General features: G+C 42.2%; 145 protein-coding genes, 2 tRNA genes, 1 rRNA gene, 1 other RNA gene and 1 riboswitch. Of the genes, 135 read left to right on the top strand and 14 right to left on the bottom strand.

Annotated features, from left to right (window positions below; genetic code table 11):
• Positions 1-150: 150 nt before the first annotated feature.
• From FYJ75_RS04955 to FYJ75_RS04925, 7 genes are all read left to right on the top strand, one after another.
• A complete protein-coding gene (locus FYJ75_RS04955) occupies positions 151-483 on the top strand; it encodes a DUF5684 domain-containing protein (RefSeq protein WP_154429347.1) in 333 nt (110 codons plus the stop codon).
• 287 nt (positions 484-770) lie between these two features.
• Positions 771-2,063, top strand: coding sequence for a serine--tRNA ligase (serS, locus tag FYJ75_RS04950; RefSeq protein ID WP_154429346.1), 1,293 nt, complete (start codon positions 771-773; stop codon positions 2,061-2,063).
• A 365-nt stretch (positions 2,064-2,428) separates the two neighbouring features.
• Positions 2,429-2,995, top strand: a complete 567-nt coding sequence (locus FYJ75_RS04945) for an RNA polymerase sigma factor (protein WP_328596862.1) — start codon at positions 2,429-2,431, stop codon at positions 2,993-2,995.
• Positions 2,988-3,416, top strand: coding sequence for a hypothetical protein (locus FYJ75_RS04940; protein ID WP_154429345.1), 429 nt, complete (start codon positions 2,988-2,990; stop codon positions 3,414-3,416). Before FYJ75_RS04945 ends, FYJ75_RS04940 begins: the two co-directional genes overlap by 8 nt.
• 24 nt (positions 3,417-3,440) lie before the next feature.
• Positions 3,441-4,040 (top strand): hypothetical protein, encoded by a 600-nt coding sequence (locus FYJ75_RS04935; RefSeq protein ID WP_154429344.1) that lies wholly within the window; start codon positions 3,441-3,443, stop codon positions 4,038-4,040.
• The gene (locus FYJ75_RS04930) at positions 4,000-4,344 is read left to right on the top strand and encodes a LiaI-LiaF-like domain-containing protein (RefSeq protein WP_235907009.1); all 345 of its coding nucleotides are present in this window, start codon (positions 4,000-4,002) and stop codon (positions 4,342-4,344) included. The genes FYJ75_RS04935 and FYJ75_RS04930 overlap by 41 nt, the downstream gene beginning before the upstream one ends.
• 131 nt (positions 4,345-4,475) lie before the next feature.
• A complete protein-coding gene (locus tag FYJ75_RS04925; RefSeq protein WP_154429343.1) occupies positions 4,476-4,661 on the top strand; it encodes a hypothetical protein in 186 nt (61 codons plus the stop codon).
• Positions 4,662-4,723: 62 nt separating this feature from the next.
• On the opposite strand, the gene FYJ75_RS04920 is transcribed toward FYJ75_RS04925, so the two are convergent.
• Positions 4,724-6,034: an MATE family efflux transporter gene (locus tag FYJ75_RS04920; RefSeq protein ID WP_154429342.1), complete on the bottom strand. Its 1,311-nt coding sequence runs from the start codon at positions 6,032-6,034 to the stop codon at positions 4,724-4,726.
• Between the two features lie 359 nt (positions 6,035-6,393).
• Between FYJ75_RS04920 and vanR the strand changes: the two genes are divergently transcribed.
• From vanR to FYJ75_RS04900, 4 genes are all read left to right on the top strand, one after another.
• Positions 6,394-7,095 carry a VanR-ABDEGLN family response regulator transcription factor gene (gene vanR / locus FYJ75_RS04915; RefSeq protein ID WP_154429341.1) on the top strand — a complete coding sequence of 234 codons (702 nt, stop codon included), beginning with the start codon at positions 6,394-6,396 and terminating at the stop codon, positions 7,093-7,095.
• Positions 7,096-7,098: 3 nt separating this feature from the next.
• On the top strand, positions 7,099-8,184 hold the full coding sequence (locus tag FYJ75_RS04910; protein ID WP_154429340.1) for a sensor histidine kinase: 1,086 nt from the start codon (positions 7,099-7,101) through the stop codon (positions 8,182-8,184).
• An 89-nt stretch (positions 8,185-8,273) separates the two neighbouring features.
• The gene (locus FYJ75_RS04905; RefSeq protein ID WP_154429339.1) at positions 8,274-9,104 is read left to right on the top strand and encodes a C39 family peptidase; all 831 of its coding nucleotides are present in this window, start codon (positions 8,274-8,276) and stop codon (positions 9,102-9,104) included.
• A gap of 149 nt (positions 9,105-9,253) precedes the next feature.
• Positions 9,254-10,057 carry an enoyl-CoA hydratase-related protein gene (locus tag FYJ75_RS04900; RefSeq protein ID WP_154429338.1) on the top strand — a complete coding sequence of 268 codons (804 nt, stop codon included), beginning with the start codon at positions 9,254-9,256 and terminating at the stop codon, positions 10,055-10,057.
• A 77-nt stretch (positions 10,058-10,134) separates the two neighbouring features.
• On the opposite strand, the gene FYJ75_RS04895 is transcribed toward FYJ75_RS04900, so the two are convergent.
• On the bottom strand, positions 10,135-10,644 hold the full coding sequence (locus FYJ75_RS04895; RefSeq protein WP_154429337.1) for an NUDIX hydrolase: 510 nt from the start codon (positions 10,642-10,644) through the stop codon (positions 10,135-10,137).
• A 161-nt stretch (positions 10,645-10,805) separates the two neighbouring features.
• On the opposite strand from FYJ75_RS04895, the gene mutY reads away from it, so the two are divergent.
• The 17 genes from mutY to pyk all read left to right on the top strand — a co-directional run bounded on the left by mutY (position 10,806) and on the right by pyk (position 35,766).
• The gene (mutY, locus tag FYJ75_RS04890) at positions 10,806-11,963 is read left to right on the top strand and encodes an A/G-specific adenine glycosylase (RefSeq protein ID WP_154429356.1); all 1,158 of its coding nucleotides are present in this window, start codon (positions 10,806-10,808) and stop codon (positions 11,961-11,963) included.
• Positions 11,964-12,320: 357 nt separating this feature from the next.
• Positions 12,321-13,469 (top strand): UDP-galactopyranose mutase, encoded by a 1,149-nt coding sequence (gene glf, locus FYJ75_RS04885; protein ID WP_154429336.1) that lies wholly within the window; start codon positions 12,321-12,323, stop codon positions 13,467-13,469.
• Positions 13,470-13,483: 14 nt separating this feature from the next.
• Positions 13,484-14,497, top strand: coding sequence for a glycosyltransferase family 2 protein (locus FYJ75_RS04880; RefSeq protein ID WP_154429335.1), 1,014 nt, complete (start codon positions 13,484-13,486; stop codon positions 14,495-14,497).
• Positions 14,498-14,675: 178 nt separating this feature from the next.
• The gene (locus tag FYJ75_RS04875) at positions 14,676-15,560 is read left to right on the top strand and encodes a YitT family protein (RefSeq protein ID WP_154429334.1); all 885 of its coding nucleotides are present in this window, start codon (positions 14,676-14,678) and stop codon (positions 15,558-15,560) included.
• Positions 15,561-15,704: 144 nt separating this feature from the next.
• The gene (locus FYJ75_RS04870; protein WP_154429333.1) at positions 15,705-16,370 is read left to right on the top strand and encodes a DUF4190 domain-containing protein; all 666 of its coding nucleotides are present in this window, start codon (positions 15,705-15,707) and stop codon (positions 16,368-16,370) included.
• A gap of 6 nt (positions 16,371-16,376) precedes the next feature.
• On the top strand, positions 16,377-17,336 hold the full coding sequence (locus FYJ75_RS04865) for an RluA family pseudouridine synthase (protein WP_154429332.1): 960 nt from the start codon (positions 16,377-16,379) through the stop codon (positions 17,334-17,336).
• Positions 17,296-18,072 (top strand): ABC transporter ATP-binding protein, encoded by a 777-nt coding sequence (locus FYJ75_RS04860; RefSeq protein ID WP_154429331.1) that lies wholly within the window; start codon positions 17,296-17,298, stop codon positions 18,070-18,072. The genes FYJ75_RS04865 and FYJ75_RS04860 overlap by 41 nt, the downstream gene beginning before the upstream one ends.
• A 1-nt stretch (position 18,073) precedes the next feature.
• A complete protein-coding gene (locus FYJ75_RS04855) occupies positions 18,074-19,255 on the top strand; it encodes an ABC transporter permease (protein WP_154429330.1) in 1,182 nt (393 codons plus the stop codon).
• A 236-nt stretch (positions 19,256-19,491) separates the two neighbouring features.
• A complete protein-coding gene (locus FYJ75_RS04850) occupies positions 19,492-20,886 on the top strand; it encodes a PTS mannitol transporter subunit IICB (protein WP_154429329.1) in 1,395 nt (464 codons plus the stop codon).
• 35 nt (positions 20,887-20,921) lie between these two features.
• Positions 20,922-23,021 (top strand): BglG family transcription antiterminator, encoded by a 2,100-nt coding sequence (locus tag FYJ75_RS04845; RefSeq protein ID WP_154429328.1) that lies wholly within the window; start codon positions 20,922-20,924, stop codon positions 23,019-23,021.
• A gap of 12 nt (positions 23,022-23,033) precedes the next feature.
• Positions 23,034-23,456 carry a PTS sugar transporter subunit IIA gene (locus FYJ75_RS04840; protein ID WP_154429327.1) on the top strand — a complete coding sequence of 141 codons (423 nt, stop codon included), beginning with the start codon at positions 23,034-23,036 and terminating at the stop codon, positions 23,454-23,456.
• A gap of 36 nt (positions 23,457-23,492) precedes the next feature.
• Entirely contained in the window at positions 23,493-24,755 is a 1,263-nt protein-coding gene (locus FYJ75_RS04835) for a zinc-binding dehydrogenase (protein WP_154429326.1), read from the top strand.
• A 475-nt stretch (positions 24,756-25,230) separates the two neighbouring features.
• Positions 25,231-27,045: a glutamine--fructose-6-phosphate transaminase (isomerizing) gene (gene glmS / locus FYJ75_RS04830; RefSeq protein ID WP_154429325.1), complete on the top strand. Its 1,815-nt coding sequence runs from the start codon at positions 25,231-25,233 to the stop codon at positions 27,043-27,045.
• Positions 27,046-27,467: 422 nt separating this feature from the next.
• Positions 27,468-30,626: an isoleucine--tRNA ligase gene (ileS, locus tag FYJ75_RS04825; RefSeq protein WP_154429324.1), complete on the top strand. Its 3,159-nt coding sequence runs from the start codon at positions 27,468-27,470 to the stop codon at positions 30,624-30,626.
• Between the two features lie 64 nt (positions 30,627-30,690).
• The gene (locus FYJ75_RS04820; RefSeq protein WP_154429323.1) at positions 30,691-33,159 is read left to right on the top strand and encodes a glycogen/starch/alpha-glucan phosphorylase; all 2,469 of its coding nucleotides are present in this window, start codon (positions 30,691-30,693) and stop codon (positions 33,157-33,159) included.
• 22 nt (positions 33,160-33,181) lie between these two features.
• Positions 33,182-34,003 (top strand): TraX family protein, encoded by an 822-nt coding sequence (locus FYJ75_RS04815; protein WP_235907008.1) that lies wholly within the window; start codon positions 33,182-33,184, stop codon positions 34,001-34,003.
• A 335-nt stretch (positions 34,004-34,338) separates the two neighbouring features.
• Positions 34,339-35,766: a pyruvate kinase gene (gene pyk, locus FYJ75_RS04810; RefSeq protein ID WP_154429322.1), complete on the top strand. Its 1,428-nt coding sequence runs from the start codon at positions 34,339-34,341 to the stop codon at positions 35,764-35,766.
• A 150-nt stretch (positions 35,767-35,916) separates the two neighbouring features.
• On the opposite strand, the gene FYJ75_RS04805 is transcribed toward pyk, so the two are convergent.
• Entirely contained in the window at positions 35,917-38,370 is a 2,454-nt protein-coding gene (locus tag FYJ75_RS04805) for a GH36-type glycosyl hydrolase domain-containing protein (protein WP_154429321.1), read from the bottom strand.
• Positions 38,371-38,631: 261 nt separating this feature from the next.
• On the opposite strand from FYJ75_RS04805, the gene FYJ75_RS04800 reads away from it, so the two are divergent.
• The 20 genes from FYJ75_RS04800 (at position 38,632) to FYJ75_RS04710 (ending at position 65,088) form a co-directional block, all read left to right on the top strand.
• Positions 38,632-39,651, top strand: a complete 1,020-nt coding sequence (locus tag FYJ75_RS04800; RefSeq protein ID WP_154429320.1) for a LacI family DNA-binding transcriptional regulator — start codon at positions 38,632-38,634, stop codon at positions 39,649-39,651.
• 522 nt (positions 39,652-40,173) lie between these two features.
• A complete protein-coding gene (gene pepF / locus FYJ75_RS04795; protein WP_154429319.1) occupies positions 40,174-41,973 on the top strand; it encodes an oligoendopeptidase F in 1,800 nt (599 codons plus the stop codon).
• A 29-nt stretch (positions 41,974-42,002) separates the two neighbouring features.
• Positions 42,003-43,475, top strand: coding sequence for a methyl-accepting chemotaxis protein (locus FYJ75_RS04790; protein ID WP_154429318.1), 1,473 nt, complete (start codon positions 42,003-42,005; stop codon positions 43,473-43,475).
• Between the two features lie 16 nt (positions 43,476-43,491).
• A complete protein-coding gene (locus tag FYJ75_RS04785) occupies positions 43,492-43,953 on the top strand; it encodes an S-ribosylhomocysteine lyase (protein ID WP_154429317.1) in 462 nt (153 codons plus the stop codon).
• 28 nt (positions 43,954-43,981) lie between these two features.
• On the top strand, positions 43,982-44,680 hold the full coding sequence (locus FYJ75_RS04780; RefSeq protein ID WP_154429316.1) for a 5'-methylthioadenosine/adenosylhomocysteine nucleosidase: 699 nt from the start codon (positions 43,982-43,984) through the stop codon (positions 44,678-44,680).
• A gap of 173 nt (positions 44,681-44,853) precedes the next feature.
• Positions 44,854-45,075, top strand: a complete 222-nt coding sequence (locus tag FYJ75_RS04775; RefSeq protein WP_195838944.1) for a hypothetical protein — start codon at positions 44,854-44,856, stop codon at positions 45,073-45,075.
• Positions 45,076-45,229: 154 nt separating this feature from the next.
• Positions 45,230-46,273, top strand: a complete 1,044-nt coding sequence (locus tag FYJ75_RS04770; RefSeq protein WP_154429315.1) for a M56 family metallopeptidase — start codon at positions 45,230-45,232, stop codon at positions 46,271-46,273.
• 73 nt (positions 46,274-46,346) lie between these two features.
• Positions 46,347-47,222, top strand: a complete 876-nt coding sequence (locus FYJ75_RS04765) for a polysaccharide deacetylase family protein (RefSeq protein ID WP_154429314.1) — start codon at positions 46,347-46,349, stop codon at positions 47,220-47,222.
• A gap of 365 nt (positions 47,223-47,587) precedes the next feature.
• Positions 47,588-51,046, top strand: coding sequence for a glycosyl hydrolase 53 family protein (locus FYJ75_RS04760; RefSeq protein ID WP_154429313.1), 3,459 nt, complete (start codon positions 47,588-47,590; stop codon positions 51,044-51,046).
• Positions 51,047-51,152: 106 nt separating this feature from the next.
• Positions 51,153-51,293: a hypothetical protein gene (locus FYJ75_RS04755; protein WP_154429312.1), complete on the top strand. Its 141-nt coding sequence runs from the start codon at positions 51,153-51,155 to the stop codon at positions 51,291-51,293.
• A 403-nt stretch (positions 51,294-51,696) separates the two neighbouring features.
• Positions 51,697-55,515 carry an efflux RND transporter permease subunit gene (locus tag FYJ75_RS04750; RefSeq protein WP_154429311.1) on the top strand — a complete coding sequence of 1,273 codons (3,819 nt, stop codon included), beginning with the start codon at positions 51,697-51,699 and terminating at the stop codon, positions 55,513-55,515.
• The gene (locus FYJ75_RS04745; RefSeq protein WP_154429310.1) at positions 55,515-56,162 is read left to right on the top strand and encodes a TetR/AcrR family transcriptional regulator; all 648 of its coding nucleotides are present in this window, start codon (positions 55,515-55,517) and stop codon (positions 56,160-56,162) included. Before FYJ75_RS04750 ends, FYJ75_RS04745 begins: the two co-directional genes overlap by 1 nt.
• A 329-nt stretch (positions 56,163-56,491) precedes the next feature.
• On the top strand, positions 56,492-59,140 hold the full coding sequence (locus FYJ75_RS04740; RefSeq protein WP_154429309.1) for a valine--tRNA ligase: 2,649 nt from the start codon (positions 56,492-56,494) through the stop codon (positions 59,138-59,140).
• A 164-nt stretch (positions 59,141-59,304) separates the two neighbouring features.
• Positions 59,305-60,696, top strand: coding sequence for a FapA family protein (locus FYJ75_RS04735; protein ID WP_154429308.1), 1,392 nt, complete (start codon positions 59,305-59,307; stop codon positions 60,694-60,696).
• Positions 60,697-60,875: 179 nt separating this feature from the next.
• Entirely contained in the window at positions 60,876-61,025 is a 150-nt protein-coding gene (locus tag FYJ75_RS14295) for a hypothetical protein (RefSeq protein WP_195838943.1), read from the top strand.
• Positions 61,026-61,036: 11 nt separating this feature from the next.
• Positions 61,037-62,404 carry a tetratricopeptide repeat protein gene (locus tag FYJ75_RS04730; protein WP_154429307.1) on the top strand — a complete coding sequence of 456 codons (1,368 nt, stop codon included), beginning with the start codon at positions 61,037-61,039 and terminating at the stop codon, positions 62,402-62,404.
• A 339-nt stretch (positions 62,405-62,743) separates the two neighbouring features.
• The gene (locus FYJ75_RS04725) at positions 62,744-63,058 is read left to right on the top strand and encodes an STAS domain-containing protein (protein ID WP_154429306.1); all 315 of its coding nucleotides are present in this window, start codon (positions 62,744-62,746) and stop codon (positions 63,056-63,058) included.
• Positions 63,059-63,064: 6 nt separating this feature from the next.
• Positions 63,065-63,523, top strand: coding sequence for an anti-sigma F factor (gene spoIIAB, locus FYJ75_RS04720; protein WP_195838942.1), 459 nt, complete (start codon positions 63,065-63,067; stop codon positions 63,521-63,523).
• Complete coding sequence (locus FYJ75_RS04715) at positions 63,513-64,304, top strand: SigB/SigF/SigG family RNA polymerase sigma factor (protein WP_235907007.1); 792 nt, start codon at positions 63,513-63,515, stop codon at positions 64,302-64,304. The genes spoIIAB and FYJ75_RS04715 overlap by 11 nt, the downstream gene beginning before the upstream one ends.
• A gap of 16 nt (positions 64,305-64,320) precedes the next feature.
• Positions 64,321-65,088, top strand: coding sequence for an HAD family hydrolase (locus FYJ75_RS04710; RefSeq protein ID WP_235907006.1), 768 nt, complete (start codon positions 64,321-64,323; stop codon positions 65,086-65,088).
• On the opposite strand, the gene FYJ75_RS04705 is transcribed toward FYJ75_RS04710, so the two are convergent.
• Positions 65,082-65,510, bottom strand: a complete 429-nt coding sequence (locus FYJ75_RS04705; RefSeq protein ID WP_154429305.1) for a hypothetical protein — start codon at positions 65,508-65,510, stop codon at positions 65,082-65,084. The two genes, FYJ75_RS04710 and FYJ75_RS04705, sit on opposite strands and share 7 nt — an antisense overlap.
• Positions 65,511-65,695: 185 nt before the next feature.
• On the opposite strand from FYJ75_RS04705, the gene FYJ75_RS04700 reads away from it, so the two are divergent.
• The 9 genes from FYJ75_RS04700 to FYJ75_RS04660 all read left to right on the top strand — a co-directional run bounded on the left by FYJ75_RS04700 (position 65,696) and on the right by FYJ75_RS04660 (position 77,514).
• A complete protein-coding gene (locus FYJ75_RS04700; protein WP_154429304.1) occupies positions 65,696-66,778 on the top strand; it encodes a C39 family peptidase in 1,083 nt (360 codons plus the stop codon).
• Between the two features lie 72 nt (positions 66,779-66,850).
• Complete coding sequence (locus FYJ75_RS04695; protein WP_154429303.1) at positions 66,851-67,321, top strand: hypothetical protein; 471 nt, start codon at positions 66,851-66,853, stop codon at positions 67,319-67,321.
• Between the two features lie 130 nt (positions 67,322-67,451).
• Entirely contained in the window at positions 67,452-68,231 is a 780-nt protein-coding gene (udp, locus tag FYJ75_RS04690) for a uridine phosphorylase (RefSeq protein WP_154429302.1), read from the top strand.
• Between the two features lie 37 nt (positions 68,232-68,268).
• Complete coding sequence (locus FYJ75_RS04685; protein WP_154429301.1) at positions 68,269-69,465, top strand: phosphopentomutase; 1,197 nt, start codon at positions 68,269-68,271, stop codon at positions 69,463-69,465.
• 201 nt (positions 69,466-69,666) lie between these two features.
• Positions 69,667-70,329 (top strand): deoxyribose-phosphate aldolase, encoded by a 663-nt coding sequence (gene deoC / locus FYJ75_RS04680; RefSeq protein ID WP_154429300.1) that lies wholly within the window; start codon positions 69,667-69,669, stop codon positions 70,327-70,329.
• A gap of 21 nt (positions 70,330-70,350) precedes the next feature.
• The gene (locus FYJ75_RS04675; RefSeq protein WP_154429299.1) at positions 70,351-70,740 is read left to right on the top strand and encodes a PH domain-containing protein; all 390 of its coding nucleotides are present in this window, start codon (positions 70,351-70,353) and stop codon (positions 70,738-70,740) included.
• A gap of 216 nt (positions 70,741-70,956) precedes the next feature.
• Positions 70,957-72,312 (top strand): ATP-binding protein, encoded by a 1,356-nt coding sequence (locus tag FYJ75_RS04670; RefSeq protein ID WP_154429298.1) that lies wholly within the window; start codon positions 70,957-70,959, stop codon positions 72,310-72,312.
• 137 nt (positions 72,313-72,449) lie between these two features.
• Positions 72,450-74,831: a phosphoketolase family protein gene (locus FYJ75_RS04665; protein WP_154429297.1), complete on the top strand. Its 2,382-nt coding sequence runs from the start codon at positions 72,450-72,452 to the stop codon at positions 74,829-74,831.
• Between the two features lie 205 nt (positions 74,832-75,036).
• Positions 75,037-77,514: a beta-mannosidase gene (locus FYJ75_RS04660; protein WP_154429296.1), complete on the top strand. Its 2,478-nt coding sequence runs from the start codon at positions 75,037-75,039 to the stop codon at positions 77,512-77,514.
• Here the strand turns inward: FYJ75_RS04660 and FYJ75_RS04655 are convergent.
• Complete coding sequence (locus tag FYJ75_RS04655) at positions 77,506-78,426, bottom strand: LysR family transcriptional regulator (protein ID WP_154429295.1); 921 nt, start codon at positions 78,424-78,426, stop codon at positions 77,506-77,508. The two genes, FYJ75_RS04660 and FYJ75_RS04655, sit on opposite strands and share 9 nt — an antisense overlap.
• 188 nt (positions 78,427-78,614) lie before the next feature.
• Between FYJ75_RS04655 and clpB the strand changes: the two genes are divergently transcribed.
• From clpB to FYJ75_RS04630, 5 genes are all read left to right on the top strand, one after another.
• Entirely contained in the window at positions 78,615-81,203 is a 2,589-nt protein-coding gene (clpB, locus tag FYJ75_RS04650) for an ATP-dependent chaperone ClpB (protein ID WP_154429294.1), read from the top strand.
• Between the two features lie 210 nt (positions 81,204-81,413).
• Positions 81,414-82,013 carry a polysaccharide deacetylase family protein gene (locus FYJ75_RS04645; protein WP_235907005.1) on the top strand — a complete coding sequence of 200 codons (600 nt, stop codon included), beginning with the start codon at positions 81,414-81,416 and terminating at the stop codon, positions 82,011-82,013.
• A 190-nt stretch (positions 82,014-82,203) separates the two neighbouring features.
• A complete protein-coding gene (locus FYJ75_RS04640) occupies positions 82,204-83,523 on the top strand; it encodes a replication-associated recombination protein A (protein WP_154429293.1) in 1,320 nt (439 codons plus the stop codon).
• Between the two features lie 64 nt (positions 83,524-83,587).
• On the top strand, positions 83,588-84,871 hold the full coding sequence (locus FYJ75_RS04635) for an aminotransferase class I/II-fold pyridoxal phosphate-dependent enzyme (protein WP_154429292.1): 1,284 nt from the start codon (positions 83,588-83,590) through the stop codon (positions 84,869-84,871).
• Positions 84,872-84,966: 95 nt separating this feature from the next.
• A complete protein-coding gene (locus tag FYJ75_RS04630) occupies positions 84,967-86,250 on the top strand; it encodes a methyl-accepting chemotaxis protein (protein WP_154429291.1) in 1,284 nt (427 codons plus the stop codon).
• 74 nt (positions 86,251-86,324) lie between these two features.
• On the opposite strand, the gene FYJ75_RS04625 is transcribed toward FYJ75_RS04630, so the two are convergent.
• The gene (locus tag FYJ75_RS04625; protein ID WP_154429290.1) at positions 86,325-87,176 is read right to left on the bottom strand and encodes a substrate-binding domain-containing protein; all 852 of its coding nucleotides are present in this window, start codon (positions 87,174-87,176) and stop codon (positions 86,325-86,327) included.
• Between the two features lie 478 nt (positions 87,177-87,654).
• On the opposite strand from FYJ75_RS04625, the gene FYJ75_RS04620 reads away from it, so the two are divergent.
• From FYJ75_RS04620 to FYJ75_RS04585, 8 genes are all read left to right on the top strand, one after another.
• Positions 87,655-87,846, top strand: coding sequence for a hypothetical protein (locus FYJ75_RS04620; protein WP_154429289.1), 192 nt, complete (start codon positions 87,655-87,657; stop codon positions 87,844-87,846).
• A 21-nt stretch (positions 87,847-87,867) separates the two neighbouring features.
• Positions 87,868-88,974 carry an ATPase, T2SS/T4P/T4SS family gene (locus FYJ75_RS04615; RefSeq protein ID WP_154429288.1) on the top strand — a complete coding sequence of 369 codons (1,107 nt, stop codon included), beginning with the start codon at positions 87,868-87,870 and terminating at the stop codon, positions 88,972-88,974.
• A complete protein-coding gene (locus FYJ75_RS04610; RefSeq protein WP_154429287.1) occupies positions 88,943-90,463 on the top strand; it encodes a type II secretion system F family protein in 1,521 nt (506 codons plus the stop codon). The genes FYJ75_RS04615 and FYJ75_RS04610 overlap by 32 nt, the downstream gene beginning before the upstream one ends.
• A gap of 9 nt (positions 90,464-90,472) precedes the next feature.
• Complete coding sequence (locus tag FYJ75_RS04605) at positions 90,473-90,850, top strand: hypothetical protein (protein WP_154429286.1); 378 nt, start codon at positions 90,473-90,475, stop codon at positions 90,848-90,850.
• A gap of 118 nt (positions 90,851-90,968) precedes the next feature.
• Positions 90,969-91,121 (top strand): hypothetical protein, encoded by a 153-nt coding sequence (locus FYJ75_RS04600; RefSeq protein ID WP_154429285.1) that lies wholly within the window; start codon positions 90,969-90,971, stop codon positions 91,119-91,121.
• A complete protein-coding gene (locus FYJ75_RS04595; protein WP_154429284.1) occupies positions 91,118-91,597 on the top strand; it encodes a hypothetical protein in 480 nt (159 codons plus the stop codon). Before FYJ75_RS04600 ends, FYJ75_RS04595 begins: the two co-directional genes overlap by 4 nt.
• Positions 91,598-91,609: 12 nt before the next feature.
• Positions 91,610-92,170: a hypothetical protein gene (locus tag FYJ75_RS04590; RefSeq protein ID WP_154429283.1), complete on the top strand. Its 561-nt coding sequence runs from the start codon at positions 91,610-91,612 to the stop codon at positions 92,168-92,170.
• Between the two features lie 29 nt (positions 92,171-92,199).
• Entirely contained in the window at positions 92,200-93,504 is a 1,305-nt protein-coding gene (locus FYJ75_RS04585) for a hypothetical protein (RefSeq protein ID WP_154429282.1), read from the top strand.
• A 46-nt stretch (positions 93,505-93,550) separates the two neighbouring features.
• On the opposite strand, the gene FYJ75_RS04580 is transcribed toward FYJ75_RS04585, so the two are convergent.
• Together FYJ75_RS04580 and guaB are read right to left on the bottom strand one after the other, a co-directional pair.
• Entirely contained in the window at positions 93,551-94,840 is a 1,290-nt protein-coding gene (locus tag FYJ75_RS04580) for an HlyC/CorC family transporter (protein WP_154429281.1), read from the bottom strand.
• Positions 94,841-94,944: 104 nt separating this feature from the next.
• On the bottom strand, positions 94,945-96,402 hold the full coding sequence (guaB, locus tag FYJ75_RS04575; RefSeq protein ID WP_154429280.1) for an IMP dehydrogenase: 1,458 nt from the start codon (positions 96,400-96,402) through the stop codon (positions 94,945-94,947).
• 321 nt (positions 96,403-96,723) lie between these two features.
• Between guaB and hisA the strand changes: the two genes are divergently transcribed.
• From hisA to FYJ75_RS04555, 4 genes are all read left to right on the top strand, one after another.
• Positions 96,724-97,512 (top strand): phosphoribosylformimino-5-aminoimidazole carboxamide ribotide isomerase, encoded by a 789-nt coding sequence (gene hisA, locus FYJ75_RS04570; protein ID WP_154429279.1) that lies wholly within the window; start codon positions 96,724-96,726, stop codon positions 97,510-97,512.
• Positions 97,513-97,533: 21 nt separating this feature from the next.
• Positions 97,534-98,865 carry a type I glutamate--ammonia ligase gene (glnA, locus tag FYJ75_RS04565; RefSeq protein WP_154429278.1) on the top strand — a complete coding sequence of 444 codons (1,332 nt, stop codon included), beginning with the start codon at positions 97,534-97,536 and terminating at the stop codon, positions 98,863-98,865.
• Positions 98,866-98,889: 24 nt separating this feature from the next.
• Complete coding sequence (locus FYJ75_RS04560; RefSeq protein ID WP_328596861.1) at positions 98,890-99,441, top strand: ANTAR domain-containing response regulator; 552 nt, start codon at positions 98,890-98,892, stop codon at positions 99,439-99,441.
• 109 nt (positions 99,442-99,550) lie between these two features.
• Positions 99,551-100,765, top strand: a complete 1,215-nt coding sequence (locus FYJ75_RS04555) for an LL-diaminopimelate aminotransferase (protein ID WP_154429277.1) — start codon at positions 99,551-99,553, stop codon at positions 100,763-100,765.
• 109 nt (positions 100,766-100,874) lie between these two features.
• On the opposite strand, the gene FYJ75_RS04550 is transcribed toward FYJ75_RS04555, so the two are convergent.
• From FYJ75_RS04550 to typA, 3 genes are all read right to left on the bottom strand, one after another.
• Positions 100,875-101,684, bottom strand: coding sequence for a GDSL-type esterase/lipase family protein (locus FYJ75_RS04550; protein WP_154429276.1), 810 nt, complete (start codon positions 101,682-101,684; stop codon positions 100,875-100,877).
• A 20-nt stretch (positions 101,685-101,704) separates the two neighbouring features.
• Positions 101,705-103,129, bottom strand: coding sequence for an MBOAT family O-acyltransferase (locus tag FYJ75_RS04545; RefSeq protein ID WP_154429275.1), 1,425 nt, complete (start codon positions 103,127-103,129; stop codon positions 101,705-101,707).
• A gap of 187 nt (positions 103,130-103,316) precedes the next feature.
• Complete coding sequence (gene typA / locus FYJ75_RS04540; RefSeq protein ID WP_154429274.1) at positions 103,317-105,155, bottom strand: translational GTPase TypA; 1,839 nt, start codon at positions 105,153-105,155, stop codon at positions 103,317-103,319.
• Positions 105,156-105,359: 204 nt separating this feature from the next.
• On the opposite strand from typA, the gene FYJ75_RS04535 reads away from it, so the two are divergent.
• From FYJ75_RS04535 to FYJ75_RS04480, 12 genes are all read left to right on the top strand, one after another.
• A complete protein-coding gene (locus tag FYJ75_RS04535; protein WP_154429273.1) occupies positions 105,360-105,986 on the top strand; it encodes a single-stranded DNA-binding protein in 627 nt (208 codons plus the stop codon).
• A 113-nt stretch (positions 105,987-106,099) separates the two neighbouring features.
• Positions 106,100-106,585 (top strand): cob(I)yrinic acid a,c-diamide adenosyltransferase, encoded by a 486-nt coding sequence (locus FYJ75_RS04530; RefSeq protein WP_154429272.1) that lies wholly within the window; start codon positions 106,100-106,102, stop codon positions 106,583-106,585.
• A gap of 45 nt (positions 106,586-106,630) precedes the next feature.
• Positions 106,631-106,804: riboswitch (Lysine riboswitch) on the top strand.
• A gap of 73 nt (positions 106,805-106,877) precedes the next feature.
• Positions 106,878-107,768 carry a 4-hydroxy-tetrahydrodipicolinate synthase gene (gene dapA, locus FYJ75_RS04525; protein WP_154429271.1) on the top strand — a complete coding sequence of 297 codons (891 nt, stop codon included), beginning with the start codon at positions 106,878-106,880 and terminating at the stop codon, positions 107,766-107,768.
• A gap of 28 nt (positions 107,769-107,796) precedes the next feature.
• Complete coding sequence (gene dapB / locus FYJ75_RS04520) at positions 107,797-108,558, top strand: 4-hydroxy-tetrahydrodipicolinate reductase (protein ID WP_154429270.1); 762 nt, start codon at positions 107,797-107,799, stop codon at positions 108,556-108,558.
• Positions 108,559-108,782: 224 nt separating this feature from the next.
• On the top strand, positions 108,783-110,063 hold the full coding sequence (locus FYJ75_RS04515; RefSeq protein WP_154429269.1) for an extracellular solute-binding protein: 1,281 nt from the start codon (positions 108,783-108,785) through the stop codon (positions 110,061-110,063).
• A 14-nt stretch (positions 110,064-110,077) separates the two neighbouring features.
• Positions 110,078-111,832, top strand: a complete 1,755-nt coding sequence (locus FYJ75_RS04510; protein ID WP_154429268.1) for a methyl-accepting chemotaxis protein — start codon at positions 110,078-110,080, stop codon at positions 111,830-111,832.
• 96 nt (positions 111,833-111,928) lie between these two features.
• The gene (locus tag FYJ75_RS04505; protein ID WP_154429267.1) at positions 111,929-113,260 is read left to right on the top strand and encodes a dihydroorotase; all 1,332 of its coding nucleotides are present in this window, start codon (positions 111,929-111,931) and stop codon (positions 113,258-113,260) included.
• A gap of 1 nt (position 113,261) precedes the next feature.
• On the top strand, positions 113,262-114,194 hold the full coding sequence (gene pyrF / locus FYJ75_RS04500; protein ID WP_154429266.1) for an orotidine-5'-phosphate decarboxylase: 933 nt from the start codon (positions 113,262-113,264) through the stop codon (positions 114,192-114,194).
• Positions 114,195-114,254: 60 nt separating this feature from the next.
• Positions 114,255-115,037: a dihydroorotate dehydrogenase electron transfer subunit gene (locus tag FYJ75_RS04495; protein ID WP_154429265.1), complete on the top strand. Its 783-nt coding sequence runs from the start codon at positions 114,255-114,257 to the stop codon at positions 115,035-115,037.
• The gene (locus FYJ75_RS04490; protein ID WP_154429264.1) at positions 115,037-115,945 is read left to right on the top strand and encodes a dihydroorotate dehydrogenase; all 909 of its coding nucleotides are present in this window, start codon (positions 115,037-115,039) and stop codon (positions 115,943-115,945) included. The genes FYJ75_RS04495 and FYJ75_RS04490 overlap by 1 nt, the downstream gene beginning before the upstream one ends.
• Positions 115,946-115,962: 17 nt before the next feature.
• Positions 115,963-116,217, top strand: a complete 255-nt coding sequence (locus FYJ75_RS04485; RefSeq protein ID WP_328596860.1) for a hypothetical protein — start codon at positions 115,963-115,965, stop codon at positions 116,215-116,217.
• A 198-nt stretch (positions 116,218-116,415) separates the two neighbouring features.
• Complete coding sequence (locus FYJ75_RS04480) at positions 116,416-117,384, top strand: DnaJ C-terminal domain-containing protein (protein ID WP_154429262.1); 969 nt, start codon at positions 116,416-116,418, stop codon at positions 117,382-117,384.
• Between the two features lie 50 nt (positions 117,385-117,434).
• Here the strand turns inward: FYJ75_RS04480 and FYJ75_RS04475 are convergent, their stop codons facing one another.
• The gene (locus FYJ75_RS04475; protein WP_154429260.1) at positions 117,435-119,567 is read right to left on the bottom strand and encodes a glycoside hydrolase family 36 protein; all 2,133 of its coding nucleotides are present in this window, start codon (positions 119,565-119,567) and stop codon (positions 117,435-117,437) included.
• 273 nt (positions 119,568-119,840) lie between these two features.
• Between FYJ75_RS04475 and FYJ75_RS14290 the strand changes: the two genes are divergently transcribed.
• The 4 genes from FYJ75_RS14290 (at position 119,841) to FYJ75_RS04460 (ending at position 122,863) form a co-directional block, all read left to right on the top strand.
• On the top strand, positions 119,841-120,017 hold the full coding sequence (locus FYJ75_RS14290) for a hypothetical protein (protein WP_195838941.1): 177 nt from the start codon (positions 119,841-119,843) through the stop codon (positions 120,015-120,017).
• The gene (gene pncB / locus FYJ75_RS04470; RefSeq protein ID WP_154429258.1) at positions 119,968-121,191 is read left to right on the top strand and encodes a nicotinate phosphoribosyltransferase; all 1,224 of its coding nucleotides are present in this window, start codon (positions 119,968-119,970) and stop codon (positions 121,189-121,191) included. Before FYJ75_RS14290 ends, pncB begins: the two co-directional genes overlap by 50 nt.
• Before the next feature lie 155 nt (positions 121,192-121,346).
• Positions 121,347-121,799 (top strand): MarR family winged helix-turn-helix transcriptional regulator, encoded by a 453-nt coding sequence (locus FYJ75_RS04465; RefSeq protein WP_154429256.1) that lies wholly within the window; start codon positions 121,347-121,349, stop codon positions 121,797-121,799.
• Between the two features lie 5 nt (positions 121,800-121,804).
• The gene (locus FYJ75_RS04460; RefSeq protein ID WP_154429254.1) at positions 121,805-122,863 is read left to right on the top strand and encodes an FUSC family protein; all 1,059 of its coding nucleotides are present in this window, start codon (positions 121,805-121,807) and stop codon (positions 122,861-122,863) included.
• A gap of 19 nt (positions 122,864-122,882) precedes the next feature.
• On the opposite strand, the gene FYJ75_RS04455 is transcribed toward FYJ75_RS04460, so the two are convergent.
• A tRNA-Leu gene (locus FYJ75_RS04455) sits at positions 122,883-122,966 on the bottom strand.
• Between the two features lie 185 nt (positions 122,967-123,151).
• Here FYJ75_RS04455 and FYJ75_RS04450 point away from each other — a divergent pair.
• From FYJ75_RS04450 to FYJ75_RS04360, 20 genes are all read left to right on the top strand, one after another.
• Positions 123,152-123,236, top strand: a tRNA-Leu gene (locus FYJ75_RS04450).
• Positions 123,237-123,418: 182 nt separating this feature from the next.
• On the top strand, positions 123,419-123,568 hold the full coding sequence (locus FYJ75_RS14400) for a hypothetical protein (protein ID WP_235907004.1): 150 nt from the start codon (positions 123,419-123,421) through the stop codon (positions 123,566-123,568).
• Positions 123,561-124,049 (top strand): shikimate kinase, encoded by a 489-nt coding sequence (locus FYJ75_RS04445; RefSeq protein WP_235907003.1) that lies wholly within the window; start codon positions 123,561-123,563, stop codon positions 124,047-124,049. The genes FYJ75_RS14400 and FYJ75_RS04445 overlap by 8 nt, the downstream gene beginning before the upstream one ends.
• Before the next feature lie 136 nt (positions 124,050-124,185).
• Complete coding sequence (locus FYJ75_RS04440; protein WP_154429252.1) at positions 124,186-125,610, top strand: serine hydrolase domain-containing protein; 1,425 nt, start codon at positions 124,186-124,188, stop codon at positions 125,608-125,610.
• A gap of 18 nt (positions 125,611-125,628) precedes the next feature.
• Positions 125,629-126,321: a response regulator transcription factor gene (locus FYJ75_RS04435; RefSeq protein WP_154429250.1), complete on the top strand. Its 693-nt coding sequence runs from the start codon at positions 125,629-125,631 to the stop codon at positions 126,319-126,321.
• Complete coding sequence (locus FYJ75_RS04430; RefSeq protein ID WP_154429248.1) at positions 126,311-127,549, top strand: sensor histidine kinase; 1,239 nt, start codon at positions 126,311-126,313, stop codon at positions 127,547-127,549. The genes FYJ75_RS04435 and FYJ75_RS04430 overlap by 11 nt, the downstream gene beginning before the upstream one ends.
• Positions 127,550-127,744: 195 nt before the next feature.
• The gene (locus FYJ75_RS04425) at positions 127,745-128,398 is read left to right on the top strand and encodes a YczE/YyaS/YitT family protein (protein WP_154429246.1); all 654 of its coding nucleotides are present in this window, start codon (positions 127,745-127,747) and stop codon (positions 128,396-128,398) included.
• Between the two features lie 63 nt (positions 128,399-128,461).
• Positions 128,462-129,160 (top strand): ABC transporter ATP-binding protein, encoded by a 699-nt coding sequence (locus tag FYJ75_RS04420; protein ID WP_195838940.1) that lies wholly within the window; start codon positions 128,462-128,464, stop codon positions 129,158-129,160.
• Between the two features lie 6 nt (positions 129,161-129,166).
• Positions 129,167-130,729 carry a hypothetical protein gene (locus FYJ75_RS04415; protein WP_154429242.1) on the top strand — a complete coding sequence of 521 codons (1,563 nt, stop codon included), beginning with the start codon at positions 129,167-129,169 and terminating at the stop codon, positions 130,727-130,729.
• A gap of 120 nt (positions 130,730-130,849) precedes the next feature.
• Positions 130,850-131,863 (top strand): deoxyguanosinetriphosphate triphosphohydrolase, encoded by a 1,014-nt coding sequence (locus tag FYJ75_RS04410; protein ID WP_154429240.1) that lies wholly within the window; start codon positions 130,850-130,852, stop codon positions 131,861-131,863.
• A 26-nt stretch (positions 131,864-131,889) separates the two neighbouring features.
• Positions 131,890-133,671 carry a DNA primase gene (gene dnaG / locus FYJ75_RS04405; protein WP_154429238.1) on the top strand — a complete coding sequence of 594 codons (1,782 nt, stop codon included), beginning with the start codon at positions 131,890-131,892 and terminating at the stop codon, positions 133,669-133,671.
• A 37-nt stretch (positions 133,672-133,708) separates the two neighbouring features.
• The gene (gene rpoD, locus FYJ75_RS04400) at positions 133,709-134,971 is read left to right on the top strand and encodes an RNA polymerase sigma factor RpoD (protein ID WP_154429236.1); all 1,263 of its coding nucleotides are present in this window, start codon (positions 133,709-133,711) and stop codon (positions 134,969-134,971) included.
• A gap of 1 nt (position 134,972) precedes the next feature.
• Positions 134,973-135,716, top strand: a complete 744-nt coding sequence (locus tag FYJ75_RS04395; protein WP_235907002.1) for a class I SAM-dependent methyltransferase — start codon at positions 134,973-134,975, stop codon at positions 135,714-135,716.
• On the top strand, positions 135,703-137,391 hold the full coding sequence (locus FYJ75_RS04390) for a nucleoside kinase (protein ID WP_154429234.1): 1,689 nt from the start codon (positions 135,703-135,705) through the stop codon (positions 137,389-137,391). Before FYJ75_RS04395 ends, FYJ75_RS04390 begins: the two co-directional genes overlap by 14 nt.
• A 69-nt stretch (positions 137,392-137,460) precedes the next feature.
• An RNA gene (gene rnpB, locus FYJ75_RS04385) (RNase P RNA component class A) lies at positions 137,461-137,807 on the top strand.
• A gap of 182 nt (positions 137,808-137,989) precedes the next feature.
• Positions 137,990-138,391 carry a hypothetical protein gene (locus tag FYJ75_RS04380; RefSeq protein WP_154429232.1) on the top strand — a complete coding sequence of 134 codons (402 nt, stop codon included), beginning with the start codon at positions 137,990-137,992 and terminating at the stop codon, positions 138,389-138,391.
• A gap of 21 nt (positions 138,392-138,412) precedes the next feature.
• On the top strand, positions 138,413-139,255 hold the full coding sequence (locus FYJ75_RS04375; protein ID WP_154429230.1) for a DUF5685 family protein: 843 nt from the start codon (positions 138,413-138,415) through the stop codon (positions 139,253-139,255).
• Positions 139,252-139,905 carry a DnaJ domain-containing protein gene (locus FYJ75_RS04370; RefSeq protein ID WP_154429228.1) on the top strand — a complete coding sequence of 218 codons (654 nt, stop codon included), beginning with the start codon at positions 139,252-139,254 and terminating at the stop codon, positions 139,903-139,905. The genes FYJ75_RS04375 and FYJ75_RS04370 overlap by 4 nt, the downstream gene beginning before the upstream one ends.
• Before the next feature lie 88 nt (positions 139,906-139,993).
• Positions 139,994-140,914 (top strand): aspartate carbamoyltransferase, encoded by a 921-nt coding sequence (pyrB, locus tag FYJ75_RS04365; protein WP_154429226.1) that lies wholly within the window; start codon positions 139,994-139,996, stop codon positions 140,912-140,914.
• 23 nt (positions 140,915-140,937) lie between these two features.
• The gene (locus tag FYJ75_RS04360) at positions 140,938-141,378 is read left to right on the top strand and encodes an aspartate carbamoyltransferase regulatory subunit (protein WP_154429225.1); all 441 of its coding nucleotides are present in this window, start codon (positions 140,938-140,940) and stop codon (positions 141,376-141,378) included.
• Position 141,379: 1 nt separating this feature from the next.
• On the opposite strand, the gene FYJ75_RS04355 is transcribed toward FYJ75_RS04360, so the two are convergent.
• A complete protein-coding gene (locus tag FYJ75_RS04355; protein WP_154429223.1) occupies positions 141,380-141,778 on the bottom strand; it encodes a putative ABC transporter permease in 399 nt (132 codons plus the stop codon).
• A 236-nt stretch (positions 141,779-142,014) separates the two neighbouring features.
• On the opposite strand from FYJ75_RS04355, the gene priA reads away from it, so the two are divergent.
• The 25 genes from priA to FYJ75_RS04230 form a co-directional block, all read left to right on the top strand.
• Positions 142,015-144,240 carry a replication restart helicase PriA gene (gene priA / locus FYJ75_RS04350; protein ID WP_328596859.1) on the top strand — a complete coding sequence of 742 codons (2,226 nt, stop codon included), beginning with the start codon at positions 142,015-142,017 and terminating at the stop codon, positions 144,238-144,240.
• A 15-nt stretch (positions 144,241-144,255) separates the two neighbouring features.
• Complete coding sequence (gene def, locus FYJ75_RS04345; protein ID WP_154429221.1) at positions 144,256-144,738, top strand: peptide deformylase; 483 nt, start codon at positions 144,256-144,258, stop codon at positions 144,736-144,738.
• Between the two features lies 1 nt (position 144,739).
• Complete coding sequence (gene fmt, locus FYJ75_RS04340) at positions 144,740-145,675, top strand: methionyl-tRNA formyltransferase (protein WP_154429219.1); 936 nt, start codon at positions 144,740-144,742, stop codon at positions 145,673-145,675.
• A gap of 12 nt (positions 145,676-145,687) precedes the next feature.
• Positions 145,688-146,395, top strand: coding sequence for a zinc metallopeptidase (locus FYJ75_RS04335; RefSeq protein WP_154429217.1), 708 nt, complete (start codon positions 145,688-145,690; stop codon positions 146,393-146,395).
• Positions 146,385-147,743, top strand: coding sequence for a 16S rRNA (cytosine(967)-C(5))-methyltransferase RsmB (rsmB, locus tag FYJ75_RS04330; protein ID WP_328596858.1), 1,359 nt, complete (start codon positions 146,385-146,387; stop codon positions 147,741-147,743). Before FYJ75_RS04335 ends, rsmB begins: the two co-directional genes overlap by 11 nt.
• Positions 147,736-148,788, top strand: coding sequence for a 23S rRNA (adenine(2503)-C(2))-methyltransferase RlmN (rlmN, locus tag FYJ75_RS04325; protein ID WP_154429213.1), 1,053 nt, complete (start codon positions 147,736-147,738; stop codon positions 148,786-148,788). The genes rsmB and rlmN overlap by 8 nt, the downstream gene beginning before the upstream one ends.
• Before the next feature lie 138 nt (positions 148,789-148,926).
• A complete protein-coding gene (locus FYJ75_RS04320; RefSeq protein ID WP_154429211.1) occupies positions 148,927-149,670 on the top strand; it encodes a Stp1/IreP family PP2C-type Ser/Thr phosphatase in 744 nt (247 codons plus the stop codon).
• Entirely contained in the window at positions 149,664-151,805 is a 2,142-nt protein-coding gene (pknB, locus tag FYJ75_RS04315; RefSeq protein ID WP_154429209.1) for a Stk1 family PASTA domain-containing Ser/Thr kinase, read from the top strand. Before FYJ75_RS04320 ends, pknB begins: the two co-directional genes overlap by 7 nt.
• A 10-nt stretch (positions 151,806-151,815) precedes the next feature.
• A complete protein-coding gene (gene rsgA, locus FYJ75_RS04310) occupies positions 151,816-152,697 on the top strand; it encodes a ribosome small subunit-dependent GTPase A (protein ID WP_154429207.1) in 882 nt (293 codons plus the stop codon).
• Positions 152,698-152,715: 18 nt separating this feature from the next.
• On the top strand, positions 152,716-153,369 hold the full coding sequence (gene rpe, locus FYJ75_RS04305) for a ribulose-phosphate 3-epimerase (RefSeq protein WP_154429205.1): 654 nt from the start codon (positions 152,716-152,718) through the stop codon (positions 153,367-153,369).
• Between the two features lie 43 nt (positions 153,370-153,412).
• Entirely contained in the window at positions 153,413-154,075 is a 663-nt protein-coding gene (locus tag FYJ75_RS04300) for a thiamine diphosphokinase (RefSeq protein ID WP_154429203.1), read from the top strand.
• A gap of 26 nt (positions 154,076-154,101) precedes the next feature.
• A complete protein-coding gene (locus FYJ75_RS04295) occupies positions 154,102-155,727 on the top strand; it encodes a diguanylate cyclase (RefSeq protein ID WP_154429201.1) in 1,626 nt (541 codons plus the stop codon).
• Between the two features lie 214 nt (positions 155,728-155,941).
• Positions 155,942-157,042, top strand: a complete 1,101-nt coding sequence (gene ychF / locus FYJ75_RS04290) for a redox-regulated ATPase YchF (protein WP_154429199.1) — start codon at positions 155,942-155,944, stop codon at positions 157,040-157,042.
• A 70-nt stretch (positions 157,043-157,112) separates the two neighbouring features.
• Entirely contained in the window at positions 157,113-157,367 is a 255-nt protein-coding gene (locus FYJ75_RS04285) for a YlmC/YmxH family sporulation protein (protein WP_154429198.1), read from the top strand.
• Between the two features lie 94 nt (positions 157,368-157,461).
• A complete protein-coding gene (gene nrdR / locus FYJ75_RS04280) occupies positions 157,462-157,911 on the top strand; it encodes a transcriptional regulator NrdR (RefSeq protein WP_154429196.1) in 450 nt (149 codons plus the stop codon).
• Positions 157,912-157,982: 71 nt separating this feature from the next.
• Positions 157,983-158,432, top strand: coding sequence for a hypothetical protein (locus FYJ75_RS04275; protein WP_154429194.1), 450 nt, complete (start codon positions 157,983-157,985; stop codon positions 158,430-158,432).
• Between the two features lie 96 nt (positions 158,433-158,528).
• Positions 158,529-159,065, top strand: a complete 537-nt coding sequence (locus FYJ75_RS04270) for a YqeG family HAD IIIA-type phosphatase (RefSeq protein WP_154429192.1) — start codon at positions 158,529-158,531, stop codon at positions 159,063-159,065.
• Between the two features lie 26 nt (positions 159,066-159,091).
• The gene (gene proC, locus FYJ75_RS04265; RefSeq protein ID WP_154429190.1) at positions 159,092-159,886 is read left to right on the top strand and encodes a pyrroline-5-carboxylate reductase; all 795 of its coding nucleotides are present in this window, start codon (positions 159,092-159,094) and stop codon (positions 159,884-159,886) included.
• A 6-nt stretch (positions 159,887-159,892) separates the two neighbouring features.
• Positions 159,893-160,735, top strand: a complete 843-nt coding sequence (locus tag FYJ75_RS04260; RefSeq protein WP_154429188.1) for an AraC family transcriptional regulator — start codon at positions 159,893-159,895, stop codon at positions 160,733-160,735.
• Positions 160,736-160,814: 79 nt separating this feature from the next.
• Complete coding sequence (locus tag FYJ75_RS04255; RefSeq protein ID WP_154429186.1) at positions 160,815-161,429, top strand: DUF4867 family protein; 615 nt, start codon at positions 160,815-160,817, stop codon at positions 161,427-161,429.
• A gap of 48 nt (positions 161,430-161,477) precedes the next feature.
• Positions 161,478-162,962 (top strand): L-fucose/L-arabinose isomerase family protein, encoded by a 1,485-nt coding sequence (locus tag FYJ75_RS04250; protein WP_154429184.1) that lies wholly within the window; start codon positions 161,478-161,480, stop codon positions 162,960-162,962.
• A gap of 9 nt (positions 162,963-162,971) precedes the next feature.
• Positions 162,972-164,429: a xylulokinase gene (gene xylB, locus FYJ75_RS04245; RefSeq protein ID WP_154429182.1), complete on the top strand. Its 1,458-nt coding sequence runs from the start codon at positions 162,972-162,974 to the stop codon at positions 164,427-164,429.
• A gap of 153 nt (positions 164,430-164,582) precedes the next feature.
• Positions 164,583-164,921, top strand: coding sequence for a hypothetical protein (locus FYJ75_RS04240; RefSeq protein WP_154429180.1), 339 nt, complete (start codon positions 164,583-164,585; stop codon positions 164,919-164,921).
• 275 nt (positions 164,922-165,196) lie between these two features.
• The gene (locus FYJ75_RS04235) at positions 165,197-165,775 is read left to right on the top strand and encodes a TVP38/TMEM64 family protein (protein WP_195838939.1); all 579 of its coding nucleotides are present in this window, start codon (positions 165,197-165,199) and stop codon (positions 165,773-165,775) included.
• Positions 165,776-166,368: 593 nt separating this feature from the next.
• Positions 166,369-166,496: ribosomal RNA gene (locus tag FYJ75_RS04230) — 16S ribosomal RNA — on the top strand; the annotation flags it as partial.

Here is a 166,496-nt window from a genome sequence, read left to right as displayed (position 1 = left end):
TGTGTTTTCGCAGATTCAATTATACTGCTTTTTTAGGGGGTAATCACTTTTTTTGTAAAAAAATGTGAGAAATCCTTGAAAATATAATGTTTATAAAAATAAAAAAGGTAGTTAACTTGACACTACCTTAAAGAAAAGAGGAGTAATTGTATGATTCATATTTCATTATCTGCAGTGGGAATTTTAACATTGGTGGCATTCTGGTTTATTTTTTCAAAATTCGGTGAACCGGGATGGAAGGCAGTAATTCCATTTTATAACACGTATATCTGGTATAAGTATACATGGGGGAACGGCTGGTATTTTCTTTTTTTACTGATCCCGATCGCAAACATTGTGTTCTATATCCTGACAATGATCAAGACGGCAAAGGCATTTGGACATAACGAAGGTTTTGCTGTGGGACTTATTTTTCTCCCACCGGTCTTTCTGCTGATCCTTGCACTGAATGAGGACAGATATCTTGGATATCCGCTGAATTAAGCCTTGCAAATTCGCATGTTTGATTGTATAATGGCAGAAGATATAGAAAGAAGCGTTGATGGAATCTACGATTCAGGAAGCTTTTCAGAGAGCCGGTGTGTGGTGTGAACCGGTAAGCAGGCAGGATCTTTCCAATTCCGGAGCTGGTGATGAGAATCACAGGGGTCGCAGTCCTTATCCTGCGTCAAAGAGGCTTATAATAAGCAACTTGGGTGGCACCGCGGAATATACCTTTCGTCCCAGAGATAATCTGAGACGGAAGGTTTTTTTATTAATAGGAGGAAAACATGATAGATTTAAAATTTTTAAGAGAGAATCCAGAAGTAGTAAAAGAAAATATTCGTAAAAAATTCCAGGATCACAAACTTCCACTTGTAGATGAAGTCATCGAGCTGGATGCGCAGGCAAGAAAAGTACAGATGGAAGCAGACGAGCTTCGTGCAAGCAGAAACAAGCTTTCCAAACAGATCGGTGCGCTGATGGGACAGGGTAAGAAAGACGAAGCTGAGGAAGTAAAAGCACAGGTAAGCGCAAATGCTGCAAGACTTGCAGAATTAGAGACTCAGGAGAAAGAATTAAGTGAGAAGATCACAAAGATCATGATGACAATTCCAAACATCATTGATCCATCGGTTCCAATTGGAAAAGATGACAGCTGCAATGTTGAAATCCAGAAATATGGCGATCCATTTGTTCCGGATTTTGAGATTCCTTATCATACGGATATTATGGAGCGTTTTGATGGTATCGATCTGGATGCGGCAGGAAAAGTTGCAGGTAATGGTTTCTATTATCTGATGGGAGATATCGCAAGAATCCATTCTGCTGTAATTTCCTATGCAAGAGACTTCATGATCGATCGTGGATTCACTTATTGTGTACCACCTTTTATGATCCGTTCCAATGTTGTTACCGGAGTTATGAGTTTTGACGAGATGGATGCGATGATGTACAAGATCGAAGGTGAAGACCTTTACCTGATCGGAACTTCTGAGCATTCCATGATCGGTAAATTTATTGATACAATCAATGATGAAGAAAAATTACCATATACACTGACAAGCTATTCTCCATGTTTCCGTAAAGAAAAAGGAGCACATGGTATCGAAGAACGTGGTGTTTACCGTATCCACCAGTTCGAGAAGCAGGAGATGATCGTTGTATGTAAACCGGAAGAGTCAAAAGCATGGTATGACAAATTATGGCAGAATACCGTAGACCTGTTCAGAAGTCTTGATATCCCGGTACGTACCTTAGAGTGCTGCTCCGGTGACCTTGCAGATCTGAAAGTAAAATCCTGTGATGTTGAGGCATGGTCTCCACGTCAGAAGAAATATTTTGAGGTTGGAAGCTGCTCTAACTTAGGCGATGCACAGGCAAGACGTCTGAAGATCCGTGTAAAAGGAAAAGATGGAAACAAATATTTTGCCCATACACTGAACAACACCGTTGTTGCTCCACCACGTATGCTGATCGCATTCTTAGAGAACAACTTAAACGAGGACGGTTCTGTGAACATTCCAAAGGCATTACAGCCATACATGGGTGGTACTGAGAAGATCGTTCCAAAGCGTGATTAATCGTTGCAAAATTATTTTATATGAGAAAATTTCAAAGACCTGGCAGGGAATCCCTGTCAGGTTTTTTCTATAGAGTTAGGGTGTTAAAAGGTGACTTTTAACTTAGTGGCTGGCAAATTGCACAAAACAGTGTCTGATTTTCGGACAATGGAACATAATAGGCATTGCTTTGTGCAATTTGTTAATTCAAAAAATAAAGGCTACCTTTTGACACCCTAATCTCTATAGGAAATACCGTGCTGCGTTAAAGTGTGCGGCAGGCGCACACTTTTTTAAATTATTTTGAAAAAGTTGAAGATTTTCCATGGAAAGATGCGTTATAGTTATTGAGTGGTTCATGAAAAGGGAAGAAAACCACAGAGGAGGTGGAAGAAACGCCGGCGTATGCACAATTAGAAAAAATGATCGATCAGTACCAGAATCTGGTATTGTCCGTCTGTTATAAGATGACCCAGGACTATTTCGCGGCACAGGATCTGACGCAGGAAACGTTTCTGTCTGCCTATGAACATCTGGACGAATTTGATGGGACAAATGAAAAGGGATGGCTGTGCAGAATTGCATCCAATAAATCGATTGATTATCTGAGAAAGGCGTCATCGAGACAGATACCGACCGAGGATGAGCAGATGGAACAGTATCAATCCGGGATTGGAAGGCCAGAGCATGATACGATGGAAGCCGCGGTGTCGGAGGAACTTCTGGTGAACTGTAAAAAGTTAAAGCCTCCATATGATGAGATCGCAGAGCTTTATTTCTATCATGAGAAAACAGCGGAAGAGATTGCACAAAAACAACAGAAAAATATAAAAACGATACAGACACAGATCTACCGGGCAAGAGATATGCTGCGAAAGCTTTATGGCAGCCAGCATCATACATATCGAAACCGGTTTCAGAAAGTGGGAAAGGAGATGCGTGAGGATGCATAGGGAGCAGGACTATTTATCAGAGGAAGAACTCAAACAGCTGATCGCAGAGACAGAACATGGAGAAATGTTAAAAGCACCTGTTTATCTGAAAAGCGAAATACTGGATAAAATCCGCATGGAAGAGCAAAAGGAAAAAGTGATCGAAATGCCACAAAGAAGTGGCAAAATGATGACAGAAAAAGAAAAGAAAAAAGCATACATGCGTTATCGCATCAAAGTTGCCGGAATTGCAGCGGCAGCAATCTTTGCGCTTTTTATTATTCCGGCAGGAACTTCAAATTCAAAACAGAGCAGTTCTGTGAACGAAGAGAAAACAAGCATTACAGGAACAATCAATGAGAAAACGAATGCATGGTGCAGTCATCTGTTTGAACTTTCCAATGGACTTATCGCACCGGATTTTAATAAAAGTACTGATTAAATAAAAAGAAAGAAGGAAGAGAAAATGAAAAATAAAAAAAGTGGTTTTTGGAATTTTATCCTGTCCTGGATACCGGGATGTTCTGAAATGTATATGGGATTTATGAAGATGGGCTTAAGCCTTATGGCAGTGTTCTGGGGGATTATACTGGCATCGATTGTATTAAACCTTGGACCATTGATGTTTCTGGCGATGATCGCATGGTTTTACAGCTTTTTTCATGCAAGAAATATGTACCATATGGATGATGAACTGTTTCGGGTGACCGAAGATCGATACCTGTTTGACGTTGACAGCCTGACAGCTTCAAGTGAAAAAATTGCAAAACGCTATCGTAAGATTATCGCGATTGTACTTGTGGTTCTTGGAATTGTTCTTGTATTCCGCGGACTTTACTCAGCAGTTGAGTTTGTTCTCCCGGAGATTGTAAAAGCAATTTATCGCCGCGCAGCTTATTATCTGCCACAGGTCATTGTCGGAATCGGAATTATTGCAATCGGTAAGGTAATGCTTGACGGAAAGAAGAAGGAATTATACGGAGACGATGCAGAAGACAGGAAGCAGGATGGAGGTGTTATGCAGGATGGAAGCGAAGAAAACAATGGAACAGAAAGAAACGAATAATTATGAAACGGTACATCGTACCGGAACGATCACCTGTGGAATTACACTGATTTTATTTGGAATTCTTTTTCTGGTGCACATGGTATTTCCAGCATTGAATTACCGGATTATTTTCCGTCTCTGGCCATGTATTCTGATCGCACTTGGTGTGGAAGTGCTGGTTGCGAATGCAAAGCCGGATCAGAAATTTGTATATGACAAGGGAGCAATTGTATTACTGATGATCCTCGTCATATTTGCCATGATAATGGCTGGTATTGACCTGATGTTTACGTATGGGGCAACCTGTATTTCTTTTTCATAGCAGCTTTGAAAAAGCCGGGAAAAAGAACTGGAAAAATTTGTTTTCAGTGTTTATAATATTCTTGTATACAAAATAATTTCATTCAGAAACCATAGAATGGTCTGAAGAATATGGAATTGGAGTGTGAGAATATGAGTGATATGGACAAATTACAGGAAGAATGTACACACAATTGCATGACATGTGGCGCAGGATGCGCAGAACATGAAGGAGAAGCAAAGAATGTGACTTTGGAAAAAGCCTTAAACGCCATCAGTGAGATCGACAGCGATGATCTGCTGAAAGCATTACAGTCGATCGCAGAGGACGACAAATAAAGAGAATATCGGATAAGAAAATCCGCTGTCCTGGCAGTAAGCCTATGGACAGCGGATTTTTTTTACTCTTTTGTAACAGAAGGAGTACTTTTCGTGTATTTTCTCAGTCCGCATAGTGTAATGAATATGGTTACAAATTCTGCAGCAGGAAAAGCCAGCCAGACACCGGTCATACCATAGAGTGCAGAAAGCAGAAAAGCAAAGAGGAGTATCGCAGCAAAGCCTCTCATGATAGAAGCAGCAAAAGCAGCTTTTACGGATTCTACAGCACTCAAAGCAGCGGTTCCCACAATGTTGATGCCTGCGAAAAGAAATCCGACAAAATAAATACGCAGTCCATTTTCCGCATATGTGGCAAGCTGTGGGTCATGTTCTTTGTTGAAGACAGATGCAATTGCCGGTGCGCAGGTCTGAACAACAAGAAGCAGGATCAGTGCAAGGCCAAGAGCTGTTACAAGAGCCATTTTAAGAACGGAACATACCTGTTTTTTCTCGCCTTTTCCATAATACTGGCTGACTAAAGGCTGAGATCCCTGGGCGATACCATTAAATAAAGAGATTGCAACCAGTGAGGTATTTGCAACAACTCCATAAGCAGCGACACCAATATTGCTGGCAAGAGAAAGAATGATCATATTAAAGGAAGCTGTAATGACTCCGGATGAAAATTCACCGACAAAGGCAGATACTCCAACCTGGCAGGAGTGAATCAGTCTCCGGAGAGAGGGAACGGCAGGTCGAAGGTGGATCGTGCATCTGGATGATCTGAAATGGATACAGCAGATCAGAATTCCAATAAGCGGGGAAAATGCGGTGGCAAGTGCAGCACCAGCCATTGACAGACCGAGTGGAAACATCAGGATATAGTCAAAGACAATGTTAAACAGACTGCTGAACAGTGTCGCAGACATTGCAATGGATGGACTGCCATCATTTCTAACAAAGGCATTACAGATATAATTCCACATAAAAAATGGAGTAAACAGCATAAAAATGCGTGTATAGGATTTCCCGACAGCAATGATCTGAGGATTACCGCCAAGAAGGGCAATCAGCCGATCCGGCCAGAAAAGACCGACAGCGATAAAAATAATACTGATCAGTGTTGAACAGAGAAGGGCATGGAAAAAATAGCTTTCTGCGTCCTTTTTTTTCTGGTTTCGTTCAACAACAAAACGGATGGCAGATCCGACACCGATCATGGCACCGATCGCAAAGATCAGATTATAGACGGGAAGAACCAGATTAAGAGCCGTGATTCCATCAGAACCGACCGCTTTTGAAATAAAATAAGTATCTGCGAGAATATAGCAGGACATACCAAGCATGCCGAGCATATTTTGGGAAACATATTTGATAAATTGTTTTAACATTTTTAAACCTCGTTTGTAAGTATAAGCATGAAAATCATTAACCATATTGTAGCACAGATTTGATTGGATTCTGAAATTTTTTCTCTGAACAGGTGGCAGGCTGCAGAATCGTAAGAATCTCTTAAGAAAGAGGACACAAGGGATATGATATAATGTACGCGAAGGCAAAAGTGAGCATACAGTCTAGGAAACTATGAATACTTGTATGGTATAGTTTCCTGGACTGTATGAGAACGCGCCCGCGAGTCCGGAAAACCGGAGGTTTTTTCGGACTTTTGCCGTAGCGGTTAGGCAAAAGAGATAACGCCGGAGCAGTTCAGTACATAAACATCAGCCAGAATCAAGGAGAATAGTCAGAGTTGGAGAGAAAAAGAATTCTTATTGTAGATGACGAGAAAGAGATTACAGATCTTCTGGAAGTCTATCTGAAGAGTGAAGGTTATATCGTATATAAATTTTACTGTGGAAAAGATGCATTGGACTGCATGGAAAAAGAGCAGATCGATCTCGCAATTCTTGACGTGATGCTTCCGGATATTGACGGATTTACAATCTGCAGAAAGATCCGTGAAAAACATTATTTTCCAGTTATTATGCTGACGGCGAAGATTGAGGAGACCGACAAGATCAATGGAATTATGCTTGGAGCGGATGATTATATAACGAAACCTTTTCAGCCGTTAGAGCTGTTGGCAAGAATAAAAGGACAGCTCAGAAGGGCTGAATTTTACAATAAAGGTGTCAGTGATAAAGTGGAAGAAACCTGTTATGAAATCCGGGGACTCCAAGTAAATGAGAACCGTCATCAGGCATTTTTGTATGGGGAAAAGCTGGATCTGACGCCGACAGAATTTGAGATCCTTTTATACCTGTGCCGTCATCTGAATCAGGTTGTGACATCTGAGGAATTGTTTGAGAATGTCTGGAAGGAAAAATATCTGGAGAATAACAATACGGTGTTTGTTCATGTATGCAGGATTCGTGAAAAGATGCATGAAAACACAAGAAAACCGAAATTCGTAAAAACCGTATGGGGTGTCGGATATACACTGGAGGAATAACATATGAAAGCGAAGACAAATCTATATCACAGATGGCTGTTAAAATACTTTTTTCAGATGGCGATCAGCCTGGGTATAATCGTGATTGTTTATCTGATCGGATATATTGTGTGCAAGAGAAGAATATGGTATCCAGATGATGCCTGGTATTGTGATTTGAACTGGATCGACGATCATACATTCGTAGTCATATTTTTCCTGATGCTCGTATGCTCTGTGTTTTTTGCAGTGAGAATGCTCAAAAAGATCGCATTTGGAGTCAGCGAGATTGGTGACGCAATTGTAGAAATAGATTCTGAGAAGAAAGATCCGATCGTACTGCCGACAGAACTGGCTCATATAGAGCAGCTGATGAATCAGGTAAGAATTCAGAATGCTGCAAATATCCAGTCGGCAAGAGAAGCGAACCAGAGAAAAAACGATATGATCATGTATATGGCACATGACCTGAAGACACCTTTAACTTCGGTGATTGGATATCTGACCCTGGTAAGTGAGGAACCTGATATACCAGAGAATGCCAGAGGAAAATATATCGGGATCGCATTGAAAAAGGCGCAGCGGCTGGAGGAACTGATCAATGAGTTTTTTGACATTACCAGATTTAATTTCACACAGATGATACTGGAGAAGTCATCTGTGAATCTTTCGGTCATGTTAAAACAGATGGTGACTGAGTTTGAGCCGATCTTTCGTGAAAAAAATCTTAATACAACGTTAGAGATAGAAGATGGGATTGAATATTTATGCGATGTGGATAAAATGGAGCGTGTATTTGACAATCTGTTTAAAAATATTGTGAATTACAGTTATCCAGATACCGCAATTGTAATTTGTCTTCATCGATGTGAGACGGACAGAATCGAACTTATCACAACAAACCATGGAAAAACGATACCAAAAGAAATGATTGCACACATTTTTGATCAGTTTTTTAGAATGGACAGTTCCAGAAATTCGGATACCGGCGGCTCCGGACTTGGACTTGCAGTGACGAAGGAGATTATTTCGCTGCATGGCGGAACAATCCGCTGTGAGAGCGAGAATGAGCAGATCAGTTTCCGGATTACATTGCCGCTGAATCTTTAGAAAATTGTAAGAAATTGCACAGAATTTATTAAAACACACCTCTTACGGATATGCTTAAATGAAAGCATCAAACGGAAAGAGGTGTGTTTATGCAGGAAAACATAAAAAATAAAAATCATACCATACATCATACACAGCGGAAAAATAAGGCAGCAAGACGAAAACTGCAGCGTCTGAAAAAACGGCTGCTGATTCTTGGCGTATTGCTTGTGATTCTGGGCGCGGTCAACCAGAGGATTTTTTTACCAGGAAATCTGAGACTTCCAGCTGTCCTTGGTATGAATCAGGAGCGCACATTAAAGGAGGAAGGTGTGCCACAGAGTCTGATCGATCTGTACGAACGAAATAAAGAGGCAAGGCAGTTTGTGCTTGACTATGAAAAAAATAAAGATAAGCATGAGGCAATTGATGTTTCAAAAGAGGTCAAAGATGGGGAAATCCCGTTGTTTTTGCAATGGGATGAACGTTGGGGCTATGAAACATACGGAGATGATTACATGGCCGTTACAGGCTGTGGACCAACGGCGCTGTCCATGGTATATACCGGGCTGACCGGGGATACAAGCCTCAATCCTTATGAGATGGCAAAATTAGCCCAGAATAATGGATATTATGTGAATGGCAGCGGCTCTTCCTGGAATATGATGCTTGGACTTGCTTCACAGATCGGATTGGATGCAAATGAGATTTCGCTTGATGAGAACAGTATTAAAAAGGAATTGTCTGCTGGAAATCCGATTATTTGCATTATGGGACCGGGGGATTTTACAACAAGCGGACACTTTATTGTGCTTACCGGAATTACAGATGATGGGAAAGTGCAAGTGAATGATCCAAACAGCGTCAAAAACAGCCAGAAGACATGGGAACTGGACCGGATTATGAGTCAGATGCGTGATCTGTGGGTATATAAAGCTTAAAATAACATGAAGACAGGAAAAAACAGTCTGGAAAACCAGTGTATAAAATATCTGTAAAATATTTCTGCGTGAGATTGACAAAATTTTATCAAAGTGCTAGTATGAAACTATCATTTAGAACTTAATAAGACATAGGAGGATTTTTTACGATGAGTGAATTCAAAAACCTTAAAGTAGAAGTTGCTGACGGAATTGCTACACTTGCAATCTCCAGACCAGCTGCATTAAATGCATTAAATAGCGAGACTCTTGATGAGTTAAATGTTTGCTTAAACGAGATCGAAGCAAATGATGACATCAAAGTTGTAATCTTAACTGGTGGTCCAGATAAGAAAGACAATGCATTCAAATCTTTCGTTGCTGGTGCAGACATCGCTGAGATGGTTAACTTTACTGCTCCGGAAGCAAGAGCATTCGGAATCAAAGCATCTGCTCCATTCTTCAAATTAATGAATATGCGTCAGGTTACAATCGCAGCTGTTAACGGCTTCGCACTTGGCGGTGGATGTGAGATCGCTATGGCTTGTGATATCCGTATCGCTTCTGATAATGCAGTTTTCGGACAGCCTGAGTGTGGTCTTGGAATCATTCCTGGATTCGGTGGTACACAGAGACTTGCTCGTTTAGTTGGTATGGGACGTGCAAAAGAGATGATCTTCACATGTGATAACATCGATGCAAATGAAGCTTATCGTATTGGATTAGTAAATAAAGTTGTTGCAAAAGAAGAATTAATGCCAACAGCAAAAGCTATGGCTGCTAAGATCATTTCCAAAGGAAGCTATGCAGTATCTGTTGCAAAAGCAGCTATCAACAATGGTTATGATATGGATATCAAGAATGCAGTTGAGATGGAAGCAAACCTTTTCGGTGTTGTAAATGATACTCATGATAAAAAAGAAGGAATGGGCGCTTTCTTAGAGAAGAGAAAAGCTGATCTTACAGACTTCTAATTGTACATATCTGAATAAAATATCATTTGTATCTTTTTATAATTTTATTTTATCCACCTAAAATGGAGTGTGAATTTTCACACTCCATTTTTAAATACCTGTTTAATACTGTCATAATGAAGGAAGATTCCCTGATCTGCAAGTTCTTTGATCTGCTCTGGTGTGGCAAGCATATAGCCTGCAGTTTCTTCCTCCTGAAGATGAAGATCTTCTTCCAAAAAATCCATCTGGAAACGATAGACATCAACAAAGTAGTTATCGCCTTCCCCAGGATTCTCTCTCTGATAAGTGAATAAATATCCGCCATCGGCATTACTTACATCCAGACCGGTCTCTTCTTTGATCTCACGGAAGATGGCGTCTTTGGACTGTTCGCCTGCCTGTGCAGCTCCTCCGGAAATTTCCCACCAGCCAGGTGCCCAGGCTTTGGTCATGACACGTCTGGTAATCAGAAATTTTCCATCCGGTCTTACAATTGCACCGAGTACAGTAAGATGGTATTCGCCGTCTTTTAAACACCAGTCATTTCTTTTCATGGTTCGTCCGGTTGGTTGTTTGTTTGCATCATAAATATCCCATAATTCCATTGTCTGTTCCCTCTTTTTTCTTTATTAGTGTTAAGTATAAAGAATTGTCCTTAAATTGTAAACCTTATTCCTTCGAGTATTCCAGAGAACATTTCAGGGAAATCGTTCCAGTCACAGAATATGGGTTTACCTTTTGCAGAAATTATATTAATATGTGTAACATGATAGATGATTTTAATTTGGAATTAATTGTACAACCGCTTCAGGACTGGTTTGCCGGGCATGCCCGGGTGCTCCCATGGAGGGAGGATCCGAGGCCTTATTATGTCTGGATTTCTGAGATCATGCTTCAGCAGACGAGGGTAGAAGCAGTAAAGGGATATTTTGAGCGTTTTATTACGGAGCTGCCGGATGTAAAGGCTTTGGCTGAATGCAGGGAAGATAAGCTTTTAAAGCTGTGGGAAGGACTTGGTTATTATAACCGCGTAAGGAATCTGAATGCAGCTGCAATACAGATCATGGAAGCGTATGATGGCAGAATTCCCGATGATTATCAGGAATTGCTGAAATTAAAAGGAATCGGACATTACACGGCAGGAGCGATTGCATCTATTGCCTATGGAAAGCCGGTTCCGGCAGTGGACGGAAACGTGCTTCGTGTTATTTCCAGGGTAACATGCGATGATTCAGATATTATGAAGCAGTCCGTACGCAATCATATGGAAGAAAAACTGGCAGAAGTAATGCAGGCGGAACATACTACAGTGATCCCGGGAGTCTTTAATCAGGCACTTATGGAACTGGGGGCGACAGTCTGTGTTCCGAATGGTATGCCACACTGCATGGAATGCCCATGGCAGAATCTGTGTGAAGCAAAAAAGAGAGGATGCATAGAATCACTTCCGGTGAAAAAGAAAGCAAAGTCAAGAAGAATTGAAGAGATGACAGTGCTCGTTATCCGGGATGATGAAAAAGTGGCAATCCATAAACGCAGTGCATCCGGTTTGCTGGCAGGACTTTATGAACTGCCGAATCTGCCGGGATATATGGACACGGAGGCAGTGCTTTCTTATATCAGGGAACTTGGATATGCACCGATACGTATTACTCCGCTCGCAGATGCAAAGCATATTTTTTCGCATGTGGAGTGGCGTATGAAGGGATATGTGGTGTCAATCGAAGAACCGGGCAATGAACTCTCAGCTGAGGATGCGAGGTATTACAAAGAGCAGCGCAAAAAGAAAAAGCTGGTGTTTGTAGATGCAGAGGATGCAAAAGAACGGTATGCGATTCCGGCCGCATTTGCCGCGTATGCCGGGTATATGAATATCAGGCTTGGAAAAGAAGCGTTCGATAAGAAAGAGGAAACCGGTGCATAAAATGCACCGGTTGTCATATGAAAAAGATTATTTATGAAAAGTGAGTTAACACTGTTTATCGGGAGGACCTCGCGTCCGCAGATGCGAGGAATATGAAAAAGAAAATGTTCTTTTGTTTGTTTTCTTTCTATGCTCTTATCATACGTGGGAATTGTGAAATCGGTATGTTTAAGGTATGAGTTTTTTGTAAATAAAATATGAACAAAATAAGTACTTGTACAAAATTAGGGGAAAAGTACTTTTTCAGTAAATACTATGATGAAATTAAGAAAAAAATAAGTTGGAACTGCCTGTAATTCGTGTATAATAATTCTTAAAGCAAAGATTTATTTTGCAATTTGAAAGGATTATAGATTTATGTATGATGTAATTATTGTCGGTGCAGGAATTGCAGGAGCAACTGCTGCAAGAAAACTGGCAGAAGAAGGTAATAAAAAGGTATTGGTAATTGAGCGTCGGAATCATATTGGAGGAAACTGCTATGATCTTCCAGACGAGCATGGGATTTTAATCCATGAGTATGGTCCGCATATTTTCCATACAGATGATGAACGCGTGAGAGAATTTCTTTCCCGTTTTACGGAGTGGTACGATTTTGGACATGAGGTTGTTGCAAAGGTTGGTGACAAACTGATCCCTGTACCATTTAATCTGAACACACTGCATATGGTGTATGACAAAGAAAAGGCAGACCGCCTTGAAAAGAAGCTGATCGCAGAATACGGAGAGGGCAGCCGTGTCCCGATCATGAAGCTTCGTGAGAATGAAGATCCGGATGTCAGAGAGATTGCGGAATATGTATATCAGAACGTTTTTCTGCGTTACACCATGAAACAATGGGGACAGACACCAGAGGAGATCAGTCCTGAGGTTACCGGACGTGTTCCGGTCGTTATTTCATACGACAACCGGTATTTTAAGGACAAGTATCAGAGTGTTCCGCTTCACGGATTCACTCCGATGTTTGAAAAAATGTTAGATCACGAGAATATCGAGGTTATTCTTGGTACAGACTGTAAAGAAGTACTTTCCTTTACCGATGGCAATGTTTATTTCAAAGGTGAGCAATTTCATGGAGATTTGATCTATACAGGAGCAATCGATGAACTGTTCGATTGCAGATTTGGAAGACTTCCATATCGTTCTCTGGATTTTCAGTTTGAACATCTGAACCAGGATTCTTTCCAGGGACACAGCGTTGTAAATTACACCGTCAGCGAAGATTTTACACGTATTACAGAGTTTAAATTCCTGACAGGTCAGAAGGATTGTGACGGAACAACGATTGTAAGAGAGTATCCGTTTGCATACACCGGAGCTGCTGGAGAGACACCATATTATGCAATCTTAAATGATGAAAACAGAGCACTTTACAATCAGTATAAAGAGCTTACCGATGCGTTTGGAAAATTCCATTTACTTGGACGTCTTGCGGAATACAAATACTATAATATTGACGCAATGACAGCAAAAGCATTTGAGCTTGCTGATAATCTGATGAAATAAGAGGACGAATCATTATGAAACTTTTATCATTTGCCATTCCTTGTTACAATTCGGAAGCTTATATGGAGAAATGTATTGAATCCATTCTTCCTGGCGGCGAGGATGTGGAAATTCTGATCATTGATGACGGATCAAAGGATCGTACTGCAGAAATCGCAGATGCATATGCTTCCAGATATCCGACAATCTGTAAAGCAATCCATCAGGAGAATGGTGGACATGGAGAGGCTGTCAATGCGGGAATCCGCAATGCAACAGGATTATATTTTAAAGTAGTCGACAGTGATGACTGGGTGGATCAGGATGCTTACCGCAGCATTCTTGCCAAGCTGAAAGAACTTGCAGGCGGAAATAAACACCTTGATATGTTTTTGGCCAATTATGTGTATGAGAAGGAAGGTGCCAAACATAAAAGGGTTATGAGACAGACCGGATTTCCACAGGACTGCATTTTTACATGGAATGATATCCGCCATTTTTTCAAGGGACATTATATTTTGATGCATTCCGTTATTTATCGTACACAACTGCTTCGCGAATGTGGACTGGAGTTGCCGAAACATACATTTTATGTGGATAACATCTATGTTTACACACCACTTCCAAGTGTGAAAACCATGTATTATATGGACGTGGATTTTTACCGTTATTTCATCGGAAGGGATGACCAGTCAGTCAATGAAAAGGTTATGATCAGCAGAATTGATCAGCAGATCCGGGTAAACAAGATCATGATCGATGAATTCGATCTTTGGAAAATACCGAATCTGAAATGCCGTAAATATATGATGAATTATCTCGAGATCATTACCGTGGTTTCTACTGTTATGCTGCTCCGTTCCGGAACAGACGAGAATCTTGAGAAGAAGCGTGAACTCTGGAGATATATTAAGGATAAGGACATTCGCCTGTTCCACCGATTGAGAAGAGGAATTCTTGGTGGAGCGATGAATCTTCCGGGCAAGAGTGGACGTAAAATTTCTGTTGCAGCATACCGGCTTTCACAGAAGGTTGTAGGATTCAATTAAGGTTTTGGAATTGTTACCGGACAAACTTGACAGATAAATAATTCGGGACTAGAATAAGAGCGTTGAAAAGAGCAACTGCGTATTATATTTTTATAATGCGTAGGGGCTCTTTTTTATTTATTTTATAGTAGGTAATTGCAAAAAACATTACCTATTTATGAAGAGCGAGGTAAGGAAAATGAGCAAAACACAAAAAGAAAAGGCTTTCATTACAGCAAAACAGATATTCTGGGAGATTATCGGAAGCATCCTGATTGCAATCGGGGTTTACAATTTTGCGATTCATGCGGAATTTCCGATGACCGGATTTTCCGGAATTTCTATTATTTTATATCGTCTCTGGTCGATACCCATCGGGTTTTCCACAATTTTGCTGAATATACCGGTAGCAATTTTATGCTGGAAACTGCTTGGAAAAGGTTTTTTCCTGCGATCTGTCCGGTGTACGATCATCTCATCAGTTATTATAGATTATATAGCACCGCTTTTTCCAATGTATGAGGGAAGCCGGCTTCTGGCAGCACTTTGTACCGGTGTTTTTGCAGGACTTGGTTATTCTTTGATCTATATGCAGAATTCTTCGACGGGTGGAGCTGATTTTATCATTATGGCAGTAAAAGCTCTTCGTCCTCATATGGGAGTTGGCAGGATATCGTTTGCAATCGATGCTGTGATTATTGTTCTTGGAACTCTGGTATTTCGGGATGTGGATGGAATTATCTATGGTATGATCGTAAGTTTTCTGCTTGCGACAGTAATTGACAAAGTGATGTATGGTATGAATGCTGGAAAAATGGCATTGATTGTTACGGATGACGGAAAGAAGATCTGCGATGTGATTGAGGATTGCTGTCAGAGAGGTTCTACGATCTTAAAAGCACAGGGCGGATATCAGCAGGAGGAAAGGGAAGTTGTTATGTGTGCATGTAATAACAAGGAAATGTATCTGGTGCAGCAGGCTGTAAAAGAGGCAGATCCGGCTTCCTTTATGATTGTTCTGGAGTCGAACGAGGTGCATGGAGAGGGATTTCATCCGATCCAGGTTGGAGAAAAAGCTTCCTGAACAGAATAAGAAAACAGAAAGGTTAAGTAAGAAAATATTAATTTCCTTTCTGGTAGAGATATGTTAACATAAAATTATCATTTGAATATACCAAAGAATAGAGAAGGATCACAGATAAAATGGTTCTGTGAGGAAGGGAGAGTTATGAACGAGGAATTCAATGAAAATGTGAATCCTGAAACACAAGATGGTGGAGTTCAGAAAAATGAAACTCCGAATTATGGAACAAACACAGAGCAGCAGTATGGAACACCGGATTATGGGAATGCAAATCAGCAGTACGTAGCACCAGATTATGGAAACGCAAACCAGCAGTATGGAACACCGGATTACGGGAATGCAAACCAGCAGTACGGTAATCCGAATTACGGGAACCCAAACCAGCAGTACGGCAATCCGAATTACGGAAATGCAAACCAGCAGTATGGCAATCCAAATTACGGGCAGGCATCACAGAAAGGTCAGGGAATTGGTCTTGGAATCGCATCCCTGGTACTTGGTATCCTTTCTATTCTGCTGTTTTTAACATGTCTGAATTTTATACTGGGACTCGTTGCAATCGTACTTGGTATTATCCAGATCGTTAAAAATCAGAAAAAAGGAATGGCTATCACGGGTATTGTAACAGCTGTTGTTTCATTTGTTCTGACAATTCTTGTATATATTGGCGTTTTTGCGTATATTGGAACAGATGATTTCCAGGATCTTTATAACCAGTATTATGAAGAGTACTCCAATGATTATGAAAGCACAAACGTACAGGAAATGGACTGCCCGTTTGAAGTTGTTACCGGACTGGAAGAAATATAAGATAACATGGAGAGAGTGATTCAATATCGGATCAACGATCCTATGCCGGGACAAAAGATAAGTGGATATTTGAAAACTCATGGATATTCGGAACAAAACAGGGTGAACCTGAAAAAGGATTCGGACAGTATCTGGCTGAATGGAGTGCGTGTGCACCAGAATCATCTGTTGGAAGATGGAGATATGCTTGAGGTACGGATTCATGAGTTTGAAAATTCCGATCAGATACTGCCAGTGCAGCTTCCAATCGAGATTGTATATGAGGATGAGGACCTGATGGTAGTGAATAAAGCAGCAGGAATGCCGATTCACCCATCACGTAATAATCCGGACAATTCTCTTGGAAATGCACTGGCATGGTATTTTAAAGAGAAGGGAAGGCCATTTGTCTTTCGCTGTATCAATCGTCTGGACAGAGATACTTCAGGTCTTACAATCATTGCAAAACATATGGTGAGTGGGGCAGTTTTAAGCCAGATGGTAGCTGCCAAGTCGAAAGAGGGCCTTCAGGCAGAAGGAATACACAGGGAATATCTTGCAATTGTGAGAGGTGCCGTGAATCCGCCGCAGGGAACAATCAATGCTCCCATTGCCAAAAAGGAGAGCGTGCATCTGGAAAGAATGGTAGATTTTACACGAGGAGAGCGTGCTGTCACACATTATCAGGTGGTAAAAGAGCATGACGGATACAGTCTGGTGGCATTGCAGCTTGAAACAGGGCGGACACATCAGATCCGGGTACATATGAAATATATCGGGTATCCACTTATAGGAGATTTTGTATACAATCCGGATATGACAAGGATCAGCAGGCAGGCACTTCATGCCTGGAAGCTGACATTTCCGCACCCGATTACCGGGGAACATATGGAATTTACTGCGCCATTGCCCCGGGATATGAGTCAGATAATAGAAGGAGAAGAAAATGGAAAAGGAAGTGATTCTGAAAGTAAGCGATCTGTGTAAGACGTTTAAGCTTTCAAAGAAACAGCAGAAGATCCAGAATACGGCGAGCAAAGTGAAAGTCGCTGTTGATCATCTGTCTTTTGAAGCATATAAAGGAGAAATATTCGGTCTGCTTGGACCGAATGGAGCGGGAAAAACAACAACACTCCGCATGTTGTCGACATTGATACGCCCGGATTCCGGAGATGTGATCATCGATGGCGTAAGTGTGGTAAAACAGCCGGAACTTGTGCGTGAAAAAATTGGATTTCTGACCAGTGAGCTGAAACTGGAAGAGTTTTTTACACCGAATTATCTGTTTGATTTTTTCTCAGATCTTCATGGCGTAGAACCACAGGTCAGGGAAGAACGGAAAGCAAGAATGTTCAAACGGTTTGGAATCGATCAGTTCGCAGAAGTGAAAGTGGCCAATCTGTCGACCGGAATGAAACAGAAAACATCGCTGGTGGTTTCCCTTGTGCATGATCCGGACATTATCATTTTCGATGAGCCAACCAATGGACTGGATGTTATCACGGCCAGAACAGTTACCGATTATCTGGCAGAATTGAAAGCAGAGGGTAAGACCATCATTGTGTCTACCCACATTTTCAGTCTGGTAGAGCGGCTGTGTGACCGTGTCGGAATCGTAATAAACGGACAGATGACAGTTTGTGATACGCTCAAGGCTCTTACTGCGGAGAAGAGTCTGGAAGATAAGTTCTTTGAAATCTATATGGAAACGGCAGGTGATTAGGATGGAGAATAATGTCATAACGATTATAAAAAAGGAATTTGCGCGTTTTTTTGGAGACCGGAGAATGGTATTTACCTCACTTCTTATGCCGGGTCTGATCATCTATATTATGTATTCCATCATGGGAAACAGTTTTTCCAATATGGCAGATACGAGTCAGTCAACTTATGAGATCGATGTGGTTAATCTTCCAGATTCCATGAGCATGCTTGTGGACATGGATCAGACAGACGTAACGACCATTGAAGCCGGGGATGTGGAAGATGCCAAAGAGAAATTAAAGTCTGAGGATCTGGATCTTCTGATTGTTTTTCCGGATGATTTTGATGAAAAAATGCTTGCGTATGATGCAATGACGGCAACAGAGCCTGCTCCGAATATCGAAGTATATTACAATTCTGCATCAACGGAATCCAGTGCAGCGGCAGATCTGTTTTCGACAGTTGCAGACCAGGTCGAATCCTCACTTGCCAATAAGTTTGATATTAATGCAGGAGATAAAGTATATGATGTCGCGAGCAACGAAGACCAGATGGCGAAGATGTTTGCAATGATGCTGCCAATGCTTGTGCTGATGTTTTTATTCAGCGGATGTCTTGCGGTTTCCGCAGAATCCATTGCCGGTGAGAAAGAGCGTGGAACGATCGCAACACTTCTGGTTACACCTATGAAAAGAAGTGAGCTTGCGTTAGGAAAAATAGCAAGTCTCAGTGTGATCGGTGTTTTAAGTGGTCTCTCCAGCTTTATTGGAACCATGCTTTCACTTCCAAAACTGATGGGAGAAATGGGAGAAAGCGGATTTAGCAATGTATATCAGCCGACAGATTATGTTTTGCTTTTTCTGGTCATTGTGACAGCTGCACTTCTTATGGTTGGATCGATCGCGATCATATCAGCGTTCTGCAAGACGGTAAAAGAGGCAAGCACTGCGGTCATGCCTTTCATGATCGTTGTTATGGTGCTTTCATTCACGACAATGATGGGAAGCGGCGCTCAGAAGGCAGTATATTGGTATCTGATTCCTCTTTATAACAATGTACAGTGTCTGGCAGGAATTTTTTCCAGGGATTACAGCCTGACCAATATTGTAGTTACCGTGATCGTAAACGTTGTTTATTCCGGAATTCTTGTCGGAGTACTTACAAAAATCTTTGACAGCGAAAAGATCATGTATACAAAATAATATCATACAGGACAATATCAGAATGAAGCCACAGCTTTGGGGATCATACCTCAGACTGTGGCTTTTTGTGATAGGCGTACTTTTTTACTTTTGTCACTTTGACACAATGACAAAGATAAAGGTCTTTAAATTGAAAATATTAGTCATATTAACTATAATAAAATTAACGAAAGACAAATGCATTTGCTTTTGGGGAAAAGCAACCAGATAAATAGAAGAAGGGATGGGGGAACAATATGAAAGAAAAAGTACAAAGCTTTGGTCGTTTCCTAAGTGGCATGGTAATGCCGAATATCGGGGCGTTCATCGCCTGGGGATTTTTGACCGCATTATTTATATCGACCGGATGGTTTCCAAATGAAAAACTGAGCAGTATCGTCAGCCCGATGCTTACATATGTGCTTCCGATTCTGATCGCATATCAGGGCGGTAAACTGGTAGGTGGCGACAGAGGAGCTGTCATGGGGGCAGTTGCAACGATCGGTGTCATTTGTGGAACAGAGTATACCATGTTCATGGGAGCCATGATTATGGGACCTTTTGCAGGATGGGTGATCAAGAAATTTGATAAAGCTGTAGAAGGCAGGATTCCGGCAGGATTTGAAATGTTAGTCAACAACTTTTCCGTAGGTATCCTTGGCCTGATTCTTTCCATTATTGGATATTATCTGATCGGACCATTTATGGGAGGCGTACTTGCAGTATTAAATACCGGAGTACAGTTCCTTGTAAACCACAGTATTTTACCACTGGTATCCGTATTCGTTGAGCCGGCAAAGGTATTGTTCTTAAACAACGCGATCAATCATGGAATCTTTACTCCACTTGGAGCAGAACAGATTGCAGATGCCGGAAAATCTATTTTCTATCTGATCGAGACGAACCCGGGACCTGGAGCAGGTGTATTACTTGCATACTGCTTATTCTCAAAAGACAAAAAAACAAAAAATTCAGCACCTGGAGCACTGATCATTCATGTACTTGGTGGTATTCATGAGATCTCATTCCCGTATGTGCTTATGAATCCATTACTTTTACTGGCAACAATCGCCGGAAGCGCATCAGCACTTGTTTACTACTCCGTATTTGGACTTGGACTTACCGGACCGGCATCTCCTGGAAGTATCATTGCATACCTTGCAATGGCACCAAAAGGATCGACACTTGCAATCCTTCTTGGAGTTGTGATCGCATGTGGTGTTTCACTCGTAGTTGCAGCACCGATCATTAAGATGACAGAAGGAAAACGACATGTTGATCTTGATGATGCAACTGCCCAGATGAAGAGCATGAAAGCAGAATCCAAAGGACAGAGCACAGAGGAAATTAAAGTAGAAAAAAGTTATTATCCGGCAGAAATCAAACATATTGTATTTGCATGTGATGCAGGAATGGGCTCAAGTGCTATGGGAGCAACCGTTTTGAAAAAGAAACTGAAAGCAGCAGGACTGGAAATCGAAGTTACACATGCTTCTGTGTCAGATATTCCAAAAGATGCACAGATCGTTGTAACACACGAGGATCTGAAAGAACGCGCAGTAAAGAGCGCACCACAGGCGAAACTCGTTACAATCACCAATTTTATGGCAGCACCGGAGTATGATGAACTGGTTAATGAACTGAAACAGTAAAGACGAAAAGGAACTGAATCGAAGGGGGAAGATTCATGGAATTTACATCGAGGGCAAGACAGATTCTGATGATCCTTCTGGAATCAGGGAAACCGATACCGGAACAACAGATCGCAGATTCTATCGGGGTAAGTAAAAGAACGGTACAACGGGAAGCAGAATATCTCGGGTCTGATCTTTTATCATACCATCTGGAACTGAAGAGAAAGAAAAGTGCAGGGGTATATCTCGAGGGTGATTCTGTGGATCTTCTGAAGCTGAAAGAAGATTTAAAACAGAGTGCGGGAACTGAAATTACAGATAAGAATCTTCGCAGAAAATATCTGATCGCAGAGCTTTTAAAGGAGCGGATTCCCAAGAAACTGTTTTATTTCAGCGAAAAATTCGGAGTCAGTGAAGCAACGATCAGCAAAGATCTGGATGCAGTGGAAGAATGGATGGAACAAAGTCATATCCATCTGATCCGAAAACCGGGATACGGGGTAATCCTGGAACACAATGAGAAGAATTACCGGAAAGCTTTGCAGAGATTTGTGAATGAAAATGTTGGAGATGAAAATATCCGTGCACTGATGAAAAATCATGGACAGGCAATGACGGATGTGATTGATTCATACGGAAACCGCAACATTTATGAATTATTAAACAGTGATGTACTGGGGAGAGTAAGCAGGACGTTTCAGGCAATGGATGAGCCGAGGTTGAAGCTGATGACAGATGAATCATATATCGGGCTTATGCTTCATATTACCATTGCAATTGATCGAATTCAGAAAGGAGAAGTTCTGAATGAGAATAACAGCCGGGATCTGAAGTATGAACCGGATGAAGATTATATGCTTGCCAAAGAGATTATCCACCGGTTATCTGAAGAATTTGATCTTACGATTCCGGAAAGTGAGACGGCATATATTCTGTTACATATCCGCGGCGCGAAAGTCAATTATTCCGGACAACAACAGGATGAAGCAATGGGAGCGGATGAAATCTTAAATCTGATCGACCATATGCTGGGGGTATTTGATAACGAGACTGCTTATGAACTGAAATGTGATGAAGAATTTATTCACGGACTGATGATGCATCTGGAACCGGCGTTGATCCGTATCCGGAATGATATGAACATTTATAATCCGCTTTTAGATGAGATACGGAAAGAATATCCGGATATATTCGGTCAGTGCAAAGAAGCTGCAAAAATTATGCAGCAGCAGATCGGCTGTGAAGTTCCGGATTCGGAAGTGGGATTCCTTGCAATGCATTTTGGGGCAGCAATTGAAAAAATCAGGGAATGCAGGATCATTACCAGAAATGTAGAGATCGGAGTCATATGTGCCAGCGGATTTGGTGTAGCACGGCTGATGATGACAAAGCTGGAAAATAATCTGAGCAGAAATGTAAGAATCCGTACTTATGGAAGAGATGAGGTTACACCATATGTTATGGGACGTACCGATTTCTTTGTGACAAGCTTTGATCTTGAGGATGAAGGAATGGATTATCTGAAAGTAAGCCCGCTCATTACAAGAAATGAACTTCTTATGATACAGGCAAAAGCAGATGAATATTCACATATTCCAAAGAAACAGGAAGATACGGATTTTACCAGACAGTTAGAAACGATTAATGAATTATCGGTAAAGATCAAATCCCTGATCCGTAATTACCACAATTATATTTTCCCGTCAGAATGTACACTCGAAGAACTTCTTGGAAGAGCAGCAGTTCTTGTTACCGAAAATCAGGCTTGTGCAGCGCTCCTGAAAGCGGATCTGTTAGCGCGGGAAAAGGTTATGACACAGGTTTTCCCGGAAATGGGATTTGCACTTTTTCATACCAGGACGAAGGCCGTAAAAAAAGTGGCTTTTTACACAATCTCACCGGAAGAAGAAACCATTTTTCAGGATGAATCACTTGGCGGAATCCGAAGCGCCGTGCTTATGCTGATGCCGGCTGGGGCAAAGGAAGAGCAGGAGCAGGATAAAGAAATGCTTGGACAGATCAGCAGTGCATTTGTGGATGATGAGACATTTTTACAGACCATATTTACAGCAGAAGAAGCAGATATCCGTGAGAAGCTTCAGACGGTTTTAAAAACATTTTTTAATGATTATATCAGTAAATTCAGTGAATAGGAGGATATGACAATGAGCGAAATCTTAAAAAAAGAAAACATTTTAACCAACTGTAAACCAGCTCCAAAGGAGGAAATCATTAAGAAACTCGGACAGATTCTTTATGAGGATGGCTGTATCGAAAAAGAATATATTCAGGGAATGATCGACAAAGAGGGAGTATTTAACACAAATATCGGTAATTCCATTGCAATTCCACATGGAATTGAAAGCAGTAAAGTATATGTGAAAAAAGCAGGAATCGCAATTATGACAATCCCGGAAGGAACCGACTGGGGTTCGGATGAACCGGTTCGAATTGTGATCGCGATTGCAGGGGATGGAGATGTTCATATTGACATCCTTGGACGGATTGCAGAAGTACTTTCCGATCCGGACGATGTGGAAAAAGTTGTAAACAGTAACGCAGATGAAATCTATGCACTTTTTGCATAAGAACACAAAAGTATAGAAAAACAGGAGGAAAACAAAATGAAAGCAAAAGCAGTCAGAATGTATGGAGAAATGGATTTAAGATTAGAGGAATTTGAACTTCCGGAGATCAAAGAGGATGAGATCCTTGTTAAAGTCATGAGTGACAGTATCTGTATGTCAACCTATAAACTGGCAAAACAGGGTAAGAAACATAAACGCGCACCTCAGGATATTGACGTACACCCAATCATTGTTGGACATGAGTTTTCCGGAGATATTGTTCAGGTTGGAGATAAATGGAAAGAGCAGTTTAAACCAGGTGAGAAATTTGCATTACAGCCTGCATTAAATTATAAGGGAAGTCTGGATTCCCCTGGATATTCTTACAGATATTGTGGTGGAGCTTCTACATACTGCATCATTCCTCATGAAGTTATGGAACTTGGATGCCTGTTAAAATATGATGGAGACAGCTATTTTAAAGCATCTTTAGGAGAGCCGATGAGCTGTATCATTGGTGGATATCATGCAAACTATCATACCAATAAACAGAATTACGATCATGCAATGGGAACAAAAGAAGACGGCAATATCCTGATTATGGGAGGCTGCGGACCAATGGGACTTGGTGCAGTAAGCTATGGACTCTGCTTTGAAAATAAGCCAAAGAGAATCGTTGTAACCGATATCAGTGAAGAAAAGATCGCAAGAGCAAAAGAATGCATTCCAGAGTCGGAAGCAGCAGAAAAAGGAATTGAACTGATCTATGTTAATACAAGTGCATATGATGATCCGGAAGCGGAACTTATGAAGATTTCCGAGGGACATGGATATGATGATGTGTTTGTCTATGTACCATTCAAACCGGTAGCTGAAATGGGAGATCGTTTACTGGCATTTGACGGATGCATGAACTTCTTTGCAGGACCTACAGACAATCAGTTCAAAGCAGAAATCAATCTTTATAACTGCCATTATACAAGCACTCATATTATGGGAACAACCGGTGGTAATACCGCTGACCTGATTGAAGCAATTGACCGTGCAGCAAAGCATGAGATCAACCCTGCTGTTATGGTTACACATGTAGGCGGTATCAATGCAGTTGCAGATGCAACCTGTCACCTCCCGGAGATTCCAGGTGGTAAGAAACTGACTTATATGCAGTTTGATATGCCGCTTACCGCACTTACCGATTTTGAGGAACTTGGAAAAACCGATCCTTTATTTGCAAAACTGGATGCCTGCGTAAAAGCAAACCGTGGATTATGGAATGCGGAAGCAGAAAAAATCCTGTTTGAGCACTTCGGTGTAAAATAAATTATATTTTGTTATTTGATACAGCCACGTGCCCCCTAATCACATGGGTGTATATCAAATATAAAGGTCCTCCGGATACCATTCCGGGGGACCATTTTCAGAAGATCTGTTGTACACAAAGATCAATTCCAATGTGTTTTTTAAACAATCTTAGGATAATTTTTCCATTGAGGAAAAGATGGGGGTATGATAAAATGGTTTCGTCTGTGAGAGATGGAGGAAACAGATTTCGAAAAGTTAAAAACTTTAGCGCCATGCACCGGTTGGAACGGAAAGATCCGGATGGATCACAACCGGTTAACGAGGATTCAGGTTATCGAAAATTCGGCGGATGCCTGAACGCAGGAACGGCTGCGTATGCAGGGTTAAACAGGATGGTAACATCTGAACAAAGCCTTTGCAACCGTATCGTGAACTATGACAAATATCCCTTAGGGATCATATACTATTTTTAGAGAATAAGGAGATTTCAATTATGTGTGGAATTATTGGATTTACAGGTAAATTAGAGGCTCAGGATATCTTATTAAACGGACTTGCAAGTCTGGAATACCGCGGTTATGACAGCGCAGGTATTGCTTACTTCAAGGATACCGGAAAGATTTCTCTTAGAAAAACGGTTGGAAAGGTAAAGGATCTTCGCGCAATCTGCGACGATGAGAACAACTCTACCTGCGGAATCGGACATACAAGATGGGCAACTCACGGTGGAGTGACGAATGCAAATGCACATCCGCATAAAGTTGGACAGATCGCTTTGATTCACAATGGAATCATTGAAAATTATCATGAACTTGTAAATAAATTTGATCTTGCAGACCAGCTGATCTCTGAAACCGATACGGAGGTTGCAGCAGCTCTCATCAATAAGCTTTATAACGGAGATCCGAAGGAAGCATTGAAAAAAGCAGTAGCTGAGATCGAAGGGTCTTTCGCATTCTGTGTACTTTTTAAAGATCATCCGGGTGAAATCTATGCAATCCGCAATGTCAGCCCGATGGTTGCAACACATTGTGAAGAGGGGTCATTCATTGCTTCGGATCTGACGGCATTCATCAAGTACAATAAACGTTATTTTATTGTGCCGGAATACCATATCCTCACAATGAAAGAGGACGGAATCGATCTGGAAGACTTAAATGGTAATGCAGTAGAACCGGAATACTTAGAAGTAAACTGGGATGTTACCGCTGCCCAGAAAGACGGATATCCTCATTTCATGATCAAAGAGATCCATGAGCAGCCACAGGCAATCACAAGAACGATCACACCAAGAATCAAGGATATGCTTCCGGATTTCTCAGAGGATGGAATCCCGGATTCTTTCTTCGAAGATGTGAATGATATTACGATCGTTGCATGTGGTACCGCTATGTATGCAGGAATGGTTGGTAAGACCATGATCCAGAACAGACTTCATATTCCGGTAACGGTTGCGATCGCATCTGAATTCCGTTATGAGGAGCCTGTAATTACAGACAAATCCATGGTTATCGTGGTATCCCAGTCTGGAGAAACGATTGATACATTAGAGGCATTACGTCTTGCAAATAAATATACCAAAAAAACGCTTTCTATTGTAAACGTGAAGGGATCAAGTATTGCCCGTGAAAGCAGCTATGTACTTTACACACATGCAGGTCCTGAAATCGCTGTTGCAAGTACAAAAGCTTATACCGTTCAGGCTGCAACATTTTATCTGTTAGGCTGCAAGCTTGCACTGGTGCAGAATAAAATGTCCGTCGAGGAGGCACATGAATTCATTCAGACGCTTTCCGAGATCCCGAATTACATTGAAGAAGTTTTAGCTCAGGCATCCAATGTTGAACAGCTCACAAAACGTATGACAAATGCTGCAAATGCATTTTTCATTGGTCGAGGTCTTGACTATACGCTTTGCATGGAAGGTGCACTGAAATTAAAAGAGATTTCATATATTCATGCAGAAGCATATGCGGCAGGTGAGTTAAAACACGGAACAATTGCCCTGATCAGCGAAGGTGTTCCGGTTATCGCGGTTGCAACACAGAAACATGTATACAGCAAAGTGATTTCCAACATTCGTGAGGTAAAGGCAAGAGGTGCTTACGTAACTCTTCTTACAAGAGAAAAAGAGATCACAGATCCATCAATCTGTGATGTTCATATCAGTCTTCCGGATATTGCAGATGAATTTGCAATTTTCGAAGCTGTAGTTATTTTCCAGCTGATCGCTTACTACACATCCGTAGGAAAAGGATTAAATCCGGATCAGCCACGTAACCTTGCAAAATCTGTAACAGTAGAATAATTTTTAAATAGAAAAGGCTGTTGTGTTTGTTATTACAGACACAGCAGTTTTTTATTTGAAACTAGCCAGATAAACCAAATCCTATCTTGACAACCGGAAACACAGGTTTTATACTGAATGGGTAAATTTGAAGAGAAAGACTATGACGAAGACAGTAGTTCTCACAGGAATGTGATAGAGAGCCGGGGATGGTGGAAGCCTGGTACGAGTATGGTGGGAAGGAAGATCACTTCTGAGTCGCAGACTGAAATCCATCCGGTATCTGCCGTGGAAAGTAAGAATTGCCGTATTTCCTACGTTACAGGGAACGACGTATGCAGGAAGAATCCTAAGTACATTGTAACAAGGTGGTGAAACGCAGGCCCGCGTCCTTATTACAGGATGCGGGCCTTTTCTATGTTATATCAGAGCAGGAGGAAATTATGTACAACAAGGTTGACAACAATATGAACTTCGTTGACCGTGAGAAAAACGTTGAGAAGTTCTGGAAAGACAATGACATTTTCAAAAAATCCATGGAAAACAGAAAAGAAGGCGAAACCTACACCTTCTATGATGGACCACCAACAGCAAACGGTAAGCCACATATCGGACATGTCCTGACCCGTGTCATCAAAGATATGATCCCAAGATACCAGACAATGAAAGGAAAATATGTTCCTCGTAAAGCCGGATGGGATACCCACGGACTTCCGGTTGAGCTGGAAGTAGAGAAAATGCTCGGCTTAAACGGAAAAGAGCAGATCGAAGAATATGGAATGGAGCCTTTCATTGAAAAATGTAAAGAGTCTGTATGGAAATACAAAGGAATGTGGGAAGACTTTTCTGCAACCGTTGGTTTCTGGGCAGATATGGATAATCCATATGTTACTTATGACAATAACTTCATCGAATCTGAATGGTGGGCATTAAAGGAGATCTGGAATAAGGGACTTCTTTACAAAGGATTTAAGATCGTTCCATATTGCCCTCGTTGTGGTACACCGCTTTCATCAGCAGAAGTATCCCAGGGATATAAGACAGTAAAAGAGCGTTCTGCGATCGCCAGATTTAAAGCTGCCAATGAAGATGCATACTTTTTGGTATGGACAACAACACCTTGGACACTCCCAAGTAACGTTGCCCTCTGTGTGAACCCGGATGATACTTATATCAAGGTAAAAGCAGCTGACGGATACACATATTATCTGGCAGAGGCACTTGCAGATAAAGTACTCGGCAAGCTTGGCAATGAAGAAGAAGGAAAGAAAGCATACGAAGTATTAGAGACATATAAAGGTAAAGACCTCGAGTATAAAGAGTATGAACCGCTGTATGCATGCGCAAAAGAATGTGCAGACACACAGAACAAAAAGGGATTTTTTGTTACCTGTGACACTTATGTAACGATGACAGACGGTACTGGTATCGTTCATATCGCACCTGCTTTTGGTGAGGACGATGCGAATGTCGGACGTAATTATGATCTCCCGTTTGTACAGTTTGTAAATGGAAAAGGAGAGCTTACAAAAGAGACACCGTTTGCAGGACTTTTTGTAAAGAAAGCAGATCCGGAAGTATTAAAAGATCTGGAGTCCAAAGGACAGCTGTTTGATGCTCCAAAATTTGAACATGAATATCCACATTGCTGGAGATGTGATACACCACTGATCTATTATGCAAGAGAATCCTGGTATATCAAGGAAACAGCAGTAAGAGATGACCTGATCCGTAACAATAATACCGTAAACTGGATTCCGGAATCCATCGGTAAAGGACGTTTCGGAAACTGGCTTGAGAACATTCAGGACTGGGCAATTTCACGTAACCGTTACTGGGGTACACCACTGAATATCTGGGAATGTGAATGTGGACACAGAGAATGTGTTGGAAGCAGACAGGAACTTGCAGAACGTTCCGGCAACCCGGACGCTGCCAAGGTAGAACTTCACAGACCATATATTGATGAAGTAACATTCCCATGTCCGGAATGTGGAAAGACCATGAAACGTGTACCGGAAGTATTAGACTGCTGGTTTGATTCCGGAGCAATGCCATTTGCACAGCATCATTATCCATTTGAGAACAAAGAGGTGTTTGAACAGCAGTTCCCGGCACAGTTTATTTCTGAGGCAGTAGACCAGACACGTGGATGGTTCCATTCTCTGATGGCAGAGTCAACTTTATTATTCAATAAGGCTCCATATGAGAACGTTATTGTTTTAGGCCATGTACAGGATGAGAACGGACAGAAGATGTCCAAATCAAAGGGTAATGCGGTAGATCCGTTTGATGCATTGAAACAGTACGGAGCAGATGCAATCCGCTGGTATTTCTATATCAATTCCGCTCCTTGGCTTCCAAACCGTTTCCACGGAAAAGCCGTACAGGAAGGTCAGCGTAAATTCATGGGTACCCTGTGGAATACGTATGCATTCTTTGTTTTATATGCAAATATCGATAATTTTGATGCAACCAGATATACACTGGATTACAGCAAACTTTCCGTAATGGATAAATGGCTTCTTTCCAAGTTGAACTCAGCAATCATTGAAGTAGACAATGATCTCGGAAGCTATAAGATTCCGGAAGCTGCAAGAGCACTGGAAGAGTTCGTGGATGACATGAGTAACTGGTATGTAAGACGCTCACGTGAACGTTTCTGGGCAAAAGGAATGGAACAGGATAAGATCAATGCATACATGACGCTGTATACCGCACTTGTAACGATCTGTAAGTGTGCAGCACCAATGATTCCATTCATGACAGAAGATATTTACCGCAACCTGGTATGCAGCATTGATCCGTCTGCACCAGAATCCATCCACTTATGTGATTATCCGGTTGCAGATCAGTCCATGATCGATGTAGAACTGGAAAAAGCCATGGATGAAGTATTAAAAATCGTTGTTATGGGCCGTGCATGCAGAAACAGTGCAAATATCAAAAACCGTCAGCCAATCGGTCAGATGTTTGTAAAAGCACCGGAAAAATTAAGCGATTTTTATACCGACATCATCGCAGATGAGTTAAATGTTAAGAAAGTTACATTCTCAGATGATGTATCTGCATATACAAGTTATCAGTTTAAGCCGCAGCTTCGCACGGTAGGACCAAAATACGGTAAATACTTAAAACAGATTCAGGCTGCACTTGCCGAACTGGATGGCAATAAAGCAATGGCTGAACTTAAGGCAAATGGTGTGCTGAAACTTGACAGTGTCAGTGATGAGGTTGTATTATCAGAAGAGGATCTGCTTATTACAATGACACAGATGGAAGGCTATGTATCTGAGAACGATAACACGGTTACCGTTGTACTGGATACGAACCTGACTCCTGAATTAATTGAGGAAGGTTTTGTCCGTGAGCTTATAAGCAAGATTCAGACCATGAGAAAGGAAGCTGGTTTCGAAGTAATGGATCATATCGCAGTTTCATATATTGCAGATGAAAAAGTTACGGGAATCTTCGCAAAATACGGCGAGGAAATCAAATCAGAGGTACTTGCTGATGCAATCAGTTCCGGAGATCTCAAAGGATATGAGAAGGAATGGAGCATCAATGGTGAAAACGTACAGTTAGCAGTAGAAAAACAGTAGATTGAAAAGAGGGAGGAGAACAAAGCTGGTCTTGCTCCCTCTTTTTGCCGAATGGAGGAATGTTATGCGAAGCAATGTATTTAACAAAAAAGAATTTGTTTCTAACGTCAAGGATAATCTGAAGAATCTCTACCGTAAAACACTGGATGAGGCAAATCAGCAGGAAATTTTCCAGGCAGTTTCCACAACTGTCAAGGATGAGATCATGGACCGGTGGCTGGCCACGCAGCAGACTTTTGAGAAGGACGATCCGAAGACCGTGTATTATATGTCCATGGAATTTCTTATGGGTCGTGCGCTTGGTAACAATCTGATCAATCTGTGTGCATACAAAGAAGTAAAAGAGGCTCTGGAAGAACTGGGGCTGGATCTGAGCGTGATCGAAGACCAGGAGCCGGATCCTGCACTTGGAAACGGCGGACTTGGACGCCTGGCAGCATGTTTTATGGATTCACTGGCTACACTTGGCTATGCTGCTTATGGATGTGGTATCCGTTACCGCTACGGTATGTTTAAACAGAAGATTTCTGACGGATTTCAGGTGGAAGTTCCGGACAACTGGTTAAAGGATGGATATCCGTTTGAACTGCGCAGACCGGAATATTGCTATGAAGTCCGGTTTGGTGGAAATGTGCGCCCGGAATACGGGGAAGACGGATCCATGAAGTTTGTCCATGAAAATTATCAGTCCGTACTTGCAATCCCGTATGACATGCCAATCGTCGGTTATGACAATAACGTCGTGGACACATTAATTACATGGGATGCACAGGCAAAAGAAGTATTTGAACTGGATTCCTTTGATAAAGGCAATTACGAGCAGGCTGTGGCACAGGAGAATCTTGCACGTAACCTGGTGGAAGTGTTATATCCAAATGACAATCATGTGGCAGGTAAGGAACTGCGCCTGAAGCAGCAGTATTTCTTTGTTTCTGCAAGCATACAGAGGGCTCTGGCGCGTTTTAAAAAGCATCATGATGATATTCATGATCTTCCGGAAAAAGTCGTATTTCAGATGAATGATACACATCCGACCGTTGCTGTTGCAGAGCTGATGCGTATACTCGTAGACGAAGAAGGTCTTGGATGGGATGATGCGTGGAATATTACGACACATTGTGTCGCATATACGAACCATACGATCATGTCAGAGGCGCTGGAGAAGTGGCCGATTGAGATCTTCCAGAGACTGCTTCCACGTGTATATCAGATCGTGGATGAAATTAACCGGAGATTCCTGATTGAGATCGAGAACCGTTATCCTGGGAATGAATACAAAAAGCAGAAGATGGCAATTCTCTGGGATGGTCAGGTTAAGATGGCACACCTTGCAATTGCAGCCGGATTTTCGGTAAACGGAGTTGCAAAACTTCATACCGAGATTCTGATGAATCAGGAACTGAAGGATTTTTATGACATGTATCCGCAGAAGTTCAACAATAAAACAAACGGCATCACACAAAGAAGATTCCTCGCACACGCTAATCCGCTCCTTGCAGACTGGGTAACAAAACATGTTGGAAAGGGCTGGATCACAGACCTCTCCCAGGTGGCAAAGCTTGCTCCTTATGCAGAGGATCCGAAGGAACAGCAGGAATTTATGGAGATCAAGCGCAAAAATAAGATACGCCTTGCAAAATACATCAAAGAACACAATGGCATTGAGGTCAATCCGGATTCCATTTTTGATGTACAGGTTAAACGTCTGCATGAGTACAAACGTCAGCTGCTTAATATCCTGCATGTCATGTATCTGTATAATCAGCTGAAAAGTAATCCGAATATGGATTTTTATCCGAGAACATTTATCTTTGGAGCCAAGGCAGCAGCTGGTTACCGAAATGCAAAGCTTACGATTAAGCTGATCAATAATGTTGCGGAAGTGATCAATCATGATCCGGACATCCAGGGCAAGATTAAAGTGGTATTTATCGAGGATTACAGGGTTTCCAATGCGGAATGGATCTTTGCGGCAGCAGATGTCAGTGAGCAGATTTCGACGGCCAGCAAGGAAGCATCCGGAACCGGTAACATGAAATTCATGCTAAACGGTGCATTGACGCTTGGAACTATGGATGGTGCAAATGTTGAGATGTATGACGAAGTCGGAGCGGACAATATCTTTATTTTCGGAATGAGTGCAGAGGAAGTCATTGCCCATGAACAGCATAAAGACTATAATCCGATGGAGATTTACAACAATGATCCGGACATTCACAAAGTGCTGAATCAGCTGATTGATGGAACTTTCTCGGCAAATGACAAAGAACTGTTCCGGGATCTGTATAATTCACTTCTGAGCAATCAGGGTGGAAAGATCGCAGACAGATATTTTATACTGGCAGATTTCCGTTCTTATGCAAACGAACAGCAGAAGATCAATTCCTACTATCGTAACCGGAAAGCCTGGGCAAAGAGTGCAATTCTGAATGTTGCACATGTAGGAAAATTCTCGTCAGACAGAACGATACAGGAATATGTAGACGACATCTGGCATCTGGATAAAATTACTGTGAAGATGGACAGAATTTAAATAACTGGAAGGAAATTTGGACATGGATAATATGGGCATGACAAATGCTTTATACGCAGGAGAGGACCGCACTGCAAAATGCGGTGCCTGTACCGGTTTTACGCTTAAGATGATTGCTGTGATCACAATGTTTATTGATCATACGGCAGCAACGATTCTGGAGAGGGCATTGACATGTCCTTCTGCGGGGTATATTACAACGGCAGAAGCCTATAACAGATGGCTGACCGTCTATCAGATCATGCGCGGAATCGGGCGAATGGCCTTTCCACTGTATTGTTTTTTGCTTGTGGAAGGCTTTGTACACACCAGAAATGTGAAAAAATATCTTGGAAGAATGGCGGCATTTGCACTGATTTCAGAGATCCCGTTTGACATGGCCTTTAACAGGAGCTTTTTTGATATGTCGTACAACAGTGTGTTTTTAACACTGTTTCTGGGGCTTGCAGTAATTGCACTGGTTCATAAAGTGGATGAAAAACTCCAGATCCAGGATCAATCATTGCTCCACAGATATCTGAAATGCATTGCAATTGCGGCTGTGATCCTGGCGGGGATGATCCTTGCAGAATTACTGCATACCGATTACAGTGCGGCAGGTGTCGCAGCGATCTCGATCATGTATGTACTTCGGAGCAGACGAATGACTGCTTTTGCGGCAGGCGTTGTGACACTGGGACTTTTATGTGGTACAATCGAATTTTTTGCTCTTTTTATGCTGATTCCGATTTGGTTTTACAATGGAAAGCGTGGTTATTCGGCAAAATATTTCTTTTATGCGTTTTATCCGGTTCATCTGTTTTTACTGTCTGTGATCTGCTGGTTTATGGGTCTTGGAATATAAGATTTTTTCTGTCAGAAAACGCATAAGACCGGGTGTTGGAGACAGTCGTTCGCGTGATGCGAACATATGCAAATTTTGTGGAGTTTCTTGCCGAATTTTATTTACATTCTGGCAAAATTATGTTACATTATTTGCGGCTCTTTTTTGGAGAGTACTTTTCGATTGTTATTTTTTTGACAATTTCCGGATGTTTTTAGAGGGAACAGACGGGATTGTATAAAATAGCACGAAGTGGTAACAATTGGGAGTAATTCCCTTTTCATATCCGAATCTGTGTACTGAACAGTTTCGGTATTAACGTGTGTGGATGCACATCAGAAATTTAGGAGGAAACTATGTTAAGAAAAACCAAAATTGTATGTACATTAGGACCATCTACAGATGACGAAAATGTAATGCGTCAGTTAATTGAAGCTGGATTAAACGTTGCTCGTTTTAACTTCTCTCATGGACCACATGATGAGCAGATGGGCCGTATTAAAATGCTTAGAAAATTAAGAAAAGAACTCAACCGTCCGGTTGCAGCATTATTAGATACAAAAGGACCTGAAATCCGCCTTGGACTTTTCGAGAATGGTGAGAAGGTTCTCTTAAAAGAGGGACAGACATTTACTCTTACAACAGAAGAGATCACAGGTAACGCAGAGCGTGCATCAATCTCTTACAAAGAGCTTCCACAGGACGTTAAAGCTGGAAACCACATTCTGATCGATGACGGTCTTGTTGACATGGAAGTTCAGAGCACAACAGATACAGATATCGTATGTAAAGTAATCAACGCTGGTAAAATCGGAGACCGTAAAGGTGTTAACGTACCAAACGTAGACCTTTCTATGGAATTCATCAGCCCGAAAGATTACTCAGATATCCTTTTCGGTATCGAGAATGATTATGATTACATTGCAGCATCTTTCGTTCGTACAAAAGATGACGTTCTTGCAATCCGTAAGATTTTAAAAGACAACAACGCTGAGCACCAGATGAAGATCATTTCTAAGATCGAGAATATGCAGGGTGTTAAGAACATCGATGAGATCATCGAAGTATCTGACGGTATCATGGTTGCCCGTGGTGACATGGGTGTTGAGATCCCGATCGAAGAAGTACCTGTAATCCAGAAAGAGATCATTAAGAAGACAGTAGCAGCTGGCAAGATCGTTATCACAGCTACTCAGATGCTTGATTCTATGATCAAGAACCCACGTCCTACACGTGCTGAGGCTACTGACGTTGCAAACGCTATCTACGATGGAACAAGTGCTATCATGCTTTCCGGTGAGACTGCATGTGGTGATTACCCAGTTGAAGCTGTTAAGACAATGGCTAGAATCGCACTTCGTACAGAGCAGGATATCAACTATCTTTCAAGATTAAAGAACAACAAAGCAACATCTACACCAGATATCACAAACGCAATTTCTCATGCTACTGTAACATTAGCTGGTGACCTTGGCGCATCTGCAATCGTAGCAGTAACAAAATCTGGACGTACATGTGATGAAATCTCTAAATTCCGTCCAATCTGCCCAATCATTGGTGGATGTTTAACAGAGAAAGTATACCGTCAGCTGAACCTTTGCTGGGGCGTAGTTCCTACACTTCTTGATGAGAAAGAAGATCTTGATGAGTTATTTGCAGCAGCAACAACAGCAGCAAAAGCTACAGGAATCGCTAAAGAAGACGACGTTGTTATCATGACTGCAGGAGTTCCTCTTGGAGTATCTGGTACAACAAACCTTGTAAAAGCTGAGATCGTTAAATAATTTAATTGTATAGAAGTTTTTAAAGAGGATAAACCCCCGTCAGAGTGATCTGGCGGGGACTTTTATTTATAAGAAAGAAAAATAAAACCGTGAGCCAAATTCCTGGGCTCACGGTTTATAAGGGTAATAAAAGTGAAGGAAAGTCGGGGATTAACCCATAATTACTTCAACGTTTACGTCAGATCCTGTAACATCAGCAGCAGGGATCATGTTTCCGGCGATCTCTTTGCCGTCAACAATTGTCTTGGCAACACCTTTCTCGACATGAGAAGGGTTCTTTACTGTGATGTGGTATGTAACACCGCGGAACTCACGTTTTGCAGTGAATCCATCCATGTGGGATGGGATACAAGGATCAATTACAAGACCATCGTAATCTGGACGGATTCCAAGGATGTACTGAGAGACATCAAGGAATGTCCATGCTGCTGTACCGGTCAGCCAGCTGTTCTTAGCCTCACCAAAGTTTGGTGCGTCTTTTCCGGCGATCATCTGGCTGTATACATAAGGCTCTGTACGATGGATTTCGCTGATATCTTCGATATAAGCAGGACAGGTTCTGGTATATACCTGCCAAGCACGGTTTCCACGACCGACAACAGTTTCAGCGATGGAGATCCATGGATTGTTGTGGCAGAAGATTCCGGCATTTTCTTTATATCCTGGTGGATAAGAAGAAATTTCACCAAGTTCAACATGGTATCTGTGATATGCAGGCTGAAGAAGAACGATGCCATATTTGGTATCCAGATATTTTTCTACGGACTGCATTGCTTTTAAGCAGTTACCTTCTTTCAGGCCGATCTCAGCGATAACACAGAAGCCCTGTGGCTCAATAAAGATCTTACCTTCTTCACATTCTTTTGATCCGACTTTGTTTTTGTAATGGTCATATGCACGAAGGAACCATTCTCCGTCCCAGCCGGCATCCAAAACAGTAGCTTCCATTTTATGGATGGCTTCTTCAGCTTCTTTGGCTTCTGCATCCAGTCCGCGGTGTTTGCAGATCTCTACATAATCTTTACCGTATTTTACAAACATTCCGGCAATGAAAACAGACTCTGCGTTTGGACCTTCAGAAGGACCAAATGTCTGGAAGGATTCACCAGGTTCTTCAGAGAAGCAGTTTAAGTTCAGACAGTCATTCCAGTCTGCACGTCCGATCTGAGGAAGACCATGTGGTCCGAGGTGTTTTACCGTGTAGTTGAAGGAGCGTCTCAGATGTTCCATGAAGTCAGTTGCTTTGGATGGATCACTGTCATAAGGAGTCATTTCATCGAGAATGCTGTAATCCCCGGTCTCTTTGATGTAAGCAGCGGCACCGGCAATCAGCCATAATGGATCATCGTTGAATCCGCTTCCGATGTCAGCATTACCTTTTTTCGTTAATGGCTGATACTGATGATATGCGGAACCGTCTTCGAACTGTGTTGCGGCAATATCCAAAATACGTTCTCTTGCCCGGTCTGGAATCAGATGTACAAATCCGAGAAGATCCTGACAGGAATCACGGAATCCCATTCCACGGCCGATACCTGATTCAAAATAAGAAGCAGAACGGCTCATGTTAAAGGTTACCATACACTGGTACTGATGCCAGATATTGACCATACGATCCAGTTTCTCTTCTGAGGAAGAGATTGTGAAGTGACCGAGAAGATTGTTCCAGTATGCCTTTAAGTCTGCGAGTGCTGCATCTACTTTCTCAGTAGTATCAAATTTGGCAAGAAGTGCATCAGCAGGAGCACGGTTGATCACACCGTCTTCCGGACGACCGATCCATTTCTCGGCAACAGGATTCTCAACATATCCAAGAACAAAGATGTAAGTTTTCTCTTCTCCAGGAGCAAGGGTTACTTTTAAGTGGTGGGAACCAATCGGTGACCATCCGCTTGCAACGGAATTTTTGGATTCGCCATTCGTAACAACAGCAGGAGCGGAGTTCTCACCATAAGCACCAAGGAAAGAATCACGGTCGGTATCAAATCCGGCAACAGGTGCGTTGACTGCATAAACAGCATAGTGATTCCGGCGTTCTCTGTATTCTGTTTTGTGGAACAGCTGGGAACCGTCGGCGTGGATTTCAACTTCACCGGTTGAGAAGTTACGCTGGAAGTTCGTCATATCATCCATTGCATTCCAGAGACAGAACTCTACATAAGAGAAAACAGAGAATTCCTTTGTATCTGTTGTCGTGTTTTTCAGGGTGAGTTTGTTGATCTCACAGGTAGATCCCATTGGTACAAAGTCTGTCAGTTCAGCAGTCAGACCATTTTTGCTGCCTTTAAATACAGAATATCCCATACCATGACGGCATTCATAAGAATCAAGTTCCGTCTTGGTAGGCATCCAGCCCGGATTCCAGACAGTTCCGCCATCTTTGATATAGTAGTAATGTCCGTTGCTGTCCAAAGGAACATTGTTGTAACGGTATCTGGTCAGACGCAGCAATTTTGCGTCTTTATAGAAGCTGTAACCGCCACAGGTGTTGGATACAAGTGAGAAGAAATTCTCACATCCAAGGTAGTTGATCCAAGGAAGTGGAGTCCTTGGAGATGTGATGACGTATTCTTTCTGTGCGTCATCAAAATGTCCAAATTTCATATGATCATTCTCCTATTCTTTATACGTAAACGTTTAAGTAGTTTTCTACAAGATTGAGTATATATGGAAAAACAGAAAAAAGCAATACGTCCATCTTGAAAAATATGCACAAAAAGTGAGCGAAAAACTCGTTAAAATGGATAAAATGATAAATTTGCTTGCGAATTGCTGAGAATTATTGTATAGTAAAAGTGCGAAAACGATTAAGTGAAATTCGTTTCGAAAACAGCAATAAAATTTATTCGAAGCGAGGAAGCGGATATGGTATCTTTAAAAGACATTGCAAATGCATGCGGTGTATCAACGGCAACGGTAAGTAAGGCACTGCATGATCAAAAAGACATCAGCAGTGAGACAAGAACACGCATTAAGAAAACGGCGGCAGAGATGGGATATCTCCCGAATGCAGCAGCCAGAGCACTTAAGACGAACCGGTCTCAGAATATTGGCGTATTGTACGCAGATGAGGCATCTATGGGACTGACACATGAGTATTTTGCGGGGGTACTGAACGGAATCAAAAATGAGGCAGAGGCGCTTGGATATGATATTACCTTTATTAATACGAATCCGGCTGGAAGAAAGATGTCCTATCTGGAGCACTGCAAGTACCGCAATTTTGATGGTGTTGTAATCGTGTGTGCTGATTTTCAGGAACAGAATGTTCAGGAACTTATGAGCAGTGACATTCCGGTTGTGACAATCGATTACGTGCATTTCGCATGTTCGGCGGTATGTTCCAATAATGCAAAATGCATGAATGATCTTCTGGAATATATTATTTCCATGGGGCATCGCAGGATTGCGTACATTCATGGACAGGAGTACTCCAGTGTAACAAGAGACCGTCTGGCCGCTTTTTACCGGACTTTGGAACTGCACAAGATCGAAATACCGGAAGAGTATGTGAGATCGGCACGTTATCTTGAAGCAAGAGATGTGGCAATCCAGACAAGAGCGCTTCTGAATCTTGAGAATCCGCCGTCAGTTATTCTTTTTCCGGATGATACGGCTATGATCGGTGGATTTAATGTAATACGTGAGATGGGACTTCGGATTCCGCAGGATATCTCCATTGCAGGGTATGATGGAACACGCATCTCACAGATGTTAAGACCAAAGCTTACAACCATCAAACAGGACACGGATAAGATCGGAAGGGAAGCCGCACGACGTCTGATCGGAAACATTGAGAATCCAAAGACCGCTTTCGTGGAGAGAGTTGTCGTGGAAGGAATCCTTTTGGAGGGCGAATCCGTAAAACAGATCACAAATTCATAAAGATAATACTTTTCATCCTTTTTTCCCATATAGCAGGTCCCCGAGAGGGGACTTGTTTTTGTTTTATAAGATTAGGGAGTCAAAAGGTATCTTTTTTATTCTGAAGTTGGCAAATTGCACAAAGCAGTGCCTGGTTATGTTCCATTGTCCGAAAATAAGAAAATCTAAGTCTGCCTAATTTTGATTGTCTCAAAATGACGTGTACGTCTTAAACGCCCCGTCCGTGGGGCGTTAAGACTTTTGCTGCCATCCATGGCAGCAAAACACTAGCTACAAGCAGGCAAACTAAGATTTTCTATTTTTCTCCCAGGGCACAAACGCAGTCGCTGCTTTGTGCAATTTGCCAGCTGCTAAGTTAAAAGCCGCCTTTTGACTCCCTAACCTTTATAAGAAAATTATTCAGTAACTCCCGATAAAGCAATCGCAGGAAAGGATTGCTAATTTTGTATTCTGCGATTATAATCAGAAGTAAAGCATTACAAGAGACAGCATAGTAAAACAAGCTGTGGAAAAGAGGATAAAATGAATAATAATAAGGTTCTGAAGCGTGATGAGATTTCAGATGAATACAAATGGAACCTGGAAGATATGTTTGCCAGCGATGCGCTGTGGGAAGAAGAATATGAACAGACAAAAGAACTCTGCAATAAGATTGCTTCCTATCAGGGAAAACTGACAGAAAGTGCAGCAACACTCCTTGCTTATTTCCAAGATACGGATGAGGCGAATTATCATCTGGAACGTATTTATGTGTATGCAAACGAGAGATATCATCAGGATACTGCAGTTTCCAAATATCAGGGATACGCATCCAGGGCGGACAGTCTGATGGTTATGGCAGAAAGTTCCAGTGCATTTGCGGAGCCGGAAATACTTGAGGCTTCGGCAGAAACAATCAATGCCTTTTATAAGGAACAGCCAGAACTTTTGAAATACCAGAGAGCAATCGATGAGATCTTACGTAAGAAAGCACATACGTTATCCAAAGAAGAGGAGAAAATTCTTGCGAATGCAGGAGAGATTGCAGTTGGACCGGAGAATATTTTCTCCATGTTCAATAATGCGGATATCCGTTTTCCGGCGATCAAAGATGCAGAGGGCAATGAACTTCCGGTCAGCCACGGAACATTTATCCAGTTAATGGAGAACAAGGACAGAAATATCCGTAAACAGGCATTTGAATCGATGTATCATACGTATCAGCAGTTTGGCAATACGGTAGCATCCATTTTCACCAGTCATCTGAAGCAGGAACACTTTTTCGCAAAGACAAAGAAGTATGACAGTGTAAGAGCTATGCATCTGGATCAGGGAAATATCCCGGAAGGTGTATACGATAATCTGATCGAGACCGTACATAAACATCTTCCAGCGATGCATCGCTATATGGCAGAGCGCAAAAAGCTTCTGGGTGTGGAAGAACTTCATATGTATGACCTTTATACACCGTTAATTGATGATTACGATAAGAAATACACATATGAGGAAGCAAAAGAGACCGTATTAAAAGGACTTGCACCGATGGGAGAGGAATATCTTTCGATTCTGAAGGAGGGACTTTCCGGAGGTTGGATCGATGTTTATGAGAATGAGAATAAAAGAAGCGGTGCATATTCCTGGGGAGCCTATGGAACACATCCTTATGTACTGCTGAACCATAAGGATAATCTGAACAGCGTATTTACTCTGGCACATGAGATGGGGCATGCAATCCATACCTATTATTCCAATAAGACCCAGCCGATCACATATTCCGGATATCTGATCTTTGTTGCCGAGGTTGCTTCAACATGTAACGAAGCGCTGCTTATGCAGTATCTGATGAAGAATGCTGCAGATGAAAAGGAACGGCGTTATCTGATCAACCACCAGCTTGAGGAATTCCGTACGACATTGTTCCGTCAGACTATGTTTGCAGAATTTGAGCAGATTGTTCATAAGAAGATCGCAGATGGAGAGGCTCTGACACAGGAAGCACTGAATAAGATTTATCATGATCTGAATGTATTATATTATGGACCGGATGTGGTTGTGGATGAAGAAATCGACTATGAATGGATGCGTATTCCACATTTTTACACATCATTTTATGTGTATCAGTATGCAACCGGTTATTCGGCAGCAACTGCATTTTCCAAACTGATTCTTGAGGGAGGACAGCCTGCGGTTGACCGTTATGTTACAAACTTCCTTTGCGGCGGATGCTCGAAAGATCCGATTGAGCTTCTGAAAAATGCAGGGGTTGATATGAGCACACCGGAACCGGTTGATGCAGCACTTCAGGTTTTTGAGGAGTATCTTGCAATGTTTACTGCAAAATAAAAGAATTGTAGTACAAAGGAGGAAAAGTTATGAATCTTGAGAAAAAGCAGTTGATCGATAAGAACAGGGCAGCTTTTTTTGCCGGGTTACTGATTGAATGCAGCCTTATAATCACAGCAATTGTTTCTCTGGTAACAGGAAGAAATGGCACAGCAGCGGTGGTAAGACTGATTGTTGGCATCGCGGCGATTGTCGTAAACGGTGCGGCGATCGGAAAGTTAAAAGATTCTGTGATCTATCGACATGTGTGCAGTTCATCGATGATCCTTGTATTTCTGACAGCATTGTTCACTGCGGAAGTATCCTATATGTATGCATATGTATTTCCAATTGCAATTCTGGTTATGATTTATGCAGACGCGAAACTGTCTATTGCAGGCGCACTGGTCGCATCTATTGCAACGATCGTGTATGAAATCGTTTCACTGAACAGACAATTTGTTGATATAGAAGAACTGGTTTTTGAGACCAGTATGGTACTGATTGCCTGTGTGCTGGCTATGATCATTACAGTTATGTTAAAGACACATGGAAAAGAGAATATGGAAGCTGTCGAAGAACAGGCACAAAAACAGACAAAGACAGCGGAAAAGATTGTTGACCTTGCTGAGCAGCTGAATCAGAAATTTGAGAGCGCAAAAGGGGTTTCGGAACGCTTAAATGATACGATGAAAACCAGTCATGATGCGGTTTCCGAGATTGCCGAAAGCACACATATGAATGCAGATGCAATCAATCAGCAGACCAGCCAGACATCAGGAATTCAGGAGAGCATTGAGAGCGTGGGACAGGAAGCACGCAATATGGGTGAGATTTCCGAACGCACAAATTCCAATGTCGCCAGTGGTGTGGACATGATCGAACAACTCAAGAATCAGGCTGCCCAAGTTGCACAGATCAACAAAGAGACCGGAGTCACAACACAGCAGTTAAATGACAGTATCAAAGATGTGGAAGCTATTACAGATACGATTCTTGGAATATCGGATCAGACAAACCTTCTTGCACTCAATGCTTCGATTGAGGCTGCAAGAGCAGGAGAAGCCGGCAAGGGATTTGCAGTTGTTGCAGACGAGATCCGAAAACTTTCGGAAGATACCAGAAAGGCAACAGAAGAGATCAGCCAGATTATTGAGAAGCTGATCAAAGATGCAGATAATGCAGCCCAGAGTATGACAAAATCATCGGAATATGCAGAAAAGCAGAATGAGCTGATCAGTGAAACCGGAGCCAAATTAAGTGATATTAAGAATGATACGGATGCCCTTTATAAAGGAGTACATGAGGTAAATGCTTCGGTTGACAGCATTATTTCTGCCAACAGCATTATTATGGACAGTATCACGAATCTTTCTGCAACTGGAGAAGAGGTCGCAGCATCTACCGATACCGCATTGTCTATCAGTGATTCTGCAGTCAGCGCATTGAAAGATATGAACTATCTGCTTTATGAGATTCATGAGATCTCAGATAAAATGGAAAATATAGCAGATAATAAATAGTTGGAAAGGACACAAAATGGAACGAATTAAAAGCTTTACAATCGATCATGATGTTCTTGTACCGGGATTTTATATTTCCAGACAGGATCAGGATGTGATCACTTATGATCTTAGAACAAGAAAACCAAACGCAGGAGATTACATGAGCAATGCGGATATGCATTCGGTGGAGCATATGTTTGCAACCTATATCCGCAATTCAGAAATTGCTGACCATGTTGTATATTTTGGACCAATGGGATGCCAGACTGGATTTTACCTGCTTGTCAGAGAGGAAGCGCCTGCAAAAGTATTTGAGATCACCAAGAAAGTCTTAAAACAGATCATTGCACATGAAGGACCGGTATTTGGGGCATCAGCAGTGGAATGCGGACATTATGAGAACCTGGATCTTGCGATTGCACAGGAAGAATGCAAAACGTATCTTGCAGTACTTGAAGCACAGACGAACACAGAGTTTATTTACCCTACCAAATAAAAAGACAAAAAGAAGTGAGGAATAAGAAATGAAAATTGGTATTATCGGCGCAATGCAGATGGAAATCGATAATTTGAAAGAATCCCTGGAAAACAGCAAAACAGAGAACGTAAGCGGTGTTGAATTTGTAAGCGGCACTGTTGCGGGAGTAGAGGTTGTTGCAGCAGTCTGCGGAATTGGAAAGGTTTTTGCAGCAATCTGTACAGAAGCAATGATCTTGAAATACAATGTAGATATGATCGTTAACATCGGTGTTGCCGGAACACTCTGCAAAGAACTTGGAGTTATGGATGTTGCAGTTGCAGATAAAGTCGTACAGCATGATATGAATACATCTGCTCTGGGCGATCCGGTTGGACTTTTATCCGGAATTAATCAGATTTTCCTTCCTTGCAATGAGAGCATGATGGAGCTCCTGGAAAAATGTCTTGCAGACAAGGGCATGAAATACAAGGTTGGAACGATTGCAACCGGAGATATGTTCATGCATAAAGCGGAACAGAAAGCAAAGCTTCACGAAAGATTTGAGGCAATCGCAGCTGAGATGGAAGGTGGAAGTATCGGACATGTATGTTATGTAAACAAAGTTCCGTTTGCAATTCTTCGTACCATTTCAGATGGGGAAGGCGGAGCGATGGATTATGCGACATTTGCGGAGAAAGCTGCAGAGCTTGGTATCGAAGTAATCGTAGAATTCATCAAACGATCCGGAGAACTTAATTTGTAAGAAGTGCACAAAAAGTGGCATGAACTTTTGTGAAGTTTGTGCACGCTTTTTGCATTACGCATGCTATTATAATACCTGTAAAAACCCCCCAATACATTATATAATTTTTGCTACCCCCATAGCAAAAATACCTTCTCCGAAAAGACAGCAGATCGAAAGGCTGTCTTTTTTTTGTGATCATGTATCTGATGATCGACCGGTCATCTTACGGAATTTCATTGATCAAGGTGTTTGGTTACCGGGGCAGTGAAATCCGGAAACTTTATCTGAACGGAAACTTCCATATGGGTGTCATCGGAGAAGCAATCATCGGATTATATTTTATGATCAATCAGCTTCTGGTTCTCAGGCTGAACAAGATCGTTCCATCCGAGTTTCTGAAGAACAGAGAATAAAAAGAGGATTATTCCAAAAGTGAACAACATGCGTCCGCTGATTTCCGTTTTGCAGTGCGAAAACACCAGTAAATAGACAAAAAACGAGATTGTTTGCCCACTTTTTCTGTGATACACTGTACTCAGAGAAAAAGGAAAGGATTTTGCATAAGAGATGGATTGGACAATCAGTTTTGCTATGGCAATTTTTCTGACTTCGATCACTGGGGCGGCATTGTTCGTGATATGGTATGTGATAGGTAAAATCCTCGAAAAAACGGGTTTTATTCATGCCATGTATGAACTGTTTAAGACCGTACTGGCTTTTTGGTTCTTCCCGTTAGTATTTCTTGTGCTGGCGGTGGAAAACGAGTTACAATGGGGCGGAATTTTGTTTCGGTATACACCGGTCATCAAAAGAAACTGCACGGTTTTTCTTTTGATCTGGCTGACCGGAATGGTTTATTTTTTGTTTGATTATATCCGAAAGAACCGGATCCTTAACAAACATTGTCATGAACTGATTCCAGTGGATGGAAGAGAATGGGATATGTTTGTTGAAATATGTGAAGACATGCATATCAGATCCGGAAAGCTGGATCTGGTTGTGGACTATAAGGCGAAGACACCATATTTGTGTGGACTCCGCAAACAGTATGTTGTGCTGCCTGTGAGGGAGTATACCAAGCAGCAGCTTCGGGTAATTTATGTCCATGAGCTGACACATTATAAACAGAACAGTCAGTTGTGGCGGCACATTACAGCCATCGGGAAAGCGGTTTATTTTTTCAATCCATTTATTTTCCTGCTGCAGAGGCAGCTGGAGTTCTGGGGAGAGTATATCTGTGATTATGAAGCGATTCCCCGGGTAGAAAGTATGAAGGTTTATTTTGGAGAGATCATGAATACGATTACCGGGCAAATAAATGATCGGGAACTGCTTCATACGCAGCTTGTAAGAAGTAAACCACAGCTTTTGAAGCGCATCGAAATGATGAACAAAACATATCAGATCGATCAGCACAGATATCGTATGCTTCCGGTAATTGTGATTGGAATTATGCTGGTTATCAGCACGCTTTTTATCCATATGCAGACACACTGGATGGGTGAACGGTATGTGGATTATTATTTTCAGACAGCGGAGATGGAGGAAGAATGCGGGGCAGCAGAGGAAGAGCTGCCGGATGAAAGCTGGACCGTCTATGAGAAACAATAAGGGCTGGCTGGTTCTGTAATGGGACATTCAATCCTGTGCATATACATAGTGGAAAGAAAACCTGGGGTCGGATATGTCTCAGAATTCAGAAAACAGCCGTAATAAAAAGGAGAAAAGGGCATCACGCAGTTGTGTCATATTGGGCACAGCAGCTGTGGCCCTTTTTGCGTTTGTCGTTTATATTGCGTCGATCGGCGGAGAAACGATAAATACGGGAGCCTGGTTAAAAAACAGCAGTTATGGAGATCGTGAGCTTCCCATCTACTGTGTAGATACAAAAGAAAAGAAGATCGCTTTGTCATTTGATGCCGCCTGGGGAGCGGAAGATTTTGACTCCATCATGGATACGCTGGAAAAACACAATGTGAAAGTCACTTTTTTTATGACCGGAGGCTGGGTGGAAACTTATCCCGACTGTGTAAAGAAACTTGTGGAAAAAGGGCATGATCTTGGCAATCACAGTGAACATCATTATGATATGACCACCATTTCCAGGGAAGAGATGAAAACGGAGCTTATGACGGTACATGATAAGGTAAAAGAACTTACCGGATATGAAATGTTTTTGTTTCGTCCTCCATATGGAGCTTATGATAACCATGTAGTCAAACTTGCCTATGACTGTAATTATTATCCGATTCAGTGGTCCGTGGACTCCCTTGATTGGAAGGATTATGGAGTACAGTCCATAATTGATACCGTCTGCAATCATAAAGCACTTGGACCGGGAGCAATCATCCTGTGTCATAATGGAGCGAAATATACAGCAGAAGCACTGGATACGCTGCTGACCAATCTTGAACAGCAGGGATATGAGATCGTGCCGATCTCCAAACTGATCATTCGGGACAATTATCATATGGATGTTACCGGAAAACAGATATCAGATCAGAAACAGAAAGGAAAAGCAGCGCAGGGCACAGAGCAGACACAAGAACCATCTGAATAATGGGAGAAAAGTACTTGTGCAGATTACCCATGCAAAAAGTGAAAAATAGAAAGCAGAAAAAATGAAAAAACAGACAGGAAAGAACCTGCCATATCAGAAAGTATAGAATTTTGCACAAAAATAATAAAGAAACAGAAATGAGAACAAGCGGTTGCATGATGGAGCATATGTGCAAAATCCCATATTGAATTCCATTTATATTAGGAATATTCAATAAAAAGGCCGGAAAAAAATTAGAACACATGCCAATTGAAACCATAAATTCTTCCATATAAACTGTATTTACAACGGTGCAACCGATTGCGCAATGCTGGATCGGAATTCACAGGGGATTTCGAAATATTGGATTGCATAAGGGAGGAAAAATGGTAAGGATTAAATGGATGAAAGGGGCAGCCTGCCTTGGACTTACTGCGGCGCTGCTTGCAGGACAGCTTGTTACAGCAGTGCCGGGGGTGGTTACAGCACAGGCGGCAGAACAAAGGAGCGAATTTTTCACGGATGGTGATCTTGGGGATGACGCAGGAGATGATCTGTGGTCGGGAAACTGGAGCTTTGCGGATGGAGACAATACATGGAGTGTTGTCGGTGATGGTGGAATTGCATACAGTTCCTATGCGGCAAACAATACCAAAAGCGGACTTGGTATTTATTTTAACACAGAGGGCACCGTCAGCATGTATCAGACGATTGCGGATTTACCGGCAGGAAGTTATACGATTACCGGATATGCAAAAGAAAGTAATATCGGAAATACCGAATTAGCAGTATACACAGGTGCCTATGATCAGATGCTGGACGAAAAGGCAACTGTAAATGGACAGTTTCAGAAGTTTTCTTTTACATTTACCGTGGATCAGGATATGACGGATTATAAAGTGGGATTTCAGATTACTTCTGCACAGGGAGCATGGGTATGTCTGGACAGTTTGTCACTGACAGAGCGTGCATCCGATGAAGAGGAACGTGCGGAAGCGCTTGCAGAACTGGACAGTGCCGTTACAGCATGCAGTAATCTGCGGGAATCCTATTATCGTGCATCCAGCTGGTCTGCATTACAGAATGCACTGACAGCAGCAGAAACGATAAAAGAGAAGGAGGATGCAGCAACAGAAGAAATAAGAGATGCGGCAGACGCAGTAAAAACTGCCAGAAACCAGTTAAAACAGGCAAGTCTTCATGTGGAAAAGATTGAGAATCTGAGTTCAGATTTTATCAAAGGTGTCGATCTTTCTTCGTATGTCAGTGTAACAGACAGTGGAGCTGTGTTTAAAGACTGGGATGGAAATGTGATTGGGGATGAAGCATTTTTCAACCTGATCAAAGAGGCAGGAGTCAATTATGTGCGCGTGCGCGTATGGAACAATCCGTATGATTCCGATGGAAATGGTTACGGTGGCGGAAACAGTGACCTGGATAAGGCAAAGAAGATCGGAAAGCTGGCAAGCGATGCCGGAATGAAGGTTCTGATCGATTTTCATTATTCAGATTTCTGGGCAGACCCGGACAGACAGACTGCTCCAAAGGAATGGACAGACTTAAGCGTTTCAGAAAAGGCGGACGCTGTCTATGAATATACAAAAGACAGTCTTCAGGAACTGGTGGATGCTGGTGTTGATGTTGGAATGGTGCAGATCGGAAATGAGACAAATCATGGAATTGCCGGAGTGATGGAGAGTTCCGAAGGTGGCTGGACAGACATTTGTACGATTTTTTCAGCAGGAAGTCGGGCTGTGCGCAAGATATCAGAGGATATTCTGGTAGCTGTTCATTTTACGGATCCACAGACTCCGGGGAATTATGAGAAGATTTCTGCAACACTCAATGAGAATCATGTGGATTATGATGTATTTGCATCTTCGTATTATCCGAGCATGCATGGTTCTATGGAAAATCTGACCAATGTTTTAAAACAGGTAGCAGATACTTATGGGAAAAAAGTTATGGTAGCGGAAACCTCCTGGGCATGGACAAAGGAGGACGGAGACGGCTATGGAAACAGCTTTGATGCTTCGAAAAATTATGACTATTCCATTTCTGAACAGGGTCAGGCAAATATTTTAAGAGATGTGATGCAGGCAGTTGCCAATGTTGAAGATGCCGGAATCGGAATGTTTTACTGGGAACCGGCATGGATACCGGCTTCTTATGCATATCAGGCAGACGGATCGTTAAACAGCAGCATTTATTCTGAAAATCTTGAAAAATGGAAAGAGTGTGGCTGCGGATGGGCATCTGAGTATGCAAAGATCTACGATAAAGACCATGTGGATCAAACTGGTGGAAGTGTAATTGATAATCAGGCATTATTTGATTTTGAAGGAAATCCTTTGGAATCATTAAATGTTTTTAAATATGTAAATACTGGATGTGAAGCCTCTTATAAGGTTCTGGATGTAGTAAAAACGATCAGTGTGAATGCATCTTCCGTAGAGGAAGCAAAATCACTTATGCCGGGGACCATAGAGGGAACTTACAATGATGGAAGTACAGAGCAGTTTGCCGTCACGTGGGATGAAGATGCGTTGAATGCGATTTCCGGGTTTAATGTATATCAGATTCCGGGAACGATTACCTATCAGGATGAGTATGGTGTTACAAAGACAATGACTACATCCTGCACGCTTGCAGTGCTTCCGGATTCGCTGCTTCAGAACGGGGATTTTGAAGAGGGGGAAGAACACTGGACTGTAACGGACAACGGAAGTGCAGGAAAACTGGAGCTGAAATGGAATGATACGCCTTTACGTGGAGAAGGGGCAATGCACTTCTGGTCTTCGGAAGCGCTTGATTTTTCGATTGAGCAGACAGTGACAGTATCGCAGAATGCATCTTATGCTGCCAGCATGCAGATCCAGGGTGGTTCGGGAAGTGATTCAGACCATATTTATATTGAAGTTACGAATCTGACAACCGGTGAAACGGCAGCCCAGAATACTGCATTAGCTGGTTATACCAACTGGCAGAATCCAAATACGGCTTCGGTGAAAGCGTACACCGGAAATAAACTTCGGGTGAAGGTGGTGATCCAGGCGGCAGCCTCAGCATGGGGAAGTGTGGACGATGTATTTTTGTACAAGACCGGGAATCTTGCAACACCGGATCGGAAGCCAGACGATGGCGACAGCAAAACAGATGGCGATAGCAAAACAGATGGTGGAAGCAAAGCAGATGACAGTAAAAAAGAGGACAGCAAAGGCGATGAAAGTAAAGTAGACGAAAGTAAAAAGGGCAGCGACGAAACCAAATTGTCAGAGAGTGGCATAGCAGAAAAGACAGCAGACATCGAAGAGACAGGCAGTGCAAAAACAGAAGTAAAAACTTTGGCGTCCAATGGAGTTGTGCTAAAAGACAGCAGCGGAATACTTTCCACGAAAACGGTGCTTACAGCACAAAAAATAACAGACTCAAAAATGATAAAAAAGGTTGAAGAGGAAGTGAAGAAACTTCTTTCCGGAGTAAAGGAGGTAGTACTGTATGAACTGAATCTGAATGATGGAACGACAGAACTGCATCAGCTCGATGGAAAAGTAGAGGTAAGTCTGGATCTGCCATTTACGTTAGGCGAGAACGAAATTGTGAAAGTATACCGTGTGGACAATGATCAGCTGATCGAGTGTCCTTCACAGATTGAAAATGGTAAGCTGGTATTTACGACAGATCATTTCAGTACTTATGCATTTGTCCGGGCCGAGGTATCTCAGAATGTACAGACCGGAGTTGACAGCGGAGATCATACGGAAGCGTCTGGCTGGTTACTGTTAAGTATGCTGGGACTTACGATCGTATGTGCATCTTTGAGAAGAAAAAGAATATTAAAATGACATTTCGGATTGCTACCATTCATCGGACATGATATACTATATGTAAAGCAGTTACAGGGTGAATAATTTTCAGAAATTCGGAAATCATAGTTTGGGAGAGGGTAGCATGACAGATTCAGGATTTTTAATTTGGTTTTTCATTTTCATTTTAATCGTCATTATTATTACGGTCATTGTGGTTGCAGCATCTGTATCCGGAGCGGTATCCGCAATCGTTCAGAAGAAGGATGAAGACGAGGAATCATAAGGCCAATTGATATGGCAAAGGATACCGGAAGCAGTATTTCTGCTTCCGGTATCCTTTTTTCGTTATAGGATCAGGGGGTCAAAAGGCGGCTTTTAATGTTTTAATTAGCAAATTGCGAAACTTCGCAACATCGTCAAGCATGTGGTGCAGGTACAGGTAATTCGCAGGTGCTTCAGAGCGGCCGGTACTTAGCGACCGTACCCTGGTCGCTTATGTACCGTTGCCAGCGATGAGCAGCGAGAGTGTGCCTGCGAGTTACCTGTACCTGCATCACATGAAGAGAGGAAAGGTATTCTTAAATAATTATAAACTTTAGAGAATTTTCATTGCATTTAAAGGGCGCACGCGTATAATGAACACATAACTGACCGGCTGGTCAGTCAGAAAATGGGAGGAAAAAGAGATGATTTCAAAGTACAGTGTAAAAAAGCCGTATACCGTGCTTGTGGGCGTGATCTTAGTTATTGTTCTGGGAATTGTATCACTTTCCAAAATGACGACGGATCTTCTGCCGAATATGAGTTTTCCATATGCGCTCATTATTACGACAGATGTCGGTGCAAGTCCGGAGAAGGTAGAGTCAGAGGTAACTGCTCCGATCGAGTCGTCGATGGCAACCACATCCAATATCAAGAATATTACTTCAACGTCGTATAACAGTTATTCGATCGTTGTTCTTGAGTATGAACAGAATGCCAACATGGATTCGATTATGATTGAGATCCAGCAGACAATCGATCAGTTAAAAGGAAACTGGTCAGACAGCATTGGAACGCCTATGATTATGCAGATCGATCCGGATATGATGCCGGTACTTACGGCTGCGGTAGACGTGGACGGAATGAGTGCATCGGAAATATCGGATTATGTGGCGAATGAGTTATCCCCACAGTTGGAAAGTATCGAAGGAGTTGCTTCCGTTTCAACAACCGGTGCAATCGAGGAAAACATCAAGGTTACACTCAATCAGGAGAAGATTGATGCCCTGAATCAGAAGATACAGGATGCGATTAATGCACAGTTTACAGAAGCGCAGGCGCAGATTGATGATGGAAAGGCACAGATCGAGAGTGGAAAAGCCGCAATTCAAAGCGGAGCCGATCAGATTACAGATGCTGCCGGACAGATCACTGATCAGAAAAATACACTGTATCAGACCAAATCAGATCTTACTTCAAAGCTGGAGGAACTCAATTCCCAAAAAGACATGTTAGAGCAGGTGTATGACGGAATTAATGAGTTTACGCAATCAGATTCATATACACAGCTGGCAGTGATGGACCAGGGAATCCAGACGATTGAAAAATCACTTGCAGAGGCTGCGCAGCTTCAGAATACAGAGCTTATGCAGCAGCTTCAGACACAGATCGACAGTTATAAAGAACAACTGAATGCAGCAAATACAGAGATTGCAAAGCAGTTTTCCGGGCTTCAGGCAATGGGGATTACGGTAAATAATTATACAGATCTGAATGCAGCAAAGGGGCAGGTAGCCAATATGCTGACACAGATGAAGACCGGTATTGCAACACTTCAGGCAGCGTTAGATCAGGTGGAGTCCGGTCAGGTTGCACTGGAAGATGCCATGGATACGTTGAATTATAATGCTGTACTTGGAGCATTACAGTCAAGCAGCGCATCCGCAGATCTTGCAACAGCGGCAGCGTCTTTGGATGATGCGCAAAAAACACTGGATTCCAACAAAGACAGTGCACTGGATGCAGCAGATTTAAATAGCGTGCTTACGGTCGACACACTTTCCGGAATACTGACTGCACAGAATTTTGATATGCCGGCAGGATACGCACAGGATGGTGATACCAGTTATCTGGTCCGTGTTGGAGAGGCTGTTACCTCCGTTGATGATCTTGAGAATCTGGTGCTGATGGATATGCATATGGATGGTATTGATCCGATTCATCTTTCTGATGTGGCAGATGTGGAGATTGCGGATAATTCGGATGAATCTTACGCGGTGATCAATGGTAATCCGGGAATTATGTTATCCATGGAAAAACAGACGGGATATTCCACAGGAGATGTAACAGACCGAATTCTGGATAAGTTTGATTCACTGGAATCATCCAACACAGATCTGCATTTTTCCGTGCTGATGAATCAGGGAATCTATATTGATATGATCGTAAAAAATGTTATGGAGAATATGATCTTTGGTGCGTTGCTTGCGGTCGTTGTACTTTTACTTTTCCTGAAAGACATCAAACCGACACTTGTAATTGCATGTTCCATCCCGCTTTCCGTTATTTTTGCAGTCGTGCTTATGTATTTTACAGGCATTACTTTGAATATCATATCCATGTCGGGCCTTGCGCTTGGAATCGGTATGCTTGTGGATAACTCGATCGTTGTAATCGAGAATATCTACCGGTTAAGAGGAGAGGGCATGTCAATCCGGCAGGCAGCGGTACAGGGAGCTGGACAGGTAACCGGAGCAATTATTGCATCCACACTTACAACAGTCAGTGTATATGCACCGATCGTGTTTACCGAAGGAATTACGAGACAGTTGTTTGTGGATATCGCACTTACGATTCTGTTTACTCTTACGGCAAGTCTGATCGTTGCACTGACCTTTGTTCCGGCGATGGGGTCTGTACTTCTGAAGAAGACAAAAGAGATCAAACATCCGCTTTTTGACCGGATCCGTGATGGATATGGAAGATTTCTGGCGTTGTGTCTGAGATTTAAACCGGTTGTATTCATTGTTGCAATCGGACTTCTGGCAGTCAGCGCAGCAGCGTCTGTTTCCAAAGGCTTTACATTTATGGACATGAATATGGACTCAGATCAGATGTCGGTAACCATCAAAGCAAAGGATGATGAAAAACTGACATTTGATGAGCTGACAAAAGCATCCGATGATGTGATAAGCCGCATTTCTGACATTGACGGTATCGAGACGATTGGTGCAATGGCTGGAGGAAACAGTACAATGAGCATGATGGGAGGAAACACCGACAGTGTTACGATGTACATCATTCTGGATGAAGATTCGGATGTGACCGGAGAAGAGGTTGCACAGGAGATTACAGACCGTACCAGCGATATGGATGTAGATGTGGACGCAGAGGCATCGGCAATGGATATGTCTTCCTATTTTGCAAGTGGTCTGTCGGTACAGATCAAGGGTGATGATATCGATAAGCTGCAGGAGCTTGCCACACAGGTAGCTGATGTTGTAAAGAATACAGAGGGAACGACAGATGTTGATGACGGACTGGACGATGTTACACCACAGTTTACGATTACCGTCGATAAGGAAAAGGCTGCCGAATATGGATATACGGTGGCACAGGTATATCAGCTTGTATACGGGGAGATGGCGGACAGCAAATCTGCAACAACGATCTCTACAGATCTGAAGGATTATGAAGTTTATGTACAGACAGAAGATCAGGCAGACACAACACTCGATGATATTAAAAATCTGAGTTTTACGTATACAGATCAGCAGGGCAATGATACAGAAGTTGCATTAAGTGATATCTGCAGCTTTGAGGATAACACGACACTCAGCACGATCACCCGTGATGCGCAGACACGCTATATTACCGTATCCGCAGGGGTTGACGATGATCATAATGTTACGCTTGTCAGCAATGCAATCAAAGACGGATTAAAGAGTATTGATGTGCCGGATGGTTATTCTATTGAAATGACCGGAGAAGATGAGACCATTCATGATGCAATGAGTCAGCTGATCCTTATGCTGGTGCTTGCGGTCATCTTTATTTACCTGATCATGGTTGCGCAGTTCCAGTCCTTTACGTCACCGTTTATTATTATGTTTACGATTCCGCTTGCATTTACTGGAGGATTTTTCGCCCTGTTCTTCACAGGACATGAGATCGGTGTGGTATCGATGCTTGGATTTATCATGCTGGCGGGTCTGATCGTAAATAATGGTATCGTCTTGATCGACTATATCAATCAGGCGAGAAGAGAAGGTGTATCCAAGAAAGAAGCAATTGTGGATGCCGGAAAAACACGTCTGCGCCCGATCCTTATGACGGCGATGACGACGATTATTTCCATGATGACGATGGCAATGGGAATCGGATCCGGATCAGAAATGATGCAGCCGATGGCAATTACGATGATCGGAGGTATGGTGTACGGAACACTTCTGACGCTGGTAGTTGTCCCATGTATTTATGATGCATTCCATAAAGAAAAGAGTATGGTGGAGGAAGAATTATAATGGCAGGAGAAAGTTTTAACATCCGGTCATTTGCAGAGCCACCGGAGAAAGTCGGACGGATGTTTCAGGCTGTGATCGAACTGATACAGGATAATGCTGATCTTAGTACAATTAAGGTTTCAGATATTACAACAAGGGCCGGAATCGGAAAAGGTACGGCATACGAGTATTTTTCTTCAAAAGAGGAACTTCTGACACTTGCACTTTTGTATGAGTATAAGACCAGACTTTCGGATCTGGAAGAGGAATTACAGAAACAGGATGGATTCCGTAAGAAGATATTCTGCCTTCTGGACTGGCTGGATGAGAATTCCGGATATAATTTTTCATTCCGTCATATGTTACAGATCAGTTCCGGGAATGCGGATTTCTGTGAGACGGTGCAGCAGAGCATTCCGGAAGAAATTATGAAAAAGATGGAAGAGTACCTGCTTGAAAACGGGAATACCCTGATGGAACTCGGCTATAAAGAGGGGCTTTATACGGAACGTGATCCGGTAAAAAGGCGTCTTGCGATGGCTGGTCTGATCGCACAGTTTTTGTTTACGGTATCTCCGGAGGCTGGTCGTTTTCAGATGAAAATGGATCAAAAGGCAGCAAAGGAATTCGTATATGATGGAATGCTGAAAGCGCTGAATAAGGCTTGACAAAATGAGCGGTTACTCGTATGATGAAAAAGATATGAAAAGGTAGTGAGAAAGAGGAGTACACAAAGGATTCCTATCAGAGAGGAATACCCGAGCTTCAGAGAAGCCGGCTGTAAGGTATTTTTGGGACGAGATTGTGGAAGGTAGCTTTTGAACCGGGCTTTTGAACGTCAGATGAACTGGTCAGTAAACAGCCACGCTTCGTCCCCGTTAACGGACAAGAGGTGTTCGGGAGATTTCCCTGACATGAACAAAGGTGGTACCGCGTTAATTCGCCCTTTATGTTTTCGGACATAAAGGGCTTTTTGTTTTATGAGAAAGGAAGAAAAATGAGCAAAGAATTATCAAAAACTTATGATCCGAAAGATATTGAAGATCGTCTTTACAAAAAGTGGGAAGACAATGGCTATTTTCACGCAGAAGTAGACCGCAGTAAAAAACCGTTTACGATTGTGATGCCGCCACCAAATATTACAGGTCAGCTTCACATGGGACATGCACTGGATAATACCATGCAGGATATTCTGATTCGTTATAAGAGAATGCAGGGATACAATGCTTTATGGCAGCCTGGTACCGACCACGCATCCATTGCGACAGAGGTAAAAGTAATCCAGTCCCTCAAGAAACAGGGAATAGACAAACATGATCTTGGCCGTGATGGGTTCCTGGATAAATGCTGGGAGTGGAGAGAAGAATACGGCGGACGTATCATCAAACAGTTAAAGAAGATGGGATCTTCTGCTGACTGGCAGAGAGAACGCTTTACCATGGATGAAGGCTGTTCAAAGGCTGTCCAGCAGGTATTTATCAAATTATACGAAAAAGGATGGATATACAAAGGCTCCCGTATTGTAAACTGGTGTCCGGTCTGCAAAACTTCTATATCTGATGCAGAAGTAATCCATGAGGAACAGGATGGATTTTTCTGGCATATTAATTATCCGGTTGTTGGAGAAGAAGGAAGATTTGTCGAAATTGCAACAACACGTCCGGAAACACTTTTCGGAGATACCGCAGTTGCTGTGAACCCGGATGATGAGAGATATCAGGACATCATCGGAAAAACATTAAAGCTTCCGATGACAGATCGTGAGATCCCGGTTATTGCGGATTCTTACGTAGATAAAGAATTCGGTACAGGATGTGTAAAGATCACACCGGCGCATGACCCGAACGACTTTGAGGTCGGAAAACGTCACAATCTGGAAGAAATCACGGTTATCAACGATGATGCCACAATGAATCATTATGCTGGAAAATATGAGGGCATGGACCGCTACGAATGCCGTAAACAGTTAGTAGCAGATCTGGATGCACAGGGACTGCTCGTAAAAGTGGTACCACATTCTCATAACGTTGGTACACACGACCGTTGTGGAACAACAGTTGAGCCAATGGTAAAACAGCAGTGGTTCGTTAAGATGGATGAGATGATCAAACCGGCAGTAGAAGCTGTAAAGAATGGGGAGATTGAACTCCTTCCAAAACGTATGGACAAGACTTATTTCAACTGGACAGATAACATCCGAGACTGGTGTATCAGCCGTCAGCTCTGGTGGGGACACCGTATTCCGGCATATTATTGTGATGAATGCGGAGAGATGGTAGTTGCTCTTGAAAAACCGGATGTATGTCCAAAATGTGGATGCAAACATATGACACAGGATCCGGATACACTGGATACCTGGTTCTCATCTGCACTCTGGCCATTTTCAACACTTGGCTGGCCGGACAAGACAGAAGATCTGGATTATTTCTATCCAAATGATGTTCTGGTAACCGGATATGATATTATTTTCTTCTGGGTAATCCGTATGATCTTCTCAGGATATGAGCAGATGGGCAAAGCGCCGTTCCATACTGTATTATTCCACGGACTTGTTCGTGATTCACAGGGACGTAAGATGAGTAAATCCCTTGGAAATGGTATTGATCCGTTAGAGGTTATTGACAAGTATGGCGCAGATGCACTTCGTCTGACTCTGATCACAGGAAATGCACCGGGAAATGATATGCGTTTCTACTGGGAGCGTGTCGAAGCATCCAGAAACTTCGCAAATAAAGTATGGAATGCTTCCCGTTTTATCATGATGAATCTGGATGGAATGGAAGTAACCGAGCCATCACTGGATGAACTCAGACCAGCAGATAAATGGATTCTTTCCAAAGTGAATACACTTGCAAAAGATGCAACTGAGAATATGGATAAATTTGAACTTGGTATTGCAGTTCAGAAAGTTTATGACTTTATCTGGGATGAGTTCTGTGACTGGTATATTGAGATCGCAAAAGTCCGTACCTATAAGAAAGAAGAAAATCCGGAATCTGCAAATGCCGCACTTTGGACATTAAAGACCGTTCTGACAGAGGCATTAAAACTGTTACATCCATATATGCCGTTTATTACCGAGGAGATTTTCTGCACACTTCAGAGTGAAGAAGAGACAATCATGCTTTCAAAGTGGCCGGAATACAAAGAAGAGTGGAACTTCCCGGAGGATGAGGCTGTAATTGAGCATTGTAAGGATCTTGTAAAAGGCATCCGTAATGTCCGTACCGAGATGGATGTTCCACCATCAAGAAAAGCGAAACTTTTCATTACATCTGAGGATGCACAGGTTCGCAAGATTTTTGATGAGAACAAAGAAGTATATGTAAATCTTGCATCTGCAAGTGAGATCACGGTTCAGGCAGATAAGAGCGGAATCGGTGAGGACGCTGTTTCGGTTGTGATTCCAGGCGCAGTACTGTACCTGCCATTAGAAGATCTGGTTGATTTTGAAAAAGAAAAAGAACGTCTGAACAAAGAAAAAGACAAACTTACAAAGGAGCTTGCACGCTCCAGAGGAATGCTCTCAAATGAGAAGTTCCTCAATAATGCAAAACCGGAAAAAGTGCAGGAAGAAAAAGACAAACTTGCAAAATATGAGCAAATGATGGCTCAGGTGGAAGAACGTCTTGCACAAATGAAATAACGAGAAAACTTACCTGCAAAAAGGGGACAGAGAAGGCAGCTGAAAAAGACAGCTGCCTTTTCTGTATTTTGGAATTGCAAAGCTGCCTGGAAAATGGTACGATAAGAATGAAATTTGTAGTTACAATGCTGATGAGAAACAGATACTAGGAGCAGTGAAGGGTTATGGATATACAGAAGAGGAATGAGCCTACAGTTCGAATTTCATACGATGAAATGGAAGCATACCTCACGCTGTCTGTGATCGTTCCAGAGGGGGGCTATCAGTTATCCGATATTCTCGATATACTGGAAAAAAGTGGTGTAAAGGCCGGAATTGATCAACAGGCGATCAAGCGGATGATCCAGGAAAGAATATATGGAAGAGAAGTTCTTGTAGCAGTAGGAACGCCGGAGCAGAATGGGGATAATGCATATTTTGAATATAATTTCGACACGGACCTGAATCATAAACCACAGGTTCGACCGGATGGTTCGGTGGATTACTGGAGCATCCATATGGTGGAAATTGTAGAACAGGGACAGGTAATTGCTATTTATCATGAGCCGACAGAAGGACAGAACGGTTTTACGGTAAAAGGCAGGATACTGCTGGCGAAGAACGGAAGACCGCTTCCGCCGCTTGTTGGAGTTGGATTTGAAAAGTCGGAGGATAATCAGGTCTATACATCAACATTAGATGGAAAGATCGAGATGAAGAATGGCCGAATTATGATCAGTTCGGTGCATGAAGTTTTTGGGGATGCTGACATGAACACCGGTAACATTGACTTTCGCGGTGATGTGATTATTCACGGAAATGTTGCGGCTGGAATGAAGATTTATGCATCCGGAAGCATCACGATCGATGGATTTGCAGAAGCATGTGTTCTGCGGGCCGGAAAGGATATTGTAATCCGTGGCGGAATGATTGGCGCACAGAAAGGCGCGATCAGGTGCAGTGGTAATCTGTTCATTAAATTTGCGGAATATGCGCAGATCGAATGTGATGGCGCAATACAGACATGTGCATTTTTAAACAGCAAAGTAACTTGTGGTGACCGTGTATATGCAAATGGAAGCAAGGGCGTAATCATTGGTGGAATGGTTTATGGAGTTCGTGGAATTGATGCCAATGTAGCAGGAAATGAAAAAGAAGTGAATACTGAACTGGTATCCGGAGCGGGAATCGCAACAGTTACCAGAATCAAAGAGATCGAGGCAAAGATCGAACAGATTGATCAGGAGATTACAAAGGTCGAGACGGCAATTCATCTGATCGAGGAAAGAGCAAAGGAACAGAATACAGATGCAAAGAATGATCCGACAAGAGTTTCTCTGCTTCGTACAAAGATTGTAAAACAGGCGGATCTTGGTTCTGCACAGGATGAACTTTCCAAGCTGATGTGTGTTGCAGAGAATGCCAAGGATGCACTGATCCGGATTTATAAGGATGTCTATCCAGGGGTAACTGTATATATCAATGATCAGAAGAAAAAGATCACAGAACAGCAGAGACAGGTGGAATTTGAAGTCTCCAGTGGAAAATTAAGAATGTATCAGATAGAAGACGACTGATTTTGACCTGGAAAGTCACTTTTTTGTAATTTTTGCGATAAAATTTAAGAAAACTTAAGAGAATTACGCTTGCATAATCAAGCCACTATATTATAATAGGTTAAGAAAATATAGTGGCTTTTTTGTTTGGCTTAAAACAGACAGGCAGATAAGGCTTTTTATCATATTGGAGGCAGAAAATGATCAACTTTGAAGAAGAATTAAAAAATTATCAGCCAAGTATCGAAGTAGACGAGGCTGAATCCGCAATATATAATCATAATTTAACAGATGTGACTGACATTATCGCCGAGATGATGCGTGATTTGAAGCAGAATAACGGTCGATAGGGAGGTTTATGATGATTTGTTATCAGTGTGGAATGGATGCCGGTAAGGAAGAATTTTGTCCGGGATGTCATGCAGATCTGCGGATCTTCCGGAAAATCGAACATATATCGAATGCATATTATAATGATGGACTGCAGAAAGCAAATGTAAGAAATCTTTCAGGTGCGGTCATTAGTCTAAAGCAGAGTCTGAAATTTAATAAATATAATACCGATGCGAGAAATCTGCTCGGACTGATCTATTATGAAATGGGCGAAGTGGTGGAAGCGCTCAGCGAGTGGGTAATCAGTAAGAATTATCAGCAGCAGGATAACCGTGCAAGTGGATATCTTGACGCGATACAGAAGAACCGGAGCACGCTTGAGAATATCAATCAGACAATCAAAAAATACAATCAGGCGCTTGCCTACTGTCACAATGGAAGCAGGGATCTTGCAGTAATACAGTTGCGTAAGGTTTTAAATATGAATCCAAATATGCTGCGTGCACAGCAGCTTCTGGCGCTCCTTTATATGGAAGACGAGAAGTACGATCAGGCGAAAAAGACACTTCGCGCAGCTGGTAAAATTGACACAGATAATACTACAACGCTGCGTTATCTGAAAGAAGTAAACGCAAGATTGAAAGAGAAGAATACCGGAAAGAAGAAAAAGGATGATGATCTTATTTCTTATCAGAGTGGAAATGAAACCATCATTATGCCAAAACGGTTTAAAGAATCTTCGATCGGTTCTACTTTGATCTATATTCTGATCGGACTTGTTGTCGGAGTTGCGGTAACCGCATTTTTGATTGTTCCGGGAGTGAAAGCCGGTTTCCAGGCTGAATCAAAGAAACAGCAGCTGGAGGCAACAGACACGATTAACACCAACAATCAGACGATTGAATCACTGAACAAACAGATCAGTGATATGCAGGCACAGCTGGATTCTGCGCAGAGCAATCAGGATGAAGTACAGACACAGATCAATTCTTATGAAGGTCTTCTGAATGCGTATGTCACATTTACAGGCGGCGATGTACTTGCAGCCGGTGATGCACTTGCAGCGGTTGATTCCAGCAAGCTGAGTGAATCGGCACAGGGAGTTTACAATACGATCAAAGACCAGGTTGATCAGAAATATAAAGAGACACTGTACAATACCGGATATTCAGCTTATTCCAAAGGGGATTATGAGACTGCAATCAATGATCTGAAGAAGATTACGGATATGGATGAAGCATATTCAGACGGTTCGGCAGCATATTATCTTGCCCAGTCTTATCGTAAGAGCGGCGACACAGAATCTGCAAAGCCATATTATCAGTATATTATTGATAATTATCCGGATACAGAACGTGCATCAACTGCAAGAAGTTATGTAGATGCACAGCAGTAATACAACAAATCAATATTGAGATTACAAAAGACGTCAGGCCATGAAGTTGGCCGGCGTCTTTTTTTAATAAATATATATTCGGGCAATTGCCAAACGATTGAACTTTAAATTGAGCATGTACTGTGAGTACAGATAACTCGCAGGTGCTTCAGAGCGGCCGGTACTTAGTGCCCGTACAAAAGTCATAGGATGTGGTTCGCATAAAATGCGAACTATATCTCGTTGCCAGCGATGAGCAGCGAGAGCGTGCCTGCGATTATCTGTACTCACAGTACATGCTATAGTAAGTCTAAAGTCGTTTGGTAATTACCTGTTAATATATTTTAGGGAAGGAGAAATATGGAACAGCAATTTACAGTGAATGGAGAGAAACTTGTAGTAAAAATGCCAAGAGAACTGGATCATCATTATGCGACCGGATTATGTTCACAGATCGATCTTATGATCGATGCCTACAGCATCCGGAAGCTGGTATTTGACTTTATGGATACCGAATTTATGGACAGTTCCGGAATCGGGGTCATTATTGGAAGAACAAGAAATATTGGTTTTCTTGGCGGCAAAACATACGCCATACATTTGAATGGTCAGATCCGGAAAATATTTCATGCATCCGGACTGCAGAGAATTGTGCAGACCGAGGGGGAGGAGTGAGTGATTATGAATAAAAATGTGGAGAAAGAAATACAGCAGAATCACATGCAGATCAGGTTCGATGCAAGATCAGTCAATGAAGGACTGGCAAGAATGATGGTGGCAGCTTTTATGACGGAACTGAATCCGACGATTGAAGAGCTGGCTGATGTGAAAACTGCAGTATCGGAGGCAGTGACGAATGCGATCATTCATGCATATCAGAAAGAGACAGAACAGGTGGAACTGATCTGTGACCGAAAAGATGAAGAACTTACAATACAGATCGTAGATCATGGAATCGGGATGGAAAATGTTGAGCAGGCTATGGAACCTTTTTATACCACAAAACCGGAACTTGAGCGCTCCGGGATGGGATTTGCATTTATGGAGGCATTCATGGATCAGGTCAAAGTGGAGTCCGAGCCAGAAAAAGGAACCAGGGTAACGATGAAAAAAAACATAGGGAGTCCGATTGAACGTTAATGGCAGTACGAAGGAGAAAACAGATTCTGAAAGTCAGATGGAATGGAAGCAGAGACTGCATATGGCACAGGAGGGAAATAAAGAGATCCGGGATGAACTGATGGAAGAAAATATGGGATTGGTATATCTGGTCTTGAAACGTTTTGGAAACCGTGGGCATGATATGGAGGAACTGTTTCAGATTGGAGCGATTGGTCTGATGAAAGCGATTGAGCGGTTTGACCTGGAGCGAAATCTTGCCTTTTCTACCTATGCAGTTCCTATGATTACCGGAGAAATCAAGCGTTTTCTAAGGGATGACGGCATGATCCATGTGAGCCGCCAGCTAAAAGAGAATGCAAGGAAGATCGCTATCATCCGGGAAGAACTGAAAAAAACAATGAATCATGAACCAACGTTAAAAGAACTCGAACATGCAACACAGCTGTCCTCCGAGGAAATCATGCTTGCAATGGGGGCCATGGCAGAAGTGGATTCTATTTCAAGGCCACTGACGGCAGGCGCAGGCCATGAAGAAGGATCCGGACTGACGATTTTAGATCAGCTGGAAGATCACAGGGAGACAGAAGACCGGATTATTGACCGCATCGCGGTACGTCAGCTTCTGGACAAGCTGGATGAAAGAGAACGGCAATTGGTGGAACTTCGGTATATGGAAGGCAAAACGCAGGCACAGGTGGCAGGAATTCTTGGAATGAATCAGGTTGCAGTTTCACGCCTTGAAAAGAAAATTTTACTTCATTTAAGGCAGGAATTGACGTATAATGAAAGATATTTTTAAGAAAAGAGGAAAAGCAATGTACATTTTAGAGGAAGCAGTACTTCCGATGAATTATGAGAATTATGTTTTTGATCTGTATGGAACACTGGTCGATATCCATACAGAGGAAGACCTTGATCTGGTATGGGAGAAGTTAAGTCTGTTTTATGGATATTATGATGCACATTATACACCGGAGGAATTAAAGCAGGAATATCAGAATCTGGTAAAGGGAAAAGAAGCGGAAATGAAACAGGAGATGTTAGACACTTCCGTGGAACGCTATGCACATGAAGCATTTCCGGAACTGGAGATTACGGACGTTTTTCAGAAACTGTTTGAGAAGAAGGGGGTACAGGCAGAGCGTGAGCTTTCGGTTCATGCGGGACAGTTCTTCCGCGTGTTAAGCACAGACTATGTGCGGGTATATGATGGAACTAGACAGATGCTGTCCGCTTTGAAAAATGCAGGCAAACATGTTTATCTGCTTTCGAATGCACAGCGTATTTTTACAGAATACGAGATGCATGTGTTGGATATTGCAAAATATTTTGATACGATACTGATTTCTTCCGATTATGGAACGAAAAAGCCTGACCGGCGCTTTTTTGATCTGCTGACCGAAAAGTGTGGATTAGACGTGAAACAGTCACTTTTTATTGGAAATGATTCACGGACAGATATTGCGGGGGCAAAAGCAATTGGAATGGACAGCTTTTATGTGTGCTCGAATATCTCGCCACACAATGATGCTGCACCGGATGCAAAATATCAGGTGAATCATTTCCAGAAATGGGGTTATTGAGTAATCTGATCTTTGTATTTTTCGTAAAGATCTTTGATCTCCTGGGTTTCGCTGTCGGTGAGCATGTTTTGTGCATAGGATTTGAGTCCTTCGGTGTCACCGCTTGCGAGGTAGGAAGATGCTTCCTGAAGGGTAGACGGCGAAATATGGTTGTCTATGATATCTAAGGCGGCATCCTGATCGGCAGAACTCATAGAGTCCCAGATCTCCTGGGCGTTTATGGTAGTTCCATCTGGAAGAGTTGTGTCTGCATTGATCTGGGACTGGATCAGTTTTTCGGTCAGTGCAGATACGGCCTTGTCTTTAAACGGTTCGTAAACATAGGTTTTGGCTAACACGATAATGACTGCGATAATCGCAAAAGTACACAGGATTGGCAGAATGGTGCCAAGAATACTTTTTCTTTTCTTTTTCTTACTCATGTAGATCCTCCTTTAGCGTTTCTCTGACTTTTTTAAAGAGTATTTCAATTCTATCATAAAAAAATCCATAAGTTGGGAAAAACACAAAATATTAAGAAAAATTTCATTGTTACCGTTAAAAAAACTTGGTATAATGGGCGTTGGCGACTTAAGAAAAGTTTTTATATAGAGAACAGGTAAGAGAAATGAAGAAAAAAGACAATGAGAACCCGGTTGTGGTTGTTGATAATAGAGAAAAAAGACGTATCAGAGCAAGAAAACGTGCACGTAAGAGAAAAATCGTAACGGCACTTGCCATCATTGCGGCACTTCTTGCCGGGTATGCAGCAGGGCGTTACCAGTATCTGGTAAAGGAAGCGTTTGCCGGAGAGAAGGTAGCTGCCAAGGATCAGAATACGGATGTTGTGCAGGACACCAGTGCTGTGGAACAGGTGCAGGAACCACAGACGGAGAGTGCGGAACTTTCCGGATATGATCCGGCGTATGAACCGGCTGAATTAGTAGATTATGGAGTAGAGGTGCAGACTCCGGTGGATTACAGTCTTTATGAGGCTTTAAAGGTGATCCGGAGCAGGGAAGATGTCGATGAACGTTACAGCAAGATACTCGAGGATCCCTCCATTTATCCACAGAAAATGCTGATCAACCTTGCAAATAACCCGGAGGAACTGGATTTTGTATATAATTATCCACAGGACTCTTCCGATAATAGTCATGCAGTGCTTTCGGCAGAAGAGTTAACCGGAAAATGCCCACTGTTTCTGCAGTGGGACAGACGCTGGGGCTATCTGGCATATGGATATGAGGACGAGAAAGAAGACGGTGAAAACGTAGACAGCAATATTGCAATCAGTGGCTGCGGTCCGACAGCGCTTGCTATGGTTATCGTCGGACTTACCGGCGATACGAGCGTGACACCGGCAACGGTTGCAGACTATGCGATGAATAACGGACATTATATGAATGGAACCGGTACTGCATGGAGCCTGATGTTAGAGGGAGCGGAGGCGTTTGGTCTTACATCAGAGCGCTCTGGAATTAATCCGACAACGATGAAAAAGGAACTCGATAAGGGCGCATTTTTGATTTTTTCCATGCAGCAGGGCGATTTTACAACCGGTGGACATTTTATTGTTGTGTATGGTTATGATGAGAACGGATTTTATATTAACGATCCGAACTGTGTTGCAAGAAGTCATGTTCAATGGACATATGATCAGCTTGCAGGTCAGATCAAAGGTGTATGGTCTTTGAAAAAAGGTGCTTGAATTTTTGGGTTTGTAGGACTAGAATTAAGTTAGATACAACAAACTGGTCTTATAAATGGAGGTATCATGAAAATGACAAATTCAAGCGAGTGCCTCGACGACATTCGGGACAAGATGAAACAGGAATCCAAAGAGTATGAATCGCAGAATCCGGATAAGATCCCATTCAGCAGATTGAAGAACAGGAAGAAAGTGGAACTTCAATTTGAAGATGGAGCTGTGGTGCTGCCGACAATGGATCAGCTTTTTCTTGAGACAAAACAGGGAAAGCTTTTCTGGCAGTGGGTAGATATGAAGTATCAGAGCATGGAAAAACACTATGTGTATGAGACTTATTATGATTCTGCGTATATTCAGATTGAAGCACTGGAACGAATGGACCCATATGGTGGTGAAAAAATTACTTACAAGGTTGCCTTTCATCCGATGCATGGGATGGACGCAGGATATACAACTTCAAAGCATGAATACAGAAAGTTTCTTCCGATGATGCATGAGAACAGCAGAAAAGTGCTGGAAAAATACCATTCTGTTTCTGCGTAAGAGAATGCAAAAGAATACATTTAAAGAATGCAAAGCTGTTTTGGATACGGCTTTGCATTTTTAGTCTATAATTTGTTTTTCATACGGTATATAATAAAAGTATCAAATACGTGGCACAAGGGGGACGATTATGCAGAATTATTCAGGTGAAGAGGGCTTACAGTATCATTTACAGATCAGACGTGGAGATGTCGGACGTTATGTAATACTTCCCGGAGATCCGAAAAGATGTCAGAAGATTGCAGAACATTTTGATGATGCAAAACTTGTGGCAGACAGCAGAGAATTTGTAACTTACACCGGTTATCTGGATGGAGAGAAGGTAAGTGTGACATCCACCGGAATCGGAGGACCTTCTGCTTCGATTGCTATGGAGGAACTGGTACGCTGTGGTGCAGATACATTTATCCGTGTCGGAACCTGTGGCGGAATTGATCTCGATGTCAAAGGCGGAGATATTGTGGTAGCCACCGGAGCAGTGCGCATGGAAGGCACAAGCAGAGAATATGCACCGATCGAATATCCTGCGGTTGCAGATCTGGATGTGGTAAATGCGCTGGTCGCTTCCAGCAAAGAGCTTGGTTATACGTATCATACCGGTGTGGTCCAGTGTAAGGATGCGTTTTATGGACAGCATGAGCCGGAGCGTATGCCGGTAAGCTATGAGCTTATAAATAAATGGGAAGCGTGGAAACGTATGGGATGTAAAGCATCGGAGATGGAGTCGGCCGCATTATTTATCGTTGCGGCTCATCTTAAGGTGCGTTGTGGATCGGAATTCCTTGTTATGGGCAATCAGGAGAGAAATGCACTTGGCATGGAGAATCCGATCGTGCATGATACAGAGGCTGCAATCCGGATTGCAGTCGCTGCACTTCGAAGACTGATACAGGAAGATAAAAACAAGTAGTATCATCTGACAGTTGAAGTTGTAAGGGGGAAAGGAAATGGAACCGAAAAAATATAAACGAATTTTTACAATTGTAATCGATTCATTAGGCGTTGGCGGAGCAAAAGATGCAGCTGCATATGGAGACGCAGGTACAGATACGCTCGGACATATTGCAGAATCGGTTGACCATCTTGCAATTCCAAACATGAGAAAGCTTGGAATTGCCAATATGAAAGAATTAAAAAACATTGCACCTGTTGAGAAACCTCTGGGGTATTTTACGAAAGTGAATGAGGCAAGTACGGGAAAAGACACCATGACCGGTCACTGGGAGATGATGGGACTTCATATTACGAAACCATTCCTGACATTTTCGGAGCATGGATTTCCAAAGGAGCTGATCGAGGAGCTTGAGAAACGTACAGGACATAAAGTCATCGGAAACCGGAGTGAGAGCGGAACCGTGATTCTGGACGAGCTCGGAGAAGAAGAGATCGCGACCGGACATATGATTGTATATACATCTGCGGATTCGGTTCTTCAGATCTGTGGAAACGAAGAGACATTTGGACTGGACGAATTATACCGGTGCTGCAAGATCGCCAGAGAGATTACCATGAAGGACGAATGGAAGGTTGGAAGAGTCATCGCAAGACCTTATGTCGGCAAGAAAAAGGGAGAATTCAAGCGCACCAGCAACCGCCATGACTATGCATTAAAGCCATTTGGAAAAACGGCCTTAAATGTATTAAAAGATGCCGGATACGATGTGATCTCGGTTGGAAAAATCTGCGACATTTTTGATGGAGAAGGAATTACGGAATCAAATAAATCCAAGAGCTCCGTACATGGAATGGAGCAGACCATTGCAATCGCAGAAAGGGATTTTACCGGATTGTGTTTTGTAAACCTGGTTGATTTTGATGCATTGTGGGGACACAGAAGAAACGTCAAAGGATATGCACAGGAACTGGAACGCTTTGATGTAAAACTGGGAGAACTGCTTCAGGTATTGCGAGAGGATGACCTTTTGATCATCACCGCGGACCACGGCAATGATCCGACCTATACCGGAACAGACCATACAAGAGAACAGGTGCCGTTTCTGGCATATTCCCCATCGATGAAGTCATCGGGAAAACTGGAAGAGCCGCCTACATTTGCAATTATAGGTGCAACGATCGTGGATAATTTTGGTCTTACCATGCCACAGGATACGATAGGCTATTCCGTACTGGAGCAGTTGATATAGCAGGCATTTGCAAATTGAGCATGTACTGCGAGTACAAGTGACGCGCAGGCGCTTCAGAGCGGCCGGTACTTCGACGTCTTATGTACCGCTGCCAGCGATGAGCAGTGAGAACGTGCCTGCGATCATTTGTACTCGCAGTACATGCTATCGTTAGTATTGTGAAAGTTCTGCAATGCATGGCTAATATAAAAGGAGCAAAAAATGGACAGAAAAGAGATTTTAAAAAGAGTGGATCACACGCTGCTGGCTCAAAATGCAACGTGGGAAGAAATCCGCCAGATTCTGGATGACGGATTAAAATATGAAACAGCATCTGCGTGTATTCCGGCAGCTTATGTGAAGCAGGCTGCACAATACGTGGATGGAAAGCTTCCCATCTGTACGGTAATCGGTTTCCCGAATGGATATCATACAACCGCAGTCAAAGTGTTTGAGACGAAGGATGCCATTGCCAATGGGGCATCGGAGATCGATATGGTGATCAATATCGGCTTTGTCAAAGATAAGCGGTATGATGAGGTGGAAGATGAGATTCGTCAGGTTCATGATGCGTGTGAAGGAAAAATTTTAAAAGTCATCATCGAGACATGTCTTCTGACGGACGAAGAAAAGATTAAAATGTGTGAGATTGTCACAAACGCGGGGGCTGAGTATATTAAAACATCCACAGGATTTTCGACGGCAGGTGCAACTTTTGAAGATGTTGCACTGATGAAAAAGCATGTGGGACCAAATGTGCACATTAAAGCGGCGGGTGGAATTTCGTCTTTTGCGGATGCAGAAGAATTTATCCGGCTTGGAGCAGACAGGCTTGGAACAAGCAGACTTGTAAAGATCATCAAGAAACAGTATACTCTTCTTTAGAAAAAGAAAAGGAGTTTGATTATGGCAGATAACAATGTAATCTGGAGTGACAGAAAGAGAACATTATTTGGTTTACCTCTGAGTTTTACCAAATATACACTGACGGAGGATCGTCTGTTTATACAGACCGGATTATTTACAACCGTTGAGGACGAGGTGCGTTTATATCGTATCATGGATGTAAAGCTCACAAGAACTTTTGGACAGAAAATATTCGGAGTCGGAACGATCAAAGTAAGTTCGGCAGACAAGAGTATGGGGGATTTCGAGATCACCAGCATCAAAAAGTCAAAAGAGGTTAAGGAAAAGTTATCCGAACTTGTTGAGAAAAACCGCGATGAGAAGCGTGTTTCAAGCCGTGAACTGATGGGGGAAGATGAGCAGGAACTGGATCTGGATGATGCGCAGTAGTTTAAGACGATAGCCAGACAGTAATCTGAGTGCAGACAACGTTAAAATTAAAATGCAGAGAGGTATGTTATAACAAATATACTTCTCTGCATTTTTGTTGCAAAAAATGCAGGAATAATGTTGCAAAAATACAACAAAACATAAGAATAATGTTACAAAATACGTTGAATAATTTGAGAAAAATGTTACAATACTAGCATTAGGAGGGATGATCCAATGCTGAAAAGAGAAATATCCGACAGGTTATCTTTCTGGAAAAGGGAGAAAAAAAAGAAAGCACTGTGTATTATCGGTGCAAGACAGATTGGGAAGACAACTGCGATTCGTGAATTCGCCAAAAAAGAATATGAGAACTTCCTTGAGATTAATTTTATATTAGATCAGGGCGCAGAGAAAATTTTTGCGGGAAAGTTGGATGCAGACACGATCATTGAAAACATTACTGCCTTTAAGATGCAGAAACTTGAACCGGGAAAAACATTGATTTTTTTGGATGAAATACAGGAGTGTCCAAATGCAAGATGCGCGGTCAAGTTTCTTGTTGAAGATGGAAGATTCGATTACATCGAATCGGGCTCTCTGCTGGGGGTAAAATATAAGGAAGTTCCATCTTATGCGGTTGGATTTGAAGAGATTGTCTATATGTACCCAATGAATCTGAAAGAGTATTTCATTGCGAATGGGGTGCAGAATTCTACGCTTACAATGCTTGAGCACTGTTATGAAAAACATGAAACGGTTCCTACGGTCATGCACGAAACATTGTTAAAACTTTTTGCAACTTATATCGTTGTTGGGGGAATGCCCGATGTTGTGCAGACTTATGTGAATACTCATGATATTGGAAAAGTGATTCAGACGCAGAGAAGTATCCTTGAACTCTATCGGCAGGATATTTCAAAATATGCGGAAGGTAGTGAAAAAATTAAAATTAAAGCAATCTTTGACAGCATTGCATCTCAGTTAGATGACAAAAACAGAAGATTTGTTTTAAACCGGATTGATGAAAACGGCAGGATGAATCGCTATGAAAACGCTTTTTTATGGCTAAGTGATGCCGGTGTGGCACTGCCATCTTATAATGTTACAGAACCGCAGCCTCCGTTACAACTTAATGAAAAGAGAAATCTGTTTAAACTGTTTATGGGAGACACCGGCCTTCTCTGTGCCTCCTGTATGGACAATATTCAGTTTGAACTTTTGCAGGGGAACATGGAAGTAAATATGGGAAGTGTTTTGGAAAATGTTTTTGCACAGGCAGTAAAGAGTAATGGGTTTTCTTTAAATTATTTTGAATCAAAAAAATATGGAGAAGTGGATTTTGTTATACAAAATGGATTAAAGGTTGATCTTCTGGAGATAAAATCAGGAAATGATTATAAGAAACATTCAGCTTTGAATAAGGTATCTGCAGTTTCAAACTGGAGATTTGGAAGAAGGCTGGTGTTTTGCAAAGAAAATGTTGCAGAAGAATCTGGAGTAGAATATTTACCATGGTATATGGTTATGTTTTACAAGCCGGAGCAAAATACACAAAGTTATATATATGAAGTGGATTTGTCAGGAATTTGACAAAATGAAGTTGTTAGCAATTTTTATCCATATCAATCTGATATGAATGGAATCAAGATAAGTGATTTAACGAATGACAACTCCTGTGCTATGATGAAATTGTTAAAGAAGTAACGAAAGTAATTAGGAGGACAAAAATGTCAGAGAATACTTGTCTTGAAAAACAGCCATTATCTCAGGAAATGCTGGAAAAAATGAACGCATACTGGCGTGCGGCAAACTATTTATCAGCTGGACAGCTTTATCTTTTAGATAATCCACTTTTAAAAGAGCCACTTACCATGGACCAGATCAAGAAAAAGATCGTTGGTCACTGGGGAACCGTACCTGGACAGAACTTTGTTTATGTACACTGCAACCGTGTCATCAAACGTTATGATCTGGATATGATTTTACTTTCCGGACCTGGACACGGCGGAAACTTTATGATTGCAAATACATATCTGGAAGGAACTTACAGTGAGATCTATCCAAACATCAGTCAGGATGAAGAGGGTATGAAGAAAATGTTCAAACAGTTTTCATTCCCATGTGGAGTTCCAAGCCATTGTGCACCGGAGACACCAGGTTCTATCAACGAAGGTGGTGAGCTGGGATATTCGATCGCACATGCATTTGGTGCTGTATTCGATAACCCGGATCTGATCGCTACCGTAGTTGTCGGTGATGGAGAAGCAGAGACAGGTCCTCTGGCTACCTCATGGCAGTCAAATAAATTCTTAAATCCGATCACAGATGGTGCGGTTCTTCCAATCCTGAATCTGAACGGATATAAGATCAGCAACCCTACAATTTTCTCACGTATTCCTCATGAAGAGATTGAAAGCTTCTTTATTGGATGTGGATGGGAGCCAATCTTTGTAGAAGGCGACGATCCAATGACAATGCATAAACTGATGGCTGAGGCTATGGATTATGCAATTGAGAAAATCAAATCTATCCAGGAAAATGCTCGTAAGAACAATGATCCGGAGCGTCCAAAGTGGCCAATGATCGTTCTTCGTACACCAAAGGGATGGACAGGACCAAAGGTTGTAGACGGACAGCAGATCGAAGGATCTTTCCGTGCACATCAGGTTCCAATCTCCATGGAGAAACCGGAAGAACATCTGAAACTGTTAAAAGAGTGGTTAGAGAGTTATCATCCGGAAGAGTTATTTGATGAGAACGGACGTCTGATCCCGGAACTTGCAGAGCTTGCACCAAAGGGAAATGCACGTCTTGGAGCAAATCCACATGCAAACGGCGGTCTGTTATTAAAAGACTTAAGACTTCCGGATTTCCGTACCTATGGTATTGATGTAGATCCTGGTAAGACAAAAGCCCAGGATATGATCGAACTGGGCGGATATATCCGTGATATCTTTACATTGAATAAAGAGAGCAAAAACTTCCGTATCTTCGGACCGGATGAGAGTATGTCAAACCGTCTGTATAAAGTATTTGAAGCTGAAAACAGAGACTGGAATGCGGAACTTCTTCCTACCGATGACTGCCTTGCAAGAGGTGGACGTATCATGGATGGTATGTTAAGTGAGCATATGTGTGAAGGCTGGTTAGAGGGATATCTTCTGACAGGTCGTCATGGATTCTTCGCAAGCTACGAAGCATTTATCCGTGTTGTAGATTCTATGGCTGCCCAGCATGCAAAATGGTTAAAAGTATGCAATCAGCTGACATGGAGACGTCCAATCGCTTCCCTGAACTTTATCCTGACATCCAATGTATGGCAGCAGGATCATAACGGATATACTCATCAGGATCCGGGATTTTTGGATCATATTGCAAATAAGAAAGCAGATGTGGTACGTATGTATCTTCCACCAGATACAAACTGCTTATTATCCTGCTTCGATCACTGCATAAAGAGCAAAAACTATGTCAATGCAATTGTAGCTTCCAAACATCCAAGCTATCAGTGGCTGAACATGGAACAGGCTGTAAAACACTGCACGCAGGGTGTTGGCATCTGGGATTGGGCAAGCAATGACGGCGGCGAAGAACCGGACATCGTTATGGCATGCTGTGGGGATACACCAACACTTGAGACAATGGCGGCTGTTACAATTTTACGTGATGAGCTTCCGGAACTTAAGATCCGTGTTGTAAACGTAGTTGACTTATTTAAACTTGAGTCAAATCATAAACATCCACATGGATTAAGTGATGCAGAATACAATGCACTCTTTACAACAGACAAACCTGTCATCTTTGCATTCCATGGATATCCGACACTGATTCACGAACTTACCTACCGTCGTGATAATCAGAACATGTCTGTTCATGGCTATCAGGAAGAAGGAACCATCACAACTCCATTTGATATGAGAGTTCAGAATGAAATTGATCGTTTCAACCTTGTAAAAGATGCAATCATGCACCTTCCACAGCTTGGCAACCGCGGTTCTTATCTGATCCAGAAGATGAACGATAAGCTTGTTGAGCATAAACAGTACATTGCTGAGTACGGACAGGATCTCGAAGAAGTTCGTGACTGGCAGTGGCATACAGCAAAATAAGATTTTGCTTAAAAAGTCAGATTCCTCTAATATATAGTTAATTATTTATTTTTGCAATCAGAAAAACATCTGCAGAAACGGATTGGGGTCCGTGTCTGTGGATGTTTTTTACTTTACAGGAAAGTTCTGGGTTTACCGCAGGACGATAGAAGTGTTATCATGATTATAATATGATAACTGGAGAAGTATGTACGGAGGAGAAAATATGAATAAACTAAATCTGGCTGGAAAGTGGAGCCTTGCGAGAGTGGGGGAGGAGACTATCTGCACGATGAATGTTCCGGGAACTGTGTTGTCCGGACTTTTGGATGCTAAGATCATTGAAGATCCGTTTTACCGGATTAATGAAGACAGGACCAGAGAAATTTTCTGGAATGATTATCAGATGGAACGTTCCTTTGAGATAGAAGAAGGATTCTGTAAGGAGGAACAGGTCGAGCTGGTCTGTGAAGGATTGGATACACTTACAGATATTTATCTGAATGGGACAAAGGTTGCATCGACGGATAATATGCACCGCACATGGAAAATACCGGTAAAAGATATTCTGAAGACGGGAGAAAACAGCATCCGCATTGTGTTTCATTCCGTTTTAAAATATATCAATGATTATGTTTACGAACCGGGAAAAGAAGTGAAATATATTCCAAGTGGATGTATGAAGGGCAATCATCTGATCCGTAAGGCACACTCTATGTTTGGATGGGACTGGGGACCACAGACGATCGATGCCGGAATTTTCCGCCCGATCTATCTGGAAGGCTATAGTCATGCACGGATAGAGGATGTTCATATTACACAGGATCATGAACAGGGCGTGAAGGTTAAGACAGCGGTTCGTATTAAAGAAGCAGAAGATCAGCAGAGCTGGATCAGGGTTACGATCAGTGAAGAGGATGGATCCGGCGTACAATCGCAGCAGATTCCGGCAGCGGATGGATCCGCAGAACTGGAGTTTGAGATCCCGGATCCGAAACTCTGGTGGCCAAATGGCTATGGAAGTCAGCCGTTGTATCTGGTAAAGACGGAGATTCTGGATCAAGAAAACGGACAGGTACTGGAAGTAAGCGAGAAACGGATCGGTCTTCGTACACTTACGGTCAGTCAGGAGAAGGATGCATGGGGAAAAGAATTTGCATTCTGCGTAAATGGACTTAAGATCTTTACCCGTGGAGGCAATTACATTCCGGATGACTGTCTGTATACAAGAATCAGTGCACAGAAACAGGATTATCTTCTGGAATGCTGTAAAAGAGCGAATTTTAACTGTGTCCGTGTATGGGGTGGAGGCTATTATCCATCGGATGAATTTTATGATCTCTGCGACAGGAAAGGCCTGATCGTATGGCAGGATCTTATGTATGCATGTAATGTGTATGATGTGACAGATGAGTTCGCAGAAAACTGCAGAATAGAAGCAATTGAAAATGTAAAACGTCTTCGTCATCATGCATGCCTTGGACTGTGGTGTGGAAATAATGAGATTGAGTCTGCATGGGATCACTGGGGAGATTTTCAGGTTGAAACAGCGTATCTGCGGGCAGATTATATCAAATTGTTTGAGTCTGTATTGCCGAAGGCAGTAAAGGAGACAGACCCGGATACCTTTTACTGGCCGTCATCCCCATCATCGGGAGGATGCTTTGACAAACCGGATGATGATACGCGCGGGGATAACCACTATTGGGATGTATGGCATGGACAGAAGCCATTTACGGATTATCAGAAATACTATTTCCGTTTCTGTTCAGAGTTTGGCTTCCAGTCATTCCCATGTATGAAGACGGTCAACAGTTACACAGAAGAAAACGACCGCAATATTTTTTCCAGAGTAATGGAAAGCCATCAGAAAAACGATGCCGCCAATGGAAAGATGCTGTATTATCTTTCTGAGAATTTCCAGTATCCGGAGAATCTGAAACAGCTTGTATATGTGACACAGGTATTGCAGGGAATGGCTATCAAATATGGTGTGGATCACTGGAGGAGAAACCGTGGACGGTGTATGGGAGCTTTGTACTGGCAGATCAATGACAACTGGCCGGTGGCTTCCTGGTCCAGCATTGATTTTTACGGAAGATGGAAGGCACTTCATTATATGGCTGCCAAATTCTATGCGCCGGTGGCAATCAGCGTGTATCTGACGGAGAAAAGTGCAGCAGTATATCTGGAAAACGAAACAAATCAGGTGCAGAACGTAAAAGTTTCGCTTCGCGTGAAGGATATGTACTGTCATGTTTTAGAGGAGATTACTTCAGAAGGAAAAGCGGATGCATTTTCTGCTGCGGATATTCTGGACATGGAGATCTCAGGCTGGAAAGAGAAAAAGCATGCGGTATTTCTGGAGGCAGAAGCAGTTCTGGCGGATGGAACAGTGCTTACAGATGTGGAGACGCTTGTACCGTTTAAGCATCTGGAACTTGAGATTCCGCAGTTTACCACAAAAGTAACGGAAGAAGAGGCTGACTATGTGATCGGAATCACGAGCAGCTGTTTTGCACCGTTTGTGGAACTGGATTTTGAGGATGCAGATGTGATATTTGAGGATAACTTCTTCCATATTACAGATACTGTGGAAAAGACAATCCGCATAAAGAAAACAGACATCCGAAGCGGAAGCTTTACAGATGCCTGTGATATGCTAAATCGTCTGACAATCAGATCTTTACGTACGTCAGACTGATTGATCTGTGTCGCGTTCCGCAAATTCCTGTAACAGGAATTTGCGGAATGCAGTGGATGCGACACTTTGTGGATATTCCGAATCATATACAAGAGAAATCGTACGATGAGGCAGTTCATCCGGAATGTGGATACGAAAGACACTTCCGGTGTCAAGTGCCTCTTTTGCAAACTCAGGAGGAAGAAATCCAATGCCGAGATTATGTTCGATCGCCGGCAGGATCAGATCCGTGGTTGCAAGTTCGATCGCCGGTTCAAAGGGAAGTCCCTGCTTGGCAAAATAGGTATTTAAAAATATGCGGGTAATCGCCTCAGAGGTCAGACTGACCCATGGGTAATCGGACAGCTCTGCAAGCGTCATCGTGCGTTCTTTCAGATGACTGTATTTTTTCCCGCCGATCAGTATATCCGTGTAGGAATGTACGGTATGGACAACAAGAGGAGTCTCCATTGCAAAAGGAATGGAAGAGATCATTGCCATATCGACCTGCCCCTGCCGAAGAGAGTGTATGGAATCACTGGAACTGTTGTTTAATATTTTGAAGCGGACTTTTGGATGTAATTCATGGAAAGCTTCCATTGCCTGTAAAAGGCAGCAGTGCAGAGCTGTTTCTGTCGCACTGATGGTGATGGAACCTTCGTCAAGAGACAGCAGATTTGTGATTTTCTGCTCTCCCTTAAAGAACTGGGCACATCCGGCAGAAACATATTCAAAAAAGGTCTGTCCTTCTGAGGTCAGTTCCATTCCGGATTTGCTCCGGATAAAAAGCCGGCAGCCAAGATCATCTTCAAGTTTGTGGATCGTGCGCGTAACCGCAGGCTGGCTGGTCTGAAGTGTGGCAGCGGCTTTGGTCAGGTTTCCGTATTTTGCAACATAATAAAAAATTCGATAATATTCATAATTCGTATTCATACGTTTCATTATAAAACAATGCAATGAAAATGGAAAGAATAATAAATAATCTGAAAATTTTAGCACTCACCTATTGACAGTGCTAACAAACGGTGCTATATTACATCCTGTAAAGAGAAATCAATACATAGATGTTGCAGTTTGTATGCAGGCATCTAAGCGTTAGAGATAGAAAGTGAGGGAAGATTATGAACATTCAGAAATTTACACAGAAGTCGATCGAAGCAATCAATGACTGCGAGAAGTTAGCATATGAATATGGCAATCAGGAGATTGAACAGGAACATCTGCTTGTTGCTCTTTTGCAGCAGGAGGATGGTCTGATTCCAAAGCTGATTGAGAAGATGGAGATCAATAAGGAGCATTTTACAGAGAATGCCAAACGTCATCTGGAGGCCAGAGTCAAAGTATCTGGAGGCCAGGTATATGTCGGACAGAATCTGAACAAAGTTCTGATCAATGCGGAAACAGAAGCAAAGCAGATGGGCGATGAGTACGTCTCTGTTGAGCATCTTTTCCTCGCACTTTTGAAATACCCGAATAAGGCAGTGAAAGAGATGATCAGCGAATACGGTCTGACAAGAGAACGTTTTCTTCAGGCTCTTTCTTCCGTAAGAGGTAACCAGAGAGTAACCTCAGACAATCCGGAAGCAACATATGACACACTTGAGAAATACGGTTATGACATGGTAGAACGGGCTCGTCAGCAGAAGATGGATCCGGTGATCGGCAGAGATTCAGAGATACGTAATGTGATCCGCATTCTGTCAAGAAAGACGAAAAATAACCCGGTTCTGATTGGTGAACCTGGTGTTGGTAAGACCGCTGTCGTAGAGGGTCTTGCACAGCGTATTGTCCGCGGGGATGTTCCGGAAGGATTGAAGGATAAGAAATTATTTGCACTCGATATGGGCGCACTTGTCGCAGGTGCAAAATATCGTGGTGAATTTGAGGAACGTCTGAAAGCTGTTTTGGATGATGTAAAGAATTCAGAGGGACAGATCATCCTGTTCATTGATGAATTGCATACGATCGTCGGAGCAGGTAAAACCGATGGAGCAATGGATGCCGGACAACTGTTAAAACCAATGCTTGCAAGAGGTGAATTACACTGTGTAGGTGCAACGACACTGGATGAATATCGTGAATATATTGAGAAGGATGCGGCACTGGAACGTCGTTTCCAGCCGGTTATGGTTGACGAACCGACGGTAGAGGATACCATCTCGATCCTGCGTGGTTTAAAGGAGAGATATGAAGTATTCCATGGCGTTAAGATTACGGACTCGGCACTGGTATCAGCTGCTGTGTTATCAAACCGTTATATTTCGGATCGTTTCCTGCCGGATAAGGCAATCGATCTTGTAGATGAGGCCTGTGCACTGATCAAGACGGAACTGGATTCTATGCCAACGGAACTGGATGAACTGAACCGTCGTGTGATGCAGCTGGAAATCGAAGAGACAGCGCTTAAGAAAGAAACCGATCATCTGAGCCAGGAGCGGCTTGCAAATCTGCAGAAAGAACTTGCAGAACTGCGCGATCAGTTTAATACAAAGAAAGCACAGTGGAGTAACGAGAAGAATGCAGTAGAAAAGGTTCAGAAGCTGCGTGAAAACATTGAAAGTACAAAGCGCGAGATCAAACAGGCACAGCAGAATTACGACCTTGAGAAGGCTGCGGAACTTCAGTATGGAGTACTTCCACAGATGGAGAAACAGCTGGAAGCAGAGGAAGAGCAGGTAAAGAACCGCGATCTTTCACTGGTACATGAGAGCGTCAGCGAGGAAGAAATCGCACGTATCATTTCCAGATGGACTGGAATCCCGGTTGCAAAATTAACCGAGAGTGAACGGAATAAGACATTGCATCTGGATGAAGAACTGCATAAGAGGGTAGTCGGACAGGATGATGGTGTAACGAAGGTTACAGAAGCAATTATCCGTTCCAAAGCAGGAATCAAAGATCCGACAAAACCAATCGGTTCTTTCCTTTTCCTTGGACCTACCGGTGTCGGCAAGACAGAGCTTGCCAAAGCTCTTGCAGCAAGTCTTTTTGACGATGAATCCAACATGGTACGTCTCGATATGAGTGAGTATATGGAGAAATATTCTGTGTCCCGTCTGATCGGAGCACCTCCAGGATATGTCGGATATGACGAAGGTGGTCAGCTGACAGAGGCCGTCCGCAGAAAACCATATTCTGTTGTATTGTTTGATGAGGTCGAGAAGGCACATCCGGATGTATTTAATGTACTTCTTCAGGTGCTTGATGACGGACGTATCACAGACTCACAGGGAAGAACGGTAGATTTTAAGAATACGATCATTATCATGACCAGTAACCTTGGATCAGCGCAGCTGCTTGAGGGCATTGACGAGAATGGCAATATCCAGCCACAGTGTGAAGAACAGGTTATGGAAGAACTGAAAGGTCACTTCCGTCCGGAATTTTTGAACCGGCTGGATGAGATTATTATGTTCAAGCCGCTGACAAAAGACAATATCGGTCATATCATTACACTGATGATGAATGATCTGAATAAACGTCTGGAAGATAAGGAGATTTCAGTAGCCTTGTCACCGGAAGCACAAAGTTACATTGTAGAGCATGGATACGATCCGATCTATGGTGCACGTCCACTTAAGAGATTCCTGCAGAAGCATGTGGAGACATTATCTGCCAAACTGATCCTTGCGGACCAGGTATCAGCCGGAGATACGATCCTCATTGATGTGGAAGACGGAAAACTTACGGCGAAAGCTACAAAAAACTAAATGCATAAATGCACAAAGCTGACATAATATAATATCAGTATTTTCGGTATGATCTGTCCGGAAATAGCGGATATTATGTCAGTGAGAGGTGCAGATGTGAAGAAGAAAAGCAACCGAAAAGGGATAGCTGTAATGACAACAGTTATCCCTTTTGTTATACTTATGATTATGGTTGAAATCGTGATACACGTGAATCAGGAGGTACGAGGAATGGAACAGTCAGAGAATACTGGAACACAGGAATATACGGAGCCATTAAAAAAAGTTGCACTGACATTTGATGATGGTCCGAATCCAATCTATACGCCGGAACTCCTGGATGGACTTGAAAAAAGAAATGTGAAAGCTACATTTTTCCTTTTGGGCGAAGCTGTGGAAGATTATCCGGATATAGCAAAACGTATCTACGAGGATGGACATCTGATCGGAAATCATACATACGATCATGTGAATCTTGGAAATCTCTGTGAAAATGCAGCCTGTGAACAGGTAAGAAAAACAAACGAGATTATTGAGCGTGTTACCGGATACTATCCGGAGTATGTTCGGCCGCCGTTTGGGGAGTGGAAAGAGAACATTGACAATGATGTGACCATGATCAAGGTGTTGTGGAATGTGGACCCGCTGGACTGGGCAACAGGAAATGCAGATGCCGTTGTGGAACGTGTTGTGGGAAAATGCGAAGATAACGATATCATACTGATGCATGATGCATCGGAATCGTCGGTGAAAGCAGCACTTCGGATCATTGATATTCTTACAAAGAAAGGTTATGAATTTGTCACAGTTGATCAGCTGATTCTTGATTAATTTCATGCATATTGTAGAAAAAAAACTTTCGTATTGTAAAGTGACAGAATTTCATGTATTCTATTAGGTGATATGAATTATCAAGAATAAAATCCGTCATAAATCATACTGATATTCAATAAAAATCGGTATTGTTTCGTGTAAAATGCAAGATTTCAATCGTGAAATTTCATTACTAAGGGTGATTACTATGGATTTATTCGATTATATGAGAGAACAGAATATGGAGTCGGAGTCACCGCTGGCATCCAGACTTCGTCCGACAACACTGGATGAAGTGGTTGGACAGCAGCATATTATTGGAAAAGATAAGCTGCTGTATCGTGCGATCAAAGCGGATAAGCTGAGATCCATTATTTTTTATGGGCCGCCTGGAACCGGAAAGACTACGATCGCAAAGGTGATTGCAAATACGACCAGCGCAGAGTTCATGCAGATCAATGCAACATCGGCTGGCAAAAAGGACATGGAAGATGTCATAGCAAAGGCAAAAGATAATCAGGGGATGTATGGCAAGAAAACAATCCTGTTTATTGATGAGATCCACCGGTTCAATAAAGGACAGCAGGATTATCTGCTTCCGTTTGTGGAGGATGGGACGATTGTTCTGATTGGAGCCACAACGGAGAATCCTTATTTTGAAGTAAATGGTGCTTTGCTTTCCAGATCTGTTATTTTTGAACTGAAAAAGCTTACGAAAGAGGATATTCAGGTGCTTTTGCAGCGTGCGGTAACAGATACCGAAAAGGGAATGGGATCGTACCACGCAGTGATAGAACCGGATGCAATGGATTTTCTGGCAGATGTGGCAAATGGTGACGCCCGTGCGGCACTTATAGCAATCGAGCTTGGAATCCTTACAACAGAGCGGAGTGAGGATGGTCTCATTCATATTACGCTCGAAGTTGCAAGTGAGTGTATTCAAAAAAGAGTAATCTCTTATGACAAGTCCGGGGATAACCATTATGATACCGTTTCTGCTTTCATAAAAAGTATGAGAGGATCAGATCCGGATGCTGCGATTTATTATCTTGCGAGAATGTTATATGCAGGAGAAGACATTAAATTCATTGCCAGACGAATCATGATCTGTGCAGCAGAAGATGTCGGACTTGCAGATCCGAATGCACTGACGGTTGCGGTTTCAGCAGCTCAGGCAGTAGAACGGATCGGAATGCCGGAGTCACAGATCATTTTAGCGGAGGCTGTCAATTACGTGGCATGTGCGCCAAAGAGCAATGCCTCTTATATGGCTGTAAACCGTGCAATGCAGGTAGTAAAAGACACTAAGACACCGCCGATCCCGACACATTTGCAGGATTCTCATTATAAGTCTGCAGGAAAGCTTGGACATGGAATCGGATATCAGTATGCACACGATTATCCGAATCATTATGTGAAACAGCAGTATCTGCCCGATGGACTTACGGATCAGAAGTTCTATGAGCCGACCGAAATCGGATATGAAAAAGACATCCGTGCACATTTTAAACGGATCAAAGAAGAATAATTTACGTTTATCAGCCTGAATTTCAGGTAGAACATAAAGAAAAACCAGGAGGAAGAACAGTAACATGAAATCTTATCAGGAAATGACAAAGGAAGAACTTTTACAGGAAAAAGCAGGTCTTGAAGCAGAATATGCAAAGATCAAGGCAAGAGGACTTGCTTTAGATATGTCAAGAGGAAAGCCATCTTCAGAACAGCTGGATCTTTGTATGGACATGTTGGATGTCATTGACTCCAAGTCTGTTTTAAAGAGTGAAAATGGTACAGACCTGAGAAACTATGGTATTGTAGATGGAATTCCGGAAGCAAAACGTCTGATCGCTGAGATTGTAGATTGCAAACCGGAGAATGTGATCGTTTATGGTAACTCCAGTCTGAATATTATGTATGATCAGATTTCACGTGCTATGACACATGGTATTTGTGGAAATACTCCTTGGTGTAAGCTTGATAAGGTAAAATTCCTGTGCCCGGTTCCGGGATATGACAGACATTTTGCCGTAACAGAGCATTTTGGAATCGAGATGATCAATATCCCGATGTCTGCAGATGGCCCGGATATGGATCTTGTAGAAAAATACGTAAGTGAAGATCCTGCTGTAAAAGGTATCTGGTGTGTTCCAAAATATTCAAATCCTCAGGGTGTTGTTTATTCCGATGATACGGTACGCCGTTTTGCAAATCTGAAACCGGCTGCAGCTGATTTCCGTATTTTCTGGGATAACGCATATTGTGTACACCATATTTATGAGGACAAACAGGCTCAGATCTTAAATATTCTGGATGAATGCGAAAAGGCTGGCAATCCGGATCTGGTATTCCAGTTTTGCTCTACAAGTAAAGTAAGTTTCCCAGGAGCCGGAATTGCTGCAATCAGTGCATCAGCTGCGAATATTGCAGATATTAAGAAACAGTTGTCATTCCAGACAATCGGACATGATAAGATCAATCAGCTGCGTCATGTAAGATACTTTAAAGACAGAGCCGGTATTGAGGCACATATGATGAAACAGGCAGCCATTATCCGTCCAAAATTTGAGATGGTTCTGGATCTTTTGGAAAAAGAAATCAAACCGCTTGGAATCGGAAGCTGGGTAAATCCTCTTGGCGGATATTTCATCGGATTTGAGACTCTTGAAGGCTGTGCAAAAGCAGTGGTTGCAAAGTGTAAGGAAGCAGGTGTTGTCCTGACCGGAGCAGGAGCACCTTTCCCATATGGTAAGGATCCGAAAGATTCCATTATCCGTATCGCACCAACATATCCATCACTTGCAGATCTGACAGAGGCAGCAAACGTATTTGTTACATGTGTAAAGCTTGTTAGTGTTGAAAAATTGCTGGAAAGATAGTACAATAGAATCATATCTAAGAACGCTGGGTTTGAAGATAAACCCGGCGTTTTTTCCTTTACAGGAATTAACTTAAGAAAAAGGAGAGAGGGACTATGAATCTGAAAACAAAGATTTTTGGGTCAGTACTTGGCATTTATGCAGCCACCATTGCTATTATCTGCATTTGTGTGAATGCAAACTGCCAGAAGAATGATCTTGCAGGAGATGTTACAGCCAGTATGATCGGAAGCGTTATTTTAAGTGCTGTGATTATTGGTATCATTATGCTGGCTGTTTTGTTCATGCTTAGCCGCAAGATGCTTAGTTCGCTGAGCGATATGAATGACAAGATGGAAGAATTTTCGCAGAATGGTGGAGATCTTACCGCTTTTATGGACGAGAACAGACGTCAGGAATTAAGTGGAGTAGCAGGTAAGCTGAATGAGGTTATGATGCATATCCATGATGTACTTTTGAATGTTCTGAATCATTCGCAGAAACTTGCAGAATCGGTAGAGAAGATGGATGTAAGTATTGGAAATACTACAGATGATGCCCTTAATGTTTCCAGCGCTATGCAGGAGATCAGTGCATCAGTGGAAGAGATGACTTCAAATATCATGGAGATTGCTTCGGTTATGGAGGACATGACCAAGTCCTTTAATGATATCAACGAAGAAGCCAAAGATGGTGCGGACTATGCAGAGAACAGCAATAAAGATGCTTATGATATCATGACGAAGTCAGAGACAGAACGTCAGGAGATCCTTCAGAAAGCTGAGGAAGTAGAAGAAGCGCTGAAACAGAAGATTGAGCAGTCCAAACAGGCAGAACGTATTATGGATCTTACCGGAGATATCATTCAGATCGCAGACCAGACCAACCTGCTGGCATTGAATGCTTCCATTGAAGCAGCGAGAGCCGGAGATGTAGGCCGTGGTTTTGCGGTTGTCGCAGATGAGATCACAAAGCTTGCAGTAGATTCCATGCAGACAGCAAGCCAGATCAAAGATATTTCAAATACCGTTATTACTGCTGTAAGTGAACTGGCAGAAGAATCCGGAAAAGTTGTTGATTTTATGCGCGAGAAGACCGTTGACAGTTATACACAGCTCGTGGATGTCGGAAGAAAATATCAGGGTGATTCCAAGATCATGTATGATAAGATGCAGGATTTCTTAACACTTGCGGGAAGTCTTTCCGGACAGGTGGACAGTGCAACTCATGCAATTGAGGCAATTCGTTCCGCAGCTCAGGAATCTGCGAAGGCAGTTACAGATTCTGCAGACAGCATGACAAAGATCACAGAGCATATGACTGACATCAGAGAAAGCAGTGAGACAAATGCGCAGATCGCAGTTGCTCTGGATGCCAGCATCAATAAATTCAAATTATAGAAATGATTTTTAAATAGAATGAACACAAAAACAGCTTTATCCAATTGCGGATAAAGCTGTTTTTTGTAACTGTTTTAATCCTGATAAGAACGAAGCCCGTTATAAGTATGCATACGCAGCTTTCCTTTGATCAGGTAATCACGTGTGTTCTTATAATCTGGATGATGAATCAGATAAATGCATGTCTGTACGGTAAGGTCAATAAAATGATCTACCGGATGCACGATCACATCAATGTTCATCTGGCTTGCGAGTGTACTGCCAACCATGCCGTAGCCGAATAACTGAAATGGCTCATTGGCAGGATCTGTATTATAAAATACCAGATAATCCAGAATCCGGTTGGTAATAGCCGGTGTTCCTGCAAGAATGGCATGGCAGTTTTTGGAAACCATATCTTCTATAATCTTGTCTACCCGGAAGGAGAGATCATCGCCGACATCATAAATAAGATCCTTGGAAAATGGAAGCGAAGAAGCAGTTACCGCATCCTGATATGCACGCAGCAGTTCCTTGGTTGCAGACAGTTCGCGGTGGGAACAGATGCATCCAACGGTCGATTTCTTCTGGTTGGCAGATGAAATGATCGCCTGGTAGATTGCAGAGTAGTCACTTTCCAAAATGCAGGAAAAAGGGCAGCCTTCCGGTTTGTTGATCAGAAAGAGCATTGGAACAGTTCCGGTAACGGCAGATTCAATTTGTGTGTAGCGTTCTGCCGCAGAAATAATGATGATACAATCCGTAGTTTTGGAAAACTTCTGGATAAAGTCTTTCTCTTTGGAAATATCATTATTGGTCAGTCCAATGACCAGCTGATAGCCTTTTTCATAAAAAGAACTGGATAATCCGTCTAATAGGGAATCCCTGAAATTAGCGGCAATACTTGCAAGAATAACTCCGATTGTTTTGCTTGGCTCTTTTGACAAAATAGCATCCCCTCCGTTTTTAGTATAGTCAGGTAATTGCGAAACTATTTTAAACTACTCAGGCATGTACTGTGAGTATAAATAATCGCAGGTACGCTCTCGCTGCTCATCGCTGGCAGCGGTACATAAGACGTCAAAATACGACGTCTAAGTACCGGCCGCTCTGAAGCACCTGCGAGTTACCTATACTCACAGTACATGCTTACCCTAGATTTCAATAGTTTCGCAATTACCTGTTCGTTATAGTTTAATTATATTCCTGTATGACAAAATTGAAAAGAAAAAATCGACAAAAATAAAAAAACAGTTTACAAAATCGAAAAAAGCACGTATAGTTAATGTATCTTTTTTGATTGAATATGTAATGCGTCTGGCATTACGATCTGATGCAGGTATTCTTCCTGCATAAATCCCGGATGATGAATAAAATGAGAGACGTTTCTTTTCTTACACAACGGATAAGAAAGGATATGTGTCTATGAAAGAAATATTTGAACAGTATGGTGGAGTTTTAATTACCGTGACAGCAATTGTTGCAGTGGTTGCAATTGTGACCGTTTTAATTGGAACAGGAGAGGGAAGTGTTGTGTATGATGCATTTCACGATCTTCTTACCAATTTCTTCAAGGATGCCGCCGGTGGAATGTGTCTGAAGCCGTTTGTTTTTTGAAGCTGGACAATGAGGTGAAAGATGGAATTAGGGAAAGAATATTTTGGCCCTTTGTGGAAGTTTGTCTCCAATTCAGAAATCACGGATATTGATTATAATGGCAATGAACTCTGGCTTACCAATGTTTATAATGAGCGGTATAAAGTGAGTGCCGCTTTTGTAAAGGAGTATCTGACTCCGCAGTTTGTGGAACAGTTCACACAGCGAATCGCTAATGTGGTGAGCCGCCAGTTTAATAAGTGCAATCCGGAGCTGGAGGCCGAGACAAGTGAGCTCAGGGTAACGATCATGCATGAATCTGTTGCAAGATCAGGCAGAACCATCAGTATCCGTAAGACACCGCCTGTGATCCGGCTTACCATTCAAAAAGCACTGGAAGAAGGCTATTGTGGCAGGGAACTATTAGCATTGTTGATTAATTGTGTAAGGGTCAAAATGAATTTTGTATTCTGTGGAGAACCAGGCGTAGGAAAGACAGAATGTGCGAAGTTTTTTTCACAGTTTATTCCGGCAAATGAAAGAGTGATTACGATCGAGGACACGTTGGAACTGCGTTATAATCAGACGAATCCGGGGAAGGACTGTATTGAAATGAAGGTCAGTGAGGATACCTTTGGGTATGCACAGGCGCTGAAATCTTCACTTCGCCTGAACCCCAAATGGATCATGCTCTCAGAAGCACGCTCCAAGGAAGTGAAATACCTGTTAGAGAGCTGGTCGACCGGGGTAAGAGGGATGACTACACTGCATACGGATGATGTGCGAAATGTTCCGGACCGGATATTAAACATGCTGGAGAGCCGTGTGGACGCAGACCGGATGGAGAATGACATTTATCAGGCCCTTGATGTCGGAATACTGATCCGCAGGAAACGCAGGGAGGATGGAAGCAGTTATCGTTATATTGACCAGGTTTGTTTTTTTACAAGACAAAATTGTGAGAATGCGATCATAATGATCGTCCGCAACGGGAAACTGGAACAAAACAAACTTCCGGATTCCATTATGGAGCGATTCCGTCGGACAGAGATCAGAGATCCATATGTGAGTAAAGAACTGGAATTGATGGAGAACAGGGCAAAGGAGGAGATAATGTATGAAGGGGAGGGCATCGGCCGGACTACGTGACCGGACAAACCAGAGGCTCTGGCGTAAACTCCGGAAAAAAAGCGGTTATGTGATGCCAGAAGCAAAAAATCAGTCGGAAAACAATTCCTGGTATCGGTTATGGTATATCACAGCTGCGGCTGCGACAGCAGGGTGTCTTGTACATGTGGTATTTCAGATGAGCCGGTTATTGTCTGTGGCAGTTTTTGTATCCGTATTTGTGTATCTGCAGCGGATGTTAAAGATGAAAAAACAGCAGATGCTGCAGGAGATACGGTTACAGGAAGTCTCTGTTTATATGGATACCGTTTTATATGCATTTATGAAGTACGGGAAGATCAGTGAAGCACTTTCGGATGCTGGGAGAGCTTTAACGGCAGGGAAGATGAAAGAAACAATTCATAAAGCGTTTGATCATATGCAGTATACGTTTGATAATACGGAGCTTCTGGCTGATTCACTTGGAATGATCGAAGCAGAATATCAGACGGGAAGAATTCATAATATCCATGAATTTATGCTGCACGTAGAAGATTACGGAGGCGATTTCCGAAGACCGGCACAGCTTCTTCTAAACGAAAAACAAATGTGGGAGAAGCGTATTCGCAAGGCTATAGAGGAGCGCAAAAGGATGTTTCGGGATGTGGTGCTCTCGGTAGCAGCATCGATTGTCATCTGTATCATTGTACAGCATATTCCCGCCATGAATCTGGACATCAGTAAAAACCGGTGGATTCAGACCGGTACATTTTTGCTGATTCTGGCTGACGAGGTGATCCTGCTGCGTGCACAGCGGTATCTGGCGGCTGACTGGCTGCAATATGATAAATTCCGGGAAGATGAACAATATGAGAAAAAGATGATAGAGTTTCGAAATTACGATGAAAGAAGATCCAGGAGAATTTCTTTTTTCCTGGGCAAGATGATGGCAGTTATCAGTGCAGGTCTGCTTTGGAAAGGATGGAATGGGCCTGCCGTGACAGGCATGTTACTGATGCTTTTGTTTTTTGCGCAGCACAGAGCAGGACATTACCTTGCAAAAAAGAGGCTGACAGCAGAAATAAGAAGAGCATTTCCCAATTGGCTGATGGATCTGGTTTTGCTTTTGCAGAGTGAAAATGTTCAGGTCGCATTGCAGAAATCCGTTCGTAATGCACCTGGAGTGCTTCGGCTGGAATTGCGGGAACTGATCGGAAGACTTCAGTTAAGCCCGGAGGATGCAGCACCATATCATTCGTTTTTACAGGAATTTGAAATACCCGAAATACAATCAGCCATGAGTATGCTGTATGCATTGTCAGCAGGGCATGGTGGGAACAGCGACAGACAGCTTGGAGAACTGATAAGCAGGAATCAGGAGATGCTTGATGAGGCAGAGAAACACAAGAATTCGGATCGGAATGCAGGTCTTTATCTGCTGTTTCTGGCTCCGGTTTTGACCGCGTCTGCCAAAATGCTTTTGGATATGTCGGTTTTTATGCTGTCTTTCTTACGGACGACAGTAGGATAGGAGGCGTATATGAGTCAGATCATGAAAGCTTATATGAGCGTGTTTCTTTTACTGCTTCTGACAGCCGTATCGGAAGGAATTTTTACCGGATATCTGCAGGTTTTGTCGGCACAGGACATGCATGCAGCAGTGATAAAAGAGATGGAAAACAGTCATTTTTATCATGAGGTCGTAAAAGAATGTTTTGAACAGACCGAGGAGAAGGGATACCGGCTGGAAATCACGATGTATAAAAAGGATGGCACTACACAGAAGATTACGTCCGGGGAAGCAGCCCCGGAGGATACAAAAGAGGTTATGGGGGCTGATGTGAGAATGGAGTTTGCATATACCAATACATTTTTGCAGATCCGTCAGCCGCATATTCTGAGTGGATATGCCGGATAGGAGGAAATATGAAGCTGTTTGCAGAAGAATTTGGGATTGCTGTTGTCATTGCGGTCTGCGGGAGTGGAATCCTGCGGGTACTCGATATGGTTTTAGACGTTGTGACAGGAGGAATTGTATGAAAGCAGTGATTGAAGAATATGGGACGCTTGTTCTTGGAGTTGCGGGGGCGGCTGGTATGATCGGGCTGCTTCTGGAAATGTTTTGGACGCCGGGATCTGTGTTGCAGCGTTTTATTGAGGTATGGGGGAATGGAGGCTGTGGTGGATGAAAGAAGTCATGGAACAGTATGGCAGTATCCTGCTTGCAGCGCTTACCGGAGTACTAATGATTACGTTTCTTATGGGAATGCGGCAAGGAGAAAATCGTGGAATCCACGGCATTGCCGGGGCTGTGCTGGAGGCCGAAGGCCGGGATCTGCTCATGGAGGAGCAGACAAATGCTTTTGCAGAATACAGAAAAACTGCGGTTCCACAATTTGTTTCCAGTATGGAACGTGAGATAAAGAAAGAGACAAAGATTCGACTGGATGAGATCTGTAAAGCTTTGGACTGGAACGGGAATGAAATTCCGGTTTGGATTGTGGCTCTTCATAAGCAGAATGGAGAGCCCTGTACATGGAGTGAACAGGATATGAAAAGTTATGTGCAGTTTCCGGGAAGTGGAATTTATTATATTCAAGTCCGTGCTATGGATGCAATGGGAAGAGAACAGTGTGCGGTTATTACCGTTCCAGTGCAGGAATGAGAGGGGGAAAATATGAAGAATGTACTGATCGGGATTGTCGGTGGAATGATTCTGGTGTATATGGTCGTGATTCAGATCAGCCTGTATACCGAAAGTGTACGTCAGAATGAACTCAATCAGTGTGTTGCAGATGTGACCATGCAGGTATTGAAAGGGTGCAGGAACCAAACGGATGAAGCTGCGCAGAAGATCCTTACAGACAGAATCAGAGAAAGGCTGCCATCGGATTCCGAGGTGCAGATTGATGTGTTGGCATGTGACATGCAAAAAGGGATCGTTTCGGCAAAGGTAAAGGAGGAATTTCTTTATCCGAATGGGAAAAGCGGCAGTGTGCGGACGGCGAGAACTGCGATTGCAGAGAAAAAGGCAGAGGACATGTCACAGGCAAGGATTATTTATAAAGACCATGGAGAAATCTATAAAGAGTATATGGTACAGACAGGGGAAACGTATGTAGCTGCGAAACTGCCGGATGGGGCAAGAGGATGGAGGCTGGAAGGAAAGGAGTTTATTCTTCTTTCGGGAGAAAGCTTTCTGGTGGAAGCAGATATGAATTTTGAAACGATATATTAAACGGAATCGAAGCAATGGGGAGACGCCAATTGAGAAAAATAAAAAGAAATCTTGCAATTTTTTTCGGAATTGTTCTTGCAGTGGGAGTGTATATATCTGGAATGTATCTGTCAGAACCGGAAAAAACTTATGCAAAAGGGACTGTCGATGCAGTGAAATTCTATGAACAATATAAGGATGGACTGACCTTTGTGGAAGAGACGGAAGGCACAGGGGTGATATACTGCGTTTTAAAAAATGACCGGGAAAATATGACCTATCGTAATATTGGATGGCAGTTTCATATCTACAGTGGAGAAGAATATCTGGAAACAGTAATTTACAAGCTTGGAGGCGATTATTTTCGGCTGGAAGATATTCAGTATACAGAAGATAGAAAATATCAGTATGAACTTTTTGGACTCCGGGTTGGAAATCTGAAATCCCGTATCAGCACGAAAGTCAGGGATCAGATGGAACAGGGGACATGCAGTATCCGTGTGGACAGCTGTATTGCTCCTGCAAAGGATGGGCTGATCGATGGTTTTATGGATGATAATAAGATACGTGGCAATGTTCTTTGTACTTATGAACAGGTTATGTCGAGTACACAACTGACTGCGTATGAGAAAGCTGAGTTAAAAAATGCGTTTGGCAAGTCTGTTCAGCAGCTTTTTTATACGGTTTCGGCAGAGGGGGATGAAGGAATAGAACAGATTCAGGGAACAGGATCGTATTGCTATGGAGACCGTGCAAGATTAAAGGCTGTTGTGCGGGATGGATACCTGTTTCATGACTGGAGCGAAAGCCGGAAATACTATACGAGAGAAATCATTTTTCGGGTTTACAGGGATACCGCGTTTATTGTGTCAACGGTAAACAATCTGCCACCTGAAATTTATGCGCAGGATATGTATTTTTCATTGGAACAGGCACAAAAGGGATTGATTACTGAGGAAGTGTTAGGAGAACACGTATATGCACAGGACAGGGAGGATGGAAGGATTTCCTATGGGAAGCATCGGAGAAATTCGCTTGTTCTGATCAATTATGCGCTGGAGGATATGACTGCGTTTCAGAAAGCAGGAAGTGTGACAGAGACTTTTTGCGCAACAGACAGCGGTGGAAATACTGTTACAAAAACAGTATGGATTCATCTTGTGGATACAACACCTGCTACAGGACGTGAGGCATTTGGTGAACCAAGGTGGATCAGCCGGAGATATTTTGAAAAGGAAGACAGAAGTCTGCTGGCCGAAGAAGAGGGGGGATTACCTGAGGATTCCTGCTGGATAGTAGATGAGGAATATCGTACGCTTTTGCAGGAGGTACTTTGGAGAGAAGAGGAGAAATAAAAAACAGGCAGACTTAAAAAAGAAGTCTGCCTGCGTTTTATCGGGCTTAAGAATTATGTTCTTCTGCTTCCTGGGTGTTGTTTTCTGGAAGCTTGATGTATACCTGTTCGATACGGTTTTTATCGACTCTGGCAATTTTTAAGAGTGTGTTATCGTCTGTCAGGATGATCTCATTTTTGGATGGAAGGTGATCAAGCTGTCCAAGACAATATCCACCGATCGTGTCATAGTCGTCGGATTCCAGATGTAAGCCAAGTTCATCATTGACATCATCGAGATGGGTAGAGCCAAGAACCATGTATTCACGATCATTTAACGGTGTGATTGCGTCTTCTTCATCCGCATCATACTCATCCCTGATCTCACCTACGATCTCTTCCAGAAGGTCCTCTAAAGTAATCAGACCGGCAGTTACACCGTATTCATCAAGGACGATCGCAAGTGAAATGGAGGATTGGCGCATTTCAATAAAAAGATCTGCGGTATTTTTATGTTCAAAAGTGAAATATGGTTCCCGAAGAAAATCACGGATTGAAAAATGCTCTTTATCATTATCATAAAGCAGGAGATCTTTCATATTGATGATACCGATTACATTATCCGTGCTGTCTTCATAGACCGGAAGACGTGTAAATTTATCTTCACGGAAAATATCGATCAGTTCATCATAGGTAGAGTCCACCTGGACAAAGGTCATATCGATACGTGGAACCATAACTTCTTTTGCCTCGGAATCGCCAAAATCAAATACATTATGGATCATATCCCGCTCTTCGTGTTCGATGACACCGCTTTCCTGACCAACATCAACGATGGTACGGAGTTCTTCTTCGGTCATAAGCTTTGAAGATGCATTTGGATCTACGTGAAGCAAAAGCAGAACCCCCATGGATAAGCGGTTGATTACAAAAATAGCCGGAGTCAGAATAAACATGATCGCTTCAATGACTCCTGCACATTTTAAAGAAAGTCTGTCGGCTTCTAAGGTTGCCATGGTCTTTGGTGTGACTTCACCAAAAATCAGAATCAGAACCGTAAGAATACCAGTTGCAATACCAGCACCAACACTTCCAAAATAACGGATGGCAAGTGAAGTTGCAATGGAGGATGCAGACAGGTTGACAATGTTGTTTCCAATCAGGATTGCAGAAAGCATTTTTCCGGAATCGTTCGTGATACGCAGAACACGCTCCGCTTTCTTATCTCCGTTTTCTGAAAGCGTACGCATACGTATTTTATTTACCGTAGTTAACGCGGTCTCAGAAGAAGAGAAGAATGAAGAAAGTGCAAGTAGTACAAGTAAACTGATAATCTGTGCTATATCGACAGCGTCCAAAATAATTTTCACCTCGTAAATTTCTTAATTATAGTGATTCCCGGCACAAATATGCCGGGAATCTATTATACTATATTTTTATTGCTGTATTCAAGCAAAAATGACTAGTTCGCATCTGTGCTGTAGTTTGGTGCCTCTTTTGTAATATGAATATCATGTGGATGAGATTCTTTTAATGAAGCAGCAGAAATCTTAATGAATTTTCCGTTCTCTTTCATAAGTTCGATATTCTGGCAGCCACAGTATCCCATACCGGAATGAATACCACCGATCAGCTGGAATACGGTATCTTCAAGAGTTCCCTTGTAAGCAACACGTCCTTCAACACCTTCAGGAACCAGTTTCTTTGCACCTTCCTGGAAGTAACGGTCTTTGCTTCCGTTTTCCATAGCTGCGATGGAACCCATACCACGGTATACTTTGTATTTTCTTCCCTGATATAATTCAAATGTTCCAGGTGCTTCGTCGCATCCTGCGAACATGGAACCCATCATGCAGACATTGGCTCCGGCAGCAATGGCCTTTGTAATGTCACCGGAGTATTTGATACCACCATCAGCGATAACCGGAATACCATATTCTTTGGCAACTGCATAGCAGTCCATAATTGCAGAAATCTGTGGAACACCGATACCTGCTACGACACGTGTGGTACAGATAGATCCAGGTCCGATACCAACTTTGACAGCATCAGCACCAGCTTCGATCAGAGCTTTTGCAGCAGCACCGGTAGCAATGTTACCTGCGATTACCTGAAGATCCGGATAAGTAGCTTTAATCTTCTTTACTGCTTCTAAGATGTTTTTGGAATGTCCATGTGCGGAATCAACAACGATAACATCAACATGGGCTTTAACAAGTGCATCTACACGATCCATCATGTTTGCTGTGATTCCAACTCCGGCACCACAGAGAAGACGTCCCTGCTCATCTTTTGCGGATAATGGATATTTGATCTGTTTCTCGATATCTTTGATCGTAATCAGACCTTTCAGATTGAAATCCTTATCTACGATAGGAAGTTTCTCTTTTCTTGCTTTGGCGAGAATGCTTTTGGCTTCATCTAAAGTGATGCCTTCCTGAGCAGTGATCAGACCCTCTGAAGTCATAGATTCTTTGATTTTTTTGGAGAAATCTGTCTCGAATTTCAGATCACGGTTTGTGATAATACCAACTAACTTTCCATTCTCAGTGATCGGAACACCGGAGATACGGAATTTTGCCATTAATTCATTGGCATCCTGTAATGTATGTTCTGGAGAAAGATAAAATGGATCAGTGATTACACCATTTTCAGATCTCTTGACCTTATCTACTTCATCAGCCTGTGCTTCGATTGACATATTTTTATGGATAATTCCAATTCCACCCTGTCTGGCCATAGCGATTGCCATTTTTGATTCTGTTACAGTGTCCATAGCAGCGCTCATTAATGGAATGTTTAACACGATCTTTTTGGTAAGGTGTGTCGTAAGATCGATCATGTTTGGAGTAACCTCAGAATACTGAGGTACTAAAAGCACGTCATCAAATGTAATTCCTTCGCCGATAATAGTACCCATTTTTAAAATCCTCACTTTCTGTATACTTGTCAACATTATTATTAGTTGCTCAATCATAGCAAAATTATGAGATGATGTCAAGGTGATATAAGCTACGATTGATACAAAAAGGGGTATATATTAGAAAAAATAATAAATGCAATTAATCACATTTATTGAACACTTGCATAGAGTAACGCGGCAGCAGGGGAATCATTTAGAGTAGAAAAAGAATGATTCACAAACAGGAAAAAATATGTTATGATTCTAAATATGTATGAGGGCGAAGAAGTCATGACCGTGGATTTCTGCGCCCTTTTGTCATAGTAAAGGAGAGGACAGATGCAATTTAGACCCTGTATAGACATACATAATGGGAAGGTAAAGCAGATCGTGGGCAGTAGTCTGCGGGATGCTGGAGATCAGGCGGAAGAAAATTTTGTGGCAGAACAGAATGGCGCCTTTTTTGCAAAGTTATACAAGGATGCGGGAATCCGTGGGGGACATATTATCCTGTTAAACCCGGAGCAGAGTGAATATTATGAGGCGACCAGAGCACAGGCACTTCTTGCACTCCATGAGTATCCAGGAGGCTTGCAGATTGGAGGAGGGATACATGCCGGAAATGCTGCTTCCTTTATTAAAGAGGGGGCAAGTCATGTGATCGTGACATCTTATGTTTTTAAAGATGGAAAGATCAGTTTTGAGAATCTGAAACGGCTTGTAAATGCTGTTGGAAAAGAGCATCTTGTTCTGGATTTAAGCTGCAGATTCCGGGGTGATGGTTATTATATTGTGACTGACCGATGGCAGAAGTTTACAGAAGAGAAGGTGACCACGGAACTTTTAGACAGATTAGCTGAATATTGTGATGAATTTCTGGTTCATGCAGTAGATGTGGAAGGAAAAGCATCCGGAATCGAAGAGGAACTGGCAGGTCAGCTGGGAAGATGGAACCGGATTCCGGTTACCTATGCCGGAGGTGTCCGAAATTTTGATGATCTTAGAAAGATCCGTGAACTTGGACATGGACATTTGAATGTAACCATCGGAAGTGCACTGGATCTGTTTGGCGGAACCATGTCATATCAGAAGGTACTCGATTATATTGCTTCAGTACAGGAAGCTTAGAATAAAGAAAAGGAGAGAATTATGAGCAAATATACCAAACAGGATATTATGAGAATCGTAGAAGAAGAGGATGTGGAATTTATCCGGCTTCAGTTCACAGATATCTTTGGAACAATGAAAAATGTTGCAATTACAGCAAGTCAGCTGGAAAAGGCCCTGGATAACAAATGCATGTTTGATGGCTCTTCAATTGAGGGATTTGTGCGTATTGAGGAATCTGACATGTATCTGTATCCGGATCTGGATACGTTTACCATTTTCCCATGGAGACCACAGCAGGGAAAGGTTGCGCGTATTATCTGTGATGTATACAGTACAGATGGAACTCCGTTCCAGGGCGACTGCCGCCATATCTTAAAGAAGCAGATTGAAGAGGCTGCCAGAATGGGATATGTATTTAACGTAGGACCGGAGGTGGAATTCTTCCTGTTCCATCAGGATGAAGATGGACAGCCTACAACGATCAGTCATGAAAAAGCGGGATATTTTGACCTGGGACCTGTCGATCTTGGGGAAAATGCAAGACGTGATATGGTACTGACACTCGAGGATATGGATTTTGAAATTGAAGCTTCCCATCATGAGGCTGCTCCTGCCCAGCATGAGATCGATTTTAAATATGATGAGGCACTTGTTACCGCAGATAATATTATGACATTCAAACTGGCTGTCAAAACCATTGCAAAACGTCATGGACTGTTTGCAAGCTTTATGCCAAAACCAAAATCTGGTATCGCCGGATCCGGTATGCATATTAATATGTCTTTATCCAAAGATGGAAAGAACATCTTTGATGATCCGGATGGCGAGCTTGGAATGAGCAAAGAGGCATATTATTTTATCGGCGGTATTATGAAACACTTAAAAGGAATGACTGCAATCTGTAATCCACTGGTGAATTCCTATAAGAGATTTGTGCCTGGTTATGAGGCTCCAATCTATATTGCGTGGTCTACGAAGAATAGAAGTCCATTGATTCGGATTCCTGCTTCACGTGGTGAAAGTACAAGAATTGAACTCAGAAGTCCGGACCCGGCAGCAAATCCGTATCTGACACTTGCGGTATGTCTTGCAGCAGGACTTGACGGAATCCGTAATCAGATTACACCGCCGGATGCAATCTCTGCAAATGTATTTGAACTGACAACAGAAGAGAAAGAAAAGCTTGCTATTGAAGCAATTCCTGAGGATCTGAATGCAGCGATGGAAGAACTGAAAAAAGATACCTTTATCAGGGAAGTGCTTGGAGAACATATTGTGACCAAATATGTGGAAGCAAAACATGAAGAATGGGTTCATTATCGGGCTCAGGTTACAAAATGGGAAATCGATGAGTATTTATACAAAATCTAATCGAAAGCGTACAAGGGGATAACGGTGGATAATATTGTAGTAGCATTTCCAAAGCTGGCAAATGCCCAGAATATTAAAAAAATATTGGCACAGAGCGGATATCCGGTTGCGGCAGTCTGCACAACCGGTGCCCAGGCGCTTCAGAATGTGAACAGTCTTGAAAGCGGCATCGTTGTCTGTGGAGCCCGTTTTGTGGATATGATGTATGATGAACTGTACTCATATCTTCCGAAGGGATTTCAGATGCTGTTAGTGGCATCGCCGGCTTCCTTTGAAAATAAGGGAGTTGACAATCTGGTATGCCTTGCACTTCCGATGAAAGTGCATGAATTGCTCCAGACAGTTGAAATGATGGAGTATACGATTGCAAGAAGACGTAAGAAAATGCGTCAGAAGCCGAAGGAACGCTCGAAAGAAGAAGTCCAGCAGATTGAAAGAGCAAAGGCTCTTTTGATGGAACGAAACAACATGACGGAGGAAGAAGCGCACCGTTATATTCAGAAGAGAAGCATGGACAATGCGACCGGATTGACGGAAACTGCGCAGATGATTCTCAGTTTGATGGGAGAAGCGTAAAGTTTTTGAGATGGGCAATTGTATGTGGGGAATATATTTGTTATACTTATACTAATATGTGAATAGTTATTCATACTTTTACAGAATATCAGAAGAGAGGACGAAAGTAATGTATCAGATTAATGACAATTATCAGAAACTGCCGGGCAGTTATCTTTTCAGTACGATTGGCAAGAAGGTTGCCGCATATTCCGAGGCAAATCCGGATAAAAAGATTATCCGTCTCGGTATTGGTGATGTGACCCAGCCACTGGCTCCTGCAATCATTGAGGCACTGCATAAAGCAGTTGATGAAATGGGAAATGCAGAGACATTCCACGGTTATGCACCGGATCTGGGATATGAATTTTTAAGAAGTGCAATTGCCAAAAATGATTATCAGGCAAGAGGATGTGAGATCGGCATAGACGAGATCTTCGTTTCGGACGGAGCAAAGAGTGATTCCGCCAACATCCAGGAACTTTTTGCATTAAACAATCGCATTGCAGTATGTGATCCGGTATATCCGGTTTATGTGGATTCCAATGTAATGGCAGGAAGAACCGGAACTTATGACACGAAGACGGAGACATGGAGCAATGTGATCTACATGCCATGTACCGCGGAGAATAATTTTGTGCCGGAGTTCCCGAAAGAGACACCGGACATCATTTATCTGTGTCTTCCAAATAACCCGACAGGTACAACTCTGACAAAAGATCAGCTTCAGAAGTGGGTAGATTATGCAAACGAGAAAGGTGCAGTCATTATTTATGATGCAGCTTATGAAGCATATATCAGTGAAGACAATGTGCCACATACCATTTATGAGTGTGATGGAGCAAAGACCTGTGCGATTGAACTGAGAAGTTTTTCAAAGAATGCTGGATTTACCGGTGTTCGTCTTGGATTTACAGTTGTTCCAAAAGAATTAAAGTGTGGAGATGTATCTTTAAATGCAATGTGGGCAAGACGTCATGGAACCAAATTTAACGGTGCTCCGTATATTGTACAGCGTGCCGGAGAGGCTGTATACTCAGAAGCCGGAAAAGCACAGCTGAAAGAGCAGGTTGCATACTATATGAGAAATGCATCCACCATCAAAAATGGATTAAAAGATGCAGGCTATACCGTATTTGGTGGTGTGAATGCACCATATATCTGGTTAAAGACACCGGATAACATGACATCATGGCAGTTCTTCGATCATCTGTTAGAGGATGCAAATGTGGTTGGAACTCCTGGATCAGGATTTGGACCAAGCGGAGAAGGATATTTCAGACTGACTGCATTTGGTACTTATGAGAACACGCTTGCAGCATTAGAGAGATTTAAGACTCTGTAAAATATTGAACAGACAGAAAAAAGGAGTATGAAACCGGAAAACGGTTTTCATACTCCTTTTTTCACTAAGAATACGATCTGTGTATAGTTTATATAAAATACAGGAAAAATCAGCGGACAACCGCGTGCTGGCATAACCAGTCACACCAGGTGGCATAATATTTGCCGAGTGGATGGGTATCATCATTGGTATAATCCGGATTCAGGTTTCCGGTTTCATCATCAAATAATTCGTTGGCATCCAGATAAAAAACAGTCTCATGATCGACAAGCGATGCAATCTGTGCATTGAACTGATCGATGTTTGCATTGTTAAAAGTTGAATCTGAAGCGGAACGATCCGCGGTAACATGAAGATTTGCTTCAAGGTAAATGATTGCATCTGGCTGGAGTGCTTTTAACTGGCCAACCAGTTCACTGTATTTATTCACGGTCTGGTCCAGATTGAAGCCAAGCTCATTGATTCCAAGCATAAGATATATTTTCCCATAATGCTGGCTGCTTAAAAGATCATGAAGCGAAAGTGTTCCAAGACCATCTACTTCTAAAGGATCACTTGTTGCGTCATAGATGCTGAGACCGGTGTTTGCAAAAAAAGTAGCGTTATTTAATGTCCCGTATTCCTTCAGACCTACAGTGCGGGAATCTCCGATAAACAGTGCATCATCAAAATAAGAAGCATCCACGGTGGTCATGGATTCACTACTCACAGCGGCTTCTGTGTTTTCTGTGACATCCTCTGGATTTTTCTCCGGTGAACCGGAAGCGGGAACTTCGGTTGCTACCAGATCTGCTTTCTGGGGAGGTGTGTTTTTCATTTTATTTGTCTGCCAGCTGACGAGCAGAAAAACAATCGGAATGATGATACAACTGGCCATAAGACAGCCAATAAAAAGCGCTGCGTGTGATTTCTTTTTCATAAGAGTTCTCCTTTAAATCATTAAAATCTGAAGTATAAAAACGGATCATTTAATCCAATATGTAAGCAATAGATGGCAAGCCAGAAAATAAACAGGCAGATTACCGATTCGGCAACGGTATTTTTAATCCGATGCAGAATATGTGTCGGCAGCATGGTGGAAAATAAAAACCCTGCCGGAATGATAAAACGGAAATCTTTTAAAAATTTCAGAAAATCTCCATGGTAGATGATCTGGCTGCTGTGTCCGAGGAATGGAAAAAGTCTTGTAAGATATACACCAATATCCTGTATATTGGTGATGCCAAATACCATCCAGGAAAGCGGAATCAGAAAAAACATATAAAGATGCCTAATTCCGGGGTGCTTTTCAAGAATCCGACCAAATCCAAGTTTTTCAATTAGTAATATTACAAATAATAAAAGTCCCCATAAAATAAAATTCCATCCTGCTCCGTGCCAGATTCCGGTAAGAATCCATACAATAAAAATATTACGGATCCATTTGCCACGGCTTGTGCGGTTGCCGCCTAACGGAATGTATACATAATTGCGGAACCACTGTCCAAGCGTGATATGCCATCGGCGCCAGAAGTCGGTCATACTGATTGCAACATACGGATGCCGGAAGTTGACAGGCAGTTGAAAACCGAGAAGCTTTCCAAGACCGATTGCCATGAGCGAATAGCCGTAAAAGTCAAAGTAGATCTGGAAAGAATACGCAAAAATACCAAGCCAGGCAAGTGGCGTGGAGATACTGTCATATCCGATGGACTGAACGTTTGACCAGAGGCTTCCAAACTGATTGGCAAGAATGACTTTTAACCCGAGACCATAAATGAAATCTTTGAGTCCGCCCGACTGAGCCTCCAGACTATATGGTCTTTTGGCATGAAGTGATTCACGAATGGAAGAATAGGTGACGATCGGACCGGCAATCAGCTGTGGAAACATGCTGACATATGCACCGAAGTCCAGAAAGGATTCTTCCGCAGGAACTTCTCCACGATAAACATCAACAAGATAGGATACCATCTGAAATGTATAAAAGCTGATTCCAAGTGGGAGCACAAGTTTTAAATGAACTTCCGGAATCGCATGATCAGATAGCACCAGACCAAGCAGATCAGCAATGCAGGAGCAGAAAAAGTCAAAATATTTAAACAGAAAAAGCCACATAAAGTCGAAAAACAATCCACCAATGAGGAGTGTTTTCCGGGTCGCAGGATCTTCCTCGGATGATAAAAAACGTCCAATGCTGTAATTTACCGCAATCATCAGAAGAAATAACAGCAGATAGAAAGGCTGTTTCAGGACTCCTGCCGTATAAAAGATCAGACTTCCGATAAATAATACGCTATTTCTTGCATGGGATGAAATTGTATAATAAGCCAACAGAAAAAGTGGCAGAAAGACAAAGATAAATGTAAGGCTGCTGAATACCATAGTTTTTTCCTTTGTAAACTTTGTTACTGTATATTTTATACGATTTTGCGGAAAAGATATAGTATTTTATACCATTTTGTCGAAACTTTTGTAAAAAAATATGAGAAAAATACAATTTCGCTGAAAAAGGCTTCCGGAATGAACTCCGAAAGCCTTTTGAAAAATCTATCCATACAGATGGAAACGATTATTTGTTTTTCTTTGCATAGCTTGCTCTCTTACGCAGAGTAGGGTCAAGAATACGTTTACGGATACGCAGATTTTTCGGAGTTACCTCAAGAAGCTCGTCGGTATCAATAAAGTCAAGAGCCTGCTCAAGACTTAAAATACGTGGCGGAACCAGGGTAAGTGCCTCATCAGCGGAAGAAGAACGGGTGTTGGTAAGATGTTTCTTCTTGCAGACGTTCAACTCGATATCTTCAGCTTTTGCACACTGACCGATGACCATACCGGAATATACTTTTTCACCAGGTCCGATGAATAAGGTACCACGATCCTGGGCAGAGAACAGACCATATGCAACGGATTCTCCGGATTCGAAAGCGATCAGGGAACCGGTTGCACGATATGCGATATCTCCGCGATATGCATCGTAGCCATCGAAGATTGTATTGATGATTCCGTTTCCTTTTGTGTCCGTCATGAATTCACCACGGTAACCAATAAGGCCACGGGATGGAATACGGAACTCCAGACGTGTATAACCACCGGTAATCGAATACATGTTGAGAAGTTCACCTTTACGCTGCTGGAGTTTTGAGATTACTGCACCGGTAAAATCGTCCGGAACATCAACATAGGCAAGCTCCATTGGCTCTAATTTCTTGCCGTTTTCATCATATTCATAAATAACTTCGGCTTTACTTACTGCGAATTCATATCCTTCACGACGCATATTCTCGATCAGAACGGAAAGATGCAGTTCACCTCGTCCGGAAACTTTTAATGCATCCGGGCTGTCGGTTTCTTCGACACGAAGAGAAACGTCGGTGTTCAGCTCTTTGAAAAGACGGTCACGGATATGACGGGAGGTAACATATTTACCTTCCTGTCCGGCAAGAGGACTGTCATTTACGATAAAGTTCATGGAGATCGTAGGCTCTGAGATCTTCTGGAATGGGATTGCAACCGGATTCTCAGGGGCACAGATGGTATCTCCGATGTGGATATCTGCGATACCGGAGATCGCAACGATGGAACCGATCTTGGCTTCGGTAACATCTACTTTATTTAAACCGTCAAACTCATATAATTTGCTGATACGGACTTTCTCTTTTTTGTCAGGATCATGATGGTTGACAACAACGGCTTCCTGATTGACTTTTAAAGAACCGTTGTCGATCTTACCGATACCGATACGGCCAACGTATTCATTGTAGTCGATGGTTGAGATTAAAACCTGTGTATTTGCATCCGGATCACCTTCTGGAGCCGGAATGTAGTTGACGATTGTTTCGAATAAAGGAGTCATATCCTTTTTCTCATCATCAAGATTTAACATTGCATATCCATCTCTTGCAGAAGCATATACAAATGGGCAGTCGAGCTGCTCATCGGAAGCATCCAGATCCATGAAAAGCTCTAATACTTCATCAATAACCTCAGCAGGTCTGGCTTCCGGGCGGTCGATCTTATTCAGACATACGATAACCGGAAGATTTAAGGAAAGTGCTTTCATTAAAACGAATTTGGTCTGTGGCATAACACCTTCGAAGGCATCGACAACAAGAACAACGCCGTTTACCATTTTTAAAACACGTTCTACTTCACCACCGAAATCGGCATGGCCCGGGGTATCGATGATGTTGATCTTAATATCTTTATACTGAACGGCAGTATTTTTGGAGAGGATCGTGATACCTCTTTCACGTTCAATGTCGTTGGAGTCCATGACACGCTCCTGGACTTCCTGGTTTGCACGGAATACACCGGACTGTTTTAAAAGCTCATCGACCAGAGTGGTTTTACCGTGGTCTACGTGAGCGATGATTGCAATATTACGAATATCTTCTCTTTTTTGTAACATAATTATCCTTCTTTCTAATATAAGTTAGAAAACAACTTATATATTTTATCATAAAATCGTGATTCTGCAAGCAAAATCGAGGGTTTCATGGATTTGCATATTTTTTGCCCCGCTTGTCGACAAGCTTTGAGGAAATCTACCAATGAATCAATGTTAAAACTGAGACCTAACAAATATTTCCACAAAAGGAAGGGAGAACAATTCATGGCAGATAAAATTTTTGAAAACAACCAGGTATCGATTATCGGAGAGATCGTGAGTGATTTCCAGTATAGTCACGAAGTCTATGGCGAGGGATTCTATATGGTACAGGTGTCGGTAAGCCGGCTGTCTGACTTTGTAGATTATATTCCGGTCATGGTATCAGAAAGACTGATCGATGTAACGCAGAATTATGAGGGACAGTATGTGTATGTTGCGGGACAGTTCCGCTCGTTCAACCGTCATGAGGAGAGAAAGAACCGTCTTGTGCTTTCTGTTTTTGCGAGAGAACTTGAACTTGTTGAGAAGCAGGATGCGGACAGTGCCAGCAATCAGATCTATCTGGATGGTTACATATGCAAGGATACGGTTTACCGGAAAACACCTCTTGGAAGGGAGATTGCAGATCTTCTTGTTGCGGTAAACAGATCTTATGGAAAATCCGACTATATCCCATGCATCTGCTGGGGCAGAAATGCAAGATTTGCATCCGGTTTTGAAGTGGGAAGCCATGTTCAGATCTGGGGAAGAATCCAGAGCAGGGAGTATGTGAAAAAGCTGAGTGATACGCAGGCGGAAAAGCGTGTGGCATATGAAGTGTCGGTAAGTAAGATAGAATTTCTTGATTAATAGTCCTTTTTTCTCATATTTCAGCGAAAAGTTGCAAAAAAAAAGATAGTGTGGTATTTTATGCAATATCAAATCTGAGGGGTGGAACGGATGCTTCAGATTAGGAGGAAATTATGAGTAGTGGTGTCGTACAGATTTATTATGGCGATGGACATGGAAAGTCAACGGCTGCACTCGGCAATGCGATTCATGCAGCCAGTGAAGGAAAAAGTGTTATCGTGATACAGTTCCTCAAAGGAAAAATGGAGAAGGAACTGGAATTTTTGCAGCGCCTTGAACCGGAGATTAAATTTTTCCGGTTTTCAAAATCAGATGCGCCTTTTGATGAATTGGGTGAAGATGAGAAAAAAGAAGAAAGCATTAACCTGAAAAATGGCTTTAATTATGGAAAGAAGGTCATATCTACAGGTGCCTGCGATATGATCATTTTTGATGAGATCCTGGGACTGCTGGATCATAAAGTGATTACGATTGAAGATATCCGTGGTATGATGGAATGCAGACCGGAAGAAATGGACATTATATTTACAGGACGCATTTTGCAGGATGGTGTCCGTGAATTTGCAGATGAAATCTACAATATTGCTCCGGAAAAGTAGCAGTTGACAGTGCTGTAACGGAGTGCTATGATGAACAATATAATAATCATTGATAGAGGTTGCGCGAGTTATCAGTAGCCTGTGGGATGCAGCAGATGCAGGAGAACACAGTGGAAAGGAATGAGCGCCGAAGGAGGAGATATTCTGTGGATCGAATCCTGGGCATAAGGCGAATAGCTTTATGACTGTCATCGACTGAGATGGGGAGCTATCAGAACCGTTTTTTGAGATTCATGCCGGCTTTCTGTAAGCCGGCTTTTTCAATGTGTATTTTTACAGGAGGATCATATTTATGGCAATTTTTAAAGGCGCAGGTGTTGCTATCGTAACGCCAATGAAGAATAATGAGGAAGTAAATTACGACAAACTGGAGGAACTGATCAATGAGCAGATCGATGCAGGCACCGATGCAATCATCATTGCAGGAACAACAGGTGAAAGTTCTACACTGGATATGGAAGAGCATGAGAAAGTCATCCGTTCAGCAGTAGAATTTACAAAACACAGAGTACCGGTTGTTGCGGGAACCGGATCAAACTGCACCAGAACAGCAATCCAGCTTTCACAGGAAGCAGAGGCAGATGGTGTGGAGGGTCTTCTGATCGTTACTCCTTATTATAATAAAGCAACACAGGCCGGACTTGTGAAACATTATACACAGATTGCGAGAAACACGAAACTTCCAATCATTATGTACAATGTTCCTGGAAGAACCGGATGCAATCTGATGCCGGAGACGGTTGCCGAACTGTTTCACAGTGAGCAGAATCTGGTCGGATTAAAAGAAGCAACCGGCAATCTTGCACAGGCATCCAAGACCATGTATCTGACAGATGGAAAACTTGATCTGTATTCCGGAGAAGACGGACTTGTAGTTCCGCTTATGTCAATTGGTGCAATCGGTGTGATCTCTGTATGGAGCAACGTGGCACCGACAAAAGTACATCAGATGTGTGACAGCTTCTTTAAGGGAGATATTGAAACTGCAAGACGTCTGCAGTTAGAGGCTCTTCCACTTGTAGATGCACTGTTTTCTGAGGTCAATCCAATCCCTGTTAAGAAAGCACTTAATCTGATGGGCAAAGAAGTCGGTCCGCTTCGTGCACCACTTTGTGAGATGGGAGCAGACAATGCGGCAAAACTTGCCAATGTTATGAAGGAATACGGAATTACATTACAATAGAAGGATCAGATACAAGGAGAGAAATAGAATGGTTAGAGCAATTATGAACGGATGCAATGGTAAAATGGGTCAGACCATTACCGGCATCTGCAAAGACGATAAAGAGATCGAAATTGTTGCGGGAATCGATCTGTATGATGGAATCAAAAATGATTATCCGGTTTTTAAAAGCATCGATGCGTGCGATGTGGAAGCAGATGTCATTATTGATTTTTCCAATGCAAAGGCAGTGGATGCACTGATTGAATATTCGGTTGCAAAGAATGTACCTGTCGTATTATGTACAACAGGACTTTCCGAGGAACAGCTATCCGAAGTAGATAAAGCAGCAAGAAAAGTCGCCATTCTGCGTTCGGCGAATATGTCCCTTGGTATCAATACATTGATGGAACTTCTGAAGAAGGCGGCACTCGTATTTGCACCGGCCGGATTTGATATGGAGATCGTTGAGAAGCACCATAACCAGAAACTGGATGCGCCGAGCGGAACAGCGCTTGCACTTGCGGATTCCATGAATGAGGCGCTCGATCAGGCATATTCCTATAAATATGACCGTACCAAAGAACGTGCAAAGAGAGATCCACACGAGATCGGAATCTCTGCGGTACGTGGCGGCAATATCGTAGGAGAGCATGAAGTACTGTTCTGCGGACAGGATGAAGTGATCGAGTTCAAGCATACAGCATATTCCAAGGCCGTATTTGCAAAAGGCGCTGTGGAAGCTGCAAAATTCCTTGCAGGAAAGCCGGCGGGACATTATGATATGGCAGATGTAATCGCAGCAAAATAGTTTGGTAAAAAAACATGTTAAAATAACCAAAAAAAGAATAAAAACAATCAACTTGTGCGCTAAAATGCACAACGAAAATTGACGAAATAGGACAAATGTGGTAAGATAGTACTATAAATTTATATGGTACTATCTTTTTTGTTGAAAAAGAATCTAGAACACTATATAATGATAAACCGTTGTATGTATAGAAAATCGATCAATACAATTCTGGGAGGGATTATATGAGAAGAAAGAGAGTTGCGGTGCTTTGCGCGTCACTTATGGCAGCATCCCTGGTCGCAGGCGGCTGTGGTAATGGAACGGCAGGCACGGACGGAACACAAACAGCAGAAACTACACAGACAGACAACAAGTCCGATGATGGAACGATTTCACTGACGGTCTGGGGAGCAGAGGAAGATGCAGATCTTCTGAAGCAGATTACAGACAGCTTTGAAAAAGAATATGCATCACAGGCGAAATTTGACATTACCATTACAGCAGAAGCTGAGTCCAACTGTAAGGATGATCTGCTTGGAGATGTCCTGAATAGTGCGGATGTATTTACATTTGCCGATGATCAGTTAAGAGCGCTTGTGGCGGCCGGAGTATTGGAGCCAATTGAGAATTCCAATGAGATTGCATCTGCCAGTGTAGATGGAGCGGCGGATGCAGCCAGTGTCAATGATCAGTTGTATGCGTATCCGCTGACCGCAGATAATGGTTATTTTATGTATTATAATAAGGAATATTTTTCCGATTCGGATGTACAGACACTGGATCAGATGTTGTCTGTTGCGGCAGCAAACGGTAAGAAAGTAAGTATGGACTGGTCTTCCGGATGGTATGTGTATTCCTTCTTTGGCAATACCGGAATGGAAGTAGGGCTAAATGACGATGGAATCTCCAATTACTGTACCTGGAACAGCCAGGATGGCAGTATCAAAGGCGTGGATGTTGCACAGTCCATGCTTTCCATCGCTGCGAGTCCTGGATTTTTAAATACGGATGATGAAGGAATGATGGAAGGCATTCAGAATGGAACCGTCATAGCAGGTGTTTCCGGTGTATGGAATGCAAATGATATCGAGCAGGCCTGGGGAGACAATTATGCAGCAGTAAAACTCCCGACTTATACCTGTGCAGGCCAGCAGGTGCAGATGGCATCCTTTAAAGGGTATAAACTAGTTGGTGCGAATGCATACTCAAAAAATGCCGCATGGGCATCCAAACTTGCCGAGTGGATCAGTAACGAACAGAATCAGACACTGCGTTTTGAATTAAGACAGCAGGGACCGGCCAACAAAAATGCGTCAGAATCGGGTGAAATAGCAGATTCTCCGGCTATTCAGGCAGTACTTGCACAGTCTGAATTTGCAAGTCTTCAGAGAATTGGCGGCAATTACTGGGATCCGGTACAGACCTTTGCAGCACAGATGGCAGCGGGTAATCCAACAGGACAGGATCTTCAGGATTTATTAGATACCATGGTGAAAGGTGTTACGGCATCGAATGCACAGTAGAGCAGGAGGAAGCTATGAATAATAAGGTTAAAAATGCAAAAAAACAGACCGGAACAAGCATCCGTGTACTGATTCTGGTTCCTGTTATTATACTTGGAATTGTAGGTGTTTTTTCGAATATTCTTGCAATGAAGAATATTCGAAGTGTCAATGCGAAGGCAACACAGATCACGGATGAATATATGGAAAGCATGATTTCGCTGAATGCAATCCAGGAGGAGATGCAGTCCATCCATCAGAATGCATTATCACATATTATTGCAACCGATTTTGATACAATGATCAATCTTGTAAACACAATCAAATCACAGGAAACAGATCTGGAACAGAAGCTGGATGATTTTGGTGGAGTTGTGGATGCAGATGACAAGGACAGTTATGATGATCTGATGACTAATTATGAGAATTTTAAAGTTGCGATCACCAATGTTGTAGCATACAGTGCAAATACAAAGACAGCGGATGCTTACGCATGTGCGAACGGAGATCTTGCAAATTATTCCGCTGCAATGATATCGGATCTGGATAAGATAACACAGCATACATCGGAGAATTCAGAGAAAACAAGAGCCCATCTTGCAAACGTATATCACAGCTCCATTGTCAGCAATGTGATCACAATCGTAATCAGTATTCTTGCGGTGCTCAGTGCCATCGTCGGTGTTGTGAAACTGGTTATCCACCCGATCAAACGGACAGAAAAAGAGATCACCGGAATCATCAAAGACATTGAGAAGCGCCAGGGAGATCTTACCAAACGTGTTGAGATTGCATCCGTTGGAGAGATTGGAAGTCTGGGACATGGTATCAATGCTTTCATGGAAAAATTACAGCATATTTTTGCTGTGTTGAGCAGTGATTCAGAGAAAATGGATTCCGTGGTCAACGAGGTTATGGAAAGTGTACAGACCTCTAACGACAGTGCATCCGATCTGTCAGCACTGACGGAGGAGTTATCTGCGACAATGGAAGAAGTATCCAGCAATGCATCCCTGATTAATAATAATGCGGAAGGTGTAAAGAATGAGGTAAGCATTATTGCTGAAAAATCCGCAGAATTAAGTAAATTCTCACAGGAAATGATGCAGCATGCAGATAATATGCAGAGTTCCGCAAAAGATAATATGCAGACAACAAGTGCCAAGGTCAATGAGATTCTTGAGATCTTAAATCAGGCAATTGAGGAAAGCAAGAGTGTGGATCAGGTTAACAGTCTTACCAATGATATTTTGAATATTTCAAGTCAGACCAACCTTCTTTCCCTGAATGCGTCAATTGAGGCTGCAAGAGCCGGAGAAGCAGGAAAAGGATTTGCAGTTGTGGCAGGTGAGATCAGTCAGCTTGCAGAGTCCAGCAGACAGACCGCAAACCGTATTCAGGAGATTAATACAGTTGTTACAAATGCCGTACATAATCTTGCAGAACATGCACAGGATCTTGTGTCATACATGAACGACAGTATTGTGCCGGAACTGGAAAGCTTTGTAGATTCCGGTACACAGTATCGTGAGAATGCTTCTTATATTGAGACAACGATGAAGCAGTTTGAACAGCAGACCGATCAGCTGAAACGTGGAGCTGTTGAAATTGCAGATTCCATAAACAGCATTACCAATGCCATCGAAGAAGGTGTCAAAGGTGTCAACGGCGTTGCGGAAAGCACGCAGATGCTTGTTACCGATATGGAGAAAATTTCAAAGAGAATGGAAGAAAACCAGCAGATTTCGTCAGAACTTCAAAACGAGACTGCGGTATTTACCAAAATCTGATAGCGAAACACCCCGGAAATTGCGAATCGCAGTTGTCCGGGGTATTTTTGTATGCTACAATGTTAAGCAGAAAATATGTAGAGTGAGGAATTGCAAATGACAATGTTAATCAAAGGGGGAAGGGTTTTAAATCCTGCAACCCAGATGGACGAGGTTGCCGATGTCTATGTTGAGAATGGATATGTGGCCAAGATTGGAAAGGACCTGAAAGAGAAGGTAGACCGTGTAATTGAAGCAAAAGGATATTATGTTATGCCGGGATTTATCGATATGCATGTGCATTTTCGTGATCCGGGATTTGAAGAGAAAGAGACGGTTATCACCGGTATGCATGCAGCAGCACATGGTGGATTTACAACAGTGCTAGCCATGCCGAATACGAAACCAGTTGTGGATAACCCGGATGTCGTAAATTATGTGCACAATAAAGCCCGGTCAGAACGTGGAATTCATGTGCTTCAGGTAGGCGCTGTCACAAAGGGGCAGAAAGGAACGGAGCTTGCGGATATTGAGGGGATGGTCGAAGCTGGAAGCCCTGCGATCAGCGAGGACGGAAAATCGGTCATGAACACACAGATTTATGCTGAAGCCATGAAAAAGGCTGCAAAGCTTGGAATCCCGGTTCTTGCGCATTGCGAAGATATCAACCTGGTAAATGGTGGTGTTATGAATTCCGATTCCAAATCAAAAGAACTTGGACTTCCTGGAATCTGTAATGCTGTTGAGGATATTATTATTGCGCGTGATATTATGCTTGCAAAAGAGACGGGCTGTAAGCTGCATTTGTGCCATTGTTCAACCAAAGATTCGGTAACCATGGTGCAGCATGCAAAGATGGAGGGCATAAAAGTATCAGCGGAGGTATGTCCACATCATTTTACGCTGACATCGGATGATATTAAGGAATACGTTCCGGAGATTGAAAACGGAATCATGATCCCTCAGGATGTGGATGCAGACACAAACTATAAAATGAATCCTCCACTTCGTACGAAGGCAGACGTTCAGGCACTCAAAGAAGGACTCAGAGACGGTATTATGGATGTGATCTCAACGGATCATGCTCCACATACCTTCCAGGACAAAAATACTTCCATGAAGAAGGCTCCGTTTGGAATTGTCGGTCTGGAAACGGCAGCGTGCCTGACGTATTCAGAACTCGTGCTTGGCGGTTATCTGACTCCGATGCAGATGGCAGAGAAGATGAGCTACAATGCTGCAAAGATACTGGAGATGGACAGAGGCGACATCCAGCCTGGAAAAGCGGCAGATATTGTTATCTTTGATCCGAAGGCTGTATATAAGATCGACAAGAACAAATTTGCATCCAAAGGACGGAATACACCGTTCCATGGAAGAGAGGTTACCGGTAAGGTAATGTATACCATCTGTGATGGGGATATCGTATTTGAAGAGAAAGGAAATTAACATGATTAATAAATTAGTAGATAAAATTAAAAAGACAAATGCACCGATCGTAGTCGGACTCGATCCAATGCTTTCTTATGTGCCGGAATTTATCCAGAAGAAAGCATTTGCAGAATTTGGAGAGACACCGGAAGGTGCAGCAGAGGCAATCTGGCAGTTTAACAAGGCAATCGTGGATGCAACCTATGATCTGATCCCGGCTGTAAAACCACAGATCGCGATGTATGAGCAGTTTGGAATCGAAGGAATGAAAGCATATCAGAAAACTGTTGATTACTGTCACGAAAAAGACCTTGTGGTAATCGGGGATATCAAACGTGGTGATATCGGATCTACATCAGCAGCTTATGCAGTTGGACATCTTGGAAAGGTGCAGATCGGATCGAAATCGTATGCAACATTCAATGAGGATTTTGCAACGGTTAACCCATACCTTGGAACAGATGGCATCAAACCGTTTGTTGATGTATGCAAGGAAGAGAAAAAGGGTATTTTCATTCTTGTAAAGACATCTAATCCGTCCAGTGGAGAATTCCAGGATCGTGTCATCGACGGACGCCCTCTGTATGAGTGGGTTGGTGAGAAAGTCGCAGAATGGGGCGCTGACTGTATGGGTGATTCTTACAGTTACGTAGGAGCTGTAGTAGGCGCAACTTATCCGGAGATGGGAAAAGTCCTTCGCAAAGTTATGCCAAAGAGCTTTATCCTTGTTCCTGGATATGGTGCTCAGGGTGGAAAAGGCGCAGATCTTGTTCATTTCTTTAATGAAGACGGTCTTGGTGCGATTGTTAACTCTTCACGTGGAATCATTGCTGCATATAAGCAGGATAAATACAAAGAAATGGGCATTACAGAGGAGAATTTCGCAGATGCTTCCCGTGCTGCTGTAAAAGATATGGTGGCAGACATCTCCGGTGCACTTGCATCAAGATAAATGGAAAGAATCCAAAAATATACCCGGAGTAAAAGTGATTAAGAGATCAGGAGTAGAAAAATGGCAGAGAAATATCAGGAAAATGCGATTGTTTTAGAACAGAAAGAGATCGCATCCGGAATCTTTCGTCTTGTATTACAGACAAAAGAAATCGCAGCACAGGCAAAGGCAGGTCAGTTTGTATCGGTATACAGCAAGGATCCATCCAAGCTTCTTCCAAGACCGATCAGTCTTTGTGAGATCAATAAAACAAAAGGAACACTGACACTTGTGTACCGTGTGACCGGCGAAAATACAGGAACCGAAGAGTTTTCCAGACTCCAGAAGGATGATACCGTACGGATTCTCGGACCTCTTGGAAATGGATTTCCAATTGATGCTGCAGAGGGAAAGAAAGCATTTCTGATCGGTGGTGGAATCGGAATCCCGCCGATTCTTCAGCTGGCAAGAGAGATGAAAGCGGACAAACAGATGGTGCTTGGTTTCCGTGATTCGCTGTTTCTTATGGATGAATTTCAGGCAGAAGGCCAGGTATATGTTGCTACAGAGGATGGAAGCGCCGGAACGAAAGGAAATGTTCTTGATGCAATCCGTGCCAATGGATTATCGGCTGATATCATCTATGCATGCGGACCAACACCGATGCTTCGTGCGTTAAAAGCATATGCCGAGGAACATGAGATGGTGTGCTATATTTCCATGGAAGAGAGAATGGCATGCGGAATCGGGGCGTGTCTGGCATGTGTCTGCAAAACAACAGACAAAGATGCACATTCCAATGTAAATAATAAACGTATCTGCAAGGAAGGCCCGGTATTTGACGCAAGGGAGGTAGAATTGTAATGAACACAAGTGTAAACCTTTGTGGGGTAACTCTGAAGAATCCTGTAATGACTGCATCCGGCACATTTGGCTCCGGAGAAGAATTCAGTGAATTTGTAGATTTGAATAAACTTGGCGCTGTTGTGACAAAAGGTGTTGCAAATGTGCCGTGGCCGGGAAATCCAACACCTCGTGTTGCTGAGGTATATGGCGGAATGCTCAATGCAGTCGGACTTCAGAATCCGGGAATTGATCTGTTCTGCAAAAGAGATATTCCATTCTTAAAGAAATACGATACCAGAATTATCGTAAATGTATGTGGAAGATCGACTGCAGATTACTGCGAAGTGGTGGAAAGACTTGCAGATGAACCGGTGGATATGCTCGAAATCAACATTTCCTGCCCGAATGTCAAGGAAGGCGGAATTGCGTTTGGTCAGGATCCAAAGGCAGTTGAGGCGATTACAAATGAAGTGAAAAAAGTTGCAAAGCAGCCAGTCATTATGAAGCTTAGCCCGAACGTAACGGATATTACAGAGATGGCAAAAGCGGCAGAAGCCGGTGGAACAGATGCTTTGTCTTTGATCAATACCATCACAGGAATGAAAATTGATATTAACCGCAGATGTTTCGTGCTTGCCAATAAAACAGGTGGTATGTCAGGCCCTGCAATTCACCCGGTTGCAGTCCGCATGGTATATCAGACAGCACAGGCAGTGAAGGTTCCGATCATCGGAATGGGCGGTATCATGAATGCAGAGGATGCGATTGAAATGATCCTTGCCGGTGCGACAGCAGTTTCTGTTGGAACAGCGAATTTTACCGATCCATCTGTGACAGAGAAAATCGTAACCGGAATTGAGGACTATATGAGAAAATTCCAGGTCAATGATATCAAAGAACTTGTTGGCGCAGTACATGAGAGATAGACACAGGGAGAACAGGTGTGGAAGAGATATTTCAGGCAATTGAGCAGAAGATAAAAGAATCCGGTTACTCAAGAAGTGTATCCGGTGCGGCAGTTTATGATGATATCTGTGATCAGATCGATGGAAAAGAGAACGGAACGTATCTTCTTTTGTCAAAATTTGAAGAGGATGTTGTATTTGAGTACCAGATCACGATCTTAGATGAGCAGTTCAACCTCGGAACCTTGAAGATCAAGGCTCCGGAGGGAGAATTTGACATCGATTTTGACTAAAAACATATATTTCATATAATTTTTATAATTTTAATTAGCACTCTCACTTGACGAGTGCTAATTTTCGTGTTATAACAAGACTGAAACAAAGATACGGTACATCTTGGAGGACAATGCTCCGACTGAGATGATTGAGCAGGAGGTGCATCAGAGCAAGATCTGGGGTATTTCCTGTTTTGTTTTTGTGAGGTGATAAATATGGAAACAAAAAAAGATTATTATGAGGTACTCGGGGTAAATAAGAATGCAGACGATGCTGCAATCAAAAAAGCATACCGAAAACTTGCTAAGAAATATCATCCGGATACAAACCAGGGCAACGCGGATGCGGAAAAGAAGTTCAAGGAAGTCAATGAGGCATATGGCGTGCTTGGTGATAAAGAAAAGAGAAAACTGTACGATCAGTATGGACATATGGCATTCGAAGCGGGATTTGATCCGGAGCAGATGAAACGTGCACAGGAACAGGCGCGCTACGGTAATCCATTTGGAAATGGACATTATCAGTATTACTCATCCGGAGGACCACAGAGTGGATATCAGGAATTTCATTTTGAAGGTTCGGACATGGATGATATCATGGATGAACTCTTTGGCAATGCATTTCATGGATCGAAAGGATTCCAGAGAAAAGAGCGAAGCGTAAAAGGCAAAAATATTGAGACAGAAGTTCCAATCAGTTTTGAGGAAGCCGCATTCGGATGTGATAAAAGGTTCACGCTGGAATCCGGTGATGGAAGCAGACAGAGTCTTGAGGTTCATATCCCGGCGGGCATTGCCGATGGACAGTCGGTACGACTGAAAGGAAAAGGCCAGCAGGGCTACCACGGAGAAAACGGAGATCTTCTGATCAAAGTTAAAGTTGGTAAGAAATACGGATATGAGCGGAAAGGACAGGATGTATATACAACAGTAAAAATTCCATATACAACAGCAGTTCTTGGCGGAGAAACAAAGATCCATACCCTGTACGGAGATGTTCTTTGCAAAATCAGACCTGGAACACAGTCGGGTTCTAAGATCCGTCTGAAAGGAAAAGGGATCGTTGCGATGAATAATCCAATCGTACATGGAGATGAGTATGCGGAGGTACAGATTGAAGTGCCTACCAAACTGAATGCAGCAGCTCGTGAAAAACTCCAGGAATATGAGAGAGCCTGTGGTTAAGAAAGAGGAGGATGAAAGCTTAAACTTCATCCTCCTTTTCGTAGCTTATATTAATTTTCGGTAAGAATAAACAGACGGGCCATATTTTCTTCCGGAAATTCCACGCTCAAACTTCCGTTTACCGGATTCCAGGTAAAGCGTTCTATTCCGTAAGATGGATAAAGGATCCGTACATTGATATTTTTGCCTGTAAGAGAAGGAATCGGCAGTGTTTTTACAGGAGTATTTCCATTCCTTCGCCATACGGCAAGGTAGAGCGTATTTTCGTGTTTCATGCCAAGCGCAGACCATTCGTCGGAAAAGGAAGAAAGACCGATCGGCCAGAATGGAAAACCGTTGGCAAGATCCGGACGGATCTGCTTGTAGGTCTCGATTCCCTCCTGTACAAGCTTGAGGCGCACGTCATCCAGGCGTGCGAGATGACCGCTTTGGTGAATACGCAGAAGCATGGCGTTGACCATGTTAAAGACGGTTTCTTCCTTTAATTGTGCTGGAGAGGTCTCGTCATCGTGATTCATCGGATAAGTCCATACCGCTGCCTGTTCCGGAGTCAGTGCAGCAGGAGCGTTGGCTGCAATGGTAGCATATTTGCGGTAATCATCCTGATCGCTGGTGGATTGGATGCTGTAGCGGGAGAGCATTGCATAATCCATGCGGAGTCCACCACTCGAACAGTTCTCGATCACAAGCTCCGGATAACGTTTCCACACATCTTCAAGCCAGCCAAGATAAGCACGTTCGTGCTCAAGAAGTCCCTGACCGACACTTTCGCAGCCAAGCTCGGTTCCAATTCCGGGTTCGATATTGTAATCCATTTTGATATAGCCGACACCGTATTCGGATACAATGCGGTCAATGACCTGATTGGCAAATTCACGAACCATTGGATTGCGGAAGTCCAGCTGGAAACGGCTTCGGTCGCTGATACGTTTTCCATGGCGGACAAAGAAATACTCGTCCGGGAATTCTTTTGCCAGACGGCAGTTAATTCCCATAACTTCAATTTCTAACCAGACGCCTGGGATCATGCCTTTACTGCGGATGTAATCGGTAACTTTTCTCATGCCATCCGGAAAACGCATTTTACTTTCTTCCCATTCTCCGACATTGTCCCACCAGTCTCCGTCGGCATACCAGCCGGCATCAATGCAGAAATATTCGCAGCCGGCTTCTGCAGCCGCATCGATCAGCGGGTATTCTTCGTCTGCGTGAGGTTTGCCCCACAGACAGTTCATATAATCATTGAAAATGACCGGCAATTTGCGGTTATCAGCATTCGATCTGCGGATCAGCCGGCGGTAGGCTGTGAGGGAAGCAATTCCCTGGTCAAAGCCACTGGCAGTTACACCGACTGCAACCGGAACAGAAGTAAAAGAATCTCCGGGGGCTAAGTCTTTGAACCAGTGAGAGTAGATCTCATTTGGTCCACCGGCTGCAAGATAAAGATGTCCGTTCTGATCACCGATCTCCCAATGCCAGGAACCGTTATTTTCAATCTGCCAGAAAAGTCCGGTGCCGGTGCAGGTGTTTTCCAGATAGGCCATCGGAAGATGTTCTTTCGCAGACCAGTTTCCGGTGTTGGTTACGTGGATCAGACTGGAGGAACGCTGAATCTTATCCGGCTGGATCTGTTCCATTCCGAGTTCTGGAAGCGTATAGATCTTCCAGTTCATTTCCCGCTGCCAGCTGTTATGAGGAATCCAGACACGCATTTTTTCATCTCTTGGTTCCAGACCTTCTTTTTCGATTCCTTCATAATTAAAACCGGAAATGTACTCCAGTGTCTGTTGGTTTGTTCCTTCATTGCGGACGGTCTGATAGCATCGTACGACAGGGAGTCCACGGTAAAACTGAACATATGCATCCACATAGACATCGGTTACGTTATCCCGAAGTACAAAGCATAAAAGTTTTCCGAATGTGTTGTCTTCTTCGTGATGAGAAACGTATTTCAGACGATATCCTGGCGCGGTTACAATATATTTATTGCCATGCCGTTCATAGGGACGGTCATAGCCGGAAAGCTGCATTTCAATAAAGCGAAATCCGTAATCCATGGATTCTACATGAATATCTTCCTCATGAAAAGGAAGGGCGGAAAAATGCAGAAGCCGCAGTTCGTTTTTGTCATCGATTCCCCAGACAATATGAAGACCGCTTTCTTCGTAATATAGTTTTTTCATAAAAACTCCTTTATGTGCTGTTTACAGTTCTTTTTTCATTTTAAGTCCATGTATAATGAGTGTCAATGAAACGGGGATTGTACAGAATATACAAAAAAATAGGTGAGAAATTATGAAGTTTGTATAGCATTTTCAGGAGTGACATGCTATTATAATAACCGTAAAAACCCCCAATACATTATATATTTTTACTATCCCCCATAGTAAAAAACCTTCTCCTAAAGGACAGCTGATCGAAGGCTGTTCTTTTTTTGCATAAATCGCTGAAGGCAAATGAAAAAAATTCTTGATATGGGACGAAAAGACTACTATAATAAGACGATACGAAGAAATGAAAATCAGATGGAAGCCGGACGGCCTGCCTGTATGACAGTTGTGTCTGGCGGAAACAGGAGATATCATGAAATTAGAACAGATCATCAACAGTTTGCTGGAACAGGACATGTATAAATTCAGTATGGGAGAGGCGATCTACCATCAGTTTACAGATTATAAGACAACATGGTCCTTTAAATGCAGAAATACAGATGTACATTTTACAGAAGAAATGGTCGACGAGATCAGAGAACAGATCCGTGCATATTGTAACCTTCGATTTACCGATGAGGAACTCGAATATCTGAATGCTGTACAGTGGATCAAAGGTTCTTATGTGGATTTTTTAAGACTCTGGCAGCCACGTTTTGATGATTTTGAAATTACAACAGATGGACCTTGTGGATTAGCGATTGAGACGAAGGGTACATGGCTCAATACTTCGATGTATGAGATTCCTACGCTTGCAATCGTAAATGAAGTTTATTTCCGCATGGCATACGATTATAAACAGCTTTTTGAAAGTTTTAAACAGCGCCTTGACCAGAAGGTTACAGCACTGACAACTGGTGCAGACGGAGTATCATATACCATTGGTGCATTCAGTGAATTCGGACTGCGCCGCAGATTATCCGCAGAGGCACAGGAACTTGCAGTAAAAGTCCTTTCGGAGCAGGATTATCATGGAAAGTCTACTTTTGTTGGAACTTCAAATGTATACCTTGCAAAGAAATATAATCTTTCCCCGGTTGGAACAATGGCACATGAGTGGATCATGTGTGTCGGACAGGGAAATCATAAACACAATCCGGCATATTCAAACTGGTATGCAATGGATGCATGGGTAAAAGAATACGGTATCATGAATGGTATCGCGCTTACCGATGCAATCACCACAGATTGTTTCTTAAAGGACTTCCAGCTGACTTATGCAACACTTTTCTCAGGAGTTCGTCACGACAGTGGAGATCCGTTTGTATGGGGAGAAAAAATGATCGAGCATTATAAGAAGCTTGGAATCGATCCGGCATCAAAGACACTTTTGTTCAGTGACAGCCTGGATTTTGAAAGAGCAGATCAGTTATATGCTCATTTTTCAAATAAGGCAAAGGTTGCATTTGGTATCGGAACCTATATTTCCAATGATACCGATGTGCCGGCACTTAACATCGTCATGAAGACAACTGCATGCAATGGAATGGACGTTGCCAAGATCTCGGATACTCCGGGTAAGGGAATGTGCAAGAATCCGGATTATGTAGAATATCTGAAGCGTTGTATTGACTGGAGAATGAAGCACGACCGTTAAAATAAATAGCGTTTATGGGAACACCTTGGAAATCGCCAGAGCAGGATCTGGCTTCCGGGGTGTTTTTTTATGCATGTTTTCAGGATTGACGTTTTTTTAAATTTGCGTTATAGTACTTTCTGATTTAGTTCACAATGTAAACTAAAAGGAGCGTTATGAAAGATAAAAACTGGATTGAAATTGTAAAAAAACAGACTGAACTCAGGCATTTTGGCAGTATGGCGATCCGAAAAGCGCAGAAGGGAGAACATATTTCTGCACAGGAGATTGATCTGCTGTTTCGGGCAGCTTATGCCAGGGAAGCTGTGACCCCGGGACAGCTTGCCGTGGCAATGGGCGTAAGAAAAACGGTGATCAGCCGTCTGGTCGAACAGCTGGCAGCCAAACAGTATATTGAAAAGGAACCGGTCAAAACGGATAAGCGCAGTTATAAGCTTCGTGTGACAGATGAAGGAAAAAAGGAAATCGACCGGATGTACTATTATTATCTGAATCCGTTATATGTTTTAAAAGAGGGAATGGGAGAAGACCGGTTTGAGGAATTGTTTGAACTGATTTTTGAAGCGAATCAGATTCTTGCAGAAGAACAGACGAAAGAAAAGGAGTGAATCAGATGACTTTTTATCAGGAATTACAGCTTAGTTCGACTGGTTCCAAGCAGTTGATCAAGAATACGAAGGACAAAAAAGAAAAGAGACGCCATATACTGATCTATAATTTTAAAGTGTATCTTGTTATGGCATTTTGTGTGGCGGTCGTTTCTTTATACAGTAAATGTACGGGAAGTGAGAACAGTGTGGTTGGTGTTACCGTCTTGCTGGCGGTGCTTGTATTAAGGCAGGCGGATTTTGGAATCCGGACAACGCATGGGCTGATATCGATCGCAGGTATTTTTGGAATACTGATCGTGGGACCATATCTTGCAAGCCAGTGGCCGCCGGTTGCAGCACTGTGCGTAAATCTTGTATGTATTATGCTTTTGATGCTACTCGGATGTCATAATGTTATTATGTATAATCATTCGACGTTCGTCCTTGGATATCTGCTTCTGGAGGGATACAAAGTGACAGGGCATGCCTATGTGCTTCGTGTGGAAGGTTTACTTGTCGGAATGGCCATCTGCATGTTTGTATTTTACAAGAATCAGAAGAATCGTCCGTATCGAAGAACATTTCTGGATCTTTTCCGGGAATTTGATCTGTATTCTGCGCGGAGCAGATGGTATGTAAAACTGACCGTTATCGTATCCACAGCAATGTTTATTATGTCAGCACTGGGATTGCCGAGAGCAATGTGGGCTGGAATCGCCTGTATGTCCGTATGCCTTCCTTTTACCGGGGACGGAGCACAGCGGGCAGGAACAAGAGCCGGATTTAATGTTGTGGGAGCGTTGCTTTTTGCATTGCTTTATACCGTTCTTCCGGAATCCATGTATCCATATATTGGAATGATCGGTGGAATTGGTGTGGGATATTCTGCAGGATATGCATGGCAGACAGCATTTAACACATTTGGAGCATTATCAATTGCCTCCGGCCTGTTTGGAATGACAGGAGCGGTTGCTCTTCGTATCGGAGCAAATGCGTTCGGTGCAGCTTATACCATGCTGTGTTCGAAGATTATGGATTATGTATTACAGATAAGAATAACAAAAAAGGAAGCCGTTTCATAACGACTTCCTTAAAAAGAAATGCAGGAGATGGGACTTGAACCCACACGATATTGCTACCACAGGCACCTGAAGCCTGCGCGTCTGCCAATTCCGCCACTCCTGCGAACAAATGTTATTCTACAGAATAAAAAAGCAAATGTCAAGCAGAATTTTTGAGAATTTTTAAAAATGTATATATTGTATATTTTTTAAAAAAAATAAAAAAAGTTTAGAAAAAAGTGTTGACACTGGAAAGATCATCTGCTATTATAAGCTAGTCGTCAGCGAGACGGCAACAACTGAACAGATGCGGAAGTGTCGGAACTGGCAGACGAGCAAGACTAAGGATCTTGTGATCATTGCGATCGTGTGGGTTCAAGTCCCATCTTCCGCATTTTAGAAAAAGCCTTGATTTTCAAGGCTTTTTTTCTTTAACCATATGAATTAGAGGAGGACAATGCAATAATGGTTGTAATTGCTATGAGAATACGAAACATCTAATGGCATGAAACTTTTGGTTAATAGTTTCATGCACAAATTGATTGCAAACAAAACTATTTAATCAAGGAGAAAATAATGAATTTTCAAGATAATGTTATTAGAGAATATTTAAAGAATGTATATTTTGTTACAGGAACACCATGCGGAGGAAAGACAACAGTTTCAAGAGGTTTAGGGGAAAAATATCATATTCCTGTATATGATATAGACGCAAAATATGTCTAATGTTAAATATCAGCCTGCTATGAACAAACAGTTCAAAGACGCTGATGAATTTTTCGGCAGAACAGTCGATGAGTATAGAGAATGGCTGATAAATAATACAAGGGAACAACTTGAATTTGTACTTATGGATTTGATTAGAATGTCACAAAATGGACCAATCATTTGTGACTGTCATCTTAATCTTTTAGAGGCTGATTTGTTTACTTCATCAGACAGAATAGCGTTTATGATTAAAGAGCCAAGTGATTTGGTTGAAGATTATTGTAATAGATCAGACCATCAAGATTTTAATGGTTTCATTAATAGTGCAACAGATGTTGAAACAGCGAAAGCAACAGTTAATGCAACATTAAAAAGTCTTAATGATAAGCCATATTTAGAAATTAAGAAAAGTGGTTATTTTTGGCTGGAACGAGATTTGAATAGAAGTGTTGATGATACGGTTAATCTCGTTGCTGAACATTTTGGTTTAAAAATATGAAAGAGCCTGCTGAAAAGTCCCTTTCTGTCAGTAGTTTTTAGTACAATAAATTCTTTGATTTAAGGTGTTTTTAAGATTCCTTTATGCCTCCTTTTAAACAGGTACTTTATAGTATCATTTAAAGGAGGCATTTTTTATGAAAAAACAAAGAAAAATATTCGTAACAGGAATCATGGTGGCAGCAATATTATTCGGGAGTATCGGCATAAGTGCATACAGCGGACATGATGCAGATGTTATAGATAAAACAGTACACAAATATGCACCAGTAGGAGCAAGTGTTGCAATCATTGAACATGGTGAAATTAAGGAAATCAGAAACTATGGATATGCAAATAGGCATGAGAAGAAAAAGGTTACAGATGAAACCCGGTTTAAAATAGCTTCTATTTCCAAAACAGTAACGGCATATGGAATAATGCAACTGGTAGAACAGGGAAAACTCGATCTTGATGCACCGGTAAATGCGTATCTGACAAAGTGGAAAATTCCTGAAAGTGAATATGGAGAAGACCGTGTTACTTTGCGAATGCTGTTGTCTCATACGGCAGGTGTGACGGGAAGTAATGAATATGGTTATTCCAATCCATTACCGACAATTGATGAAGCATTAAAAATGCATGATGTGAGACTAAAGAGAAAGCCCGGTGAAAAGTTTGAATATTCTGAGTTCACAGACTATGGAATTTGTCAACTGGTGATTGAAGAAGTGACAGGGATGCCATTTGAAGAATATATGGAAAAAGAAATATTTGACCCTTTGGGCATGAATCAGACAGATTATGCAAATGAGACAAATGCGAAAGGAGAGCTTGCCATACCATATGCAGGACTTTCGAAAGCGACAAATGTAGTGCCTATTGTTATGAATGGCGGTGGAGGTGTGACAACAACTTCACATGATTTAGCGTTGTTTGAAATTGCACTGATGAAGTATTATAAAGATGGTTGTGGAGAGATGTTTCAAGAACAAAAAAATACAAAGAGTGCAGGCGGGACATACGCTTTAGGCATCATACCAAGATATTTGCAGGATGGAAGAACTGTTTATGAACATAATGGAACTTTGACCGGCTGGAATGCACAACTTGCGATAGAACCGGAAAGCCAGAACGGAATTGCAGTGGTTTCCAATTCGGATAAAGCTTATTATATGACATATGATTTGATGGAAGTATGGAGTAAAAAAGAATTAGGTGAGTGTGTTTCGGATTCCCTGATGAAACAGATACAAAATGTTTTCCGCCTGATTACCTGCATACTGTTGGCTTTTATGCTGCTATTTGGTATGATTTTTATAAAAAATATTTTGCAGAAACATTATAGTTTGCAAAAAGGTCTTTTGAAAAAAGTGATTAGTGTTCTTTTGTTTGTTATAATAACAGGTATGGATATGATCATTTTTTATACAGATCTGCCTGGAAAAATTGCGTGGAAAATGAAGAATTATTATTTGTTTACCTTTTTTCCAACGGATTTTGGAGCAGTACAGGTAATTGCTGTAATCTTATTTGCGATGCTGTTAATCAGAATGAATCTAAAGAAAAATGTAAATCGATAGCTGGGGAAGTGCGAAAATATGCAACAGGTATTAATCGTTGATGATGAAGAAGAAATTAGAAATATGCTGGTGAAATGTCTGAAGCGGGAAGGAATTTCAGGGATTCCGTGTGAAAATGGCGTAAAAGCGTTAGAAATCGTGCAGCATCAGAAGATCGATATGGTTATTTTGGATATTATGATGGCGGACATGGACGGATTTGAAGTCCTTCGTGATATTCGGGAATATGACAATGAAATACCTGTTATTTTTTTGAGTGCAAGGCAGGAAGAATACGATAAAGTGCTGGGCCTTGGGCTGGGGGCGGATGATTATGTCACTAAGCCATTCAGCCCGGGAGAGTTAATGGCAAGAGTGAAGGTACAATTAAGACGAAAAATAAAGAACGTGACTTCAAAACCGGAAAAGCTGGTAGTTGGACCATTGGAATTGGATTTAGGAAGTTTAGAAGTAAAGGTTCGTGGTGAAAAAGTAGAATTAGCAGGAAAAGAGTTGCTTATTTTAAAATTTTTTATGGAGCATCCACATCAGGTATTTACCAAAAGTCAGATTTATCACCAGGTGTGGAATGTTGATTATGAAGATGACAATACTGTCATGGTTTATATCAGTCATTTGAGAGAAAAGATTGAAGAAGAACCAAGAAAACCGAAACTGTTGCAGACAATTCGTGGGATTGGTTATCGTCTGGAGGCTGTAAATGAAAAATAGTATGAAGATGGTGCTGGCATTTTTGTCAGCATTCATTATTTCGGGTATTATTTTTTTACTGTTTTGTTATTACTGTATTCATAGTGGATACTTTAGTGGGATAAGTCATTCTGACATGATGGATGCCCTTAACAGAGGCAGTGCTCTGATGGAACAAACAACGGAAAAAGATGTTGTACTGAGACAGTTGGAATCGGAGTTTCGCGACATGGATTTTGCATTTTTGACAAATGGAACGTGGATGGCAGATGAGGATATTCCAGCCCTTACGGATGATGTTCAAATTATGAATGCAATAAATGAGCAGCATGATATATGTTCGGATTACAAAGTTGCAGCTGCCATCATTCCGGATGACGAGGGTGAAACTTTTTTGGTTTGTATGGTTAACCGGAAGCACTATGAGGCATTTTCTTATGTGTTTAATATGCCGAGGGCAAAAGGAATGCTTGGTAAACTTGCTGTCATTGGGATTGCAATTGTCATGTTTTTTGTGGAAATTGTTCTCTATATGATACAACATGAATATAGAGAAAAAGAACACTATGAAAAGGGAAGAAAAGAGCTGATTTCAAATCTTTCTCATGATTTGCGAACGCCATTAGCTTCTGTGCTGGGTTATGCAGAGATGCTGAAGAATGGAGTTTATGATGATGAAACAGAAGAAAAACAATATATTGATATTATTTATCGAAAAGCAGTTTACATGGAAAAACTCTTAATGGAATTACTGGAGTATTCCAGACTTGAGCTTGGAACGATTCGTTTACAAAAAGAGAAAATGAATCTGGCTGAATTTGTAAGAGAGTTATTGATTGAGTATTATCCTGTTTTTGAAAAAAACGATTATGAGTTAGAAGTAGAAATCTCTGATACGCCGGTCATTGGTACCTGGGACAGGGAAAAACTTGGAAGAGTTTTTAGAAATCTGATAGACAATGCATTGAAATATGGTATGGATGGTAAAAAATTAAAAATCACTGTCGAGAAACATGATAAACAGGCAGTTGTTGAAATACGAGATTTTGGAAAAGGTATTCCAACAAAAGATATTTCACATGTGACACAGCGCTTTTATCGTGCAGATCATGCAAGAAACAGTAAAAAAGGCGGTATGGGATTAGGATTATATATTGTGCAGGAAATCGTAAAACTGCATGATGGTTCTGTACAAATAGAAAGTAAAGAGATGCAGGGAACGATAATTAATTTGAGATTGCCGCTATAATCTGGAATAACATCGTGTGTTATATTTATTACTGAACAGAATTTGCAGTATAAGTATCTATTGGCTGATAGTAAAATGAGAATAACGAGTTGATGCATTAACGATTTGGAACTCGGCTATATTTGATTTCAGATAATTGCAGATGGAAGGGACTTTGAATAAATTTTATACTGATTGAGAAAGAAGAGAATGAATATGGATACAAAGAAAAAGCAACCGATAGTGGCTCGTGTGGTGATTTACCTGATTGGAATGGTTCTTTTGGCATTAGGTATTACGTTGAACACGCAGGCAGGACTTGGCGCATCTGCCATTGTATCAGTGCCGTACACGATCAGTCAGGGAACAGGACTGAATTTTGCCAATCTGACACTGATTGTTTATTGTGTTCTGGTGGTGGTGCAGTTCTTTATTAAGGGCAAAGACCGCCGATGGATGGATTTACTGCAGGTGGTGGTAAGCATAGTGTTTACCCGTTTTATGGCGCTGTTTCAGTATGGAATTAAATATCAGAGTGGATTTTTACCTACAGACCTGCTTGTGCTGGCACTGGGAATTCTGTTTACCGGTATTGGAGCTGCAATGACAGTAGATATGCGGTTGATCCCAAATCCTGGCGATGGTATTGTAAGCAGTCTGGCGGACCGTTTTGGCAGGGAACTTGGGTTGTGCAAAAACTGCTTTGATGTTTTTTGTGTAGTCTGCTCGCTTGTAATTGGTCTGGTTTTTGGTAACCCATTGATCGGAATTGGGCTCGGCACGGTTCTTTCTATGTTAGGAGTCGGTCGTGTAATTTATTTTTTTAACCATCTGGCAAAGTTCAGATTACAGAAAATGGCAGGACTTTAACACAATAATCACTATTTTATGTTATACTATTTGGAACTTGAAGTAGAAAAAGGGTGTGAAAATATGACAGAACTGGAACTTCAGAAGATATATCAAAGAGCCGGAAATTTCTTTCTGAAAGATATCAATTTTTCAATGGAAAAAGGAAGCGTCACGGCTTTGATCGGCAGGAGCGGAGCTGGCAAATCAACATTGATCCGTCTGATTGCACAGGCAGAGATCCCGGAAGTAGGAAAGATCCTGTATGAGGGCAGAGAAATGTATGAGGATGAGAAAAATATCCGGAGCAGACTGTCCGTTGTATACGATAAGCCGAATTTTAATATGGAACTGAAAGCGGGACGCCTTGCAGAAAAGATAAAGAAGATCGAACCGGATTTTTCGATGGATATGTTTCAAAAATATATGGAGATTGCGCAGCTGGACCGGAGCATAAAGATTAAACAGTATTCGACTGGAATGCAGAAAAAGTATATGCTGATTCTGGCACTCTGCAGACAACCGGAACTTCTTCTTATGGATGAACCGACCAGTGCGGTAGATCCGGTGTCAAGAGAAGAAATGCTTCAGATGATCCGTGATTACCGCAGCTGGCAGAATGTGACGATCCTTTTTTCGACACATAATTATGAAGATATTGAGGCGATTGCAGATCATGTCATGCTTTTACGCAAGGGCGAGCTTATCTATCATCAGTCCAAAGATGAAGTGGCTAAGGAATTTGCGGATAAAGAGCAGATCTTAAAAGAACTGGGAGAGTGATAAAATATGAAGAGTTTTTTTAGTATTTCTGGTAATGTAGAAAGTTCTCCATTACATCTTGGCACTTCTCTTTTGGTTGCCACAGCATCTATGCTTTATATCAATGCTACCGTAGGGGCAATGGGCGGAATTCCTCTTTGGGTTGGAATGATGGTAGTTTTTTATGTGATTCGTGGGATTGTGATCGCTGGTAACCGTATGACACATCATCTTGCTTTTTGCAGTAAACAGGAAGTGCGAAGGATGATGGCAGCATATGGAATTGCCTTTTTTGCGATATGGGCCGTGATGAAGATATTGCTGACACTTGCACAGATGCTCGGATGGGGAAGTGTCAGCGGGATGACTGCAAAAGAATGTTTTGACAGTATTTATGGAAGCACGCTGGTGGAAAGATGGGCATATGTATTTGCTGCGATCCTGGTGATCTCTTTTGTAATGTCGTTGTTTCCTCTTATTGTAATAAGGAAAAAGGAACTCTGGACAGCGTATCTTATCATAGACGGAATTGCATTCTGGGGTATATCCAGACTGGTGATCCGGATCTGCGATATCTGGATCCGGAAAACGGACAGACAGAAGATACATAGTGTTATGGATGCACTTTTTATGTGTGTGACTCCGTATAAGTGGCAGGCAGGCCTTTTCCTTGGAGGTGCGGTTATCCTTTTACTGATGATCACCGGAATGGTATATATGATCGCAACCCATTGTTATGGACCAAAACCTGGAAATACGATCCGGATACCGGAATATTTTCAGACAGAAAATCCGAAAGAACGGGAAAAGATCCAGAAAGAGAAGCGAAAGACACTGATCCTTGTCATTGTGGCGGCAGTGGTACTGGTTCTTGCAGTTGCAGCTTTTGTTCTTTTCCTGATTGCAGGAAGAATGCAGGAAGAGCCTTCTTACCATAAAGTGGCAGAATGTCTGACCGAAGACCGGTCATTTGGTCCGGTTGTTTACAATGATCAGGTTTACATACCGGTGCATTGCTCGCTGGATTATCATGAGAATGAGGAGCCAAAAGGATATTTTGCCTATAAGGGAGAAAATGTAGACAGCCGCTTTTATCAGCTTTCGATTGCAAATATGCTCTATACAGGAGAGAATGGGGAATTTCCGGATTATCTGGAAATGTATGGTGCAGATATGAATTCCTATGAAAGAGCCGACAAAGTAGAAAAAGATACGGAATGGAAGAATGATTCCATTTTTGTCCTGTGGGATGAGGAATGGCTGGATGAAACGGCATACAGCAGAGACAGGACCGGTTACTCCATCTGTGAAAAGGGGATTGTTGAGATGCTCGAAAATGAATTTGGAGAGGTGGCATACCGACCGGAAGATTTTGATGATTATGACGCGTACTTTACGATCAGTGGCTATCAGGATCCGAAGGAGGCCTTTGGGGATGAGGTAAACTGCGGAGAGTGGGTTGGCTGTATTCTGGTAAAGGATAATCATTTTTATTATGGAAATTATGACAATGCGATTACCGGAGTGACGCTTCAGGAACTGTTAAAGGTTCTTGGAGGGAATGAAATGCAGCAGGAAACGCAGTCATAACAGAAAGAAACAAATTTTTTTAAAATAAAAAAGGAAATAGCTTTTCTTTATAGAATTATAAGTATGTAGGTTGTCTGCAATTGTGGAGAGATGGTCATTGCTGATCAAAGGAGCGTGTATATGACAATACGTGAACAGATGGAGCAGATGGAACGGGAGAATCTCAGCCCATATGCCTGCCTGAGTGTAAATTCAAAGGGCAGGGAACGGACGGAAGCGGAGTGCGATATCCGGCCGGTATTTCAAAGGGACAGAGACCGTATTTTACATAGTAAATCATTTCGACGTTTGAAGAACAAGACACAGGTGTTTCTGACACCGAAAGGTGATCATTACAGAACCAGACTTTCGCATACACTGGAGGTGTCCCAGAATGCGAGAACGATTGCAAAAGCGCTTCGGCTGAACGAGGATCTTGTGGAGGCAATCGCGCTGGGGCATGATCTTGGACACACACCTTTTGGACACGCGGGCGAATATGCCTTAAATAAGATTTATGAAGGTGGATTTAAGCATAATGAGCAGAGTGTGCGAATTGTAGAGAAGCTGGAGAAGGATGGAAATGGACTGAACCTGACGTGGGAAGTGAGGGATGGAATCCGTAACCATCAGATGAAGACAACACCGCATACACTCGAAGGAAAAATCGTCCGGCTTTCGGATAAGATCGCATACGTAAATTCGGATTTTGATGATGCGATCCGGGCACAGATTCTGTGTGAGGAGGATATTCCTCTGGAATTGCGTAAGACATTAGGATATGATGTAAAATCCAGACTGAATCATCTGATCCATGACATTATCATAAACAGCATGGACCAGAGTGACATTATCATGTCAGATGAAGTGTTTGAGGCACTTCAGGAACTGAGACAATTTATGTACCGGAATGTATATACGAATCCGGTGGCAAAAAGAGAAGAAATTAAAGCGAAAGCTATGCTTGAACAGCTTTATTACTATTATATGGATCACATAGAACTTCTCCCGGAGAAGTATCTGCGTATGCAGAGCGAAGGGGAAGACAAGGGAAGGATTGTCTGTGATTATATTGCTGGTATGACAGACCAGTATGCAATCACGAAGTTCAGTGAATATTTCCTGCCGGAGGCATGGCAGGTTGATGGTTATTAAATTTTTACCAGAAGGAGGCATAATATATGCCATACTTTTCAGATGAACTGATTGAAGAGGTGCGTTCCCGCAATGACATTGTGGATGTGATCGGCGGATATGTGCGTCTTCAGAAAAAGGGCAGCACGTACTTTGGATTGTGTCCGTTTCATAATGAAAAGACAGGTTCCTTTTCGGTATCGCCAAATAAACAGATGTATTACTGCTTTGGATGTGGTGCTGGCGGAAATGTTTTCACGTTTCTGATGCAATATGAGAATTATACATTTGGAGAAGCAATGCAGGTGCTGGCGGACAGAGCAGGAATCGAACTTCCGAAACAGGAGATGACATCGGCACAGCGCAGGGAGGCGGACAAGAGAACAAGACTTCTTGAGATTAATAAGGAAGCTGCCAGATATTTCTATTCGCTTTTGCGTAATCCACGCGGAGCAAATGCATATAACTACTTTAAACAAAGAGAATTATCCGATGAAACCATGCAGAAATTCGGACTTGGGTATTCGGATCAGTATAGTGACGATCTGTATCGGTATCTGCGCAAAAAGGGATATGATGACCAGATCTTAAAGGAAAGCGGGCTTGTCACCATTGATGAAGTACGAGGTGGACACGACAAGTTCTGGAACCGTGCGATGTTTCCAATCATGGACGTTCATAATAAAGTCATCGGATTTGGAGGCCGTGTCATGGGAGAAGGAGAGCCGAAATACCTGAACTCTCCAGAAACAAAGATTTTTGACAAAAGCCGTAACCTGTATGGCCTTAATTTTGCACGAAGCTCAAGGAAAGAGCAGATTCTGCTGTGTGAAGGCTATATGGATGTGATCGCACTGCATCAGGCGGGCTTTGACAATGCGGTGGCGTCACTTGGAACTGCGCTTACGAGTGGACATGCCAATCTTTTGAAGCGATATACCAAAGAGGTATATCTGACCTATGACAGTGATGGTGCGGGTGTTAAGGCGGCACTTCGTGCAATTCCAATTTTAAAAGAGGTTGGAATTACAACAAAGGTCATTAATATGAGGCCTTATAAAGATCCGGATGAGTTTATCAAAGCGCTTGGAGCAGATGCATATCAACAGCGGATTGATCAGGCTGAGAACAGTTTTATGTTTGAAGTGCGGATCGAAGAGCAAAAGCACGATATGCAGGATCCGGAGGACAAAACCGCATTTTATAATGAGATAGCAAGAAAGCTTTTAAGCTTTCCAGAAGAGCTTGAAAGAAATAATTATATAGAGGCAGTTGCCGCAAAATACCAGATTGGTTTCGATAATCTGAGACGTCTGGTAAACCAGCTTGGAAATAAGGCTGGAATCGTAAAAGAACAGACACCGCTTAAGAGTGGTATTCATGAGAATAAGAAAAAAGAAGATGGAATGAAGCAGTCACAGAAGCTGCTTTTGACATGGCTCATTGAACATACCGGTCTGTTTCAGATCATCCGTCCGTTTGTTACGCCGGATGATTTTACGGAGGATCTGTATCGAAGAGTGGCAGAAGTATTGTTTGCCCAGTTTGAAGACGCTGGAAGTGTGAATCCGGCAAAAATCATCAGCATGTTCGACAATGAGGAAGAACAGCGTGAGGTGGCAGGTCTTTTTAATGCCCATATCCATGAAGTTGAGACAAAAAGCGACATGGAAAAGGCAGTCCGCGAGACCATTATCCGGATTAAGGACAACAGCATAAAATACCGTTCCGACCACCTGGACCCTACAGATATGCAGGGACTTATGAAGGTCGTAGAAGATAAGAGAGCCTTAGAGCAATTGGAAAAATTGCATATTTCCATCGATTAAGGACAAAATAGTAAATAACCTGAGAGGACAAAACGAAATGGCAAAGAAAAAAGAAGAAAAAGTAGAAACTGTGGGAACAGCGGAAGCAAAAGCAAAATTTCAGGAAAAATTAAAGGAACTTCTGGCACTTGGCAGGAAGAAAAAGAATATTCTGGAATATCAGGAGATCAGTGATTTCTTTAAAGATATGGAACTGGATGCTGAGAAATTTGAGCTTGTGCTTGATTATCTGGAGCATAACAATATTGACGTGCTCAGAATCAGCGATGATGACGATGATGATGACAATATCATTCTGGATGATGACGATGAGGAAGTTGAAATCGAGAAGATTGATCTGTCGGTTCCAGAAGGCGTCAGCGTTGAAGATCCTGTCCGCATGTATTTGAAAGAGATCGGAAAAGTACCTCTTTTAAGTGCAGAGGAAGAGATTGAGCTTGCCCAGAAAATGGAAGCAGGAACGGTTGCAACAGAGAAGATCAACATTCTGAAAGGCCGTATGGAAGAAGCTTCTGATGAAGAGAAGGAAGAACTGAAGGCTGAGATCAAAGATCTGCAGAAAGAGGTAGATCTTGGTTCTGATGCGAAAAAACGTCTGGCTGAGGCGAACCTTCGTCTTGTTGTCAGCATTGCAAAACGTTATGTAGGACGTGGCATGCTGTTTCTGGATCTGATCCAGGAAGGAAACCTTGGTCTGATCAAAGCTGTTGAGAAGTTTGATTACCGCAAAGGTTATAAATTTTCTACTTATGCCACATGGTGGATCCGTCAGGCAATTACGAGAGCAATCGCAGATCAGGCAAGAACCATTCGAATCCCGGTTCATATGGTGGAAACGATCAACAAACTGATCCGCGTATCCAGACAGCTGCTTCAGGAGCTCGGACGTGAACCAAGTCCGGAAGAGATTGCAGCAGAGATGAATATGCCGGTGGAAAGAGTGCGTGAGATCTTAAAGATCTCTCAGGAACCGGTATCTCTTGAAACACCAATTGGTGAAGAAGAAGATTCTCATCTTGGTGATTTTATCCGTGATGAGAATGTTCCGGTACCGGCCGATGCAGCAGCATTTACACTGTTAAAAGAACAGCTGGAAGAAGTACTTGGAACACTTACTGAACGAGAACAGAAAGTTCTGACCCTCCGTTTTGGATTGGAGGATGGGCGTGCACGTACATTGGAAGAAGTAGGAAAAGAATTCAATGTAACACGTGAGCGTATCCGCCAGATCGAAGCAAAGGCTCTGCGCAAACTGCGTCATCCAAGCAGAAGCCGTAAATTAAAGGATTATTTGGAATAAAATGGTAAAACTGTCGAAGAGAATGAAGGCAGTTGCTTCCATGGTGACTCCGGGCAATATCCTGGCGGATATTGGCACGGATCACGGATATGTACCGATCGCGCTGGTTCAAAGAGAGCGCATTCCAAAAGCTATCGCAATGGACATTAACAAAGGACCATTACAAAGGGCAAAAGATAATATTGTTTTGTATCATATGGAGGAGTACATAGAAACAAGGCTTTCAGATGGTGTCGATGCACTTTTAGAGGGAGAAGTGGATACCATTTTGATCGCCGGCATGGGCGGAGAGCTGGTGATCCATATATTGGAGGCTGGTGAAGCTGTTTGCAGAAATGCGAAGGAACTGATCCTTCAGCCGCAGTCTGACATCCGGAGAGTGCGGAGCTATTTAAGGGAAAACAAATATAAGATCGTGGATGAAGACATGGTCTTTGAGGATGGGAAATATTATCCAATGATGAAGGTGATTCCGGTTGATGTGGATACATTCTGGGATAACCAGAAAGAGCAGACGATGGAGACCTGCGATATTTATGGACCGTTATTGCTTAAGAATGGCAATCAGGTTCTGCGCCGTTTTCTGGTGAAACAGCACAGACAGATGTCACAGATCTTATTGCAGCTGGAGGCACAGCCGGAATCGGAGGCGATTTGCCGTAGAAAGCAGGAAGTCCTGGACGAACTGCACTATAATGAATCTGCATATACAATACTGGGGGCGATTAAAAATGCAGGAATTTGATATTACAGTAAATACGGTCGGAGATCATCCAAAACAGATTGAAAAACTGCATGTTCCGGAAGGAACTACGTTTTTAAAGATTGCAATGGATATGCAGGAGAAGTATAAAGAGCTGTATCCGGATGTGATCATGCTGGTTCTCTATAATGGAAAACTTCGGGAACTGAATAAGAAAGTAAACGAAGATGGAAGCGTTGCATTTGTATCTGTACGTGACAGAGATGGAAAACGTACCTATCGCAGAAGTGTAACCATTATGATGCAGAAGGCAGTAGACAATCTGTGGGGAAAGGATAACGTGCGGGTACGCGTTTACTATTCTCTTGGAAATGGCTATTATTGTGAATTAAAGGGTACCAAATGTACACAGGATAAGATCAAAGCGCTGGATGAAGAAATGGTGCGTCTTGTGCAGCAGGATATTCCGATTACCAAGAAGAGCACAAAAACGGATAAAGCCGAAGAAATGTTCCGTGATTTTGGAATGAAGGATAAAGAGCGGCTTTTACATTACAGAAGAAGCTCAAGAGTCAATATTTATGATTTGGACGGCATGAAGGATTACTATTACGGCTTTATGGCTCCGTCTACCGGATGCCTGTCAGCTTTTAAACTGGAACCATACGAAGAAGGTTTTGTCCTCATGTTTCCGGACTCTATTTCCGGAGATGTGGAACCGCTTGTAACATCCAACAAGCTTTTCCATACGCTAAAAGAATCAAGGCAATGGAGCAGAATGCTGGGCTTTGGTACGATCGGGGCACTGAATGACGCGATTGCATCCGGTAAGGGAGAGGATATTATCCTGACCCAGGAAGCACTGATGGAAGACCGGATCGGAGCACTTGCTTCTTTGATCGCAGAGAACAGAGACAAGAAATTCATTATGATTGCAGGACCGTCGTCGTCCGGAAAAACAACGTTTTCTCACCGTTTGTCGATCCAGCTTTCTGCAAAGGGACTGATTCCGCATCCGGTAGGACTGGATGACTATTATTTAAACCGCGTAGATACACCAAAAGATGCGTCTGGCAAGTATGATTTTGAATGTCTGGAAGCGCTGGATATTGAACAGTTTAACAGGGATATGACCGCTCTGCTGGCAGGAGAAGCGGTTTCGATGCCTACTTACAACTTCAAAACCGGCATGCGCGAATATCGTGGGAATACATTAAAACTTGGACCGGAAGATGTACTTGTGATCGAGGGAATTCATGGCTTGAATGATAAGTTGTCCTATTCACTTCCGGCTGAGAGTAAATTCCGTATTTATATCTCGGCACTGACCCAGCTGGATATTGATGAACATAATCCACTTCCGACAACGGATGCCAGACTGATCCGCAGAATTGTAAGAGATGCAAGGACACGTGGGATTTCGGCACAGTCGACGATCGCAATGTGGGATTCGGTACGAAGTGGAGAAGAAAAATACATTTTCCCATTTCAGGAAGGGGCAGATGTCATGTTTAATTCCGCACTGGTTTATGAGCTTGCGGTATTGAAGACATACGCAGAACCGCTTCTTTTTGCAATTCCGAGAGATTGCCCGGAATATCTTGAGGCAAAGAGACTTCTTAAGTTTCTGGATTATTTTATTCCACTTCCGACGGAAGGGATTGCACAGAATTCTCTGATCCGGGAATTCATTGGTGGAAGCTGTTTCCAGGTATAGCAGGAAACTCTTAAGAAAAGACTTGACTTTTTACAGGTACAGTTGATATATTATATAAGCTATTAGAACTATGCAGGACAGGTGATCGCGGCTGCAAGTGTCGAAAGACCGCAGGTGAGGAAAGTCCGGGCTTCAAAGGGCAGGATGCCGGTTAACGGCCGGTGGAGGAAACTCTAAGGAAAGTGCAACAGAAATATACCGCCAGTTTTACTGGTAAGGGTGGAATGGCAGTGTAAGAGACTACCGCCTTTCTGGTAACAGAGAGGGCACATGTAAACCCCATTCGAAGCAAGACCGAATAAAAGCGCTGACGTGGCCCGCCAGCTTTAGGTAGGTCGCTTGAGATGGCTGGCGACAGTCATCCTAGATAGATGATCACTCAACGACATAACCCGGCTTATCGTTCTGCTGACAGTTTTGGCAAATATTTAAAAAACATCAGGAAGTGACCGTTGTTCATGTGGACAACGGTCTTTTTCTATCTATTTCTAACTAATTTATTAAATGTTTGTGAAAAGACAATAACTCTGTTGACTTGGTATTTGCACGAGATTAAGATATTCATCAAGATAAAAAATAAAAGCAGAGGTGGCTGAATATGAAATTTCGAGATCGTTTTGCAAATTGGATGTCTGGAAGAAATGGAATGGATGAACTGGCAAGGTTTGAATCCGGGCTGGTTTTAGTACTTCTTATCATTTCTCTGTTTTCCAGACTTGGATTATTATATATTGTGGCGCTGGCTGTCATGATTCATATGTACTACCGTATGTTTTCCAGAAATGTCAGCAAACGTTATGAGGAGAATCAGAAGTTTTTAAATCTCCGGTATAACAGTACCGTTGAGTGGAATAAAAAGAAAAAACATTTTGCACAGAGAAAGACATACTGCTTTTTTAAATGTCCACAGTGCAAACAGGAAGTAAGAGTCCCAAGGGGACATGGCAAGATCTGCATTACCTGTCCGAGATGCAGAACAGAATTTATAAAAAGAACGTAGTACAGACACCGGGAGGTCGTAATGTTCGGCTATATTAATGTGAATTCCAAAGAATTATCCGATGAAGATAAAAAAATATATCAGTCTTATTACTGTGGACTCTGCCAGAGACTCAGGGCTGGATGTGGAAAGAAAGGTCAGATGCTTTTGAATTATGATATGACTTTTCTGATCGTGCTTCTGACCGGACTTTATGAGCCGCAGGAAAAAAGCGGAGATTTTACCTGTGTACTGCATCCGACAAAAAAGCGTACATTCCGGATTAATGAGATCAGTGATTATGCAGCTGCAATGAATGTGGTTCTGGCATATCAGAACATGATGGATGACTGGAAAGATGAGCATAGTCTTCCAATGAAGACCATGGCAGGCATGATGCGGAAAAATTATGATGAGATTGCTGCCCGGTATCCTCGTCAGGTAAAAGCAGTAGAAACTTATATAGAGGAACTTCACAAATGCGAGAAACAGAAAGAGGATAACATTGATCTGGTTGCCGGACTCACAGGAACCATGCTTGGTGAACTGTTTGACTGGAAACAGGATGAATGGAGCAGTGAATTAAAGACACTTGGTTTTTATATGGGCAAGTTCGTATATCTGATGGATGCATACGAAGACCTTGAAAAAGACGAAAAGAAGAATGCCTACAATCCATTGCTGAAATTAAAAAAGCAAAATAAAAATGACTACGAGTGCCTGTGCAGACTGATGCTTACGAGCATCATGTCGGAATGTGCAAAGTCATTTGAACGCTTGCCAATTTTGTTACATGCTGATATCATACGAAATGTATTGTATTCCGGCGTCTGGTCGAAATATGAATATATTCAGCTCAAAAAGAAGAAGAGGAAAAAGAAATGACAGATCCGTATCAGGTGCTCGGGGTCAGCCGAAGCGCTTCCGATGAAGAAATAAAGAAAGCATACCGTACACTCAGCCGTAAATATCATCCGGATGCCAATGTGAATAATCCGAATAAAGCACAGGCGGAAGAAATGTTTAAGCAGGTTCAGCAGGCTTATGATCAGATTATGAAAGAAAAGCAGCAGGGGTACAGCTACAGTGGAAGTACAGGAAGTGCAAACGGCGGTTCAGGTTATGGTGGTTACAATTATGGCGGCTACACAGGTAACCGTTATGCAACAGGGGATGATACGCCGCAGATGCAGGCAGCAGCAAATTATATCCGTAACAACTGCTTTACCGAAGCCTTAAATGTATTGAATAATATTCCATTCGGTGAGAGAAAGGCAAAATGGTATTATTACAGTGCCATGGCAAATCAGGGAGCGGGTAATACGGCAACTGCGATCGAACATGCACAGCGTGCAGTGCAGCTTGAGCCGAGCAATATGATGTATCGGCAGTTCCAGCAGCATCTTGCATATGGTGGAACCTGGTACAGCAATATGGGAAGTGAGTATGACCGCCCGTATTCCGGATATGGCAATTTCTGTCTGAGTCTTCTGGTTATGCAGTTCTTATGCACATGCTGTTGCAGACCGTTTTAATTGTATCAAAAATTAATACAATTTAGTCTTGCAATATACAAATAATTATTATATGATAGTAAAAATGCTTAGAACTAGGAGGAACAAAATGAGACATTTAATGAGTCCTCTGGATCTCTCAGTCGAGGAAGTATCAGATCTTTTAGATCTGGCCAATGACATCGAGAAGCACCCAGACAAGTACGCCCACGCGTGTGAAGGAAAGAAACTTGCGACCTGCTTTTATGAGCCGAGTACAAGAACGAGGCTGAGCTTTGAAGCAGCAATGCTTAACCTTGGTGGTTCTGTTTTAGGCTTTCACAGTGCTGATTCTTCATCAGCTACCAAAGGTGAAAGTGTTTCTGATACGATTCGTGTTATTTCTTGTTACGCAGATATCTGTGCAATGCGTCATCCAAAAGAAGGTGCACCTCTTGTAGCTTCTGAAAAATCCCTTATTCCAGTAATTAATGCCGGCGACGGTGGACATCAGCATCCAACTCAGACTTTAGCAGACCTTTTGACAATCAGGTCTTTAAAAGGACGTCTGGATAATCTGACAATCGGTTTATGTGGAGATCTGAAATTCGGCAGAACCGTACATTCCCTGATCAATGCGCTGATCCGTTATAATAATGTAAAATTTGTACTGATTTCCCCGGAAGAACTTCGGATTCCGGATTATATCAGAGAGGATGTACTTCGCGCAAATAATATTGAATTTGAAGAAGTAGAACGTCTGGAAGATGCAATGCCTCAGCTGGATGTATTATATATGACACGTGTCCAGAAAGAGCGTTTCTTCAATGAAGAAGATTATATCAGACTGAAAGATTTCTATATCCTGACTAAGGCTAAGATGGATCTTGCGAAAAAGGACATGCTTGTTCTCCATCCACTGCCACGTGTAAATGAGATTTCGGTTGAAGTTGATGATGATCCAAGAGCTGTATACTTTAAACAGGCACAATATGCAGTATATGTCAGAATGGCACTGATCCTCACACTTCTTGGAATCAAGGTTGATTAGGAAGGATAGAAAGGAAACGAAATATGCTTAATATCAGTGGAATCAATGAAGGATTTGTTTTAGATCATATTCAGGCAGGAATGAGCCTCAGAATTTACCATGACCTGAAACTGGATGAACTGGATTGCACAGTTGCAATCATTAAGAATGCGAAAAGCAATAAGATGGGCAAAAAGGACATCATTAAGGTAGAATGTCCGATTGAGTCACTGGATCTTGATATTCTGGGATTTATTGATCATAATATCACCGTGAATGTGATCAAGGGTGACAAGATCGTAGAGAAAAAGGAACTTCATCTGCCAAAACAGGTGAAAAACGTGATCAAATGTAAAAATCCACGATGCATCACTTCCATTGAGCAGGAACTCGATCAGATTTTTATCCTGGCAGATCCCGCCAAAGAAGTATATCGATGCAAATATTGTGAAGAGAAATATATCAATCCGGCCAGAAGAAAATAAATCAATGTTTTCTGCGGCAAAGGATGCGCTCAAAGATAAGACCGGCGATCATCCAGAGTGGCATATAGTCCAAACGGATAACGCCGCCGATATTGTATCGTGCATCGCTGTAGTCCCAGGGACATGCATGAAATTTTTTCAAAAGAGATCCGCTGAGAAATTCTCCGCTTAAAATACCAAGAGAATATACACCGCCACGGAAAATGGCAGGCCATCGTTTGATTTTATGGTAGACGGGGACAATCAGGGCAGCAGTTCCGTAGATTGGAAACATCCAGATTGAGGTGTGGCCAATCAGACGGCCGTCATGATTGATTCCGCTCCAGAGAGAGGTATAAAGGATTTCCAGACACCAGCCGGTAAGTCCGCATATTAAAAAATTTTTCTTGTTTTTATTCATAGAATGTGTTCCTCGCAATTGCAGTGGATTAGCAGTGTGTTTATAGCATAAGCATGCCGCAAAATACACAAAATTATACAGTAGAAGAATTGTAACCATAAAAGGTCCGGACAATTTGCCCGGACCTTTTAAAAACGGCGCATACTTGTAAAAAAGAGAGTTATACCATATAATATAGAAATATATGCTTATGAATAGCATATGTAGATTTTTAAGATTGGTTCTGAGGTGAGAGTGTGGCAAAATATGCCAATGTGATTGTAGATATTTCGCTTGATAAACTGGATAAAACATTTCAGTATCTCATCCCGGAGGAACTGAAGGATACGATTCGTGAGGGCATGCAGGTGGAAGTTCCGTTTGGAAACCGCAGCCTGGCAGGATTTGTAATGGAACTCACGGATGAAGCAGAATTTGATGAGTCAAAATTAAAGCCGGTGACATCTCTGAAAGAGGATGGCGTTGCCATTGAGTCACAGCTGATTGCACTGGCAGCCTGGATTCGCAGAAATTATGGCGGAACCATGAATCAGGCACTGAAAACAGTGCTTCCGATCAAACAGAAGACGAAAGCAGTGGAACAGCGCAGCGTGCGTCTTCTCATTTCGAAGAAAGAGGCACAGGAGTATCTGGCACTTTTTGAGGCAAAACATAATACAGCAAAGGCGAGACTGCTCCGGGAACTGATCGAACAGGATGTGATCCAGTACCAGGTCATTACCCAGAAGCTTCACGTGACGGCATCCGTTGTAAAGGGACTGGAGGAAAAAGGAATTCTTGCAGTTGAGTCACAGACTGCTTACCGCAATCCAATTGGTCATCTGAATCCCGAAGGCTATGACAAAGTCCTGAATGCAGGACAGCAGCATGTAGTTGATGTGATTACGTCTGATATGCAAAAAGAAGAATACGGTACATATCTGCTAAAAGGTGTTACCGGAAGTGGAAAGACAGAAGTATATATGGAACTGATCAGCCATGTTCTTCGCGAAGGAAAGCAGGCGATCGTCCTGATTCCTGAGATCGCTCTGACCTATCAGACGGTCATGCGGTTTTACAATCGTTTTGGAAAACGGGTATCGATCATGAATTCCAGACTTTCAGGAGGCGAACGATACGATCAGTTTCTAAGGGCAAAAAATGGTGATGTGGATATTATGATCGGTCCAAGATCTGCTTTGTTCACACCATTTACAAACCTTGGGCTTATCATTATAGATGAAGAACACGAAGCCTCCTATAAAAGCGAGACAGTCCCGCGTTATCATGCCAGGGAAACAGCAATTGCACGTGCTGCAATGAATCATGCAAGTGTTGTACTTGGATCAGCGACACCATCGGTGGAAAGCTATTACCAGGCGAAACAGGGAAACTTCAAACTGCTGGAACTTAGCGAAAGAGTGCAGAAGAGACCGCTGCCGGAATGTGAAGTGATCGATCTTCGGGAGGAATTAAGAAGCGGAAACCGTTCTATTTTAAGTACACGGCTTCAGGAATTGATGGATAATCGTCTTCGCAACGGACAGCAGACGATGCTTTTTTTAAACCGGAGAGGTGTGGCAGGTTTTGTTTCCTGTCGTGCATGTGGGCATGTGATACGGTGTCCGCATTGTGATGTGTCATTGAGTCAGCATGCCGGAGGCAGGATGGTCTGCCATTATTGTGGCTATGAACAGCCGGAACCGAAGGTCTGTCCGGAATGCGGGTCGAGATATATTGGAGGATTTAAGGCTGGAACACAGAAAGTGGAGGAAATTGTTAAGAAACGTTTCCCGAAAGCCAGAGTTCTTCGGATGGACTATGATACCACAAGGACAAAAGGCAGCTATGAGAAGATATTGTCTGCATTTTCCAATCAGGAGGCAGATATTCTGATCGGAACACAGATGATCGTAAAAGGGCATGATTTCCCTAACGTTACATTAGTCGGTGTCCTTGCGGCAGATATGTCGCTGCATGTCAGTGATTTTCATGCGGCAGAGCGGACATTTGAACTTCTGACACAGGCAGCCGGAAGAGCCGGCCGCGGGGAGGCAGCCGGACAGGTGGTCATACAGACTTATGATCCGAAACATTATGCGATTGAAGCAGCAAAAGATCAGGATTATGAGACTTTTTACGAAAAAGAGATCGCATACCGGAGTATGTTAAGATATCCACCGGTCGCAAATATGTTGCTGATATTATGCACATCGGAAAAGGAAGAGGCAGCTTCGCAGGCAGCCAGTCATCTTACAGAATGTATACAAAAGACCGGGAACAGGGAATATCAGGTGATGGGACCGGCAGATGCATCAATCCGAAAAATTAATGATATATACCGAAAGGTTATTTATATAAAAGCAGCTGATTATGAGACGCTGGTGGAACTCAAAGATAAACTGGAACATTACATGAAGGAGGAAAATTGCTTCCGGAATGTTATGATACAATTTGATTTTAATCCGATGAATGGATGGTAAAGGAGGATATACAGTATGGCAATCAGACAGATAAGAATTCAGGGTGATCCTGTATTAGAAAAGAAATGTAGAGAAGTGACAGAGGTTACCCCAAAGATCACGACTCTGATCGATGATATGCTCGAGACCATGTATGAAGCAAACGGTGTTGGACTTGCGGCACCACAGGTGGGAATTTTAAAAAGAATCGTTGTTATGGATGTCGGAGAGGGTCCGATCGTAATGATTAACCCGGTGATCATTGAAACCGATGGAGAACAGACCGGAGACGAGGGCTGCTTAAGTATACCTGGAAAAGCCGGACAGGTGACACGCCCGAATCATGTAATTGCCCGGTTTATGGATGAAGACATGAATGAATGCGAGATTGAGGGAACAGAACTTCTTGCAAGATGCATCTGCCATGAGACAGATCATCTGGATGGACATCTTTATGTAGAAAAGGTAGAAGGACCACTTCACGATGTAACATACGAAGATCCGGAGGAAGAGAAATAAGATGAGAGTTATTTTTATGGGAACTCCTGATTTTTCAGTGGGAACCCTGGAAGAAATCATAAAAGCAGGTCATGAGGTTGCTCTGGTTGTCACACAGCCGGATAAACCGAAGGGACGTGGAAAGGCATTACAGTGTTCACCGGTAAAAGAATGCGCAGTGGAACATGGAATTCCGGTTTTTCAGCCGAAGAAGATCCGTGAACCGGAGAATGTGGAGTATTTAAGACAGTTTGCGCCGGAAATGATCATTGTTGTGGCATTTGGACAGATTCTTTCTAAAGAGATACTGGATATGCCAAAATATGGATGCGTCAATGTACATGCATCCCTGCTTCCGAAGTATCGTGGTGCGGCTCCAATCCAGTGGGCAGTAATCAATGGAGATGAGATCACCGGAGTGACCACAATGCGTATGGATACCGGCATTGACACCGGAGATATGATCGCGAAGAAAGAAGTACGTCTTGCAAAGGATGAAACCGGTGGAAGTCTTTTTGATAAACTTGCAGATGTCGGAGCAAAACTTTGTGTGGAGACAATGCAACTGATTGAAGATGGAAATGCAACCTATACGCCACAGAATTCGGAAGTGGCAACACATACAAGCATGATCAGTAAAGAGCTTGGAAATATTGACTGGCAGCGGCCGGCGGTAGAGATTGAACGCCTGATCCGGGGGCTGAATCCATGGCCGAGTGCATATACAAAACTGGATGACAAGACATTTAAGATCTGGCAGGCAGATGTGGTTTCCGATACAACAGATTATGAACCTGGATGTATCTGTAAAGCAACAAAGGATGAGATGCTTGTTCAGACTGGAAAAGGGGTTCTTTCTTTAAAGGAAGTACAGCTTGAAGGAAAAAAACGAATGTCTGTGGATGCTTTTTTACGTGGTTATCAGGTGGAAGAGGGATCATTTTTCCACCGCATTTAAGGAGGGATCATTATGCCATATTTTTTCTGGTATGACAGTACTTATATTCTTGTTATTATCGGTGCAGTGATCTGTATGCTTGCATCGGCAAAAGTTAATACGACATTTAATAAGTATTCTGCTTATCGAAGCATGTCTGGAATGACCGGTGCACAGGCAGCGGAACGAATATTAAATTCAGCAGGGATCTATGATGTGGAGATCAGGCATATTTCGGGAAAACTGACCGACAATTACAATCCAACCAATAAAACACTGAATCTGTCGGATTCAACCTATAATTCGACATCCGTGGCAGCAGTTGGAGTCGCTGCACATGAATGCGGACATGCGATCCAGCACCAGCACAGCTATTTTCCGCTTACGCTGAGAAGCGCAATTGTTCCAATCGCAAATTTTGGCTCGACACTTGCATGGCCGATCATTATTATCGGTTTATTCTTCAATGGAAGTATGTCTGCAATGCTCATCAATATCGGAATCTTAATGTTTTCCTTTGCGGTATTGTTCCAGCTTGTAACGCTTCCGGTAGAGTTTAACGCATCAAGCCGTGCATTAAAACAGCTGGAGACGCAGGGAATCCTGGGACAGGATGAACTGAAATATACAAGAAAAGTGCTGGTATCCGCAGCACTCACCTATGTCGCAAGTGCTGCCGCAGCAATTTTGCAGCTGCTTCGTCTTGTGATACTGTTTGGAGGAAGAAATCGTGACGACTAATACGAATATCAGGGAGCTTGTCCTTGACATTTTGATCGAAGTAAATGAAAAAGACCAGTATTCGCATCTTGTGATCCGGAGTGTGCTGGATAAATATCAGTATCTCGATAAAAAAGAACGCGCGTTTCTCACAAGACTTGCAGAGGGAACGATTGAACATCAGATTGAAATGGATTATATGATTGATTCATTTTCGAAAGTGAAAGTGCGTAAAATGAAACCGCTCATCCGAAATCTCCTCAGGATGAGCGTTTATCAGCTTCGTTACATGGATGCGATTCCGGATTCCGCTGTATGCAATGAGGCAGTAAAACTTGCCAAGAAACGTGGATTCCGTCAGCTGTCCGGATTTGTCAATGGAGTACTTAGAAGCATTGTAAGAGAAGGAGATAAACTTCTTTATCCGGATGCGGCGATTGAACCAAAGCGGTATTTGGAAGTAAAATATTCAGTTCCGGGCTGGATCATAAAACGCTGGATGAAAGCATATGGATTTGAACAGACCGAAACAATCCTTTCCAATTTTTATCAGGAATCACCACTGACAATCCGTACAAACCGGACCAAGTGCACGCCGGAAGAGTTACAGACGAGGTTGATAAACGAACAGGTTACCGTGGAAAGGATCGGGAAAATTCCAGCGGAGAGTGGAGAATTCAAGGATGCACTTGGACGTCTTGAGGATTATGCATTTAAGATTTCAGATTTTGATCATCTTCAGAGTCTTCAGACATTTCAGGATGGCGATTTTTATGTGCAGGATCTTAGCTCTATGCTTGTCGCAGAGATGGCTGCTCCGAAAAAGGGAGACTACGTGATCGATGTCTGCGCTGCTCCGGGTGGAAAAAGTTCCCACATTGCTGAACTTATGGATGGAACAGGCATGGTAGAGGCAAGGGATCTTACAGAATACAAGACAGATCTGATCGAAGAAAATATCAGACGTCATGGACTTTCAAATATGAAAGCAGTGTGTATGGATGCCACGGTTTTTGACCGGGATTCGGTGGAAAAAGCAGATATTCTGGTCTGTGATCTTCCATGCTCCGGACTTGGAGTTATGGGCAAAAAAACAGATATCCGTTATAAAATGACGGAAGCAAAGGAAAAGGAACTCGTTCAGTTGCAGCGTCAGATTTTAAAGACGGTAATTCCTTATGTAAAAGAGAATGGAACAGTGATTTACAGTACATGTACGATTGACAGAGCAGAAAATGAAGAAAATGCTGCGTGGATAGAACGTGAATTTCCGGAACTTTCTCTGGTAGCCATGAAACAGATGCTTCCGGGTGAAGCAGGGAATGACGGATTCTTTATTTCTAAATTTGTAAGGAGAAAACATGAGTGATAAAGCGGATTTGAAATCCATGAATCTTGCTGAGATGACAGAATTCATTGTAAGCATAGGAGAAAAGCCGTTTCGTGCAAAGCAGGTATATCAGTGGATACATGAGAAACAGGCGGACAGCTTTGACGAGATGACCAACATATCCAAGAAACTGAGAGAGTCGCTTGCAGATGCAGGTTATCTCACAACGCTGAAAAAGGAAGAGGTACAGATATCCAAACTGGATGGAACAAGAAAATATCTGTTTCAGCTGGAAGATGGAAACGTGATCGAAAGCGTGCTGATGCGTTATAAACATGGCAATTCCGTGTGCATATCTTCCCAGGTCGGATGTCGTATGGGATGCCGATTCTGTGCATCAACGTTAGATGGACTGGTGAGAGGATTAAGACCGGCAGAGATGCTGGATCAGATTTATCAGATCGGCAAGGACATTGGTGAGAGGATATCCAATGTGGTTGTAATGGGAACCGGAGAGCCGATGGATAATTTTGATAATCTGCTCCGTTTTATTGAACTGCTCACAGATGAGAATGGACTTCACATCAGTCAGAGAAACCTCACAGTTTCCACCTGTGGAATCGTGCCGAGAATGCGGGAACTTGCTGATAAGAAACTTCAGATCACACTGGCATTGTCACTGCATGCCTCCAATCAGGAGAAGCGGTTGTCACTTATGCCGGTTGCAAATAAGTACGATATTCATGAAGTGGTGGATGCATGCAGATATTATTTTGATCAGACCGGAAGAAGGGTAACTTTTGAATACAGCCTTGTAGGTGGTGTCAATGATACCGATCAGGATGCAGAGGAACTTTGCAGACTTGTAAAAGGGATGAATTGTCATATTAACCTGATCCCGGTTAACCCGATCAAAGAAAGAGATTATGTGCAATCCAATGCAAAAGTGATTGCAGCATTTAAAAATAAGCTGGAAAAAAACGGACTTGCGGTTACCGTAAGAAGAGAAATGGGAAGAGACATTGACGGAGCATGTGGACAGCTTCGAAAGAGCTATGTGGATTCCCATAAGAGCGAAGAGTAAAACTGCCATACCGATGCTTTTCTTGCAATAGAAAATAGATTATGGTAAGATAGCAAAGGTGAATTAGCAGAATCGACAAAAGGAAGATAAAACTTTTTCGCAGTAATGTTTATTTCGGCAGAAAGGAAGGCAAGGCAGATGAAGACGTTTTCCATGACAGATACTGGAATCAGACGTGAGATGAACCAGGATTATTTGTTTGCGTGTGATACACCAGTCGGCAATCTCCCGAATCTTTATATTGTGGCAGATGGCATGGGCGGGCATAAAGCCGGTGAATACGCATCACGTTACACGGTTGAACGGGTGACGGCATCTGTAGCCAGAAGTACTGAGACAGAACCGGTTACGATTCTGAATGAAGCGATTGAAAAAGCAAATGAGATACTGATCGAGGAATCCAAAGAGGATGAGACAAAGCGCGGAATGGGAACGACCATTGTCGCAGCAACGATCACAGATCATAAGATGGTTGTCGCAAATGTTGGAGACAGCAGGCTTTATGTAATCGGTAATGGCATTAGACAGATTACAAGAGATCATTCCCTTGTTGAAGAGATGGTTCGCCTTGGAGAAATGGATGAGGCACAGGCAAAGGCACATCCGGACAAAAATATCATAACGAGGGCCGTAGGTGCCGCGAATATGGTAGAAGTTGATTTTTTTGAAATTGAGTTACATGACGGAGATTCCGTATTATTATGTTCTGATGGTCTTACGAATATGATTGACGATGAAGACATATACCGAATTGTTTCAGAGAATGAAGACGTAGAACAGCAGGTACGCACTCTGATTGAAACAGCAAATCAGAATGGCGGCAAGGATAACATAACAGCGATTATAATTAAACTATTATCTGATGAGGTGAAAGAATGTTAACTGAGGGCATGTATTTAGCAGATCGATATGAGATCGTAGGCAAAGTCGGAGCAGGCGGAATGTCCGATGTCTACAAAGCAAAGGATCATATTCTTGGTCGTTTTGTTGCAATTAAAGTATTAAAACAGGAATTTTCTGAGGATATGAATTTCGTAACGAAATTTCGTACCGAAGCACAGTCCGCAGCAGGGTTAGAGCATCCAAATATTGTAAATATCTATGATGTAGGCAGCGAGAATGGAATGCATTATATCGTTATGGAATATGTGGAGGGAATCACCCTCAAAACCTACATTGAGAAAAAGGGACAGCTTTCATTTAAAGAATCTGTCAGCATTGCAATCCAGGTCGCAAGAGGTATTGAGGCAGCCCATAACAAGAATATTATCCATCGGGATATTAAACCACAGAATATCATCATCTCTACAGAAGGTAAAGTAAAAGTTACAGATTTTGGTATTGCTCGTGCAGCATCTTCTAATACGATCAGTTCCGATGTGATGGGGTCCGTACATTATGCTTCTCCGGAACAGGCTAGAAATGGATTTGTGGATGGAAGAAGTGATATTTATTCCCTGGGTATCGTGATGTATGAAATGGTAACGGGCCGTGTGCCGTTTGATGGAGATACGACGGTTGCTGTTGCAATCCAGCACTTACAGGAAGAAATGGTTGCTCCGAGTGCATATGCACCAAACCTTCCAATCAGTATGGAAAAAATCATCCTGAAATGTACACAGAAGAATGCAGATCGTCGTTATCAGACGATTGCAGAGCTTTTAAGTGATCTTCGGAAATCACTGATCAGTCCGAATGAGGATTTTGTCGTTATGGTGCCGGCAGTTGACAATGGCAAGACAAAAGTGATCAGCGAGGATGAGTTAAAACGTATCAACGAAGAGGCAAATCCACAGCCGGAGGATTCTGATGAAGAAGGTTATGAAGACGGCGAATACGAGGATGACGAAGAAGATACAGAAGATCCAGATGAGATTGAAGAAGACGAAGATGATGAGGACGAGGATGAAGAGGGAACTCTGAATCCGAAAATGGATAAAGCGGTTACAATCATGGGAATTGTTGCTGCAGTTGTAATCGTAATTGTGATCATCTATCTTGTTGGAAGCGTTTTCGGAATGTTCAAACCTTCGAAACATAATAAGACAACAGAGACTCAGACAGAGACACAGACGGAGACAGAAACAGAGTCTGAAGAGAAGAAACAGGTAACTATGATCGACATCACTGGAATGACAACTGATGAAGCTCAGAAGGAACTGGATAAACTCGGACTTAAGCTCTTTGTTGCTTCTTATGAGGAATCTGACAAATATGAGAAAGATCAGATCATCGAACAGGATGTAGATGAAGGCAAGAAAGTTGCAGAGGGAAGTACGATCAACGTTATCGTATGTGGCTCTACCAAGAGCGAGAATATGACAACGGTACCAAATGTAACCGGCGCAACAGAAACCGATGCGGTAAATACATTAAAAGCAAATAATCTTACCTATCAAAAACAGTATCAGTATGATGATAATGTGGAAACCGGAAAAGTTATTTCCCAGTCACTGGCATCTGGAAGTCAGGTAGAAAAGAAAACATCCGTAACAATCGTAATCAGCCAGGGTGCTGAACCGGTTACCGTACAGGATGTTCGCGGAGCAGATTCCGGAAGTGCACAGTCCACCTTATCCGGACAGGGACTGAATGTAACGGTTCAGGAGGATTACAGTGATACCGTAGCTCAGGGGCAGGTCATTTCACAGAGCATTGATCCTGGTAAGACAGTAAATAAGGGAACAGATATTACGATTGTTGTCAGCAAGGGACCTTCTGTCAAATCATATAGTTGTGATTATACAATACCGTCATTAAAACTGCCAGATGGCGTTCAAAGTGCCACTGTAACACTTTTAGATGGAAATGGAAACGTGCTGGATCAGTCAACAAAATCTGCATCAGAGTTGGCATCTGGAAGTGCAAAGGTTACAAAGTCTGATATTCAAGGATCGACAAGCGGAACTATAACTGTAACATATGAAGAGACAGAAATAGATGAGGCTGGAAATCCTACATCTAATACCAAGACAGTAACGGCTGCAACTTATAACCCGCAATTCACACAACAGTAACAGGGAGATTATGCAAGGGAAAATTGTGAAAGGAATTTCCGGTTTCTACTACGTTCATGTAGCAGAAACCGGAATTTATGAATGTAAGGCCAAAGGTGCCTTCCGAAAAGATAAAATAAAACCGCTGGTTGGAGACGATGTTACGATTGCGGTACTGGATGAAGACAAGAAACTGGGAAATGTAGAAGAAATTCATCCGCGCAGCAATGAACTGATCCGGCCGGCAGTTTCTAATATTGATATGGCACTTGTGATATTTGCAGCAGCGAAACCACAGCCGAATTTTAACCTGTTAGACCGGTTTCTCTGTATGATGGAATATCAGAAGGTGCCGGTCACCATTTGTTTTAACAAGTGTGATCTGATAGATGACGAAGAGAAAGAACAGCTCAGAAAAATATATGAGCCTGCAGGATATAACATTCTGTTTACCAGTGCAAAAACGAAATTGCACGTGGATGAATTAAAGAAACTTCTCGAAGGCAAAACCACAGCCGTTGCAGGTCCATCCGGAGTTGGAAAATCTTCACTGGTCAACAGTCTTCAGGACGGAGTGCGTATGGAGACTGGTGGAATCAGCCGTAAAATCGAAAGAGGAAAACACACAACCCGTCACTCAGAACTGATTCCGATATCCGAGAAAACATATATTATGGATACCCCGGGATTTTCCTCGATGGATGTACCGGGATTTGAAAAAGAAGATCTGTGGACATGTTATCCGGAATTTCGTGAGTTTGAACCAAATTGCAGATTTCAGGGCTGCAGCCATATCAGTGAGCCGGACTGTGGGGTCAAGGATGCATTACAGGAAGGCAGGATCAGCCAGATCCGCTATGATAACTATGTTCTTTTATATGAGGAACTGAAAAATAAACCGAAAAAATATTAATTACAGGAGCGCTATTATATGAATTGCTTATCACCATCGATATTATCAGCAGATTTTGCAAATTTGGGAGATCAGATCAGACAGCTGGATGAGGCAGGAGCACAGTATGTGCATATTGACGTTATGGACGGAAGTTTTGTACCGAATATATCATTCGCATTTCCGGTTATCAAATCCATTCGTGGACTTACAGACCGGATGTTTGATGTACATCTTATGATCGATGAACCGATCCGGTTTATAGACCAGTTTGCAGATGCGGGAGCGGACATTATCACAGTACATGCGGAAGCATGCAAACATCTTGACCGCACGATTGAGGCAATCAAGGAACGGGGCATATTAGCTGGTGTGGCGCTTAATCCGGCAACACCGCTCAGTGCGATCGAATATGTGCTTCCAAAAGTAGACATGGTTCTGATCATGACTGTCAATCCGGGATTTGGAGGACAGAAACTGATTCCGTATACCATTGATAAAGTAGCGGATCTGAAAAAAATGATTGAGAAAACCGGAACAAAAGCCGATATTGAAGTAGACGGCGGAATTAATCTGGAGAACTGCACAAAGCTTATGGATGCAGGAGCTAATATCATTGTAGCTGGAAATGCAGTATTCAGTGGTGAAATCGGGGAAAACGTATGCCGTTTTCTGGATATCTTAAACGGCTGATGTGGACAGAACACTCTCTGACAAAAAGGTTGGTGGATAACATATGGGAAAAAAAAATAAGAAATTTGTTATTATATCCGGAGGTTCAATCCAGGATGCTTTTGCGGGTGAACTGCTCAGAGATGAAGAGTTTGATGTGATTCTGGCGGCTGACTCCGGTATGGAATTTTTAAAACGGGAAGATATTGTGCCGGATGTGATCATCGGAGATTTTGATTCGGTAAAAGCGGAAACACTTGAATTCTTTCAGAAATATGAAACCGTTGAATTTCATCAGTTAAATCCGATCAAGGACGATACGGATACCGAATATGCAATCCGCTATGCGATTGCACATGGCGCGTCGGAGATTACGCTGCTTGGTGCTACCGGAACAAGAATGGATCATGTGCTTGGTAATATCAGCCTTTTGGGAATTGGTCTGGAGCAGAAAGTTCCAATTACAATACTGGATGCAAACAACAGAATACGAATGGCAGATCATTCGCTTGAAATCTTAAAAACAGAACAGTTTGGAAAATATGTTTCTCTGATTCCGTATTCGGAAAAAGTTACGGGACTTACATTAAAAGGGATGAAGTATCCGCTGGATCATTATGAACTTGGAGGATTTAATTCACTTGGGGTGAGCAATGAGATTGTGGATTATAAAGCAGAGATCATATTTGAAAGTGGAATACTGATCGTAATTGAGTCGATTGACTAAGGATAGAATGAAAGGGTGATCACAGCATGGAAATCCGTGAAACAAATGAGAAAACAAATGCATGGGTGCAGGAGGTTTTAGATAACAGATGGACAGATACTGCACGGGTTTTGAAAGTGTGTGCCACAATGGAACAGGAAGCCGGGCAGAGTAAGGATGCCTGGCTTCTTGGCTTTGCATATTATCACAGTGGTGAAGCCCATTACGTACGCAATGAAGTTGAACCGATGTTTCAGGATCTGGCAAAGGCTATTAGTTATCTGGAAGAAAGTGGTCAGTGGGAGCGGGTCGCCAGATCCTATAATCTGATGGCAATCAGTTCGATCAGCAAAGGAAATGCTTCTGTAGCTGCGGACTATTATCTGACAGGACTTGATTATTGCAGAAAACATGAAATCCATACCGTGGAAAGCAGCATCTATCTGAACCTTGGATATTTGTATCTGGACAATCAGATTTACGGCGAGGCGCAAAGTTATTTTGAAAAAGCATGCGATGACTATTACAATACGCCTGAGGATAAACGCAGTATTACAACGCTGACCACAATCTACACGAATCTTGCACTCTGTCATATGCGTTGTGGCAGAATGGAGAAAACAGCAGAATACATCGAAAGGCTGAAGAAAGAGTGCCAGCCGCATTTCGATGATATGGATTATGTCTATGTAGACTGTATGAGAGCCTCTTACTATCACAAGATAGGAGATGATATAAGACGGGATCAGTGCATTGAAGATATACAGAGCCATATCGGTAAGAAAATGGCACTTATGGATATTTTCGATGATCTGTATAACTTTTGCTGGCTTCTGGTTGAGATTGACCGTATGGATGTTCTTAAAAAAATCTGCATACAGCTGGAGCCGGTTGTGGAATCGACAAAGATTGCCAATCTTGAGAGAAAGCTGCTTTCTTTGAAAATGAAATACTATAATAAGCTTGGACAAAAGGAAGCATATTTACAGACAGCAGTCCAGTTTTATGAGAAGACAGAGAGTGCGGAACAGGAAAGCAAGAGTATGATTGCCAATATGCTTTATGTAAGAAGTGCGTTGGAACATGCCAATGAAAAAAGAATCAATTTGGAGCAGATCAATCAGGAACTGATGAAGAAGGCAGAAACAGATCCGCTTACCGGTCTTATGAACCGGTATCGTTTTACCGATTATTCTGAAAAAATCGTAGAATCCTGTTACGAAAAGAAAATACCGCTTGCTTTTGAAATCCTCGATATTGATTACTTCAAACAGTATAATGATCATTATGGACATCAGGCTGGGGATGAATGCATTAAGAAGGTTGCCAGTCTGATTAAAAAGATGCAGAATGATCAGATTTTCTGTGCTCGTTATGGCGGAGATGAATTTATTATTATTTATAGTGGACTGAGTGCACAACAGGTATATGATAAGGCAAAAAGATTTAAAGAAGCAGTGATGAAGCTTGGAATCACACACAGCGAATCCCAGGTTACTGACATAGTGACGGTATCCCAGGGAATCTGTTATGACGTTCCAGAGTATGGAAATAAAAGCTGGGACTTTTTACATGCAGCGGATATGCTTTTGTACCGCGTAAAAAAGAAAAAGCGGAATGAGATCTTTATTGGTGATATATATGAAGAAGCTCTCGACGAGGTGGAAAAATAGAGAAAATAGTGAGTATGTCACATCACTGGATTGATGCAAAAAAATCGATTTTACAGTTTTAAAAATATGAAATATATAGTATAATATAAGGCTGTATCAAGCTCATTTACTCAGGCATGATATGCTTAAATAGCATGACAACTTTATGTAGTAAATAATATAGAAAGGTGAAGACCTTTGGTAATAAAAGGTTTTCGAGTAGGTATAATACATTATGAAACTCGGTATCGTTGGACTTCCAAACGTTGGAAAAAGTACACTGTTTAATTCACTGACAAAGGCTGGTGCAGAATCGGCAAACTATCCATTCTGTACCATCGATCCGAACGTTGGTATCGTTGCTGTTCCGGATGAACGATTAAAATTACTTGGAGATATGTATCATTCCAAGAAGGTGACACCAGCCGTTATTGAATTCGTGGACATTGCTGGTCTTGTAAAAGGAGCAAGTAAAGGTGAAGGACTTGGAAACCAGTTCCTTGCAAATATCCGTGAAGTAGATGCGATCGTTCATGTAGTGCGTTGCTTTGAGGATACCAATATTGTACATGTAGATGGAAGCATTGATCCTGCACGTGACATCGAGACAATCAATCTGGAATTGATTTTCTCAGATATTGAAATCTTAGAGCGCCGTATTGCAAAAGTTGCAAAACAGGCACGTATGGATAAAACACTTGCAAAAGAATTAGAACTTCTGGAAGCTTTGAAGAAACACCTTGAGGATGGAATGATGGCAAGAACATTTGAAGTTCCGGAAGATGAAGATATGGAGGAATGGTTCAATTCCTACAATCTGCTCACTGCAAAACCTACGATTTATGCTGCAAATGTATCGGAGGATGATCTTGCGGATGACGGTGCAAACAATCCATATGTACAGGCAGTCAGAGAGAAAGCCAAAGAGGAAAACAGCGAGGTATTTGTAATCTGTGCACAGATCGAGCAGGAGATTGCAGAACTGGATGATGACGAGAAAGCAATGTTTCTGGAAGATCTTGGATTAAAAGAATCCGGTCTGGAGAAACTGATTAAGGCAAGCTACAGTCTGCTTGGACTGATCAGCTATCTTACTGCAGGCGAAGATGAGACAAGAGCATGGACGATCAAAAAAGGAACCAAGGCTCCACAGGCAGCAGGTAAGATCCACTCTGATTTTGAACGTGGATTCATTCGCGCAGAGGTTGTAAACTATCAGGATCTTCTGGATTGTGGAAGTTTATCTGCAGCAAAAGAAAAAGGAATCGTTGGTCTGGAAGGAAAAGAGTATGTTGTAAAAGACGGCGATGTAATCTTATTCCGTTTTAACGTATAAGCATAAATTCTTCTTTTTTAAGAGGTTTTTACATATCATATAAGGAAACAACCGCAGTTGGGATGATGCGATGCGTTATTCGGAATTATGTGATAAAGAAGTGGTCAATGTAAATGACTGCAGATGTTTTGGAACAGTCCGTGATATTGATTTTGATCCAAAATGCGGAGAGATCAATGCATTGATCGTTCCAGGACCTCCAAAGTATTTTGGGTGTCTGTGTCATGACTTTGAATTCTGGATTCCATGGTGCAAAATTGTAAAGATCGGACCCGATATTATCCTTGTAGAACTGGATGAAAAAGAAATGAAAAAGAAACTGTAATTGTAACGGTTGACATTCATTTTTGGGAAAGATATACTGTAGAAAAAGTCAGATTTATACCGATAAGCACAGAGAGTGCAGGAGGAATAAACATATGAAATGTCCGTTTTGCAGCAGCGAGAATACCAGGGTAATTGATTCAAGACCGGCAGATGATAATCATGCAATCCGACGCAGGAGACTTTGCGATGATTGTGGGAAACGTTTTACTACATATGAGAAAGTAGAGACAATTCCACTCATTGTAATTAAGAAAGACAATAATCGTGAACAGTATGACAGATCCAAGATTGAGGCGGGAGTTTTACGTGCATGCCACAAGAGACCGATTTCCGCAGCTGAGATCACAAAACTGATCGATGATGTGGAAGTGGAGATTTTCAACCGTGAGGTGAAAGAGATTCCAAGTAGTGAGATCGGTGAGATTGTGGTAGATAAGATCAAGGATCTGGATCCGGTTGCGTACGTGCGTTTTGCATCTGTATACCGTGAATTTAAAGATGTGAACACGTTTATGAATGAACTTAAGAAAATGCTGGTATAAAATGCTGGAAAGGACTTTTTTCCTATTTAGAAATGATAAAATTTGTTCGATAATATAAGAAGAAAGGAGCCTTGGCTGATTTTATTAGCCGGATGGGGGTAATCATGAATATATCAGGGATTCGTCCATACGCTGGATTTTATGAATACAATTCCATAAAGTTAAATGAGATCAGACAGCAGCAGATCGTACAGTCACAGTCATTGGAAGCAGATGCCGGAGCTGGAAACAGATCGAATTCGCAGGATGGGAATGCTGATTTACATGCTGCAAGAGAACGTCAGACGTACAATTCTGCTGATTATGCAAAAGAGTATCAGCCAGGCGTTTCGTATGAATTAAAGGGTGCTGACAGTGATCTGAACAGCCTGGATGTAGAGAAAGCATTATCCGGTCTGGAGAAAGATCAGGTGTTGAAGCAGTATCAGTTTTTTGTCGGAGATGATATCACTGCAGGAAATACGACAAAGGTTTCTTCTGATCTTGTGGTTCGTCCAGAGGAGAATTTCAGCCTGACATAGAGAATGAACATGTAACCGTATTGGCATAGTTGCCCAATACGGTTTTTTGTGTTTTAATAGATAATAAAACAGATGCAACTGACAGGAGAAACAGGAATGAGTATTTTTTACCCAGATGAATATTTGGAATCTACGTATATAATTGATTTTGACAAACTGTATCGTGACGGTTACCGGGGCGTTATTTTTGACATAGATAATACGCTGGTTCCTCATGGAGCACCGGCGGATGAGAGAGCAATTGCATTATTCGCACATTTGAAGGAACTTGGCTTTGCCTGCACCTTATTATCGAATAATAAAGAACCACGTGTAAAAATGTTTAATGATGCTGTTCATGTTAATTACATTTTTAAAGCAGGAAAACCAAAACCTGCGAATTACAGAAAAGCAATGGAACAGATGAATACGACTTCGGAGAATACAATTTTTGTGGGAGATCAGATATTTACGGATGTAATGGGTGCAAATATTGCCGGAATCCGGACGATTCTGGTGAAGCCAATCCATCCGAAAGAAGAGATTCAGATCGTTCTGAAGCGTTATATCGAAAAGCCAATACTCTGGGCGTACAACTTTCATCGCAGACGTGTTGGAGATAAATATGAATCTTCTGCAATGAAAAAAGCATAAATTACAGACAGCAAGGAGGAAATGTTATGAAGTTAGGATTTATTGGATGTGGAAATATGGGAACGGCCATGGTGAAAGGCGTTCTTGATTCAGGAAAATGCACCAAAGAGGAGATTATGATCTCTACAAAGAGTGAAAAATCACTGGAAGATAAGAAGAATGCACTCGGTGTTCAGGCAACGACAGATAATGCCAAAGTTGCTACATTTGCAGATGTTCTTTTTCTGGCAGTAAAACCGCAGTTTTATGCAGAAGTGATCGCACAGATCAGAGATGTTGTTTCAGAGGAGAAAATCGTTATCTCGATTGCTCCTGGAAAAACACTTGAGTGGTTAGGGGAGCAGTTTGGAAAGGAACTGAAGATCATTCGTACGATGCCGAATACACCAGCTATGGTTAAAGAAGGCATGATGGGAATGTGTGTAAATTCACTTGTTACAGAGGATGATATTAGCCTTGTACGTGATATCTGCAGTGGATTTTCCAGGACAGAAGTCATTGCTGAGCATCTTATGGATGTCGTGACTGCAGTCAGTGGAAGTTCACCAGCGTATGTATTTATGTTTATTGAGGCGATGGCAGATGCGGCAGTTGCGGGAGGAATGCCAAGAAAACAGGCATATACGTTTGCAGCGCAGGCGGTACTCGGCAGCGCAAAAATGGTGCTTGAAACAGGTATGCATCCGGGTGAACTGAAGGATATGGTATGTTCTCCGGCTGGAACAACGATTCAGGCAGTACGGGTATTAGAAGGAAAAGGCATGCGAAGTGCTGTGTTTGAGGCAATGGAGAAATGCCTTGAAATTTCAAGAAAGATGTAAGTTTATATGAATACTCCGGCGTATCAGCATGAAGTGATCGTCCCGAATCAGGGATTTCCGTTTAAACTTTTTCTATTTGAAGGAAATAACGGAAAATATTTGAGAGAAAAGCACTGGCACCGGTCAATTGAAATTTTTGCGGTGCAGGAGGGAAGCCTGGAATTCATTCTGAATGAAAAACATTATCCGCTCGAGACTGGGAATTTTATTATTGTAAACAGTAATGAGGTGCATGCGGTCCGTGCACCGAAGCCGAACCGGACAATTGTTCTTCAGATTCCAGTTAATCTTTTTTCCGCTTATTATACGGAAGAACAGTTTATATGGTTTTCACATGGGGAGAAAACGTATGACAGTCAGGTAACCAGTATGATGTTTGAACTGTTCGGACTTTATACAGAACGAAAAATCGGGTATGAACTTCAGATGATGAGTCTGTTTTACCAGCTGCAATATCTTCTTGTGACAAAATACCGGAAACTGGAAGTACATGAAGAACTTTTGAAAAGCAATAAGCAGTTAAAACGTCTGGGTGTTATTACTTCATATTTGAAAGAACATTATAAGGAAGATATTACGCTGGAAAAGCTGGCAGGTATTTTTGGATATTCACCATCTTATCTTTCGCGAATGTTTATGAAATATGCAAAGATCAATTATAAAGATTATCTTCAGAGCGTAAGACTGGAACATGCTCTTTTAGACCTGCAGGAAACAGAGAAAGAAATCGGGGAGATTGCGTTGGAACATGGTTTCCCAAACAGCAAAGCGTTGTCGAATCTGTTTCGTAAGCGGTATGGGATTCTCCCAAATGAATTTCGCAAACAAATAAAAAAGACAAAAAAGTGACATTGGAAAGACAAGGAATTGGTAGTCTCCATGTTTACATCCTGTTATACTGGTATCATCAAATAAACAGGGGGTAGACATGGAGATTTATTCTATTCAGGACGAAAAATTCCGCAAATACGGAAAAGTATGGAACAACATTGAATGTACCAGGATTATCAAAGAAATGGAACATACTCCACTTCCAGAAGATGTCATTTATGTGCCATCTGTAGAGGAAATGGAAGTACTGCCAGAGGCGAAAGAATTTCAGAATCGCGTGTTTGGCGGATTACCAATCCAGATTGGATACTGCAATGGAAATAACAAGAAACTGAATGCAGTAGAGTATCATCGCAATTCGGAGATTAATATTGCAGTAACGGATATGGTTCTTCTTTTAGGATGGCTTCCAGATGTGAAAGAAGATCATACATATGAGACCGATAAGATCGAAGCATTTTTTGTTCCCGCAGGAAGTGTGGTGGAGATGTACAGCACAACACTTCACTATGCACCATGCAACAAAGAAGATGGCGGATTTAAATGTGTTGTAATCCTTCCGAAGGGAACAAACACAGATATCGATTTTACATTGCCGGCATCCGGAGAAGATCAGCTTATGACAGCGAAGAACAAGTGGCTGATCGCACATGAAGAAGCAGCAATCGAAGGAGCGTTCAACGGATTAAAAGGTGAGAATGTTTCTATTTAAATAATATTGAGTTTATATGATTTACACGAATTTTAGGAGGATAATACAATGAGCAATATGCCAAATATCAAAATCGGAGTAGTTGCAGTCAGCAGAGACTGTTTTCCAGAAAGCCTTTCTGTAAACAGAAGAAAAGCATTAATTGATGCATACAAAGCAAAATACGGTGAGGAGCATATTTATGAGTGCCCAATCTGTATCGTTGAGAGTGAAATCCATATGGTTCAGGCATTAGAGGATGTAAAAGCAGCAGGCTGTGATGCACTGGTTGTATATCTTGGAAACTTTGGACCGGAGATTGCTGAAACATTACTTGCAAAACATTTTGATGGACCAAAGATGTTTATTGCAGCTGCTGAAGAGTCAGGGGACAGCCTGATGGACGGACGTGGAGATGCATATTGTGGAATGCTGAACGCAAGCTACAACTTAAAACTCCGCAATGTAAAAGCATATATCCCGGAATATCCGGTAGGAACTGCAGAAGAATGTGCAGATATGATCCATGAATTTGAGCCGATTGCACGTGCAATCGTTGCTTTAAACAGTTTAAAGATTATCAGCTTTGGACCAAGACCTTTGAACTTCCTTGCATGTAATGCACCAATCAAACAGTTATATAACCTTGGTGTAGAGATCGAAGAGAACTCAGAGTTAGATCTGTTTGAAGCATTTAATAAACATGAAGGCGATGAGAGAATTCCTCAGATTGTTGCTGAAATGGAGAAAGAACTTGGCGCTGGTAACAAGAAACCCGAAGTTCTTCCAAAATTAGCACAGTATGAGCTGACATTAAAAGACTGGGTGGAAGAACACAGAGGATACCGCAAATATATTGCAATTGCAGGTAAATGCTGGCCGGCATTCCAGACACAGTTTGGATTTGTGCCATGTTATGTAAACAGCCGTCTTACTGCTCAGGGAATTCCTGTATCCTGTGAGGTTGACATTTACGGATGCTTAAGTGAGTTTATCGGAACTGTTGTAAGTGAGGATACTGTAACGTTACTTGATATCAACAATTCTGTACCAGCTGATATGTACAAAGAAGATATTGAAGGAAAATATCCATATACATTAAAAGATACATTTATGGGATTCCATTGTGGAAATACAGCATCCAGCAAACTTGCTTTCTGCGAGATGAGATATCAGAAGATTATGGCAAGAAGTCTTCCAATCGAAGTTACAAACGGAACATTAGAGGGAGATATCAAACCAGGTGATATCACTTTCTTCCGTCTGCAGAGCACTGCTGATTGCAAACTTCGCGCTTATATTGCACATGGTGAAGTGCTTCCGGTTGCAACAAGATCATTCGGATCTATCGGAATTTTCGCAATTCCTGAGATGGGAAGATTCTATCGCCATGTACTGATTGAGAAAAACTTCCCTCATCATGGTGCTGTAGCATTTGGACATTATGGCAAGGCTTTATATGAAGTATTTAAATATATTGGTGTACCTGTGGAAGAGATTGGTTATAATCAGCCAGCAGGAGACCGTTACCCGACAGAGAATCCATTTGCATAGGAGGCAGACATGTTATATATCGGAGTTGACCTTGGAACATCAGCAGTAAAACTGCTTCTCATGAATTCAGAAGGACACATTGAAAAAATAGCATCCCGTGAATATGCGCTGTCTTTTCCACATCCAGGCTGGTCCGAACAGAATCCATATGACTGGTTTGACCAGTCTATGGACGGTCTGAAAGAACTTCTTTCTGAATGTGATAAGAGCCAGGTTGCAGGAATCAGTTTTGGTGGACAGATGCACGGTCTGGTTACACTGGATGAGAACGATAAAGTCATTCGTCCGGCCATTTTATGGAACGATGGACGAACAACGGCAGAGACAGAGTATCTGAACAACGAGATTGGAAAAGATAAGCTGTCCCAGTATACCGCAAATATTGCGTTTGCTGGGTTTACTGCACCGAAGATCCTCTGGATGCAGAAAAATGAACCGGATCTCTGGGCAAAAGTGAAAAAAATCATGCTTCCGAAAGATTATCTCGCATATCGTCTTTCTGGCACATTCTGTACAGATTATTCAGATGCATCTGGAATGCTCCTTTTGGACGTCAAGAATAAATGCTGGTCAAAAGAGATGATGGAAATCTGCCATGTGACAGAGGAACAGCTTCCGAAGTTGTTTGAAAGCTATGAAGTGGTAGGCAATCTGAGACCGGAGATTGCGGCTGAGCTTGGTGTTTCCACCGGGGTTAAGGTAATTGCAGGTGCCGGAGACAACGCAGCAGCAGCGGTTGGAACCGGAACAGTTGGAACGGGAAGATGCAATCTTTCGCTTGGAACAAGTGGCACAATCTTTATCTCCAGTGATAAATTTGGCGTTGACGAGAACAATGCGCTCCATTCATTTGATCATGCGGATGGTGGGTATCATCTTATGGGATGTATGCTGTCAGCTGCATCCTGCAACAAATGGTGGATGGATGAGATCTTAAAGACGAAGGATTATGCAGGAGAACAGAAAGGGATTACAACACTTGGTGAAAACCATGTATTTTATCTTCCATATCTTATGGGAGAGCGTTCACCTCATAATAACCCAGATGCAAGAGCCATGTTTATTGGAATGTCAATGGATACGACAAGAGAAGATATGACTCAGGCTATATTGGAGGGTGTTGCGTTTGGACTTCGTGATTCCTTGGAGGTAGCCAGAAGTCTCGGAATCAAAATTGAAAGATCAAAGATCTGCGGCGGTGGTGCAAAGAGTCCTCTTTGGAAAAAAATCATTGCAGCAGTTATGAATCTGAAGCTTGATATTATTGAGAGCGAGGAAGGACCTGGATATGGCGGAGCAATCCTTGCAGCCGTTGGCTGTAAAGAATTCCCGGATGTGGAAACGGCGTGCAATAAACTTGTAAAAGTGGTAGATACTGTTGAACCGGATCCGGAGCTTGTTGAGAAATATGAGGCAAGATATCAGGAATTCAAGAAACTTTACCCAACTGTAAAATGTCTCTTTTAGGATAGGTCTTTACATAGTCTGCTGAGTTTGTTACAATAATAAATATGAACGAAGGAGTTCTCTGGAAACAGAGAGCTCCTTTTTTCGTGGGAAACAGAAAAATATTTGGAATTCTGAATATAAGAGTGCTCAGAAATTAAGAGGGAGAGGCGAATGGAAGCAGATTATATTATTTTATGTGATGGTATTCTTTCATCGAAAAATAAAAATGCACTGGATGGAGGCGTGGTAGTAAAAGGTCGGAAGATTGTATGTGTAGGTACAAAAAACGAGGTTGCACCGTATCTTGGGGTGAATACAGAAGTTGTTGAATTTAAGAATATGATATTGTTTACATTTCGAACAGCAGTAGATAAAAAAGATGAGGATGCCTGTGCAAATATTGCGGTATTTGCCGGAGGAAATAAAAGAAATATGGCACAGATCAAGAAGATGGTAAACCTCAGAATGCTGATGTATGAGGGTGAAATGGTTTTTTATAAGCCAGCATAAAATATGTTTGATATAGAGAAGCAAAACGTGCATGGTATGGATATTCGTTTACATGATATTTGTATATCTGGAATAGTCATGAAGAAGAGATTGTAACTTGCAGAATTAATATGATTTGTGCTATGATACGAACTATGGATAGAAAGAAACTGAAAAAAATAAGAAATCTTTTACAGATAATATTTATTATTTTATTAGCAGTCATCCTTATATATGCTATCGTAAAATTTATTCCGGATATTGTTGGTCTTCTAAAAAACGGAAACGAGCAGGAAATGCAAGAATATATTGAGGGTGCTGGCAAAAAAGGAGTGTTTGTTCTGGCGGCACTTCAGGTTCTGCAGACCATAACAATCATTTTCCCAGGAATACCGATTTATATGTGTGCAGGAATTGTATATGGAAAGATAAAAGGAACGATTCTTTGCTATATTACATATGTAGTGTCGAATGTTGCGATTTTTATTGCTTCACGCAGAATGGGAGAAGCTGCGGACGAACTTTTCCCAAATAAAAAACAGGCTGGCGTATCGGATCTGATGAAGAAAACAAAACATCCTGCATGGCTGGTTATGGCACTGTGTGTGGTTCCGGTAATTCCGAACGGAATCATACCTCATATTGCAGCAAAATCCTCATTAAATTTGAAGAAGTTCTTCCTTGCAGTAGCGATTGGATGTGTGCCAGGCATTTTTCTGTTTGTGTTTTGTGGGGAACTTTTGATGAATGGCTATTTTGGGGTAATTATAGCAATGCTGGTACTTGGAGTTGTGGGAACTGTTCTGGCATTTATTTTTAAAAATCGTATTTTAAAATGGATCAATCGTTTATTTGAAAACAGAAACAATTCATAAAACAAACATATTATAGGAAAGATAGTTTAGAAGAGTAAAGCTGACTGGAGCAGATGCGGATGTGTATTTGATTCAATCAGCTTTTTACTTACGCCATGGTTGTGAACTTAGAAGCGAAAAAGAAATGTATAAATTGAATATACAATTTGCAATTATTCAAACAATTAATTTACTTTAAACAATTCGAACAAATTTGTTGACTTTCGGATATGTGCGTGGTATGATAACTGAGCTGTCGATGAGAGCGTTAATGATGACGAAACATCGTAGCAGAAAATGTAAAAAGTTGTTGACAGAGATAACGGAACATGGTATTATTTAGGAGTTGTCGCTGATGAGACAACAACAAAGAACATTGATAACTGAACAGTGAAAAACCTTGAAAGATTCAATGAGAATTATTCAGGCAAATCAAAAAGATTTGACGAACAGCATCGAAAGATGCACCTTTAAAACAGTAACGATTCGAAAGAATCGTCGGATGGAAATTAGCCAAGCTAATTCCTGAAGGATGAAACAATGAAGTTCTTCAAACAAGTTTGAAGAACCGTTTTTTCACTAGGTTCGAAAGAACCTCACCAAGTGAAAAATATGAACATGAGAGTTTGATCCTGGCTCAGGATGAACGCTGGCGGCGTGCTTAACACATGCAAGTCGAACGAAGCACTTTACTTGATCTCTTCGGAGTGATTGTTCTGTGACTGAGTGGCGGACGGGTGAG

The organism is Roseburia porci, assembly GCF_009695765.1.
GTDB classification, from domain to species: Bacteria; Bacillota; Clostridia; order Lachnospirales; family Lachnospiraceae; genus Roseburia; species Roseburia porci.
This window is presented reverse-complemented; position numbering and strand designations above follow the sequence as displayed.

Coding starts and splice junctions, on each gene's coding strand:
- hisA (WP_154429279.1), top strand. CDS start 96,724: ATGCAATTTAGACCCTGTATAGACATACATAATGGGAAGGTAAAGCAG.
- FYJ75_RS04745 (WP_154429310.1), top strand. CDS start 55,515: ATGGCAGGAGAAAGTTTTAACATCCGGTCATTTGCAGAGCCACCGGAG.
- FYJ75_RS04665 (WP_154429297.1), top strand. CDS start 72,450: ATGTCAGAGAATACTTGTCTTGAAAAACAGCCATTATCTCAGGAAATG.
- FYJ75_RS04250 (WP_154429184.1), top strand. CDS start 161,478: ATGAGCAATATGCCAAATATCAAAATCGGAGTAGTTGCAGTCAGCAGA.
- FYJ75_RS04685 (WP_154429301.1), top strand. CDS start 68,269: ATGGAACCGAAAAAATATAAACGAATTTTTACAATTGTAATCGATTCA.
- FYJ75_RS04900 (WP_154429338.1), top strand. CDS start 9,254: ATGAGTGAATTCAAAAACCTTAAAGTAGAAGTTGCTGACGGAATTGCT.
- FYJ75_RS04790 (WP_154429318.1), top strand. CDS start 42,003: ATGAATCTTGAGAAAAAGCAGTTGATCGATAAGAACAGGGCAGCTTTT.
- glmS (WP_154429325.1), top strand. CDS start 25,231: ATGTGTGGAATTATTGGATTTACAGGTAAATTAGAGGCTCAGGATATC.
- FYJ75_RS04905 (WP_154429339.1), top strand. CDS start 8,274: ATGCAGGAAAACATAAAAAATAAAAATCATACCATACATCATACACAG.
- FYJ75_RS04360 (WP_154429225.1), top strand. CDS start 140,938: ATGCTTAATATCAGTGGAATCAATGAAGGATTTGTTTTAGATCATATT.
- FYJ75_RS04670 (WP_154429298.1), top strand. CDS start 70,957: ATGCTGAAAAGAGAAATATCCGACAGGTTATCTTTCTGGAAAAGGGAG.
- FYJ75_RS04535 (WP_154429273.1), top strand. CDS start 105,360: ATGGCAGATAAAATTTTTGAAAACAACCAGGTATCGATTATCGGAGAG.
- FYJ75_RS04730 (WP_154429307.1), top strand. CDS start 61,037: ATGATTTGTTATCAGTGTGGAATGGATGCCGGTAAGGAAGAATTTTGT.
- rlmN (WP_154429213.1), top strand. CDS start 147,736: ATGAGTGATAAAGCGGATTTGAAATCCATGAATCTTGCTGAGATGACA.
- FYJ75_RS04865 (WP_154429332.1), top strand. CDS start 16,377: ATGGAGAGAGTGATTCAATATCGGATCAACGATCCTATGCCGGGACAA.
- FYJ75_RS04335 (WP_154429217.1), top strand. CDS start 145,688: ATGCCATATTTTTTCTGGTATGACAGTACTTATATTCTTGTTATTATC.
- FYJ75_RS04760 (WP_154429313.1), top strand. CDS start 47,588: ATGGTAAGGATTAAATGGATGAAAGGGGCAGCCTGCCTTGGACTTACT.
- FYJ75_RS04675 (WP_154429299.1), top strand. CDS start 70,351: ATGGCAGATAACAATGTAATCTGGAGTGACAGAAAGAGAACATTATTT.
- FYJ75_RS04475 (WP_154429260.1), bottom strand. CDS start 119,567: ATGAAAAAACTATATTACGAAGAAAGCGGTCTTCATATTGTCTGGGGA.
- pncB (WP_154429258.1), top strand. CDS start 119,968: ATGAAATTAGAACAGATCATCAACAGTTTGCTGGAACAGGACATGTAT.
- FYJ75_RS04370 (WP_154429228.1), top strand. CDS start 139,252: ATGACAGATCCGTATCAGGTGCTCGGGGTCAGCCGAAGCGCTTCCGAT.
- FYJ75_RS04635 (WP_154429292.1), top strand. CDS start 83,588: ATGAAATCTTATCAGGAAATGACAAAGGAAGAACTTTTACAGGAAAAA.
- ileS (WP_154429324.1), top strand. CDS start 27,468: ATGTACAACAAGGTTGACAACAATATGAACTTCGTTGACCGTGAGAAA.
- FYJ75_RS04285 (WP_154429198.1), top strand. CDS start 157,113: ATGCGTTATTCGGAATTATGTGATAAAGAAGTGGTCAATGTAAATGAC.
- ychF (WP_154429199.1), top strand. CDS start 155,942: ATGAAACTCGGTATCGTTGGACTTCCAAACGTTGGAAAAAGTACACTG.
- fmt (WP_154429219.1), top strand. CDS start 144,740: ATGAGAGTTATTTTTATGGGAACTCCTGATTTTTCAGTGGGAACCCTG.
- FYJ75_RS04805 (WP_154429321.1), bottom strand. CDS start 38,370: ATGAAATTTGGACATTTTGATGACGCACAGAAAGAATACGTCATCACA.
- FYJ75_RS04490 (WP_154429264.1), top strand. CDS start 115,037: ATGAACACAAGTGTAAACCTTTGTGGGGTAACTCTGAAGAATCCTGTA.
- glnA (WP_154429278.1), top strand. CDS start 97,534: ATGAGCAAATATACCAAACAGGATATTATGAGAATCGTAGAAGAAGAG.
- FYJ75_RS04820 (WP_154429323.1), top strand. CDS start 30,691: ATGCGAAGCAATGTATTTAACAAAAAAGAATTTGTTTCTAACGTCAAG.
- def (WP_154429221.1), top strand. CDS start 144,256: ATGGCAATCAGACAGATAAGAATTCAGGGTGATCCTGTATTAGAAAAG.
- FYJ75_RS04255 (WP_154429186.1), top strand. CDS start 160,815: ATGGAGATTTATTCTATTCAGGACGAAAAATTCCGCAAATACGGAAAA.
- FYJ75_RS04660 (WP_154429296.1), top strand. CDS start 75,037: ATGAATAAACTAAATCTGGCTGGAAAGTGGAGCCTTGCGAGAGTGGGG.
- FYJ75_RS04735 (WP_154429308.1), top strand. CDS start 59,305: ATGGATATACAGAAGAGGAATGAGCCTACAGTTCGAATTTCATACGAT.
- FYJ75_RS14290 (WP_195838941.1), top strand. CDS start 119,841: ATGAAAAAAATTCTTGATATGGGACGAAAAGACTACTATAATAAGACG.
- serS (WP_154429346.1), top strand. CDS start 771: ATGATAGATTTAAAATTTTTAAGAGAGAATCCAGAAGTAGTAAAAGAA.
- guaB (WP_154429280.1), bottom strand. CDS start 96,402: ATGGGTACTATTATCGGCGAAGGAATTACATTTGATGACGTGCTTTTA.
- mutY (WP_154429356.1), top strand. CDS start 10,806: ATGATAGATGATTTTAATTTGGAATTAATTGTACAACCGCTTCAGGAC.
- pepF (WP_154429319.1), top strand. CDS start 40,174: ATGAATAATAATAAGGTTCTGAAGCGTGATGAGATTTCAGATGAATAC.
- FYJ75_RS04855 (WP_154429330.1), top strand. CDS start 18,074: ATGGAGAATAATGTCATAACGATTATAAAAAAGGAATTTGCGCGTTTT.
- FYJ75_RS04935 (WP_154429344.1), top strand. CDS start 3,441: ATGAAAAATAAAAAAAGTGGTTTTTGGAATTTTATCCTGTCCTGGATA.
- FYJ75_RS04765 (WP_154429314.1), top strand. CDS start 46,347: ATGTCTCAGAATTCAGAAAACAGCCGTAATAAAAAGGAGAAAAGGGCA.
- FYJ75_RS14295 (WP_195838943.1), top strand. CDS start 60,876: ATGATCAACTTTGAAGAAGAATTAAAAAATTATCAGCCAAGTATCGAA.
- clpB (WP_154429294.1), top strand. CDS start 78,615: ATGAACATTCAGAAATTTACACAGAAGTCGATCGAAGCAATCAATGAC.
- FYJ75_RS04235 (WP_195838939.1), top strand. CDS start 165,197: ATGCAAGAATATATTGAGGGTGCTGGCAAAAAAGGAGTGTTTGTTCTG.
- FYJ75_RS04850 (WP_154429329.1), top strand. CDS start 19,492: ATGAAAGAAAAAGTACAAAGCTTTGGTCGTTTCCTAAGTGGCATGGTA.
- FYJ75_RS04610 (WP_154429287.1), top strand. CDS start 88,943: ATGAAGGGGAGGGCATCGGCCGGACTACGTGACCGGACAAACCAGAGG.
- FYJ75_RS04550 (WP_154429276.1), bottom strand. CDS start 101,684: ATGAAAAAGAAATCACACGCAGCGCTTTTTATTGGCTGTCTTATGGCC.
- FYJ75_RS04390 (WP_154429234.1), top strand. CDS start 135,703: ATGCAGGAATTTGATATTACAGTAAATACGGTCGGAGATCATCCAAAA.
- FYJ75_RS04845 (WP_154429328.1), top strand. CDS start 20,922: ATGGAATTTACATCGAGGGCAAGACAGATTCTGATGATCCTTCTGGAA.
- FYJ75_RS04395 (WP_235907002.1), top strand. CDS start 134,973: ATGGTAAAACTGTCGAAGAGAATGAAGGCAGTTGCTTCCATGGTGACT.
- FYJ75_RS04260 (WP_154429188.1), top strand. CDS start 159,893: ATGAATACTCCGGCGTATCAGCATGAAGTGATCGTCCCGAATCAGGGA.
- FYJ75_RS04300 (WP_154429203.1), top strand. CDS start 153,413: ATGGGAAAAAAAAATAAGAAATTTGTTATTATATCCGGAGGTTCAATC.
- FYJ75_RS14400 (WP_235907004.1), top strand. CDS start 123,419: ATGAATTTTCAAGATAATGTTATTAGAGAATATTTAAAGAATGTATAT.
- FYJ75_RS04295 (WP_154429201.1), top strand. CDS start 154,102: ATGGAAATCCGTGAAACAAATGAGAAAACAAATGCATGGGTGCAGGAG.
- spoIIAB (WP_195838942.1), top strand. CDS start 63,065: ATGAATAAAAATGTGGAGAAAGAAATACAGCAGAATCACATGCAGATC.
- FYJ75_RS04875 (WP_154429334.1), top strand. CDS start 14,676: ATGAGCAAAACACAAAAAGAAAAGGCTTTCATTACAGCAAAACAGATA.
- FYJ75_RS04780 (WP_154429316.1), top strand. CDS start 43,982: ATGAAAATTGGTATTATCGGCGCAATGCAGATGGAAATCGATAATTTG.
- FYJ75_RS04495 (WP_154429265.1), top strand. CDS start 114,255: ATGGCAGAGAAATATCAGGAAAATGCGATTGTTTTAGAACAGAAAGAG.
- FYJ75_RS04420 (WP_195838940.1), top strand. CDS start 128,462: ATGACAGAACTGGAACTTCAGAAGATATATCAAAGAGCCGGAAATTTC.
- FYJ75_RS04355 (WP_154429223.1), bottom strand. CDS start 141,778: ATGAATAAAAACAAGAAAAATTTTTTAATATGCGGACTTACCGGCTGG.
- FYJ75_RS04700 (WP_154429304.1), top strand. CDS start 65,696: ATGAAGAAAAAAGACAATGAGAACCCGGTTGTGGTTGTTGATAATAGA.
- FYJ75_RS04955 (WP_154429347.1), top strand. CDS start 151: ATGATTCATATTTCATTATCTGCAGTGGGAATTTTAACATTGGTGGCA.
- udp (WP_154429302.1), top strand. CDS start 67,452: ATGCAGAATTATTCAGGTGAAGAGGGCTTACAGTATCATTTACAGATC.
- FYJ75_RS04800 (WP_154429320.1), top strand. CDS start 38,632: ATGGTATCTTTAAAAGACATTGCAAATGCATGCGGTGTATCAACGGCA.
- FYJ75_RS04415 (WP_154429242.1), top strand. CDS start 129,167: ATGAAGAGTTTTTTTAGTATTTCTGGTAATGTAGAAAGTTCTCCATTA.
- pyrB (WP_154429226.1), top strand. CDS start 139,994: ATGAGACATTTAATGAGTCCTCTGGATCTCTCAGTCGAGGAAGTATCA.
- FYJ75_RS04755 (WP_154429312.1), top strand. CDS start 51,153: ATGACAGATTCAGGATTTTTAATTTGGTTTTTCATTTTCATTTTAATC.
- FYJ75_RS04530 (WP_154429272.1), top strand. CDS start 106,100: ATGAGTAGTGGTGTCGTACAGATTTATTATGGCGATGGACATGGAAAG.
- FYJ75_RS04270 (WP_154429192.1), top strand. CDS start 158,529: ATGAGTATTTTTTACCCAGATGAATATTTGGAATCTACGTATATAATT.
- FYJ75_RS04910 (WP_154429340.1), top strand. CDS start 7,099: ATGAAAGCGAAGACAAATCTATATCACAGATGGCTGTTAAAATACTTT.
- FYJ75_RS04440 (WP_154429252.1), top strand. CDS start 124,186: ATGAAAAAACAAAGAAAAATATTCGTAACAGGAATCATGGTGGCAGCA.
- dapA (WP_154429271.1), top strand. CDS start 106,878: ATGGCAATTTTTAAAGGCGCAGGTGTTGCTATCGTAACGCCAATGAAG.
- FYJ75_RS04620 (WP_154429289.1), top strand. CDS start 87,655: ATGAAAGAAATATTTGAACAGTATGGTGGAGTTTTAATTACCGTGACA.
- FYJ75_RS04240 (WP_154429180.1), top strand. CDS start 164,583: ATGGAAGCAGATTATATTATTTTATGTGATGGTATTCTTTCATCGAAA.
- FYJ75_RS04505 (WP_154429267.1), top strand. CDS start 111,929: ATGACAATGTTAATCAAAGGGGGAAGGGTTTTAAATCCTGCAACCCAG.
- FYJ75_RS04465 (WP_154429256.1), top strand. CDS start 121,347: ATGAAAGATAAAAACTGGATTGAAATTGTAAAAAAACAGACTGAACTC.
- FYJ75_RS04555 (WP_154429277.1), top strand. CDS start 99,551: ATGTATCAGATTAATGACAATTATCAGAAACTGCCGGGCAGTTATCTT.
- deoC (WP_154429300.1), top strand. CDS start 69,667: ATGGACAGAAAAGAGATTTTAAAAAGAGTGGATCACACGCTGCTGGCT.
- FYJ75_RS04545 (WP_154429275.1), bottom strand. CDS start 103,129: ATGGTATTCAGCAGCCTTACATTTATCTTTGTCTTTCTGCCACTTTTT.
- FYJ75_RS04880 (WP_154429335.1), top strand. CDS start 13,484: ATGAAACTTTTATCATTTGCCATTCCTTGTTACAATTCGGAAGCTTAT.
- FYJ75_RS04645 (WP_235907005.1), top strand. CDS start 81,414: ATGGAACAGTCAGAGAATACTGGAACACAGGAATATACGGAGCCATTA.
- FYJ75_RS04510 (WP_154429268.1), top strand. CDS start 110,078: ATGAATAATAAGGTTAAAAATGCAAAAAAACAGACCGGAACAAGCATC.
- pyrF (WP_154429266.1), top strand. CDS start 113,262: ATGATTAATAAATTAGTAGATAAAATTAAAAAGACAAATGCACCGATC.
- FYJ75_RS04640 (WP_154429293.1), top strand. CDS start 82,204: ATGGATTTATTCGATTATATGAGAGAACAGAATATGGAGTCGGAGTCA.
- FYJ75_RS04590 (WP_154429283.1), top strand. CDS start 91,610: ATGAAGAATGTACTGATCGGGATTGTCGGTGGAATGATTCTGGTGTAT.
- FYJ75_RS04410 (WP_154429240.1), top strand. CDS start 130,850: ATGACAATACGTGAACAGATGGAGCAGATGGAACGGGAGAATCTCAGC.
- FYJ75_RS04425 (WP_154429246.1), top strand. CDS start 127,745: ATGGATACAAAGAAAAAGCAACCGATAGTGGCTCGTGTGGTGATTTAC.
- FYJ75_RS04600 (WP_154429285.1), top strand. CDS start 90,969: ATGAAAGCAGTGATTGAAGAATATGGGACGCTTGTTCTTGGAGTTGCG.
- xylB (WP_154429182.1), top strand. CDS start 162,972: ATGTTATATATCGGAGTTGACCTTGGAACATCAGCAGTAAAACTGCTT.
- FYJ75_RS04920 (WP_154429342.1), bottom strand. CDS start 6,034: ATGTTAAAACAATTTATCAAATATGTTTCCCAAAATATGCTCGGCATG.
- FYJ75_RS04710 (WP_235907006.1), top strand. CDS start 64,321: ATGTACATTTTAGAGGAAGCAGTACTTCCGATGAATTATGAGAATTAT.
- FYJ75_RS04615 (WP_154429288.1), top strand. CDS start 87,868: ATGGAATTAGGGAAAGAATATTTTGGCCCTTTGTGGAAGTTTGTCTCC.
- FYJ75_RS04705 (WP_154429305.1), bottom strand. CDS start 65,510: ATGAGTAAGAAAAAGAAAAGAAAAAGTATTCTTGGCACCATTCTGCCA.
- FYJ75_RS04860 (WP_154429331.1), top strand. CDS start 17,296: ATGGAAAAGGAAGTGATTCTGAAAGTAAGCGATCTGTGTAAGACGTTT.
- FYJ75_RS04785 (WP_154429317.1), top strand. CDS start 43,492: ATGGAACGAATTAAAAGCTTTACAATCGATCATGATGTTCTTGTACCG.
- FYJ75_RS04695 (WP_154429303.1), top strand. CDS start 66,851: ATGACAAATTCAAGCGAGTGCCTCGACGACATTCGGGACAAGATGAAA.
- typA (WP_154429274.1), bottom strand. CDS start 105,155: ATGTTACAAAAAAGAGAAGATATTCGTAATATTGCAATCATCGCTCAC.
- FYJ75_RS04940 (WP_154429345.1), top strand. CDS start 2,988: ATGCATAGGGAGCAGGACTATTTATCAGAGGAAGAACTCAAACAGCTG.
- FYJ75_RS04445 (WP_235907003.1), top strand. CDS start 123,561: ATGTCTAATGTTAAATATCAGCCTGCTATGAACAAACAGTTCAAAGAC.
- FYJ75_RS04430 (WP_154429248.1), top strand. CDS start 126,311: ATGAAAAATAGTATGAAGATGGTGCTGGCATTTTTGTCAGCATTCATT.
- FYJ75_RS04895 (WP_154429337.1), bottom strand. CDS start 10,644: ATGGAATTATGGGATATTTATGATGCAAACAAACAACCAACCGGACGA.
- rsgA (WP_154429207.1), top strand. CDS start 151,816: ATGCAAGGGAAAATTGTGAAAGGAATTTCCGGTTTCTACTACGTTCAT.
- pyk (WP_154429322.1), top strand. CDS start 34,339: ATGTTAAGAAAAACCAAAATTGTATGTACATTAGGACCATCTACAGAT.
- FYJ75_RS04770 (WP_154429315.1), top strand. CDS start 45,230: ATGGATTGGACAATCAGTTTTGCTATGGCAATTTTTCTGACTTCGATC.
- FYJ75_RS04925 (WP_154429343.1), top strand. CDS start 4,476: ATGAGTGATATGGACAAATTACAGGAAGAATGTACACACAATTGCATG.
- rpoD (WP_154429236.1), top strand. CDS start 133,709: ATGGCAAAGAAAAAAGAAGAAAAAGTAGAAACTGTGGGAACAGCGGAA.
- FYJ75_RS04320 (WP_154429211.1), top strand. CDS start 148,927: ATGAAGACGTTTTCCATGACAGATACTGGAATCAGACGTGAGATGAAC.
- FYJ75_RS04655 (WP_154429295.1), bottom strand. CDS start 78,426: ATGAATACGAATTATGAATATTATCGAATTTTTTATTATGTTGCAAAA.
- dnaG (WP_154429238.1), top strand. CDS start 131,890: ATGCCATACTTTTCAGATGAACTGATTGAAGAGGTGCGTTCCCGCAAT.
- FYJ75_RS04840 (WP_154429327.1), top strand. CDS start 23,034: ATGAGCGAAATCTTAAAAAAAGAAAACATTTTAACCAACTGTAAACCA.
- rpe (WP_154429205.1), top strand. CDS start 152,716: ATGAATTGCTTATCACCATCGATATTATCAGCAGATTTTGCAAATTTG.
- FYJ75_RS04435 (WP_154429250.1), top strand. CDS start 125,629: ATGCAACAGGTATTAATCGTTGATGATGAAGAAGAAATTAGAAATATG.
- FYJ75_RS04375 (WP_154429230.1), top strand. CDS start 138,413: ATGTTCGGCTATATTAATGTGAATTCCAAAGAATTATCCGATGAAGAT.
- pknB (WP_154429209.1), top strand. CDS start 149,664: ATGTTAACTGAGGGCATGTATTTAGCAGATCGATATGAGATCGTAGGC.
- FYJ75_RS04480 (WP_154429262.1), top strand. CDS start 116,416: ATGGAAACAAAAAAAGATTATTATGAGGTACTCGGGGTAAATAAGAAT.
- nrdR (WP_154429196.1), top strand. CDS start 157,462: ATGAAATGTCCGTTTTGCAGCAGCGAGAATACCAGGGTAATTGATTCA.
- FYJ75_RS04515 (WP_154429269.1), top strand. CDS start 108,783: ATGAGAAGAAAGAGAGTTGCGGTGCTTTGCGCGTCACTTATGGCAGCA.
- FYJ75_RS04750 (WP_154429311.1), top strand. CDS start 51,697: ATGATTTCAAAGTACAGTGTAAAAAAGCCGTATACCGTGCTTGTGGGC.
- glf (WP_154429336.1), top strand. CDS start 12,321: ATGTATGATGTAATTATTGTCGGTGCAGGAATTGCAGGAGCAACTGCT.
- FYJ75_RS04380 (WP_154429232.1), top strand. CDS start 137,990: ATGAAATTTCGAGATCGTTTTGCAAATTGGATGTCTGGAAGAAATGGA.
- proC (WP_154429190.1), top strand. CDS start 159,092: ATGAAGTTAGGATTTATTGGATGTGGAAATATGGGAACGGCCATGGTG.
- FYJ75_RS04870 (WP_154429333.1), top strand. CDS start 15,705: ATGAACGAGGAATTCAATGAAAATGTGAATCCTGAAACACAAGATGGT.
- FYJ75_RS04815 (WP_235907008.1), top strand. CDS start 33,182: ATGGATAATATGGGCATGACAAATGCTTTATACGCAGGAGAGGACCGC.
- FYJ75_RS04835 (WP_154429326.1), top strand. CDS start 23,493: ATGAAAGCAAAAGCAGTCAGAATGTATGGAGAAATGGATTTAAGATTA.
- FYJ75_RS04725 (WP_154429306.1), top strand. CDS start 62,744: ATGGAACAGCAATTTACAGTGAATGGAGAGAAACTTGTAGTAAAAATG.
- FYJ75_RS04740 (WP_154429309.1), top strand. CDS start 56,492: ATGAGCAAAGAATTATCAAAAACTTATGATCCGAAAGATATTGAAGAT.
- FYJ75_RS04595 (WP_154429284.1), top strand. CDS start 91,118: ATGAAAGAAGTCATGGAACAGTATGGCAGTATCCTGCTTGCAGCGCTT.
- FYJ75_RS04930 (WP_235907009.1), top strand. CDS start 4,000: ATGGAAGCGAAGAAAACAATGGAACAGAAAGAAACGAATAATTATGAA.
- FYJ75_RS04460 (WP_154429254.1), top strand. CDS start 121,805: ATGACTTTTTATCAGGAATTACAGCTTAGTTCGACTGGTTCCAAGCAG.
- FYJ75_RS04605 (WP_154429286.1), top strand. CDS start 90,473: ATGAGTCAGATCATGAAAGCTTATATGAGCGTGTTTCTTTTACTGCTT.
- dapB (WP_154429270.1), top strand. CDS start 107,797: ATGGTTAGAGCAATTATGAACGGATGCAATGGTAAAATGGGTCAGACC.
- FYJ75_RS04630 (WP_154429291.1), top strand. CDS start 84,967: ATGAATCTGAAAACAAAGATTTTTGGGTCAGTACTTGGCATTTATGCA.